Below are 228,166 nucleotides of genomic sequence, written 5' to 3' on the forward strand. Positions count from 1 at the left end.
CGCGCAATATGCCAATGCCCTCGTGGCGCTCGGCGTGAAGCCGGGGGACCGGGTGGCGCTGCAGGTGGAGAAGAGCCTCGAGGCAGTGTTCGCCTATCTCGGCACGGTGCGCGCAGGCGCGGTGTTCCTGCCGCTCAACACCGCCTATACGCCGGCCGAGATCGGCTATTTCCTCGGCGACGCCGAGCCCGTCCTGTTCGCCTGCGATCCGGCGCAGGCGGGAACGCTCGCGCCGGTGGCGCGCGAGGCGGGTGTGCGCCATCTGCTCACCCTCGACGGCGAGGGCCGCGGCTCGCTGGCGAAGGCGGCCGATGCGGCGGCGGAGACGTTCGCGGATGTCCCGCGCGGGTCGGACGACCTCGCCGCGCTGCTCTACACCTCGGGCACCACCGGCCGCTCCAAGGGCGCCATGCTCACCCACGGCAATCTCGCCTCCAATGCGCAGGCGCTCGCCGACATCTGGCGCTTCTCGCCCGATGACGTGCTGATCCATGCCCTGCCGATCTTCCACACGCACGGCCTGTTCGTTGCCATCAACGTCACGCTGGTGGCCGGCGCGTCGATGGTCTTCCTGCCGAAGTTCGATCCCGAGCTGATCCTGACGCTGCTGGCGCGCGCGACCGTACTGATGGGCGTGCCGACCTTCTACACGCGTCTCCTGAAGTCGCCGGGGCTCACGCCCGAGGCCTGCGCCCATATGCGGCTCTTCATCGCCGGCTCGGCGCCGCTGCTCGCCGAAACCCACCGCGAATGGAAGGCGAAGACCGGCCACGCCATCCTCGAGCGCTACGGCATGACCGAGACCGGCATGATCACCTCCAACCCCTATGAGGGCGAACGCCGCGCCGGCACGGTCGGCTTTCCGCTGCCGGAGGTGAGCGTGCGCGTCGCCGACCCCGAGAACGGGCGTGAGCTGATCGCCGGCGCCATCGGCATGATCGAGGTGAAGGGACCGAACGTCTTCAAGGGCTACTGGCGCATGCCGGAGAAGACCGCGAGCGAGTTCCGCGACGGCTGGTTCGTCACCGGCGACCTCGGGCTGATCGACGAGCGCGGCTATGTGCACATCGTCGGGCGCGGCAAGGATCTCGTGATCACCGGCGGCTACAACGTCTATCCGAAGGAGATCGAGAGCGAGATCGACGCGCTGGACGGCGTCGTCGAGAGCGCGGTGATCGGCCTGCCGCACGCCGATTTCGGCGAGGGCGTGACGGCGGTGGTGGTCGCCCGCTCCGACGCGGGGCTGGACGAGAAGGCGGTGATCGGCGCGCTGGAGGGGCGGCTCGCCCGCTACAAGCTGCCCAAGCGCGTCATCTTCGTCGACGACCTGCCGCGCAACACCATGGGCAAGGTGCAGAAGAACATCCTGCGCGAACAGTATAAAGGGATGTATGGGGCGTAGGGGGCGGGCGGAATCGACGTGTGTCGACGCTGTTTGTGCCTGCCCATTTCGTTATCTTGACGTTTATTAGACTCGCTGGTCGACGATGTCGAAGCTGCGGCTGTGGCGTGCGTCACGAAAATCGGCGCGCACTTCCAAGATATACTAACCCATTCGAACTCAACAACATAAGTGTTCGCAGTTTCGCCTTGGTCGGCGCGCCACAGCCTCCTCAAAGCATCTGTGTCGGCAGTCCCGGTCATCCACGACCAGGTGGTTTCCTGTGCCTTGCGAACAGCAACTGGACGTGGTCCGCGCGAATTGCGGAGCAGGCGTCAAGCCAATCCGGATCGCGTAGCCTTGTACCTCGCCAGAAGCCGTGCGCGCCTCTCCTGGAACGGCCTCGCGCGGCGCTTGCGACGAGAAAAGTGGCGACGAGACTGGTAAGGTGGTCCCGTCAACCGACCCAAGGGTTGGCACAAAATGTCAAGAACCAGACACCGTTACGTGCTCCTATGGTGGCAATGGCGAATCCGCAAATGAGTTCGACAGATCGGCGCACGGCTGAGGGGGCGGCTTCCATCGCCGTGAGCCGATGGAAAGGATGACCGATGGTCCGTGGAATTTTGTTCGGTAGCTGTGCCCTCCTCCTCGCAGCGGGCCCTGCCTTGTCTGACGTCTCCCCCGAAACCGTCAAATCGCTGTCGGCGCCGGGCACGGTCGATACGCGCGCGGGGAAGCTCGATTTCCGCGACGGGGTGCCGACGGAGGAAACGGCGCAAAAGGTCTACGACACGCTGGACTTCACCCGCGCGCTCAACGTCTACAACAACAGCTTCCGGGGGGCCTCGGCGCTCGCCCTCGTCAAGGGTTTCCAGGAGATCGGCGCGAAGCCCGGCGATGTCGTCATCTTCTCGGAGCTGATGGACTCGGCCTCGCTGTTCCTGACCGCCAATGCCGACACGGTCTACTACATGACCGGCCTCGACCTCAGCAAAGGCCCGATGGTGATCGAGCAGCCGTCGGGCGGCATCGGCACGATCAACGACATGTGGTTCTCCTGGATCATCGACATAGGCGCGCCGGGGCCGGATCGCGGACTCGGTGGAAAATACCTGATCGTCGGTCCCGACTATGACGGTCCGCTGCCCGAGGGCGGCTATTTCGTCGCCCGCTCGAAGACCAATTTCGCGCTCTATGCCTCGCGCGCCAATCTGGTCGGCAACGACCCGAAGCCGGCAGTCGAGAACATCAAGCGCAGCATGAAGGTCTATCCCTACCAGCCGGGCAGCTTCGGCTCCAGCATCGCCCAGGCCCTCGACGGATCCGTGCGGATCGCCGGCGAGCCGAAGATCCCCGAGACGAAATTCATCGAAGGCACCGGCCGTTCCTTCAACACGATCCCGCCGAGCGACTACGGCTTCTTCGAGCTGATCAACGAGAACGTCCAGAACGAGCCGGCCACCAGCTACGACGTGGAGCTCGCAGGCCAGCTCGCCGCCATCGGCATCGTGCACGGCAAGCCGTTCAAGCCGGACGAGCGAATGAAGAAGATCCTCTCGGAAGCCGCCGCGGTCGGGCAGGCGACCGGCAGGGCCCTCAACTGGCGCTATGCGCTGGGACACCCCGACTGGGCCTATTACGAGGGCTCGCAGTGGGGCAACATGCTGTGGGAAGGCGGGGCCTTCTTCGAGACGCCGCCGCCGGTGTTCGAGAAGGGCGTCTTCAAGCCCCTGCCGCCGACCGGCGCCCGCACGCTCGATTCGCGCACGGCTTTTTACTACGCCTACACGCTGGACTCGCCGGGCATGATCATGCGGATCCCCGGCGTGGGCTCGCAATATCTGATGGGCTTCCTCGATGCCGACGGCAAACCGTTCGACGGCGCGAAGACCTACAGGGTGACCCTGCCCAAGGGTATCCCGGCCGAAGCGTTCTGGTCGTTTACGCTTTACGACAACCAGACCCGCTCGATGCTGCAGACGCCGCAGAAATATCCGCGCGCCGGCAGCCAGAGCTACCCGTCACCGGCGGCGGAAGCGGATAGTTCCGGCGCCACCACGATCTATTTCGGTCCCGCCCAGCCGAAAGATGTCGCGCGCGGCAACTGGATCCAGACCGACCCCAAAAAGGGCTGGTTCACGATCCTGCGTCTCTACAGCCCGCTCCCCTCCTTCTTCGACAAGAGCTGGCGCCCGAGCGAGATCGAGCCGGTCCAGTAAGCGGATGGCGGCGGTTCGAAGCCTGAGCCGCCGCTTTTTGCCTATCGGCGCCCTTTGCCCACTGCGGCAAAGCGTGTGGATATCGAACCATCGGAGTTGCCCGACAGGCTGCTTACGGTCAGGCGCCTGCTTCGAGCGTCTTCCCCTTCCCCATTCGCGCGCGCTTTAAATAGATACAATTTTAAGTTGCATAATTTATGGAATGTCTGCGGAGCTAGGCAGCCGATCAACACGGGTCCATGCGCCTATTGTCGAATATTACGAAATTATTCCAATAGTTGTGCACCGCTTACGTTGCGGCTAGCCTTCGCCCTTGGCGAATAGGGGAAAGAGGCGCCGTGGACGACATATTGCTGCGCGTTCCGTTTCCACCCGCTCCCCGCTTCGCCGACGTGCCCGACCAGGAACGCAAGCAGCTATTCGGCCTTTCCAGCGATCTGAGCATGGTGGCGGCACCTGTCACGCGGTTTCATCACGCGGTCCGCCTCCTGGAATTCTCGGAACGGCACGTTTCCGATGCCCGCGATCGGCGCGTGCAGAGCCTCGAGGCGCTCGACGCCGATTCAGAAGTGGAGGATCGCCGGCGCATCCTCGACGTGTTCAACGCTTTCTCCCGCTGCTACGGCTCATGGGGCTCCATCGCCATCCGGGAAGCGAACCGCTCGGCTCTGGAGTTCAAGGCGGCGATGCTGGCGGCCGTAGCCACGGTCGTCCAGAGCGCGAACCTGCACGGCAAGGTCGACGTCGAGCTCGCCAATGCCGCGGTGTCCGCGTTCGACGAACGAATCCTGACGAACATGGATGGCGGCCAGGTCAACGTCTCGGACAGCACGACGCTGGCAATGATCGACATACTCGAGACGTTCTATTCCGCCTTTTCCCGGCTGGCGTCCTGACGGCCCCGCGCATCGCGATATTGCCCGTCCGCGGCCGGTGTGGTGCCCTAGGCGCTCCGATCCCTGCCGAGAAAGCATGTCCGTGATCGCTTCGCGTCTCTCCGCCCTGTCCCGAAAGACCCTGATCTCCGCCGGCCTCCTCGCCTTCCTCGCCCTGCCGCTCCATGCTCTGGAGCCGCCGCCGGCGTCCACCTGGCCGGACACCCTCCCGTCCCGGCTCTCTGCCCTCGCCTATCTGCAGGCCCTGAAGCTCGACCTCTCGCGCAATCCGAGCGCGACGCTCACGCTGGACAAGTGGTGCGCCGCCCATCGTCTGGCGCCGGAGGGCTCCAAGATCGTCGCCGAACGGGTGCCGGGGGTGGACAAGGCGGCCGATTCCGGCGTGCGGAAGGCGCTGAAGGTGACGCCGGACGAGCCAGTGCGCTATCGCCGCGTGAAGCTCCGGTGCGGGGATCGCGTGCTCTCGGAGGCCGACAACTGGTATGTGCCGGCACTGCTCACCCCCGAGATGAACCAGCAGCTCGACAGCACGGACACGTCGTTCGGGCGTGTCGTGCAGCCGCTGGCGTTCCGTCGGCAGACGCTCTCCACCACCCTGCTCTGGGAACCGGTGCCGGCAGGCTGGGAGATGAAGAAGGCCGCCGAACCCGCCAGCGACGCCCCCCTCCCCCTGCCGCCGTTCCTGCTGGAGCAGAGAGCCATCCTGACGCTGCCCGATGGAACGCCGTTCAGCGTCCTCGTCGAGACCTATACGAACGGCGTTCTGGCCTTCCCGCTGGCCAAATGACGAGGTGCGCGCCCGAACGGGCGGGCGCGTCCTCCCGGGTCCGGCGTCAGATCGCGATCTTCTGCAGCTTCTCCCAGTCGACCTCGACGCCGAGGCCCGGCGCGTTCGGCAGCTCGGCATAGCCCTTGCTGATGTCGACGCCTCCGGTGAAGACGGTCGGATCGGCGAGCTTGATGAAGGTCTCGTGGCCATCGCAGCACAGCGGATATTGCTGCCGCGTCGTCATGGCGACATGGGTGATGGCGGTATCGCCGAGCAGCGAGCAGGGGCTGGTGTCGATGCTGACCCCGACGCCTGCGCTCTCGCAAATGGCGATGACATCGCGGGCCTTGGTCATGCCGCCGACGCGGTTGACCTTGAGCACGATACGATCGCAGGCGCCGCGCCGGACCACCTCCATCGCCGCCTCGGGCGACCAGACGGATTCGTCGAGGATCACCGGCAAGGTCGAGCGGCGGCGGATGTCGCAATGGCCCTCGATATTGGCGTAGTGGAGCGGCTGCTCGATGGAGAGGTTGCTCGCCGAGGCGAAGCGCTCCAGGCGGCGCACCACGAGGCCGGGATTGGTCCAGGCCTGGTTGGCGTCGGCGTCGATGAAGAAGTCGCGCGGCACAACGTCGAGCGCCGCCTCGAGGAAGCCGACCTCAGTCGCCACCGAATCGGCCTGTAGCCCCTCCTTCCAGATCACGTCGCCGATCTTGATCTTGAGGCCCTTGAACCCGCGATTGACGAACTCTTCGGAGGCGGCGGCCATGGCCTCGGGCGTCTTGTGGTAGAGGTTGGTCATGAGGTCCATGGTCTTGCGCCGCGCGCCGCCGAGCAGCGCCGAGACCGGAACGCCCCACAGCCTGCCGAGCAGGTCGTGCAGCGCCACGTCGACACCGGCGCGCGCCGTGCGTCCACCCGGCATGCCGCCCGAATAGGCCATGTCCATCACGTGGTTGGCGGCGGCGAGATTGGTTGCGTCCGTGCCCTTGAGGCGGGCCGCATAGAGATCGAGACAGGCGCGGATCTGCGCGGAGGTCTCGCCGTAGTACCAGGTCTGGCTCATCGCCTCGCCATAGCCGCTGGTGCCGTCCTCCGCCGTCACGCGCACGATGAAGCACGGCAGCGTCGGCGCCCAGATGGATGTCTCGTCCCAACTCTCCTTGAAACTGGTGGATTTGATCTCGACGAAATCGATCTGCGCTATCTTTGTCACTGTCCCATTCCCATGGCGGAGACAGTGGTCGTCCACCAGCTCCCATGCGCATGGTGCGGCAGGCGGCCCCCCGCCGGCAATCAACAAACTGCCCTTTTGGTCCTTTGCGGATCGGAGGGGCCTCGACCGGCTGTTATGGTCCGGCGCGTGGAAGGAGCTCCGATGAAGGAAAATGTCCGGCTGGCGGTGATCTGCGGCCTCTGCGTCGCGTTCGGCCTCGGCCTCGGCTTCATCCTGGCCGCCACCTTCTGGAATCGGCTGCTGGTCGCGATCAACAGCGACGCGCTGGCCAACTGGCTGGGCTTCACCGGCGCCGTCATCGGCGCGCTCGCCACGGTGGCGGCCGGCGCCCTTGCCTATCTCGGCGTGCTCTACGGTCACGCGGCAAGCACCCGCGACGACGCCGTCCACCGCATCACCGGCTATCTGGCGACCATCCGCAACCTCTATGCGAGCTGGATGGAGTTGAAGGACATGCCGGCGACCGACCCGAACCACGGGCTCAAGCTGCACACGCTACAGAGCGAACTGCAGCGGCCGGAGATCACCGTGGCGCTCTATGATTCGATCCTGCAGGAGGACCAGGTCGCCATCTTCGTGTTCTGCAACACCCTGCGGGTCGCGCTGACGCAGGGCCACCCCCACCAGAACAACGCCGCCGCGATGGCGCTGTACATCTTCGACGACGTGACACGGGCGCTCACCATCCGCAAGCGGCTGCTGGAGGAAGGCACGCCGCTGCGCAAGGTGCAGAACACCAAGTTCCTCGTCCCTCAGCCTTATATCAAGGCGCTGTCGGACGGGCAGACGGACGATCTCGCCGCCAAGAAGGCATGGGTCTACACCGAGCAGGGAGAGGAGGCGGCGAACATGCCGCCGCAGGTCGCCATCGGGACCTAGCCGCCTTCGGCCGGCGGCAGGCTCATCCGAAATTCCACTCCCCTCGCCGTCCCGCGCCGGCTAGGCTCGCGCTCTCCTTGTTGCAGCGCAGGACGCATCATGTCGGATCAGGACAAGCTCGGCCGTCTCCGGGCCAAGTATGGCGACATTCCCGGCGGAGTGATCTTCGATCCCGCCTTCAAGCGGGTCGCCGATCTCCAGTTCAAAGGGGGCGACAAGCGGGTCTGGCCGTGGGCCAACGTCGCGACCCTGCTCGACGCGCCCTATCGGCCCGACGTGCCCGACTTGCCCGATTTCGGCGATCTCGACGTCGCTCTCGTCGGCGTGCCGATGGACCTCGGCGTCACCAACCGCGCCGGCGCCCGGCTCGGGCCGCGCGCGGTGCGCGCCATCGAGCGGATCGGTCCCTATGAGCACGTGCTGCGCATGGTGCCGGCGGCCGACGCCAGGGTGGCCGACATCGGCGACGTGCCGTTCCGCTCGCGCTTCTCGCTGGAGGACTGCCACGAGGACATCGAGGCCTTCTTCAAGAAGATCGTCGCGGCCGGGGTGATCCCCCTCGCGGTGGGCGGCGATCACTCGATTACCGGCTCGATCCTGAAGGCGGTCGGCGAGAAGCGCCCGGTCGGCATGCTGCATATCGATGCGCATTGCGACACCAGCGGAGTCTATGAGGGCTCGAAGTTCCACCATGGCGGGCCGTTCCGCAAAGCGGTGCTCGACGGCGTGCTCGATCCCGAGCGCACCATCCAGATCGGCATTCGCGGCGGCGCCGAGTTCCTGTGGGAGTTCTCCTATGAGAGCGGCATGACGGTGATCCATGCAGAGGAGGTCACTGGGCTCGGCGTGCCGGCGATCATCGAGAAGGCGCGCGAGGTGCTCGGCACCGGGCCGGTCTATGTCTCCTTCGACGTCGACAGCCTCGATCCCGCCTTCGCGCCGGGCACCGGGACGCCGGAGATCGGCGGGCTCACCTCGCGCGAGGTGCTGGAGATCCTGCGCGGGCTGAACGGGCTCGACGTGGTCGGCGGCGACGTCGTCGAGGTCGCCCCGCAATATGACGCGACCTCCAACACCGCCCATGCGGCGGCGCAGGTCCTGTTCGACATCTTCTGCATGTCGGTGACGGCACTGCAGGCGCGGCGCGGCCTCTGATGCGCCTTGCGCTACTGCAAACCGCCGGCGCCCCCTCCAATGCGCCGGCCGACAATCTCGACCGCCTCGAGGCGGCGGCCGCGCATGCCGCCGCCGGAGGAGCCGACCTGCTGGTGGCGCCGGAGATGTTCCTCACCGGCTATGCCATCGGCCGCGAGGCGGCGGCGCGCCATGCCGAGCCGGCCGACGGCCCCTCGGCACGCCGGGCGGCGGCGATCGCGCGGCAGCACCACATCGCGCTCGCCTATGGCTATCCCGAACGCGGGAGCGACGGGCGCGTCTATAACGCCGCCCTTCTCGTCGATGCCGAAGGCCGATCCGTGCTCGGCTATCGCAAGACGCATCTGTTCGGTGCCGTCGACCGCGAGATGTTCGCAGCCGGCGAAACGCTCGGCGAAGTGGCGGTGCTTGCCCTGCCCCGCACCGGCCGGACAGTCAGGATCGGCATGCTGATCTGCTACGACGTCGAGTTCCCGGAAGCCGCGCGCACCCTCGCGCTGGCGGGCGCCGAGCTCATCCTCGTGCCGACGGCAAACATGCCGCCCTGCGAAGCCGCCTCGCGCGTGCTGGTGCCGGCACGTGCCTGCGAGAACGGCCTGTTCGTCGCCTATGCCAATCGCTGCGGCGGCGATGCGGTGTTCGACTATTACGGCGAGAGCTGCGTCGCCGGACCCGACGGCCGGGTTATCGCGCTGGCTGGTGGCGGCGAGGAGATCATCTTCGCCGATCTCGATTTCGGCACGATCGCCAAGGCCGTCGCGGTCAACGCCTATCTGCGCGACCGCCGCGCGGAGCTCTATGGCTGAGCCAAGAAAAAGGCCCCGGATCGCTCCGGGGCCGAGGCTACGCCACTCCACGCTGGAGTTCAGTGCGCCGTCACACCCGACGCCGGGCTCGGCGTCTCCGCCGTCGCCTGCTCGCCCGAGCGGGCGATGAAACGGCCGCGCAGCGGCTTCAGCGCGAACAGCGCCAGCAGGGCCGCGCAGGCATTCAGCCCGACCGCGACCGCGAACACCGCGTACCAGCCGTTCGCCGCCGCCAGGATGCTGGCGAGCGGCACCAGCAGGGCCGCCGTGCCCTTGGCGGTGTAGAGCATGCCGGCATTGGTCGCGGCGAACTTCGAGCCGAAGGTGTCGCCGCAGGTCGCCGGGAACAGCGAGTAGATCTCGCCGAACACCCCGAAGAAGACGGCGGTCGCGACCACGAAGACGACCGGATTGGCACCGTGGAAGACCATCACCAGCAGCGCGCAGGCGGCGGTGCCGAAGGCGATGAACATGGTGTTCTCGCGGCCGATGCGGTCCGAGACGTAGCCGAACAGCGGGCGGCCGAAGCCGTCGAAGATGCGGTCCAGCGAGATGGCGAGCGTGAGCGCGGCAGCCTGCAGGCCGAGCAGGTTCACCGGCACGTCGGCGACGCCGAGGTCGTGGGCGATCGGGCCGATCTGCGCCGCCGCCATCAGGCCGCCGGAGGCGACCATCACGAACATCAGATAAAGCAGCCAGAACACCGGCTTGGTGACGGTCTGCGCCGGCCGGTAATCGACCTTGCTCTGCGGCAGGCCGGTCGCCTTCTTGGGCGGCGCCACCTTCTGCTTGGGCGGATAGAGGAACTGCGCGGCGATGAACACCACGACGCCCTGGCCGATGCCGAACCACAGGAAGGCCTGCTCATAGCCGCTGCTGGCGATCATGTTGGCGATCGGAACGACGGTGAGCGCGGCGCCGGCGCCGAAGCCGGCTGCGGTGGCGCCGGCGGCGAGGCCTCGGCGATAGGGGAACCATTTCAGCGCGTTGCCGACGCAGGTGCCGTAGACCGAGCCGGCGCCGATGCCGCCGAACACGGCGCCGGCATAGAGCATGAAGAGCGACGAGGCCTGCGAGTTGATGACCCAGGCGATGGCGATCATGACGGCGCCGAAGGTCAGGACGATGCGCGGGCCGTAGCGGTCGACGAACCATGCCTCGACCGGCACCAGCCAAGTCTCGGTCAGCACGAACAGGGTGAAGGCGGTCTGGATCGCCGCCCGCCCCCAATGGTGCTTGGCGTCGATCGGGTCGACGAACAGCGTCCAGCCATATTGAAGGTTGGCGATCATCGCCATGCAGAGAATGCCGCACGCAAGCTGGAACCAGGGTTCCCAGGGGCGGACGGAGACGTCCTTGCTTTCCATGATGTTTCCTCGACCTCATCAGACCCGCGGCTCTTCTGGTCCGGCCGCTTCAGCATTTCGGGTATTGCCCGCCGACACGCGCACCACCGCCGCGACGCCGACGGCTGCCGGCCTCACGTCAGGTCACTCAATCGAAAGTAGATCTTACGTTTCGTAATTTCGACGAGCGACATATACCGTGGTGCACGGTATATTATCGACAAGTAGCATGATTACGGAATGTTTCAACTGACGAATATGTAATGTTTTGCTTACGTATGGTCACGAGTCTAAGCTCGAGCAATCAGTAAAAATAAACCATTACTTAATATAGAGGCGAACCATCAATCGACGTCGTTATGCATCTTCACTTCATGACGCAACGTTGTGCGCCATATGCGAACGTATGCCGACATACAAAAAGCGCCGGGGCGAACCCCGACGCTCGGTAAGATGAAGTCGATCCTGCAGTGGAGGCGCGCAGAAACCGTGCGTCAGGCGAGGCCGGCGACCAGCACGTATTTCTTGTCGACGAACTCGTCGATGCCGTGATGCGAGCCCTCGCGCCCCATGCCGCTCTCCTTCACGCCGCCGAACGGCGCGAGCTCGGTGGAGATCAGGCCCGAATTGACGCCGACGATCCCGTATTCCAGGCTCTCCGCCACGCGGAAGACGCGTCCCACGTCGCGCGAGTAGAAATAGGCAGCGAGGCCGAACTCGGTATCGTTGGCGGCGGCCACCACATCCGCCTCAGTCTCGAAGCGGAACACCGGGGCCACTGGCCCGAAGGTCTCCTCGCGCGCGACCGCCATCTCGCGGGTGACGCCGGAGACCACGGTCGGCTCGAAATAGGTGCCACCCAGCGCGTGGCGACGGCCGCCGGACACGATGGTCGCACCCTTCGAGACCGCATCGGCGAGATGCGCCTCCACCTTCTCCACCGCGGCGGCGTTGATCAGCGGCCCTTGGGTGACGCCGTCCTGCGTGCCGTCTCCGACCTTCAGCTTGGCGACGGCGGCGGCGAGCTTCTCGACGAAGGCATCGTAGATGCCGGACTGCGCATAGATGCGGTTCGCGCAGACGCAGGTCTGGCCCATGTTGCGGAACTTCGAGAGCATGGCCCCTTCGATGGCCGCGTCGACATCGGCATCGTCGAAGACGACGAAGGGCGCGTTGCCGCCGAGTTCCAGCGCGACCTTCTTCACCGTCGAGGAGGACTGGCTCATCAACAGCTTGCCGATCTCGGTGGAGCCGGTGAAGCTCACCAGCCGCACCGCCGGATGGGTGGTGAGCACACCGCCGATGGCGGAGGCGGACCCGGTGATGACGTTCAGCGCGCCGGCCGGCAGGCCGGCCCGCTCCGCCAGCACCGCGAGCGCGAGCGCGGTGAGCGGCGTTTCCGTTGCCGGCTTCACGACTGCCGTACAGCCGGTCGCCAAAGCCGGAGCGACCTTGCGGGTGATCATCGCCGCCGGGAAGTTCCACGGCGTGATCGCCGCGACGACGCCGGTCGGCTGGCGCAGCACGAGGATGCGCGCATCGGCGCGATGGCTCGGCAGCGTCTCGCCGGCGATGCGCTTGGCCTCCTCGGCATAGAACTCGACGAAACCGGCGGCATAGTCGATCTCGCCCCTCGCCTCGGCCAGCGGCTTGCCCTGCTCGGAGGTGAGGATCAAGGCGAGGTCGTCACGATTGGCGATTATGAGATCGAACCAGCGGCGCAGCACGATCGAGCGCTCCTTGGCGGTCTTCGCCGCCCAGGGCTTGAACGCGGCGGAGGCCGCCTCAACCGCCTTGGTCGTCTCCTCCGCGCCGAACTTCGGCACCCGCGCGATGACGCCGCCGGTGGCCGGGTTGGTGACGTCGATGGCGGGCGAGCCGGACCAGCCCCCGTTCACGAAGCATTGCTGGCGCAGAAGCGCGGGGTCCTTGAGGGGAAGTGAGGCGAAATTCCGCTCGACGGTGTTCATGATTTTCCTCCCTGCTGCGGCATCGTTGTGGTCGCGCGGCGCAAGCAGCTTCCATCGTGTAGGCCTTGTCAACCCGGCAGGCCGCGTGGACAGGGCATGGAAGCGCCATAGCTGGAACCGGCGAGCCTCCAGCGGGTTCCCATACCGCCCGCATCACGCGGGTACAGGAGCCCGCCGGATGAGCCGCACCGTCCTCTACGCCGTGATCGCCGTTCTCGCCGTCGTCGTCGGCGTCCTCGCCTACCAGGCCTATGAGCGCGACCAGAACACCATGCAGATCGAGGTCGGGCCGAAGGGAATCAAGGTCGATCCACCCGGCTGAGCGGTAACCTGCGACTGAGCCTCCCCATCGCCTCTGGCGCCGCGACCGCTCGACGGTCGATCAGCCTGCCAACGACGCGCACGATGCGTGGTCGGCGAAAACGAAATTCATTCGAACGCCGTCAAACAACGGTAGTGTGCATCTGCGAAGGGCGGCATACTCAACGGCACGCGCCCTGAATTCAAAGAGCAGATCACGACATGTCTCTCTGGACGCCTGCAAGAATCATCGTGCCCGACCACTACCCCACGATCCAGGCTGCAATAGACGCGGTGCAGCCAGATACCCGCATCTACATAGACGGCCTGCTCGGACCAGAGACAGTCGCGGTTACCAAGAACGGGATCGGTATCTACTACGACTATTACACTTACCCCGTTACCTATAATCTTGCCTCTGGTGTGACGAGATTTTCTGTTGGCGGCACCAACAAGGATGTGGTCGTCAACGGATCGGCGGACGACAACCAGATTTCCGGGAACAGCGTCGGCTCTCCGGTCTATGGCTATACGTTCCATGGCGGGGCAGGAAACGACCGGCTTTCCAGCGATGCCAGCGACAACCGGTATTACGGAGACGACTGGTTCTACGGAGATGACGGCAACGACACGCTGACCAGCGGGGGTGGCAATGATCATCTCTATGGCGGCTCCGGCGCCGACACGCTGGATGCCGGGCCCGGCAACGACATTCTGAACGGCGGGGCCGGCAACGACACACTGAACGGCGGCGCTGGCGTCGACTGGGCCGACTTCGGCGACATTTCCGGGACGATGACGCTGGTTCTTCCCGAGCCGGTGAACGGCCATTTCACCACCGTGGTCACGACGTCGCAGGGAACCGACACGCTGATCGACGTGGAGAACGTCGCCGCCGGAGCCGGCGCCGACAGCCTGAAAGGCAACAGCCTCGACAACTGGCTGCGCGGGCGCGGCGGGAACGACACGCTGGACGGCGGCGCGGGCTCCGACTGGGCGGACTATGTCGAGGCCACCGGCGCCGTCACGGTGACGCTGACCGGCGTCGTCGACGGGCACGCCCGGGGTACCTCCTCGGGCGCCGACGGCGCCGACACGCTCATCGACATCGAGAACCTCGCCGGATCGACCTTCGCCGACGTGCTGACCGGCGATGACGGCGCCAACACGCTGCGCGGAAACGCCGGCGACGACGTTCTGAACGGCGGCGCGGGCTCCGACTGGGCGGATTACGGCGATGCCGCCGACAGAGTCACGGTCTCGCTGGCCAGCGGCTCCTCCTCGGGGGCGGATGGCGCCGACACGCTGATCGACATCGAGAACCTCGCCGGCTCGCAATATGCCGACCGGTTGACGGGCGACGATGGCGACAACTGGCTGCGCGGACGCGAGGGATCAAACACCCTGGACGGTGGCGCCGGTTCCGACTGGGCCGACTACAGCGAAGCCAGCGGCGCGGTCTACGCCAGCTTGAGATATGGAGGCCGTGGCTATGCCAGCTTCAGCGGGCCCGCCAATGATGGTTCGGACAACCTGACCAGCATCGAGAACTTCGCCGGCTCCAGCTTCGCCGATCAGTTGAAGGGTTACACCAATGACAACTGGCTGCGCGGACGCGGCGGCGACGATGTGATCATCGGCTATGGCGGCTTCGACTGGGCGGACTATGCCGACGCCACCGGCGCCGTCACCGTGACGCTGACGGGCGTGGTCAACGGGCGCGCCCGGGGCGTGTCGGCGGGTGCGGACGGAAACGACACGCTCTACGACATCGAGGGCCTCGCCGGCTCGCAATATGCCGACACGCTGACCGGCGACGAGTTGGGCAACTGGCTGCGCGGACGCGGCGGGAACGACACGCTCAACGGCGGCACGGGCATCGACACCGCCGACTATGCCGAGGCCTCCGGCTCGGTGATCGTGACGCTGACGGATGCCGTCGGCGGCTCGACCGGCGGCTCCTCCTCGGGCCCCGACGGCAACGACACGCTGATCGACATCGAGAATCTGCGCGGCAGCGCCCATGACGACTGGCTGGCCGGAAACTCCGGCGCGAACCGGCTGGTCGGCCTCGGCGGCCAGGACCATCTCGACGGAGGACGCGGCAATGATCTGCTGATCGGCGGGACGGGCGACGACGCCTATGTCGTCGATTCCGGCCTCGACGTGGTGCAGGAGAAGGCCGACGAAGGCTTCGACTGGGTCGAGTCCTCCGTCACCTACGCGCTGTCGGCCAATGTCGAGGAGCTGATCCTGACGGGCTCCACCGCCGTGCGGGGCAAGGGCAACTCGCTCGACAACGCGATCAGCGGCAACGACATCGCCAATTTCCTCTACGGCCTCGCCGGCAACGACTTCATCTTCGGCGGCGACGGAGCCGACGTCATCGACGGCGGCAAGGGTGCCGACCAGCTCTTCGGCCAGAGCGGCAACGATACCTTCCTCGCCTCCGAGGCGGGCGACTTCTCGGACGGCGGCACCGGGATCGACACGGTCGACTACAGCGACGTCGGCGCGGTGTTCGTCTATCTCGACGCCTCCTTCGCCAATGGCGGCCTCGCCAAGGGCGACCAGTTCCTCAGCATCGAGAACGTCTTCGGCTCCGACACGGGCGCCGACACGCTGGTCGGCGACGCGGTGCGCAACCGCCTGATCGGCAATGGCGGGGACGATACGCTCTATGGCCGCGCCGGCGACGATGCGCTGGAAGGCCGCGACGGTGACGACCGCCTGTTCGGCGAGGCCGGCGACGACGCGCTGAACGGCGGCGCGGGCGCCGACGTGTTCGGCTTCAAGCTGGCGCCGTCGCTCGGCGGCTATGATAGGATCAGGGACTTCGAGCACGGCATCGACACGCTCGAGATCGACGCTTCGGCCTTCGGCGGCGGCCTCGTCGCCGGCGGGACGATCGATCTCATCGTGGGCGCGAGCCCGACATCGGACGGCTTTTCCGAGGGCGTGTTCCTCTATGACACGGATGACGGCGCGCTGCGCTGGGACGCCGACGGGCAAGGCGGGGATGTCGCGGTCGCGATCGTAAAGCTGGCGAACCTGCCGACCCTGACGGCCGACGACTTCGCGATCATTGCGTGAGGCATGGGCCCGGACGGTGATGCCCTGAACGCATGGAACGAACCCCGCCGGGCCGGCGGGCCGCCGAGGAATCGCTGCCGCTGCGGGACACCTTCGCCGTGCTGTCTTCGTATCGGTGTGGATGCTGTTCGGACACCCCTTCGCCACCGCCGTGCTGATCTTGGCGAGCCTTGCCCAGATCGGCGAATTCTCCTTCATCCTCGCGAAGCTGGGCGTGCGCCTGCAGCTCGTCCCCGAGACCGGCGGGATCTGATCCTCGCAGGGGCCTCTTTTCGATCGTCGGCAATCCGATCGCGTTCATGATCGCCGACCGGATAGCGGCCCGCCACGAGCGGCGGGCGAGCAACGCGTGATTCGCCGGCTTTGGACCGTCTTCGCCCAGCTTCGCCTGCACTGTCGATGTGTTCGACTCAGGCTGGGCGATCGGGCGCCTGCGCCGGCAATCCGGGCCGTTCGCGCCGCGGATCGGAGGGCTCGGCCGCGTAACATACGGTAAGATACTTCAGGTCGCGTGGCCCCGCTGCTCTGCTGGCTCCGTTCAGCGCCGGCAGCCCCGGAAGGGAGCGGCATTCCGCGGGGGATATGTACGAACCTCGCGCCGGCGCCCAGAGGGCGTACCAACATGTCCGATGCAACGGCTAAAGCCTCCTTCGACGGCATCTCCTCTCCCGCGACGCCGACGGCCGGCAAGCTCACCCTTCTCCCCCTCATCGGCCTCGTGGTCGGTTCGATGATCGGCGGTGGCGTATTCAACCTACCGAGCGACATGTCGCGGGGCGCTTCGCCGCTTGCGATCATCATCGGCTGGCTGATCACCGGGGCTGGCATGCTGATGCTGGCCTTCGTCTATCAGGGCCTGTCGCTGCGCAAACCGGACCTCGATAACGGGCCTTACGCCTACGCCAAGGCGGGCTTCGGCGACTTCATCGGCTTCAACAGCGCCTGGGGCTACTGGATCAGCGCCTTCCTCGGCAACGTGGCCTATGCGGTCGCCATCTTCTCGGCGCTGTCCTACTTCGCGCCCATCTTCGGCGACGGCAACAACGTGATCTCCATCGTCGGCGCCTCGCTGGCGCTGTGGGGCATCCACGGGCTGATCCTCAAGGGGGTGAAGGAAGCGGCCTTCGTCAACGTCGTCACCACGGTGGCGAAGCTGGTGCCGCTGCTATTGTTCATCCTCATCGGCATCGTCGCCTTCAACTTCGACCTGTTCCTCGCCGCCTTCCGTAACATGGGTGCGGGGACGGGTGACGGCGCGGGGCTCGGCAGCCTGCTCGATCAAGTGAAGAGCACCATGCTGGTCACGCTGTGGGTGTTCATCGGCATCGAGGGGGCGAGCGTCTATTCCGCCCGTGCCGCCAAGCGCTCGGATGTCGGGCGCGCCACGGTGATCGGCTTCGCCGGGGCGCTGGCGATCTACGTCCTCGTCTCGCTGCTGTCGGTCGGCATCATGAGCCAGCCCGAGCTTGCCGGACAGAAGGTGCCCTCGATGGCCGGCGTGCTGGAGCATGTCGTCGGCCCCTGGGGCGCGGGGCTGATCAATCTCGGCCTGATCATCTCGGTCGGCGGCGCCTTTCTGAGCTGGACGCTGCTGAGCGCAGAAATTCCCTACACCTGCGGCAAGGACGGCACCTTTCCGCGCTGGTTCTCGGCCGAGAACGGCAATGGCGCGCCGATCAACTCGCTCTGGGTGACGAACCTGTGCGTGCAGGCCTTCCTGGTGCTGACCTATTTCTCCAAGGATGCCTACAACTTCTTCTACTTCATCGCCTCGGTGGCGATCCTGCCGCCCTATGTCTTCTCCGGCGCCTATGCGCTGAAGCTGGCCCTGAGCGGGGAAGGCTACCAGGGCCAGGACCGGCAGCGCCGGCGCGACCTCATCGTCGGCCTCCTCGCCACGCTCTACGGCCTCTGGCTCGTCTACGCCGCCGGCCTGCAATACCTGCTGATGGCGACGCTGCTCTTCGTGCCCGGACTGATCGTCTACGCCATCGCCTGCCGCCAGCGCGGCGTGCGGCCCTATACCGGCAGCGACCTGATCGTGGCGGCCGTGATCGCCGGCTTCGCCGTGCTCGCCTTCTATCTGATCTGGATCGGCAAGATCAGCCCGCTCTGAGGGAGCCGTGTCATGCTCAGCTCAAGCGGCACGAAAAAGGGCAGGCTGGGCCTCCTAGCCTGCACGGCCCTCGTCGTCGGCAACATGATCGGCTCGGGCGTGTTCCTGCTGCCCGCCTCGCTCGCGCCCTACGGGCCGATGGCGCTTGCCGGCTGGATTGTCACCGCGATCGGCGCCATCGCGCTCGCCATCGTGTTCGGCCGCCTGGCCCGGCTCGTGCCGAAGACCGGCGGGCCCTATGCCTATACGCGTGCGGGCTTCGGCGAGTTCGCCGGCTTCCTCATCGCCTGGGGCTACTGGATCGCGCTGTGGGCCGGCAATGCCGGCGTGGCGGTCGCCTTCACCGGCTATGTCGGCCATTTCGTGCCCGGCGCGGCGAGCGGCCTGCCCGGTCTCGCCGTGGGGCTGACGGCGCTGTGGGCGCTCACCCTCGTCAATATCAGGGGCGTGGGGATCGCCGGCATCGTGCAGGTGGCGACGACGGTGCTGAAGCTGCTGCCGCTGCTCGCGCTCGTCGTCGCCGGGCTGGCGGCGGTCGACGGGAGCCGCTTTACGCCGCTCAATCCGAGCGGGCTCGACCCGGTAGCCGCCATCGCCGCCTGCTCGGCGCTGACGCTCTGGGCCTTTCTCGGTCTCGAATCGGCGACGGTGCCGGCGGGCGACGTCGCCAATCCCGGCCGTACCATCCCGCTCGCCACGGTGCTCGGCACCAGCTTCGCGGCGGCGCTCTACATCCTCGTGACGATCGTCGCCTTCGGCACCGTGCAGCCCGCCGTGCTCGGCGCCTCGACCGCGCCGCTCGCTTTGGTGGCCGAGCAGCTATGGGGGCCGGTCGGAGGTTCCGCCATCGCCATAGGCGCCATCGTCTCGACCTTCGGCACGCTGAACGGCTTCACCCTGCTCTCCGGGCAGGTGCCCTTCGGCGCGGCCCGCGACGGCACCTTCCCCGCCTTCCTCGGCGAGGCCTCGCCCGCCGGCACGCCCGTCAACGCGCTGATCGTCTCCAGCCTGCTCTCCAGCATCCTGATCGCGATGAACGGCAGCCGCGATCTGGTCGAGCAGTTCACCTTCATCATCCTGCTTGCGACGCTCACCAGCCTCGTCCCCTACATCTTCTGCGCGCTGGTCGAGCTCGTTCTCTACGCCACCGACCCGATCCGCTACCGCCCGCCGCCGCGCATCGGCGGGCTGGTCGCACTCGCGACGATAGCCTTCCTGTTCTCCATCGGCGCGATCTACGGCGCTGGCGCGGAAGTCGTGTTCTGGGGCTTCCTGCTGCTGATGAGCGGCCTGCCGGTCTTCGTCTGGATCAAGCGCCACAACCTCACCGCCCGCGCCGCGCCCTCGCTCCGTCACCAGGCGCCCGCCAGCCCGTCCTTCAAGGAGACGCACTGATGTCGTTCAACCTCAGAAACCGCTCGCTCCTGACCGTGCAGGACTACACCCAGCGCGAGTTCCAGTATCTGCTCGACCTCGCGCGCGACCTGAAGCGGGCGAAATATTCCGGCACCGAGCAGCAGCACCTGAACGGCCGGGAGGTGGTGTTGATCTTCGAGAAGACCAGCACCCGCACGCGCTGCGCCTTCGAGGTGGCCTGCCACGACCAGGGGGCGCACGTCACCTATCTGGATCCGGCCGGCTCACAGATCGGCCACAAGGAATCCTTCAAGGACACGGCCCGCGTCCTCGGGCGCATGTTCGACGCCATCGAGTATCGCGGATCCTCGCAGACCGGCGTCGAGCAGCTCGCCAAATATGCCGGCGTGCCGGTCTATAACGGCCTGACCGACGAATACCACCCGACCCAGATGCTCGCCGACGTGATGACCATGCGCGAGCATTCCGACCGGCCGGTGCACGACATCAAATACGCCTATGTGGGCGACACCCGCTCGAATATGGGCCACTCGCTGATGATCGCCGGCTGCCTGATGGGCATGGACGTGCGCATCGCCGGACCGAAGCAGTTGTGGCCTTCCGACGAGTTCGTCTCCATCGCCCGGGACCTCGAGAAGCGCTACGGCGCCAAGCTCACCATCACCGACGATCCGCAGGCCGCGGTGAAGGGGGTCGACTTCATCCACACCGACGTCTGGGTGTCGATGGGCGAGCCCAAGGAGGTCTGGGCCGAGCGCATCAAGCTCCTGAAGCCCTTCCAGGTGAACGCAGCGCTGATGGCAGCCAGCGGCAATCCGCGCGTGAAATTCATGCACTGCCTGCCGGCCTTCCACGACACCGAGACCACGGTCGGCAAGGACATCGCCGAGAAGTTCGACATCCATGACGGGCTCGAAGTGACCGACGAGGTGTTCGAGAGCGAGGCCAACGTCGCCTTCGAGCAGGCGGAGAACCGCCTGCACACCATCAAGGCGCTGCTCGTCGCCACGCTCGGGGAGTGACGGCGATGCTCATCGTAACTGCGCTGGGCGGCAATGCGCTGCTGCGGCGGGGGCAGGCCCTCACCGCCGAGAACCAGCGCGAGAACGTCGCCATCGCCGCCCGCGCGCTGGCCCCTATCGCAATGGAGCACAAGCTCGTGGTCGGGCACGGCAACGGACCGCAGGTCGGCCTGCTCGCCTTGCAGGGCGCGGCCTATGCCAAGGTCGAAACCTATCCCTTCGACGTGCTCGGCGCCGAGACCGAAGGGATGATCGGCTACATGATCGAGCAGGAGCTCGGCAACCTTCTGCCCTTCGAGCGCCCGCTGGCGACGCTGCTGACCATGGTCGAGGTGGACCCGGCCGACCCGGCGTTCAAGAACCCCACCAAATTCATCGGCCCGATCTATACCAAGGAGGATGCCGACCGCATCGCGGCGGAGAAGGACTGGACCTTCAAGGCGGACGGCGATTCCTTCCGCCGCGTCGTGCCCTCCCCTATGCCGAAGCGCATCTTCGAGCTGCGCCCGATCCGCTGGCTGCTGGAGCAGAACACGGTGGTGATCGCCGCCGGCGGCGGCGGCATCCCGACCATGTACGCGCCCGGCGAGGAGCGGAAGCTGGTCGGCGTCGAATGCGTCATCGACAAGGACCTCGCCACCGAGCTGCTCGCCCGCGAGCTTGGCGCCGACATTCTCGCCATCCTCACCGATGTCGACGCCATCTATGTGGGCTGGGGCACGCCGGACCAGCGTGCCATCCGCCGCGCCTCGCCGGCGGCGCTCTCCGCCCTTTCCTTCCCGGCCGGTTCCATGGGCCCGAAGGTCGAGGCGGCCTGCCGCTTCGCCACCGTGACCGGCAAGCGCGCCTGCATCGGCTCGCTGAAGGACCTTTCCGGAATGATCGCCGGCACGGCCGGCACCACCGTCACGGCCGAGGCGGACGGCATCGCCTACGCCGAAGGCGTCTCTCAGGGAGCATCGTCATGAGGCAGTTCGGCGTTCACTCCGAGGCTGGCGTGCTGCGGACCGTCATGGTCTGCCGGCCCGGCCTCGCCCACAAGCGGCTCACCCCCGGCAATTGCCGCGAGCTCTTGTTCGACGACGTGCTGTGGGTGCAGGAGGCACAGAAGGAGCACTTCAACTTCTGCAACAAGATGCGGGAGGTTGGCGTCGAGGTGCTCGAATTCCACGACTTGCTCGCCCGCGCGCTGGAGATCAAGGAGGCGCGCGACTGGGTGCTCGACCGGCGCATCACGGCGAACCACGTCGGCTCGGGCATGCTGAAGGAGCTGCGCCACTGGCTCGACGAATTGCCGGCGGCCAAGCTTGCCGAGCATCTCGTCGGCGGCATCGCCCGCTTCGAGCTGCCATTTGAGCCGCACGGCATGTTCGGACGCTATCTGGAGAAGACCGGCTTCGTCATCCCGCCGGTGCCGAACACGTTGTTCACCCGCGACAATTCCTGCTGGATCTACAACGGCGTGTCGCTCAACCCGATGTACTGGCCGGCACGACGGCCGGAGACGCTGCTGGTTACCGCGATCTACAAGTTCCATCCCGAGTTCCGGAACGGCGATTTCAAGGTCTGGTGGGGCGACCCGGACGAGGATTTCGGCCCTTCGACCCTGGAAGGGGGCGACGTTATGCCGGTGGGCAACGGCACCGTCTTCGTCGGCATGGGCGAGCGCACCACCCCGCAGGCGGTCGGCCAGCTCGCCCGTTCGCTATTCATCGGCGAGGCGGCAACACGGGTCGTCGCCTGCCAGATGCCGAAGTCACGGGCGGCCATGCATCTCGACACAGTATTTACGCTCTGCGACCGCGACGTCGCCAACGTCTTCCTCGACGTGTGCGAGCAGATCACCTGCTACAGCCTGCGGCCGGGTGAGAATGAGGAGGATGTCGACTACACGGTGGAAGATCGCCCGTTCCTGACCGAGGACGGCGGCGGGGTCGCGGCAGAGGCACTCGGCGTGCAGCAGCTGCGCATCGTCACCACCGGCGGCGACAGCTATGAGCAGGAGCGCGAGCAGTGGGACGACGGCAATAACGTCGTCGCGCTCGCCCCCGGCCTGGTGGTGGGTTATGAGCGCAACTCCTACACCAATACCAAGCTGCGCAAGGCGGGCATCGAGGTCATCACCATCGAGGGCGACGAGCTCGGCCGCGGACGCGGAGGCGGGCACTGCATGACCTGCCCGATCCTGCGCGATCCGCTTCAATAGGCGCGCAGGTCCCGCGGCGGGGCGACCGGGAAGCCGGCGGTCGCCGCGTCCGCGGCGATCTTGGCGCGGTCAGCGGCATTGAAGTTGCGCTTGTCGAGCTCCGCATCGAACTGCGTGAAGAAGGCCGGCCGCATCTTCAGGAAGGTCTCGCGGCTGCTGGCGGCATCCTGCGCGAGACCGTTGCGCGCGAAGATCAGCGTTGCCACGAAGTGGTAGATCGGGAAGTTCTGCAAATCGGCGCGGCGGATCAGCGTCAGCGCCCGCGCATCGTCGCCCTCCAGATAGGCGCCGAGCGCCAGCAGGCCGGAATAGAGGTCCGTCGCGCCCGGATTGCGGGTCAGCGCCTCCTGCATCATCGCCATGCCGCGCGCATGGTCGCCGGCCTGCATGAGCCGGCTCCCATATTCGCCGAGCAGCTCGGTGTCGTCTGGATTGAGGCGATAGGCCTGCTCGCCATATTGCAGGGCCTCCTGCGGCTGGCGATTGAAGAACAGCGCCGTCATCATCGCCTGCAGCGCCCGCACATTGGCGGGATCGAGCTGGATCGCCCGCTGGGCTGCCCGCAGCGCCCTTTCCACCGGTGGCCGCCCCGGGGTCGCGTGGTAGCCGAAGCGATCCTCGTCGAGATAGGCATAGGACAGCATGGCCCAGGCCGTCGCATTGCCCGGCGTTGCCGCGATGCTGCGCTGCAGGCAGGTCCGCACCCCGGCGTGGAGTTCGGCGCTGAGCGCCTTGCGATATTCATAGAACTTCAGCGCGCATTGATAACCGTCGGACAGCTCGGCGGGCGGCCGGTCGTCGCGCGCAAATTCGGCGGAGCGGAACAGCACGCCATAGGGTTGCGCCACGGCCGTGGCGACGCGGGAGGCGATGTCCTGCTCCAGCGCGATGACGTCCGACGCCTTTGGGTCGAGATCGTACACGTCGGACCACAGGATCCTGCCGCTGGTGCGGTCGATCAGGCGGGCGGTGATGCGGACGCGCGAATCGTCGGCCCGGACGCTGCCATCCAGCAGGTACCGCGCCGCCGGCCACTTCGCCGGATCGGGCGTGCCCGGCCTCTCGGGCGCGATGACGGTGACCTCCCTGAACCGGACGAGACGGGCCTTCAACTCGTCGGAGATCGCCACGGCCCGCAAGCCGATGTCCTGTCCGCCGCCGAGATCGGCGAAGGGCAGCAGCAGGATTGCCGGCTGCGCGGACTCGCCGGCGGCGACGTCGGATGCCGCCCGCTCGATGCGCGTGCCCGCCCAGACGAGGGCGAACAGGCAGGCGATGACCGCACCGGTCGCGATCCAGCGCCAGCGGCGCCAGTCCATGCCGGCAGGGGATAGTTCCGCCGCCGGTTCCCCATGTGCGGGCGCCAGCTCGGACTCGGTACGCCGTGCCACCTGCGCGCGATAGAAGAACCGGGGCACATAGCCGCCCTTGGGAATCTCGACCCCGATGGGATCGTCCCTGCCGGTGGCGAGGTAGTAATATTCGAGCTCCCGGCGCAGGCGCCCGGCCTCGATGCGCACCACGGGATCGAGCTGCGGGTCGAAGGCCGTGTCGCGCCCGAATACCTCGATGCCGATGGAATAGGCCTTGATGCGATCCTGCCGCCCTTCGAGGGTCTCCTCGACGATATAGGCGAGGAAATCCGCCAAGCGGTTGGCACGCTTCAGCCCGGCGCTGGCGAGGATGCGCTCCACCTGACGCTGAACGTCTGTCACCGCCGGCGTGTCGATCGATACGCGCCCGTCTCCGCCCTGCGACGAATCGCTGGCGATTTCGCTCATGACACGTTCCCTCGCGGCTTGCGCCGGTCCGCTCAGGCAAATGACATTAGAACATCACGCCGTGCATTGAGGGAAATCAAGCAGCAAAACTGCCCCGCCGCGCCACAGGCTGGACGGATCGGCTTGCTCGTCGCCTGCAAACGCGAATGGCGGAACCGGCGCCTTACTGTGACCCGTCAGAAACGCCCGGATCTTTCGTTCGGATTTGAACGCCGTTTTACATTGGCGAAGAGGGTAGTTGGCGGAGACGGAGGGATTCGAACCCTCGAGACCCTTTTGGGGGTCTGCTCATTTAGCAAACGAGTGCCTTCAGCCTCTCGGCCACGTCTCCAGCCGGGGTCGCCACCGGCGGCGACCTGTCTAGGGTTTCCAGCCGTACGCGGTCAAGGCCTATTGCAGCCCCACCAGCCGCTTCATCCGCAGCGCCATGCAGATGACCAGCGCACAGCCGACCGGAAAGATGAACTCGTTCAGCGCCGTTCCGGCCAGCCGCACCGGCAGCAGAGGCGCCCCGCCATGGCCCGCGCGCCAGACATTCAGCGTCACCACCGCCGTCGCCGCGGCGAGACCGACCGCCGCGCCGAGCAGCATATAGCTGCGGATACGGGTCACGGCATGCATGGACATATAGCCGAGCGCGGCGCCGAGAACGGCATATTCCACGCCCTTGATGGCGCAGGCGATGTAGAAGAAGCCGTCGACCTCGGACGGGGTGACGCCGGTCGCGCTCTGCACGGTGCGCTGCACGCCCTTGGCGACGCCCCATGCGACGGGACCCGAGATCAGCCCCAGCAGGCCCATGACAAGGGTGCGGTCGCGACCGGCGACCGTGCCTACCGCGAGACCGATGCACACCAGCATCGCCCAGCTCACGCCATGGGCGAACTCGCCGATGATCGCCACGCCCGGCCAGGCCTCGCCCAAACCGAGCCGGACCGCCATCAGCAGAAGCTGGATGACGATGCCCAGCAGCACCGACATCCAGGCCACCATCACGGCCCGCCGCAGCGCCTCGCCGGCGATGGAGCCGATGAGGCCTTCGGTATAGTCGTCCGAGATGGCCGCATGCTCGGCGCCGGCCGGGTCCATGTCCGACATCGCGTCTGTCCGTCAGTGGGGCTCCCGCAATGCTGGCACGACGTGCAAGGGCGAGGCCAGCCTTACGCCAGGTTGCTCCGCCGATACGTCCGAATTGCGGACAGGTCCCTTTGCGGCTGCCGCTCAGCGCGCGCGCTGGCCGAACAGGATCTTCTGGGCTTCCGTGTCGGTGGCGATGTCGATCTTGCCGCGATCCTCGGCGTTCACCTTGAGTCCGCGCTGCACCGCGGGACGCGCCAGCATCGTCTCCAGCCAGCGCGCGAAATGCGGGAATTCGGCGATATCGATGCCCTGGCGCTGCCACAGCTTGGCCCAGCCGACGCAGGCGATGTCGGCGATGGAATAGTCGCCGGCGAGGAAGGCCCGGTCGCGCAGCCGCGTGTTCATCACGCCATAGAGGCGGTGCACCTCGTTGGAGTAGCGCTCGATGGCGTAGGGCAGCTTCTCCGGCGCGTAGATGCGGAAATGATGGGCCTGTCCGGCCATCGGGCCGAGGCCGCCCATCTGCCAGAACAGCCATTGCTCGACCTCGACCCGGCCGCGCTCGTCCGCCGGATAGAACAGGCCGGTCTTGCGGCCCAGATAGAGCAGGATGGCGCCCGATTCGAACACCGAGATCGGCTTGCCGTCCGGCCCCTCGGGATCGACGATGGCCGGCATCTTGTTGTTCGGCGAGATGGCGAGGAAGTCCGGCTTGAACTGGTCGCCCTTGGCGATGTTCACCGGAATCACCGTGTAGGGCAGCCCGCACTCCTCCAGCATGATGCTGATCTTCCAGCCGTTCGGCGTCGGCCAGTAATGGAGCTCGATCGGCTGGGTCTGAAGCTGCGCCATCGCATCCGCCTTCGATTTGCCGCGCGACGGCGCGAGCCGGGCCGCGTTTCCGCCACATGCGTAAAACTCATCGCGAGCGCTGGCAAGCGGGGCAGGATGGATGTCGTGCCCGGAGCATGAAGCCTCACTCCCGGCTCGAAGCCGAGAGGTTACCGGTTACATCAAACAGACTTGAAGGCGCCGTATAGCGGCTCAACAATCCTTGCGCGAGCCGATCCGTGCCGTTTCCGGTCGGCCACACGCAAGCGACTGATTCAACAAGCGTTCGGCCCCACGCACGGCCCGAATCCGCCTCGGAGGTTCAAATGCCCTTCCCCGCCAAATCTCTCACTTTCGCCGCATTCGCCACGGTTTCGGTGCTGACGGTCGGCGCGCTTTCCACTCCGGTGCACGCTCAGAACACGATGAAGCAGTGCGCCGATCAGTGGAACGCGATGAAAGCCAAGAACCAGACCGGCAACCTGACCTACCAGCAGTTCTCCAAGCAGTGCATGTCGTCCGGCGACGATGCGGCCGCCACGACGCCGGCCAAGCCGTCCACCTCCACGGCCAAGCCGTCCTCCACGACCGCGCCCAAGCCGACGCAGGCCTCCGCCAAGAACGACGACGAGGATAGCGGCACCGCGAAGGAAGACCTCGCCAAGTGCAACGACGGCTGGAAGGACTACAAGGCGAAGAACAACGTCTCCGGCGCCAAGGCCTGGCACGTCTTCATGGCCAAGTGCCTGCCGTGAGCGGGCGCCGCGCCTGAAGGAAACCGAAGGGCCGGCGGAATCCCCGCCGGCTCAACACCCGTCTTGAAGACGTTCAGCCGGCGCTTGTTCGAGACAGGCTGCAGCGGGCGCTCAGCGCCGCTTCGCCTCAGATGCCGAGCTTGCCCTTGAGCAGCTCGTTCACCGCCTGCGGGTTGGCCTTGCCGCCGGTCTGCTTCATCACCTGGCCGACGAACCAGCCGAGCATGGTGGGCTTGGCCTTCACCTGCTCCACCTTGTCGGGGTTGGCTTTGATGATGGCGTCGACCGCCGCCTCGATGGCGCCGGTGTCGGTCACCTGCTTCATGCCGCGCTCCTCGACGATGGCGCGCGGATCACCGCCTTCGGTGAACACGATCTCGAACAGGTCCTTGGCGATCTTGCCGGAGATCGTGCCGTCGGCGATCAGATCGACGATGGCGCCGATCTGCGCCGGCGAAACCGGCGAGGTCTCGATGTCGCGGCCTTCCTTGTTCAGCCGGCCGAACAGCTCGTTGATGACGAAGTTCGCCGCCGCCTTGGCGTCGCGCCCCTTCGCCACCTCCTCGTAATAGGCCGCCGTGTCCTTCTCGGCGACCAGCACGTCGGCGTCATAGGCGGAGAGGCCATAGGCCGAGATGAAGCGCGCCTTCTTCTCGTCCGGCAGCTCGGGCAGATGCGCGGCCAGCTCGTCGACGAAGGCCTGGTCGAATTCCAGCGGCAGCAGGTCCGGATCGGGGAAATAGCGGTAGTCGTGCGCCTCTTCCTTGGAGCGCATGGAGCGCGTCTCGCCCTTGTTCGGGTCGAACAGCCGGGTCTCCTGGTCGATGGTGCCGCCGTCCTCGATGATGCCGATCTGCCGGCGCGCCTCGGCCTCGATCGCCTGGCCGATGAAGCGGATCGAGTTGACGTTCTTGATCTCGCAGCGCGTGCCGAAATCATCGCCGGGCTTGCGCACCGAGACGTTCACGTCGGCGCGCAGGTTGCCCTTCTCCATGTCGCCGTCGCAGGTGCCGAGATAGCGCAGGATCGAGCGCAGCTTGGTCACATAGGCCTTGGCCTCGTCCGAGGAGCGCAGGTCCGGCCTGGAGACGATCTCCATCAGCGCAACGCCCGAGCGGTTGAGGTCGACCAGCGACAGCGCCGGGTGCTGGTCGTGGATCGACTTGCCGGCGTCCTGCTCGAGATGCAGGCGCTCGATGCCGATCTCGATGGTACCTTCCGGCATGTCGACCAGCACCACGCCCTCGCCGACGATGGGGCTCTTGTACTGGCTGATCTGGTAGCCCTGCGGCAGGTCGGGGTAGAAATAGTTCTTCCGGTCGAACACCGATTTCAGGTTGATGCCGGCCTTCAGGCCGAGGCCGGTGCGCACCGCCTGCTTCACGCATTCCTCGTTGATCACCGGGAGCATGCCGGGCATGGCGGCGTCGACCAGGGAGACGTGGGAGTTGGGCTCGCCGCCGAACGCGGTGGAGGCGCCGGAGAACAGCTTAGAGTTGGAGGTGACCTGCGCATGGATCTCCATGCCGATCACCACTTCCCAGTCGCCGGTCGCGCCCTTGATCAGCTTCTTCGGGTCGGCGGGGCGGGCGTGCATGTTCATCGGTCAGACCTGCTGGTTGGCGGCTCTACGCCATCGCGTTCACTGCGCACGTTCCCTACCCCGTGCGTGGCCCCGCTGACAACCGATGGCGATGGCATTGCGCGAGATCAAGGCTCCCTGCCCCATCCCGACGCACCATTCGCCACGATCTGCCGACAAACGGGAGGCTTGGCCGATGCGGGTGGATACGATCGACGAGCGCCTCGCGCTATTCCGCACGATGATGCGCGACCATGCCGGCATCAAGCCATTCGACGACCCGCGCACGCCGGACGACGACACGTTGCGTGCCGCCGCGCAGCGCTGTCTAGGCTGCCGCGACGGCGAGGCCTGCCGCGACTGGCTCGCGGCGCATCCGGAAGGCGCCGAGCCGCCGGATTTCTGCCGCAACGCCGGGCATTTCCGGGCGTGGAACGGGGACCCGGTGACCTAAGGCGCGCCCTAACCCAGCCGCTCGTTCTCGTAGGCGACAACCCAGGCGATCAGCACGCGCCAGAGCTTCTCGACCAGCTCGGGCGGCACGCCGCGAGTCTCGGCCTCGGCCATCACCTTCTCGACGACGTCCTCGACGCGCTCCGGCAGCAGGGCGGCGATGCCCTCCGCGCGCTTCACGGCGATGACGTGCTTCACCACCTCGAAGCGCTTCGCCAGCAGCTCGACGATGGCAGCGTCGATGACATCGATCTCCGCCCGGAAGGGCGCCAGCGCCTGCTCGCTCTCCGGCAGATCGCGGGCCATCATTCCCACCAGCGGTCCGGGCACGGGAAGCGGCCGGCGGAATCCTCCAGCACCTGCCCGAGCGAGAACAGCGTCTCCTCGTCGAACGGACGGCCGATGAGCTGCAGGCCGAGCGGCAGCCCCTCGGAGGAGAGCCCCGCCGGCACGGCAATGCCTGGCAGGCCGGCCATGTTCAGCGTCACCGTGAACACGTCCTGCAGATACATCTCGACCGGATCGGCGCCGGACTTCTCGCCGATGCCGAAAGCCGCCGAAGGGGTGGCCGGCGCCAGCACGGCATCAACGCCGGCCGCGAAGGCCTCCTCGAAGTCGCGCTTGATCAGCGTGCGCACCTTCTGCGCCTTCAGGTAATAGGCGTCGTAATAGCCGGCAGAGAGCACGTAGGTGCCGATCATGATGCGCCGGCGAACCTCCGCGCCGAAGCCGCTCGCACGGGTCTTCTCGTACATCTCGACGATGTCGCGGCCGGGAACGCGCTCGCCGTAGCGCACGCCGTCATAACGGGCGAGGTTCGAGGAGGCCTCGGCCAGCGCCACGATGTAATAGGAGGGCAGCGCGTATTTGGTGTGCGGCAGGCTGATCTCGACCACCTCGGCGCCGGCCTCGCGCAGCCACTGCGCGCCCTGCTCCCACAGGCTCGCGATCTCGGCCGACATGCCGTCGACCCGGTATTCCTTCGGGATGCCGATGCGCATGCCCTTCACCGAGCGGCCGACCGCGTCCTCGTAATGCGGCACCGGACGATCGGCGCAGGTCGAATCCTTCGGGTCGTGACCGGCCATGGAGCGCAGCAGGATGGCCGCGTCATTCACCGAGCGGGCGATCGGGCCCGCCTGATCGAGCGAGGAGGCATAGGCGATGATGCCCCAGCGCGAGCAGCGGCCATAGGTCGGCTTGATGCCGACGGTGCCGGTGAAGGCCGCCGGCTGGCGGATCGAGCCGCCTGTGTCGGTGCCGGCCGCGCCGGCGCAGATATGCGCCGCCACGGCCGCCGCCGAGCCGCCGGAGGAGCCGCCGGGCACCAGCGGCTGCGAGGAGCCGTTGCGCCGCCAGGGGTTCACCGCCGGGCCGAAGGCGCTCGATTCGGTCGACGAGCCCATGGCGAACTCGTCCTGGTTCAGCTTGCCGAGCAGCACCGCGCCGTCGCGCCAGAGATGGGCGGTGACGGTCGATTCATAGGTCGGCACGAAGTTCTTGAGGATGTTCGAGCAGGCGGTGGAGCGCACGCCCTCCGTCGCGAACATGTCCTTGATGCCGAGCGGAATGCCTTCGAGCGGTCCGGCTTCGCCTTTCGCGATGCGCGCGTCGCTCGCCTGCGCCATGGCGCGCGCCTTCTCCGGCGTCGTGAGCACATAGGCGTTGAGGTCGCCGGCCGGCTCGATGGCGGAAAGATAGGCGTCGGTCAGCTCCAGCGCCGAGAAGCGGCCCTGCGCGAGGCCCTCGCGGGCGGCGGTGATGGTGAGGTCGGTGAGCTTGCTCATGGGATCACTCCACCACTTTCGGAACGGCGAAGAAGCCGTCCTCGGCGGCCGGCGCGTTGGCGAGAACGCGCGCGGGGTAGCCGCCGTCGTTCACCACGTCCTCGCGCATGGGCAGCTTCATCGGGGTGACGCTGGTCATCGGCTCGACGCCGGTGACATCGACCTCGCCGAGCTCGTCGACGAAGGCGAGGATCGCATTGAGCTCACCCTGAAGATGAGCCACCTCGTCCTCCGTCACGGCGATGCGCGCGAGATGCGCCACCCGCCGGACCGTCGCCTGATCGACCGACATACGCGTTCCTTGCACCTTGAAAAGACTGGTGCGCCCTATAGCAGGGCGGCCGCCCGCCCCGCAACGCGCGCTGCCCCTGCCCTCAGAGCTTGAGCTCGACCGGCTCGCCGCTCACCAGTACCTTCACGGTCGCCTCCCCGCCCACCAGCGACACGAAGCGGTCGGCGGTCGGCTCCAGCGGCGGGAAGGAGCCGTAATGACCGGGGATGACGGTGAGGCCGCCGAGATAGCGCTTCACCGCCAGCGCCGCGGTCTCGGGGCCCATCGTGTAGCGGTCGCCGATCGGCACGATTACGACGTCCGGTTTATGGATCTCGGCGATGAGCGCCATGTCCGAGAAGATGTCGGTGTCGCCCATGTGCCAGACCACAGGCTCGCCGGGGGCTTTCACGATGATGCCGTTCGGATTGCCGAGATAGACCATGCGGGCGTCGGTCATGTCGCTCGACGAATGGTCGGCGCGCACCAAGCTCACCTTGAAGCCGCCCTGGTCGGTCGTGCCGCCGGTGTTCATCGGATCGAGCTTCTTCACCCCGAGCGAGGACAGCCAGGTGGCGATCTCGGCATTGGCGACGACCGTCGCGCCGGTCGATTCGGCGATCGCCACGGTGTCGCCGACATGGTCGCCATGGCCGTGGGTGAGCAGGATATGGGTAGTGCCGAGCACGGCGACGTCGCGACTCGACGCGAAGGACGGGTTGCCGGACAGGAACGGGTCGATCAGCACGACCTTGTCGGCGAAATCGAGCCGGAAGGCGGAGTGTCCGTACCAGGTGATCTTCATCGCGTGTCTCCCCTCTGAACTCGGCGGAACATAGGGCCGAAGCCCGCGCACACAAGAGCGCAGGCGCATCTGCGCCAGCGCATCCACCAATCACGGAACAGGGGCGCAGTTCCGGTCCGCTAGAGCTTCGCGCCGTCTGGCGTTGCGGCAGGCGGCGTGATAGCGCAGCACCATGACCGCTCCCGTACTCCCGCTCATCGAGGCCGCCGCGCTGATCCCGGCGCGCGGAGCGCTGATCGGGCTCGATCTCGGCACCAAGACCATCGGCGTGGCGAGCTGCGATCCGGAGCGGCGCCTCGCCACCGCCGTCGAGACCATCGCCCGCAAGCAGTTCACGCCCGACGCGGCGCGCATCCTGGAGCTTGCGCGGGCGCGCGGCGTGGTCGGCTTCGTGCTCGGCCTGCCGGTGAACATGGACGGCTCGGAAGGCCCGCGCGCCCAGTCGACGCGCGCCTTCGCCCGCAATTTCGCGCGGCTCACCGAGCTGCCGATCGCGCTGTGGGACGAACGCCTGTCGACCGCGGCGGTGGAGCGCGAGCTCATCGGCGCCGATGTCAGCCGCGCGAAAAGGGCCGCCGTGATCGATCAGCACGCCGCCGCCTTCATCCTGCAGGGCGCGCTCGACCGGCTGCGCGGACTGGGCGCCAACGGCGGCTGAGCCATGTCGAGTGTTCTCGCCGCCCTGCTTCCGGTGTTCCTCGTCGTCGCGCTCGGGGTGGCGCTGAAGCGCGGCCTGCTGCCGGAGGCGAGCCATTGGCTGGCGCTGGAGCGGCTGACCTATTTCGTGCTGTTCCCGGCACTGATCGTGGTGAGCATCGGCCGCGCCGAGCTCGGCGGCGTGGCGGTGATCGGCGTATGCATTGCCCTGCTCGGCGGGCTGGCGATCATGGCGCTGCTGTTGTCGGCGACGCGGGTGCCGGCAAGCCGGATCCTCGGGCTGGACGGACCGGGCTACACCTCGCTCTACCAGGGCGCGCTGCGCTGGAACACCTATGTCGGCCTCGCCATCGCCGGCGGGCTGGAGGGCGCGGCCGGGCTCGCCGTGGCGGCGGTGGCGATCGCGGTGATCATACCGGTCGCCAACATCCTCAGCGTGGTGACGCTGGCGCGCTACGGCGGCAACGCGACGCCGGGGCTGAGGGCGATCCTGATGCAGATCGCGCGCAACCCATTCATCTGGTCGTGCCTGCTGGGCATAGTGATCAACCTCTTCCATATCCCCGTGCCGCCGGTGCTGGTCACCTTCGGGGACATACTCGGGCGCGCCTCGCTGGCGCTCGGGCTGCTGGTGGTCGGGGCCGGGCTGCACATCGCCGGCCTGCGCAATCCACGCGCCGCGACATGGGTGTCCTGCGTGCTGAAGCTTGCGGTGATGCCAGCCCTCTGCATCGGCATCGGGATCGCCTGCGGTCTCAAGGGCGTCGATCTGGTCGTCGTCGCCATCGCGGCGGCGGTGCCCTCGGCGCCGAACGGCTATGTGCTGGCGCGGCAGATGGGCGGCGACGCGCAATTGCTCGCCGAGATGCTCACGGTGCAGATCCTCTGCGCCGTGGTGACATTGCCGCTGACGATCAGCGCCGTCAGCTATTTCCGCATCTGAAAACGAAAACGGCGGGCCCTGCGACCCGCCGTCCGAAATTCAGGCTCCGCGCCGCTATCAGCAGGGGCCGTAATAGCCCTGGCCGCGATACGGGCCGGTCTGCACCCAGCACTTGCCATAGGCATAAGCGCGCGGCGCCGGGGCATAGACCACCGGCGGCGGGGGAGCGTAGACCACCGGCGGCGGCTCATAATAGGCCGGCGGGGGACCGTAATAGCCACGGTTGGCCGCACCGGCGATCGCCGCACCGGCAAGCACGCCGGCCGCAACGCCGCCGGCGACCCAGCAGCCATTGCAGCGCACCTGCTCGGTCTGCGCCGGCAGGCTGGAGGCAAGGCCGAGATTGGCGGCACCGAGGGGCGCAGCCGAGACGGGGGCAATGGTGGACGCGGCAAGCGTCGCGGCAAAGCCGAGACCCACCGCCACCTTGGCCTTACGCGAAGCCATCATGGGAATACTCCTGAAATCACGTCGCCCTCGACATGATCGATGACGAAGTTTCTGTCCATTCCGGTGAATATCAACTGAATGGACCGTGGCCTTTCCGTGACGGTATTTCGACAAATATCATCATCTGCCTGCCGAACAACGCCGCAGCGCTCCGAGGGTTCCGGAACACCGCCGGCGCGATCTTGCATTCTGCTGACGGGGCCCGAAGCGCCATCACGCCGATCGGGGCCGGGCACCCGAGCCTCACCAAGGTGAGGGGCGCGCGCCGGCGCTCTGTGCGGGAATCGTCTGGACATCCCGCTAATGTGCTTGCGGGTCGGGCCGGCTGCGTCTATCCAGCCGACTTCGATATGACATCGAACCCGACGGATTCCTTCACCCTCTCGCGCCGGCACCTGCTGGGCATCGAGGGGCTTTCGGCCGAGGAGATCACCGGGCTCCTCGACCTCGCCGAGCAGTTCGTGACGCTCAACCGGCAGGTCGAGAAGAAGCGCGCCACGCTGCGCGGGCGCACCCAGATCAACCTGTTCTTCGAAGCCTCCACCCGCACCCAGTCGTCCTTCGAGCTCGCCGGCAAGCGGCTCGGCGCCGACGTGATGAACATGTCGATCGGCAACTCGTCGGTGAAGAAGGGCGAGACCCTGATCGACACCGCGGCGACGCTGAACGCCATGCACCCCGACATGATCATCGTGCGCCATTCCGCCTCCGGCGCGGTCGAGCTGCTGGCCCGCAAGGTGGACTGCTCGGTGATCAATGCCGGCGACGGCGCCCATGAGCATCCGACGCAGGCGCTGCTCGACGCGCTGACCATCCGCCGCAACAAGGGACGGATCGAGGGCCTCACCGTCGCGATCTGCGGCGACATCCTGCATTCGCGCGTCGCCCGCTCGAACATCCTGCTGCTGCACACGCTCGGTGCGCAGGTGCGTGTCGTCGGCCCCTCCACATTGCTTCCGCGCGATATCGAGCGCTTCGGCGTCGAGGTGCATCGCGACATGCGCACCGGGCTTGCGGACGTCGACATCGTGATGATGCTCCGCCTGCAGCGCGAGCGGATGAGCGGCTCCTTCGTGCCCTCGGTGAAGGAATATTTCCACTACTGGGGCCTCGACGAGGCCAAGCTGCGCCACGCCAAGCCGGACGCGCTGGTGATGCACCCCGGCCCGATGAATCGCGGCGTCGAGATCGATTCGGCGGTCGCGGACGGCGCGCAGTCGCTGATCCGCGAGCAGGTCGAGATGGGCGTCGCCGTACGCATGGCGGTGCTCGACGCGCTGTCCCGGAACCTGCCCAATGCCTGAGCTGCGCCCCACCCTTCTCAAAGGCGGGCGCGTCGTCGACCCGTCCCGCGACCTCGACATCGTTGCCGATCTGCTGATCGACGACGGCGAGGTGAAGGACATCGCCCCCGGCCTCGCCCAGGCCGGCCTGCCCGACGGCACCGAGATCGTCGACTGCCGCGGCCTCATCGTGGTGCCGGGCCTCGTCGACATGCGCGCCTATATCGGCGAGCCGGGCGCCGAGCACCGCGAGACGCTCGCCTCGGCCAGCCAGGCGGCGGCGGCGGGCGGCGTCACCACCATCATCTGCCAGCCCGACACCGACCCGGTGATCGACGAGCCGGCCATCGTCGACTTCGTGATGCGGCGCGCGCGCGACACCGCGATCGTGCGGGTCCACCCGATGGCGGCGCTGACCAAGGGCCTGCAGGGCCGCGAGATGACCGAGATCGGCCTGCTGCGGGCGGCGGGCGCGGTCGCCTTCACCGATGCGGCGAGCTCGGTCGCCTCCGCGCAGGTGCTGCGCCGGGCGCTGATCTATGCCCGCGACTTCGACGCGCTTATCGTGCACCACACGCAGGACGCGACGCTCTCCGAGGGCGTGATGAACGAGGGCGAGCTCGCCTCGCGGCTCGGCCTTGCCGGCGTGCCGAAGGCGGCGGAGACCATCGTCTTCGAGCGCGACGTGCGGCTCGCGGGGATCACCGGCGGGCGCTACCACGCGGCCTCCCTCACCTGCCCGGAATCGCTCGCGGTGCTGCGTCGGGCGAAGGAGGACGGGCTTTCCGTCACCGCCTCCGCCTCGATCAACCACCTGACGCTGAACGAGCGCGACGTCGTCGGCTACCGCACATTCTTCAAGCTCTCGCCGCCCCTGCGCATCGAGGAGGACCGGGCGGCGCTGGTGGCGGCACTGGAGACGGGGCTGATCGACGTCATCGTCTCCGACCACAACCCGCAGGACGTCGAGGTGAAGCGCCTGCCCTTCTCGGAGGCGGCGTTCGGCGCCATCGGGCTTGAGACCATGCTGGCCGCCGGGCTGCGGCTGGTGAACAGCGGCGACGTCTCGCTGATGACGCTGATCCGCGCCATGTCGACCCGCCCGGCGCAGTTGCTCGAGCTCAATGCCGGAAGCCTGCGCCCCGGCAGCCCGGCCGACATCGCGATCCTCAACCCGGACGAGGCGTGGCTGCTCGATGCCGCCTCGCTCAAGTCGCGCTCCCGCAACACGCCGTTCGACGAGGCCCGGTTCGAGGGGCGCGTGGTGCGCACGCTCGTTGCCGGGCGGACGGTGTACGAATACGTTTGACGGCGCGGGCATGATCCGGCCGGATCATGCCCGACGCCTCGAAGCGAGCGCGTTCCCGGATCACCTGGATACCGGGAGGGGCTCAAGGAAACAAACACGCCAACCAACGAGGCCGCCCACATGAGTTGGCCCCTGCTGCCGAGCCTGCTGAGCCTTGCCGTCGGCTATCTGTTCGGATCGATCCCGTTCGGGCTGATCCTCACCCGCCTCGCCGGCACCGCCGACATCCGCTCGATCGGCTCGGGCAATATCGGCGCCACCAACGTGCTGCGCACCGGCCGCAAGGAGCTGGCCGCCGCGACGCTCGCCGGCGACATGCTGAAGGGCACGGCTGCGGTGCTGCTGATGGGGCACTTCTTCGGCGAGCCGGGCGCGCTGCTCGGCGGCCTTGGCGCCTTTCTCGGCCACATCTTCCCGGTCTGGCTTGGCTTCAAGGGCGGCAAGGGGGTGGCGACCTTCCTCGGGGTGACGCTCGGCCTGCTATGGCCCGCCGCCTTTGTCTTCGCCGCCGTCTGGCTCGGCCTGGCCTTCGCGCTGCGCTATTCCTCGCTGTCCGCGCTGGTCGCGAGCGTCGCCACCGTTATCGCGGCATCCCTGATGGGTGCCGGCAACATCGCGGTGCTGCTCGCTATCCTCACCGCGCTGCTGTGGTTCATGCATCGCGCCAATATCGGCCGGCTCCTCGCCGGCACCGAGGGCAAGATCGGCGGGAAGGCCTGAGGCGTGGCGCCGCGCGGGCTGCGTCTCGACGACATCCAGCGCCGGGACTGGCTCCGGCTGATGCGGACCGAGAATGTCGGGCCGCGTACCTTCCGCAACCTGATCGGCCGATTCGGCGGCGCGGCGGCGGCGATCGAGGCGCTGCCGGCCCTCGCCCGTCGCGGCGGCGGGCTGCTGGCGCCGCGCGTGCCGGGCATCGCCGAGGCGGAAGACGAGATCGCCAGGCTGGCGCGGCTCGGCGGCGTCTTCGTCGCGCTCGGCGAGGAGGACTATCCGCCGGCGCTGCGCGCCGTCGACGACGCCCCGCCTCTGCTCGCCGTGCGCGGGCGGCGTGAGCTGCTCGCCGAGCCGATGATCGCCATGGTCGGCGCGCGCAACGCCTCCGGCGCCGGGCGCACCATGGCGGCGCGGCTGGCGCAGGCGCTGGGCACGGCCGGCTGGGTGATCGCTTCCGGCCTCGCCCGCGGCATCGACGCAAGCGCGCACGAGGCAAGCCTTCCGAGCGGCACGCTGGCGGTGCTGGCCGGCGGGCACGACCGCCCCTACCCGCCGGAGAACCTCGCCCTGCTGGAGCGGATCGTCGAGCAGGGCGCAGTCGTCTCGGAGATGCCGATGGGGTGGGAGCCGCGCGCCCGCGACTTCCCTCGCCGCAACCGCCTGGTCTCGGGAGTCGCGCTCGGCATCGTGGTGGTCGAGGCAGCGGAGCGCTCCGGCTCGCTGATCACCGCCCGCCTCGCCGGCGAGCAAGGGCGCGAAGTGTTCGCGGTGCCGGGCTCGCCGCTCGATCCAAGGGCGGCGGGCACCAACCGGCTGATCAAGCAGGGCGCCACGCTGGTGACGGAAGCCGCCGACATACTGGACGCGCTGGCGCCGCTGCGCGGCCGCGCCGAGCCGCCCCGCATCGCGGAGCCGGGGGACGGCGATCCGCTCGCCGGCGAGCCGAGCGAGGACGCGCGCGGACGCATCCTCGCGCTGCTCGGCCCCTCGCCGGTCGCGGTCGACGACCTCGTCGCGCTGTCGGGCAGCTCGGCCGCCGAGGTGCAGATCGTGCTCATGGAGCTTGAGATCGCCGGCCGGCTCGAACGGCATCCCGGCGGCGGCGTGTCGCTCGCCTGAGTCCGGTTCCGCCCGGCTTTCAGCCTTCCACCCGCTTTCAGCCTTCGGCCCGCTTGGTGTCGGCATGCGCGATCGACCTCGCCTCCTCCCAGGCCATCTGGAGCAGGTGCTGGAGAACCTGGAAGTCGTGCTGCGCGGCGATTCGCGCCAGCTCCTGCGCCATCTCGGCGATGTAGTCCGCCGTCTGGCGGCGGCTGTCCGATCCATGAGGCATCTGTGATCGTCCACCTGCTCGTGAGCTTTGCCGGACCGCGAGGGGCGGCCTTTCGCGCAACGTATCATCGCGCTGAAGGATCATTCTACCTGTAATATCGTATATTATTGGTGCGCAACTTATGGTTTCAGCCGCCCTCTCGCGCCGTTGCCCCCGCGCGACGCCCGCTCGTCAAAAGACGAGCGTCGGTCTCATCGTGCGAGCCTTTGCGTCTTGGGCATTTGACAGGTGAGCGGTGCTCCCCCATTTTCCCCGCCTCTTCGGGACTGACCCCTCTCTCAAAGGACATAGCGGGCGCATGCAGGTCGTCATCGTCGAATCGCCGGCAAAGGCGAAGACGATCAACAAATATCTCGGGCCGGGCTACGAGGTGATCGCCTCCTACGGCCACGTGCGCGACCTGCCCGCCAAGGACGGCTCGGTGGATCCCGAGCACGATTTCCGCATGCTGTGGGACGTCGATCCCAAGGCACAGAAGCGCCTGTCCGACATCGCCCGGGCGGTGAAGGCGGCCGATGGCCTGATCCTCGCCACCGACCCCGACCGCGAGGGCGAGGCGATCTCCTGGCACGTGCTGGAAGTGCTGAAGGAAAAGCGCGCCCTCAAGGACCAGCCGATCGCCCGCGTGGTCTTCAACGCCATCACCAAGCAGGCGGTGACCGAGGCGATGAAGCACCCGCGCATGATCGACGCGGCGCTTGTCGATGCCTATCTCGCCCGCCGGGCGCTCGATTATCTGGTCGGCTTCACCCTCTCGCCGGTGCTCTGGCGCAAGCTGCCGGGCGCCCGCTCGGCCGGGCGCGTGCAGTCGGTGGCGCTCCGCCTCGTCTGCGACCGCGAGATGGAGATCGAGACCTTCGTCCGGCGCGAATACTGGTCGATCGCCGCCACCCTCGCCACCCCGCGCAGCGAGACCTTCGAGGCGCGCTTGGTCGGCGCCGACGGCAAGAAGATCAGCCGCCTCGACGTCGGCACCGCCGAGGAGGCGAGCGCCTTCCGCGCGGCGCTGGAAGCGGCCAAATACAGCGTGCGCTCGGTCGAGGCGAAGCCCGGCAAGCGCCACCCCTACCCGCCCTTCACCACCTCGACGCTGCAGCAGGAAGCGAGCCGCAAGCTCGGCCTTGCGCCGGCGACCACCATGCGCATCGCGCAGCGCCTCTATGAGGGCGTCGACATCGGCGGCGAGACGGTCGGCCTCATCACCTATATGCGTACAGACGGCGTCGACATGGCGCCGGAGGCGGTGGCCGCCACCCGCGCGGTGATCGGCCGGGAATATGGCGACCGCTACGTGCCGTCCGTGCCGCGCAAATACACCGCCAAGGCGAAGAACGCGCAGGAAGCCCACGAAGCGGTGCGCCCGACCGATGTCGGCCGGCGCCCGAAGGACGTCGTGCGCCATCTCGAACCCGATCAAGCGAAGCTCTACGAGCTGATCTGGCTGCGCACCGTCGCGAGCCAGATGGAATCGGCTGAGATCGAGCGCACCACGGTCGATATCGACGCCAATGCCGGCGGGCGCGCGCTGGAGCTGCGCGCCACCGGCTCGGTGGTGAAGTTCGATGGCTTCCTCACCCTCTATCGCGAAGGCCGCGACGACGAGGAGGAGGACGACGAGAATCGCCGCCTGCCCGCCATGTCGGCCGGCGAGCCGCTGGCCAATCGTGGTATCAAGGCCGACCAGCATTTCACCGAGCCGCCGCCGCGCTATTCGGAAGCCTCGCTGGTCAAGCGCATGGAAGAGCTCGGCATCGGCCGGCCCTCGACCTATGCCTCGGTGCTCGCCGTGCTGCGCGAGCGCGAATATGTGCGGCTCGACAAGCGTCGGCTGGTGCCGGAGGACAAGGGGCGGCTGGTCACCGCCTTCCTCGAGAGCTTCTTCGACCGCTATGTCGAGTACGACTTCACCGCCGATCTCGAGGAGAAGCTCGACCGTATCTCCGCCGCCGAGCTCGACTGGAAGGACGTGCTGCGCGACTTCTGGCGCGATTTCTCGGCGGCCGTGGGCGAAACCAAGGAATTGCGAGTTTCCGACGTCATCGCCGCGCTCGACGAGATGCTGACCGCCCACATCTTCCCCCCCAAGGAGGACGGCAGCGACCCGCGCCTGTGCCCGACCTGCGGCACCGGCAGGCTGTCGCTCAAGGTCGGCAAGTTCGGCGCCTTCATCGGCTGCTCGAACTATCCCGAGTGCAAATATACCCGCCCCCTCGCAGTCCAGAACGGCGAGAACGGCGAGGCCGAGACCACCGGCACCCGGGTGCTCGGCACCGACCCGGAGAGCGGGCTCGAAGTGACGCTGCGCGACGGGCGTTTCGGCACCTATCTGCAGCTCGGCGAGGGCAAGGACGGCGAGAAGCCGAAGCGCTCCAGCCTGCCGAAGGGCCTCGCGCCGGCCGATGTCGACCTCGAAACCGCGCTGGCGCTGCTCGCGCTGCCGCGTGAGATCGGCCACCACCCCGAAACCGGCGAGCCGATCCTCGCCGGCATCGGCAAGTTCGGCCCCTATGTGCAGATGGGCCGGACCTACGCCAATCTCGATTCCGGCGACGACGTGCTCTCCATCGGCCTCAACCGCGGCGTGGCGCTGATCGCCGACAAGCAGAACAAGGGTCCGGGCGGACGGCGCGGCGCGCCGGCGGGGCGCGAGCTCGGCGAGCATCCGACGCTGGGCGGCGTGATCTCGGTGCGTCCGGGCCGGTTCGGCGCCTATGTGAACCACGGCAAGGTCAACGCCACCTTGCCGAAGGGGACCGATCCGGAGGCCGTCACGCTCGACGAGGCGGTGAAGCTGATCGCCGCCAAGGCCGAGACCTCCCCGGCCCGCCCGGCGCGCAAGAGCAGTACGGCAAAGAGCGCGACCGCCAAGGCGCCGGCGAAGGCCAAGGCGGCGCCGAAGAAGGCGAGCAGCGCGAAGGCGCCGGCGAAGAAGGCCGCGAAGGGCTGAGGGCTCTTCCGCGTCATCCCGGAACGGCCGACCGGCCGTATCCGGGATCGCTCCCGCAAGTGATTGACGATTCCAGCGCGGCCTATTCCACCGCGCTGGTCGTGTGCACCGTGGTGCGCAGCGGGCGCTCCTCCATCAGCACGATGGCGAGCAGCGAGACGCCCAGCGAGACAGCGCTCGCGGCGAACACCCAGTGGAAGGCCGCCGCGAGTTGGTCCGCCATGCCCTTCTCGATCAGCATCTGCGCCGACACCTCGCCGCCGACATCGATCAGGCCCAGCACGATCGCGCTGAAGGCGGCGGTCAGCACCGCCGAGCCGAGCGAGCGGAAGAAGTTCATCACCGCCGTCGCCGTACCGATCTGCGCGATCGGCACCGCGTTCTGGATCGCCACGGTGGTGACCGGCAGCGCGGTGCCGAGACCGATGCCGGCGACCGCGAGCAGAGCCGCGAAGGCGGCAGGACGCGTCGCGAGGGCTTCCGACAGCACCGCCATGCCGGCAAGGGCGGCGATGGCGCAGCTCAGCCCGACCAGCGGGATCGGCTTGTAATGGGCGACGCGGCCCATGATCCGGCCGGTCAGGCTCGCGCCCACCACCACGCCGGCCATCAGCGCGATCAGCGTCACGCCGGACTGGCTCGACGACAGGTGCTGCACGCCTTCGAGATACAGGGGAATCTCGATCGACAGCCCGACCATGGTGCCCATGGCGAAGGCGGCGGCGACCACGCAGGCGGCGACCACCGGATTGGCGAGCACCGAGAGCGGCAGCAGCGGTTCGATGGCGGTGAAGATGCGCACCGCGAAACTCGCCCAGAGCAGCGCCGAGAGGCCGAGCAATCCGAGCACCACCGGCGAGGACCACGCATATTGCGTACCGCCCCAGCTCAGCGCCAGCAGCAGCGCCGTGGTGGCGGCGCACATCAGCAGCGCGCCGATAAAATCGAGCCGGTGGGGGTGCTCGTGCGGCGGCAGGCGCCGCAGCGCCCGGTCGCTGGCGAAGGCGGCGACGAGGCCGATCGGCAGGTTGATCCAGAAGATCAGCGACCAGTGCAGATGCTCGGCGAAGAAGCCGCCCAGCACCGGCCCGGAGATGCTCGAGGTCATGAACACGGCGGCGAAATAGGCCTGGTAGCGGCCACGCTCGCGCGGCGCCACCATCAGCCCGATGATGGTCTGGGCGAGCGAGATCAGCCCGCCGCCGCCGGCTCCCTGCACCGCGCGGCCGATGATCAGCCACAGCATGCTCGGCGCCAGCGCGCACATCACCGAGCCGACAAGGAACAGCGCGATGCCCACCCGCAGCACCGGGCGCGGCCCGTGGATGTCGGCGAGCTTGCCGACCAGCGGGGTCGCCGCGGTGGCGGTGAGCAGATAGGCGGTGACGATCCAGGGCAGGTTCTCGACATCGCCGAAGGCGACACCGATGGTCGGCAGCGCGGTCGAGACGATGGTCTGGTCGAGCGCGCCGAGGAACATGGCGAGCATGACGCCGGTCAGGACAGCGCGGATATCGGCCGGGCTGAGCTTCTCCGGCGCGTGGGCGTCGCTTCCTGGTGTACGCGTATCCATTTTCTCGTTCCGCACGCCGATCGCCGCCAGATCGACGTGGCGCCAAATTGCAGGTACGCAAACGGCATTCAAGTCTCTCGGCACCCCCGGCAGCCGATTTCGATCACAATGCGCTCATAGGGCGGTGCCGGGAAACCGGCGGTCACGGCGTGCGCTGGGGACCGGCCGGGCGCGGCTGCGTCGTGACGAAGGCGGCGACGTCCCAGGCCTGCTGGTCGTTGAGCGAGGGATCGTCATAGGTGGTCTCGAACGGCATGTTGGCGCGCACGAAGGCGGCGGCGATCCGCATGTCGGCCATGCCGGCGGCGGCGTTGAAGGAATCCTCCCCCCACAGCGGGGGCGCGGCATAGCCGATGCGCGGCGGCTCCAGCCTGCTGCCGGCTCCCTCCGGGCCGTGGCAGCGGGCGCAACTCGCCGCATAGACGGTGCGCCCGCGCGTCGCGTCGGGCGCCTGCTTCGGTGCGGGGAGCGGGCGCAGGCCCATGCCGGGGATGCGGATGTCGCTCGGCGAACCCTGCCCGACGAAGCGGATATAGGCGATGAACGCCTCCATCTCGCGGCTGTCGCCGGGCAGCGGCCGGCCGTTCATGCTGCGCGTCATGCAGCCGTTGATGCGGTCGGCGAGCGTCAGGTAGCGGTCGTCCGAGATCATCGGAAAGCTGGTGAAGGTGGAGATGAAGGGCGCGGCATAGGCCTGCCTGCCCGCATTCAGGTGGCAATTGGTGCAGGCGAGGTCGTTGCCGGCGTAGCGCATCGCCGGCGCGGCGGCGTTGCGGCCGATATGCTCCGGCGTCGAGATGACGAGCTGCCAGCCATAGCGGACCGGGTCGTCGGTGCCCGCCGGCAGCGCGGCGGCATCGTGGCCGGCATACCAGTCGACCGGCCAGCCCCAACGCCAGTAGCCCGCGCCGAAACCGGCCGCCGCCGCGAGAATCGCAATGAGAATGCCCGTCCGCCAACCGCCCATGATGTCTCCCCCCGTTCCAGGCGCCGCCCCCGGACCCGATGCCCCGTCGCCCGCGTCGACGTGACCTGCCGGGTGGGTTAGCGTCGCCCATTGCTTCAAGGATATCCGACTCGTGCGAAAGCCGCCCAAGCCGAAGACCAAGACACCCGCCCAGCCGCGCCGCCCGCGCGGGATGCCGACGCGCGAGGAGCTGACCGCTTTCATCGCCGAGCATGGCGGCGACGTCGGCAAGCGGGAGATCTCCCGCGCCTTCGGCCTCGACGGGCAGGACCGCATCGCGCTGAAGGCGATGCTGCGCGAGCTGGCCGACGAGGGGCTGATCGGCAAGAAGCGCCGGAAGCTTCACGTCCCCGGCGCCCTGCCCGCCGTCGTCATGGCGGAGGTGGTGGAGCGCGACGAGGACGGCGAGCTGATCGCCACCCCGGTCGACTGGGACGAGGAGGAGCACGGCGAGCCGCCGCGCATCCTGGTGCGGCTCGCCCGCCGCGCCGCCATCGGCCGGCGCGAGGCGCAGCCGACCCCGGCGATCGGCGACCGCGTGCTGCTGCGCACCGAGGAGATCCCCGAGGGCGACGGCAAGGTCACCCATACCGGGCGCGTGCTGAAGCTGATCGAGAAGGCCCGCGCGCAGGTGCTCGGCATCTTCCGCAAGGACCGGCAGGGCGGCGGCCGGCTGGTGCCGGTCGACAAGCGGAACATGGGGCGGGAGCTGGCGATCCCGCCCGATTTCGAGAACGGGGCGGAGGAAGGCGACCTCGTCGCCGTGGAAATCCTGCGCCATCACGCCTACGGCCTGCCGACCGCTAAGGTGAAGGAGCGGCTGGGCTCGCTCGCTACCGAAAAGGCGGTGAGCCTGATCGCCATCCACGCTCACGGCATCCCCCACGTCTTCCGCCGCGAGACGCTGGCCGAGGCCGAGGCGGCCAAGCCCGCGTCGATGGCCGGGCGCGAGGATTGGCGCCCGCTGCCCCTCGTCACCATCGACCCGCCGGACGCCAAGGACCATGACGATGCCGTGCATGCGGCGCCGGATGACGACCCGGAGAATGCCGGCGGCTTCATCCTCACCGTCGCCATCGCCGACGTCGCTTACTATGTCCGCCCCGGCTCCGCGCTCGACCGCGAGGCGGCGGTGCGCGGCAACTCGGTCTATTTCCCGGACCGGGTGGTGCCGATGCTGCCCGAACGCATCTCGAACGACCTGTGCTCGCTGCGCCCGCTGGAGGACCGCCCGGCGCTCGCCGTGCGCATGGTGATCGCCCCGAACGGACGCAAGAAGAGCCACAGCTTCCACCGCGTGATGATGCGCTCGGCCGCCAAGCTCGCCTATCAGCAGGCGCAGGCGGCGATCGAGGGGCGGACGGACGAGATCACCGCTCCTCTGCTCGACCCGGTGCTGCGCCCGCTCTACGCCGCCTATGCGGTGGTGAAGAAGGCGCGCGACGCCCGCGAGCCGCTGGAGCTCGACCTGCCGGAGCGCAAGATCCTGCTGAAGCCCGATGGCACGGTCGACAAGGTGATCGTGCCGGAGCGACTCGACGCGCACCGGCTGATCGAGGAGTTCATGATCCTCGCCAATGTCGCGGCCGCCGAGACGCTGGAGGAGAAGCGCACCCCCCTCGTCTACCGCGTGCACGACGCCCCCTCGCTGGAGAAGGTCGCCTCGCTGCGCGAGTTCCTGCAGACGCTCGACATCAAGCTGCCGAAGATGGAGACGGTCCGTCCCTCGCACTTCAATGGCATCCTCGCCCGCGTGGACGACACGGAACTGGCGCCGCTGGTCAATCAGGTGATCCTGCGCAGCCAGGCGCAGGCCGAGTACGCGCAGGAGAATTACGGCCATTTCGGCCTGCATCTGCGCCGCTACGCGCATTTCACCTCGCCGATCCGGCGCTATGCCGACCTCATCGTGCATCGCGGCCTGATCCGGGCGCTCGGGTTCGGCCGCGACGGTCTGCCGGAGGCGACGACGCCCGACGGGCTCGCCGAGACCGCCGCTCGCATCTCGGCGGCAGAACGCCGGGCCATGTCGGCCGAGCGCGAGACCATCGACCGGCTGATCGCCCACCACATGGCCGAGCAGATCGGCGCGACCTTCAAGGGGCGCATCGCCGGGGTGACGAGGGCGGGGCTTTTCGTCGCGCTGGACGACACCGGTGCGGACGGTTTCATCCCCGCCGCGACGCTCGGGCAGGACTATTACCGCTACGAGGAGGCGCGCCATGCGCTGATCGGCGAGCGCACCGGCGAGATGCACAGGCTCGGCGACCGGGTCGAGGTGAAGCTGGTGGAGGCGGCGCCGGTCGCCGGCGCCCTGCGATTTGAGCTTCTGAGCGAAGGCGCCTATGTAGCGGGCGCGGGCCGGCCGCCACGCGGCCGATCGCGGCGCGGCGAGGATCGCCCCGGCCGCGCGCCGCATCGCGGGAGACGCCGATGAATGTTCAGGCACACACAAGCGCTGCATTGCCCACCCGGCCGATGGGCACGGCGATGAAGCGCGGGCTCGCCTGCCGCTGTCCGGCCTGCGGCGAAGGCCGGCTCTACCGCGCTTTTCTCAAGGTGAACGATCGCTGCCCCGCCTGCGGCGAGGAGCTGTGGCACCACCGGGCCGATGACGCGCCGCCCTATATGGTGATCACCATCGTTGGCCATATCGTCGTGCCGCTGCTTCTGGCGGTGGAGATGGCGCTGCATCCGGCGCTGTGGATCCACATGGCGCTGTGGCTGCCGCTGACGGTCATCCTCGCCGTGGTGCTGCTGCCGCCGGTGAAGGGGGCGCTCGTCGCCTATCAATGGGCGCTGCGCATGCACGGCTTCGACCCGACCAGCGAGGAGCACGATCCCCTCCCGCCGACCGAGCGCGCCGAGGCCGCGCGGGCATGAGCACGACCGAAGCGATCGAGGCGCCGGCTCCCCTTGCAGCGACGCCGAAGCCGGCCGTGCGCCGTCCCGTCGACGCTGCGACGCTGGTGCTGCTCGACCGCGCCGCCCGCAAGCCGCGCGTGCTGATGGGCCAGCGGAACCAGCGCCAGGTGTTCATGCCGGGCAAGTTCGTCTTCCCCGGCGGGCGGGTCGACCCGAGCGACCGCGCCATGCCGGTGTTCGGCATGCTGGAGGGCGAGAGCGAGCGGCGGCTCGGCATCCGCGTCGGCCGTCCGAGCGCCTCCCGCGCGCGGGCGCTGGCGCTCGCCGCCATCCGCGAGACCTTCGAGGAGACCGGCCTCATCATCGGCACGCGCGAGCTGGGCATTCCGAAGGTGCCCGCCGGCTGGCAGGCCTTCGCGGAGGCCGAGGTCTTTCCTAATCTCGAGGCGCTGAGCTTCGTCGCGCGGGCGATCACCCCTCCGGGACGGCTGCGCCGCTTCGACACCCGCTTCTTCATGGCCGATGTCCGCGACGTCGCGCATCGGATCGAGGGCGTCGTCGGGCCGGATTCGGAGCTCGTCGAGCTGCGCTGGCTGACCTTCGAGGAAGCGCGCGGGGTCGACCTGCCGGGCATCACCCGCGCCATCCTCGGCGAGATCGAGGGGCGGCTCGCCGCCGGCGCCTCGCCCCGCCTGCCGGTACCGTTCTATTTCGAGCGGAGCGGCAAGAGATATCGCGAATTGCTGGACTGACCGGCCTGACCGCACCGACTGGCGTTCTCGCCACACCGACTGGACGACCCTCCGGCTTCTCCCCTACAAGCCCGACATGTCCGCTCCGCCCGTCGATCTGCGCTCCGCCAACATCGCCTCGATCGCCGCCGCCATCGCCGCCGTCTCGGTGGCCGGCATCGGTCTCGGGCTGTCCATACCGTTGCTCGCCATCGAGCTGGAAACGCGGGGAATCGCAAGAACCTGGATCGGCATCAACACGGCGGTCGGCGGCATAGCCAACATCGTCGCCGCGCCGTTCATGACCGGGCTGGTTCGGCGCTTCGGCGCCGGCAACATGCTGCTCTGCGCGATCGGTCTGGCGGCGCTGAGTCTCATCGGCTTCAAGGCATCCCCCTGGTTCGCCCTGTGGTTTCCGTTGCGTTTCGCGTTCGGCGTGGCGATGTGTGCGCTGTTCGTGGTGAGCGAGTTCTGGATCAACGCCGCCGCGCCCCCGGCCCGGCGGGGGCTGGTCATGGGCGTCTATGCCACCATCCTCTCGCTCGGCGTCGCCGGCGGGCCGGCCATACTGAACCTCACCGGCACGGTGGGATGGATGCCCTACCTGATCGGCGCGGCGCTGTTCGTGGCTGGCGGAATCCCGGTCATCATGGGGGCTTCGGGCGCACCGGAGATCCACACCGACAGCCGGTTCGGCATCCTCGACATGCTGCGGCTCGCTCCCAGCGCGACGCTGGCAGCGCTGATCTTCGGCGCGGTCGAGACCGGCGAGATGAGCTTCCTCGCCATATACGGGCTGCAGCGCGGCCTCGACGAGGGCAGCGCGGCGCTGCTGATGACCATCACTATGCTGGGCGGCGTCGCCTTCCAGATCCCGCTCGGCCTGCTCAGCGACCGGATGGACCGGCGCAGGCTGCTGCTGATCTGCGGCACGATCGGCCTCGCCGGCATGTGTCTCCTTCCCCTGTTACCGATGGAGGGCTGGACGATCCGCGGCGTGCTGTTCGTCTCGATCGGCGTGGTGGCCGGACTGTACACGGTCGGCCTCGCCCATCTCGGCGCCCGTTTCCACGGCGCCGAGCTCGCTTCGGCGAATTCGGCTTTCGTGATGCTCTACAGCATCGGGCTGACCGTCGGGCCGCCATTGGTCGGCGCCGGCATGGATGCCGCCAATCCGCAGGGCTTCGCCTATACGCTCGCCACCTTCCTCGCCCTTTACGTCGCCGTGGTGGGCTGGCGGGTGGCGCGGGTTCCTTGACATTCGGCGTGCCATCGCGGATATGAGCCGCCAACGAGCGACTCTCGCGTCGCGCGAACCCTTTCATATCGACGTGGCCGGTTTCAGCAGAACCATCCGCCACGCTTCAGGAGACCGGCCATGGCCAAGGCGGCGACCATCAAGATCCGGCTCGTGTCGAGCGCCGACACCGGCTATTTCTACGTGACCAAGAAGAACTCGCGCACCATGACCGACAAGCTGGTCGTCAAGAAGTACGACCCGGTCGCGAAGAAGCATGTCGAGTTCCGCGAAGGCAAGATCAAGTGATCTGACGCCTGTCGCAGCCGAAAGGACAAGGCGCCGCAAGGCGCCTTTTTCTTTTGCGTCAAGGACTTCGGAAATATTCTTGAGAGACGGGTTGATCGGCAGGCAACGGCCCGGAGAGGCCATCCGGGAACCCCGTCGCCCGCCGACCAGACCCCGCGGACCCAGGAGATGCGGCGGACCTGAGCACTCCGCAGGGTATTGGAACCCCGTACTGATTCGAACCTAGCCGAACCTTCTACGAAAGCAACGGCAGAAACGCCGGAAAATCGAATTGATGGGCGGCAGGAGCAGGCAGACCGTCGGATGATCAGGCCGCCGCCGACACCACCCGGTTGCGGCCTTCGCTTTTCGCCCGATAGACGGCGGCGTCCGCCCGGCGGAGCAGGCTCGCCACGTCGTCGCCCGTGCCGCGGCGCGTCGCGATGCCGATGCTGATCGTCACGTTGATCGAATGCGCCCCGCCTTTGATCTGGAAGGACTCGGCCTCGATGCGCTGGCGCAGGCGCTCGGCGACGATGCCGGCGATGTTGAGGTCGGTATCGGGCATCGCCACCACGAATTCCTCACCGCCATAGCGACAGGTCAGGTCGATACCGCGGATGTTGGAGCGCAGCCGCAGGGCGAACTCGCGCAGCACGTCGTCGCCGGCGTCGTGACCCCACGTGTCGTTGATCGTCTTGAAGAAATCGATGTCGATCAGCATGACCGAGACCGGCCGCCCCCGCGCCGCCGCGCGGTCGAGCATGATGGCGAGGTGGCTTTCCATGTAGCGGCGGTTGTTGAGGCCGGTGAGGCCGTCAGTAATCGCCATCTCGATGGAATGCTGGACGTTGTCGCGCAGGCGGTCGGTATAGCGGCGGCGGCGGATCTGCGTGCGGGCTCGGGCCAGCAGCTCGTTCCGGTCGATCGGGCGGATGAGATAGTCGTTCACGCCGATGTCGAGGCCGCGCAGCAGGCGGTCGCGATCCTCCGGTTGGGCGAGCAGCAGGATCGGCAGATAGCGCGTGCGCTCCAGCGAGCGGATCTGGCTGCACAGCCGCAGCGCGTCGAAATTGGTGAGATCGAGGCTGATGATGGCAAGGTCGTGCCCGCCCTCGGCCACGCGGAACAGCGCCTCGTTGGGGTCCTGCTCGGCCTCGACCTGATGCTCCGCGCCGAGCACCTTGGAAAGGTGCTCCAGCATGCGCGGCCGATCCTCGACCAGCAGGATGCGGCCGCCGGTGCCCTGCTCGTCGATCACCTCGATGATGGGGTCCGGCAGTCCGAACTCGCGCGTGGCGGCCGCCCGCATGCGCAGTTCGTCGGTCACCATCTTGAGCCGCACCAGGGAGCGCACGCGGGTCAGCAGGGCGACGTCGTCGACCGGCTTGGTCACGAAGTCGTCCGCTCCGGCCTCGATGCCGCGCACGCGGTCCGCCGGCTGGTCGAGCGCGGTGATCATGATGATCGGCAGGTGGTAGGTGGCCGGATTGGATTTCAGCCGGCGGGCGACCTCGAAACCGTCCATGCCCGGCATCATCACGTCGAGCAGGACGATGTCGCACTGGCCACGCTCGCAGATGGCGAGCGCGTCGGGACCGTTCGAGGCCGTGACGACGTCGAAATAGTCCGCCGCAAGACGGATCTCCAGCAGCTTCACGTTCGCCGGCACATCGTCGACGATCAGGACGCGCGCGGTCATGGCTGCAGGCCTATCCCTCCTTCACGAAATGGCGCACGGTCTCGAGGAATTTCGCAACCGAGATCGGCTTGGAGAGGTAGGCTTCGCAACCGCCCTCGCGGATTCGCTCCTCATCGCCCTTCATCGCGAAGGCGGTGACGGCGACCACCGGAATCGAGCGCAGTTCCGCGTCCTCCTTGAGCCAGCGCGTCACGTCGAGACCGGACACTTCGGGAAGCTGGATGTCCATCAGGATGAGGTCGGGGCGATGCTTGCGGGCCAGTTCGACGGCCTCGACACCGCTGCGGGTTTCGACGGTCGCATAGCCGTGCGCTTCAAGCAGGTCGTGGAAGAGCTTCATATTGAGCTCATTGTCTTCCACGATCATGACGGTCTTCGGCATGGGGCGCTCGGTCGTTGATGCGGGTTGGCCCTGCGCGGCGCGGGCCTGATATATACGCCGAGGAATGTCCGGCAGCAGTAGGGCAAACTAGCTGTCATTTCTTACGGAACCCCAAATGCGCGAGAGTAAACCCAAGTCTTTCCGTCAACCTATGCGCCTGACGAATGCGGCCGCTGCACGGGAGGTGGCGGTCGGCGCCCTCACCTTCCTCGCCGCCGACCCCGAGCGGCTGGCGCCGATGCTGGCCGAAAGCGGCCTCGCGCCGGCCGATCTGCGTGGCGTGGTGGGCTCTCCCGCCTTCCAGGTCGCCGTGCTCGACCATCTGATCAACCATCAGGACATGCTCCTCGCCTATGCCTCCGAAGCGGCCATCGACCCCGGCCACGTGGTCGCCGCCCGCGAGATCCTCGCCCATGCCGGCGACCGGCACGGCAGCGACTGAGTATCCCCATGCAAGGTTCGGGCGCGGATTCGGGTGCGGGTTCGGGCGCGGCTTGCCGGGACTGTCTGCACCGCTTCCCGCGCGGGACGCGGTGCCCGAAATGCGGCAGCCCGCGCATCGTCGCCCACGCCGAACTATTCGCGCTGCATATCGCCCATATCGACTGCGACGCCTTCTATGCGGCGGTGGAGAAGCGCGACGCTCCCTCGCTCCGCGACAAGCCGCTGATCATCGGCGGCGGACGGCGTGGCGTGGTGTCCACCGCCTGCTATCTCGCCCGGGTGAAGGGCGTGCGTTCCGCCATGCCGATGTTCAAGGCGCTGGCGCTGTGCCCGGAAGCCGTCGTGCTGCGGCCCAACATGGCGAAATATGTGGCGGTCGGCCGGCAGATCCGCGAGCGGATGCTGAGCCTCACGCCGCTGGTCGAGCCGCTGTCGATCGACGAGGCGTTCCTCGACCTCGCCGGCACCGAGCGGCTGCACGGCGAGCCGCCGGCCATTTGCCTCATGCGCTTTGCCCGCGACGTCGAGACGGAGATCGGCGTCACCGTCTCGGTCGGCCTCGCGCCGAACAAGTTCCTCGCCAAGATCGCCTCCGATCTCGACAAGCCGCGCGGCTTCGCGGTGATCGGCGCGGTGGAGGCGGTGTCCTTCCTGGCGCCGCGGCCGGTCGGCACGATCTGGGGCGTCGGCCGGGCGACGCAGGAACGTCTCGCGCGCGACGGCTACCACACCATGGCCGATCTGCAGCAGGCCGGCGATGCCGCGCTTGCCCGGCGCTATGGAGCCGAGGGCCTTCGCCTCGCCCGCCTGTCGCGCGGCGAGGACGTGCGCGCGGTGAACCCCGAGCGCGAGACCAAGAGCATCTCCTCAGAGACCACCTTCGACGAGGACATAGCCGATTTCCGCGCGCTGGAGCGCACGCTGTACCGGCTCAGCGAGAAGGTGTCCGCCCGGCTGAAGGCGGCCGGTCTCGCCGGCCGCACCATCACGCTGAAGCTGAAGAGCGCGGACTTCCGCACCCGCACCCGGGCGCGATCGCTCGACGATCCGACGCGGCTGTCGCACCGCATCTTCGAGCACGCCCGAGAGCTCCTGATGCGCGAGACGGACGGCACGCGCTACCGGCTGATCGGCGTCGGCGTTTCCGACCTGAGCGATGAGGCGGGCGCCGATCCGGCCGACCTGATCGACCGGCAGACCACGAAGCGTGGGGTCGCGGAACTCGCGATCGACCGGCTGCGCGCCCGCTTCGGGACCGATGCGATCGATCGGGGCATATTGATCGACGCCCCTGCCCGCCCCTCGGGCAAGCCTGATCCCGCGAAGGGGCCTATTTCGCGCACGCCTCCGCCGGCAGCGCCTCGTAGGAAGTGAGCTGTCCGCGCAGGACGAAATCACCGTAGTCGAGCTTCAGGTTGCGGCTCACGCCGTTGTCGTAGAGGTCGAAGCTGATGATGTAGTCCGGCGACTGGCTGTCGGAGCCGCGCTCGTAATAGCTCACGACCACCGGATAGCGCGGCCGCCCGGCAAGACCGGCCGCCGTCGCCGCCGTCTCCAGCCCCTCCGCCGCGGTCGTCGCCTTGCCGATCACGGCGAGCGTGTCATAGACCTTCTTGCCGTCGGGCGAGCCGTCATAGACCGCCGCCTCCAGCGTGGCGTCGCCGTCCGCGGCCTGCGTCAGGATCTTCACCACGTGCTGCGTCGGCAGGACGATCCGGCCGTCGAGCTCGAAGCTCTCCGCCTTGGGCTTGGTCGCCTTGACCATCATGCGCCCGTCCTTGCGCTCGACCATGCCGTCGGCGTCCTCGCGCTTGTCGGCGTTGACCGTGTTCTCGATCCGGTAGCGATAGGCGTTCGCCTCGCCATCCTCCCAGGTCGCGGTGGTCAGCGCGCTCGACAAGCGTCCGCCGCCGTCGGTCTCCAGGGTGGTGACCTGCTTGAGCGAGACCGAATAGCCGGCGCAGGCATTGCCCTTGATCTCGTAGACGATCTCTCCGCGGGCCGACTCGACGCGCTTCGCCGCCTTCGAGCCGTCGAGCGACAGGGCATAGACGGCGCGATGCGGCGTCAGCTCGATCGGCGCGGCCATGGATGCGCCGGCTCCGGCGAGGAGCAGCAGGGCGCTGCAGGCACTGGTTCCGGCAGCCCGGAGAGACTTCGATATCGGCATAAGCGTGGGCTCCCCTCTGGCGATCATCCGACGGCTTGCGCGGCGCCGGGCGATCAGCCAAACATCGCACCGCAAACTCAAGGCGGTCAAAGGGGCGAAAGTTGGAACGTCCGCCGCCCTTTCACGGAGAACGACATGTCCGGCACGGTCGACGCCAAGCTCGCGTCATTGGGCATCACCCTTCCGACGCCGGTGGCGCCGGTGGCCAACTATGTCCCCACCGTCATCAGCGGTAACCTGCTCTGGGTTTCCGGGCAGATCTCGGTGACGGCCGATGGCAAGCGGCTGACCGGCAAGCTCGGTGACGATGTCGACATCGAGGCCGGCTATGCGGCGGCGCGGGCCTGCGGCATCAACCTCATCGCGCAGATCAAGGCGGCGCTCGGCGACCTCGACCGCGTGAAGCGGGTGGTGAAGCTGGTCGGCTTCGTCAATTCGGTGCCGGACTTCTCCGACCAGCCCAAGGTGGTGAACGGCGCGTCCGACCTGTTCGCCGAGGTGTTCGGCGATGCCGGCCGCCATGCGCGCTCGGCGGTCGGCGTCGCGGCGCTGCCCTTCGATGTGAGCGTCGAGGTCGAGGCGGTCGTCGAGATCGCCTGAGGCGAACCATGTCCGCTCCCGCGTGGCTCACCGCCCGGCCGATCGCCCATCGCGCCCTGCACGACGCGGCGGCCGGGATCATCGAGAACATGCCGTCGGCGGTCGACGCGGCGATCGCCGGCGACTATGCCATCGAGGTGGACATCCAGCTCTCCTCGGACGGCGAAGCGATGGTGTTCCACGACGACGACCTCGACCGGCTGACGCTGGAGACCGGCCCGCTCGCGGCCCGCACGGCGCGGCAGCTTCAGGCGCTGGCGTTCAAGGGCACGTCCGACCGGATGATGAGCCTGCCCGATCTGCTCGCGCGGGTCGGCGGGCGGGTTCCGCTGGTGATCGAGCTGAAGAGCGCCTTCGACGGCAAGACCGCCGTCGCGGCGCGGGCGGTCGAGCTGCTTGCCACCTATTCCGGCCCGGCGGCGCTGATGTCGTTCGACCCCGACCTCGTCGCCGCGGTGCGGCGGCTGGCGCCGCGGGTGACGCGCGGCATCACCATGGAACGGCGCTACGACGATCCCGAATGGGCGATGCTGTCGGCCGCCACCAAGTTCGCGTGGGGCAATCTCCTGCATTTCCCGCGCACGCGGCCGGACTTCATCGCCCATTATGTCCGCGAGCTGCCGGCCCCGGCGCCGCGCCTCGCCCGGGCCGTGTTCGGCACGCCGATCCTGACCTGGACGGTACGCACGCAGGCCGACCGGGACACCGCCCGCCGGTACGCCGACCAGATGATCTTCGAGGGCTTCCGGCCCTGAGCCCCGCGCTCCCATCTGCGTGATCGGCTCTTCCGCAAGCCGCAAATACCGCGCACATTCGGGCGCCCTGCTGCAGCGCGGCATATGCCTGCCGCCCCCCTTTTGTCTCGATCCCAGCCGGGCGGCGCCGCATCATGATGAACGACACCGAGTTCCGCATCCGCGTCGAAAGCGACATCACGTCGATCCCGCGCGACATATGGGATAGCTGCGCCGGGTCAGGCTTGGACAGGGAATCAGGAAACTCCGTTAGTCATTTGAATATAAATGGCAATTCGTGCGTTTCGGGGCTTAGGGATGACTCTGCGGAAAGTGAATCCGGTCTTTCATATAACCCATTCACGTCACATGATTTTCTGAGCGCTCTGGAGGAATCCGGCTCGGCGACGATGGCGACCGGCTGGATGCCCCAGCACCTCGTGCTCGAGGATGCGGAAGCCGGCGTCCTCGGCGTCTGCCCGGCCTATCTGAAATCGCATTCGCGCGGCGAATACGTCTTCGATCAGGGCTGGGCGGAGGCCTATGAGCGGGCGGGTGGGCGCTATTATCCCAAGCTTCAGGTCGCGGTTCCCTTCACCCCGGCGACCGGGCCACGCCTTCTGGTCCGCCCTGGATATGACGCGAGCGCCGTTCGCGGCGCGCTCGCACAGGGCCTCGTCAGCCTCGCCCGGATGCGCAAGGCCTCCTCCGTGCACGCGACCTTCCTCGCCACGGAGGATGCCGAGGCGCTGGAGGCGGAGGATTTCCTGCCGCGCACCGACCAGCAGTTCCACTGGCGCAACGAGGGCTATGGCAGCTACGAGGAGTTTCTCGGCGCGCTGGCCTCGCGCAAGCGCAAGGCGCTGCGCCGCGAGCGGCGAGAGGCCATGGAGAGCGGCATCGAGATCCGCTGGCTCAGCGGGTCCGACCTGACCGAGGAGGTCTGGGACGCCTTCTTCGACTTCTACATGGAGACTGGCTCGCGCAAATGGGGTCGGCCCTACCTCACCCGCCGCTTCTATTCGCTGGTGGGCGAGCGCATGGCGGACCGCATCCTGCTGGTCATGGCCCGCCGCGCGGGGCGCTGGATCGCCGGCGCGATCAACTTCATCGGCCCGGACACGCTCTATGGCCGGCATTGGGGCGCCGTCGAGCACCACCCCTTCCTGCATTTCGAGGTCTGCTACCATCAGGCGATCGATTTCGCGATCGCGCGCGGCCTGAAGACGGTGGAGGCCGGCGCGCAGGGCGAGCACAAGCTGGCGCGCGGCTATCTGCCGGTGACGACCCGCTCCGCCCACTGGATCGCCGATCCGGGGCTGAGGCGCGCGGTGGCGAGCTATCTGGAGCGCGAACGCGCCTATGTCGCCGACGCGAACACCGAGCTTTCGGCGCTCGGACCGTTCCGGCACGTCTCCGACGAACCCTGAGGATCAGGCGGCCTTGACCGGAGCGGCATTGCTTGCCATCGAAGCCGGACGTTAGCCCGCCATGCTGAGGGATGCCGATGGCCACCTATGATCCGAGCAATGTCTTCGCCAAGATCCTGCGGGGCGAACTGCCCGCCCACAAGGTCTATGAGGACGACAGGGCCCTCGCCTTCCTCGACATCATGCCGCGCAGCACGGGCCACGCGCTGGTGATCCCCAAGGCGCCGGCCCGCAACATCCTCGATATCGATCCGGACGACCTCGCCTATGTCGCGCAGATCGCCCAGAAGATCGCGCAGGCGCAGATGAAGGCATTCGGCGCCGACGGCATCAGCGTGCAGCAGTTCAACGAGACCGCCGGCGGCCAGGTGGTGTTCCACCTGCATGTCCATGTGATGCCGCGCTTCGAGGGCGTGCCGCTGAAGCCGCCGCAGTCCGAGATGGCGCCGCCCGACGTCCTCGCCGAACATGCCGAGAAGCTGCGCGCCGCGCTGAAGGGCTGAACGGCTCAGGCGATGCCGAGCCACCAGGCGCCGAGGATGAGCACGGCCTCGGCCGCCAGCACGCCGGCCAGCACCGAACGGCGCACCATGGCGAAGCCGGCGACCCCGGCGCCGATGGCGGCGACGCGCAGCCACAAGGGCAGCGCCACGAGCGCGCCGCTCGGCGTCAGCACGAGCCGCGCCACCACCGCCGCCAGAAGCGCCGAGGCGACCGCGCGCACCCACTGCATCCACAGGCTGTTCTCATCGAGCCCGCGCCCCAGCAGCACGCCGAGGACGCGCCAGACCTCGTTCGGCAGGAAGCCGACGAGAATCACGATCAGCACGGCGGCGAGCTCGCCCTGAACCGCGCTCATGCGCGCCGCTCCATGAGACGCGCCGCGAAGAAGGCGAGCGTACCGCCGCCGACGCCGCTCCAGAACAGGTCGAGGCCTCCGGCGGAACCCACCACCAGCGGCGCGAGCCCCGCTCCGAATGCGATGGCGAGCCAATCGACCGTCTGGCGGGCGTTGCGCACGAGCAGGATGGTGAAGGAGATCGGGGTGAGCAGCAGCAGCGCCACCGCGAGCGGTCCCGGCAGGCCGCCGGTGAGGTAGTAGCCGATAGCCGTGCCCGCCATGCTCTGGCCGACCAATCCGAGGCCGAGGCCGAGGGCATAAGGCGGACGCCCCACGGACGGCACGCCCGGCAGCAGGCGGAACGCTTCCACCCACAGCGTGACCGCCACGAAATGCGCGCAGACGATCTCCGTCAGCAGCCGCGGGCGGCGTCCGCGCATCAGCGGCATGACCGCCACTACCATCGGCAGCAGCCTGACGCCGGACAGGCAGACGGCTACGGCCAGCGCCGGCAGCGGCGTGCCGGAGGCGAGGCCGCCGATCAGGATCACCTGCGCCGGCAGGGCCCAGACCAGGAATGTCGAGAGCACGCCCGCGCCCACGGGGAATCCGACATCGTGGAGCAAGCCGCCGAAGCCGACGAAGGTCGCAAACAGGACCGCGGCCGGCACCGACAGCGAACCGCGCAGACCGCGCAGCAGCCACAGGCCGGTCGGCGTCGCCGCGGCATCCGATTCGGAGGGAGGATTCATCAGCGCATCTCGGTCCGCGTTGATCCTCCCACCATCGCGGGCGGTCAAGCTCGACCTTGGTTGCCGCTAGAGCCCTTTCCGATCAGGTGGAATCACCTGATCGATAGGAAAGTGCTCTCTTTCAATACGTTGGAGCATGTTCTCATCGCGAAAGCCTCTCAACTTTCGCGGAACATGCTCTAAGGAATCATCGCCGCTAGCCCCCAACGAAATCGCCCGCGGAAGGTCATTCCGCGGGCGAGAATTCGAAGGCGGTCGGAGCCGTTCAGGCCTTCACGAGTGGCACTTTCGGAACCGCGCTGCGCGAGCGCGAGCCATCCGGCTTCTTGCCCCGCGGCTTGGCGACGACGCCCACCTTACGGCGCGGCGCCTTCTTCGCCTTGGCCGGCTCGATCTTCTCCGGCTTGGGTGTGACGGGCCCGTCCGGGAACTCGAAGCCGAGCGAGGTGGCGCCGCCCTCGTTGGTGACCACGACGACGCGGACATGCCCGCCATTCTTCAGGCGTCCGAAGAGAACCTCGTCGGCCAGCGGCTTCTTGATGTTCTCCTGGATCACGCGGCCCATCGGGCGCGCGCCCATCTGCTCGTCATAGCCGCGCTCGACCAACCAGGCGGTCGCGTCGTCCGACAGCTCGATGGTGACGTTGCGGTCGGCAAGCTGGGCTTCGAGCTGGAGCACGAACTTCTCCACCACGAGGCCGATGACCTCGCTCGACAGGTGGGCGAAGGTGATGATCGCGTCGAGACGGTTGCGGAACTCCGGCGCGAAGAGGCGGTTGATCGCTTCCACGTCGTCTCCCTCCCGCTTGGACCGCGTGAAGCCGAAGGCCGACTTCGACAGATCGGCGGCGCCCGCATTGGTCGTCATGATGAGAATGACGTTGCGGAAGTCGACCTGCTTGCCGTTGTGATCGGTCAGTTTCCCGTGGTCCATCACCTGCAGAAGGATGTTGAACAGATCGGGATGCGCCTTCTCGACCTCGTCCAGCAGCAGCACGCAGTGCGGGTGCTGGTCGACGCCGTCGGTCAGCAGGCCGCCCTGGTCGAAGCCGACATAGCCGGGAGGCGCGCCGATCAGCCGCGACACGGTGTGCCGCTCCATGTACTCCGACATGTCGAAGCGCAGTAGCTGCACGCCGAGCGTGGAGGCGAGTTGCTTGGCCACCTCGGTCTTGCCAACGCCGGTCGGACCGGAGAACAGGTAGGAGCCGATCGGCTTCTCCGGTTCGCGCAGGCCCGCTCGGGCGAGCTTGATCGAGGCTGCGAGCGCTTCGATCGCCCGGTCCTGGCCGTAGACGACGCGCTTCAGCGTGGTCTCCAGCGTGCCGAGGATCTCGGCGTCGTCCTTCGACACCGTCTTCGGCGGGATGCGGGCGATGGTGGCGACGGTCGCCTCGATCTCCTTCACGCCGATGGTCTTCTTGCGCTTGGCCTCGGGCAGCAGCATCTGCGCCGCGCCGCTCTCGTCGATGATGTCGATCGCCTTGTCGGGCAGCTTGCGGTCATGGATGTAGCGCGCGGACAGCTCCACCGCCGCCTTGATGGCGTCGTTGGTGTAGCGCAGCCGGTGATAGTCCTCGAAATAGGGCTTGAGGCCCTTCAGGATCTCGATCGCGTCCGGCACGGTCGGCTCCGGCACGTCGATCTTCTGGAAGCGACGGACCAGCGCCCGGTCTTTCTCGAAGTACTGGCGGTACTCCTTGTAGGTGGTCGAGCCGATGCAGCGCAGCGTGCCGGAAGCTAGCGCCGGCTTCAGCAGGTTCGAGGCATCCATCGCGCCGCCCGACGTCGCACCCGCACCGATGACGGTGTGGATCTCGTCGATGAACATGATGGCGTTCGGGTACGCCTCGATCTCCTTGACCACCTGCTTGAGGCGCTCCTCGAAGTCGCCGCGATAGCGGGTGCCGGCGAGCAGCGCGCCCATGTCGAGCGCGAAGACGGTGGCGGTGCGCAGCACGTCCGGCACTTCGCCATTGACGATGCGGCGGGCGAGGCCTTCGGCGATCGCGGTCTTGCCGACGCCGGGGTCGCCGACGAACAGCGGATTGTTCTTCGAGCGGCGGCAGAGCACCTGGATGGTGCGCTGGATCTCGCTGTCGCGACCGATCAGCGGGTCGATCTTGCCCTCGCGCGCCTTCTTGTTGAGGTTCACGCAATAGGCATCGAGCGCATCGGCCTTCTTCTTGGTGTCCTCGCCGGTTTTCGTCTCCGTCTCCTCTTCCGCTCCGCGCACGGGGCGGCTCTCCGACATGCCGGCGCGCTTGGCGATGCCGTGACTGATGTAGTTGACCGCATCATAGCGGGTCATGTCCTGCTCTTGCAGGAAATAGGCCGCGTGGCTCTCGCGCTCGGCGAAGATGGCGACGAGCACGTTGGCGCCCGTCACCTCCTCGCGTCCGGAGGACTGCACGTGGATCACCGCACGCTGGATGACGCGCTGGAAGCCAGCCGTTGGCTTGGAATCGTCGCCGCCGGCGTCCTGGATCAGATTGTCGAGCTCGGTGTCAATGTACTCGACGAGGTTGCGGCGCAGCTTTTCGAGATCGACGTTGCACGCCCGCATGACGGCGGCGGCGTCCTGGTCGTCGACCAGCGAAAGAAGCAGATGCTCCAGCGTCGCATATTCGTGATGGCGCTCATTGGCGAGCGCGAGGGCCCGGTGAAGCGACTGCTCGAGGCTGCGGGAGAAGGTGGGCATCGAGACCTCTTCGTTTAGCCGCTGCGGCGCGTCACTTCTTCTCCATGACGCACTGCAAAGGATGCTGGTGCTTTCGCGCGAAGTCCATCACCTGTGTGACTTTGGTCTCAGCCACTTCATATGTGAAGACGCCGCACTCCCCCACGCCATGCTGGTGCACATGGAGCATGATGCGGGTCGCCTCCTCCCTCTTCTTGTTGAAGAACTGCTCCAGCACATGCACGACGAACTCCATTGGCGTGTAGTCGTCGTTGAGCAGGAGCACCCTGTAGAGACTCGGCCGCTTGACCTGCGGCTTCGTGCGCGTGATGACCGCCGTACCAGGCGCATTGTCGCCCCGCCGGCGACGATCGTCGTCGGCCATCAGCACGGGCGGGAACTGGAACGGATCGGCGCCGGGCATCACACTCATCAACCATGGCCGACGAAAGCCGCCAGCCTCACGTGACGAATATAATATGTTCGCCTCCCGCACTGCGCCAGAGCGCGCATGTGGTTTGCCGCGCGGCAATGTGGACCGTCGGGGTGGGTTCGCGCAAACGTGTCCGCCCGGAGAGCGCGTGCGGACAGGCGCGACTGGTCGCGGTCGGCGCGCGCAATTGTTTCAAAATTTCCTTCAAATACCGACGATACACCCGAGTTTCTGCGATCCGCGTCAGGCTTCGGTAAGCAGTTGGGCGCAGTGTCCCGTGAAAAGCTGAAAGCACCGGCGCACGGCCGGTCACAGGGACGTCAAAGCCGTGATGCGAAACCTACTGCGCAGGTTCAGGGCCGACAATGCCGGCAATGTCGCGATGCTGTTCGGCATCGCGTCGGTGCCTCTGATCGCGACCGCCGGGCTGGCGCTCGACTACACCTACATGGTGCGCGAGCGCACCGACCTCCAGAACGCGATCGACTCGGCGGTGATCTCGCTGGCCAAGCTGCCGAAGACCACGAGCGACGGCGAGCTGACCGAGCGCGCCCGCGCCTTCGTCACCGCCTACACGCCGAAAGGCGTTCTGGAGAACGTGCAGGTCGAGGCGGTGCGCGGCGAATCGACCATCCAGATCGTCGCCAAGGCCGACTACCCGACCACGCTTACCCGTGCCCTGCAGCTCGTGACGAACAGCGACGTGAGCAAGTGGACCATCGACACCTCGGCGCAGTCGACCTGGGGCAAGGGCAAGGTCGAGGTGATGCTCGTCCTCGACAACACCGGCTCGATGGCGGGAACCAAGATCAGCCAGCTCAAGACCGCCGCCAATTCGCTCATCGACACGCTGGCCGCCCAGGCGGTGGAAGCCGATACGGTGAAGATCGGGCTGGTGCCGTTCTCCATCACCGTGCGGCTGCCGACCAGCTATTCCAGCGCCTCCTGGATGGACAAGACCGGCATATCGCCGATCAACAAGGAGATCTTCAACGGCACGGCGAACGTGAACCGGTTCAACCTGTTCACGACGCTCGGGACGAGCTGGGGCGGGTGCGTCGAAAGCCGGCCGGCGCCCTACGACGTCACCGACCCGTCGCCGTCCTCGGCGACGCCGGGCACGCTGATCGTGCCGTTCTTCGCGCCGGATGAATACGGCAACTCGAACGATCAAAATACCTATCCGAACAACTATATGAGCGATGTGCTCACCTCTGGAACCTTCCAACAGAGGCAGGGCAGCGTCGCCAAATACACGACGACGAACAAGCCTTTCAAAACGCTGAGTACGAGTTTCGGCCCCAATGACGGCTGCAGCATGAAGGAGATCATGCCGCTGACGACCAATTTCACCTCGCTGAAGACCGCGGTGAACAGCATGGTCGCGACCGGCAACACCAACATTCCGCTCGGGCTGGCCTGGGGCTGGTATGGCGTTTCGCCAAACAACATGCTGTCGACCAACAAGCCCTATGACGACCTCGACACGGCAAAGGTCATCGTTCTGCTATCGGATGGTGCCAACGATCTGCCTTCTCAGGGCACCTCAAATGAGAACAGGTCTATCTACACTGGCATTGGCTATTTCTGGCAAGGTCGGCTTGGCACAACGTCGACAACCAAAGCCACGCAGGATAATGCCGCGAACAACCGCCTCAAGCTGCTCTGCGAGAACATCAACGCGCTGAAGAAGCCGAACGACAAGCACGCGGTGCAGATCTACACCATCCTCGTGCAGGTCTCGAACACCACAACCAAGAACCTGATGCAGAACTGCGCGTCCGATTCCAGCATGTATTACGACGTCTCGGACGCCAGCAAGCTGACGGAGGCGTTCAGCAACATCGCGGGCCAGATCAGCAAGCTGCACCTGTCGCGGTGAGGAAGGACACGCCGAGCGCGGCGACGAACCAGCCCGCACCAACGAAAAAGGCCCGGCATTGCCGGGCCTTTGCGCATGTGAACGCGAAACGCGTGGTCACTTCGGGGCGAACTTGCCGAACAGGCCTTCGTAGGGCTTGTAGGTCTCCTTCGCGAGATCGGCATAGAGCTCGCCGATCTTGGTCGCCTCGGCGACGAAGCCCTCATAGGCGCTCTTGAAGTAGGCCGACTGGATCTCGACCGCCTTGTCGAGCGTCTTGGCGCCGAGCAGCTGCTCGGCAGCCGCGGTGCCCTGCTCGAACGACTTCTTCGAGTAATCCGCGAACTCGACCGCAATGGCCTGCACGCCCTTCGACACGGTGCCGAAGCTCTTCACGGCGAGATCGACGTTCTCTTTGCCGATCTTCTGGATTTCATCGACGCTCTGCAGCATGGAACCGATCCTCCCGTTCCTGATCCTTATGGCGGCGGCGGCTCGTACACCGGATGCGGAGCCGCGACCGTTCCAACGGCAATGAACATATCGCACCGCACCATCGCCGTCAAGAAATCTTGTTGCACTGCAAAATCGCCCAACTTGCGGCCACGCCTTCACAGTTCCGTCTCGCATTGGCTCAAATTTACGAGTTTGTAACCGCGCTGTCCGTAACATCGCATCTGTGGCCGTTTAGCAACGGTACCGCAGTGAGGCAGGTGATGTTTCCGGGCGTGCGCGGCGGTGCGCATCCTGGGGGCAAGAACAGAATGCCGGCTTGTATCGCCGGCACGAGATAACGGGACGAGTTCATGCGGGCTCCGGGTGGAATCGGCACGCATATGATGCGTGCTGGCGTAGTGTTGGTTGCGCTTGCCGTGGCAGGCGCGGGTGTCGCCGAAGCCAAGCCGAAGAAGAAGCGTTCCGCGGCGCGTCCCGCTGCCACGCGCGTCGTCGCCGACAGCGGTGTCTGGAAGCGCGGCTATGCCGAGATCGTGGTCGACGCCAACACCGGCAAGGTGCTGCAGGAGGTCAATGCCGACGCATTGCGCCACCCGGCGTCCCTGACCAAGGTGATGACGCTCTACATCCTTTTCGAGCAGCTCGAGACCCGCAAGCTGCGCCTCGATTCCGAGCTCACCGTCTCCGCCTATGCGGCGAGCCAGCAGCCCTCCAAGCTCGGCGTGAAGCCGGGCTCCACCATCAGGGTCGAGGACGCGATCAAGGCGCTCATCACCCGCTCGGCCAACGACGTCGCCGTGGTGATCGCCGAGAACATCTCGGGCGACGTCGCGAGCTTCGCCTCCCTGATGACCCGCAAGGCGCGCGCGCTCGGCATGTCGCGCACCACCTTCAAGAATCCGAACGGTCTGCCCAACCCGCAGCAGGTCACCACGGCGCGCGATTTCGCCACCCTCGGCCGCGCGATCCAGGACCGCTTCCCGCGCTACTATCCCTATTTCGCGACCCGCACCTTCTATTACAGAGGCGCGGCGATCGGTAACCACAACCGCCTGCTCGGCCGCGTCGAAGGCGTCGACGGCATCAAGACCGGCTACACGGCGGCTTCCGGCTTCAATCTCGTGACCAATGTGCGCCGTGACGGCCGCCATCTGGTCGCGGTAGTCATGGGCGGCACCAGCGGCGGCTCGCGCGACGCCCGCATGGCGACCCTGATCAGCAATACGCTGCCGCGCGCCTTTGCCGGCCGGCAGATCGCCGCCCCCATCGCCGAGGCGCCGCTGCCCGCGGATGCGCCGGAGGAGGCCGCCGAGGTCGCCGCCGCGCCGCAGGCGGCTGCCAAACCCCAGACCATCGCCATGGTCGCTCCCGCGGCGCCCGCGCCGGCCCCCTCCAAGCCGGTGATCGCGCCGAAGCCGATCACGGCTGCGGCTGCGATGGTGCCGCCGGCGCCGATGGCTTCCGACGACACGCTGACCACGGCGGCGATCCCGGTTCCCGCTCCCGCCCCGACCTCGGGCCGCGCCTCGGCCGTGCAGGTCGCGACCGCGCTGCCGCCTGCGCCGGGTTCCGCCGCGCCGATCGTCCCGACCCCGGTCAAGACGGTTTCGGTGCCGCGTCCGGCGGCTCCCGTGGCCACCATCGCCAACCAGCCGGGCATGCTCGGCACGCTGACCTTCTCCGGCGGCTCGGTGGCGCAGGCATCGGCCGCGCAGAAGCCCGTGCAGGTCGCCAGCACCGGTCCGGTGCAGCTTCCGCGCTCCGCCGCCCCGGCTGTTTCGAAGACCGGCTGGGCGATCCAGATCGGCGCGTTCGGCTCGGAAGCCGACGCCCAGGCCCACATCGCCAAGGCGCAGGCCAAGGTCGGCGCCCTCTCCAAGGCCGATCCCTATACGGAGGAGGCCGTGAAGGGCGACTCCCGGATCGTGCGTGCGCGCTTCGCCGGCTTCAACGCCGAGGCCGCCGCCCGCAACGCCTGTCAGGCGCTGAAGCGCAACGACTTCCCGTGCATGGTCTTCCGTAACTGATAAGGCGCGTCACCGATGTCCATGCAGCAGGATATCCTTGGCCTGGTTCACGCGGGTGGCGAGATAGGTCGACCCGCCCTGGTCGGGATGGAGTTTCTTCATAAGGTTCCGGTGCGCCTTGACGATGTCGTCGCGCCCCGCCCCCGGCTGAAGCCCCAGGACCTGGTAGGCCTCCTCTTCCGTCATCGCGCCGCTGCCCGGCGCGCCAGCGCTCCGCCGGCCCGTGTCGCCCTGAACGTCTTCACGCCAGCCGGGCGACCGGCGGTCAAGATAAGCTTCGAGTAGCTGCCGGCTCTCGCCGTCCAGACCAGTGTGCAGCCGGGCCAGCGAGGCGAGGTCGAGCGCATCGAGTTCCGCGCCCGCGAACGGGCCGTTCAGCACCGTGCCGTTGAGCCGCCCGCTGTCGTGGTCGAGCCGCATGTCGAGATGGGCGGTGCGGACCGAGGATGTCTGCCCCGCCGACTTGCGCCCCCGCCCCCATGGCGGGAAGCCGACATTCCATCCGAGCAGCGACAGGCCGAACAGGCCGAGCGGCAGGGCGACCTCGAAATGGCCGCGCGAGCCGACGAGCAGGGCGATCAGGATTGACGCCCAGCCGCCCACGCTGCGGGCGAGGCGCGCCAGGCGCTTGGGATCCGCCCGACCGAACGTCTTCAACGCGTAATACAGCAGCGCGACGAGCGCGATGCCGGCGAGGAGATTGATCATCCACCGCTCCGCATGGCGGCGAGCAGCCGTGTCGCGCCCTGCTCCGAAGCCGAGCGCGCGAGAGCGGTGAGCGCCTGCTGTCCGCCGGCGGCATAGGCGGCGACCGCGCGCAGCAGCGATGCCAGTTGGGACGCGGCCCCCGCATCGAAGCGGCACCAGGCACCCTTGGTCAGCTTCGCGACCTCCCGGAAGGCGCGCTCGGCGACCGGGTCCGCTCCCTCCTGGAACATGAAGGCCGGCACGCCGCGCAGCGCCATGGCGCCCGCGCGCGCGCAGAGGTCGTCGATCGCCTCCTCGCAGGCGTCGCCGACGAACACCAGCGCCCCAACGCGGCCCGAAGCGGCTTCCTTGCCGACATGGCCCAGCACCCGTCCGATCTGCGTCTGCCCTCCCCGGCAGTCGATGGCGGACATCAGCGTGCCCAGCCGGCGCGCATCGGAGGCCCAGGCCGAGGCACGGCATTCGCCGATGCCGCGATAATAGACGAGCTGGACATCGAGACCGCCGACGCCGGCCGCGACATCGAACATCTGCGCCTGCAGGCTGCAGGCGAGGTCCCAGGTCGGCTGACGGCTCATCGTGGCGTCGAGCCCGAAGACCAGCCGCCCCCGCCCGGCGCTCTCGACCGGCGGACGGGCGTGCACCTCCGCGAGGAAGGCCTCGACCTCATCCGATCGGGTGGCGGGTGCCTTGTTCTGGCTCGGGCGTTTGACGGGGTCGGCGGGCATTGTCTGCGAATCCGAATTCGCCGCTCTGATGAACGGCCTAGGCATTAGGTGGCACTGCGCCACGTCGGCGCAAGCGCAACGACCGCGTTGACCCCGACCCCGCCTTTGATAGGTTCCGCGGCCGCAGTGGATCGAGGGGTGGGAACATGGCGAACGACGTGAAGCGCATCAAGACGCTCAGGGCGCTGCGCCGGCAGGTCGCGGAATGGCGTGCGGCGGGCGAGCGCATCGGGCTGGTGCCGACCATGGGCGCCCTTCATGCGGGGCACATCGCGCTGGTCCGCGCCGCGCGACGCCGCGCCGACCGGGTGATCGTCTCCATTTTCGTGAACCCGACCCAGTTCGGCCCGAACGAGGATTTCGGCCGCTATCCGCGCACGCTCGCGGCCGACCTCTCGAAGCTGGCGAAGATCGGCACCGACGCCACCTATCTTCCTGCCGTCGAGGAGGTCTATCCGGAGGGCTTCTGCACCACCGTCTCGCTCGCCGGCCCGGCGCTCGATCTCGAAGGCGCCTTCCGGCCGACCCATTTCGCCGGGGTCGCCACGGTGGTGTGCAAGCTGTTCACGCAGGTGGCGCCCGACCTCGCCTTCTTCGGCGAGAAGGACTACCAGCAGCTCAAGGTCGTCACCCGCATGGCGCGCGACCTCGATCTGCCGGTGCGCGTGGTCGGCGTGCCGACGGTTCGCGAGCGGGACGGCCTCGCGCTCTCCTCGCGCAACGTCTACCTCTCGCCTGCGGACAGGGCCGCCGCGCCCGCACTGAACACTGCGCTCCGCCAAGCAGCAGCGGCCATCGAAAGCGGCGGGGATATCGCCGCTGCGGTCGAGGAGGCCCGCGCGCAGGCCGCGCAGGCGGGATTTGCGCTCGACTATCTGGAGGCGCGCCACGCCGAGACGCTCGCCCCCATTGCCTCGCTCGCGGAAGGGCCGGTCCGGCTGCTGGTGGCGGGCCGGATCGGCGGCACCCGGCTGATCGACAATATCGCGGTCAAACGCTGAGATAGCTGACCGTCATGCCGATGATCACCAGCAGGAGGCCGATGCCGAGCACATAGCGCATCGGACGGACTTCCGAGCTCTGGCGCGCCTCGGGCTCCGAATGCACGGCGACCTCGTCATTCTCGACGACGCGATGTTCCTTGCTGTCCTGAACCATCATCACCTCCGCACGCTGCGTCATCCGGACAACGTTCGGACGGAGGATCGGTTCGCCGATCCGCGCAGTGTCAGAGAAGGCCGAGCGTGCGCAGCTCGCGCCGCAGCGCGTCCGGCAGCGGGGCATCGACGGAGCTGCCGCTCAGATCGGGCGGAGCATCCTTGGCGTTCAGATAGCGCCAGCCCTGGAACGGGCGGCTCGGCCGCGGTTCGACCCGCTGCACTGCCGGCTCCAACACGAGATGGCAGCGACGGATGCCGTCACCGTCGACGAAGGGGCGGACGCCCACCAGCTTCTGGCGGCAGGCGACCTCGCCCTTGATCACCCAGTAGAGGGAGCCGCCGTCGAGCAGTTCGTCGATCCGCGTCGGCACCATGCGCGTCGTATGCGTCTGCTCGCGGTCGAGGCCGCGCGCCGCCTTCTCCGCCATGCGCTCGGCGATCCATTCCTCGAGATCGGCGATCGACTCGGCGCCGACACAGAGTTTGAGCAGGTGCAGGGCCATGGCTTGTGGCTAGCATAGGGGAGCGCCGGCGGGCCAGAGCGTGCGGTGGATAACCTCAGACGCGCTTCACCACCGGCCAGTCGACCTCGTCGGCGGCGAGCGTGTCCGTCTCGAGGAGAGCCGCGGCCTTCCACGACTTGAAGGCCGGATGTTCGTGGATCGCGTCGACATAGGCGGCGGCGACCGCATCGACCTTGAGGTCATAGGTGCGGATGCGGGTCGCGACGGGCGCATACATGGCGTCCGCTCCGCCGAATTCGCCGAACAGGAAATCCCCGCCCTTCCCGAACTGCTCGCGGGCGCGGCGCCAGCTTGCCGCGATGTGATCGACATCGGCCTGCGCGTCCGGGGGTATGGCGAGCGGCTCGACCGGCCGCCACAGATTCATCGGCGCCGCACGGCGAAGGGCGGCGAAGCCACAATGCATCTCCGCGGCGATCGAACGCGCCAGGCCGCGCGCGGCGGGATCGTCCGGCCAGATGGCGCGATCCGGGAAGCGCTCGGCAAGATGCTCGATGATCGCCAGCGATTCCCACACCGTCGCCGCGCCGTCGAGCAGGACCGGCACCCGCCCGGCGCTCGTATAGGCGCCGACCTCAGCCTTGAAGCGTGGCGTATCGAGCGGGACGAGAATCTCCTCAAACGGAATCCGCGCCGCCTTCATCGCGATCCACGGGCGCAGCGACCAGGAGGAGTAGTTCTTGTTTCCGATGATGAGCTTCAACGCCATCGCACGCCCCTCGCCTGTTTGCTGCCCGTAGAATCCCGTGGAACGGGCGGGGAAGCAAACGAACAGGAGTGATGCCGGCCATCACGACGCTTGATCGGCCGGCACGCGCGATTGCTGTTTTTCGGGAAGACGCGCGCGGAATTCCGTCAGCCCGTGGCGACGGTCACCGTGTCGAAGCCGCCGAACAGATAGATGACTGCGACGCCCAGCAGAAATGCGGCAACAGCCCAACGTGCGACTCCCCAGCAGGAGCGCTCGCCCAGCGAATGCATGCTGAACCCCTGAAATCCTGAAACGCCGGCAGCTCGGCGGGCCATCCCACCGGCAGGGTGCCGGACAGCAATATTTATTAATCAAACGTGAATGACTTCGCAATTGCGAAAGCGACATAGGAGGTCTGCCGCTGCGGAAGACGGGCGGTATCGCCTTCCATCAAACGCTTTTTCCGCCTTTTGGCGGCAGGCGTTGAAAGCCGGGCCCGGCCCGGTCAACATCGGCGCCGGGCGAATCCGGCCCTCGCGAATCGCGGCAGCGCACCATGCTCGGCTTCTCCACGCTTGATTACATCGCGCTCGTCGCCTTTCTCGCCGCATGGATCGCGTATCACCACCTGATGGAAGGCGTGTGGTCGACGCAGCGCACGCTGAACCGCCGCATGGACGTCTTCCGTCTCGAATGGATGCAGCGGATGCTGGCGCGCGAGAACCGCATCGTCGATGCGCAGATCATCGCCGCCCTCCAGAACGGCACCGCCTTCTTCGCCTCGACCTCGCTGCTCGCGATCGGTGCCGCGCTCGCCATCCTGCGGTCGGCGGAGGATGTGATGGCGATCTTCGCCGATATGCCCTTCGTGGAGCCACCGAACCGGACGGCGTGGGAGATGAAGACGTTCGGCATCACGGTGATCTTCGCCTATGCCTTCTTCAAATTCGCCTGGGCCTACCGGCTGTTCAACTATTCGACCATCCTGCTCGGCTCGACCCCGCCCGCAGCGCAGGCCGGCGAGCCGGAAGCCCAGCGCCACGCGCTCAGGGTCGCCCGGATGGCGACGCTGGCCGGGCGCCACTTCAACCGGGGGCAGCGGGCCTTCTTCTTCGCGATCGGCTATCTCGGCTGGTACATCAACGCCTGGGTCTTCATGGCGGCGACGACCGCGCTCTTCCTCGTCATGCTGAACCGGCAATATGGCGCCGACTCCCACTGGGTGTTCGGCGACAAGGACGCGCACGAGGCCACGCGATGACCGGCGGCTCCCGTCACGCGTCCCGCGCTTCGGCCTCGGAGGAGGAGATGGAGGCCGCGATCCTCGCGCTCGCCGCCGAGGCCGGCACCGGCCGCAGCATCGATCCTTCCGCGCCGGCCCGCCGGCTGGCGCCCGATGCGGAATGGCAGCACCTGCTGCCGCTGGTGCGGCGCGTCGCGATCCGGCTCGCGCTCGACGGGCGGCTGGTGATCTACCGGAAGGGCAAGCCGGTCGATCCGGCCGATTTCAAGGGCGTCTACCGGCTCGGCCTGCCCGGCAAGGATTAGCCCTCAGGGCCGCCGATCTGGCGCAGCAGCGCCGCCGCGGCGCTGAAATCGCGCCACCGCGCGGCGCGGCGCTCCATCGCCTCGGCGTCCTCGCCCCACATCTCGATCTGGACGTCCTCGTCGACATGGGCGGCCGCCCATGCCGCTTCGGGCGAAAGCAGCCCGTGCCAGACCGCCAGCGCCAGCAGCGCCGAGCCGCTGAGCGTAGTCATCAGGTTGAGCGCCGCCAGCCGCAGCGGATCGGCCGGGAGCGCCTCGTCCACGGCGGCGACGGCGGACGGCGGCTGGTCGACGAAGATGATGCCCTGCGTGAGGATGAAGCGGGCGCCGAGCGTGTCGCGCGCCCAGTCCAGGACCGGATCCCAATGCAGGGTCTGGCGGTCGACGAGCCGCTCCGGCGCCTCCGCCCGGTAGCAGAGCAGGTCGCTGCCGGCATAGCGCACGATCTCGTCGGCGACCGCGCGCGGGTCGCGCGCGACCCCGTCGAGCGCGGAATTGACGAGCCGCGTCAGCGGCATGGTCATGGGGTCGACGCGCTCGCCCTGCGCCGCCCATTCGGCGGCAAGCGCCTCGGCGGTGTCGCGGCTCGGTACGGCGACCAGATTCCGGCCCGGCGTGCGGATCGGACGCCCGTCGAGCTCGACGCGGAAGCCGCCCTCCCCGGCTGCGGCTTCGGCGCGCGTATAGAACCGCTTCGGGCGCCGGTCGTCGCTCACGGCAGCCGCTCCCACAGCTCGTCCATGACCGGCAGCAGCGCGGTGGCGTCGTCGACCAGCCGCTCCGCGCCGGACTGCTGCAGCAGCGCGCGCGGGTGATAGCCCCAGGTCACCCCGACCGCGCGGGCGCCGGCGGCGCGGGCCATGGTCATGTCGAAGGACGTGTCGCCGATGAGGATGGTCTGTTCGGGCTCGGCGCCGACCTCCTCCATCGCGCGCAGCACCATGGCGGGATGCGGCTTGGAGGGCGCATCGTCGGCGGTCTGGATGGTGGCGAAACGGCCTTCGAGACCGTGGTGGCGGAGCACGCTCGCCACGCCGCGCTGCGACTTGCCGGTGGCGATGCCGAGGATGACGTCGTCGCGCCCGGTGAGTCGCGCCAGCACGTCGCCGATGCCGGGAAAGAGCGGCTCGCTGAAGTCCGGCTCGGCGCGCAGGGCATGGAAGGCGTTGCGATAATGCTCGGCCAGCTCTTCGGCCGGGAATTCGGGCGCGTCGTCGCCGAGCCGGCGCATCGCCTCGACCAGCGACAAGCCGACGACGCTGAGCAGCGTCTGGCGCGGCGGCGCGGGAAGGCCGACGCCCGCGAAGGCCCGCAGCATGGCGCTGACGATGACATGCTGGCTGTCCACCAGCGTTCCGTCGCAATCAAACAGGGCCAGCTTCACGAAATCCCGCCATCATCCGCTTGTCGGGACGGCCGAAGCGGTCATCCCCGGGCGCGGTCCATCGCACAGGAGGCGGCCCGCGACAATGCCGGACTGATCACGCTGGCCGGAATGGCGATGGTGGGCGGTGACGGGCTCGAACCGCCGACCCTCTCGGTGTAAACGAGATGCTCTACCAACTGAGCTAACCGCCCATCGATCACGATTGCCCCGCTGGACGCGGTCGGCAGATCGGTCGAGGAAATTGCCTTTAAGCACCGCCGGGCGGTCGGGGCAAGATGGCGGTCGGCACGCTGTCGCGCAGTCGGACTATAGATCACCCCGCCGCCCGAACCGGTCGCGCCCTCTAGAGCCCTTTCCGATCAGGTGTAGTCACCTGATCGACAAGAAAGTGCTCTAACTTGGTAGGTTGGAGCATGTTCTTGTCGCGAAAGTCTCTCAACTTTCGCGGAACATGCTCTAGGGCGCGCCGGTGGGCAGAACACTGCGAGGTGGCGGCCTGATCAGCCGTTGACCACGTCCTTGAGGCCCTTGCCGGGCGTGAACTTCGGCGCCTTGGAGGCATTGATCTTCACGGGCTTGCCGGTGCGCGGGTTGCGACCTTCGCGAGCAGCGCGCTTGACGACCGAGAAGCTGCCGAAGCCGATGAGCTTCACTTCCTCGCCGGCCTTCAGGGAGGCGGCAATGGCGTCGAAGGTCGCGTCCACGGCAGCCGCGGCAGCCGCCTTGGTCAGTTTGGCCTGCTCGGCCACGGCAGCGACGAGTTCGTTTTTCGTGGTCATGAGACCGATCCTTCTCTCTTTGCACAAGAATCGTCGGTGGAGTGCACCAACGACGGGCGGGAAGCTTCATCCAAATTGCGGCGATTGCAAGCATGAGCGCCCGAAAACCCGCACAAATAAACGGTTTTCACGCTAGAGGAGGTTATTTCATACCACAAATGACGCTGCGTCAAATCGCCTTCAAATTAGGCGTGGGCCGATATCCCGGCTTCGGGCACCCGCGCCACCGCGTTCCGGCGGCAAGTTTGATGAAGATCCGGCGACGAAACCGGAAGTTTCAATTCAAATTCGTACAAAATTAGAAATTTCTGATCGATCATGCCGTCATGATCATGAGCGAGTACATCCCTCCCGATGCCTTGCGCTCCATGCTGCTCGGCATGTTCGAATTCTCGCCGATCCCGATGGCGATCACCACCGCAGGAACGGACACTTCCCGCTATGTCAAAGTCAACTCGGCCTATCTGAAGCTGATCGGCCGGAGCTGGGAGGAGATCGCCGGACGGGCGATCGTCGACCACGGCGCGGCCATCGACGACGACAGCCGCCAGCGCCGTCTCCGGCTGCTCGAAGAGGTCGGCCACTACATGCTGGAGGAGGTCAGTCTCCGGCACACGCAGAACGGGATCATCCCGACGCTGATCTCGGCCCAGCGCTCGGTGATCGACGGCTGCGCCTACGACATCGAGATCATCTTCGACATCTCCTCCCGGGTGATGATGCAGAAGGAACTCGAGCGCCACCTGACCACGGCGGCGATGACCGATGCGCTGACCCGGCTGCCCAACCGGGCGCATTTCGACAACTATTTCCAAGAGGCGGTGGCGAATGCGCGCGCCGCGGATCGAACGGTCGCCCTCGCCTTCCTCGACCTCAACGGGTTCAAGTCGGTCAACGACCGGTTCGGCCATGCGATCGGCGATCAGGTGCTCAGCAAGATCGCCGAGCGCCTGCGCGCACGCTGCCGTCCCACGGACTTCGTCGCACGCCTCGGCGGCGACGAGTTCGCCATCGTCTATCATGTCGCCAGCGCGGATGCCGGACGTCTGGCCGCGCGCCTGCGCAGCTCGCTGAAGGAGGCTTTCGCTCCGATCGGCATGGAGGGCGTGGAGTTCGAGATCGGCGCCGCCGTCGGGCTCGCCTTCCTGTCCTCGGCGGCCGACACCGCGCTGTCGTTGCTGAAGTTGGCCGACCGGGAAATGTACCGGGCCAAGGCCTCCGGCGAGCGGGTCGCCATCCGCGTCGCCCACCCCAACGGGTCGGTCGCCCTGGCGGGTTAGAACCCCTTTCGCACCCTCGGCGCAAAAGAAAACCGGCGGCACCTGTCCGATGCCGCCGGCTTTTTCGTTGCAGGCCTGCCGTCAGTGGGCGGCGATGCCCGGCTGATCGTCGAGCCCGATGACGTCGACATCGGCGGAAACGGCCGCGCCCGTCTTCGCCACCGGCTCCTCCCAGACGATCGGCTCGGGCTGGCGCACCAGCGCGTGCCGCAGCACCTCGTCCATGCGGGCCACCGGAACGATCTCCAGACCGTTCTTCACATTGTCCGGAATCTCCGCGAGGTCCTTCGCGTTCTCCTCCGGGATCAGCACCTTCTTGATGCCCGCGCGCAGGGCGGCGAGCAGCTTCTCCTTGAGGCCGCCGATCGGCAGCACCCGGCCGCGCAGCGTGATCTCGCCGGTCATGGCGACATCGCGGCGGATCGGGATGCCGGTCAGCACCGAGGTCAGCACGGTCGCCATGGCGACGCCGGCCGACGGGCCGTCCTTCGGGGTCGCCCCCTCGGGAACGTGGACGTGGATGTCGCGGCGATCGAACAGCGGCGGCTCGATGCCGAAATCGACGGCGCGCGAGCGGACATAGGAAGCCGCGGCGGAAATCGATTCCTTCATCACGTCGCGCAGATTGCCGGTGACCGTCATCTTGCCCCGGCCGGGCATCATGACGCCTTCCACGGTCAGGATCTCGCCGCCCACCTCGGTCCAGGCAAGGCCGGTGACGACACCGACCTGGTCCTCGCGCTCGACCTCGCCGTAGCGGAACTTCGGCACGCCGAGATAGTCCTCGAGCGTCTTGGCGGTGACCTTGACCGTCTTCTTCTTGGTCAGCATCAGCTCCTTCACCGCCTTGCGGGCGAGGTTGGAGATCTCGCGCTCAAGGTTGCGCACGCCCGCTTCCCGCGTGTAGCGGCGGATCATGGTCAGCAGCGCCTCGGCGTCGATCGACCATTCCTTGGAATCGAGGCCGTGCTTGGCCAGCGCGGACGGGATCAGGTGCTTGCGCGCGATCTCGGCCTTCTCGTCCTCGGTGTAGCCGGCGATGCGGATCACCTCCATGCGGTCCAGAAGGGCCGGCGGGATGTTGAGCGTGTTCGCGGTCGTCACGAACATCACGTTCGACAGGTCGTAGTCGACCTCGAGGTAATGGTCGTTGAAGGTCGCGTTCTGCTCGGGGTCCAGCACCTCCAGCAGGGCCGAGGACGGATCGCCGCGGAAATCGGCGCCCATCTTGTCGATCTCGTCCAGCAGGAACAGCGGGTTGGCCTTCTTGGCCTTGCGCATGGACTGGATGATCTTGCCGGGCATCGAACCGATATAGGTCCGGCGGTGACCGCGGATCTCGGCCTCGTCGCGCACGCCGCCGAGCGAGACGCGCACGAATTCGCGGCCCGTCGCCTTGGCGATCGACTTGCCGAGCGAGGTCTTGCCGACGCCGGGCGGGCCGACGAGGCAGAGGATCGGGCCGGTCAGCTTGTTCTGGCGGCTCTGCACCGCGAGATACTCGACGATGCGCTCCTTGACCTTGTCGAGGCCGTAGTGCTCGGCGTCCAGCACGTTCTGGGCGAAGGGCAGGTCCTTCTTCACCTTGGAGCGGTTGCCCCACGGGATCGACAGCAGCCAGTCGAGATAGTTGCGCACGACGGTGGCCTCGGCCGACATCGGCGACATCTGCCGCAGCTTCTTGAGCTCGTGCGTCGCCTTCTCGCGCGCTTCCTTCGAGAGCTTGGTGGTCTTGATGCGCTCTTCCAGCTCGGCCAGCTCGTCGCGGCCGTCCTCGCCGTCGCCAAGCTCCTTCTGGATCGCCTTCATCTGCTCGTTGAGGTAGTACTCGCGCTGCGTCTTCTCCATCTGGCGCTTGACGCGCGTGCGGATGCGCTTCTCGACCTGAAGGACCGAGATCTCGCTCTCCATCAGGGAGAGCACCTTCTCGAGGCGCGAGGTGACCTTGAGCACCTCCAGCACCGCCTGCTTCTCGGGGATCTTCACCGCGAGATGCGAGGCGACGGTGTCGGCGAGCTTGGAGTGGTCCTCGATCTGCGAGACCACGCCGACGACCTCGGGCGAGACCTTCTTGTTGAGCTTCACATAGCTCTCGAACTCGGTGACGACCGAGCGGGCGAGCGCCTCCGCCTCGACCTTCGAGCCGGCGTCCTCGGCGAGCGCGGTGGCCTCGGCCTCGTAGAGGTCGATGCGGTCGGTGTAACGGCCGACCTCGGCGCGCGAGATGCCCTCGACCAGCACCTTCACGGTGCCGTCCGGCAGCTTCAGGAGCTGCAGCACGGAGGCGAGCGTACCGATCCGAAAGATCGAATCGGTGGCCGGATCGTCGTCCGAGGCGTTCTGCTGGGTCGCCAGCAGGATGAAGGTGTCGTTGCGCATCACCTCTTCGAGGGCGCGGATCGACTTCTCGCGGCCGACGAACAGCGGCACGATCATATGCGGAAAGACCACGATGTCCCGCAGCGGCAGAACGGGAAAGGTCTGGGTGACGCCGGGCGTGAGCGCGGTGCGAGGCTTTTGGCTCGTCATGGCTCTTTCCTTTCAGTTGGCGCGCGGTCGGTCCAACGCGCGCGCGTCAGCATCCACCGTGCCGCAGAACGGCCGGAACGCAAATGAAAATCGCTGTGCGGAAGCGCGGGGAGACCCCGCGACGGACACGTCGATATGGTCGATTGACCAGCGTTGGCAGTGAGATGGATATGCCGCCCATCCCCGTCAAGAGGACGGTGGACAAGGCCGGCCGGGTCGACGAACCCGGCCGTGTCAGTGATGGGCGAGGCGTCAGGCACTCGCACCCGCATCGCCGGCGGCGCGGTCCGCGTAGATGTAGAGCGGACGCGCGTTCTGCTCGACGACCTCCTTGGAGATGACCACCTCCTCGACCCCTTCGAGGCCGGGAAGATCGAACATCGTGTCGAGGAGGATGCCCTCCATGATGGAGCGCAGGCCGCGCGCGCCGGTCTTGCGCTCGATCGCCTTGCGGGCGATGGCGCCGAGCGCCTCCTCGTGGATGGTGAGGTCCACGTTCTCCATCTCGAACAGGCGCTGATACTGCTTCACCAGCGCGTTCTTGGGCTCGGCGAGGATCTTCTTCAGCGCCGCCTCGTCGAGGTCCTCGAGCGTGGCGATGACCGGCAGACGGCCGATGAACTCGGGGATCAGGCCGTACTTCAGCAGGTCCTCCGGCTCGACCTCGCGGAACACCTCGCCCGGGCGCCGCTCGTCGGGCGCCGCCACGACCGCGCCGAAGCCGATCGAGGTGCCCTTGCCGCGCGAGGAGATGATCTTGTCGAGCCCGGCGAAGGCGCCGCCGCAGATGAACAGGATGTTGGTGGTGTCCACCTGCAGGAACTCCTGCTGGGGATGCTTGCGCCCGCCCTGCGGCGGCACGGAAGCCACCGTGCCTTCCATGATCTTCAGCAGCGCCTGCTGGACGCCCTCGCCCGACACGTCGCGGGTGATGGAGGGGTTGTCCGACTTGCGGCTGATCTTGTCGATCTCGTCGATGTAGACGATGCCGCGCTGGGCCCGCTCGACATTGTAGTCGGCCGACTGCAGCAGCTTGAGGATGATGTTCTCGACATCCTCGCCGACATAGCCCGCCTCGGTGAGCGTCGTCGCATCCGCCATGGTGAAGGGCACGTCGAGGATGCGGGCGAGCGTCTGCGCGAGCAGCGTCTTGCCCGAACCGGTCGGCCCGATCAGCAGGATGTTGGACTTCGCCAGCTCGACGTCGCTGTGCTTCGTCGCGTGGTTCAGTCGCTTATAGTGATTGTGCACCGCAACCGACAGCACGCGCTTGGCATGGAACTGGCCGATCACGTAGTCGTCCAGGACCTTGCAGATCTCCTTCGGCGTCGGGATGCCGTCGCGCGACTTGACCAGCGAGGACTTGTTCTCCTCGCGGATGATATCCATGCACAATTCGACGCATTCATCGCAGATGAACACGGTCGGTCCGGCAATGAGCTTCCGGACCTCGTGCTGGCTCTTGCCGCAGAACGAGCAATAGAGGGTATTCTTGCTGTCGCTGCCGCCAACCTTGCTCATGCGTCTCTCCGTCCGCTCGGCGCGCCGAGCCGCCTAAACGCCGCCCGCACCCGCCTCAGTCACGCGGGCCGCCGCGGGCCTCCGGCTGGGAGAAGCGCGACGGCACCAAAGGGCCGTCAGAAGAAGCAACCCGGGAGTCGAACCGTGCCGGCCTAGCCAAGCATGCTACGAACGGCTCGATCAAGAAGACACTAACGCCGTCCCCTCGCTTTTCACGAAGCCCGGCGGTGTCCTGTCAACACCCTGTCACACCTCCTGCCGATAGATTCACCTGCCGACATGCAAGCGCGATACCGCACCGCACGCAAGTGCGACCCGGACGCGTGCCGCCGTCGGCCATCATATAGGCAGTGTGCGTGTCTTTCGAAACACGCAGGCCGTGCGTCCTCAGGACTTGCTCGCCGCGTCTTCCGACGGACGCTTGTCGATGACGTTATCGATCAATCCGAAGGATTTGGCGGCATCCGAGGTGAGGAAATTGTCGCGCTCCAGCGCGTCCTCGACCGCCTTCAGCGTCTGGCCGGTATGCTTCACATAGATTTCATTCAGCCGCTTCTTCAGGCTGAGGATCTCCTGCGCGTGCAGCATGATGTCCGTCACCTGGCCCTGGAAGCCGCCGGACGGCTGGTGCACCATGATTCGGGCGTTCGGCAGGGCGAAGCGCATGCCCGCCTCGCCGGCGGTCAGCAGCAGCGAGCCCATCGAGGCCGCCTGGCCGATGCACAGCGTCGACACCGCCGGCTTGATGAACTGCATGGTGTCGTAGATCGCGAGCCCCGACGTCACCACCCCGCCCGGCGAGTTGATGTACATCGAGATTTCCTTCTTCGGGTTCTCCGCCTCGAGGAACAGCAGTTGCGCGACCATCAGGGTCGACATGTTGTCCTCGACCGGCCCGGTCAGGAAGATGATGCGCTCCTTCAGAAGGCGCGAATAGATGTCGTAGGAGCGCTCGCCCCGGTTGGTCTGCTCGACCACCATCGGGACGAGGTAGTTCATATAGGTGTCGATCGGGTCACGCATCTAACGATCCTCGGCGGCAGAGACCCCTGACGGAGCCTCCCCGCGAATCCAAATCCCGCGCCCACAATAATGGGAAAGCGCGCCCCTACCAGCCCGGACGGACAACGGACCGCAGCCTGCGGTCCGCCCTCCTGAAACCATCACGCCTTGGCATCGTCCTCGGCGTAGAGCTCCTCGCGGGTGACCGGCTTCTCCGTCACCTTGGCGAGCTCCAGCAGATAGTCGATGACCTTCTCCTCGAAGATCGGCGCGCGCAGGCTGGCAAGCGCCTGCGGGTTGCTGCGGTAGAATTCCCAGACCTGCTGCTCCTGGCCGGGGAACTGGCGGGCACGCTCGACGACGGCGCGGGTCACCTCGTCGTCGCTGACCTGGATGTTGTTCTTCTCGCCGATTTCCGCAAGGACCAGGCCGAGACGCACGCGCCGCTCGGCGATCTTGCGATAGTCCTCGCGCGCCGCCTCCTCGGTCGTCCCCTCGTCCTCGAAGGTCTTGTTCTGGGCGGTCATCTCCTGCTGCACCGAGCCCCAGATGCCGTCGAACTCCTGCGCCGCAAGGGTCGGGGGCACCTCGAACTGGTGCTGGGCGTCGATCGCGTCGAGCAGGGTGCGCTTCACTTTGGCGCGGCTCGCCGCGTTGTGCTCCTGCGCGATGCGGCTCTTCACCTGCTCCTTGAGCTTCTCAAGGCTCTCCATGCCGAGCGTCTTGGCGAACTCGTCGTCGATCGCGAGCTCGCCCGGAGCCTCGATGGTCTTGGCGGTGACCTCGAAGGAGGCCTCCTTGCCGGCGAGCTGAGCGGCGGCATAGTTCGTCGGGAAGGTCACGTTCACGGTGCGGGTCTCACCCGCCGCGAGGCCGACCAGTTGTTCCTCGAAGCCGGGGATGAAGCTGTTGGAGCCGAGCACCACCGGGATGTCCTCGGCGCTGCCGCCCTCGAACTTCTCGCCGTCCATGGTGCCGACGAAGGAGACGGTGACGCGGTCGCCGTTCTCGGCCTTGCCGTCCTTGGGAGCGAAAGGCCGGTTGCCGTCGGCGATGCGCTGCACCGCCTCGTCGACCTCGGCGTCGGTGACCGCGAGCACCGGCTTCTCGACCGCGATGCTCTTGAAGTCGCCGAGCGCGATCGCCGGCAGGACCTCGATGCCCACGGTATAGGCGAGGTCGGCCTTGCCCTCGATGACTTCCTTCACCGCGTTCTCGTCCTGCGGCAGCTCGACCTTGGGCTGCATGGCAAGCTTGAAGCCGCGCTCCTCGACGATCTGGCCGTTGGCCTCGTTCACCGCCTGGTCGATCACCTCGGCGAGCACCGACTTGCCGTAGAGGCGCTTCAGATGGGCGACCGGCACCTTGCCGGGGCGGAAGCCGTTGATCTTCACGCGATCCTTCAGCTCGGCCAGCCGCGCATTCGCCTTCGCGTCGAGTTCGGCAGCGGGAAGCACCACGCGATATTCGCGCTTCAGTCCTTCGGCGAGAGTCTCGGTGACCTGCATCGGTATCGGCCTTCGTCTTGGCGCCGTCTGGGGCGGCTTCGTTCACATGCGTTTGCGAGGGCCGCCACCGCTCGCGCGGGGTAACCCTCGATGATCCGGGTTCCATCGGCCGACGCCAAAGCGGGAGGAATATCTGGTGCGGGCGGAGGGTTTCGAACCCCCACGACTTTCGTCACGGGAACCTAAATCCCGCGCGTCTACCAGTTCCGCCACGCCCGCGGACGCGCCAGGACCGAGGCATCAGCTTGTCGCCCTGGCCCACGGACGCGCGCACTCGAAAGGTGCCGCCAGCCGGGTGCGGGCTTATAGCACGGCGTCACGGCGGCGCCAGCCCAAAATGCGGTGAGCGCTTTCGCTGCGTCAGGCGCCGCATCAATCGGCCGTCCGACCGCGTCATCGACCTTGCGGGCGCCGCACTCCGGGTCAAGATAGCGTCGATGAGAGCACCGCTCGACCAGCATGCTTCCGGCGTGAACCGCCGCCAGCTCCTCGCCACGGCGGCCGGCGGAGCCGGCGCGGCGCTGTTCGGCGGAGCGCTGCCGTTCGCCGCGGCACAGAACGCAACCACCAGCCTCGCCGCCGAGCCCGGAGAGGCGCGGCTGCTAGGACCGACGGCGCCGCCGACCAGCCTCTACACCTATGGCGGCACCCTGCCCGGCCCGGTGCTGCGCGCCGGCGAAGGCGAGGAGCTCGCCATCGACTTCACAAACCGCCTGCCGGAGCCGACCTCATTCTGCTTCGGCGGGATGCGCGTTCCCTATCCGGCTCTCGGCGTTCCCGGCTTCGACGCAAATGCCATCGGCGCCGGCGAGGCCCGGCAGTTGCGCGTGCCGCTCCGCGACCCCGGCACCTATCTCTACACGCCGTTCGACATCGCCCAGTCCGGGCGCGGCCTCGCCGGCGCGCTGGTCGTCGCGGAGCCGAATCCGCCGGCGGCCGACCGCGATCTCGTGCTGCTGATCCAGGACTGGCGGCTGGAGCCCGACCAGCGCGTGCAGCTCACGCTGAACGGGGAGCTGGCCCCGTGGGCGCCGGTCCGCGCGGGCGAGCGCGTGCGCCTGCGCTTCGTCAATGCGGCACGCGGCCTCTTCCTGCCGCTGCGGCTCGACGATCATCCGGCCTGGATCGTGGCGATCGACGGGCGCCCGTCCGACCCCTTCAATCCCGCCTATGGGCGATTCCTGCTGGCTCCGGGCGGGCGCGTCGACGTGATGGTCGATCTGGTCAAGCCGCCCGGCTCGCGGCTGCCCATGGTGGTCGAGGCGCCGGAGGGCGAGATACCGCTCGGCTCGCTGGTCTATGACGACCAGTCACCGATGCGCACGACGCCCCTGCCCGCGCCGACCGCCACGACGGCCAGCCTTCCGGAACCCTCGCTCGCCGGCGCGACGCGCTTCGACATCGTGCTCGGCGATGCGCCGGCGACCGGCTTCGCCGACCAGCCGCTGGCCGAGGCCGCTCCCGGCGACACCCTGGTCGCGACGGTCAGCAACAAGGCGAGCAGCGCCGCCTCGATCCATCTCTACGGCCACTGCGCGCGGCTGCTCGACACGCTCGACGACGGCTGGAAGCCATGGTGGCACGACACGCTCGGCGTGGCGCCGGGACGCGTGGTGCGCTTCGCGCTGGTGGCCGCCGAGCCCGGCCGCTGGCCGATCGTCGCGCGGCGCGGCGGCGACGGGGTGCCTCTCGCGCTCGGCTGGTTCGCCACCGGCGATCAATCGAGCACGCCGAGGGCGGCGAAGAAGCGCGCATAGACCGGGCGCAACGCGTCGATCAGGTCGTCGGCGACGAGGCCCGGCCCCGCTTCGCGGGCCGCCTCCCCGTGCAGCCAGACCGCTGCCGCGGCCGCCTCGAAGGCGGGCATGCCCTGGCTGAGCAGCCCGCCGCAGATGCCCGACAATACGTCGCCCGCTCCGGCGGTGGCGAGCCAGGGCGGCGCGTTGCAGGCGATGGCCGCGCGGCCGTCCGGCGCGGCGGCCACGGTGTCGGGCCCCTTCAGCACGACCGCCGCGCCGAGCAGCGCCGCCGCCGCGCGGGCACGGTCGACCTTGGAGGCGGGATCGAGGATTTCCGGTCGGCCGGCGAACAGCCGCGCGAACTCGCCGTCATGCGGGGTGACGATGGCCGCCGGCGCGGACGACAGGATGTCCGCCAGACGCTCCGGCTCGCCGGCGAAGCTCGACAGCGCATCGGCATCGACGACAAGGCGCCGTCCCGACGCGACCGCGAGCTGCCGGCGCGTCCCCTCCCCGATGCCGGCGCCGGGACCGAGCACCACGGTGCCGAGACGCCGGTCCGACAGCAGCGCCGCGAGATCGTCCGGCGTGTCCGCCGGACGGACCATGATGGCCGAGAGATTCGCCGCGTGGATCGCCAGCGCGTCGGCGGGACAGGCCACGGTGACGAGCCCCGCCCCCGCCCGCAGCGCCGCGCGGGCCGCGAGGCGCGTCGCCCCCGTCGCCTGCGCCGGGCCGCTGACCGCGACCAGATGGCCGCGCGTATATTTGTGCCCCTCGATGCGCGGCACCGGGAAATGCGCCTTCCAGAGCTCCGGCTCGTTGACAAAGGTGCGCGGCCCGATGGTGTCGAGCACGGCGTCCGGTATGCCGATGTCGGCGACCCGCACGCGCCCGCAATGCACGCGCCCCGGCAGCAGCAGATGGCCGGGCTTGCGGCGGAAGAAGGTGACGGATTCCTGCGCCCGGATGGCGGCGCCGCGCACCGCTCCGCTCGCGCCGTCTATTCCCGACGGAAGGTCCACGGCGATGACCGGCCGGCCCGCCGCGTTGATGCGCTCGACGAGGCTCTTCGCCTCGCCGTCGAGGTCGCGGGCGAGGCCGGCGCCGAACAGGGCGTCGACGACGATGCCGGCCGACCCGATGTCCAGCTCCGCCGCCGGCAGCACCTCGCCGCGCCAGAGCGCGGCCATGGCGGCGGCATCGCCGCGCAGGCGATCGCGCTCGCCCAGGAGGCCGAGCGTGACGCGGAAGCCGCGCTGCGCGAGGATGCGGGCCGCGACGAAACCGTCGCCGCCATTGTTGCCGGGGCCGCAGACGACGGCGACGCGCGTGCTCAGCGGATAACGGGCCACGGCATCGGCAACCGCCGTGCCGGCCCGCTCCATCAGCGCCGCGCCGCTGCGGCCGGCCGCCATCGCCAGCGCGTCGGCTCGGCCCATCTCCTCGGGCGTCAGCAGCTCCATCTCGAACGATCCATAGCGGCGGGATACACGGAGCCTATCAAAGCCTCAGCGCAGCGCGATACGTACTCCACAGGAGCTAGAAATCCCGTGGAAGCCTCGGACTCTTCCATTTGCCTAATTTGCGCGCGTTGTGGGAGCATTTCGACGGACCTAAACAGTCTATTTTTTATGCATTCTGATTAATTCATGATCATACTGACCGGAGGCGCCGCTTTGACGCGTCGATCGCGAGCCTGCCACGGCCGACAAAGTTCTGAGCTTGCGTAATTTTCCGCTCGCCTCGCGGCTTGGCATGGGTTCTGCTTGAACGCGCACGGCTCGACCCGGGCGTAGCGGATTGCCGAGTCAGGGAGATCGGATGAAATGAAGAAGATCGAGGCCATCATCAAACCCTTCAAGCTGGATGAAGTGAAGGAGGCGCTGCAGGAGGTCGGCCTGCAGGGCATTACCGTCACCGAGGCCAAGGGTTTCGGCCGGCAGAAGGGGCATACCGAGCTCTACCGGGGCGCGGAGTACGTTGTGGACTTTCTGCCCAAGGTGAAGATCGAGGTGGTGGTCGGAGACGACATGGTCGATACTGCCGTGGACGCGATCCGGCGCGCGGCGCAGACGGGACGTATCGGCGACGGCAAGATCTTCATTTCGAACATCGAGGAAGCGATCCGCATCCGGACGGGCGAATCCGGCGTCGACGCGATTTGACGCTGCCCGGCGGGTCGGTCCATCGATCGGCCCCGGGAACGTTAATCTGCTCGACCAAGAGCAGTGCTTAAAAGAGGTATATTTCCAATGACGACGGCCAAGGATGTAATGAAGCTGATCAAAGATCAGGACGTCAAGTACGTCGATCTTCGCTTCACCGATCCCCGCGGCAAGTGGCAGCACGTGACCTTCGACATCTCGATGGTCGACGAGGATTTCTTCGCCGAAGGTCAGGCATTCGACGGTTCGTCGATCGCCGGCTGGAAGGCCATCAATGAATCCGACATGCATCTGCAGCCGGATCTCGACACTGCCTGCATCGACCCGTTCTTCTCCGAGACCACGCTCGTCGTCGTCTGCGACATCCTCGAGCCGACCACCGGCGAGCCCTATGGCCGCGATCCGCGCGGCATCGCCAAGAAGGCGATGGCCTATCTCAAGAACACCGGCGTCGGCGACACCGTGTTCTTCGGCCCGGAAGCCGAGTTCTTCATCTTCGACGACGTCCGCTTCAAGGCCGACCCGTACAACACCGGTTTCAAGCTCGACTCGATCGAGCTGCCGACCAATTTCGACACCGAGTATGAGGGCGGCAATCTCGGCCACCGCGTGAAGACCAAGGGCGGCTACTTCCCCGTCCCGCCGGTCGACAGCGCGCAGGACATGCGCGGCGAGATGCTCGCGGCCATGGCCAAGATGGGCGCCAAGGTCGAGAAGCACCACCACGAGGTGGCCTCGGCCCAGCACGAGCTCGGCCTGAAGTTCGGCCCGCTGGTGACGATGGCCGACCACCTGCAGGTCTACAAGTACTGCATCCACCAGGTCGCCAACATCTACGGCAAGACCGCGACCTTCATGCCGAAGCCGGTCTTCGGCGACAACGGCTCGGGCATGCATGTGCACCAGTCGATCTGGAAGGGCGGCAAGCCGCTGTTCGCCGGCAACAAATATGCCGACCTCAGCCAGGAATGCCTGTGGTACATCGGCGGCATCATCAAGCACGCCAAGGCGCTGAACGCCTTCACCAACCCGCTCACCAACTCCTACAAGCGTCTGGTGCCGGGCTATGAGGCGCCGGTGCTGCTCGCCTATTCGGCGCGCAACCGCTCCGCCTCCTGCCGCATCCCCTACACCACCAATCCGAAGGCCAAGCGCGTCGAGGTCCGCTTCCCCGATCCGGGCGCGAACCCCTATCTCGCCTTCTCGGCCCTGTTCATGGCCGGCATCGACGGCATCCTGAGCAAGATCGATCCCGGCGCGGCGATGGACAAGGACCTCTACGACCTGCCGCCGAAGGAGCTGAAGAAGATCCCGACCGTCTGCGGCTCGCTGCGCGAGGCGCTGTCGTCCCTCGACAAGGACCGCGACTTCCTGAAGAAGGGCGGCGTGTTCGACGACGACTTCATCAACTCCTATATCGAGCTGAAGATGACCGAGGTGGCGCGCTTCGAGATGACGCCGCATCCGGTCGAGTTCGAGATGTACTATTCGGTCTGATCCATCGGATCAGCGGCATGGATATGGAAGGGCGCCCGCGGGCGCCCTTCTCGTTTCCGGCACGCCGTCGTCACCGGGCGCACTCAGGCCGCCGGGTTGACGCGGGTCGGATCGAAGACGGCGAATTCGGTGCGGTCGCGGCCGTTCATCTTGGCCCGGTAGAGCGCCTCGTCGGCCTGGCGGACCATGGCGTCGAGCAGCGTCGAAGAGGCCGGCCGCGGCTGCGGCCCCGCATCCGCCAGCTCGGCCAGCGACAGCCCGATGCTCACGCTGCCCCGTACCCCTTGCGGCAGCCCGTCGGGCACCATGGCAAGCGTGACCTCGGCGAAGCCGCGCCGGATCGTCTCGGCGATGCGCCCGGCGTCGGAGAGCTTGGTGCCCGGCAGCAGGATGCCGAACTCCTCGCCGCCGAGCCGCGCCGCGACGTCGCTCTGCCGCAGATTGTCCCGCAGCACCTTGGCGAACAGCGCGAGCACCCGATCCCCGAAGGCGTGGCCGTACTGATCGTTGATCTGCTTGAAGCGGTCGAGATCGAGCATCATCACGGCGACCGGGCCGCTGCGGGGAAAGGCCATCGCGGCCTGCTGCAGGAAACCGCGGCGGTTCAAAAGGCCGGTGAGCTCGTCGATCAGCGAGGCGCTGCGATAGAGCATCTCCTGGCGCTCGCGCACCAGGATGATCAGCGCGAAGCTGAGGAACAGCGTGATCGCGATGCCGGAAAGGCCGAACCAGGCGAGCCGCGCGTCGCTGAACACGGCGAGCTTGCCGCCGATCGTCATGGAGGATGCGAAGGGGATGCGCGCCGCGTTCAGGACCCACATCATGGCCAGCATCGCGAACAGGATCTTGCGCGTCCGAAGGTGCCGCGTCGGGCTGGACCACAGCTCGAACATGGTCAGGCCGATGAAGACACAGGCGACGCCCGACAGCAGCGCGATGCGCATCGCCACGGAATCGCGGAACGGCGGCACAAGGGTGAGCGCGATCCACAGGACGGGCGCCGCCAGCACCGCGAGGGATGAAACCCGTCGTCCCGCGAAGCAGCGCATGCCGGCCCACAGCAGCGCATAGGCGAGGAGGATCGCCGCATTGGCGAGCTGGATCGCCGCGAAGGCCGGCAGATGCTCGCGCAGCACCCCGCCGAGCATGCTGAGCCCGAGAAGCACGAAGGCCACCGACCAGTAGGCGAGCGCCGTCTCGCGCGGGGTGAGCCACCACGCGAACAGCATCACGCCCGCCAGCAGCGCGGCGATCAGCAGGATGAGGCTCCAGAGTGTCCAGGGATCGAGGCCCATGGCTAGCTGCACCGACGGCACATACGGGACCTGATCAGTCTAGGCCGAGAACCCCTACGGAAACGAAAAAGGCGGGCCGCAGGGGCCCGCCTTTCCAAGCTCGATATGGCTGAACGATCAGCGCTTCGAGAACTGGAAGCTGCGGCGGGCCTTGGCGCGGCCGTACTTCTTGCGCTCGACGACGCGCGAGTCGCGGGTCAGGAAGCCGCCCTTCTTCAGCGGGCCGCGCAGCTCGGGCTCGTAATAGGTGAGCGCGCGGGAGATGCCGTGGCGCAGCGCGCCGGCCTGGCCAGAGAGGCCGCCGCCGGAAACCGTGCAGACCACGTCATACTGGCCAGCGCGGGCCGCGGCGACGAAGGGCTGGTTGATGATCATGCGCAGCACCGGACGGGCGAAATACACCTCGAGGGTGCGCTCGTTCACGGTGATCTTGCCGGTGCCGGGACGCACCCACACGCGGGCGACGGCGTCCTTGCGCTTGCCGGTGGCATAGGCGCGGCCGAACTTGTCCAGCTTCTGGACGTGCTTCGGCGCCTCGGCGGCCTGCGGCTTCAGGGCTTCGAGACCCTCGAGGGACTGGAGAACCTCGGCCATGTCAGTTCCTCACATTCTTGCGGTTGAGCGCGGCGACGTCGAGCGTCTCCGGCTGCTGGGCCTCGTGCGGGTGGGCGGGGCCCTTGTAGACGCGCAGGTTGCCCATGAGCTTGCGGCCGAGTGGGCCGCGGGCGAGCATGCGCTCCACCGCCTTCTCGACGACGCGCTCCGGGAAGCGGCCCTCGAGGATGAACTTCGCGGTGCGTTCCTTGATGCCGCCCGGGAAGCCGGTGTGGTGGTAATACACCTTGTCGTCGCGCTTGCGGCCGGTCAGGACGACCTTATCGGCGTTGACGACGACGACGTTGTCGCCGCAATCGACGTGCGGGGTGTAGATGGGCTTGTGCTTGCCCTTGAGACGCGTGGCGATGATGGTCGCGAGACGGCCGACGACGAGGCCGGTCGCGTCGATCACCACCCACTTCTTCTCGATATCGGCGGGCTTGGCCGAAAAGGTCTTCATGGGATTTGATCCGATGCGCAGAAAAAGGGCGCCGAAATGCGCGCCCTTGCTTGGGACGGGCTTCTAGCCGAGCGGCCCTTTCGCGTCAATGCAGCAACGTCGAAAATAACCGATATAAAACAATGGCTTGATAAATAGGTATAAAAATACCTGCCGCTTAAGTCTTTTCCACCGGTATCGAATAGGTCGTCACCGCATGGGCGCAGAGATCCTCCGCCCCTTCCGCGCGCAGGCCGACCTCGCAGACGGCGAGCCGGCGGCCGAGCTTCAGCAGGCTCGCCTGCGCCAGCAGCGCGCCGGCCTGCGGCTTGCGCAGGAAGTTGATCGAGAAATTCGTGGTCACCGCCAGGGGGACGGGTCCGATCGAGGCGAGGATGGCGGCATAGGCGGCGACGTCGGCGAGACCCATCATGGCCGGCCCGGAGACGGTCGCGCCGGGGCGCAACTGCTCCTCGCCGGCGTCGAGCCGCACGACGGCGCCGCCCTCATCCGCCGCGACCACGACATGCGGCCGCCCGGGACCGAAGGCCTGCGGAAATTCGGCGACCAGATAGGCCTGCAGCTCCTCGGCGGTCATGACGCTCCCTCTTCCCTGTTCCACCCTCGCTAGCGCCCTTGAAATTTCCGGTCAAATCCGCGTTCCCGTGTTGCGCGCGAAGCGTGTGCAGGGCACATCCAGATGCGATATCCGGAAGGTCGAAAAGGCGTTGGGGGCGTGGACGATGCGTGCAGTGAGATGGACGATCGGTGCGGTCGGTGTCGTTGCGGCGATCGGTGCGATGGTGCCGGCGGCGGGCGCGCAGGAGCTGCGCCGCTACAAGCCGGTGACGATCAGCTATGACGTGAAGGGCGCCGACGATCCCGGCCTCACCGCGCTCATCGAGAAGCTGCGCGGCGCGCTCGCCAAGAAGGATGCGACAGCCATCCGCGAGGCCGCGAGCCCGCAGCTCGTCGTCATCGCCCCGGCGATCGGATTCCCGCCGGCGGCCGCGCCGAAGCCCGAGAAGCTCGACGACAAGCTCACCGGCCCGGAGCGGCTCGACAAGGCGTTCGCCCGCCTGTCGACCTCCGGCGAAGAGCCGAAGCGCAAGGAACTCGACGGGCTGATCCTGCTCGGCGTCGGCGAGGCGCTGGCCAAGGGCACCGTCAGCCGCTCCACTTTGGTGCGCGGCGCCTTCTGCGCGCCGGCGGAGCCGCGCTTCGACCGCGCACAGGTGCTCGCCGTCGCCAAGGCGGCCGGCGAGGTGCCGGACAATCTGGTGATCCTCACCGAGGAGACGACCTTCCTCGAAAAGCCCGACACGGCGGCGGCGAGCGCCGGCGCGCTGAAGCCCGGCACGGTGGTGCCGTTCATCGAGGGGGCGGTGGAGGGCGCGGACAGGAAGCGCGACTGGTATGCTGTCGCCCTGCCCTCCGGCAAGCGCGGCTATGCGAAGAACGACAAGTCGATGTCCTTCGAGGCGACCCGCCTGTGCTTCACCAGGGACGGCAAGGGCGAGGACGCCGCCTGGACGATCTCGACCATCGTCATACCGAGCCTGATCGAGCAATGAGCCACGACCATTACGACGACGCCACGATCCGGCACTGGCTGACCACCGTGCGCACCATCGCGGTGGTCGGCGCGAGCCCGAATCCGGCGCGCCCGAGCCACGGCGTCGCGCGCTATCTGGCGCATGCCGGCTATCGCGTCTTCGCGGTGAACCCCGGGCAGGCCGGGCGCGACATCGCCGGCCTGCCGACCTATGCCCGGCTTGCCGACATTCCCGAGCCGGTCGACATGGTCGACGTGTTCCGCGCCTCCGCCTATCTGCGCGGCGTGGTGGAGGAGGCGCTGGCGCTCGATCCGCGCCCCAAACTGATCTGGGCGCAGCTCGGCGTGCGGGACGACGATGCCGCCGCGCTGGCCGAGGCGGGTGGCGTCGCGGTGATCCAGAATCGCTGCCCGGCGATCGAGATACCGCGGCTGGGCATCGGGCGCTGACGGGGCCGGCCTCGTCCCGGATCCCCGTTGATCAATCTCCGATCTCCCCCCAGAACCACGTCATCCTGAGGTGCGAGCGGAGCGAGCCTCGAAGGATGCTCGTCCGGGTGCGTGAGCGGGTGCCTGCGTGCTTCGAGGCCGGCCTTGCGGCCGGCACCTCAGCATGACGTTGCATCGTGGGCCGAGGAACCGAGGACGACGCCAAGCCGTCGCTCCTCCTCAATTCACGCCATCTACGCGATTTAACGTAGCTCTCACATTCCCGTTGCGTTCTTTCGGCATTCGGACGAACCTCGCGCGACGAGACGCGCCCGGCACGGCGCGCCGCTTGCGGAGGACGCCATGACCCACGATCCGGCCGACACGTCGACGCCCGGCTTCGCCACCCTCGCCATCCATGCCGGTGCGCAGCCGGACCCGACGACCAAGGCGCGGGCGACGCCGATCTACCAGACCACGTCCTTCGTGTTCGACGATGTCGACCATGCGGCCGCACTGTTCGGCCTGCAGGCGTTCGGCAACATCTATACGCGCATCGGCAACCCGACCAATGGCGTGCTGGAGGAGCGGGTCGCGGCGCTCGAGGGCGGCACGGCGGCGCTCGCCGTCGCCTCCGGCCATGCGGCGCAGCTCCTGACCTTCCAGACCCTGCTGGCGCCGGGCGACGAGTTCATCGCGGCGCGCAAGCTCTATGGCGGCTCGATCAACCAGTTCAACCACGCCTTCAAGAGCTTCGGCTGGAACGTGGTGTGGGCGGATTCGGACGACGTCGCCTCCTTCGAGCGTGCGGTGTCGCCGAAGACCAAGGCGATCTTCATCGAATCGATCGCCAATCCGGGCGGCATCGTCACCGACATCGCCGCCATCTCGAAGATCGCCAAGCGGGCCGGCGTGCCGCTGATCGTCGACAACACGCTGGCGACGCCCTACCTCATCCGCCCCTTCGAGCACGGCGCCGACATCATCGTGCATTCGGCCACGAAATATCTCGGCGGCCACGGCAACTCGATCGGCGGCGTGATCGTCGACGGCGGTACATTCAACTGGCTGCGCGAGGGGCGCTATCCGTTCCTGTCGCAGCCGCGGCCGGAATATAACGGGCTGGTCATCGGCGAGGCGTTCGGCAATTTCGCCTTCGCCATCGCCGCGCGGGTGCTCGGCCTGCGCGATCTCGGGCCCGCGCTGGCGCCCTTCAACGCCTTCCTCATCCTCACCGGCATCGAGACGCTGCCGCTGCGCATGCAGAAGCACAGCGACAATGCGCTGAAGGTCGCCGAGTATCTGAGCACCCACCCCGGGGTCGACTGGGTGAGCTATCCCGGCCTGCCGGGCGACCGCTACCACAACCTCGCGAAGCAATATGCGCCGAAGGGCGCGGGCGGGGTGTTCACCTTCGGCCTCTCCGGCGGCTACGAGGCCGGCGTGGCGCTGGTCTCCAACGTGAAGCTGTTCTCGCACCTCGCCAATATCGGCGACACGCGCTCCCTGATCATCCACCCGGCCTCGACCACGCACCGCCAGCTCTCCGACGAGCAGAGGGTGGCGGCCGGCGCCGGGCCGGATGTGGTGCGCATCTCGGTCGGCATCGAGGATGCCGCCGACATCATCGCCGACCTCGATCAGGCGCTGGCGGCGGTGTAGGCGCCGCCCGGCCGAGCGCTCTCGCCGGGTCCCGGATAGGGTGACGCCGCAGGCGGAACACTAGTCCGGGACCCGCTATCCGCTCCGCCGGCGTTCGGCGGCAGAACCTCATTCCCGTCGCCGCAGCGCAGCAAGGACGCGGTCACAAAGCTGACGCCGCGTCGCCGCACGTCTGCGCAAAGTGAATGAAATATGAACCACGCATGCGCGCGCCGCATTGCTGTAATGCAGCATTCTTCCTACCAGATGGGCACGCTGTCGAATATATAGGCACCAGGATGCTCAATGAGCGTGCAGCCGATGACGGCGCCGCTCTCACACATGTAGGAGACTAAAATGCTGCTCTGGGGCTTCATCGCCAAGCAGGTCCGTCGCTGGCAGGCCTATCGTCGCACCGTCCTCGAGCTTTCCCAGCTCGACGACCGTACCCTGGCTGACATCAACGTCGCCCGTGGCGAGATCGACCGCGTTGCCCGTCGCGCTGCCGCGGCCGCGTGACGCTGACGACCTGATATAGGTACGAAATCGAACGGCCCCGCCTCGGCGGGGCCGTTGTGTTTTCGGGCCGTCGATTTCAATCCAGGGGCTTGGTCGGGTTGCTCGCCCCGCCCTGCGTCGCCCAAAGCGCCAGAGGCAACACGTTTGGGGGCCTGCCGTTGGGGCGCACCCACGAATCGACCGCCCAGGCGGCGCCGTCCTTGCGGGCGCGCAGCACCGCCGTCTGGTGCGGATAGCGCAGATCGACGAAATAGCCGCGCGAGACGATCGCCGCGACGTCGTGATGCCGCAGCAGGCCTTGCCCCTTCAGCACCAGCAGCAGCGCCGTGGTGTTCATGCTCTCGTCGACGCAGTCGAGCTGGCTCGGATCGCCGGCATCGGTGTAGCCGGTGAGCGGCCGGTCGCCGGAGGTGCCGATCTCGCGGCCATAGCGCTGCTCGGCCCAGGCGACCGCCCGCGCCACCGCCGCGCGCTCGGCTTCCGGCGAGCGGGCGCCGGCCGCCATGATGCCGGCGAGCCGCGCCCGGTCGGCGGCGCTGATCCCCACCTCGCTCTTGAAGCGGCAGCCATGCCCGTGGCACAGCACCATCCGGTCGGTCGAGGGCAGGCCGACGCCCCGGCTCAGATGCTGGCTCGACTGCGCCGATGCGCGATCCGTGCTAAGGGGCGCGGCCAGAACCGCCAGGGCGAACAACAGAATGCCGCGGTGGCGGCGCAGGAATCGATTCGGCGGTACCATGCCGCCAGCTTATGAGACGAGGAGCAGGATGGCGAACGCGACGCGCCCGGCGGCGCTCTCCCCGGCGCAGGCGCCTTCCCCGGTGCATGTGATCGGCGGCGGCCTCGCGGGCTCGGAGGCGGCGTGGCAGATCGCGCGGCGCGGCGTGCCGGTGGTGCTGCACGAGATGCGCCCGGTGCGCGGCACCGACGCCCACAAGGGCGACGGCCTCGCCGAGCTGGTCTGCTCCAACTCGTTCCGCTCGGACGACGCCACCTCCAACGCGGTCGGCGTGCTGCACGCCGAGATGCGCCGGCTCGGCTCGCTGATCATGGGCTGCGCCGATCGCCACCAGATCCCCGCCGGTGGCGCGCTGGCGGTCGACCGCGAGGGCTTCTCCGCCGCCGTCACCGAGGCGATCACGAACCATCCGCTGATCCGCGTGGCGCGCGAGGAGATCGACGGCCTGCCGCCCGAAGACTGGGACAGCGTCGTCATCGCGACCGGCCCGCTCACCTCGCCGGCGCTGGCCGAGGCGATCCGCGCCCGCACCGAGGAGAACGCGCTGGCCTTCTTCGACGCCATCGCGCCGATCGTGCATTTCGATTCGATCAACATGCACGTCGCCTGGTTCCAGTCGCGCTACGACAAGCCGGGTCCGGGTGGCACCGGCGCCGACTACATCAACTGCCCGATGGACAAGGCGCAGTACGACGCTTTCGTCGCCGCCCTGATCGCCTCCGACACCGTGCCGTTCAAGGATTTCGAGGCAGCGACGCCCTATTTCGACGGCTGCCTGCCGATCGAGGTGATGGCCGCGCGCGGCCCGGAGACGCTGCGCCATGGTCCGATGAAGCCGGTCGGCCTCACCAATCCGCGTTCGCCGGAGGTGAAGTCGCACGCCATCGTGCAACTCCGTCAGGACAATGCGCTCGGCACGCTGTTCAACATGGTCGGCTTCCAGACCAAGGCGCGCCATGCCGAGCAGGTGCGCATCTTCCGCATGATCCCGGGGCTGGAGAACGCCGAATTCGCCCGGCTCGGCGGGCTGCACCGCAACACCTATCTCAACTCGCCGCGCCTGCTCGATGCGACGCTCAGGCTGAAGGCCGAGCCGCGCCTGCGCTTCGCCGGGCAGATCACCGGCTGCGAGGGCTATGTGGAGAGCGCCGCCATGGGCCTCGTCGCCGGCCTGTTCGCGAGCGCGGAACGGCTTGGCGTGCCGGTCACGCCGCCGCCGGCGACCACGGCGATGGGCGCCCTGCTCGCCCACATCACCGGCGGACACATCGAGACGGTGGAACCGGGGCCGCGCTCCTTCCAGCCGATGAACGTCAATTTCGGCCTGTTCCCGCCGCTCGCCGCGGTTCCGACCCGCGACGCCGACGGCAACCGGCTGCGCGGCAACCAGAAGACGGTCGCCAAGAAGCAGGAGATGGCCCGCCGGGCGCTGGCCGACATCGACCTGTGGGCACGCGAATGGGCCGAGGCGACTGTTTCAGGCGAACACGGAGCGGCGGCGTGAACATGGCCGTTCGTGACATGCCGCCCGGCGGACGTTTCGAGCTCGACTCGGTGCTGAAGCGCGACATCTTCTCGACCATCGAGCGCGGCGCCTGGATCGACGCGGCCGGCGAGCACCCGGCGGTGCGGCGGCGCTATTCCGACGTGAAATGGTGGGTGAAGCCGCTCGCCCGGCATTTCGCCCGGCGCGAGGCGCGGGCGCTGCAGGCCGCGCAGGGCTCCGGCCATACCGTGCCGCTCTATGCGCTGGAGGAAGGCTATCTGGTGCGCGGCTTCGTCGACGGCGTGCCGCTGCAGATCGCCCGTCCTTTCGGCGACCGCGCCTTCTTCGCCTCGGCGCGGAGGGGCCTGCGCGAGGTGCACCGGCGCGGCATCGCCCATAACGACCTCGCCAAGCCGCAGAACTGGCTCTACGCGGCGGACGGGCGGGCGGTGATCATGGATTTCCAGCTCGCCTTCGTGGCGAGACGCCGGCACAAGCTGTTCCGCATCGCGGCCTATGAGGACATCCGCCATTTCCTCAAGCAGAAGCGCAGCTATTGCCCGGAAGCCCTTACGCCGCGCGAGAAACTGATCCTCACGCGCAAGAGCGTTCTGAACCGCATCTGGATGCAGACCGGCAAGAAGGCCTACAATTTCGTCACCCGCCGGCTGCTGAACTATCACGACACGGAAGGGCGCGGCCCACGCGCCATACAGGAAGGCCCGCGCATCGCGCGCGCGCTCGGCGCCGCGCCGGGGGTGCGGGCGGCGCATATCTGCGACTTCCCGACCGCCGGCCACAGCTTCGGGCTCTACGCCTTCGTCGAGGCTTCGCCCGAGGTGACGGCCGAGGCGCTGCGCGGGCATCTGGCCGCCAGCCTGCCGGGCCAGCTCCCGCCCGAGCACATCCAGACCGTCGCGGCGCTGCCGCGCGGGGCGGATGGGGAGGTGCGCGACGATCTCCTGCGCCTCGTCGCGCTCAACCAGATCGACCAGCTCGCCCTGCTGCCCCGCTCCGAGGCCGAGCAGGCCGCGCTCGACGCCATCATCCGCGCGCGGCTGAACCTCACCGACCGGGTGCGCGGGGGGATTTGAGGGGCGGCGCTTGCCGTCGCCCTCATCCCTGATGGCCGCCCTTAAAGTCTTCCCGTCCGCCCTGCCCGCCACAGCCGCCACAGGCGGGCGACCGGTGGGGCGGCCGGGGCCTCGCGGAAGGGGTCGTAGGGCCGCCGTTCCATCGCCTTGAGGTCGCCCGGCACGAGGGCAAGCGGCAGGAAGGCCGGCAGGGCCTCTGGCGCGACCGACTGGAGGGCGGCGACCGCCTCCTCGTGATGGCGCCGCGCCAGGCTCCGCATGTCAGCGAGCGCGGCGCGCAGGCCCGGCGTCGGCGTGCCTGAGATCGCATCCTCGCGGCTCGCGCCATGCGCCTTGAGCAGGTCGAGCGGCACGTAGCACTGGCCGCGCGCGGCATGCAGCGGAAAGGCGCGCAGCAGCCCCGTCACCGCATAGGCGACGCCGGCGTGGCCGGCCGCCTCGGCCGAGGCGCGGTCCGGCGCGACGCCGAGGACGAGGCTGGCGAGCCGGATAAGCGCCGAGGAGGTCTCGCCGGCATAGCCTTCGAGATCGTTCACGCTCGGCATCGGGTCGTCGTAGAGATCGAAAATGCGCGCGTCGATCAGCGCGAACAGCGCCTCGCGCGGCAGGCCATGGGCCTCGACGGCGTCGAGCAGCGCCGCCGCGATCGGGTTGGAGCGCACGTCGCCGCGCGCATTGCCGATCAGCGCGTCGCTCCACCATTGCAGGCGCACCTCGCCGGCCATCGGGTTGGTGATCGCCTCACGCACGCGGGCGACCTCGATGTTGAAGGCGTGCAGCGCGAACAGCGCGCCGCGCTTGTCCGCCGGAGCGAACAGGTCGGCGACGTAGCGGTCGCGGTCGAGCGCGCGCACGAGGCTGGCGCAGTGGTCGGTGTCGGCGGCGTCGGTCATGGACGAAGACATCCCGCGCGGGGTGTGCATCCTTCGAGGCTCGCATGCGCTCGCACCTCAGGATGACGTGGTTCTATACACCACGTCATCCTGAGGTGCTCGGGCCTCGCCCGAGCCTCGAAGGATGCCCGTCCGCCCGCATCTACGGCAGCGCCAGCAGGGCGGCGGCGACGGCGCGGCCCTCGGCGAGCAGCACATTATAGGTGGAGGCCGCCGCCCGCGTCGGCATCGAATCGACGCGGAGCCCGGAATCGGTGAGGCGCCAGCGCAGCGCGTCGGGCAGCGGCCAGGGGTCGGCGCCGGTGCCGATGATCAGGAGCTCGATCGCCTTCGCCTCGGCAAGCACCGGCGCGAGGGCGGCGGCGTCGATCTCGCCGACTGCCCGCGGCGCCCAGCCATGGATGCCCGAGGGCAGCGCGAGGATGGAGCCGGAGGAGGCCATGCCGGCGAAGTGGAAGAAGCCGTGGCCGTAGCCCTCGATCGGCACCTGCCGGGGCAGATGCGCGGTGGTCGGGCGCGGCTGGTCCGCCATCGCCCGCTCAGGTCGCCGCGCGACCGGGCTTCGCCACGTCCTTGGCCACGTCCTTGGCCGCGTCCTTGGCGGCGCCCTTGCCGGGCTCCCTGGCCGCCTTGGACGCCTCCTCCACCGTGCGCGTGTTCACGCCGAGATAGATGAGCAGCGGCGAGGCGATGAAGATCGAGGTGTAGGTGCCGACCAGCACCACGCCGAACATCATCGTGACCGAGAAGGAATGGATCGCCCGCCCGCCGAACAGCACCAGCGCGAGCAGCGCCAGGGTGACGGTGACGTGGGTGATGACCGAGCGCGACAGGGTCGAATTGACCGAGTGGTTGAGCAGCTCGTCGATCGGCATCTTCTTGTAGCGGCGCAGCATCTCGCGGATGCGGTCGTAGATGACGATGGTGTCGTTGAGCGAGTAGCCGAGGATGGTGAGCAGCGCGGCGACGCTGGTCAGGTCGAAGTCGATGCGGAAGATCGACATGAAGCCGATGGTGAGCACGATGTCGTGGAAGTTCGCGATCGAGGCGCCGAGCGCGAACTGCCATTCGAAGCGGAACCACAGATAGATCAGGATCGCGACCACGGCGAGCATCAGGCCGATGATGCCGTAGGAGAGCAGCTCCTGCGACACGCGCGGGCCGACCACCTCGACGCGGCGATATTCCACCTGGTCGCCGAGCGTGGCGCGCACCTTGCCGACGACTGCCTGCTGGGCCTGCTCGCCGCCCGGCTGCTGGGCGACGCGGATCAGCACCTCGCCGTCACTGCCGATCTCCTGGATCTGCACCTCGCCGAGCTGAAGCCCTTCGAGCTTGGTGCGCACGTCGCCGATGTCGAGCGTGTTGTTCGGGTAGCGCACCTCGAGCAGCGTGCCGCCCTTGAAGTCGATGCCGAAATTCAGCCCGAGGGTGAGGAAGGCGACGAGCGCCACGATCGACAGCAGCGCCGAGATCGGGAAGCTGATGCGCCGGAAGCGCATGAAGTCGAAATTTGTGTCGTCCGGGACGATGCGGAGCAGGCGCATGGCCGTGTCGCCTTTCTCAGATCGGCACGCGCTGAGGGCGCTGCCAGCGCACCCAGAGCGCGACCATCAGACGGGTCAGCGTGAAGGCGGTGAACACCGTGGTGATGATGCCGATGCCGAAGGTGATGGCGAAGCCGCGCACCGGGCCGGAGCCGATGTAGAACAGCACCGCCGCCGCGATGAAGGTGGTGATGTTGGAATCGAGGATGGTGGCGAGCGCGCGCGTGAAGCCGGCGTCGATGGCCGAGATGGCCGACCGCCCCGCCCTCGCCTCCTCGCGGATGCGCTCGTAGATCAGCACGTTGGAATCGACCGCGATGCCGACGGTGAGCACGATGCCGGCGATGCCGGGCAGCGTCAGCGTCGCCCCCAGCATGGCGAGCGCGCCGAGGATCATGCCGACATTCACCGCCACCGCGAACACCGCGATGACGCCGAACAGGCCGTAGGTGGCGATCATGAAGGCAGCGACGAGGGCCGCGCCGACCCAGGACGCGGTCATGCCAGCCTGGATCGAATCGGCGCCGAGGCCGGGGCCGACGGTGCGCTCCTCGACCACCTGGAGCGGCACCGGCAAGGCGCCGGCGCGCAGCAGGATGGCGAGGTCGTTGGCCTGCTGGACGGTGAAGTTGCCGCTGATCTGGCCGGAACCGCCGAGAATCGGCTCGCGGATCACCGGCGCGGAGATCACCCGGTTATCGAGCACGATGGCGAAGGGCCGTCCGACATTGGCCTGCGTCGCCTCGGCGAAGCGGCGCGCGCCATTGGTGTTGAAGCGGAAGGTGACGATCGGCTCGCGGGTGTTCGAATCGAAGCCCGGCTGCGCGTCGACGAGATCCTCGCCGGCCACCAGAATCCGTTGCTCGATCAGATAGGGCGTCGGCGGATTGTCCTGCGACTGCAGGATCTCGGTGCCGGCCGGCGGACGCGACTGCTCCGCCTGCTGCGGGCTCATCGAGGTATCGACGAGGCGGAAGGTGAGCTTGGCGGTCTGGCCGAGCAGCGCCTTCAGGCGCGAGGGGTCCTGCAGGCCCGGCACCTGCACCTGGATGCGGTCGGCGCCCTGGCGCTGGATCGACGGCTCGGTGGTGCCGAGCTGGTCGATGCGCTTGCGGATGATCTCGATCGACTGCGACACCGCCTGGATGGTGCGGGACTGGATGCCGGCGTCGGTCAGCGCCAGCGTGATGGTGTTGCCGCTCGCCGAGACGCTGGTGTCGAGCTGGCCGGAGCCCTGCAGCACGCCGCCGAGCGGCTGGGCGAGCTCGCGCAGCTTGGTCAGCGCGAGCGCCGCGTCCTGCCCCTCGCGGATCACCACCTGCACGGCGTTGTTCTGGATGTTGAGGCCGCTATAGCCGACGCGAGCGTCGCGCAGCACGCGGCGGGCGTCGTCGCGCAGTTGCTCGAGGCGCGCCTTGCGCACCTCGGCCTGGTCGACCTGCAGCACGATATAGGAGCCGCCCTGCAAATCGAGGCCGAGCACGATCTTGCGCTGCAGGAAGCCCGGCAGGTCGTTGAAGGCGGCCGGCGGCAGAAGGCTCGGCACGGCCATCAGGCTGATGATCGCGCAGGCCGCAACGATCGCCAGTGCCTTCCATCGCGAGAAATAGAGCATGTCGTTCTTTCCGGGCGCGCCCGCTCAACGGCGGCGGGCTGCGCCGTCGCGCCTCAGGCGGCGCCGTTCTCGTCCTTGGCCGGCTCGCCCTTGGCGCGCACGTCGGAGATCATGCCGCGAAGCTGGCGAATCTTCACGTTGTCGGCCAGTTGCAGCTCGATCTCGTTGTCGTCGATCACGCGGGAGACCTTGCCGATCAGTCCGCCGGAGGTCACCACCGTGTCGCCGCGGCGGACGCCCTTCACCATTTCCTGGTGCGCCTTCACCTTGCGCTGCTGCGGCCGCAGGATCAGGAAGTACATGATCACGAAGATGAGCACGAAAGGCAGCAGCGACATCAGCATGTCGGTGCCACCCGGGCCGGCGGCCTGCGCATAGGCGGGCGTGATGAACATGGACGTTCCTTGGTCGGTCTACAAAAGGCGGGCGGCGAACCCGGCGGAAACGGCGCGGACTATACTTGCGCGCCTGCCGATTGCAACGCCCGCCAGGCGCCATCCCATCACGTTACGTCATTGAGCGTACCGCACGGTACGGAAACTTGCCGCCGCCCGCGTTGCCCGATATCCCGTGGCGGCCAAGGAGTACGCCATGACCAGCGCCCCCGCCTCGCCCGCGCCCGATCTCGTCGCCCTGCTCACCCGCGTCGCCGACGCGCTGGAGCGGATCGCGCCCCCTGCCCCGCAGCAGGTGGACTTCGCCGCCGCCGACGCCTTCGTCTGGCACGCCGATCGCGGCCGGCTGGAGCCGGTGCCGCGGGTGAACCGCGTCGAGATGGGCCTGCTCAAGGGCATCGACCGCACGCGCGACGCGCTGGTCGACAACACGCTGCGCTTCGCGCGCGGCCTGCCGGCCAACAACGCCCTGCTCTGGGGCGCGCGCGGCATGGGCAAGAGCTCGCTGGTGAAGGCCTCGCACGCCGAGGTGAATGCGACCATCCCGGCCGACGGCCTGCCGCCGCTCAAGCTGGTCGAGATCCATCGCGAGGACATCGAGACGCTGCCCGCCCTGATGGCATTGATGCGGGCCGCGCCCTTCCGCTTCATCGTGTTCTGCGACGACCTCTCCTTCGACGCCGACGACACCTCCTACAAGTCGCTGAAGGCGGTACTGGAAGGCGGCATCGAGGGTCGGCCGGAGAACGTCATCTTCTACGCCACGTCGAACCGCCGACATCTCCTGCCGCGCGACATGATGGAGAACGAGCGCTCGACCGCCATCAATCCCGGCGAGGCGGTGGAGGAGAAGGTCTCGCTGTCGGACCGCTTCGGGCTGTGGCTCGGCTTCCACAAATGCAGCCAGGACGAATATCTCGCCATGGTGTCGGGCTATGTGGCGCATTACGCCATTCCGATCGACGACGAGACGCTGCGTCGCGAGGCCCTCGAATGGGCGACCACGCGCGGCGCCCGCTCGGGGCGCACGGCGTGGCAATATGTGCAGGATGTGGCGGGGCGGCTCGGCATCCCGTTGATCGAGAAGCCTGCCGCCCCGCAGTGACCGGCGCCGAGGTCCAAACGTCGCGCCGATGAAAGGGGCTTTCGCCTTACGCCCCTTTTTTGGTGATGGGGATCAGAGGCCCGCGAGGTGCTGCGAGGGATCGACCGCCTGCGAGCCCTTGCGGATCTCGAAGTGCACCTGCGGCGAGGAGACCGAGCCGGTCTGGCCCGCCTTGGCGATGGTCTGGCCGCGCTTGACCTTGTCGCCCTTCTTCACGTCGATGGCGCTGTTGTGCGCATAGGCGGTCACCCAGCCGTCGGCGTGCTTGATGAGGACCAGATTGCCGTAGCCCTTCAGCTCGTTGCCGGCATAGGCGACGACGCCGTCCTCGGCCGCCTTGACCGAGGTGCCTTCCGGCACCGACACGTTGATGCCTTCGTTCTGCTGGCCGCCCGGCTTAGGGCCGAAGCCGGAGATGACGCGGCCGCGCACCGGCCAGCGGAACTGCACGCCGGCATCGGCGTCGCGCACCTCGACAGAACTCTCGGCGGGCTTCACGGCGGCGATGGTCTCGGTCTTCGGCTCGGCCAGCGGAGCGGGCGCCGCGGCGAGCGGCTTGGCCTCGACCGGCTTGGTGGTGGCCGCGGTCTTGGTATCCACCGGCTTGGTCGCCGGCTGCTTGGCGGGAACCGGAGCGGTGGCGACGGCGGTGGTGGGGGCCGCCGGCTTGCCGAGCGCCTGCTGCGCCGGAGCCGGCTGGACGGGCGCGGGCTGGGCCGCCTTCGGAGCGGCTGCGATCACCGCGCCGCCGCTGGCGCCCGGAATGACGAGGCGCTGGCCGATGCGCACCGAGGCATTGATGTCGAGGCCGTTCGCCTGCGCCAGCACGCTGCGCGACACGCCGTAGAGCCGGCTGATCGAGGACAGCGTCTCGCCCGAGGTGACGACATGGGCGCCGCCGGTCGCGGCCGCCGCGGTGCGGGTGGGGGTCGGAGCGGGCGCCGGGGCGGCGGCCTGCGGGCGGCTGCCATAGATCGGCTGTGCGGCCGGAGCGGGGGCGGCGGCGTAGTGCGTCTGCTGGGCGGGCGCGCCGTAGGGCTGTGCCGGGGCGCCATAAGGAGCGGAGCTGGCGACCGGCGCCGGAGCGGCGATCGGGGCGCTCTGGACGGCGCTGCTCGGCGCTGCGGGCGAAACCGATCCGGTATAGGCCGGGGGCGCGTTGGAAGCGATCGAGGTCGCGTTGGGATCGTTGAACCGGCTGACGTCGGAGCTGCAGGCCGCCGCCATTCCGGCCAGGAGGCTCACCGCCGACAACCGCAAAAGGTGCCTGGAATCGGACGCCACAAACACGCTACGCATCGCACCACACCCGAACGCTTACTGATGCGAAGATTAAGAGGCTGTACAGGTAAACAGGGGCTTAAGCCGGGGCGGCGGCGGTGGAAAATCCGGCGTAATGACGGCGGCTTGGCGCAACTTCGCCGCAAGCGTTGCTTTCCGGGCACAGTGCCCGCGCCGCCTCACAGGACGGAGGCGACACCGGGCAGCAGCGGCACGAAACGCACCGGCAGCAGGTCGCGCCGGACGATGCCTTCGGGCGTGCGCTCGAAGCGGGTCAGCATCTGCGTTCCGTCGTGCGGGCCGACCGGCGCCACCAGCACGCCGCCGGGCAGAAGCTGATCGAACAGCGCCGGCGGCACCTCTTCGATCGCCGCGCTGATCAGGATGCGGTCATAGGGGCCGCGGGCCGGATAGCCGTTCGAGCCGTCCGCCACCAGCACCTCGACATTGGAAAGGCCGAGCTTCTTCATCCGCTCGGCGGCGGCGCGGGCGAGGGTGCGGAAGCGCTCGACCGCCACCACCCTGCCCGCCAGATGGCCGAGGATCGCCGCCTGATAGCCGCTGCCCGCACCGATCTCCAATACCGAATGGCCGGGGGCGAGATCGAGCGCCACGGTGGCGGTGGCGACCACCGCCGGCTGGCTGATGGTCTGCCCGCAGGCGATCGGCAGCGCCTGGTCGGCCCAGGCCAGATCGTGGAAATCGGCGGTCACGAAGAGGTCGCGCGGCACCTGCTCGAAGGCGCGCAGGATGCGCGTGTCGCGGATGCCGCGCTTGCGCAGCATCAGCAGCAGTTCGGCGCGGGCGACCGCCTCATCCTTCTCGTCGGGCACGAACCTCACCGGCATGAGAACCCGCCCACGATACCGCCAGCACGCAACCGCGCAACCATCCTTCGAGCCTCGGCGATCCTCAGCCCCGGAAGAGCTGGGCGAGACGCGTCATCATCGGCTCGTCGGTCATGTCGAGCCGGAGCGGCGTCACCGAGATGCAGCCCTGATCGAGGGCGTGCAGGTCCGAGCCGTTCACCGTCTCGAACACGCGCCGCTCGAAGGCGATCCAGTAATAGGGGTTGCCACGCCCGTCGGCCCGCTGGTCGATGCGCAGCAGGTCCTGGTTGCGGCGCCCCTGCGCGGTGACGGCGACGCCCTTGATCTCCTCGACCGGGCGGTTGGGGAAATTCACGTTGATCAGGATGCCGGGCGGAATGCCCTCCTCCAGCAGCGTACGCACGACCTTCGGCCCGAAATGCTCGGCGACCGCATAGGGCGGCGCGTGGCGGGTCTCGAGGCCATAGGCCTGCGACAGGGCGATGGAGGGAATGCCGAGCACCGTGCCCTCGATGGCGCCGGCGACGGTTCCCGAATAGCCGACATCCTCGGCGACGTTCTGGCCGCGATTGACGCCGGAGAGCACGAGGTCCGGCTTGGCGTCGAGGATGTGGCGCACCGCCATGATCACGCAGTCGGTCGGCGTGCCCTTCACCGCGAAGCGCTTCTCCTCGACCTGCCGCAGCCGCAGCGGATCGGAGAGCGAGAGCGAGTGGGAGACGCCGGACTGGTCGAACTCCGGCGCCACCACCCACACGTCGTCGGACAAAGCGCGGGCGATGCGCGCGCAGGCATCGAGCCCGGAGGCATGGATGCCGTCGTCATTGGTGACCAGAATGCGCATCAGGCGGCTTTCTCGATCCGGTTCAGCCCGCCCATATAGGGCTTCAATGCATCCGGAATTGCGACGGAGCCGTCGGCGTTCTGGTAGGTCTCGAGCACCGCGACCAGCGCGCGCCCGACCGCGACGCCCGAGCCGTTCAGCGTGTGCACGAAGCGCGGCCCCTTGCCGCCCGATGGGCGATAGCGGGCGTTCATGCGGCGCGCCTGGAAGTCGGTGCAGGTCGAGCAGGAGGAGATCTCGCGATAGGCGTTCTGCCCCGGCAGCCAGACCTCGATGTCGTAGGTCTTCGCCGAGGCGAAGCCCATGTCGCCGGTGCACAGCGTCTGCACGCGGTAATGCAGGCCGAGTTTCTTCAGCACCGCCTGCGCGCAGGCGAGCATGCGCTCCTGCTCGAAGGGCGACTGCTCCGGCGTAGTGATGGAGACCATCTCCACCTTGTTGAACTGGTGCTGGCGGATCATGCCGCGGGTGTCGCGCCCGGCCGCGCCCGCCTCGGCGCGGAAGCACGGGGTGAGCGCGGTGAAGCGCAGCGGCAGCTCCTCCTCTGCGAGGATGCTCTCGCGCACGAGATTGGTCAGCGGCACCTCGGCGGTGGGGATGAGCCAGTGCTCCTCGCCGGCGCGGAACTGGTCGTCGCGGAACTTCGGCAACTGCGCGGTGCCGAACATCGCCTCGTCCTTCACCAGGATCGGCGGGGCGACCTCCATATAGCCGTGCTCGGTGGTGTGGGTGTCGAGGAAGAACTGGCCGATGGCGCGCTCCAGCCGCGCGAGCTGGCTCTTCAGCACCACGAAGCGGGCGCCGGAGAGCTTGGCCGCCGTCTCGAAATCCATCAGGCCGAGCGCCTCGCCGATCTCGAAATGCTGCTCGGGCTTGAAGATGTAGTCGCGCCACATCGGCACCGGCACCTCGCCCGAAGGCAGGTCCGGGCGCGGCAGCAGCTCGTAGGAGACGTTGTCGTGCTCGTCGGCGCCGTCCGGCACGTCGTCGAGCGGCACGTTGGGGATGCCGGCGAGGCTGGCGTTCAGCTCCTGCTCGATCCGCTTCAGATCGGATTCGAAGTCGGGGATGCTGTCCTTGAGGCCGGCGACCTCGGCCATCAGCGCCGCGGCCTTCGCCTCGTCGCCCGCCTTCTTGGCGGCGCCGATCTCCTTGGAGGCGGCGTTGCGGCGGGCCTGCAGCTCCTCGAGCTTCGCGATGCCGGTGCGGCGGCGTTCGTCGAGATCGATGAGCGAATCCACGAGCGCCTTCGCCTGCGCCTTGGCCTCCTGGCTCGCCTTCTCGCCGCCGGCGCGGCGCACCAGCGCGCGAACGAGCCCTTCCGGCTCCTCGCGGATCCATTTGATGTCGTGCATGGACGTCTGCCCTCGAACCCTTCGAACGCTCACGCAGCGGGGTTGGAGGCCTCCGCCGCTTCCTCCGCCGCGCGCCTGCGCTCGACGATGCGCACGAGGTAGACCGAGACCTCGTAGAGAAGCAAGGTCGGTATGGCGAGCGCGAGCTGGCTGACCACGTCCGGCGGGGTCAGCACCGCCGCCGCGACGAACACGCCGACGATGGCGTAGCGGCGGAACTTCCTGAGCTGATCGGAGGTGACGATGCCGATCTGCGCCAGCAGGGTGAGGATCACCGGAAGCTGGAAGCAGATGCCGAAGGCGAAGATCAGCGTCATGATCAGCGACAGATATTCGCTGACCTGCGGCAGCATGGAGATTTCAGCCGAACCTGGCCCCGCCATCTGCTGCATGGAGAGGAAGTAGGTCATCGCCAGCGGCATGGCGACGAAATAGACGAAGGCGGCGCCGATCAGGAAGCACACTGGGGTGGCGATCAGATAGGGCCGGAAGGCGCCCCGCTCGTGCTTGTAGAGCCCGGGCGCCACGAACATGTAGATCTGCGTCGCCACCACCGGGAAGGAGATGAACGCCGCCCCGAACATGCCGAGCTTGATCTGGGTGAACAGGAACTCCTGCGGGGCCGTGTAGATGAGCTTCACGTGCTCGGTGCCGCCGGCCGCGAACTCATAGGGCCAGAGCAGGATGTTGTAGATGAACTTGCCCAGCATGAAGCAGGCGAAGAAGGCGACGAAGAAGGCGATCAGCGACTTGATGAGCCGCGAGCGCAGCTCGATCAGGTGCTCGATCAGCGGAGCCTTCGAGGCGTCGATGTCTTCCTGGCTCATGCGCCCGGCCCTTCCTCATCCCGGGACTTCGTAGCGGCACGGCGGCCGGCGTCGGACGCCTTCGCCTTGCGGGCCGGCTTGCGCGCGGGCGGGCCGTCGAGGTCCGCGACTGCCTCGCCGAGCTCGGATTCGGCCGGCGTACCCTGCGGCTCGGGCAGCTCCGTCGGCGACACACTCCGTGCGCGCGGCTTCGGCGCAGCCTTGGTGGATGCAGCTTTGGCGACTTTCCTGCCCGCCGGCCCCGGCGCTGCGTCGAGATCGGCAACCGCCGCGTCGATCTCGGCATCCGCGACCGAGCTGAGCGGTTCCGGCAGCTCGGCCGGCGGCTTGCGCTTCGCGCGCGGCTTCACAGCAGGGGGAATATTGGCGGCCGGGGCAGCCTCGCCGCCCGAGGCAATCTCCGTAGCGGCAGGAGTCGGAGCGGATGCCTTTGCCGCGGCGGCCGCAGGCGCGGAACCGGCGGCAGCCTGAGTGCCGGTCGGCGCCGGCGTTCCGAGGGCCGAGGAGACATGCCCGTCGAGATCGGCGGCGGCGGCGCGCACCTCCTCCTCGATCTTCGCCGGCGAGATTTCGACCGGCTCGGGAGGCGGCGGCAGCTTCACGTCGGGCTCGGGGAAATCCTCGAAAGCATGCGGCTCGGCGGAAGCCGGCTCGGTCGTCGCCTCCGGCTTCGGTCCGTCGATGGAAGCGGTCGCCGCCTTCACCTCGTTCTCGATGTCGAGCAGCGGATTGCTCGGCAGCGCGCCGGAGATGCTCTTCTGGGCGTCGTCGGCGAAGCTGGTGAATTCCTTCTTCAGCCCGTCGAGCTCGGCCTCGCGCAGCGCTTCCTGAAACTGCCCCTGGAACTCGCCGGCCATGCGGCGCAGCTTGCCGATCATCTGACCGACGCTGCGAAGCACGCCGGGCAGCTCCTTCGGCCCGATCACGACAAGCGCGACGACGCCGATAACCAGAAGCTCCGACCAGCCGATGTCGAACATGACTCATGACGGGACCGCGCATCGGCGGCCCCTCCCCGTTCCGGTGTCGTTAGAGCTCCGTCACGCCCGGATCTGCCCGGGCGGACCGGCAAGGTGTCAGCCGACCTTGCTGCGCTCGGCCTCGACATTCGCCTGATGGTCGATGCTGCGGACCGGCTCGGCCGGCTTGGCGGGCGGCGTCTCGTCGTCGGCCATGCCCTTCTTGAACGCCTTGATGCCCTTGGCGGCATCGCCCATCAGCTCCGACAGCTTGCCACGGCCGAAGAGGAGGAGCACGACCACCAGCACGATGATCCAATGCCAGATGCTCAGCGAACCCATAACCCAAACTCCCTGTGCGACGCGCCGCCGGCCCCTGAAGGCTGCTCCCCATCGACCGCGCGCCTGAAATCAGATCGGACACTAGAGCAATGCGCGAAACGGGGAAACCGCATTTCTCCCCATAGGCACATCCGCCTCCGTCACAATCCTACGACGACATCTACGGTTCGTGCGCCGGGAACACAAGCACCTCTGCCGGATCAATGTGCACGCCCACTTCGTGACCACGGGCGAGGCCGGCCACCGCGCGACGGCGCGCGATGAGGGGCCGGTCGAGGCCCTCGACCGCCACCTCGTAGAGATCGAGCTCGCCGAGGAAGCGGTGCGCGACGATACGTCCCGCCCGCCCGGAGCCCGGCGCGCGCAGCTCGACGCCCTGCGGGCGGATGCCGAGCACGCCGGCCTCCCCCTCGCCCATGTCGCCGGACGCCGGGAAGCGGCCGAGCGGCGTGTCGATGCGTCCGCTCGCGACGCGGCCGCCGACCTCGTTCAGCTCACAGAAGAAGCGCGCCGCCGCGAGATCGACGGGCGCGCGGTAGAGTTCCTCGGGCGTGCCGAGCTGGACGAGGCGGCCCCTGCGCATCAGCGCGATGCGGTCGCCGAGGCGCATCGCCTCCTCGGGATCGTGGGTGACGATCACGCAGGTGGCGCGCGCCTCGCGCAGCACCTTCAGCGTCTCGGTGCGCACGCTGTCGCGCAGCCGCCGGTCGAGGCCGGAAAACGGCTCGTCCATGAGCAGGATGCTCGGGCGCGGCACCAGCGCGCGGGCGAGCGCCACGCGCTGCTGCTCGCCGCCGGACAGCGCGTGCGGGAAATCGTCGGCATGGCGCTCCAGCCCGACGCGGGCGAGCGCGCGGCGCGCCTCCCCCTCGGCGTCGGCCTTGCCGAGCCGGCGCAGGCCGAAGGTGACGTTCTCGAGGTTGGTGAGGTGCGGAAACAGCGCGTAGTCCTGAAAGACCAGCCCGATGTTGCGCTTTTCCGGCGGCACGAACACGCCGGCATCGGCGACAGTGAGGTTGTCGAGCAGGATGCGCCCGCCGGTCGGCCGCTCCAGCCCGGCGACGAGGCGCAGCAGCGTGGTCTTGCCGCAGCCGGAATGGCCGAGCAGGCAGATGATCTCGCCGGGCTCGATCTGCATGGAGACGCCGCGCACCGCCTCGACCGTCCCGTAGGAATGGCGCACGTCGTCGATGACGAGGCGGCTCGCCAGCGAGACGGGCGTGCGGGCGTAGGAGGGTTGCGCGGTCATGACCATGCGGCGGGAACTCCGGTGCGGGCGGGACGAGGCGGCGGGCGCGTCAGTCGCGCTCGTCGTCGTCGAGGGGCAGCCCCGTCGAGAATGTAAGGTCGGACGGCTCGGAATCGAGGGGATCCTCGTCGTCGTGCAGGCCGGCGTCGTCGCTCGGCAGCGGCACGGTGAGGCCGGCCGGAACCCGGGCGTCGATCAGGCCGGTGCCCTTGAGCTCCTCGATGCCCGGCAGGTCCTGGATGGTGTCGAGCGAGAAATGCGCGAGGAAGGCCTCGGTGGTGCCGTAGGTCACCGGACGGCCGGGGCTGCGCCGGCGCCCGCGCATGCGGATCCAGCCGGCCTCCAGCAGCACGTCGAGCGTGCCCTTGTTGGCGGAGACGCCGCGGATCTCCTCGATCTCGGCGCGGGTCACCGGCTGGTGATAGGCGACCACCGCCAGCGTCTCCAGCGCGGCGCGCGAGAGCTTGCGCGGCTCGGGCGCGTCGCGCGCCAGCAGGAAGCCGAGATCGGGGGCGGTGCGCAGGGTCCATTTGCCGGCGACGCGCACCACGTTGACGCCGCGCCGGGCATAGTCGGCGGCGAGCTCGGCGAGCAGCGCGGGAAGGTCGGCCCCCTCGGGCAGCCGCGCGGCGAGCGTCGCCTCGTCCAGCGGCTCGGTGGCGGCGAACAGCATGGCCTCGAGCAGCCGCAGTGCCTGCGGGCGTTCGCGCGCCTGCGGCGTCTCGGCGAGGGAGCGGGCGGGCTCGGCATTCATGCCGCCTCTCCTCCCCCCTCCTGCGTGCCGTCCTGCGAGCCCTGCCGCGGACGCACCCAGATCGGCGCGAAGGCGGCCTCCTGCTGCACGTCGATCAGCCCTTCGCGCACCATTTCGAGGCTCGCCGAGAAGCCGGAGGCGAGCGCGGTGGCCCGCATCTTCGGGTCCGCCATCCAATTGAGCAGGAAGCCGTCGAGCCGGGCCCAGTCGCCATCGGCCGGCAGCCGGCCGATCAGGCGTTCGAGGCGTTCACGCGCGTCGGCCAGCGAGAGCACGTTGCGGGGGGCGAAGCGCACCTGCGAGAGCGCCACGCGCTGACGCTGCGCGCCATAGGCGGCGAGCAGGTCGTACAGCGTCGCCTCATAGACCGGGCGCGTCGTCACCGAGAGCGGCTCGGGCGCCCCGCGCGCGAAGATCACATGGCCGAGCCGGTCGCGCGTGGCGAGATGCGCGGCGGCGGCGCGGATGCGCTCCAGCCGGCGCAGGCGCTCGGCGAGATCGGCGGCGAGATCGGCCGCGCTCGGCCCCTCCTCCTTCGGCGGCTCGGGCAGCAGCAGGCGCGACTTCAGGAAGGCGAGCCAGGCCGCCATGACGAGATAGTCCGCGGCGAGCTCCAGCCGGATGCGCCGCGCCTCCTCGATGAAGTGCAGATACTGCTCGGCGAGCTCGAGGATGGAGATGCGCGAGAGATCGACCTTCTGAGTGCGGGCCAGCGCCAAGAGGAGGTCGAGCGGACCTTCGAAGCCGTCGACATCGACGACGAGCGCCGGGTCGCCGACGCGCGCGGCCTCGGCTTCAAAGGCGAATTCGCTCTGCTCCATCGGCTCCGACGGCGTCCTTATGCGGCTTTCGACAGCTTGCCCCTCAGGCAGCGGCGATCATAGCCGAAAAACGCGCCTGTGCCTGCGAAACCTCAAGGGTTTCCGGCGCGCGCAGCCTTTGCAGCGCCGCCGCGCAGCGCCGCGCCGCCTCGCCTTCGAGCACCGGGGTGCGGGAGGCGACCTCGGCCATCTCGTCGAGCCGGCCGTTGCAGTGAAGCGCGAGGTCGCAGCCGGCCGCGAAGGCCGCCTCGGTGCGGCTGGCGAGCGTGCCCGACAGAGCGCCCATGGAGAGGTCGTCGCTCATCAGCGCGCCGTCGAAGCCGATATGGCCGCGAATGATCTCTGCGATCACCCGCGCCGAGGTGGTGGCGGGGCGGTCCGGATCGATGGCGGCATAGACGACATGAGCGGTCATGCCGAGCGGCAGGTCGGCGAGCGCGCGGAACGGGGCGAAGTCGGTCGCCTCCAGCTCGGCGCGCGAGGTCTCGACCACCGGCAGGCTCTCATGGCTGTCGGCGCGGGCGCGGCCGTGGCCGGGGATGTGCTTGAGCACCGGCAAGACGCCGCCGGCCTCCAGCCCCTGCGCAGCGGCGCGGGCGAGCGCGGCGACCTGCGCGGGCGTCGAGCCATAGGCGCGATCCCCGATGATGCCGTGTCCCTCCGGCAGACGGAGGTCGGCGCAGGGCACGCAGTCGACATTGATGCCGAGGCTGGCGAGGTCCTGCGCCATCAGCCGCGCGCCGAGCCGGGCGGCTGTCTTCGCGCCTTCGAGATCGCCGCCGTCGGCCATGGCCGCGAACACGCCGGCCGGCGGATAGGCCGGCCAGTGCGGTGGGCCGAGGCGCTGCACGCGGCCGCCCTCCTGGTCGATCAGCACCGGGGCGTCCGGACGGCCGACGATGGCACGGAAGGCGCGCGTCAGCGCCGCGACCTGCGCCGGCGAAGCAACGTTGCGGCGGAACAGGATCAGCCCCCACGGGCGCGAGGCGGCGATGAAGGCCGTCTCCTCGGGCGAGAGCTCGGTGCCGGCGCAGCCGGTGATGAACGCACGCACAGGCGCGGCGGGCGTCGGGTCAAGGATCGGAGAGAACATGGCGGCGGGTTACCGTTCGGCCGAGAAGGGGTCAAGCGGCGGTGCGTCGCCGATCAGTTCCTCTGCACCACGCAGTCGCCGCCCTGGGCGCGCAGGCTCTGGCAGAGCTGGTTCGCCTGGTCGCGGCCGGCGAACGGCCCGACCTGCGCGCGGTAATAGATGCCGCGGTCGCCGAGGTCGGCGCGCCGATAGGTGGCGCTGTAGCTGCCGAGAATGCCCGGGAACTTGCTCTGCGTGGCACGGAAGGCGGCCTGCGCGTCGGCCTGCGAGCGCTGCGAGGCGATCTGCACGAAATAGCCGCTCTGACCGGTGCTGGCGGTCGCCGCCGGCGCGGTGGCCGGCGCCGCGGTGGCGGCGGGAGCCGGAGCAGCGGCCGCGGGAGCCGGCGCGGCAGCCACGCGGGGCAGCGGCAGCGGGACGTTGGCCGGCATCGGAGCGGAGGCCGCCGGCGCCGGAGCGGGATCGGCCGGCATCGGCGCCATGGGCTCGACCGGCGCGGCGGCGACCGGCTGCTGGGGCGCAACCGGCATCGGCTGCGGTGCGGCGTCGGTCATGGCGGGCGGGGCCGGAGCGGCGGTCGGCGCCTCGACGACGGTTCCGTCGGCGCGGACGGTCAGCGTGCGCACGCGCTTCGGCTCGGTCGGATTGGCCGGGGCCGGAGCGGCCTCGGTGCCCGGCAGCGTGGAGAGCGGAGCCGGGCTGGCCGGCTTCGCGGTCGGCGCGCTGTTCGAGGTCGGCAGGATGACGCGCGGCTGCGCGGCCTGGTTCACGTCGACCGGCTGTTCCTCGCGCGAGACGACGCGCTCGTTGCCGGTCGGCGCGGCATCGCCGCCGACGCGGTCATAGATGAGCTTCTGGCCGTCCTGCTGCGCCTGCCCGGCAGGCACTTCCGGCTGGGCCGGCGTGATCTTGTTGGGGCCCTGATCGGCGCGAATGACCGGCGGCGCCGCGCTCGACACGACGGAGGAGCCGGTCAGGGCGCGATAGCCGAACACCGCGCCGGTGCCGAGGACCGCAAGGCCGGCCACAGCCGCGACGAGGAACAGGCGGCGACGGCCGCGCGAGGGCTGCTCCTCCTCATAGGCGTCGTAGACCTCGTCATACTCCTCCTCGGCCGCGGTCTCGTAGCCGTCATGCTCGGCGGCCGAGCGGCCGTAGTCGTAGACGTTGTCGTCGGCGTCACCGGCATCGAGCTCGATGCGCCCCTCGTCGCGCGCAGGCGCAGCGGCGGGAGCGGGCTGCGGAGCCGGGCGGGCGGGGGCGGGTGCCGCCGGCGCGGCGCGCTCGACGCGCGGCGCGATCTGCGGGGCCGGCTCGCGCCGCACTTCCGGCGGCCGGGTGGTCACCTCGCGGGTGAGCGGACGCAGCTCTTCCTCGAAATCGAAATTCTGGCCCAGCGCCGCGGCGACCGCCGCCTCGGCGGCGCGATCGGCGCGCGGATCGCGCTCGACGGGGCGCGGCTCCGCGACGCGAGCCTCGGGAGCACGAACGGGAGCAGGCTGCGGGGCAGGCTGCGCCGGAGGACGACGGAACGCCGGCTCCTCGCCCTCGCCATCCACCCGGCGACCATAGACCGGGGAATGGCCCGGTTCGGCGTTCACCAGGCTGCGGTTGACGTCGCGGGCGGCATCCTCGATCGCGTGGCGCTCACTGCGCGACGGGGTGGACGCCAGGCGATGGGTCGGCTCGGCATAGACCTCGGCGGCGAGCGCGGAGAACGAGCCGCGCGGACGCTCGGCGGGACGCGGCGCCGGCTGCGGCTCGAAATGCGGCTGATCCGGCTCGGGCGCAGGATAGGCGGGACGCGGCGCGGGGGCCGGCGCTCGCGCAGCCGGCTCACGAGCCGGCGCGGGCTGCGGCCGGGCGGGACGCGCCTCGTTGGCATTGAAGAACTCGGCGAAGGGGTCTTCCTGGCCGATCAGCCGCGCGAGTTCCGCGAGCGGGTCGTCGGCAGGCCCCTGGTCGGCCGCGGGGCGCCGCCCGTAGGCCAAGTCGTCCTGCCGAAACCGCGCCCTGCTGTCATTACCCATTTCACGAACCCGTGCTGCGAACCGTTCCACACCGGCCGGCGGCCGGTGGCATCACGGCAGCGGACGGCCACGTATGGCACCACGACCCACTCACCGCATTTCTTCGGGAGCATCGACCCCAAGGACGGACAGTCCGGAAGCGATGACCAGCGCAGTCGCATGAATCAGACCGATCCGCGCATAGGTCAAGACTCGATCATCTTCGATAATGAAGCGTAAATGAGGCGAGTCCTTGCCGCGATTCCACTGGGCGTGGAGGGCACTTGCGAGATCATAGAGGTAGAACGCCACCCGGTGCGGCTCGCGCGCGGCGGCGGCCTGCTCGATCAGGCGCGGGTATCCCGCAACCAGACGCGCGAGGCCGATCTCGCCCTCGTCGGTGAGCCGGTCGAGCTCCGCCGAGGCGAAGGCCGCGGGCTCGCGTGGCAGCTCCGGGAACGCGATGCGGGCGTTGCGCAGGATCGAGGACGCCCTCGCATGGGCGTACTGGACGTAGAACACCGGGTTCTCGCGCGTCTGCTCGATCACCTTGGCGAGATCGAAGTCCAGCACCGCGTCGTTCTTGCGGTTGAGCATCATGAAGCGCACCGCGTCGCGGCCGACCTCGTCGACCACGTCGCGCAGGGTGACGAAATCTCCGGCGCGCTTCGACATCTTCACCGGCTCGCCGGCCCGCAGCAGCCGCACGAGCTGGCAGAGCTCGATGTCGAGGCTCCCCTCCCCGCCGGTCGCCGCCTTCACCGCCGCCTGCATGCGCTTCACATAGCCGCCGTGGTCGGCGCCCCAGACGTCGATCATGCGCTTGAAGCCGCGATCGAACTTGTCCTTGTGATAGGCGATGTCGGCGGCGAAATAGGTGTAGCTGCCATCCGACTTCATCAGCGGCCGGTCGACGTCGTCGCCGAACAGGGTGGCGCGGAACAGCGTCTGCTCGCGATCCTCCCAGTCCTCGACCGGCGCCCCCTTGGGCGGCGGCAGGCGTCCCTCATAGACGAGGTCGCGGGCGCGCAGCTCGTCGAGCAGCCGGTCGATGATGCTGGCGTTGCCGCCGTCCCGGGCATGCAGCGTGCGCTCGGAGAAGAACACGTCGTGACGGATGTTGAGCGCGCCGAGATCGGTGCGGATCATCTCCATCATTGCATCAATTGCTGCAACACGTACCAGCGGCAGCCACTGGTCTTCCGATTTGACCAGCAGCGTGTCGCCATACGTCGCCGCCAGCGCCTTGCCAACCGGCACCAGATAGTCGCCGGGATACAATCCCTCGGGGATGGTGATGCTCTCGCCGAGCGCTTCGCGGTAGCGCAGGAACACCGAGCGGGCGAGCACGTCGACCTGCGCGCCGGCGTCGTTGATGTAATATTCGCGGGTGACGCTCCAGCCGGCGAAGGCCAGCAGGTTGGCCAGCGCATCGCCGAAAACGGCGCCGCGGCAATGGCCGACATGCATCGGCCCCGTGGGATTGGCCGAAACGTACTCCACATTGATCGGCTGCCCGCCGCCGAGATCGGCGCGGCCATAGGCGGCGCCGAGGCCGAGCATGGCGGCAAGCACGCGCGGCCAGTAGCCGGGAGCCAGCGAAATGTTGATGAAGCCGGGGCCGGCAACGCCGACCGAGGCGACGCCTTCGACCTCGGCGAGCTTGCCGGCCAGCTTCTCGGCGAGATCGCGCGGCTTCAGGCCGGCGTCCTTGGCGAGCACCATGGCGGCATTGGTCGCGAGATCGCCGTGGCTGGCATCGCGCGGCGGCTCGACCACGACGCGGGTGGCATCGAGGCCGCCGGGCAGGACGCCCTCGGCCGCGAGCGCGGCGAGTGCGGCACGGACGTGATCGGCGAAGATCGCGTAGAGGTTCATCATAGGCTCCGGGCGGCCATGCCGGCCGCGCGGTGCGGCTAGCGCAGTTCCGGGGTCGAGTCAAAGAGCCGCGCATGCTCGGCGAGCGCGTAGCGGTCGGTCTGGCCGGCGATGAAATCGGCGATGCGCCGCGCCCGCGCCTCCTCCGTCCGCCCGGCGACCGTCGCCCGCCATTCCGCCGGCAGCGCTTCGGTATCGGCCATGTAGCGGCGGAACAGGTCGCGCACCACCTCGCCGGCATCCTCCATCACCCGGGCGACGCGCGGGTGGCGGTACATGTGCGGGAAGAGGAAGCCCTTGATCGCCTTCTCCGCCTGCGCGACCTCCGGCGAGAAGCCGACCAGTGCCCTGCCCGCCCGGCGCACATCGTCGGCCGAGCCCACGCCGGCCTCCCCGGTCCGGCGGCCCGTCTCCGTGACCACATCCTCGATCAGCACGGTGATCAGCCGGCGGCCGATCTCGTGGATCATGCGCGGCTCCCCGATGTCCGGCCACTGCGCTCGGATTTCCGCGATGATCGCGCCGATCAGCGGCAGCCCGGCGAGCTCGTCGAGCCCGAACAGCCCGGCGCGCAGGCCGTCGTCCATGTCATGGACGTTGTAGGCGATGTCGTCGGCGATGGCGGCCACCTGCGCCTCCGCCGAGGGCCAGCTCCACAGCCACAGGTCCTGCCGCGCCGCATGGGTGGCGATGGCGTGCGGCAACAGCCCGGCGGGCGCGACCGCCAGCGGCCCGTTGTGCTTGACGATGCCCTCGTGGCTCTCCCAGACGAGGTTCAGCCCGTCGAAGGCCGGATAGCGGTTTTCCAGCCGCGTGACGACGCGCAGCGACTGCGCGTTGTGATCGAATCCCCCATAATCCGCCATGCAGGCGTTCAGCACCCGCTCGCCGGCATGGGCGAAGGGCGGGTGGCCGAGATCATGGGCGAGCGCCACCGTCTCGGCGAGGTCCTCGTCGAGACCGAGCGCGCGGGCGATGGACCGCGCCACCTGCACCACCTCGAGCGTATGGGTGAGGCGCGTGCGGTAATGATCGCCCTCGTGATAGACGAAGACCTGCGTCTTGTGCGCAAGCCGGCGGAAGGCGCTGGAATGGATGATGCGGTCCGCATCGCGCCGGAAGGTGCTGCGGGACGGATATTCCGGCTCGGCGACAAGGCGCCCGCGACTTTCCTCAGCGCGCGACGCCCATGGGACGCGCGGGCGTGCTCCCGCTACCGCCATCAGCGCCCTCCCCCATGCCAGCCACGCGAAAAATGCCCTTGGACTCAGGGCGGGCAGCACTTAACTATTGGGGCAGGTCATATTCAACCCGAAGGCTGCGACATGAGCGCAAGCGTTTCGAGCGAGCAGGTCGCGGTCACCGACCGGGCGGCTCGGCGGATCGCCGAGATCCTCGCCGGCGAGCCCCCGCAGAGCATGCTGCGGGTGAGCGTCGAGGGCGGCGGCTGCTCCGGCTTCCAGTACAAGTTCGACATCACCCGCGAGCGGGCGGAGGACGACATCGTCATCGCCGAGCACGGGGCGACGGTGGTCATCGATCCCGTCTCGCTCGAATACATGTCCGGCTCGCACATCGATTTCATCGACGACCTGATCGGCGCCTCGTTCAAGATCGAGAACCCGCACGCCAGCTCGTCCTGCGGCTGCGGCACCAGCTTCGCGCTCGCCCTCTGATGGCAGCGGTCGGCGTTCTGTGCGCGCTCGCGCAGGAGCTGGCTTTTCTCATCGACAATCTGGACAGCGACGGCATCCATGACGTCGCCGGCATGCGCTTCCACACCGGACGGCTCGATGGCCGGCCGGTGGTGCTGGCGCAGGCCGGCATGGGCAAGGTGAATGCGGCGATCGCCACCACGCTGCTAATCGAGCGTTTCGGCGCGCGGCTGGTGGTATTTTCGGGTATTGCCGGCGGGCTCGATCCGGCGCTGGCGATCGGCGATGTGGTGATCGCCGACCATGTGGTGCAGCACGATGCCGGCCATCACGGCCCCGATGGCTTCGTCGCCTATCAGGCCGGGCACCTGCCCTTCTTCAATCCGACCGAGCAGCTCGGCCTCGCGGCCGATGTGGGCATGATCCGCACCGTGCGGGCCGAACTGGCCGAATTGGTTCTGGCGCCGCTCTCGCGCGCCGCGGGCGGGTCGGACCTGCCGCCGAGGCTGACGGTCGGCCGCGTGCTCACCGGCGACCAGTTCGTCAACAGCGAGGTCTTGCGCGAACGCCTGTTCACGCAGTTCGGCGCGCTTGCTGTGGAGATGGAAGGCGCCGCGATGGCCCAGGCCTGCTCCGCCTTCGGCGTGCGGTGGCTGGTGATCCGGGCGCTGTCGGACCTTGCCGGGCACGAGTCGCATTTCGACATCCACGTCTTCGCCGAGGAAGTCGCCCGCTCCTCGGCGCTGATCCTGCGCCGACTGCTGCCGGTGCTGTAGACTGGCGCCCGGAATCGCCGGAGGACCGCATGCGCATCGCCACCTGGAACGTGAACTCCATCCGGCTGCGGCTCGACAACACACTGGCCTGGCTCAAGGAGCGCCAGCCGGACATCGTGTGCCTGCAGGAGATCAAGTGCCAGGACGACCAGTTTCCGCGCGCGGCCTTCGAGGCCGCCGGCTACAACGTGGCCGTCCATGGGCAGAAGGGCTTCAACGGCGTCGCCGTGCTCTCGAAGCTGCCCTTCGACGAGGTCACCACCGGCCTGCCCGGCGACGGGGAGGACGTGCAGTCGCGCTTCATCGAGGTGGTGGTGTCCACCGGACGCGGCGTCGTGCGCGTGTGCGGCATCTATCTGCCGAACGGCAATCCGCCGGATACCGAGAAATATCCCTACAAGCTCGGCTGGATGGCGCGCCTGCGCGCCCTCGTCCAGCAGCGCCTCGCGCTGGAGGAGCCGCTCGTCATCGCCGGCGACTACAACGTCATCCCCGAGCCGGAGGACGCGCGCGACCCCGCCCTCTGGGTCAATGACGCGCTGTTCCTGCCGAAGACGCGCGCGGCGTTCCGCTCGCTCCTCAATCTCGGGCTGACGGACGCGGTGCGCGCGGTGAGCGACGCGCCGGGGCTCTACACCTTCTGGGACTATCAGGCCGGCGCCTGGCAGAAGAACAACGGCATCCGCATCGATCACCTGCTGCTGTCGCCGCAGGCGGCCGACCACCTCAAGGCGATCGGCATCGACAAGCACGCGCGGTCCTGGGAGAAGCCGTCCGACCATGTGCCGGTCTGGGCCGAGCTGGATCTCCCCGCCCGCGCCTGACTCTACGTCAACTCAGTGGCTTAGCGATCGACCTTCAAGTGCTGCTCGAGATAGAGCAGTGCCATGGCGCGCTCGTCTGAGGTCGCCTCGGAGAAGGCTTCGTCATAGCTCTCGACGATCCATCTGTCGCCCGAACTCGCCGCCGCGTCGCGCGCCAGCGTGAGCCACATCAGCCCGCGCGCGGCCTGCCGGGGCACGCCCTCGTCGCCCTTGAACAGCAGCGCGCCGAGCGCGGCCTGCGCCTGGTACTGCCCCTTCTGCGCGGCGAGGCCGAGCCAGCGGGCGGCGAAGCGCGGATCGCGCTGAACGCCGTTACCGTCGATGTAGAGCCGGGCGAGTTGGTACTGCGCATCCGGATCGCCGAAATAGGAGGCGGCATAGGCGAACATGTCGCGGGCGCGGCCGAGATCGCGGCGCACCTTGCTGTTCGGGATGCCGTTCAGATAGTAGCCGCCGAGCGCGACGAAGGCGTCGGCCACGAAGCGGGCCTGCGGCGCCGACGGGTTGTCGTCGGCATGCATGTTGGCGATCTGCGTGAAGTAATCGAACGCCTTGATGTCGTCGCGGGCGACGATATCACCGTCCGCATACATGCGGCCGAGCTTCCACTGGGCGCCGGGGTGGCCCTGGTCGGCGGCATAGCGCAGGGAATCGATCGCCTTCTCGGTCTCGCCGGAGCGCAGCGCGCGCGTGCCGAGCCGCACGGCCTCGTCAAGCGGACGACCGAGCGCGCTGGGCGCCGCCGCCGGGGCCGCGACGGCCGGGTTCGGCGCGGCGGGAGCCGGCGGGGAATCGGTGTTGCCGTCGAACGCCAGGGCGGCGACCGGCGTAAGGCCGAGCGCCACGGCGAGCGAGAGGGCTGAAAGGTCAAATATCCGCATAGCACGATGTCTCGGCGGCACCACCCGGATGGGTGACGGCGCCCGCGCGCGCCGGCCCGACGGCCTGCGCGAATTTCCAGATGGCCCCCGAGCCGAAAGACGACGGACGCGGCTGCCAGGCGCCACGGCGCGCGGCCAGTTCCTCGTCCGAAAGCGCGACGTCGAGGATGCCCTCGACCGCGTCGATGGTGATGATGTCGCCGTCGCGGATCAGTCCGATCGGGCCGCCGACCGCCGCCTCCGGTCCGACATGGCCGATGCAGAAGCCGCGCGTGGCGCCCGAGAAGCGTCCGTCGGTGATGAGCGCGACCTTGTCGCCCATGCCCTGGCCGTAGAGCGCCGCGGTGGTCGAGAGCATCTCGCGCATCCCCGGACCACCCTTCGGGCCCTCGTAGCGGATCACCAGAACCTCGCCTTCCTTGTAGGCGCGGTTGGTGACGGCCTCGAAACAGGCTTCCTCGCCGTCGAAGCAGCGGGCCGGGCCGGTGAACTTCAGGTTCTTGAGCCCGGCGACCTTCACGATGGCGCCGTCCGGGGCGAGATTGCCCTTCAGGCCGACCACGCCTCCGGTGACGGTGATCGGATCATTGGCCGGACGCACCACGTCCTGATGCGGGTTCCATTTTACCGAAGCGAGGTTCTCGGCGATGGTGCGGCCGGTCACCGTCAGGCAGTCGCCATGCAGATAGCCGTGGTCGAGCAGCGTCTTCATGAGCAGCGGGATGCCGCCCGCCTCGAACATATCCTTGGCCACATAGCGCCCGCCCGGCTTCAGGTCGGCGATATAGGGCGTGCGCTTGAAGATCTCGCACACGTCGAACAGGTCGAATTCGATGCCCGCCTCATGGGCGATGGCCGGCAGATGCAGGCCGGCATTGGTCGAGCCGCCGGAGGCCGCGACCACGGTAGCGGCGTTCTCCAGCGCCTTGCGGGTGACGATGTCGCGCGGGCGGATTCTGCGCGCCAGAAGCTCCATCACCTGCTCGCCGGCGGCCATGCAGAACTTGTCGCGGATCTCATAAGGGGCCGGCGCGCCGGCCGAATAGGGCAGCGCGAGGCCGATCGCCTCGGAGACGGTGGCCATGGTGTTGGCGGTGAACTGCGCGCCGCAGGCGCCGGCCGAGGGGCAGGCCACCTGCTCCAGCTCGTCGAGGTCCTCGGCCGACATGGCGCCGACCGAGTACTTGCCGACCGCCTCGAACAGGTCCTGCACGGTCACCGGCTGGCCGCGATAGGAGCCGGGCAGGATCGAGCCGCCATAGATGAAGATCGACGGCACGTTGAGCCGCACCATCGCCATCATCATGCCCGGCAGGGACTTGTCGCAGCCGGCGAGGCCGACGAGCGCGTCATAGGCATGGCCGCGCATGGTGAGCTCGACGCTGTCGGCGATCACCTCGCGCGAGGCGAGCGACGCCTTCATGCCCTCATGGCCCATGGCGATGCCGTCGGTGACGGTGATGGTGCAGAACTCGCGCGGCGTGCCGGCGGCCGCGGCGACGCCCTTCTTCACCGCCTGCGCCTGGCGCATCAGCGAGATGTTGCAGGGCGCGGCCTCGTTCCAACAGGATGCGACGCCGACCAGCGGCTGGTGAATCTGCTCGCGGGTGAGGCCCATCGCGTAAAGATAGGAGCGGTGCGGCGCGCGGGCAGGACCTTCGGTCACGTGCCGGCTCGGCAGCCTCGTCTTGTCGATGATCGTCCTGGCGTCCATCTACGCGCGCGTCCCGGCAGCGACGGAATTCTCGGGCACTGCACCCGGACACTACTCTCCACCGCGTCTCAGTCGGATTTCGTGCGGGTTTGTGGCGGCTTCGCGGCGTTCGGTCACGCCCCAGAGCGTGGCGTGGCGAATGCGCGCCACTGTTGCGGGAACGACACGGAATCACCCTGCCCCGAAGGCGCGCCATCTCTTCCGCGGACTCTTCCGGGGACATGTCGTCGCTCTGTCATATGGCCGCGACGAAGAAGTGCCAGAGGAGCCGCCCGGGATTGGCATCGCACGGTGCTCAAGGAAACAAGGAGATCAACATGTCGAGCGGCAATATCGTCGAGCGCCTGCGCACAATGGCGGCGGACCTCGACCGGTTCCCCCGCGACAAGATCGAGGACGAGCTGTCGGAGGCCGCCGACGTGATCGAGCGCCTGCGCGCGGAGCTGGACAAATATCTGCCGCCGGTGACGGACGACGCCGTTCCGGCTTCGTCGACGCCGCCGGCCGCCACCGAGAGCTGACCGCGGCCAGCCGGCTTCGGGAGCGGGTACGGCGGGCCGGCTATGCCGCGCCGATCCGCGACAGCGCCTCGCGGATCTTCGCCGCGCGGGCCTCGGCCGCCTCGCGGCGCTCACGTTGCTCCTCGATCACCTCTTCCTTGGCCCGGGCGAGGAAATCGGGATTGCCGAGCTTGGCATCGACGCGGGCGATGTCGTCCACCGCCTTGGCGAGTTCCTTGGAAAGCCGCGCGGCTTCCGCCACCATGTCGATGACGCCGGCGAGCGGCAGCGCCGCCGTCTCGCCGCGCACGACGAGTTGCACCGCGCCCTGCGGTGCCTCGTCGGCGAAGGCGATGGAGGACAGGCGCGCCAGCCGGACCAGCGCGTCGTTCCAGCGGCTCGCCCGCTCGCGCGTCTCGGCACTCGCGCCGACCAGCACCAGCGGCAGTTGAGCCCCGGCCGGCACGTTCATCTCGGCGCGCACGGACCTGATCTCGGTGACGAGGTCGATCAGCCAGCCGATCTCCGCCTCGGCCTCCGGCGCCTCCAGCCCGACGAGCATCGGCCACGGCGCCAGGGCGAGATAGGTGTCGCGCGCCCTGCCGTGCTCGACCGTGCGGTGCCACAGCTCCTCGGTGAGGAACGGCATGAAGGGGTGCAGCAGCTTCAGGATCTCGTCGAGCACGAAAGCGGTGGTGGCGCGGGTCTCGGCCTTCCACGGGCTGTCAGCGTTCATGAAGACGGGCTTGGCGAGCTCCAGATACCAGTCGCAGAAGATGTTCCAGACGAAGCGATAGGCCGCGCCGGCCGCCTCGTTGAACTTGTAGGCATCAAGCGCTTCGGTGATCTCGGCGGCAGCGCGCTCTGTCTCGCCGACGATCCACCGGTTCAGCGTCGAGGTGACGGCGGAGGGCACGAAGGCCGGATCGTGCCGGCACTCGTTCATCTCGGCGAAGCGGGCGGCGTTCCAGAGCTTGGTCGCAAAGTTGCGATAGCCCTCGACGCGCGAGGTCGCCAGCTTGATGTCGCGGCCCTGCGCCGCCATGGCGGCGAGCGTGAAGCGCAGCGCATCCGCCCCGTACTGGTCGATCAGCGAGAGCGGATCGATGACGTTGCCCTTGGACTTCGACATCTTGGCGCCCTTCTCGTCACGGACGAGGGCGTGGATGTAGACGTCCCTGAACGGCACGTCGGGCATGAAGTGCAGGCCCATCATCATCATCCGGGCGACCCAGAAGAAGATGATGTCGAAGCCGGTGATCAGCACCGAGGTCGGGTAGTAGCGCTCCAGCTCCTTGGTCTCGTCCGGCCAGCCGAGCGTCGAGAACGGCCAGAGCGCGGAGGAGAACCAGGTGTCGAGCACGTCCTCGTCGCGGGTGATGAGGGCGGCGCATTTCTCCGGATCGCCGGCGAGCTCCTGCGCCTCGGCATCGGTGATGATACCCGCCTGCACGCAGTGGGCGAGCGCGCTCGCGACCGCCTCCTCCTCCGTCTCCTCGACGAAGACGGTGCCGTCCGGCCCGTACCAGGCCGGGATCTGGTGACCCCACCAGAGCTGGCGCGAGATGCACCAGGGCTGGATGTTCTCCAGCCACTCGAAATAGGTCTTCTCCCAGTTCTTCGGGACGAAGGTCGTCCGCCCCTCCCGCACGGCGGCGAGCGCCGGCTGGGCGAGCGTGTGGGCGTCGACATACCACTGGTCGGTCAGCCAGGGCTCGATCACCGCGTTGGAGCGGTCGCCATGCGGCACCATATTGATGTGCGGCTCGATCCTGTCGAGCAGGCCACGCTCCTCCATCAGGGCAATGACCGCCTTGCGTGCCGCCTCGCGGCTCTGGCCGTCGAGCGCCAGCACCTGATCCAGATCGATGCCGGGCACCGCGCCGTCGAGGAAATCGCCATTCTCCATCAGCGAGAGACGCGCCTCGGCGTCGAGCACGTTGATCATCGGCAGGTCGTGGCGGCGGCCGACCTCGAAATCGTTGAAATCGTGCGCCGGGGTGATCTTCACCGCGCCAGTGCCCTTGGTCGGGTCGGAATACTCGTCGGCGACGATCGGGATCAGCCGGCCGACCAGCGGCAGCTTCACCTTCGCCCCGGCAGCCACCAGCCCCTGATAGCGCGGGTCGTCCGGATGCACCGCAACCGCCGTGTCGCCGAGCATGGTCTCGGGCCGGGTGGTGGCGACGACGATGTAGTCGCGGGTCTCGAACTCGACCGGCTGGTCGTGCTCGTCGAACACGATGGGGTGCTGATAGGTGACGCCGTCCGCCAGCGGATAGCGGAAATGCCAAAGGTGGCCCTTCACCTCGACCTGCACCACCTCAAGATCGGAGATGGCGGACTGGAACTTGGGGTCCCAGTTGACGAGGCGCTTGTCCTTGTAGATCAGCCCTTCCTTGTAGAGCTGGACGAACACCTTCACCACGGCGCGGGACAGCCCCTCATCCATGGTGAAGCGCTCGCGCGACCAGTCGCAGGAAGCGCCGAGGCGCTTGAGCTGCTGGATGATGGTGCCGCCCGATTCCTCCTTCCACGCCCAGACGCGCTCGACGAAGGCCTCGCGACCCATCTCGCGGCGGCCGGGCTGCTGGCGTTCGGCGAGCTGGCGCTCGACCACCATCTGCGTCGCGATGCCGGCATGGTCGGTGCCGACCTGCCAGAGCACGTCGCGCCCGCGCATGCGCTCCAGCCGGCAGAGGATGTCCTGCAGCGTGTTGTTGAGCGCGTGGCCCATATGCAGCGAGCCGGTGACGTTCGGCGGCGGGATCACGATGCTGTAGGGCTTCGCCCCCACGCGGTCGGCGCGCCCGGCCTTGAAGGCGTCGGCCGCCACCCATGCCTCATAGATGCGGCCTTCGACGGCGGCGGGATCGAACCTGTTATCGAGCATGACGGCTCCGGCACCTCGCATGTCCGACGCCGGCGTGTGGACACGCGTTCTGGAAGGAAAGCGTGTCCGAACCGCTGGAAAGCGGTCCGGCAGCGCTCATGTGGCGTGGTGGGACAGAAAGCGGAGGCGGTGAGCCGAGTCAATCGGCCTCACGGTATGGCCGCCCCGCGATCATCGGTGCCGGCGACGGATCAGCGGCCGCCACGGGCGACGCGCTCGATCTCCGCGCGTACCAGGCGCTCGACGATGGTCGGCAGGTTCTCGTCGAGCCAGTGCCGCAGCATCGGGCGCAGCAGCTCGGCCACCATGTCGTCGAGCGAGCGGCTGTTGCTGGTCATGATGGTGCGGGCCAGCGTGCCGAAGGAGGCCGCGACCGCGCTGTCGGTCGGCGGCGAAACCAGCCGTTCGGCATCGGCCGGCGCCGCAGACCGCCGCTGGCTGTCGGCGAAGGAGGATTCCGGGCGGCGCGGAGAATAGGCGGACGCCGTGCTGCCACCCGCGGGCGTCGCGGCAGGCCGGTAGGCGGACGACAGCGACGGGCGCACCGTCGCCGTGGCAGACGCTGCCGGCGTTGCCGCAAGCGTTGGGACCGGTCGCGCCGGTGCAGCGGTGATCGGTTCCGCCGCGGGTGCCGGGGCCGGACGCTGATCCGCGGGCTGAGCGAGTGCGTCGCTAGCCGGCGGCGGCGGTGACGGCGGAAGCGCCGGGAGTTCGTCCATGAGCGCGTTCTTCAGCGCCTCTTCGATCTCGAACTGCACATCCTCGATGCCGAACTGACCAGGCGGGACCGGAGCGCGCTGTTCCGCCGGCATGGAGGCCAGCGGAGGCTGCGAGGTGGCAAAGCTGCGCAGCGGCTCGACGGACGCCGGCCGAGCCGCGGACGGCGCCGTGCCCGACATACCCTGAAGCGACGCTGCCCGCGGCTGCGGAGCGGCCGCCGACGGCTGCACTTCCGCCTGGGGGGTTGCTGCGGCTGCCGACCGGGCGGCCGAACGCCGCGTGCCGTCGTCGGCGATGATGCGGCGGATGGACGCCAGAATGTCTTCCATCGACGTGTCGGACGTCCTGGCGGTCACGGACATGCGCTAAACCCGATCATAGGAGTGCTTCAGGCCCGGCGACGCCGTCCTTCGACGAATCACCGCCAAATACCAAGGGATTATCGCATCGGGAGCATCGCCGCGCCAAGCGGCGCGGCCGGCTTCGAATGGCCGGAAACCGGCCCGCTGGCGTCAGCGCCCGTCGGGCGTGCGTACGCCGAACCAGGCGTCGCGCACCTGGTCGTAATGCACCTTCGGATTATAGGTCGCGACCTTCAGGCCGAGCGCGCCGGAGTTCAGGTCGCCGGTCGCCGATAGCAGCGCATAGGATGCCACCACCCGGTCGCGCTGCGCGATGACGAGACTGGCGCGCGCATTGAAAAGCGCGGTCTGCGCATTCAGCACATCGAGCGTGGTGCGCTGACCGACGCGCCACTCCTCGCGCACGCCCTTCAGCGCGATCTCGTTGGCGACCACGGAGGCCTGCGCGGACTCGATCGCGAGCTTGGCGGCCGCCAGCGCACCCCAGTACTGGACGACGCTGGCGCGCACCTGCTCGCGGTTCACGTCGACCTCGATGCGCGACTGCCCGAGCAGTTCCTTCGCCTGCCGGATGGTCGCGAACTCGCCGCCGCCCTGATAGATCGGCACCGACAGGTTCAGCGTCACCGCTGCCGAGGTCTGGCGCTCGACGCTCGTGCTGGCGTTGTAGTCGGAGGACGCCTGGCCGTTCAGGCTGAGGGTGGGCGACAGCGCGCCTTCGGCCACCTTCACCTGCGCCATAGAGGCATCGACGGCGAACTGCGCCGCCTTCACCGCGGGATGCCGCGAGAGGCCGGAATCGACCGCCTTGTCGAGGGTCTTCGGCAAGAGGCCGTCGATCGGGCGGCCGGGCGCCAGCTTGGTCGGACGTAGGCCGATGACCTGGAAGAAGGTGGCGCGGGCGGTGTTCAGATTGGCATCGGCGAGGGCGAGCGAGCTCTCGGCATTGGCGACGCTCGCCTCGGCCTGCGCGACGTCGGTGCGCGTCACCTCGCCGACGGCGAAACGGTCGCGCGTGGCGCGCAGCTCTTCCTGGAAGGCCTCGAGGCTCTGCTTCTGCAGCTCGACGAGAGCCGCGTTCTGCAGCACGTTCATATAGGCGGTGGCGGCGTCCAGCAGCACCAGTTGCTCGGTGTTGCGCAGCAGCTCGCGCTGCCCCCTCACCTGCGATTCGGCGTTGCGGACCGAATTGGCGGTGCGCAGGCCGTCATAGATGATTTGGCTGATCTGGATGCCGAATCCGGAGGGGCTGAGCTTGCTGTTGCTCACCACGCTGCCGCCGCCGAGCGTCGTGCCAAGGCTCACGCGCGATTCGGTCCATTGCTGCCCGACATAGGCGGAGCCCGCGACCTGCGGGCGGTAGTTCGACAGCGCGATGGGCACGTATTCGTCGGTCGCGCGGGTCGCGGCGCGCTGGGAGTTCAGGGTCGGATTGTTGGCGTAGGCGGCTGCGAGCGACTGTTCGAGGGTCTGCGACCACGCGGGCGCTGCCGTTCCAACGAGAAAAGCGATCGCCACTGACGCGACGACCCTACCCCCAGTAGGCAAATGCCACATGGTCCAAACCCCTGCGCACGCAAGTTTCACACGGAGGCACCCTTCACGTGGGGCGCCCCTCGTCTCTGTTTGACGTCGACTCAGAATAGGTGTGCTGAATATGCCTGTGAACTGGTCGGTTTGATCCGTTCACCGATTTCGTCGACCGCGCGGCAGAATGGCCACAGCACGGCCCGCGAGCATATCGGCGCTGCGCCACAACACCACGGCGAAAGCCGCAAATCATTCAGCCCGAACGGCCTCAAGCGGTGTTCGGGCGATCAGAAGACGAAGGTGGGTCGCGCCTCGAAGCCGGGCAGGACCGGCACCGCCGCATCGAACACGATGCGGGAGCCGATGCCGCCGCTCGTCCTGATGTACACCGTCGCCCGACCGGCCCGCCCGCGGCCGACGACGGTCACCAGCCGCCCCTCCGGCTTGAGCTGGGCCAGCAGCGCGTCCGGTTGAATCTCGATCGCGCCATTGAGCAGGATAACGTCGTAAGGCGCTTCGCCCGGCCAGCCGGCGGTCAGCGGTCCCTGGACGAAAGCCGCATTGAGCAGGCCGAGTTCGACGAGCACGGACGAGCCGAGTCCGGAAAGCTCGGCATCCTCCTCCAGCGCCACCACCTGGCCGGCAAGCTTCGACAGGACGGCGGTCGAATAGCCGGTGCCGGCGCCGACATCGAGCACCAGATCGCCGGCGCCCACCTCGGCCGCCTGGAGAAGCTTGGCGAGCACCATCGGCTCCATCAGATAGCGTGCCGGCGCCCCCTCCTTCACCAGGAGATCGTCGTCGATATAGGCGAAGCTGCGCAGGCTGGCCGGGACGAATCGCTCGCGCGGCGTCTCCATCATCGCGGCGACGATGCGCAAATCGGTCACATCATTGGCGCGCACCTGCGCATCCACCATGGCGCGGCGCATCTCGGCGAAATCGATCATTCGGGCAACCTCGAAGGGCCTTGGAGCCGGGCTGGCATTTCACGCGCAGGATTGCGGCAGGCGCCGGCGCTTTGCAAGTCCTTACCGTTGCTTCACCACGTCGCGATCCGCAGGGTGGCGCGTATGCCACGGACGGGAATTGAAGCGACCAGCGCGTTGCCGTTCCCCCTACGCTCTGTTATGAGGCCGCGTGCTGCGGCGCACGCAATCGCGTCGCCGGACACCGTCTCGGCCACGTGGCGGAGTGGTTACGCAGCGGACTGCAAATCCGCGTACGGGGGTTCGATTCCCTCCGTGGCCTCCAATCACGCGGGCGCCGCCCTCGGACAGTTCCGATGGGTGGCGCCCGCGCCTTGGCTTCACCGCCGAATGCCGGACGGAAGGCTGCGGTTTGACATCAAAGTGCGATCGCGGTTCATGAAAGTTCGAAAGGTCGCCTGACCACCCTGGCGCCGAGTGCCGGCGCCACGACGGTGAACAGCCGTGTCGGGGGCGGGTCGAAGGAAGAATTGATGCTGCCAAAGAAACTGCAGGCCTATTTCGTCAACTTCGTCAGCCCGGAAACGCGCCAGACGGTGATGCGTCTGTTCCTGACGGACGGCGTCCGGCACTGGAGGGGCTATGCCCTGTCCTTCGTGTTCATGGGCATCATGGCGGCGACGACGTCCGGCCTCGCCTACATCATGGGCGACGTGATCAACCGCATCTTCGTCGACCAGAACTCGAACGCGATCTGGATTCTCTCCGGCACGGTGGTGCTGCTGAGCGTGGTGAAGGGCTTCTCCGCCTACGGGCAGGCGGTGACGCTGGCGCGCGTCGGCAACCGTATCGTCGCCGACAACCAGAAGCGCGTGCTCGACCGGCTGTTCCTGCAGGACGTCGCCTATTTCGCCGCCAACCACACGGCGGAAATCTCCTTCCGCTTCAATCAGGGCGCGCAGGCGGCACGCAACGTGCTCAACCTGATCATCACCAGCTTCGGCCGCGACCTGATGTCGGTGATCGGCCTCACCACCGTGATGGTCATCCAGGACCCGGTCATGGCGGGCATCGGACTGATCGTGATGCCGATCGCGGTGGCCGGCGTCCGCAGTCTGATCCGCAAGGTGCGGCGCATCTTCGAGCGCGAGTTCCACAGCGCCGTGAAGATCATGTCGGACTCGATCGAGACCTTCCAGGGCATCCGCACGGTGAAGTCCTTCAACATGGAGGACGCGCTGCGCCAGCGCATGTTCGGCCGCATCGACCAGCTCGAGAAGGCGCAGAACCGCATGGTGCGGGCGCAGTCGCAGTCCGGCCCGCTGATGGAGGCGCTCGCCGGCGTCGCCATCGGCCTCGTCATCATGTATGCGGGCTGGAGCGTGCTGCATGGCGGGCGAACACCCGGCGAGTTCTTCTCGGTGATCACGGCGCTGCTGCTCAGCTACGAGCCGGCGAAGCGGCTGGCGCGCCTCAACATCGATCTCGCGGCCCAATTGATGGGCGCGCGGCTGCTGTTCGAGGTGCTGGACCGCGTGCCGAAGGAGCTGGAGCCTGAGGGCATGCCGGAGCTGCATGTGAGCCGCGGCCGGATCGAGTTCGACGACGTACATTTCAGCTACCGCAGGGGCGAGCCCGTGCTGCGCGGCCTCAGCTTCGTGGCCGAGCCCGGCCAGACCACAGCGCTGGTCGGTCCTTCCGGCGGCGGCAAGACGACGGTGATGAACCTCATCGAGCGGTTCTACGACATCGATACGGGCGCCATCCGCGTCGACGGCCAGTCGATCGAGGCGGTGAGCCGCCATTCGGTGCGTGCGTCGGTCGCCTATGTGAGCCAGGACGTGTTCCTGTTCTCCGGCACCATCCGCGAGAACATCGCCTTCGGCCGTCCCGGCGCCACCAATGAGGAGATCGAGGCTGCCGCCCGCGCCGCCAACGCCCACAACTTCATCATGAGCTTCCCGCAGGGCTATGAGCATGTGGTGGGCGAGCACGCCACTGAGCTCTCGGGCGGGCAGCGCCAGCGCCTCGCCATCGCCCGCGCCTTCCTGAAGGACGCGCCGATCCTCCTGCTCGACGAGGCGACCGCCGCCCTCGACAGCGAATCGGAGGCGGAGGTCCAGAGGGCGCTCGGCGAGCTCCAGCTCCACCGCACCACGCTGGTCATCGCCCACCGCCTGCAGACCGTGGTGAACGCCGACCGCATCTGCGTGATCGACGAGGGCCGCGTGGTCGAGAGCGGCCGTCACGACGAGCTCCTGGCCCGGCGCGGACGCTATTTCAGCTTCCACCAGTTGCAATTTGCCGACCAGCGCCAGCAGTTGCTGGCCGGCTGATCATCAAAATCGCCGGAGCCGGCTTCACAAACCGGCCCCGCATTGCTAATAGACCGGCCCCGAACGCGGCGCAGCCGCCCCGTTCCCTGATAGCTCAGTTGGTAGAGCGTTCGACTGTTAATCGAATGGTCGCAGGTTCGAGTCCTGCTCAGGGAGCCATTCCTCCTTCGTGGACGATTGCCGATATCCCCAGGCGCTGAACAGCGGACTTCCGCTGATCCGGCGTCGCGCCATCGGCAGAGATCCGGAATACCGCGGTTCCCTAAACCCCGCTGGAAGTGCCCGTGAAGGGCGGCATCAGCCACTTCGATCGCGGTATAGCTATGCGCTGAGCCGCCCCGGCGGACGAACCATCGCTCGGCCCGGTGTCCGATGCGCGCGGACCACAGCACTGGACGGGCAAGCGAGCCGCAAGGCCGTCTCCCGTCGGAGGCGAATGATGGCCCCGCTCAATATTGATTGCAAATTCGTAACACACAACCAATGGTAATATCCGGCTGGGTTTCTGTGGCTGGGGTTGACCATGGATTGGGACATTGGCGGCGCGCCGCTCGCGGGCGACGGGGTCGAAGCGCGCGCGGTCGAGATCCGGGCGGATATGGCGGCGAGCTTCACCTTTGCCTCGTTCCAGAACGCCGTGCCGGTGTTGCGGTCGATCGCCATCGCCAACCCGACCGACCGGCACCTCGAATCCTGCCGGCTTGAGCTCGTCGCGAATCCCGCATTCCTGCGGCCGAAGGTCTGGGCCGTCGACCGCATCGTGCCGGGCGACACCCTCAATCTGGCGGACCGGCGGGTCGACCTCGATGCCGCCTATCTCGCCGGGCTGGATGAGGCCGAGCGCGGCGAGGTCACGCTGAGGCTCACGGCCAAGGATGCCGTCGTCGCCGAGCGCCACATGTCGGTCCGGCTGCTCGCGCGCGATGAATGGGGCGGAGTCGGCGACATGGCGCAGTTGCTGCCGGCCTTCGTCATGCCGAACGATCCGGCGGTCGCCGGCCTGCTGCGCGCCGCGGCCGAACGCCTTGCGGCCCATGGCCATCCCTCCGGCATGGACGGCTACCAGAGCAACAGCCCGCAGCGTGCCTTCCTGCTGGCGGCGTCGCTTTATTCGGCGGTCGCGGGGCTCGGGCTGCATTATGCGGAGCCGCCGGCGAGCTTCGAGCAGCGCGGGCAGAAGGTGCGGCGCCCGTCGGTCGTCGCCGGCGACCGGCTGGCAACATGCCTCGACGGCGCCGTGCTGTTCGCGGCGGCCCTGGAAGCCGCCGGCCTCCATCCCGTTCTGCTGCTGTTCCGCGGCCACGCGGCCGCCGGTGTCTGGCTCACGCCCCGCAGCTTCTCCAATGCGATCGAGACCGATCTGATGGAGGTGCGCAAGGCGCTCGCGTCGCGGGAGCTGATCGTCTTCGAGACGACCGGCGTGACACATCGCCCGCCGATCGTCTTCGACCATGCGCAGTCCCTGCTCTCTCCACGATTGGAAGACGCGGAAGCGCATAATTTCGTCGCGGCGGTCGACGTGCGCCGGGCGCGCGGCAGCGGTATCACGCCGCTTGCCTCACATGAGGCTCTGCGGACGGGCACGATGGCCGAAGCGGACGGCGACGGTCCTGTCGATCTGCCTCTGCCGCCCGCGCCGCACCTCTCAGAGATGCCGGCGGCATTGACGGAGGTGAAGCCCACCACGGCGGCGGGCCGGATCGACCGCTGGCAGAAGAAGCTGCTCGATCTCACCCTGCGCAACCGGCTGCTGAATTTCCCGGAATCGAAGAAGACCATTCCCTTCCTGTGCACCGCCGTCGCCTTTCTCGAGGATCGGCTCTCGGACGGTGCCGCCGTGCGGCTGATCTCCCTGCCCGAGCAGAACCCGCTCGGCGAGCGCGACGCGAGCCTCTACCGCGAGACGCGCGGGCGGGACCTCGATCGCGGCTTCGCGGCCGAGGCGCTGGCGCGTGACGAGCTGCCCTCCACGCTCGACGCGAAGAAGCTGGAAGCCCGCCTCGTCGAGCTGCACCGGCAGGTGCGCAACGACATGGCGGAAGGTGGCGCCAACACGCTGTTCCTCGCAGTCGGCTTCCTGCGCTGGAAGAAGGCGCCGACCGACGAGCGCAGCTATCGGGCGCCGCTCCTGCTGGCGCCGGTGAAGCTGGACCGGCGCAGCGCCACCTCGCAATTCTTCCTGCGCTTCCACGAGGACGAGCCGCGCTTCAACGCGACGCTCCTGCAGTTCCTCGAACGCGACTTCGCTCTCGCCCTGCCGCAATTCGCAGGAGAGTTGCCGCGCGACGAGAACGGCGTCGACGTGCAGCGCCTGATCGGCGCGATGCGCCATGCGGTGCGCGACGTGCCGGGCATGGAGGTACTGGACGAGACCGCACTCTCCACCTTCTCCTTCGCCAAGTTCCTGATGTGGAAGGACCTCACCGAGCGCACAGACGCTCTGCGCGAGAACCGAGTCGTGCGGCACCTGATCGATACACCCGAGCAGGCCTTCGAGACGGATCATGCCGCCGTTACGGAGGAATGCGAGATCGACCGGCGCTTCGCGCCCGCCGATATCATCTCGCTGCTGCCAGCCGATTCCTCGCAGATCGCCGCCAGCATGGCGGCCGCCTCGGGTTGCGATTTCGTCATCGTCGGACCGCCCGGCACCGGCAAGAGCCAGACCATCGCCAACATGATCGCGAACTGCCTGGCGGTCGGCAAAACCGTGCTGTTCGTCGCCGAGAAGACAGCGGCGCTCAACGTCGTCTATCGCCGCCTGCGCGAGCACGGGCTTGGCGATCACTGCCTGGAGCTTCACTCAAACAAGGCCGACCGGAAGCATTTCCTCACCCAGCTCAAGCGCTCCTGGGAGCATGGCGGCCAGCGCTCCGCCTCGGATTGGGTGCTGGTCAACGAGAAGCTCAGGATCCGTCGCGATGCGCTGAACGCCTATGTCGAAGCGCTGCACCGTCGCCATCGCAACGGCCTCACCGCCTATGAGGCGATGGGCATGGCGGCGCAGGGCGAAGGGCGGCATGCGCCGGCGCTCTCCTGGACAAGCCTCGATGCGCATGACGGCGCCGCCCGCCAGGGGCTCGAGGAGATGGCGGCTACGATCGGCCGCGCCTTCGCGGCCACCGAGCGGCGCCCGGCGCTGCATCTAGTCACCGCGCCGGAATGGAGCTCGGCCTGGCAGGAGCGCCTCCTCGCGGCGGCGAATGACGTACGCGGCCACGCCGTCGGGCTGGGCAAGGCGCTCGCGACCTTTCTCGGCCGCATCGGCCTGCCGCCGGCCGCCGACGCGCCGCTGCCGGAGATGGAGCGCCTCGCGGTCCTGGCGGAGTCCCTGTGCTCCACCGCCGGCCGCGACCACCGCATCACCTTCGATCCAGAATTCGGCCGGCTGCGCGAGGCGCTCAGCCAGCTCGATCGAGCCATCGTCGCCTACCGCACGGCTGAGTCCCGTCTTACCGCGCGGTTCGCGCGCGACACTGTTCCACGGGTTCCCGTCGAGCAGCTTGAACAGGACTGGCGCGAGGCCACCGCGGCGATCTGGCCGAAGAGCTGGCTCGCTAGGCGGCGGGTGCGCAAACTGCTCCAGAGCCACGCCACGTCGGGCATGCCCGACCCCGAAACGGACCTGCCGCTGCTGCGGACCATGCAGGAAAGCCGCTCGGCGGTGGAGGCGAGCAGCCTGGCTGGCAAGCCCATCGGCTTCTCCGGCCTCGACACCGACGTCGCGGCGGTCAGCGAGCATATCTCCAGCGCCGCCAGCCTGCGCGAAAGCCTGCTCCATCTCGGCTGCGCCGCCGATGAGCTCAGGTCGGTCGTCGCGGCGATCGCACCCATCCTGGCTGAAGGTGGGTCGAACGACCCGGTCCGGCAGGCCGCCCGCGACTATCTCGCCGCCCTGCGGACGTTCCGCGCGGGCGCGGGGCTGTTCGCCGAGATCGCCGGCAGCGATCCCCTCGCCTCGACCGCCGCGCGCCCGCTGACCGATCTCGCCTCCGCAGCAGCCGAGCTCGTCGAAGCGCGCGGCCTGCTGCGCGGCTGGACTGATTGGTGCGGCACCCGGCAGACAGCCGAGGCGCATGGACTTGGGGCCCTGATCGCCGATCTCGAAAGCGGCGCCGTCCGCCCGGATGGGGCCGAGGCGGCCTTCCGTCTCGCCTATGCCCGCTGGTGGCTGCCGCCGACGCTCGACGCCGAACCGGTGTTGCGCGACTTCCAGCGCTTCCGGCACGAGCACGCCATCCGCGAGTTCCGCGAGATCGACGATCTCGTGCGGACACAGGCGACGCAGCGCGTGATCGCCGCCATCGCGCACGGCCTGCCGGGGGTGCAGAGCGTGCCGCGCAATTCCGAGCTCGGCCTGCTGCGCCATCAGATGGAACTGCAGCGGCCCAGCCGCTCGATCCGCGAGATGATCGGCACCCTACCCGGCAGCTTCGCCAAGCTCGCGCCCTGCATGCTGATGTCGCCGCTCTCCATCGCGCAATATCTGCCGCCGAACCAGGCACTGTTCGACGTCGTCATTTTCGACGAGGCCTCGCAGATCACCACCTGGGACGCGGTCGGCGCCATCGCGCGCGGGCGGCAGACGGTCATCGTCGGCGATCCGAAGCAGCTCCCGCCAACCAATTTCTTCGGTCGCAACGAAGAGGACGAGGCGATCGAGGAGCACGAGCGCGATCTCGAAAGCATCCTCGACGAGGCCAAGGCCGCCGGCATTCCGGTGCGCGACCTGCGCTGGCACTATCGCAGCCGCAACGAGTCGCTGATCGCCTTCTCGAACGCGCATTACTACCAGAACCGGCTGATCACCTTCCCCTCGCCCGCCGTCGAGGACCGCGCCGTGCGCCTGCGCCACGTGCCGGACGGCATCTATGACCGCGGCAAGAGCCGGACGAACCGCATCGAGGCCGGCAAGGTGGCGGAAGAGACGGCCGCGCGGCTGCGCGGCTGGCTCAAGCTGAAGGAGAACGAGCGGCCGACGCTGGGCATCATCACCTTCAACGACCAGCAGCGCTCGCTTATCCAGGATCTGCTCGACGAGGCGCGGCGGGCAGAGCCCGCGCTGGAATGGTTCTTCGCCGAGGAGCGGATCGAGCCGCTGATCGTCAAGAACCTCGAGAACGTGCAGGGCGACGAGCGCGACGTCGTTCTGTTCTCCACCACCTTCGCGGCGGACGCGGCCGGCAAGCGCTCCATGGATTTCGGCGCGCTCAACCGCGAAGGCGGCGAGCGCCGGCTCAACGTCGCGGTGACGCGGGCGCGGCAGGAACTCGTCGTGTTCTCCGGCTTCACCGCCGATCTCATCGACACCGACCGCACCAAGGCAGTCGGCGTGCAACATCTGAAGACGTTCCTCGATTTCGCCGAGCGCGGCGCGATCGCCCTGCCCGCGCAGGACGAAGGATCGGTCGGCGCGCCGGACTCGCCCTTCGAGGAGGCGGTGATCGCCGCGCTCGACCGCCTCGGCTGGCAGACCGTGTCGCAGGTGGGCATTTCCGGCTTCCGGGTCGATATCGGCGTGAAGCATCCGGACCGTGCCGGCGCCTATCTCGCCGGCGTCGAATGCGACGGCGCGACCTATCACCGGGCCGCCACCGCCCGCGACCGCGACAAGGTGCGCGAGCAGGTGCTGCGGGGGCTCGGCTGGAACATCGTACGTGTGTGGTCGACCGACTGGTGGTTCGATTCCCAAGGTGCCACGCGGCGCCTGCATCAGGCGCTGGACGATCTGCTGGCGGCGAGCCGGCAGCAAACGGCGGACGAATCCGAAACGGCACCCGCGCATTGGGACATGGGGCACCAGGTCGAGCCGGCGGACGAAACGCTGGCGGCCGAGGCCGATGCCGACGATAGCTCCGGCTCGCCGCCGATGGCTGGTCTGCCGGAAGATGTGGTGCCGCTCGAACCCGCCTTGCCCGAACGCATTGCCTCGCTCGGCGCTCGGTCAGCCCCACCCCACATCGTCGCGCCCCAATCCCCGCTCGGCCACTCCATCGCGTCCAGCGAGGTGATCGGGAACGCAGGCGAGGCAACGGGCGCATCCGTCGACGGTCTTGGCTATCGCATGACCGACCTTTCCGGCATCCGCGCCGAGCCGGAGCGCTTCTTCGACATCGCCTATCACGGCACGCTGAGCGCCATGGTCGAGGCGATCATCGATTGCGAGGCGCCGCTGCGCGAGGACCTCCTGCTGCAGAAGATCGCCCGCGCCCATGGCTGGCTCAGGACCGGCGGCCGAATCCGCGAGCGCATCATGCTGCATCTGAAGAACGTCGACCGCACCCAGGAATCGAGCGGCGTCTTCCTGTGGAAGCGCGGCACCGTGGCGGAGATCATCGCCTACCGTGCGCCGTCCGACAGCGAGGCGCGCCGGCAGATAGCCGAGATTCCGCTCGCCGAGCTCGCGCAGATCGTCATGCAGAACCGGCACTTTCTGGACTGGGATGACCCGCCTCTCGCTTTCGCCCGGCTGCTCGGTGTCGAGCGGCTCGCAGCCTCCTCGCGCGAGCGGCTCGCCGAGGCGGTCGCGCGTGCCGTGCAGCACGCCTCAGCCGTTTGAGGTAAAGCTGATCGACGTCCCCGAGTCGCCACGAGCCCCACCGAACAGGACCATGTTCCGCTTCGTCCACAGCTCCGACCTCCATATCGGCAAGCGCTTCGGCAACATGCCGGAGGAACTGCGGGGCCGGCTGCGCGAGGCGCGGCACATGGCGCTGGAGCGGCTGGCGCGGGAAGCGCGCGCGACGGGCGCGGGCACCATATTGCTCGCCGGCGACAGCTTCGACACCGAGACCCCGAGCCCGGCCATGCTGCGGCAGGCGCTCTCGGCCATGGCCGGCGCCCCATTGCGCTGGATCGTCCTGCCCGGCAACCACGACTCCCTACTGGCCGACGATCTCTGGGCCGCGGCGCAGGGCGCGCTGCCGGACAATGTCCATCTCGCGCTGACGCCGGAGCCGCTCCTGTTCGACGGCGCGGCGATCCTGTCCGCTCCCTGCACGACGCGCCGGCCCGGACGCGACCTGACCGAATGGATGGACGACGCGGCGACGGCGGACGGCGTCATCCGCATCGGCCTCGCGCATGGCCCGGTTCAGAGCTTCTCCGAGGACGGGGTCGGCGCCGACGTGATCGCGCCAAACCGGCCGGCGCGCGCCGGCCTCGACTATCTGGCGCTCGGCGACTGGCACGGTCAGATGCGCATCGGCGAACGCTGCTGGTACAGCGGCGCGCCGGAGCCCGACCGCTTCAAGCATGACCAGCCCGGCCGCGCGCTCCTCGTCTCGATCGCCGCGCCCGGCGCGCCGGCTGACGTCGCACCGATCGAGACCGGCAGCTTCGACTGGCGCACGGTGCCGCTCGATCTTCTTTCCGGCGACGACGCGGTGGCCGCCCTCGCGCGCGCATTGCCCGCTGCCGCGATGCGGCGGCATGCGCTGCTGCGCATCAGCGCCAGCGGCCGCACGAGCCCCGCCATGCGCTCGGCGCTGGAGCAGGCGGTGGCACGCGAGGCCCCGGAATTCGGTCTGCTCGAGCTCGACATGGACGGCCTCGCCACCGACTGCGAGGCCGGCGATCTCGATGCCATCGACCGCGCCGGCGCGCTGCGGCAGGCGGCGGAAGCGCTGCTGGCCGAGAGCAATGACGAGGCTCGTTCCTCCGCCGAACGGGAGGTGGCGAGCAGCGCCTTGCTGCGCCTGTTCTCCTATTGCGAGGCTCTGCGGGCATGAGGCTGACCGCGCTGCGCCTCCACAATGTCCGGCGCTTCGCCGGTAGCGGCATCGCCGTCGAGGGCATCGGCGATGGCGTGAACGTGCTGTGCGCGGCGAACGAATACGGCAAATCGACCTGCTTCGACGCGCTGCATGCGCTGTTCTTCCAGCCGCACACCGGCACGGCCAGCCCGATCCAGTCACTCCGGCCGTATAGCGGCGGCAGCCCTCTGGTCGAGGCTGATATCGCCACGGCCGACGGTCGCTTCAGGATCAGCAAGCAGTTCTACGCCGGTCGTCGCGCCACGGTGACCGACCTCGGCTCCGGCCGCCTCGTCGCGCAGGCCGACGAGGCGGAGCGCTTCATCGCCGCGCTGGTGCGCGGCGGCACGGCGGGACCGGCCGGGCTGCTCTGGGTGCGGCAGGGCAATACCGGCCTCGACAAGCGCTCGAAGGGCGAGGACGACGAGACACGCGCCCGCGAAAGCATCCTCTCCTCCGTGCAGGGCGAGGTCGAGGCGATCACCGGCGGGCGGCGCATGGAGACGGTGCGCGCCCGCTGCGAGGAGGAGCTGGGCAAGCTCGTCACCGCAACCGGACGCCCCAAGGCCGGCGGTCCCTATCTCGCCGCCATGGAGGAGCGCGACCGGCTCGCCGTCGAGGAACAGCGCCTTGCCGAGGAGGTCCGGCGGCTGCGCGCCGCTCTCGACCGCCGCCGTGCGGCGCGCGCCCGGCTGACCGAGATCGACAGGCCGGAGGAGACCGCGGAGCGGCTGAGCGCGCTGAAGGCCGCCGAGGCCGAGCTGGCGCAGGCGAAAGCCCGGCAGGACGCGCTGCGCGCTGCCCGCGCCGAGGCGGAGCTTGCCGCCCGGCATGCAGACGCCGCACGTTCGACACTCGACGCCTTCGCCGCCGCCGCCGACCGTCTCGCCGGCCTGTCCCCTCGCCTCGCGGCCGGCAACGCCCAGCGCGACGCGGCGCGTGAGCAGCAGCGCGTCGCGATCGCCGCCGGCGAGGAGGCCGCCCGCGTGGTGGAGGCCGCCGAGCGCGAGGAACGCGAGGCGCGGGAGCTGCTGGGGCGGCTCGACAAGGCCCTGCGCGCCCGCGAAGCGGCCGAGCGCCTCGCCGCCCAGCGCCAGACGCTGGAGGCGGCCGAGGCTGCGCGCGCCGAGATCGAGCGCATCGAGGCCGCACTCAAGGCGCTCAGCCTGCCGGACGATGCGGTGAAGCGGATCGAAGCTATGGAGGCCGACATCGCGGCGCGGCGTGCCGCGATGTCGGCGCGGGCACCGGTGCTGCGGATGCGCTACCGCGACGGCGCGACCGGCGCCGTGCGGCTCGACGGCACGCCGCTGCCGGAGGGCGAGCGCGCGCTCGCCGGAAGCGTCGATCTCGACATCGACGGCATCGGCACGCTCACCCTGCGCGTGCCGCGCGAGGAGGCGGGCGCGGCGGAGCTCGCCACGGCCGAGGCGAAGCATCGCGCCCTGCTGGCCTCGCTCGGTCTCGAGAGCCTGGCGGAGGCCTATCAGCGCCAAGAGGCGCTTCGCCAGCACGCGACGGACCTCGCCCTGGCACGCCAGCGCCTCGCGCTTCTCGTGCCGAACGGACTTGCGGCCTTGCGCGAGGAGATTACGCGCCTTGCCGGCGAGAACGCCGAAAAGCTCGAACTCAAGGGCGACCCCGTGGCCGCGCGGCTCGCGCTCGACGCGGCCGGGCTTCGCGTCGAGGCCGCCCGCATTGCCGCCCGCGAGCAGCAGCCGCGTCGGATGCAGGCCGATAGCCGGCTCATCGAATCCGAGGCCACCCTGCACGCGCTCCAATCCGAGCGCGAGGCGCTGATCGCAACGCTCGGCCCCGAACCGGAGCGCGAGGCCCGGCACGCCGCACTGCGCGATACGTTCACGCAAGCCCAGCGCCGGGCGGGCGATACCCAGCAGCACGTCGAGGAATTGACGGGTGGAATCGAGCTTACGGACGCCGAGGCGCGCGTCCTGCGGCTGCGCTCCATCGTGGACGCCGCGCGCGAGGAAGCCGGCCGGCTGCGGGTGGAACTCGCCGCGCTGAACAGCGAAATCGGCATTCGAGCGGACGAGGCGGTCGAGGAGGCCTGGGCGGAGGTGCGCGAGGCGCTGGAGGCGGCGCAGGCACGCGTCGAGCGCTTCACCCGCGAGGTCGCGACGCTCACACGCCTCGACGCCGCGCTGGAGGCCGCCCGCTCGGCCGCGCACGAACATTACTTCAAGCCGGTGATGCGCGAGCTTCAGCCGCTGCTCGGCCTGTTGTTCGAGGATGCCACCGTCACCTTCGACGAGGCGACGCTGACGCCGCGCTCGGTGCGCCGGAACGGGCTCGACGAGCGTGTCGACGTGCTCAGCGGCGGCATGCGCGAGCAGCTCGCCGTGCTGACCCGTCTCGCTTTCGCGCGGCTGCTCGCGGAGAATGGCGAGCCGGCGCCGGTCATCCTCGACGACGCGCTGGTCTATTCCGACGACGACCGCATCGAGCGCATGTTCGACGCGCTGCACCGGCAGGCCCGCCAGCAGCAGATCATCGTGTTCTCCTGCCGCCAGCGCGCCTTCCAGCGCCTCGGCGGCCACGCGCTGCAACCGATCCCGTGGGCGCCGGAGCGCTGAGCCTTCGTCTGCGCTTGGTTGGCCCTCGATCACCCGGCGGCTAAACTGCCTTGGCATCGTCATCGCTGGCGTAAAGGGTTGCGGTTGGCCCTCGATCACCCGGCCGCTAAACTCCAATCTCCCTCAAGGCCCTGTTCGCAGGGCCTTTTTTCTTTCCCCGGCGTGCCAGAAGCGGGCGTTCGCGCCTAGAACAGCGCGAGCTGTTCGGGATTTTTCGGCCCCTGTTCACGGTTTCGTCCCCGATAGGTGCGGATGTTCTCGTACTGCTTGTCGGTGATCGCGATGATGTGGACTTTGCCGGCGGCGGGCATCGCCTGCTCAATCCTGCGCTGAAAGGCCTCGGCCTGCTCCTTGCCGGCGCAGAAGCGCAGATAGACGGAAAACTGCGTCATCTCGAAGCCGAGATCGAGCAGCTTCAGCCGAAAGCCGGCCGCCGCCTTGCGCTCCTTGCGCGTGCCGACCGGCAGATCGAACAGCACGATCAGCCACATGATGCGGTATCCGGAAAGCGCCGGCGGCGCGCCATGCGTCAACGTCCCCATCGCTAGAAGCCGAGCGGCAGGCCGGGCTCCGGCAAGGCGAGGCGCTCGCCGCTTCCGGCGAAGGCGCGGGCGAGCGAGCCGGCAAGACGCTCGGCGCAGGTCGCGACCGGGCTCAGCCTCTCCGCGGTCGGCAGGTCGACGATCATGATCCGCGCGAGCGCCGCCTTGGCCTCGCCGGTCACCTCGCCCACGCCCTGGCCGACGAGACGGTGCACCTCACGGTCGACGACCGGCCGGAACGGCTCCATCAGATCGTCGACCAGAACCATGGGATTGCCGCGATTGGCGTGCTTGAGCCCGAGGCTCGGGTGCAGCCCCGCTCCCATGACGCTACGCGCGACGCCGGCGCGCAGCACGGCATAACCGTAGTTCAGTAACCCGTTGACGCCGCCGCCATCGGTATCGCGCCGGAAACCGGACCCGAGCAGCAGCGGCCAGTAACGCCGGGCTGCCTCCGCCTCGACATTGTCCGGGTCGCCGGCGCTCACCTTCCGCGCGAGCAGGCGGAAGCCGCCCGCCTCGGCGCCGGTCGCCGCCAGCGCCGCGCCCTGGGCGAGGATTTTGGCCTGCACGATCTGCTGCCAGAGCCGCTTCTTGAGCGGCAGGGAGGCCGCGGCCTGATCCATGATGCGGCCGGCCTGCTCATGGTGGCCGTCGACCGGCCAGACGATCGCCTCGGGCCGATGGTGCGGCCCGCACAGAACCACCGGCGTGCCCCGCCGCGCCAGGGCGACGAGAACGTTGTTGGTGTGGGTGAGGCCGTGCGCGTTCATGACCACGGCAGTGATGTCGTCGATCGGTACGCGGCCGATCTCGGCGCCGCGCTCGGCGATGGTCAGGAAGCCGCGATCGAGCGCGATATGCCGCCCGTCCGTCGCGATCTCCACCACGCGCCCGACCATCGCCGCCTCGACCGCATCCCGTTGCACCCTATAGCGGAATGATATTCAAGGTTGCACCAATGACAATCATTTCGTTTTGCGTGCATCGTCCGGGGTGATCGGCCACACGCGTCCGATCTCGTCCACCCGCACCCGGCCGGCATTCATCCGCTTCAGCGTGCCATAGGAGGCCATCAGCCAGCGGAACGGATCGATCGCCGTGTCGGTGGCGTGGCGGCGGTCGAGATTGCCGGTCTCGTTGTGCGGAGCGAGCTTGAAGCGGCCGGCCGATGCATCGAGCCGGTAGACTACCCAGATCTTGGGGCCCGTGCCGTCGTCGAGCTGCAGGAGATCGCCCTTGTGCACGCGCATGATCAGGCGCGCATCCGGGAATTCGTGCTGCCAGCGCGGCCGGTACCCCGGCTGATTGGCGTCGAAGCGGCGGATCGCCTCGCCCTGCCAGCGGCCGTCGCCGGCATCGTAGATCTCGACGCAGAAATTCTCGCCGGCCGAATAGGCCTTGTACAGCGTGCCGTCGGCACCCGCGACGGGCACGAGATATTCCGGCTTCTCGACCTTCAGCAGGCGGATGCGATGGACGCCGTGCCTGGTGTGCGGATCGCCTTCCGACGATTTGACGAAGTCGGCCAGCGCGCCTTTCAGGTCCATGCCGGCGGCCCTGGCCGCATAGACGTGGTCCCGCACCCGCTCGCGCAGGCGGATGTCGCGGGTGAGCTCGATCTCGTTCTCCGTGAGCGAAGCCAGGTCCTTGCGGCGGACGAGATTGCCGGCCTCCTTTTCCGGCTCCTTCACCAGCCCATAGGCGGTGTCCTCATGGAGCCTGCCGCCCTTGCCGTGGTCGGGCTTGTGCGAGACCACCATGGCGTCGAGCCGCGCCTTGAGCTCGTCACGAAGGCCTTCCCACGGCTCGGGGATGTCGACCTTCTCGCGCTCCTCGTCATAGCGGCTGGCGATGCGCTGCAGCAGCGAACGGTCGGTGAGCGCGGCGACGAAGGCATCGATGGCGTGATGGCGATGGTCGGCGCGGTTTTTGATACCGGAGAATTCGAGGTCATCGGTCGCCGCGCGGAAGGTCTCGTCGCGCTCCTGCACGCCAGGATAGTTGTGGTCCGGCAGCAGGCTGTTGAGGCCCCATCGGGCACGGATCATCGCGGTTAGCCGTCCGGGGATCACCCAGATGGAATAGGGATCGCAGACCGCGCCGAGATATTGCCTGGCGACGCGCGCCAGCCAGCCGGTCTCCATGAGCTGGCGCGCGAGGAAGCCGCCCATCTCCTTGTAGCGGTCGAGCGCATCCGGACCGAAGCGCCAGTTCTTGTTGCGCGGCAGGTTGGCGGCGCGCTGGCTGATCTCGTCCCAATTGTAGGTGACGGTCCCGATGGCCGGGCTGGAGCCGAAAGCCTCGAAGGGCGTGCGCTTCCTCTTGTGCCGGTTGGCCTCGCGGAAACAGATGATCTTATTGGCCGGGCTGTCGTCGAGGCCCACCGTATAGGGGATGAGATGGTCGATATCGACCTCGGCGGACATGAGCTGCGCGAGGCTGATATTGTCGCCCGTATAGGGGAATTTTCGGTCCAGCGGGTCACGCGGGTTCAGTTCCTCCCACAGCCGCATCTTGAGCAGGTCGCGCGGCGTTGGGTCGTAGTCCCGATAGCCCGGTAGGCGCTTGATCTCGGCGACCCGACGCTCGTTCTTCTCCTGATTGCGTCTCTGCTCGGTCTGGACCTGCCGCTTCTCCTCGGGCGAAAGCTTCAGCGAACGGGTAAACTCGACGACGATCTCCTCCGGGGCACCGAGCTCCTCGATCAGGGTGTTGACCAGCCGGCGAAGCTGCCCGAGCCCGATATGCACTGTCGGGTTGGGAAAGCGGCCGAACCGCTTCTCCTTCACGTCGCGCGGATCGCCGGAGCCGACCACGGCGTTGGGAAGCCAGCGGCCGTAATAGGGCAGCCGGTCGAGGATCTCGCCGGTCGGCGCGTTGGCATGGTCATAGCCGGCCTCGCGGGCGGCGTCGGGATAGTTCAGACCCTTGTCGTTCATCAGCGGGAACAGCTTGCGGATAGCCCGCAGTCCCAGCCGCGCGTAGCCCTCCGGCAGCGGCGTATCGGCGATGCGGGCGGCGGTCTCGACATCGAGATCGCATTCGCGCCTCAACCAGGCGACGAGCTTCGTCTCGTCCTCCTCATTCATCAGGCGGTCGACGATCGCGGCCTGGCGGTCGAGCGAAAAGCCCCGCCAAGCCTTGCCGAAACGGGTCTTGTGGGAGAGCCGCTCGGCGGTCTCGTCCCCCTTCAGCTCGGCGCGCCGCTCGCTTTCGAGATTGAAGCGCTGGTCCGCCGGCAGCTTGAGGATGCCCCTCATCTTGTCGAAGGAGACCTTGTTGCTCTGCAGGAGCGCCAGCACGATGGCGTCGCCCTCCTCCTTCGCCAGCTTGCGCGGCGAGTACCCGACGGGGCCGACGGCGAGGTTCCTCACCTCCTGCAGGATGCGGAAGCGCTGGGCGAGCGGATGCGCCCAGGCGACGCGGTACCCCTCCGGGTCCTGCTCGAAGGGGACGCCGGCCGGCTTGAGCGTGCATTTGCCGACCGGCGGCTTTTTCAGGGGACGCTGGAAGAAGATGGCGTCGTGGATCGCCTCCCGCGCCTCGGCCGTCATCGAGGGATGATGCGGCGACTGCTTCGCCCAGATGGCGTCGAACTCGTCCTCCACCAGCCGGCGCGTCGGATAAAAGTCGTAGGTGACCTTGGTGCCGGCGACCTTGCCGCGCGCACGCACGCCGCTGCGCTCCTTCTGGCGGCTCCACAGATACTGGCCGAGCGTGCCGGCTCCGATCTTCTCCATCTCCTCGGCGAGCTTGCGCTCGCCTTCCCGGATCGCGCCCTTGTCGTCGCCCTTGTTGCCGGCCTTGCGGTTGGAGAGGAAACCGCGCCGCTAGTTGAGGTGGAACAGGGCGCGCCCGACATGATGCGCCGGCAACGGCCCGTCGATCGCGGCGGCGCGGAGCTCGTAAGGGTCGAGCGCCTCCAGCGCCTTGCGCGCCGCGACATCCCCAGGCATCAGCCCGGCGGCGACGAGCGCTTCCATGAGCGTCTTCTGCCGATCGACAAAGCGATCGCGCCGGCGGCGCATGCCACGTGCGAGGCGGCGGTCGGCGGCATTGGAGGCACCCGATTGCGGGTCGCGCCCGTCAGAATAGACCCGCACGCCTCCGGGGCCGGTACCCTTCGGGCGCCATTTGTCGCCGTCCCGCTCCAGCCAGACGATGAACCAGCCGATCGAATTGGAACCGATGTCGAGACCGAGACGATAGGGCCCGAAGCGTTTTTCCAGCATCTGAACCGAACTGCGGCTAACCCTTGATCTGATAGAAAAATTGTACCGTGCTACCCTTGGTGTACAAAGCCAGTTCGGAACGACTTACCAGGGTTTAGCGGCCGGGTGATCGAGGGTCCTCCGTTAACAAGCTGAAAAGCACCAAATGGGGTAGCCTGCGGGCTACCCCTTCCATTTTTGGCGCCACGCCTCGCTCAGCCGCCCGCCGAGAGTTCGATCTGCGGCAGGGCGCAGTGTTCGAGCGTGAGCGTGATCGGCTTTCCGGCCGCGATCTGCCCGGCGGTGAGAACAGCGGCGATGTCGCCGCCGCGTATCCGGACGCCGTTCGCACCCGTCACCACGCAGTCGACCACCCTGGGAGTGGCGCACGCCCCCTCGCAGGCTCGGATGATCGTCTCCCAACGTCCGATGAAGCTGCCGGTCAATATCCGCTGAAGCTGCAGGCCGCGCACATTCCCGGCCGCCGGCCCTTCCGGAGGCGGAGGAGGCTTGGGACGCGGCGGCGGGATATCGGCACGCGCGATGCCGCCGACATTCGCCGCAAGGATGATGAGAAGGGCACGGAAGGGTACGGCACGGCGTCCCGAACGGTGGCGTATCATGGCGCTCCTCGCTGAAGCGGCTTAAGGTTGCAGGGAAAGGCGAACGAGAACGGTGGACGGGCATGAACGAGCTTCAGGCCATGCTGCTGTCGGTCGCCATCGAGGGGCCGGTCGCCTATGCGCTGGTCGTGATCGCCGACTGGCCGAGCCGCGGCGCCGGCCATGTCGCGCTGGCGACGGCGCTGGCCACCGCCGCTACCCATCCTCAGCTCTGGTTCGCCGTCGAGCATTTCGCCGCGCTCCATGACTATGTGGCGGTGGTGCTTGCGGCGGAGGCGGTGGTGGTGGTCGTGGAAGCGGCCATCATCGGATGGGCGGGCGGACTCGCGGCACGGCACGCCTTCGCCGTATCGCTCGCCGCCAACGTCGCTTCCGGCGCGCTCGGCATGCTGATGGTCGCCTGAGAGCGCGCCGTCAGCGCTATGATGATCAAGGGAATTTCGATCCAGGCATGCACCGAGGCGGCAAGGCTATAGAGCGCGCGCGCCGGCACGAAGCCGGTCGTGAAACGATAGAGAACGAAGGCGGAAACGCCCGCCACCATCAGCGCGAAGACGCCGCCGCGCGGCCAGGGCACGAGCCCCCTCGCCTGCGGATCGCGCCGCGCCAAAAGCATGGGAAGCACAAGGATCACAGCGGCATAATGGGCGCACTGGGCGACGACCGAGGCGGAAAACAGGTCGACCGCCGAGGCGCCGCCGAGCAGCGGGCGCGGCACATAGACATAGAGGTGATCCTCGAGCGTCCCCGCGCCGATGGGGTCGAGGCCGGGTCCGGACAGACCCGCGGCCTGCAGCGCAAGTCTCGGCAGACCGCTGGCGACCAGCAGCGGCAGGCCGAGAAAGGCCAGCAACGCCAGCGGCATGACCCGCCGGCGCGCCGGCGCCGGGGTGATCTCCCAGATGAGCGCCAGCGGCGTCAGGTTGTGCAGGATGGAGAGCGACACCGCCGTGTCGAACGGAGCGAAGGCGGTCGCGAGGCCGAGACCACCGGCGATGGCGAGCGCCAGAGCCCGCTGGGCGACTCCGCCGGCAGCCGCCGAAAGCGCCAGTGCGACGACGCATGACAGCTCCAGCATCAAAGCCTTGGCCGGATCGACCAGCCCGAACAGGCCGCTCGCCCGTGCTGCCACCGCACCGGCGAGGAAAAGCGCCATCAGCACGATCTGCCGAACAGGCAGGCGGCGGCCGAAACGGCGGTCGACATAGCGCAGCTCGGAGAGCACATGGGCCGCTCCGAAGGTCGCCAGTGTCACCGAATAAACCATCAGCGGCGCGGCGACGATCAGTGCGGTGAGACCGCCGGTCAATGCGATCAGGAAGATAGGAGCGATGCTGCCGGCATGCGGCACAAGGCGCGCCGCTCCATCGGGGAGCGGCGCGACGACGTCAGGTACCGGCTCACGGGCAGAACGCATCGGCGGCATCCGTCCTACACTGACCTTCCTCGCAGACCCCGGCCCGATGGGCAGAGGTCCCGGCGGACGGTACTATAGCGCAGGTTGGCCGATCTGCCGCGCCCGCCCGGACATGCCGAGCGAGACGATCGCCGGGCGACCGCCCCGGCTCACTGCCGGTAGCGCTCGGCCGGGTGGTTGCGCGAGAGGTTCGGCACCAGCGCGAGGCGGTCCGCGCTCACGCGCGCGAAATCGCCGGCGTCGGGCAGCGAGGGGATGGTGATGAGCTCGCCCTGATCGAGCCCCGCCAGCGCCGCGTCGACCAGTTCCTCGACCGACATCACCATCTCCTGCGGATAGCTGTCGAGCGCGAGGCCGGCACGGTCGAAGAACTCGGTGCGGGTCAACCCCGGCAGCACCGCCTGGATACGCACCGGGCTGCCCTGCAGTTCGTTCTGCAGCGACTGGGTGAAGGCGAGCACGAAGGCCTTGGTGCCCGCATAGGCGCCGAGCAGCACCTCCGGCATCAGCGCCACCACCGAGGCGATATTGACGAGCGTGCCGCCGCCCCGCGCGGAGAACGCGTTGACCGCCGTCACTGCGAGGCGGGTCAGCGCGACGACGTTGAGCTGCACCATCGCCTCGACGCGATCGATGTCGGTGCCGAGCACGGGCCCCTCGGTGCCCGCCCCAGCATTGTTGACGAGGAGCGTTACCGCGCGATCGCCGGCGACGCGATCGGCGACACGCCGGATGTCGGCCGGCTTTTCCAGATCGGCCTGGAGCACGTCCACGCTCCTGCCGGTGGCGGAGCGGATAGTGGCGGCAAGAGCCTCCAGCCGCTCCGCGTTGCGGGCGACGATGACGAGGTCGTAGCCGCGCGCGGCCAGCCGCTCGGCATAGATCCGTCCGATGCCGGAGGACGCGCCGGTGACGGCCGCCGTGCCCTTCCCTGCTGCGCCATTACCACTCATGCGACTTCTCCGTGTTTGTGTGCGGCGTGCCCGGCACGCATCGCGACTGATCTGCTCTTAAATTATGATCATCATTTAAAAAGCTCAAGACGCCACGGCGCCGGGAACCGGCAAACGCGAAAGACGTTGCAGCTTGCCTGCCGGCCACGCACAAAGCACGGCACTAACCCTCGCGAACGCCGCCCCTGATGAGCTCCGATCCCGACCATCGCCCTGCCCTTGTCTGGGTCCGCGACGATCAGCGCCTCGCCGACAATCCGGCGCTCGATGCGGCCGCGCAGAGCGGCCGGCTGGTGCTGCTGCTCCATGTGCTCGATGAGGAAAGCCCCGGCATCCGGCCGCTCGGCGGCGCCGCGCGCTGGTGGCTCGGCCGCTCGCTCGCGGCGCTCGGCGAGGCCGCCCGCGCGCATGGGCTTTCGCTAGTGCACCGGCGCGGCGCGGCGGCGAAGGTTCTGGACGAGGTCATCGCCGAAAGCCGGGCCGGCGCGGTCTACTGGAACCGACGCTACGGCGCCGCGGAGATCGCGCTCGACCGCGCGATCAAGGAGAGCCTGACCGCGCGGGGCACCGAGGTGCGCAGCTTCGGCGGGTCACTGCTGCACGAGCCGTGGACCGTGCTCACCGGGGCCCGGCAGCCCTTCCGTGTCTTCACACCGTTCTTCCGCGCCGCCTCGGCGCGGGAGGTCCGTCGGCCGACCCGTATGCCCGCAAGCATACCGGCCGCGGCGCCCGTCGCGAGCGAGGCGCTGGAGGCGTGGGCGCTGGAGCCGTCATGCCCGGATTGGGCGGGCGGGCTTCGCGCGAGCTGGACGCCGGGCGAGAGCGGCGCGCGGCAGCGTCTGGCGGATTTCCTCGGTGACGGCCTGCCGGGCTATGCCGACGCCCGCGACCGCGCCGATCGCGAGGCCACCTCACGGCTCTCGCCCTTCCTGCGCTTCGGCAACGTCTCGCCGCATCAGGTGCTGGCCGCCGTGCGGAGCGCGGAGGAGCGCGGCACGGCCTCGGCGCGCGACGTCGCCAAATTCGTGAGCGAACTCTACTGGCGCGAATTTTCCTATCACCTGCTGTTCCATTTCCCCGAGCTGCCATGGAAGAACGTCCAGCCGCGCTTCGACGCCTTTGCATGGCGCGACGACGCGGCGTTCCTGAAGGCCTGGCAGACGGGCCGCACCGGCTATCCGATCGTCGACGCCGGGCTGCGTCAGCTCTGGGAGACGGGGTGGATGCACAACCGGGTGCGGATGGTCGCCGCGTCCTTCCTCGTCAAGCACGGGCTGATCGACTGGCGGGAGGGCGAGGCGTGGTTCTGGGACACGCTGGTCGATGCGGATGCGGCGAACAACGCCGCGAGCTGGCAGTGGGTCGCCGGTTCGGGCGCCGATGCCGCGCCTTATTTCCGCATCTTCAACCCGGTGCTGCAGGGCGAGAAGTTCGACCCCGACGGCGCCTATGTCCGCCGCTTCGTGCCAGAGCTCGCCGCCTTGCCGGCGGAGGCGATCCACAAGCCGTGGGCGGCCCACCGCGAGGTGCTGAGCCGGGCGGGCGTCGAACTCGGGGTGACCTATCCGCACCCGATCGTCGACCACGCGAGCGCGCGGGCACGAGCCCTCGCCGCCTATGATGCGGTGAAGGGGTAGGAACGATGCCTACGGCATCCTGATAAGCGTGCGGCGTGTTTCCCGGCTTCGGAGGTTGCCCGTTCGGTAAGGCTCAACTAGTTTCGTCGGCCTTCGCCACGCGCCATTTTCGAACCCTGCACTGCGACTCCCATGGACATTCGTAACGGTCTCGTCGATACGGTCGGCAATACGCCGCTGATCCGGCTGCAGCGCGCCTCCGAGGCCACCGGCTGCGACATCCTCGGCAAGGCCGAGTTCCTGAACCCCGGCCAGTCGGTCAAGGACCGCGCGGCACTCTTCATCATCAAGGATGCGGTGGCGCGCGGCACGCTTCGGCCCGGCGGCGTGATCGTCGAGGGCACCGCGGGCAATACCGGCATTGGCCTCGCTCTGGTCGGCAATGCGCTCGGCTTCCGGTCGGTGATCGTGATCCCGGACACGCAGAGCCAGGAAAAGAAGGACATGCTGCGGCTCGCCGGCGCGACGCTGGTCGAGGTGCCGGCGGTGCCCTACGCCAATCCGAACAACTATGTGAAAGTCTCAGGCCGCATCGCCGAGGCGATGGCGAAGAGCGAGCCGAACGGCGCCGTATGGGCGAACCAGTTCGACAATGTCGCCAACCGGCAGGCGCATATCGAGACCACCGGGCCGGAGATCTGGGCGCAGACCGATGGCACGGTCGACGGCTTCGTCTGCGCGGTCGGCACCGGCGGCACGCTGGCCGGCACCGGCATGGCGCTGAAGGAGCGCAATCCGGGCGTGAAGATCGGCCTCGCCGATCCGATGGGCGCCGCGCTCTACAGCTACTACACGACCGGCGTGCTGAAGGCGGAAGGCTCCTCCATCACCGAGGGCATCGGCCAGGGGCGCATCACCGCCAATCTCGAGGGCGCGCCGATCGATCTCGCCTATCAGATCCCGGATGCGGAGGCGGTGCAGATCGTGTTCGATCTGCTCGAATATGAGGGGCTCTGCCTCGGCGGTTCCTCGGGCATCAACGTCGCCGGCGCGATCCGCCTCGCCCGCGAGCTGGGGCCGGGGCACACCATCGTCACCGTGCTGTGCGACTACGGCACGCGCTACCAGTCGAAGCTGTTCAACCCCGCCTTCCTGCGCGAGAAGGGCCTGCCGGTGCCGGCCTGGCTGGAGCGCGAGACGGCCGTGCCGAACGTGCTCGTCTGATGACCGCGCTGCTGTTCCGCGAGGACGCCTATCGCGCCGAGACGCCGGCCACCGTGGTGGCGTTGACGCCGGAGGGCGGCATCGTGCTCGACCGCACGGTGTTCTACGCGACCGCCGGCGGCCAGCCGGGCGATTCCGGCGTGCTAGCGCACGCCGGCGGCGAGATACCGATCGCGACCGCCGTCTATGGTCCGGAGAAGCGCGAGGTGGTGCATGTCCCCGCCCCCGGTTCGGCGCTGCCCGTGCCGGGCGAGGGGGTGACGCTGCGGCTCGACTGGACCCGCCGGCACAAGCTGATGCGCATGCACACGGCGCTGCATCTGCTTTCCGTCGCCCTGCCCTATCCGGTCACCGGAGGCTCGATCGGTGAGGAGGAGAGCCGGCTCGACTTCGACATTCCCGATGCCGGGCTCGACAAGGACGCGATCACCGCGCAGGTCAACGGGATGATCGCGACGGGCGCGGCGGTGAGCGAGCGCTGGATCACCGATGAGGAGCTCCTCGCCAATCCGGGCCTCGTGAAGACCATGTCGGTGAAGCCGCCGATGGGCACGGGCCGCGTGCGGCTCGTCGAGATCGCCGGGCTCGATCTGCAGCCCTGCGGCGGCACGCATGTGCGCGGCCTCGGCGAGATCGGGGCGGTGCAGGTCACCAAGATCGAGAAGAAAGGCCAGCAGAACCGCCGCGTGCGGCTCGGCTGGGCCTGAGCGTCATGCCATTCCCGCGGGAGAACGTCCATGCCTGAAGCCGCCGCCTCCAGCTCCCGCTGGCTGGTCTCCACCGAATGGCTCGCCGCCAATCTCGACGCGCCGGACCTCATCGTGGTCGACGGCTCGTGGCACCTGCCTGGCGCCAACCGCGAGGGGCGCACGGAATATCTCGCGGCGCACATCCCCGGAGCGGTATTCTTCGACATCGACGCCATTGCCGACACCTCGTCCGGCCTGCCGCACATGCTGGCGAAGCCGCACGATTTCGCCGCCGCGGTCGGCGCGCTCGGCATCGGCGACGGCATGAAGATCGTCGTCTATGACGGTGCCGGCCTGTTCTCCGCCCCGCGCGTGTGGTGGACCTTCCGCGTCTTCGGCGCCAAGGACGTGTTGATCCTCGATGGCGGCTTCCCGAAATGGCAGGCGGAGGGCCGCCCGGTCGAGGAGGGCAACGGCCGCCGCCAGCCGATGCGCTTCACGCCGCGGGTCGACGCCACCATGATCGCCGACATCGGCGAGGTGGCGCAGCGGCTGAAGGACGGCTCGGCGCAGGTGGTCGATGCGCGCCCGGCGCCGCGCTTCCGCGGCGAGGCGCCCGAGCCGCGCCCCGGCGTGCGGGCCGGCCACATGCCCGGCAGCCGCAACCTGCCCTTCGGCGAAGTGGTGAAGGACGGCCGGCTGGCTGCGCCGGAGGCCATCGACGCCGCGCTCGCGGACGCCGGTGTCGACCCTGACGAACCCGTCATCACCAGTTGCGGTTCCGGCGTCTCGGCGGCGATCCTGTGGCTGGCGCTCGACTCCATCGGCAAGCCGCCGCGGGCGCTCTATGACGGCTCATGGGCGGAATGGGGCTCCTCCGACCAGCCGATCGAGACCGGCCCGGCGAAGTAGCGTTCCCCTCCCCCAGCGGAGCCACGTCATCCTGAGGTGCCCGACCGTAGGTCGGGCCTCGAAGGATGGGTCCTGGGCGCACGAGACGAGCCTCCTTCGAAGCCGCCTACCGCGGCACCTCAGGATGACGTTGATCTCTTGGACGAGACGCCGCGGCTGCCCGCTACGTCACAACGACCAAGCGGCCGCCGCCTGCTTCCGGCCTATTCGTCGGTGAACGGGCCGATCACCAGCAGCTCCAGCTTCATCCAGCTCGCGAGCTGCTGGTAGTTCAGCTTCACCGCCTTGAGGTCGTAGGTGATCTCCGAGCGGGTCGGGCCGACGCAGTCGAGGCCGCCCTCGCCGTTCTTCACGCGCTTGCAGGCGTCTTCGCTGTCCAGATAGTAGACGCGGCCATAAAGCCCCGGCTTGGTCTGGTCAGAGGCCGAGAAAAAGGCATCGGTCTGCGCTGCCGCCGTGCTCTCGTCGAAGAAATTGTCACCACTCGCCTGCTGCTCATTCCAGCGCAGATTATAATCATAGTAGCCGGTAAACTCGCGCTTCTTGCCCTTGCTATCGGTGAAGTTGCCCTCTTCCTCGACATAGCGGATCGAGCCGGTGATGCGGTCGGTGAAGCTCTTGTCGGCCAGCGTGTAGGTCATGGTCACGCCGTTCTGGTCGGTCAGCCAGTTGCCGAGCTCGTAGTCGTAGTCGAGATTGCCCGAGACGCGCGTCTCGGGCAGGAAGGAGAACGGCCCGGACGGCAGGATCAGGCGCTCGAAGCGCAGCGGGTCCGGGTTCTTCACCTGGATCGAGACGACCTTGCCGTCGACATAGCGCGAATAGACCTTGGTGGCCTCGGTCTTGGCCTTGCGGATCAGCTCGCCGACCTCCCACCAGCGCGTCACCTGACGGCCCTGGATCGAGCCGGCGACCTTGCTGGTCACCTGGTTGCCCTTGACCACGTCGAGGCGGAGCTGGCCAGTCTCGGGCGTATAGCGGCCATTGTTGTCGATCGCCATTTCGCCGCGCAGGATGGCGACGTCGCGGGCGATCTGGCTGGGATTGCTCGGGTTGATGACGTCGTAGCGCACCGAATAGACGAGCTTGGAGCCCGGCATGCGCTGGACGGTGCCCTTCATCAGGAACATGTCGGCGACGGCGATCTCGCCGATCTCATAGACATCGGCACCGCTGTTCGAGCGTTCCGAACGCGAATTGTAGTCGACCACGATCGAGCCGGCGACCTTGGCCTTGTCGGCCGTAATTTCCTTCAGCGCCTGCGCGGACTGCGCCAGGGCGGCCGAGCCGCCGAGCGCAATGGCCGCCGTCGCCAGCAGCGCGCCCCGCAGCGCGACGCCGAGATTTCTGCGTACCGTCATGAGAAGCCCCCTTCCATCGGACGTTGGGGCAGCAAGATGGCACAAAACACTGCGCCGTCCAGCCGAAAGCGGCGGAACGGCGCGGTTTGCAGGTGGCGACCTTGAGACATGAACGACCGGGGCCGCTCTGCCGCGACGGGGTGCCCTCAATGCAGGATCTGGCTGAGGAACAGCTTGGTGCGCTCGTGCTGGGGATTGGAGAAGAATGCGTTCGGCTCGTTCATCTCGATGATCTGGCCGGCATCCATGAAGATGACGCGGTTCGCCACCTGACGGGCGAAGCCCATCTCGTGGGTCACGCACAGCATGGTCATGCCTTCCTGGGCGAGGCTCACCATGGTCTCCAGCACTTCCTTCACCATTTCCGGGTCGAGGGCGGAGGTCGGCTCGTCGAACAGCATGATCTTCGGCTTCATGCACAGCGCGCGGGCGATAGCGACGCGCTGCTGCTGGCCGCCGGAGAGTTGGCCGGGATATTTGTTCGCCTGCTCCGGAATCTTCACCTTCTTGAGGAAGTGCATCGCCAGTTCCTCGGCGTCCTTCTTGGGCATCTTGCGCACCCAGATCGGCGCCAGCGTGCAGTTCTCGAGGATGGTGAGGTGCGGGAACAGGTTGAAGTGCTGGAAGCACATGCCCACCTCGCGGCGGATCTCGTCGATGCGCTTGAGGTCGTTGGTCAGCTCGATGCCGTCGACGACGATGGTGCCCTGCTGGTGCTCCTCCAGCCGGTTGATGCAGCGGATCATGGTCGACTTGCCTGATCCCGACGGCCCGCAGATGACAATGCGCTCACCACGCAGGACCTTGAGGTTGATGTCCTTGAGCACATGGAACTCGCCATACCATTTGTGCACGCCGACCAGCTCGACCGCGGTCTGGCGGCTCGGCGGGGTGTGAACGGCGGGGAGTTCTTCGCTCGGGACGATCGAGGGTGCTTCGCTCATCGGGGAATCTCCGTCGTTCAATGGCGGTGGGAGGTGTTGAGACGCCGTTCCACGAACAGCGAGTAACGCGACATGCCGAAGCAGAACAGGAAGTAGACGATGCCGGCGAAGGCGAAGCCGGTATAGAGCGTCACCGGGCTCGCCCAGTTCGGATCGGTGAACGAGGCGCGGAGCTGGCCGAGGAAGTCGAAGATCGACACGATCAGCACCAGCGTGGTGTCCTTGAACAGGCTGATGAAGCTGTTGACGATGCCCGGGATCACCAGGGTGAGCGCCTGGGGTAGGATGATGAGACGCATCATCTGGCTCCAGGTCAGGCCCATCGCCATGGCGCCTTCATACTGGCCCTTCGGCATCGCCTGCAGGCCCCCGCGCACCACCTCCGCCATATAGGCCGCGGTGAACAGGGCGACGCCGACCAGCGCGCGCAGCAGGCCGTCCGGATTGGTGCCGGCCGGCAGGAACAGCGGCAGCATGTAGGTGGCGAAGAACAGCACGGTGATGAGCGGCACACCGCGCCAGAACTCGATGAAGATGACGCAGAGCAGCCGCACGATCGGCATGGTCGAGCGCCGGCCGAGCGCCAGCACGATGCCGAGGGGGAGCGAGGTGACGATGCCGGTCACACCGATCACCAGCGTGACCAGCAGGCCGCCCCACTGGCGGGTCTCGACATAGGGCAGGCCGAAGTCGAAATCCCAGATGAAGGTGATGATGCCGAGGGCGAGGAAGAAGTAGAGCACCGCCAGCGCCGCCGAGCGCCCGCTTGCGCCAAGCGCGCGCGTCGCGACCCAGGCGATGCCGGCGAAGAGCGCAGCGGTGAGAATGTAGTCGACCCAGAAGGTGAGGTTGATGCCCGCCACGGTGAAATCGCCGGTCAGCGGCCGGATCAGCCCGAAATGCTGGAGCAGGAAGGCGGAGAGGTCGATGTTGCCGCCGGTGAGCAGCACGAAGGCGATCACCGGATAGACGCCGAAGAACAGGAAGGCGTTCAGCCGCTTGCCGGGCCAGGAGAGCACCAGCAGCGGCGCCAGCAGCACGGCGCCGAGCAGGAACACGATGTCGACGCGCCAGCGCTCGGAGATCGGGTAGAAGCCGTAGATGAACTGGCCGAACTTCGCCTTCACGAAGGGCCAGCAGGCGCCGACGCCGGGACCGAGGCAGGCCTCGCGGTTCTCGCCGGTCCACACCGCGTCGATCAGCAGGAAGCGGATCAGCGGCGGGAAGATCAGCGCCGCGAGCAGCACGCCGACCAGCGTGAGCACGATGTTGAGCGGGCTGGAGAACAGGTTCTCGCGCATCCAGCCGATGACGCCGACATTGCGGGTCGGCGGCGGCAGCGGCTGGGCCAGCTCGGTGCGGATGAAGCTGCCATCATCGAAGGTCATTGACATGGCCGCCCCCTCACCGCTCGACCAGCGCGACGCGCCGGTTGTAGGCGTTCATGATGACCGAGGTGATGATCGACAGCACCAGATAGACGCCCATGGTGATGGCGATGATCTCGATCGCCTGGCCGGTCTGGTTCAGCGTCGTGCCCGCGAACACCGCGACGAGGTCGGGATAGCCGATGCCGACCGCGAGCGAGGAGTTCTTGGTCAGGTTCAGATACTGGCTGGTCAGCGGCGGGATGATCACCCGCATCGCCTGCGGGATGACGACGAGGCGCAGCGTCTGCGGCTGGCGCAGGCCGAGCGAATGCGCCGCCTCGGTCTGGCCGTGGCTCACCGACTGGATGCCGGCGCGCACGTTCTCGGCGATGAAGGCGGCGGTGTAGGTCGACAGCGCGATGGTCAGCGCGACGAATTCCGGGATCACCCGCAGGCCGCCGACGAAGTTGAAGCCCTTCAGCTCTGGCCGCTCGAAGGTGATCGGGAAGCCAGTGATGATCATGGCGATCAGCGGCAGGCCGATGATGAGCGCCGGGCCAATCCAGACCATCGGCAGGCCGCGGCCGGTCTCCTCGCGCCGCGTGGCCGACCACGAGGAGGCGAGCACCGTGGCGAGGATGGCGAAGCCGGTGGTCCACAAAACGAGGCCGGTGCCCTCGCCGAACAGCGGACGCGGAACGATCATGCCGCGGTTGGAGATGAACGCCTCGCCGAAGATGCTGATGCTGTTGCGCGGGTTGGGCATGGCACTCAGCACGGCGAGGTACCAGAACAGGATCTGGAACAGCGGCGGCAGGTTGCGCAGCACCTCGACATAGACAGTCGACAGCAGGCGCACGACGAAGTTCTTCGACAGGCGCCCGATGCCGACCAGGAAGCCGATGATGGTGGCGAGGATGATGCCGACCACCGCGACCAGGATGGTGTTCAGCAGGCCAACCAGAAAGGCGCGACCATAGGTCGATGTCTCGGAATAGGGGATGAGGGTCTGGCTGATGCCGAAGCCGGCGGTATTGTCGAAAAAGCCGAAGCCGGTCGCGATCTTCTGCGCGGCAAGGTTCTCGCGGGCGTTGTCGACGAACATCCAGCCGAGAACGATAACGAGTATCAGCGCGATGATCTGCAGCCCGATGCTGCGGACCTTCGGGTCATTGATCAGCGAGCCCTTGGAGGGCTTCACGCCTGCGGATGCTACCAGATCTGTCATGTTCCCCCTGCCCGTCACATGGCCCGGCCGGCGGCGCGAGCGCCGCGCGGAACGGTGCCGAGATCCACAGATGCGAGGTGGCGGGCTCCCGGCGCGGCGGCCGGGGAGCCCGTATCCCGATCAGCGGATCGGCGGGGCGTATTGCAGGCCGCCCTTGTTCCACAGCGCGTTGACGCCGCGCGCCAGCTTCAGCGGGGTGTCGGGGCCGACATTGCGGTCATACATCTCGCCGTAATTGCCGACCTGCTTGACGATCTTGACGACCCAGTCGTTCGGCACGCCCATGCCTTCGCCGAACTTGCCCTCGGTGCCGAGGATGCGCTTGATCTCGGGATTGGCCGACTTCGCCTGCTCGTCGACGTTCTTCGAGGTGATGCCGAGCTCCTCGGCGTTCAACTGCGCGAACAGCGTCCACTTCACGATGTCGAACCACTGGTCGTCGCCATGGGCGACCACCGGGCCGAGCGGCTCCTTGGAGATGATCTCCGGCAGCACGACGTGGTCATCCGGGTTGGTGAGCTTGAGACGCTCGCCGGCGAGGCCCGAGCGGTCGGTGGTCAGCACGTCGCAGCGGCCGGCGTCGTAGGCCTTGACCACCTCGTCATTGGTGGCGAATGCGATGACCTCGTAGGTCATGTTGTTGGCACGGAAATAGTCGGCGAGGTTCTGCTCGGTGGTGGTGCCGGTCTGGGTGCAGACCGAGGCGCCCGAGAGCTCGAGGGCCGAGTTCACCTTCTTGTCCTTGCGGATCATGAAGCCCTGGCCGTCGTAATAGGTCACGCCGGTGAAGTTGAGGCCGAGCGAGGTGTCGCGCGTGATGGTCCAGGTGGTGTTGCGCGAGAGGATGTCGATGTCGCCCGACTGGAGGGCGGTGAAGCGGTCCTTCGCCGACAGGGGTGTAAACTTCACCTTGGTGGCGTCGCCGAACACAGCGGCGGCGACCGCCTTGCAGAAATCAACGTCGATGCCTGTCCAGTTGCCCTTGTCGTCGGGGGTGGAGAAGCCGGGAAGGCCCTGGCTCACGCCGCACTGAACGAAGCCCTTCGACTTGATCTGATCCAGCTTGGCGGCTTCGGCGCCGCCGGCGCAGAAGCCGAACGTGCCGGCGATGGCGAGCGTGGAGAGGAGGCGTTTCATGATGATGGCAGCCTTCTTCATAAGCTTTGAGCGAACACGGCATCCGGGTGGTAGCCGTGGGTGAGTAGGGAAGGCAATTTGCGTGCCGCGGGGAACGACCGACTGGCCGTTCCATCGTGCGCCTTTGGTCGATAGTCGGCGCCTCTGCTCATGGTGGCGCCTCCCCCCGGCCGACGCATCGTCATCTGAGCGCCGTATTTGAAGCCGGTCAAGCGCTTGACGGATCCGGGTCCGGCGCGGTCAATGGCGACGCATGGGGCATCCGGGTACGACGGCGAGTGGCATGGCAGGGAAGGCAAAGGACGAAACGGCGCAGCATCTCGCCGTGGAAACGCAATTGGTCACCGCCGGACGCGATCCGCAAAGGTTTGACGGCTTTGTGAATACCCCGATCGTCCGCGGCTCGACCGTGCTGTCGCCGACCGTCGCCGATCTCGAAGGCCACACCGGGCGCTACACTTATGGCCGGCGCGGCAATCCGACGGTCGAGGGGCTGGAGAACGCCGTCACCCAGCTCGAAGGTGGCGCCGGCACCGTGCTCGTCCCCTCGGGGCTGGCGGCCGTGGGTCTTGCGCTCCTTGCCGCGCTGGAGGCCGGCGATCACCTGCTGATGGTCGACACCGCCTATCAGCCGACGCGGCGTCAGTGCTCCACCGTGCTGCGCAAGTTCGGCATCGAGACGAGCTTCTACGATCCGCTGGCCGGCGGCGACATCGCCGCCCTGTTCCGGCCAAATACCCGGGCGGTGTTCATGGAGAGCCCCGGCTCGCAGTCCTTCGAGATGCAGGACGTGCCCGCCATCGTGGCGGCGGCACAGGCGCATGGCATCACCACGCTGATGGACAATACCTGGGCGACGCCGCTCTATTTCCGTCCGCTCGCCCTCGGCGTCGACATCTCGATCCATGCCGGCACGAAATATCTCGGCGGCCATTCCGACCTGAACCTCGGCACGATCACGGCGAATGAGCGCCTCTATCCGCGCCTGAGGGGGCTGCATGGCGACCTCGGCATGACGGTGGCGCCGGAAGACGCCTTCCTCGCCGCGCGCGGGCTGCGCACCATGGGCGTGCGGCTCGCCCGCCACTACGAATCCGGCCTCGCCATCGCGCGCTGGCTTTCGCAGCGCCCGGAGGTGCTGCGGGTGCTGCATCCCGCCCTGCCCGACCATCCCGGCCATGCCATCTGGAAGCGCGACTTCACCGGCGCGTCGGGTCTGTTCAGCATCGTGCTGAAGCCGGTACCGAAGCGCGCGGTCGACGCCTTTCTCGACACGCTCGCCTTGTTCGGGCTCGGCTATAGCTGGGGAGGCTTCGAGAGCCTCGCGATCCCCTTCGACTGCTCGGCCTATCGCACGGCGACGCAGTGGGAACCGGGCGGGCCGACGGTGCGGCTGCATATCGGCCTCGAGAACACGAAGGACCTCACCGCCGATCTCGAAAAGGGCTTCGCGGCGCTGCGCGCGGCGAGCTGAGAGCGACGCTCCAGGCAGGCCTCACGGCCGCGCGGCGTTCCGGTAGAGCGAGATGCGCACGCGGCGGCCGGCATTGTAGCTGAAGCCGCGCACGTCCTCGCCACGCTCGATGCGCAGGCCTAGCGCCTCCGCCCGGCGCGCGAAGCGCGGCTCCTGCCGACGCTCGACGAAGGCCGCGCGGCAGCCACCCTCGGCGAGGAAATCGGCGACACCCGAGCCGTCCATGAAGCGCACCCGGCCGGGATAGAGGAACATCAGGCTCGGCTCGCTGTAGCCAGCGGAAGCAATCTCCGCCGGCGCACCGTCCGGGCAGCTCTCCTGCCGGGCAAGCTCGACCAGCCGCGGCGCGATCCAGACGCTGCCCATCTCCGGCAGGATCATCTGCATGACGCCGAAGCCGGAGACCAGCATGCCGGCGATGCCGAGCAGCGACGCCTTCTCGATCCCGTAGTCGCGCACCGACATCGCCGCGGTGACCAGCGCGAAGAAGCCGGCCAGCAGCAGCGGCCAGGCGAGGAAGCTGGTGGTGCGGTCGAACACGGCAAGGCCGAGCAGCGCGCCGACGGCGATCGCGGCGCCGACCAGCGGCCAGAACCACAGCAGCCGGGCGAGGCGCATGTTGGACAGCGCCATGGCGCCGCGCTCCATGGCCAGCGCGATCAATATGGCGATCGCTGGAAAGGTCGGCGCCGACCATGCCGGCAGCTTGGCCGGCCAGAATTCGAGCAGCACCCAGACGGGCAGCACCCATGCCAGCAGGAAGCGCACCGAGCGCAGGCGCCGGGCCTTCCAGATAATCGGCGTGGCGAGCGCGGCGAGCGGCGCGGCCGGCCAGAACATGCCCCAGAAGGTGATGAGATACAGGCCGGGCGGCGCGCCGACGCCGTCGCGGGCCTGCGCTACCCGCCCCACCAAGCCCCGCAGCGCGGCGGCGGCGGGGTCCTCCATCGGCGATATGCGCAGATAGTACCAAAGCGCCGCCAGCGGCACGCAGGCCGCAAGCCCGGCGAGCGGCGCCAGCGGGCGCAGAAAGCGCACCGAGCGCTCGACGACGATCAGCGCCGCGATGGCGACCACGGGATAGAGCGGCGCCATCACGCCGCGGACGAAGATGCCGCCGATGAAGGCGCCCCAGAAGATCAGCGCCAGCCGCCGGTCGACCGCCAGCGGTGCGGCTTCGGTCTCATGGGCGGCCGCGAGATAGGCACGGCCCAGCGCGCCCATCATGGCGATGACGGCGGCGAGGAAGAGCGCATCCGGCAAAGCGAGGCGGGCGCCGACGCCGAGCGCGGTGGAGGCCGCCAGGAAGATCGCCGCCAGCAGCGCGGCCGCGCGCCCGACAAAGGGCAGCGCCGCCCAAAATGTAAGCAAAACGGCTGCAATTCCGCCGATCAGCGAGGGCAGCCGGTAGAGCCAGATGGTTTCCGCCGCGCCGTCGACACCGATCGCCTCCGCCGTGCCGACGATGGCCGCCTGCATCCAGTGCAGGCCGAAGGCGCGGGTGTGGCGCGCCTCCTCGCCGACGCGCACCTCGGTGAGGTTGCCACTCTCCACCATCTGCCGCGATATCTGCGCGAAGCGGGCTTCCGGCCGGTCCACCGGGGGAATCGAGAAGAAGCCGGGCAGGAAGGCGAGCAGGCACAGGATCACGAGAAAGATGCAGCAGCCGCGATCGGACCGCGCGGCGGCGGCGAAGGCTGCGGCCAGATGGCCGGCGACGCCACGGCCATATTGATCGACCCGAAAGGCCCGGTTGCGATCGAGCCCCGCGTCCGTCTGCGTCATCGGCGTCCACGTCCTCGCCCAGCATGCCGTGCGGCATGCCTCAACTGAATCAGAGCACGTCTTTCCGCCGGACGGCTCCATCCGGGCGGCGAGGGCTCGAAAGCGGCGGGACCATAACAGAAACGCCGATCGCGGAAAGAGCGCGGCCGGTCTATTTGGTGAGGATCAGCTTGTTCTGCGCGGTGAGCCGCAGCCGATAGGATTCGCCGCGGTGGGCGATGATGATCTCCTTGGTGGCAATGAAGAGATCGCGGCTGTCGACGACATTGTCCGCCAGCGGCACCACCCGACGCACGCCGTCGGCAGAAACCTCGGCGCGGCTACGCTCGTGATCCTCGGTCATCAAAATAATTCCATAATAAGATTTGCAGCACAACTTGCCAGCAACAGGCAAAATCCACTTTTGATAAGTTTTAAACTGGAAATTACCCATCTTTGATGGAATAGGCGCAGCCGTTCCGGGTTTCAAGCGCCTTGGCGTTGCAGATGCGAAAAGACCCCCTACCGAGCGGCGGGGTGGCGTATCGCGCCGTCAGCCGGCGGCGTCGGCGGCGAAGGTGAGCCCGGTCGAGCGGCCAGGCGTCCAGTTGCGCAGCAGCCAGGGCACACGCGAGGCCGGCAGCGCCTTGGAGAACAGGTAGCCCTGGGCGAAGTCGCTGCCGTTGACGCGCAGATAGGAGGCCTGGAACACCGTCTCGACGCCCTCCGCCACCGTCTTGATGCCGAGGCTGCGGCCGAGATTGATGACCGTGCGCACGATGGCGGCATCGTCCGCATCGTGCTCCAGGTCGCGGATGAAGGAGCGGTCGATCTTGATGCGGTCGACGGGGAACTGCTTCAGATGGGTGAGCGAGGCGTAGCCGGTGCCGAAATCGTCGAGGGCGATCAGCACGCCGGCCCGGCTCAGCGTCTGCAAGGTGCTGCGCACGGCGTCGATGCCGTGGCCGAGGAAAACGCTCTCCGTCACCTCGATGCCGAACCGCTCCGGCGGCATGTCGGCGCCGTCGAGTGTGCTCAGCACCCGTTCGGCGAGATCGCCGCGGGCGAATTCGGCCGAGCTCACATTCACCGCCACGCGGCCGAAATCGTGTCCGGCGTCGCGCCAGACCTTCATGTCGCGCACCGCCATCTCCAGCACCGAAGTGCCGATGGCGAGCGCGAGATCGGGGTCGTCGAAGACCTGGCCGAACTCGCTCGGCCCGAGCAGGCCCTTGCGCGGGTGGCGCCAGCGCAGCAGCGCCTCGAAGCCGACGATGGCGCCGGTCTTCAGCGAGACGGTCGGCTGGTAGTAGGGCACGAACTCGTTGTTCTGCAGCGCGACATGCACGCGCGTCGAGAGCTGGATGCGGCTCTCCGCCGCCTCGCGCATCGCGGTGTCGTACTGCACCGCCACGCCTCGGCCGAGCGCCTTGGCGCGGTAGAGCGCGACGTCGGCGTTCTTCAAGAGCTCGGACGGATCGGTGCCGTGGTCCGGCGCCATGGCAATGCCGATGCTGCCGCGGCATGACAGGGTGGCGCGGCGATAGCTGAAGGGCCGGCGCAGCTCGACGAGGATGCGCTCGGCGGTGACCATGCCGTCGACAGGATTGTCGATGCGGTCGAGCAGCACGATGAACTCGTCGCCGCCGAGGCGGGCGACGGTGTCGATCTCGCGCACGCAACTGTTCAATCGCCGCGCCGCCTCGATCAGCAGCGCGTCGCCGGCGTCATGGCCGAGCGAATCGTTCACATCCTTGAACTGGTCGAGGTCGATGAGCAGCAGCATCACATGCGCGCCGGAGCGGCGGGCGCGCCGCAGCGCGGTGTCGAGCCGGTCGCGCATCAGGCCGCGATTGGGCAGGTCGGTGAGCGCATCGTGGTTGGCCATGTGCCACATGCGCCGCTCGGCTTCCTTGTGCTCGGTGATGTCCTGCAGGATGCCGAAGATGCGGATCACGTCGTCGCCGTCGGCCTCGACGTCGCAGGTATGGCGCACGATGCGATGGTCGCCGCCGACGTTCACGAAGGGCAGCTCGACGTCGAAGGTCTCGCCGTTCTGCAGGGCGGCATCGAGCCGGCGCTGAAGCTGGGAACGGGCCTCCGGCGGGAAATGGGACAAGGCGAGGTCGAGCGAGGGGCTCTTGTTCGGGTTGAGACCGTAGATGCGATAGACGCCGTCGGACCAGGTGAGGCGCTGCGCGCCCTTGTCGAACTCCCAGCCGCCGACGCGGGCGAGACGTTCGGTCTGGCCGAGCAGGGTCTGGCGCCGCCAGAGCTCGCGGCTCTGCATCTCCAGAAGACCCTGGCTGGTGCGGCGATGCTCCAGCTCCAGCTTGGCGCGCCGCGTGGCCTCGTGCAGGCGGAACTGGTCGGAAACGATGTTCGCCAGATGGCGCACCAGATCGGCCTCGCGCGGCTTCAGCTCGCGCGGCTCGGTCCCGAAGACGCACAGCGAGCCGACGTTCAGCCCCGGCCGGACGGCGATCGGCGCGCCGACATAGAAGCGGATATGGGGTTCGCCGGTGACATAGATGTTGGTGGCGAAACGCGGATCGACCCGGGCGTCGGGGACCACGAGCAATTCGTCGCCCATGATCGTCCAGCCGCTGAAGGAATGCTCGCGCGAGGTGCCCTCCGGCTCGAAGCCGACACGGGCCTTGAGCCACTGGCGGTCGCGGTCGACGAGGCCGACGCAGGCGAAGGGCACGCCCAGCATCTCGCAGGCGAGAGCGCAGACACCTTCCATGCCGGACGAGGGCGCGCTGTCGATGATGCCGAGCGCATGCAGGTTGGCGAGCCGCTCGGCCTCCTTTTCCGGCACGGGATAGGTCATCGGGGGCCTCGCGCCCGTGAAGGATCCACATTGCCGGCCCACGCCGACGGCCCTGCTCCGGCGCGTGGCGCGCGTTCGCGCGCGTCCCCCGAGCCCGAGATCATGGTCCGCGTGCGGTCGGCAAGTTCCCCCATGCGCCCAACCTAGCGCGGATGGGCTTAATGCGCACTTGCCGAGGCTGGTGAACGTTCGATGAAGTCAAACGTACAAAAATGAATATATCAGTGCCCGGCGGCGGCGCGTTGAAGCGCCTGGCGTTCGATTCCCGCCGGCGCGAGGCCGCCGGCCTCCTCGATGAAGCGGGCGATTTCCGCGATGCCCTGCCCTTCCCGGACATTGGCGAAGACATAAGGCCGCCGGCCGCGCATACGTTTCGAATCGCGGTCCATCACCTCCAGCGAGGCGCCGACATAGGGCGCGAGGTCGATCTTGTTGATCACCAAGAGGTCTGAGCGGGTGATGCCCGGTCCACCCTTGCGCGGGATCTTCTCGCCGGCCGAGACGTCGATGACGTAGATGGTGATGTCGGCGAGCTCCGGCGAGAAGGTCGCGGCGAGGTTGTCGCCGCCTGACTCGATGAGGATCAGGTCCATCGCCGGGAAGCGGACGCGCATCTCCGCGATCGCGGCGAGATTGGCCGAGGCGTCCTCGCGGATCGCGGTGTGCGGGCAGCCGCCGGTCTCCACCCCCATGATGCGCTCGGCCGGCAGCGCGCCGGCGCGGGTAAGGATCTCGGCGTCCTCCTTGGTGTAGATGTCGTTGGTGATGGCGCAGAGGTCGTAGCGCTCGCGGAACAGGCGGCAGAGCGCCTCCATCAGCGCCGTCTTGCCCGAGCCCACCGGCCCGCCGATGCCGACCCTGAGCGGTCCGCTCGTCTCGCTCGCCATTCCCTTCAGCTCCTGAACAGTCGCGTATACTGGGTCTCGTGCCGCATCGAGGCGATGTCGGAGCGCAACGCAACGCCGCCGACCTCGTCGAGCGGCACGCGCTCGGCCTCGACCGCCATCGCGCGCAGCGCGCCGCTGGCGCCCGCTAGCACGCGGTTGCCATCGGTCTGGCCGAGCGGCACGAGGCGCACCGCGGCGGAAACAAGATTCGCCGCCACTGCGGTCATATAGGCACTCAGCGTCTGAGCCAGAGGCAATTTATGCCCTGCAGCGGCGACACCGACCGCCACCGGGTAGGCGACACGCCCGTCCCACGCTGCATCGAGATGCTCGATGCCGGGATTGGGCCAGGCGACCCGGCTCGCGGCGATGAAGGCGTCGCCCTGGTTCAGCGTTTCCATCTGCCGCTCGCGCGATGGCGCGAAGGCCGCCGCGAGCTCGGCTACGTCATGCAGCGCCGCCGCGTCGCCGGTCGTCACCGCGCGCCAGGCATGGGCGAGGAACACCGCGTCGGCGAACGGGCCGCCATGGCGGACAAGATCGTCGATCCAGCCCGAGAGCGATACGGCATCGCTTATGTCGCCGGTCTCGACCGCCCATTCCAGCGCGTGGGAATAGGCGAAGGCGCCGACCGGATAGGCCGGCGAAAGCCAGACGAAGAGCGGCAGCAGATCACCGGACGATGCGCCGGCCGCCGCCGCGTGGGCCTCAGCCATGTCGATGGCCGTGTCCGTGCTTGTGGTCGTGATCGTGGCGCTCGTGCTCGTGCTCGTGGCCATGGTGCTCGTGACCATGGTCATGGCCGCAACCGCATTCGTGCCCATGCTCATGGGCGTGCTCGTGCTCGCCATGGACATGCATCACGTCGCGCTCTTGGGCGTGACCATGCTCGTGAGCATGGCGGTGATCATGCTCATGGCCGTGATCGTGTCCGCAGCCGCAGGCCTCGCCATGGGCATGATGATGGTGCTCGTGGTCGTGATGGGCATGGTCGTGATGACCGTGCGCCTCGGCCGCCTCATAGGCGCCGCCTTCCGGCTCGAAGGCCGCCTCGACGACGGAAACCGTGGCGCCGAGGCCGCGCGCCATCTCCTCCAGCACGGAATCGCGGGCGATGCGGATGCGGTCGGCGAGAAGTTCGGCCGGCACGTGGCGGTTGCCGAGATGCCAGGCGAGGCGCGCGAGGTGATGGGCGTCCTGCGCGACGATCTCGGCCACCGGCTCCTCCGCCGCCACCACGGCCACCGTACGGCCGTCGTCGAGCTGCAGCCCGTCGCCGTCCTTCAGGCGCACTGCCTCGGGGAAGTCGAGCAGGAACACCACGTCCCCCTCCCCGCGCATGGCGATGCGGCGGCGGTGGCGCCCGTCATGGGGCAGCACCACGCGGTCGGCGGCGTGGGCGGCGTCCCAGGTGCCGGCGGGCAGAAGCGTGCGGGCGTGGATCATCGCGGTCTCCTCGGGTCGGCCCTCATATGGGGCCGGCCACACGATTAGAACAGGAAGTAGCGCTGCGCCATGGGCAGCTCGCTCGCCGGGGCGCAGGTGAGCAGCTCGCCGTCGGCCCGCACCTCGTAGGTCTCGGCGTCGATCTCGATGTTGGGCGTGGCGCTGTTGTGGACCATCGACGCCTTGCCGATGCCGCCGCGCACGTTCTCCACCGCCACCACCGACTTCTCCAACCCCAGCCGCGCGCCGACGCCGCGCTCCACCGCCGCCTGCGAGACGAAAGTGAAGGAGGTGGCGGTGCGCGCCTTTCCGTAGGCGCCGAACATCTCGCGATAGTGAACTGGCTGCGGGGTCGGGATCGAGGCGTTGGGATCGCCCATCTGCGCGGCGACGATGGCGCCGCCCTTCAGCACCATGTCCGGCTTTGTGCCGAAGAAGGCCGGCGTCCAGATGACGAGGTCGGCAAGCTTGCCCGGCTCGACCGAGCCGATATGGCGCGAGATGCCGTGCGCGATGGCCGGGTTGATGGTGTATTTCGCCACATAGCGCTTGGCGCGCGCATTGTCGTTGCGCTCGCTGTCGCCCGGCAGCGGACCGCGCTGCAGCTTCATCTTGTGCGCCGTTTGCCAGGTGCGGGTGACCACCTCGCCGAGCCGGCCCATGGCCTGGCTGTCCGAGCTCATCATCGAGATGGCGCCGATGTCGTGCAGGATGTCCTCCGCCGCGATGGTCTCCTTGCGGATGCGGCTCTCGGCGAAGGCGAGGTCCTCGGCGATGGAGGGGTGGAGGTGGTGACACACCATGAGCATGTCGAGATGCTCATCGAGCGTGTTCACCGTGAAGGGCCGCGTCGGGTTGGTGGAGGACGGCAGCACGTTTGGCAGGCCAGCCACCTTCATGATGTCCGGCGCATGCCCTCCGCCCGCCCCCTCTGTGTGGAACGCGTGGATGGTGCGGCCCTTGAAGGCGGCGATGGTGTCCTCGACGAAGCCGCTCTCGTTGAGCGTGTCGGTGTGGATCATCACCTGGATGTCGTAGTCGTCGGCCACCGACAGGCAGTTGTCGATCGCCGCCGGCGTGGTGCCCCAGTCCTCGTGCAGCTTCAGCGAGCAGGCGCCCGCCTCGATCATCTCGACGAGGGCGCCCGGCAGCGAGGTGTTGCCCTTGCCGGACAGGGCGAGGTTGACCGGGAAGCTGTCGAAGGCGCGCAGCATCATCTCGATGTGCCAGGCGCCGGGCGTGCAGGTGGTGGCGAGCGTGCCGTGCGCCGGGCCGGTGCCGCCGCCGAGCATGGTGGTGACGCCACTCATCAGCGCGTGCTCGATCTGCTGCGGGCAGATGAAGTGGATGTGGCTGTCGAAGCCGCCGGCAGTGACGATCTTGCCCTCGCCGGCGATGATCTCGGTGCCCGGCCCAATGACGATGTCGACGCCCGGCTGGATGTCCGGGTTGCCGGCTTTGCCGATGGCGTGGATGCGCCCGTCGCGCAGGCCGATGTCGGCCTTGACGATGCCCCAGTGGTCGAGGATCAGCGCGTTGGTGATGACGGTGTCGACCGCCCCCTGTGCGCGTGTCGTCTGCGCCTGGCCCATGCCGTCGCGGATGGTCTTGCCGCCACCGAACTTCACCTCCTCGCCATAGACGGTGAGGTCCTTCTCCACCTCGATGACGAGGGCGGTGTCGGCGAGCCGGACGCGATCGCCGGCGGTGGGCCCGAACATCTCGGCATAGGCGGCACGCGAAAGCTTGATGGACATGGGCGATCCGTTGAGCTGGGCAATCCGTTGGGCGAGAACCGAAGGCGTCAGGCGATCACAGCTTGCCCATGACCTCTTGGCGGAAGCCGTAGACCTCGCGCTTGCCGCCGAGGGCGACCAGCCTCACCTCGCGCGACTGGCCGGGCTCGAAGCGCACGGCGGTGCCGGACGGAATGGCAAGGCGCATGCCCCGCGCCTGCTCGCGGTCGAAGGCAAGCGCCGGGTTGGTCTCGAAGAAATGGTAGTGGCTGCCGACCTGGATCGGCCGGTCGCCGGTGTTGGACACGGTGAGCGCGATGATCTCGCGACCGGCCAGCAGCTCGACCTCGCCCTCCTCGACCAGCACCTCGCCGGGCACCACGGCGGGCGCAGCGCCACGGATCGGCTCGTGCACGGTGACAAGCTTGGTGCCATCCGGGAAGGTCGCCTCGACCTGCACGTCGTGGATCATCTCGGCGACGCCCGGCATCACCTGATCGGCGGAGAGCACGGTGGCCCCGAGCGTCATCAGCTCAGCCACCGATTTGCCGTCGCGCGCGCCCTCGACCACCACGTCGGTGATGAGCGCAACCGCCTCGGGATGGTTCAGCTTCACGCCGCGCTCAAGCCGGCGGCGTGCCACCAGCGCGGCCATGGCGACCAGCAGCTTGTCCTTCTCACGAGGGCTCAGATTCATCAGGCTTCTCCGCAAAGGCGAGGACGGCAAGAGGCGGCAGGTCGGCTTGCATCAGGAATGCCAGATGCGCGGCAGCTCGGCCACCCCCAACTGACCGATCACGGCACGAAGCGCGGTGTCGAGCACGGCGCCGTCGCGGGCGAGGAGGCGCACCGACAGCATGCCGTCCCAGGCGCTGACGCCCGCCTCGATGTTCTCAGGCAGATCGTCCGGCAGGCCGAGCGCAGCGCGCACCGCCTCCAGCCGCGTTTCCGCGTCCGGGGCAATGAGAAGCACCGTTGCGAAGGCCGGCCAGCCCTTGGCGATGGCGCGCCGGTCGAGCACCGAGCCCACCTCGCCGTCGAGGTTGAGCCCGTCGGCATAAACCAGCCGGCCGCCGCGCCGGATGCGCCAGCGGTCGGTCAGCCTCCCCCGCGCGAAGCGCTCGCCGCGCGCGGTGCGGCCGAGTACGACGGGTTCCACCAGCAGCAGCCGGGCTTGCGGCGCGACCTCGGCGGAGATCCCGCGTTCGACGCGGGCGCCGTCGAACAGGATGGTCGCCTGCGGCATCCAGTCGAGCCGCGCGCCGGCCTCGACGAGGAGACACACGTCGATGCGGGTGGAGAGGCCATCGGAGCGATAGATCTTCTCGGCGGCCTGGGTGGTGGCGGTCAGCCGCGCTCCGCTGCGGGCGCGAAACTCGAAGGCGGCGGTGTCGCCACCCGCCATGCCGCCACCGGTGTTCAGCAGTACCGCCTCCAGCGCGCCGGAATGCCGGCCGGAGCGCGGAAAGCGGACGCGGATCGGCCCCGCCTCCTCGATGCGGCCGGGAATGGTGTGCGTGTCGGCGCCCAGCGCCTCAAACCGGAGGCGGCCATGGGCGCGCAGCGCGCCCGGAATGCGCGCGATGGAGGCGGCGTCCTCCGGCTTCTCTGCAGCGTCAGACAGCAATGCGGTTACGCACATCCGGGTCCTCGAGCGCCTTACCGTCGCCCGACATGACGACCGCGCCGCGCTCCATGACGATGAAGTGGTCGGCCAGTTCCTTGGCGAAGTCGAAATACTGCTCGACCAGCACGATGGCCATGTCGCCCTTGGAGCGCAAGTAGCGGATGGCGTTGCCGATGTCCTTGATGATCGAGGGCTGGATGCCCTCGGTCGGCTCGTCGAGCACCAGCACCTTCGGCCGCATGGTCAGCGCGCGGCCGATGGCGAGCTGCTGCTGCTGGCCGCCGGAGAGATCGCCGCCACGCCGGCGCAGCATGGAATCGAGCACCGGGAACAGCGAGAACACGTCGTCCGGCACGTAGCGGTCGGCGCGCTTGAGCGGCGCGAAGCCGGTCTCGAGGTTTTCCGCCACGGTGAGCAGCGGGAAGATCTCGCGGCCCTGCGGCACGAAGGCGATGCCGCGCCGCGCCCTCTCGGCCGGCGGCAGGGTGGTGATGTCCTGCCCGTCGAAACGGATCGAGCCCTTGGCGATCGGCTGCTGGCCGACGATGGCGCGCATCAGGCTGGTCTTGCCGACGCCGTTGCGCCCGAGCACGCAGGTTACCTTGCCCGGCTCGGCCTTGAGCGAGACGCCGCGCAGCGCCTGGGCGGCGCCGTAGAAGAGGTTGATGTCCTGGACTTCCAGCATCCCAATCAGCGCCCCAGATAGACTTCGATGACGCGCTCATTGGCGCTGACCTGATCGAGCGTGCCCTCGGCGAGGACGGAGCCCTCGTGCAGGCACATGACGCGCACGCCAAGGTCGCGCACGAAGGTCATGTCGTGCTCGACCACCACCACGGAATGGCCATCGGCGTTGATCTCGCGGAGTAGTTCGGCGGTCTGCGCGGTCTCAGCGTCGGTCATGCCGGCGACCGGCTCGTCAACCAGCAGGAGCTTGGGGTCCTGCGCCAGCAGCATGCCGATCTCCAGCCATTGCTTCTGACCGTGCGAGAGCGCGCCGCCGAGGCGGTCGCGATGCTCGGTCAGCTTGATGGTCTCGAAGATGGCGTCGATGCGGTCGCGCTGCTCGCCGGTCTCCTTGCGGAAGATGTTGGAGAGCGCGCTGCGCTGGCCCTTCAGCGCGAGCCGCAGATTGTCGAGCACGGTGTGGCTCTCGAACACGGTCGGCTTCTGGAACTTGCGGCCGATGCCGAGGGTGGCGATCTGCGTCTCGTCCAGCTTGGTGAGGTCGGTGGCGCCGGCGAACAGCACGTCGCCCTTGTCGGGGCGCGTCTTGCCGGTGATCACGTCCATCATCGTGGTCTTGCCGGCGCCGTTCGGGCCGATGATGGCCCGCATCTCGCCGGGATCGACGGTGAAGGAGAGCGCGTTCAGCGCGCGGAAGCCGTCGAAGGTGACGGTGACGCCGTCGAGATAGAGCAGCGCCTCGGTCAGCCGCTTGTCCGGGGCGTCCATGTCGGCGGCCGGGTTCTCCGGCGGCAGGGCGTCGGGGGCGAGGAGATGGATGTCGCTCATGTCCCTCTTCCTCATTCCGCCGGCTTCGGCTCGCCCGCCGGCGGCAGGCTCTCGGCCTCGGGCGCGACCTGCCTGGCCTCGGTGCGGCGCGCACGCCAGTCGTAGAAGGTGCCGACAATGCCCTTGGGCAGGAACAGCGTCACCGCCACGAACAGGCCGCCCAGCATGAACAGCCAGTAGGGCGCGAGCATGCCGGAGGTGAAATAGGTCTTGGCGTAGTTCACCAGCACAGCGCCCAGCGCCGCGCCGACCAGCGTGCCGCGCCCGCCGACCGCCACCCAGACGATGATCTCGATAGAGTTGGCCGGCGAGAACTCGCTCGGATTGATGATGCCGACCTGCGGCACGTAGAGCGCACCGGCAACACCCGCCAGCATGGCCGAGACGACGAAGGCGACCAGCTTATAGTTCTCCGCCCGGTAGCCGGTGAAGCGCACCCGCGCCTCGGCGTCGCGGATGGCGATCAGCACCTTGCCGAAATGCGAGCGCACCAGATAGCGGCAGATCACATAGCCGCCCGCCAGCGCCAGCGCAGAGAGCGCGAACAGCACGGCGCGGGTGCCGTCGGACTGGATGTTGAAGCCGAGTATGTCCTTGAAGTCGGTGAGGCCGTTATTGCCGCCGAAGCCCATGTCGTTTCGGAAGAAGGCCAGCAGCAGCGCGAAGGTCATCGCCTGGGTGATGATCGACAGGTAGACGCCGGTGACGCGCGAGCGGAAGGCGAACCAGCCGAACACCAGTGCGAGGATGCCCGGCGCCAGCAGCACCATCAGCGCGGCGAAGGGGAACAGGTCGAAGCCGTGCCAGAACCAGGGAAGCTGCTTCCAGTTCAGGAACACCATGAAGTCCGGCAGCACGGGATCGCCATAGACCCCACGCGTGCCGATCTGGCGCATGAGGTACATGCCCATCGCGTAGCCGCCGAGCGCGAAGAAGGCACCGTGGCCGAGCGAGAGGATGCCGACATAGCCCCAGATCAGGTCGACCGAGAGAGCGAGCAGCGCGTAGCAAAGATATTTCCCCAGCAGCGAGACGACATAGGTCGGCACGTGCAGGAAGGCATCTGGCGATGTGAGCAGGTTCAGCGCCGGCACGAGGACCGCGGCGGCGACGAGAATGGCGAGGAAGATGCGCCCGCTGGTGGTGAGCAGCGCCGGCGGCTTGGTGTCGTGTGCGCTCATGGCGGTGCGATCGCTCATGCCTCGATCGCCCTGCCCTTGAGCGCGAACAGGCCGCGCGGACGCTTCTGGATGAAGAGGATGACGATGACCAGCAGCGCGATCTTGCCGAGCACGGCGCCGGCATAGGGTTCGAGTAGCTTGTTGGCGACGCCGAGCGACATGGCGCCGACCAGCGTGCCCCAGAGATTGCCCACGCCGCCGAACACCACCACCAGGAAGCTGTCGATGATGTAGCTCTGGCCGAGGTTCGGCGAGACGTTGTCGATCTGCGAGAGCGCCACCCCGGCGATGCCGGCGATGCCGGAGCCGAGGCCGAAGGTCATGGCGTCGACCCAGTTGGTGCGGATGCCCATGGAGGCGGCCATGCGCCGGTTCTGCGTCACCGCGCGCATTTCAAGGCCGATGCGGGTGAGCCGCAGCACCGCGAGCAGCGCGGCGAAGACCAGCGTGGCGAAGATGATGATCCACAGCCGGCCATAGGTGATCGACATCAGGCCGATGTCGAAGCTGCCCGACATCCAGCTCGGCGCGCCGACCTCGCGGTTGGTCGGGCCGAAGATGGTGCGGATTGCCTGCTGCAGGATGAGCGAGATGCCCCAGGTGGCGAGCAGCGTCTCCAGCGCCCGGCCGTAGAGGAAGCGGATCACCGTGCGTTCGATGAGAACGCCGATCAGGCCGGTGAAGAGGAAGGCGAGCGGAATGGCGATCAGCAGCGAGGCGTCGAACAGGCCGGGCCAGGAGGTGCGGATCACCTCCTGCACCACGAAGGTGGTGTAGGCGCCGAGCATCACCATCTCGCCATGCGCCATGTTGATGACGCCCATCACCCCGAAGGTGATGGCGAGGCCGATAGCAGCGAGCAGCAGCACCGAGCCGAGCGAGAGCCCGTACCAGACGTTCTGCGCGATGCCCCACATGGCGAGGTTGCGCTCGATGCCGGCGATGGCACCGGCCGCGGCCTCCTTGACCGCCGGCGAGGCGTCGGCCGGCACGCTGCGCAGGATGGCGAGCGCATCCTGATTGCCCTCGGCGCCCACGGTCTGGATCGCGGCGATCCGCTCGGCATCGGAAATGCCGGCCTTGCCCATGACGATGGAGGCGCGCGCCAGCGTCAGCGCCGACTTCACCCTGGCGTCGGTTTCCTTCGCGAGCGCCGCTTCCAGCGCCGGCAGCGCCGCCTCGTCGCGCGAGCGGGCGACCGCGACGGCGGCATCGAGGCGCTTGGCGGGATCGGGGCTGACCAGCGAGAGCGCGCCCATCGCCGCTTCGACGGCGCGGCGGATGCGGTTGTTGACGCGCACCGGCTTCACCGGCGGCGGGCTGGCGACCGCCTGCTGGGTCACCGGATCGACCAGCCCGGCATCGGTCTTGAGGAAGACCTGGCGCGGCGAGGTCGAGAAGACGAGCTTGCCATCGGCCAGCGCCGCGACGATGCCGGCGGCAGCCGGGCTGCCGCTCAGGGCGAGAGCGCCGAGCGCGGCCTCGGTGTCATTGTAATTGTCGGTGGCGAGCTGGGCGAGCGGGGCGCTGATGTCCTGCGCCCGCGCGCCGCCGAGCGGCAGCAGCAACGCGCAGATGGCGGTCAGGGCGAGGAGAAGCGCGCAGCCGCGGCTGCGAAGGCGGGCGTTTAAAATCATCATCATCCGTCGATCTGGCGGGTGCGCGGATGGCCGGAGCAGCTCCGGCGGCGACGGGGAGGCGGTGGCCGCCTCCCCTCAACTTCGCGCCGCGATCGACGCCGGCAGAAAACCGGCATCGACGCGTCAGCGTCGGCAGGCCGGCGTCAGTTGCCGGCGCCGCCGCACTTGCCGGTCTTCACGTTGAAGTTGCCGCACTTGAGCGGCGAGCGCCAATCGGCGATCAGGTCCTTCGAGCCTTCGAGATAGGGCGACCACTCCTGGGCGACGATCAGGCCGGGGGTCTGCTCGACGATATCGAACTGGCCGTCGTCCTTGATCTCGCCGATCAGCACCGGCTTGGTGATGTGGTGGTTCGGCATCATCGTCGAATAGCCGCCCGACAGGTTCGGCACCGAGACGCCGATGAGCGCGTCGATGACCGCGTCCGGATCGGTGGTGCCGGCCTTCTCGACCGCCTCGACCCACATGTTGAAGCCGATGACGGTGGCTTCCATCGGGTCGTTGGTCACGCGCTTGTCGTTCTTGATGAAGGCGCGCCACTTCTTGATGAACTCGGCGTTCTCCGGCACGTCGACCGACTGGAAGTAGTTCCAGGCGGCGAGATGGCCGACCAGCGGCTTGGTGTCGATGCCGGCGAGCTCTTCCTCACCCACAGAGAACGCCACCACCGGGATGTCGGTCGCCTTGATGCCCTGGTTGCCGAGCTCCTTGTAGAACGGCACGTTGGCGTCGCCGTTGATGGTCGAGACCACGGCGGTCTTCTTGCCGGCCGAGCCGAACTTCTTGATGTCGGCGACGATGGTCTGCCAGTCGGAATGACCGAACGGCGTGTAGTTGATCATGATGTCTTCGGCGGGCACGCCCTTGGCCTTCAGATAGGCCTCGAGAATCTTGTTGGTGGTGCGCGGATAGACGTAGTCGGTGCCGGCCAGCACCCAGCGCTTCACACCCTCGTTCGCCATGAGGTAGTCGACCGCCGGAATCGCCTGCTGGTTCGGCGCGGCGCCGGTGTAGAACACGTTGCGCTCGCTCTCCTCGCCCTCGTACTGCACCGGGTAGAAGAGCAGGCCGTTCAGCTCCTTGAACACCGGCAGCACCGACTTGCGGGACACCGAGGTCCAGCAGCCGAACACCACCGCGACCTTCTCCTTCGCGAGGAGCTCACGCGCCTTCTCAGCGAAGAGCGGCCAGTTGGAGGCAGGATCGACGACGACCGGGGTGAGCTTCTTGCCGAGTACGCCGCCCGCGGCGTTCTGCTGGTCAATCATGAACAGCACGGTGTCCTTCAGCGTGGTTTCGCTGATGGCCATGGTGCCGGAAAGCGAATGGAGCACGCCGACCTTGATCGTTTCCTGGGCCTGCGCCGGCACTGCCGCACCCGCCAGCGCAAGCGCGGCCGCGCCCACGACAGCGCGGCCGGCCACGCGGCCCGCATGGGAGAACAGATTCAACATTTTCGTTCCCTTCTGGAGTTCACACGCAGGACCCCCGTCCGCGTGCCAAGGGGGAACGTTTGCAACGGCCGTGCCAACGCCGGCGCGGTATTTTGAGGGGCAGGCGAAGCGCCCGGAAACAGTTCGAAACTCGAAGCAGCGCGCCTCGCGCCTATAAACTAGGCAGTAACCGCATGATTGCACATCAGATGAGCAGGCGGTGCATATTGCACACAGTCATGGAGCCGACACATGACGGAACGGCTCTGCCACGGCGGCAAGCCGGCTCAGGGCCGCGTCGAGCGTCGCGTCGGCCTTGGCGAAGCAGAAGCGCACCACGTTCCGCACCGGTGCCTGTGCATAGAAGGCCGACACCGGGATTGCCGCGACGCCGTGGCGCTCGACCAGCAGCCGGCAAAAGGCCTCGTCGTCGAGCCCGGTCTCCAGCGGCGCGATGTCCATGTTGATGAAATAGGTGCCGGCGGTCGGCAGCACCGGCAGGCCAAGCGCGGAGAGACCGGCCTCCAGCCGGTCGCGCGAGCGCTGGAGGCCGGCGCGCATCGCTTCGAACCAGCCGTCCTGCTTGCCAAGGCCGTAGGCCACCGCCTGCTGCAGCGACGGGGGCGTGGTGAAGGTAAGGAACTGGTGCGCCTTGGAGAGCGCCCGCATCAGCTCCGGTGCGGCGCAGACGAAGCCGACCTTCCAGCCGGTCATGCCGAAGATCTTGCCAGCCGAGCCGATCTTCACCGCGCGCCCACGCATCCCCGGCAGCGACAGCACGGAGACGTGCCGGCGCCCGTCGAACACGACGTGCTCCCACACCTCGTCGGAGACCAGCACCGCCCCGGAGCGCCGGCAGAAATCCGCCAGCAGCTCGAGCTCGTCCGCCTCGAAGACACGACCCGTCGGGTTGTGCGGGTTGTTGAACAGCACGAGGCGGGTGCGCGGGGTGAAGGCGTCGGCCAGCGCCTCCTCGGTCAGCCACCAGTGCGGCGGCGTGAGGCGGACGAGGCGCGGCACGCCGCCGGCGCGCTGGACCAGCGGCAGATAGGCGTCGTAGAGCGGCTGGAACAGCACCACCTCGTCGCCCGGCTCGATCAGCGCCAGCAGCGCGCCGGCCAGCGCCTCGGTGGCGCCCGAGGTCACCATGATCTCCGCGTTGGGATCGAGATCGATGCCCTGCCAGTGCGCATAGTGACGGGCGACGGCGTGGCGCAGTTCTGGCGTGCCCATCATCGGCGGATACTGGTTCCAGCCGTTCAGCACCGCCTCGGCCGCCGCCGCGCGCACATCCTCCGGCCCGGGATCGTCCGGGAAACCCTGGCCGAGATTGACCGCGCCATGCTCGCGGGCGAGACGCGACATGGTCTCGAACACCGTGGTCGGCAGGTTGGCGAACACCGAATTCATTTACAGAAGGCCCGCGTGAAACGCGCAATCTGACATCGCGCGACCGTCTTTATCGATCCAGCGCGGGGAAAAAGGAAGGGGCTGGGCGGATGACGGCCTTAGCCCACCAGCACCGCGTGATTGTCATAGCGCGGCCCGCCGGACTTGCGGGCGACGACGCCGACGCCCTCCCCGTCCGCCGCGATTAGCACGACCTCGCCGAGGCCACTGGTGGCGAGGAAGCGGCCGGGCTCGTGCGTCGCGGCGAGGCCGCAACCGTCGACGAGCGGCACCGCGCCGAGGAAGCGCCCTTCGCGCGACCACACGCCGATGCGGTTGCCGCGCGGCGAGGCGGCCGCCACGAAGGCGCCGGAGCGGTCGATGGCGACCGAGCCGATATAGGTGCGGAAGCCGCGCCATTCCTCGTCCGGCGCGTCGAACGCCACCAGCCGGCCCTCGGGCTCGACGCGGTAGAGCAGCGGGCGGGCGACGCCGTCGGCGAGCAGGTCCTGCGCCGCGACGACGACCGGGCCTTCCGGAGCGCTGGCGAGATGGCGCAGCGAGAGCGAGGCGAGATCCTCGTCGAGCGCCGTGAGCGCCCGGGTCTGCCCACTCGCGGGATCGATGAGCGCGACGCTGGCGCCAGCGACCTCGGCACCCAGCGCCTCGGGCGTGTGTGGCTCGACACCGCCATTCGCCACCACCAGCGCGTCGCCCGCCGGCAGCAGGTCGTGCGGTCCGACGCCGGAGGAGGCCCATTCGGTGACGATCCCGAAGCCGTCCGCCACCTCGCGCAGCGTCACCGTCCCCTGCCCGCTCGCGCGGTCGATCTCGACGGCGAGGAAGCGACGTCCCTGCGCGATGAAGCGTCCGTGGCCGGAGAAGACGCGCCCCTCGCCCGGCTCAAAGCTGGCGAGCACCATGCCGGCGCGGCGGTCGAACAGCACCGCCGTGGTGCCGGGCCGGCGCGCTACCGCGACCGCCGTACGTCCGTCCGGACTCGGCTCCACCCAGTGCAGGCGCTGCACGCCCTTGCCGACCGTGGTCGGCGCGTAGTCGGCGGACAGCACCACCGGCGCGAAGCCGCCCTCGACACCGGCGGTCGCCAGCCATTCGGCGTCGAGCGCATGGTCCTGCGCGTGCGCCGCGCCGAGCATCAGCCGCGGAGCGGTGGCAAGGCCGCCGAGCCTTGCCAGCAGCGCGCGGCGGGAGAGATCGAGCATGCCCATGCGCGCCTCCTCAGTCGCCATCGAGCGCGTTGAAGCCGAGCGGCACGCCGAGGCCCGAGGCCAGCGGATCGGCCACCGTCTTCTGCGCCGCCTTCAGCGCCACGACGGCGGCGTCGATCACCTTGCGATCCTTCGGCTCGGCAGCAGCCGCGCCGATGTCGTCCGGCAGGCGGCCGACGGCGGCGAGCGCGTCGCGGCCGGCCTTGTCGACTATCCCCTGCGCCTTCGCGTCGAGACCGGCGGCGAGACGTTCGGTCAGCGCGCCGGCGCTCGCGACGACGGCGAGTATCGTCGCCTTGGAACGCCCGGAACGGCGCCGGTCGGCGAGCGCGGGCTTGGCGTCATCGAGGCTCTTGCCGAGCACGACGAGCAGACGCTGGTCGACGACGCGCTGATAGGCACCGGCGAGGTCCGTCACCATCTGGCTGAGCAGCGCGTTCGGGTCGGGGAAGAACACCGGGTCAGGCTTTCCGGCCAGGAGCTGGGCGAGCAGCCCCTTGGTCCGGTCGCCCCAGCCCTCGCGGATGCCGCGCGCGATTTCGTCGAGATTGTCGGCAATCGCCCGGCCAATGGCGCAGCGGCGCGTGGCTTCCGCACCCGAGACGAGCGCGGCGGAGGCGCCGTCGTCATAGAGCAGGCGCTCCAGCGCCGGCACGCCCTGCACCGCCGCGCTAAGGCGCGGGAAGCGGTCGGGCGCGAGGCGCTCCTCGGTCGGGTCGGCGATCAGCTCGGTGAGCGAGCGGGCCACCGCATTGCGCCGCTCCGGGAACAGGTTGAAGCGGTCGGCGCGCAGCGACAGCACCACCGGGCCGAAAGTGATGAACTCGACCGCCGCCCAGGCGTCGGATACGGCGCCGAAGCGCGTCCTAAGCTCGGCGATGCCGGCCTCCGACGGCGCCTTGCAGAAGGCCTCCCACGCGGCGAGCTGCGCGGTGGTGGCGGCGGCGAGCGTGTCGTAGCGCGGCAGCAGCCAGTCCTCGACCACCTCCGGCGCCGAGACGGGCGCGGCGAAGGCACGCCCGGCGAACACCTGCGTCAGCAGCGTCGCGGCGGCGGCGATGCCGGGCACGGCCTGCCCGAGCTGCGCCGCCAGCGCGACCAGAACGGCGATGAGCGAACGGAACATAGGCACGACCCTCTCTTTCAGAGGCACGTCATCCACAAGGACGTCACAGGGCGCTCACATAGGCGACGAGCCGGCGCCGCTCCTGCTCGCCGAGCGCGTCGAAGCGGGCGCGGGCGCGCGCTGCCTCGCCGCCGTGCCAGCGCACCGCCTCGGCGACGCCTGCGGCGCGACCGTCATGCAGCAATCCGGCGCCGCGCGCCAGCGTGTCGGAGACGCCGGCAAGCGGGGCGGTCCGCCATTCGGACGCCGCCGCGCCCGGCACGCCGACGGGATCGGCAAGGTCCTCACCCATGTCGTGCAGCAGCACGTCGGTGAACAGAGCGACCGTGCCGCCCATTGCGGTCGGCAGGCTCGGCCGGTGACAGACGGCGCAGCCGGTCGTGGCGAACAGCTTCGCGCCCGCCTTGTCGGCTCGGGCAGCGGGCGGATCGAGGCTGCGCAGATAGGCCACTAGCCGCGCGACGATGGCGGCGGCGATCTCCGGCTCGCCCTCCGCGTCGCGGCCATGCGGAGCGTTGCGGCAGGCCGTCTGGGCATCCGTGCAGTCGCCCCACGGCTCGGGCCGCAGCGGCGTCGAAAGGCCGAGATCGAGCGCGAAGGCTTCGGAGGCTTGGCCGGCCAGCGTCGGGTGGCTCGCCTTCCAACCGAAGCGGCCGACCCTCGAGCCGCCTTCGGGCGCCTCGAACAGCCGGGCGCGGCCGCGCACGCCGTCGCCGTCGCGGTCCTCGGGATCGGCAAGTGCGAGGATGGCCGCGTCGCTCACCTCCTCCAGCCTGCCGCGTCCGCGCAAATCGGGCGCGGCGCGCAGCGAGAGCCTGGTCGCCGTGTCGAGCGGACCGTAGCCGGCATCGCGGATCAGCGGGAGGCGACGGCCATCGACCACCGAGACACCGATCGTCCCCTCGGCCGGCACGCCGGGCAGCGTCATGGTCTCCAGACGGTGGCCATAGACCGGATCGGGCGCGCCGTCCGGCCGCACCAGAGTGAGCACCAGCCCGAGCCCCTCCGGCGTGCCGTCGGGCGCCAGCGCGGTCGCACCCCTGCCCGCCCCGGCGGGATGGCAGGCGGCACAGGAGCGCGCATCGAACAGCGGCCCGAGCCCGTCATTGGCGCGCGTCGAGCTCGGCGCCGGCACCCATGCCCGCTTGAACAACCCCTTGCCGATAGCGGCATCGAGTCCGGCATCGTCGGCGTGCACAAGGGCCGGCGCGAGCACTCCGAGCAACAGACCTGCCACGACTGTCAGGCGCTTGCGGGAGCCCCCCATCACACCACCCGGAACCAGCCCATCATGCCGGTCTCCATGTGCTCCAATATGTGGCAGTGGAACACCCAGTCGCCCGGCGCGGCGACGAAGGCGATCTCCACCGTCTCGCCGGACTGCACCAGCACGGTATCCGCCCAATGGCGCGGCAGGCGCTTGCTGCTCGAATCGATCACCTGGAAGGCGTGGCCGTGCAGGTGGATCGGGTGCGGGAAGCGCGTGCCGTTCTTGATCACGACGCGGTAGCTGGCGCCCGCCTTCAGTCGCGCCAGCGGCGCCGGCAGTTTGCGCTGCGCGCCGGTCGGCCAGGCCTGCTGGTCGATCGCCCAATAGGCCGTCGCGCCGACGCAAAGGCTGTCGATCAGCGCTTTGGCGAGGGGATCGTCGGGCGGAAGGCCGGCTTCCTTCACTGCCGCATCGGTCGCCTGCTGCAGGGTGAAGGTGAGCTGCTCGGCACGCTTCAGGTCGGGACGCGGCAGCCTCGCCGCCGGCAACCCTGGCGGGTGGAAGCGACGCGCCGCGCGGCGCGAGGGCTGCGCGGTGATCGTCGCGAACTCGTAAATCTCGGCGGCGCGGTAGTCGCCGATGCGCACCGTGCCGCCCTCGCCGGGCATGCGCAGCGCGACGTCGATGCGCTGGGCGGGGCCCATGCGCCAGATGCCATCCGGCAGATCGTCCATCGGGATCGGATCGAGCGCGTGACCATCCACGGCGATCAGCGCGGCAGGCGCCCCCTCGACGCCGATGTCCATCACCCGCGTCGAATCGATATTGAGGATGCGCAGGCGCACATCGCCATTGGCCGGCGCCTCCAGCCTCTCGGCCGGTTTGCCGTTGACGGTGCGGGTCGCGCCGAAGGTGCCGGCCTTGGAGGCGCCATCGGGCTCGGACAGGGCAAGGAAGCCGCCGTCCTCGGCGAGGCGCCAGTCCTTCAGCACCAGCACGAATTCAGCGTCGAATTTCGGGTCGCGCTCATCCTCGACGATCAGCACGCCGGCAAGGCCGCGCCCGGCCTGCCCGGTCTCGTCACAATGGGGATGGAAGAAGAAGGTGCCGGGATCGTCGAGCGGCACGCGGTAGACGAAGCGCCCGCCCGGCTGCACCAGCGGCTGGGTCAGTGTCGGAACGCCGTCATATTCGTTGGGCAGGCGGATGCCGTGCCAGTGCACGGTCGAGCCTTCGTGCATGCGGTTGTCGAAGGCGATCTCCAGCCGATCTCCCTTCTTCGCCCGAATGGTGCGGAATGGCTCGCCGTCATAGGCAAGGATGCGCGTCGGCGGCTTGTCGGGGCCGAGCAGGCGGAGCTCCGTCTCGCCGGCGGAGAGAGCGATGCTGCGGGTGATCGGCCCGACGGAGGGCACCCGCGCCTCGCTCACTCGCGAAGGCGCGAACGCGGCGGCGACACCAAGTGCCGCCCCCGCGCCCAGGAAAGCGCGGCGCGAAAGTCTCGCGCCGGTGTGCATCATGGCCTCACTGGGTGACCTTGGACGGATCGTCCAGGCTGTCGGAACCCTCGACCTTGATCTTCAGCTTGAGCGCGGCGACCACGCCCTCGAAGGCGCGGGTCTGAGCGACCAGGGAATCGACGCCCTTCTGCACCAGCGCGTTGCCCTCGGTGTTGCCCTCGCCGATCATCTGGTCATAGGCCTGCTTGCCGCTGTCGCCCTCGTCCTTGATCGCCTTCAGCGCGGCGAGCGCGGCGTCGACCTTGGCATCCGCCTCCTTGGCGGCGTCGGGTGCCAGCGCGGCGGCATAGGCGGCGACCGAGGCGCCTTCGACCACGCTGCCGTCCACGCGGGTGTACTTGCCGCGATAGATCGAGGCGATGCCCAACTCGTCATAGTAATGCGAGTTGTAGGTGTTGTCCGAGAAGCAGTCGTGCTCTTCCTCCGGATCGTGGAGGATGAGGCCGAGCTTCATGCGCTCGCCGGCGAGTTCGCCATAAGAAAGCGAGCCGAGACCGGTGAGAATGACGCCGAGGCCGGCCTTGTCCTTCTTGCCGAGCATGGCCTTGCGCGCCTTGCCCTTGGCGCCCCAGGCGTTCGACATCTCGGTGAGGTCGGAAACCAGCAGGTCGGTCGCGGCCTTGAGATAGGCGGCGCGGCGCTCGCAATTGCCGCCGGTGCAGGCCTTGGTGTCGTAGTCGGTGGCAGGACGCTTGCCGGCGCCGGGACCGGTGCCGTTCAGGTCCTGACCCCACAGCAGGAACTCGATAGCGTGGTAGCCGGTGGCGACGTTCGACTCGACACCGCCAGCCTCCTGCAGGCTTTCCAGCAGCTTCGGGGTGATCTTGCTGGCGTCGATGGTCTTCTTGCCGACGCGGATCTTGGTGTTGGCGATCACGTTGGCGGTGTAGAGCGGGTTCTCGTCGGAACTGTCGCCATAGCTCTTGTCGACATAGTCGATCAGCCCCTCGTCGAGCGGCCAGGCATTCACCTTGCCCTCCCAGTCGTCGACGATGGCGTTGCCGAAGCGGAACCCTTCGGTCTGCTGATAAGGCACGCGCGCGGCCTTCCAGGCGTCCTTCGCCTTGGCGAGGTTGTCCTCGGTCGGCGCGGCGATGAAGGCGTTGACGGCCGTCTGCAGCGTCTTGGCGGTGGACAGGCTGTCGCCATACATCGCCTCGGCAATGTTGGCATAGTTCACGAGGATGTCGCGCGGCTTGGGCGCCGTCTGGGCGCCCGCGGGCGCGGCAATGATGAAGGCACCGAACGCGGCAGCCAGCAGCGGCGCGGCGCTAAAGGATCGGGCTCGCATGGAACAATCTCCTCCGGGCGCCGTGCGGGGCGCCGACGATGCTGCCTGTCCTACGCCAGCGCGGGAAGGAACCGCAAGTCGTGCGCAGAACATTGGAATTGTTTTATCTTTGATGTTTCCGCAGCGTCACCAGACAATTAGACGAAGGGCCGGGTTTAGACTGGAAATACTACAAACTACTAATCTGGAACGACTACAATCTGGTGGCCTCGGACTGCATCAGCGGCACCAGAGCCTCGCGCAGTTCCTCGTCGGTGACGGTCGCCAGCGGCTTCATCAGTTTCGCGGCCTCGGTGCGCCGACCGGGGCGCATAACCAGCACCACCGTCTCGGCGCCGCCGCAGGCCGGATCGCCGCAGGCGATCTCGGTGATCGAGATAGTGGTGTTCTCGTCGACGCCGAGCAGCGCCCTCGCCTTGCGCGCGAGTTCCTGCGCCGCGTCGGGCGCGGCCTCGGCGTCGCGGCCGCGTCGGAAGAAGAGTCGGGCCATCGCATGCTCCCTTGGCGCGCCCCTCGGCACGCTTCGCTCACGGCCGACATGCTCGCCGCGATCCGGGCATCCGTGAGGCGCCCGGCACGGTGGCGCGCATCGGCGCGGAACGCAAGCCGCGGCCACATGAGCGAGCGGCCAGCAACGATCGCTGGCTTCAAGTATTCGCGAGCACCGATAACTTAGAACTATAACAATAATCGAAGATAATCATTGTCTTCATCGCGGCATGCGCGTAACAGCGGCAGCAGACGGACAGCGATGTCCGTCCAGGACCTGGAACCGTTCGCGAGGCCTCATTCCCGGCTGGCCTCGTGAGCTGCGCGGGGCGGCAACACGCGCTCCCTCAGTTGCCGTCCCGCGATCCCGTCCAGCCCCTCGCTTCAGGCCTCAATGCCGGCGCCGCGCACGTTCCCGCGCAGTGCGGCGCTGCCCGAGGAGGCGCGCCAGCGCCGCGCCGTTGAGGATGCTCTTGTCGCGCTCCTCGACATCGTCGTCGAAGCTCAGGCCCGCCAGTGTCACCCGGTCGTCCTCGACAGCGCGCACCACCAGCGTCGCGCCGCCGAGCTGCAGGCGGTTACCGACGGCCGGGCGCTCGTCGAAGCGGTCGGCGAACAGGTCGGCGATGGTCAGGTCGCGCTCGAGCAGATCGACTGGCAGGCCGTAGAGATCGGATATGGCGGAGAGCAGAATATCGCCCCGGAACGGGAAGGCGGCGGCGAGTTCGGCGTCGGGCCTGTCCTCGCCGGCGACGAACAGCCGGTCCAGCCGCGCGACGCGCTCGGGGGGTGATAGCAGATAGGCATAGTCGCCCTTGCGCGGCTGGCCGGCCTCGTCGGCGCTGAGGATGGAACCGTCACGCACCACTAGCAGGAGGCGCGCCCAGTTCGGCAGCGTGCCGTGGCTCAGCACCGGGCTACCGGCGGCGACCGGATAGGCGACAAGCTCATAGTCGAGCTGGCCGGGCAAATCGATCTCGAAACGCCGTGCCTCGCGGAGCGGCTCCGGCAATGCGACGCCGAGCCGCCGCGCGGCATAGGTCAGCGTCCAGCCCTGCACCACCAGCGACACCAGCACGACGGTGAAGGCGACGTTGAAATAGACCTCGGCGCTCGGCACGGAGGCGAGCGTCGGAATGGTGGCGAGGAAGATCGAGACGGCACCACGCAGTCCGACCCAGGAGATGTAGGCCGTCTCGTTGGTCTTGAAGCCGAAGGGGGCAAGGCACAACCACACCGCGGCCGGGCGGCCGATCACGATCAGGAACACCGCGATGCCGAAGGCCGGCAGCGCATATTCCATCACCTTGGAGGGTGTCACCAGCAGCCCCAGCATGACGAACATCACGAGCTGGCAGAGCCAGGTAGCGGCGTCGTGGAAGCTGACGATGGAGGGCAGCGCGCGCACCGGCCGGTTGCCGAGCACGAGGCCCGCCAGATAGACAGCGAGGAAGCCGGAGCCGTCGGCAACCGCGGTCAGCGCATAGATCAGCAGCGCGGCGCCGACCGAGAGCAGCGCGTGCAGGCCGCTCGGCAGATCGAAGCGGTTCAGCAGCGCGGCGAGTCCGAGGCCGCCAGCGACACCGATCGCGGACCCCAGGACCGCCTGCTGCCCAACAGTGAGCAGCACCTCCCAGCCGGGCGCATGGCCTCCCGCCGCGATCAGCTCCACGAGGGTGATCGACAGCAGGATGGCGACCGGATCGTTGGTCGCCGATTCGATCTCCAGCACCGCGCCGACGCGCTTCTTGAGCTGCAGGCCGCCGGCCTTGAGCAGGAAGAACACCGCCGCCGCGTCGGTGGAGGCGACCACCGAGCCGACCAGCAGCGCCTCCAGCGGCGGCAGTCCGAGCACCAGCATGGCGAGCCCGCCGACGAGGGTGGCGGTGATCAGCACGCCGACCGTCGAGAGCATCACGGCCGGCCCCAGCGTGCCGCGGAAACTCGACATGCGGGTGCGCAGCCCGCCGTCGAACAGGATGATGGCGAGCGCCGCCGAGCCGACGATGTAGGTCGCGCGATAGTCGCTGAAATGGATCTGGCCTGGCCCGTCCTCGCCGGCCAGCATGCCGATGACGAGGAAGACGAGCAGCAGGGGGGCGCCGAAGCGCGAGGCGACGAGGCTGGAGAAGATGCCGAGCACCATCAGGGCGGCGGCGGCGAGCAGGAGGATATTGGTGAGAGTGATCGTCTCCATGCCGCCTCGTGGTCTCCATCCGTCGCCCGAGTGGAAAATCTCGGGGGCGTTTCGGGCATTTCTGGGAGGCAGGGAACGTTGCGGAAGGTTTTTTTAGCCGGAAGGCGAAGATTTTCGCCGCCTACCAGCCCCCAAGCCAGGCCGGTGGCTCGGCAAAGCCGAGGAAGCCGAGCGCACCCCGCGCGGCGGCATGGCCGGTGGCGAAGCAGACCTGCAGCAGATAGCCGCCAGTCGGCGCCTCCCAGTCGAGCATTTCGCCGGCAACGAAGCAGCCCGGCCGGGCGCGCAGCATCAGCCCACCATCGACCGCCCCGCGCATGACGCCTCCGGCCGAGGAGATGGCGCGCCCGATCGGCGCCACCGCGTTGACGCGCAGCGGCACCGCCTTGACGAGGCGCGCCAGCGCGGCCGGCTCGGCGGGCAGCGGACCGGCCTCGCGCATCAGCGCGACCGCGACCGGCACCAGCCCGGCGGCCTTGCGCAGCCGATTGGCGGTCGTCTCGCCCTTGCGCGCGGCGGCGAGGCGGGTGGCGATCTGCTCCTCCGACAGGTCCGGCCGCAGGTCGAGCCGCAGATCCGCCTGCCCTTCCCGCGCGATCGCCTCGCGCGGTGCGCCACCGAGCGCATAGACCGCGCCGCCTTCGAGACCGCCCTCGGTCACCACCGCCTCGCCCCGCACCTGCCGGTCGCCGAGCGTGAGCGCGATGCGCTTCAGCGGCGTGCCGGCGAAACGTTCCGCAACGAGCGGCGACCAGTCGATCCGTAGCCCGGCATTGGCGGGCTCCAGCGGCGCCAGCCCGACTCCGGCGGCGGCGAGAACCGGCACCCAGCCGCCGTCGCTGCCGAGGCGCGGCCAGCTCGCGCCGCCAAGCGCGAGGATGGTCGTATCCGCGCGGATCGCGACATCGCCTTCCGGCGTCTCGAAGGTCAGCCGGCCATCACCGTCCCAGCCGGTCCAGAGATGGCGGGTGGCGAGGCGGACGCCGAGACCGTCCAGCCGCGCCAGCCAGGCGCGCAGCAGCGGCGAGGCCTTGAAGCTCTCCGGAAAGATACGCCCGCTCGACCCGACGAAAGTGGGCTCGCCCAGCTCCTCGGCGAGCGCCCGCAGCCGCGACGGCGGGAAGGCGTCGAGCATCGGGGTGAGCCAGTCCACCGCCGCGCCATAGCGGGCGAGGAAGCGCTCGCGCGGTTCGGAATGGGTAAGGTTCAGCCCGCCGCGCCCGGCGAGCAGGAATTTGCGCGCCGGCGAGGCCATGCGCTCGAAGATCGTGACGCGACACCCCGCCTCGGCCAGCGTCTGCGCCGCGATAAGCCCGGCCGGTCCGGCGCCGATCACGGCGACATGGGGAGATCGCGAGTCGTTGTCGGAAGCTAGCGTCACGGGCTGACACCACGATTCAGGCGCGGCTCCGCAAACGGGCGGAAGACGAGTCGTTCCAGCGGCTTGGCGCGGGGACCTGAGAGGCCGATTCCGCCGTGCGTGGTTGAAGTCGAGGCATGTACGGGGCAACTGTCACATGATGCGGCGCTTCGTGTGACGGTTCCACGGCTTCGCAGATCGATTCCGGCGCCTGCCGGATCGATTCCGCTCCCGTCCGCAATGCATTGAATAGTCATAGCTTCTCGGCATCCGCTAGGTCGCTGAGGCGCAGGCTCACCTGCGTCCTGCCCTGCCAGCTATCGACCTCCAGCATGCCGGCCGCGTGCACCAGCCGGCCGCGCGCGGCGAGCAGCGCCTGACCCAGCGGGGCGTTGGCGGCGCGGAAGGCGACGCCGGAGAGGATGCTGCCGTCGTTCGCCCGCAGGCGCACCCGCACCTGATCGGCACTTCCGGCCTCGGCATAGATCACGCGGTGGCCGGGAAAGGCGAAGACCGGCTGCGGATTGCCGGCGCCATAGGGGCCGGCGCGCTCGACGAGATCGATCAGCTCGGGCGTCGCCGCGCCGGCACTGAGCGCGCCGTCGATGGCGAGCTCGTCTACCGCCCGTGCATCGGCCACGGTGTCGGCGAGCACGGCTTCGAGATGGGCACGCAGCGCGCCGAGATTGTCGCGCTCGATGGTGAGACCGGCCGCCATCGCGTGGCCGCCGCCCTTCACGAGGATGCCGGCCGCCACCGCCGCGCGCACCGCACGGCCGATGTCGACGCCGGGAATCGAGCGGGCCGAGCCCGCGCCGAGCGCGCCGGTGAAGGCGACGGCGAGCGCCGGGCGGCCGAACTTCTCCTTCAGCCGGGCGGCGACGAGACCGACGACGCCGGGATGCCAGCCCTGCCCGGAGGCGAGAATCACCGCCCCCTGCCCCTCGCGGCCGAGCGCGGCTTCCGCCTCGGCCTCGGCTTCCGCGAGGATCGCCTTCTCCACCACCTGCCGCTCGGCGTTCAGCCGGTTCAGCTCGGCGGCGATGGCGCCCGCCTCGGCGGGATCGCGGGTGAGCAGCAGCCGCGTGCCGAGCGTCGCGTCGCCGATGCGCCCGCCGGCGTTGATGCGCGGACCGAGCAGGAAGCCGAGATGCCACGCCTTGGGCGGACCGGAAAGCCGCGCGACATCCATCAGCGCGGTCAGGCCCGGCCGCTCGCGGCGGCGCAGGGCGAGGAGCCCCTTGGTGACGAAGGCGCGGTTGAGGCCGACGAGCGGCACCACGTCGGCCACCGTGCCGAGCGCGACAAGGTCGAGCGCCGCCAGCAGGTCTGGCTCGGGCCGTGCCTCGCCCCACCATCCGCGCCGCCGCAGCTCACGTACCAGCGCCACCGCAACCACGAAGGCGAGCCCGGCGGCGCAGAGATGGCCGAGGCCGGAGAGGTCGTCGGCGCGGTTCGGGTTCACCAGCGCGGCGACCTCCGGCAGCGCCTCACCAGCTTGGTGATGATCGACGACCACCACGTCGAGGCCGAGCTCGTGCGCGCGGGCGAAGGGCTCGAAGCTGGTGGTGCCGCAGTCGACGGTGACGAGGAGGCGCGTGCCGCGCGTCGCCAGCGCCTCGATGGCGCCGATATTCGGGCCGTAGCCCTCGAAGATGCGGTCCGGGATGTGGAAGAAGGGATCGAGGCCGGCGGCGCGCAAAACCTCGACCAGCAGTGCGGTCGAGGTGGCGCCGTCGACATCGTAGTCGCCGAACACGGCCACCTGCTCGCCGCGCATCACGGCGCCCGCGAGGCGTTCGACCGCAGCACCCATGCCGGTGAGCACATCAGGGTCCGGCAGCAGGCGGCGCACGGTGGGATCGAGCCAACCCTCCACCTCGTCGACCGGCACGCCGCGCCCGGCGAGCACGCGGGCCAGCAGCTCCGGCACGCCGTGACGCTGGACGATGGCGAGGCTCGCCTGCGCGCCGCGCGCATCCAGCCGGTCGCGCCAGAAGCGGCCGGTGGCGGAACTCTCGACGCCGAGAAAGGGGCGCGGCGGCGGTGCCGCGGTCGGCGCCGGGAGCGGATTGGAGGCGGAAAGACTCATGCGCACGATAGAGCCCGAAGCGGGCGCCCGCGTCGAGAGCCGCAGCGCGGCTCAGGCAGGCTCAGCGCGCGAAGCTGCGGCGGATGAGGTCGCGATAGAGCAGGATCTGCTTCGGCAGGATGCTCGGGTCTTTCAAGGCCCGGCCCATGACAAGCCCGCCCTCGATGATGGTCGAGACCATGTCGGCGAGCGCGTCGAGGTCGACGGGCTCGGACGGCGGATAGCGCTTGGCCACGGCGTCGAGGCGCGCGCGGAAGCGGCGGCGCCAGGCGAGCACACTCTCCGCATTCAGTGCGTGGACGGTCTGGTCAAATAATTGATCCTGGTAGCACAGCGTCGCGACGAGGCAGCCGGGATGCACCTCCTCCAGCTCCGCCATCATCTCCGCGAACAGGCGCAAGGCGATCAGCAGCCCGTGAAGCGGGTCGTCGTTCAGTTCGTCCGCGCGGCGGAACAGCTCGTCCATGATCGCCCGCTCATGATCGAGGTGCCGGCGCAGCAGCGCCCGCGCGAGATCGTTCTTGTCCTTGAAGTGATAGAAGAAACCGCTCTTGGTGATGCCCACCCCGGCGATCAGCTCGTCGATCGATGTCGACGCGAAGCCCTTGGCGAGGATCGAGCGCTCGGCGAGGTCGAGCAGGCGCTTCCTGGTGTCGGTGCGGCGGCGCGGCGTGGTAGTGTCGAGCATGGCTTACTTTACCTTGGGTACAGTTCAGCACATCGCGTCCGGCCGCGGAGCCGCCCGGACCACTTGACCGGCTTAGCCAAACATCTGTGAATGCAGGATGAATTGATTGCGACCTGTGAGTGTACCACGCGCCTGCTAGAAGCCGCCGGCAGGACAGGCGATACCGGCGCCCATTCCCGGCATGGTCGGCAACCGGGCGGGAACACTTCTGAGGATCTTCGATCATGACTCATCGTCACGCCAGATATCGCCACCAGCTTCCGCTCCTGTCGGAGACCGTCTTCATCATGGACGGCGGCATGGAGACCACCTTCATCTTCCATGAAGGCGTCGAGCTGCCTTATTTCGCGTCCATCGACCTGATGAGGACGGATGAGGGGCGCGAGCGCCTGCGCTCCTATTACACGCGCTTCCTCTCGCTTGCCCGCGACCGCGGCGCCGGCTTCGTGATCGACGGCCCGAACTGGCGGGCAAGCCCGGACTGGGCGCCGAAGCTCGGCCTCTCCACGGACGAGATGATGGAGCTTAACCGCGCCAGCATCGATCTCATGGCCGATCTGCGCGAGCGCTTCGGGACGCCGTCGACGCCGATCGTGATCGCCGGCGTCGTCGGGCCGCGCGGCGACGGCTATCAGCCGGGCGCGATGATGTCCGTCGAGGAGGCGGCGCGCTACCATGCGCGGCAGATCGAGACCTTCGCCGACACCGCCGCCGACATGGTGAGCGCCTATACGCTCAACTATGTCGAGGAGGCGATCGGTGTCGCGCTTGCCGCGCAGGCGGTGGACATGCCCTCGACCATCTCCTTCACGCTGGAGACCGACGGACGGCTGCCGAGCGGGCAGAGCCTGCGCGAGGCAATCGAGCAGGTGGACGCGGCAACCGGCGCCGCGCCGGCCTATTTCATGATCAACTGCGCCCACCCGACGCATTTCCAGAACGTCGTCGCCGAGGGCGGGGCGTGGCTCGACCGCATCCGCGGCCTGCGCGCCAACGCCTCGATGCGCAGCCATGCCGAGCTCGATTCCGCGCCGGACCTCGACGCCGGCAATCCGGTCGAGCTCGGCCGGCAGTATCGCGACCTGCGCAGCCGGATGCGGAACCTCAACATCCTCGGAGGCTGCTGCGGCACCGACTTCCGGCATGTCGAGCAGATCTGCCTCGCCTGCCTGCCGGAGCCGCAGGCGGCTTAGCCGGACACAGCCGCAACGTCATCAAGGTGTCGTCGTAACGTAACGCGAGCGACATGGGCTGGGCGGAGGAAGGGGCCACGGCGCAATGCCGGGTTCCGAAGGAGACCTCCGACCATGAAACGCTCCGCCCTCCTCGCCGGCGTCGCGCTGGCGCTTCTCGCCGCGGCGCCGGCCCGCGCCGACCAGGCATATCCCGCGACGCTGGCCGGCCACGCCGTGCTGCCGGCGGCGAGCTTCGTCGAGATGCCGGCCGACGCGCCCGAGGACCTGAGGACCTCCGGCAAATACACGACGGGCAAGCGCGTCGACGCCATCGGCTCGGTCGAGGGCAAGTCCGGCGGCCGTCCCACCGGCGTGTCTCTGCCCTTCAAGGGCCAGCCGCGGCAGGGGCATTCCGGCATCAAGGTCATGCCCGACGGCTCGTTCTGGATCATCACCGACAACGGCATGGGCGCGAAGGCGAACAGCCCGGATTCGGCGCTGTACCTCAACCGCTACCGCATCGACTGGGCGAAGGGCGCGTTCGAGCCGGTGGAAACCGTCTTCCTCACCGACCCGGACAAGAAGGTGCCGTTCCGCATCGTCCACGAGGGCACCGAGAAGCGCTACCTGACCGGCGCCGATTTCGACATCGAGAGCTTCCAGATCATCGGCGACGACATCTGGTTCGGCGAGGAGTTCGGCCCCTATCTCATCAGGACCGACATGAAGGGCCGCGTACGCGCGGTGTTCGAGACGGTGGCCGGCGAGACGCCGGTACGCTCGCCGGACCACTACGCCGTCGCCTCCCCCGGCGCACCGAATGCCGCCACCGAGTTCAACGCCCGCCGCTCCAAGGGCTATGAGGGCATGGCCGCCTCCAAGGACGGCAGGTTCCTCTACGCGCTGCTCGAAGGTCCGCTCTGGGACGCGGCGAAGAAGGACTGGCAGAAGACCGTAGACGGCAAGGAATTCCTGCCGATCCTCGAATTTGACGTCGTCGGCCAGAAATGGACCGGGCGCATGTGGCAATACGTGCTGGAGCAGAACGGCAACGCCATCGGCGACTTCAACATGATCGACGCCACCACCGGCCTGATCATCGAGCGCGACAATGGCGAAGGCACCGCCGACAAGGCCTGCGCGCCCGGTACCAAGGGGCCGGACTGCTTCCACGACCTCGCCAAGTTCAAGCGCGTCTACAAGATCGAGCTGACCGACGCCAATGCCGGCCGGCCGGTGCGCAAGATCGGCCATATCGACCTGATGAAGATCGTCGATCCGGACAAGAAGGCGCTGAAGCCGCTCAATGACGGCGTGCTGACCTTCCCGTTCTTCACCATCGAGAATGTCGACGTGGTCGACGCCAGCCACATCGTGGTCGGCAACGACAACAACCTGCCGTTCTCCTCCTCGCGCGACCCGAAGAAGGCCGACGACAACGAGCTGATCCTCATCGAGGTCGGCGAGTTCCTGAAGGCGAAGTGAGCGACAGGGTCGGCCGGATCGCCTCCGGCCGGCCCGCTCACGCCTGTTCGGGCAGCAGATCGGCCGGGCGGCGCAGCACCAACGCCACGCCGGCGACGACGATCGCGGCGCCGATCAGCTTGATCGGGGCCGGCGTGTCGCCCAGCAGCGCGATGCCGAAGATGACGGTGAGCATCGGCTGCACCATCGAGTAGGGCACCACGCTGTTCACCGGATGACGCTGCAGCAGCCAGTACCAGACGCCATAGGCGATGATCGAGGAGATCACCGCGCTGTAGACCACCGACAGCCAGCCATGCCAGCCGGCGGCGGCAAGCGCCTGCACCTGCCCGTCCTCGAGCGCGAAGGACAGCAGGGCGAGCATCGGCGTGGCGATTAGCGAGGTCCAGCCCATCACCGTGACCGGCGCGATCTCCGGCATCGACTTGATGACGAGGTTGCTCACCGCCCAGCCGCTCGCGCTGAGCACCAGCAACAACAGCGGCATCGGCGCCGGCAGGGTCGGCCCGGCCGCCAGCACGCCGATGCCGACCAGCGTGACGGCGAGACCCAGAATGCGGGCGAGGCCCAGCCGCTCGCGGAAGAAGATGGCGGCAAGGACGGTGGCGATCGGCGCGCCGAGTTGCACCAGCACTGCCGTGGTGCCCACCTCGGACATGCTCAGCGCGATGAAGAGCAGGCCAAAATGCATCAGCCCGAAGGTCAGCGACACCAGCAGCAGCCAGGGAAGCTGCTCGCGGGTGATGCGGGTGAACGGCACCACGAGCGCGGCGACCAGCGCGAAACGCAGCGCGCTCATCAGGATCGGGGGAATCTCGGCCACGCCCTGCTTGACGATGATCATGTTCAGCGCCCACGCGGAAACGACCGCGATGGCGAGCAGCTTGTCCTTCAGGGGCATGGGGTACCGGCGAGACGGCCGCATAACGGGAATCGCCGCCGGAAGGCGGCAGCCGGCGGTTTTGTTTGTCTACATCACGAATGGGCTCCCACCTACTGGTGTAACGACATGACTGTCCCGCGTCGGCGGCATGCGTGGCGCGGGCATGCCGGCGCCACGCGCGGGATGGCGTACGGGCCGGAATTTTCAAAGCGGTGCAATCGGGTTAAAGGGGCATCATGCAGAACGATGCCGTGCACGATACCGAGCAGCCCGACGAACCCACCACCGCCGGGGAGCTGGCGCTCGCCGGCCGGCTCGGCTTCCGCCATGCCGCGCCTACCAAGCCGCCGCTGCCGCCCGGCCGGCACGATCTCGGGCTGTTCGATCAGCGCGACTATGTGCTGGTGGTGCCGGAGGGCATCGATCCAGCTAAGCCGACGCCGCTGATGGTGCTGTTCCATGGCGGTGGTGGCAGCGCCGAGAAGATCATGCCGATTATGAAGCGGCATGCGGAGACGCGCGGCTTCCTGCTGCTGGTGCCGCAGTCGCTGTTTCCGACCTGGGACATCGTGATCGCCGGTAACGGGCCGGATCGCGAGCGGCTCGACATCGGGCTCGCCGAGGTCGCCTCGCGCTTCACGCTCGATCCCGCCCGCCTTGCCTTTGCCGGCCATTCGGACGGGGGCAGCTATTCGCTCTCGACCGGCCTGTCCAACGGGCGCTTCGTCACCCATGTACTGGCGTTCTCAGCCGGCTTCATGACGGTGCTGGCGCAGGAAGGCGCGCCGCGCGTCTTCGTCGCCCACGGCACGAAGGACACGCAGACGCCGATCGACACCGCCGGACGTTCCCACGCGCGCAAGCTGCGTGCGGCGGGCTACGACCTCGTCTATCTGGAATATGACGGCCCCCACGCCTCGCAGCCGCTCATGGTGCAGGTCGGCGTGGACTTCTTCCTCGGCAGGCGGGCGCCGGATGCGGCGAAGATCGCGGGACCGGCAGAACCGGCCCCGCGCTGAAATCCCGCCAGCGGTCAGCTCAGCTCTGGTTTAGCTGAGCTTCTTGGCCTTGCTGGCGATCTCGGCGACCTGGGCGTCGATATCCTTCATCAGCGCGACGAAGGCGTCCGGGCCGGCGTCGAGCGCCTTCTGCACGTCACTTGCCCAGGTGGAGTGGCGCAGCGTGAAGGTGGTGACCGCCGAGGAGGAGCCGTGCTTCTTCGTCAGGTGGTCGCTGATGCGGAACGGAATCGGCTCCAGCGCGAGATAGCGGCTGGTCTCGTGCTCCTTGATGAAGGCGGCGAAGGTCTCGGCCAGCGCGCGGTAGTCGTCCTTCTCGCAGAGCTCGGTCACCTTGGCGAGCAGCGGCACCAGCGGAGAATGATGGCTCTTCTGGTAGTCAGCGGCGGTCATGGGTCGTTCCTCATCGCGTCAACGGATTGAGGCGGGGCGCCTCGGCTTGCGGATCACAGCGCATTCCGCATCTCCGAGGTAAGCGGCCCGCCCCCGCCGATCAAGCCCGATCCGGAAAGCTTTCCCGATACGCGGCAAATCGCCCGCGGCGGCGAGCCCCCTGCCCGCGCTCAGTCGAGATGGAACTTCGACAGGTCGCGATGCTCGGCCTCGATCCAGCGCACCGTGCCGGAGGCCGAACGCATGACCACCGTATGGGTCCTCACCACGCCCTTGTCGTACTTCACGCCCTTGAGCAGGTTGCCGGTGGTGACACCGGTCGCCGCGATCAGGCAGTCGCCGCGCACCATGTCGGTGATGGTGTAGATCTTCTTCGGGTCGGAGACGCCCATCTTCTTGGCGCGGGCCCGCTTCTCGTCGGTGTCGAGGATCAGACGGGTGTACATCTCGCCGCCGATGCAGCGCAGCGCCGCCGCCGCCAGCACGCCCTCGGGGGCGCCGCCGGTGCCGAGATAGATGTCGACGCCGGTCTCGTCCGGGTTGGTGGTGTGGATGACGCCGGCGACGTCGCCGTCGGTGATGAGCTGCACCGCTGCGCCGGTCTTGCGCGCGGCGGCGATGATGCCGGCGTGGCGCGGACGGTCGAGGATCAGCGCGGTGATCTCGGAGGGCTTCACACCCTTGGCCTTGGCCAGCGAGTTGATGTTCTCCTCAGGGGAGGCGTCGATATCGATCGTGCCCTTGGGATAGCCGGGGCCGATAGCGATCTTCTCCATGTAGACGTCGGGGGCGTAGAGCATGGTGCCGCCCTCGGCCATCGCCATCACCGCGATGGAGCCCGGCATGTTCTTGGCGCACAGCGTGGTGCCCTCGAGCGGGTCGACCGCGATGTCGACTGCCGGCCCCTTGCCGGTGCCGAGTTCCTCGCCGATGAACAGCATCGGCGCCTCGTCGCGCTCGCCCTCGCCGATGACGATACGGCCGGCGATCGGCAGGCGGTTCAGCTCGCGCCGCATGGCGTCCACCGCGGCCTTATCGGCCGCCTTTTCGTCGCCGCGCCCGCGCAGGCTGGCGGAGGCGACCGCCGCGCGCTCGGTGACACGCACCAGCTCCAGCGTCAGGATGCGCTCCAGCGCCTGATCCGGTTTGACCGTGATTTCCGCCATGCTGTCAGCCCCTCTCAGTCCTTTTCTATACGTATCATCTGCGGTGGCGCGGTGATAACGCCGTCGGCCTCGATGGCCGCAATGGCGTGGCGCACCGCATCCTCGGTCGTCGCATAGGTGATCAGCACGACCGGCGCCGGGTTCTCGGCGCTCTCCGGGCGATCCCCGCCATGCGGACGGCCGCGACGGTGCTGCATGATGGATTCGAGCGAGATGTTCTGCTCCGCCATGTGCCGGGCGATGGTCGCCGCCGAACCGGGCCGGTCGACCACGGCAAGGCGGATATAATAGCCGCCCTCATGACGCTGGATTGTCGCCCGGCCGGCCTGCCGCAGGCTCGCCGCCGGATAACCGAACGGCGCGCCGCGCCGGCCGATGGCGGCGTCGCAGAGATCGGCCACCACGGCGGAGGCGGTGGCATCGCCGCCGGCACCCGGCCCGGCGAGGATCAGCGGCACGGCGTCGCCGTCGATGGCGACCGCGTTGGTGACACCGGACACCTGCGCGATCGGCCAGTGCTTGGGCACCATGGTCGGATGCACGCGCTGCTCGATGCCGGTCTCGGTCCGCACCGCGACGCCGAGCAGCTTCACCCTATAGCCGAGCTCGTCGGCGGCGGTGAGGTCGGCGAGCGTGATCGAGCGGATGCCCTCGACATGGATCGCGTCCGGATCGGGCTGGACGCCGAAGGCGAGCGCGACCAGCAGAGTCAGCTTATGGGCGGTGTCGAAGCCGTCGATGTCGAAGGTCGGGTCGGCCTCGGCATAGCCGAGATGCTGGGCCTCGGCGAGGCAGTCCTCGAAGGACAGCCCCTCCTCCTGCATCTTGGTGAGGATGTAGTTGCAGGTGCCGTTGAGGATGCCCGAGACGCGCTCGACGCGGTTGCCGAGCAGCGCCTCGCGCAGCGTCTTCACCACCGGAATGCCGCCGGCGACCGCCGCCTCGAAGCTGATCAGGGCGCCCTTGGCTTCAGCAGCCGCCGCGAGACTCGCGCCGTGATGGGCGAGCAGCGCCTTGTTGGCGGTGACGATGTCGTGGCCCGCCTCGATTGCGGCTTCCACCGCCCGGCAGGCGATGCCGTCCGAGCCGCCGATCAGCTCGACGAAGACGTCGATACCGGGATCGCGCGCCAGCTCGACCGCATCGTCGAACCAGCGCATGCCGGAAACATCGCAGTCGCGGTTGCGGGTACGATCGCGGGCACTGACCGCGACCACCTCGACGGGGCGCCCTGTGCGCAGGGCGATCTCGTCCTTGCGGCGTGAGAGCATGCGCACCACGCCTGCGCCGACCGTGCCGAGGCCGGCGATGCCTATTCTGAGCGGCGGCGCCATATGCAATCCGAACGCAACAGGGAACGAATACGACGCCCTCGCGGGGGTGAACCCCGCTTGTCAGCGCGCCGCGGCGAGAGGAACGACGTTGTGCAATGTTTCGGCGCCCGATTCAAGGAACCGCCGGACATTGCGCGCCGCCTGCCGGATGCGCTGCTCGTTCTCCACAAGCGCGATACGCACATAGTCGTCGCCGTGCTCGCCGAAGCCGACACCGGGGGCGACGGCGACGTCAGCCTTCTCGATCAGCAGCTTGGCGAACTCGACGCTGCCGAGACGGCGAAACTTCTCGGGGATCGGCACCCAGGCGAACATCGAGGCGCTCGGCGAGGGGATTTCCCAGCCGGCCTTGCCGAAGCTGTCCACCAGCACGTCGCGGCGCTTCTTGTAGACCGCGCGCATCTCGGCGATGCACTCCTGCGGGCCGTTGAGCGCGGCGGTGGCCGCCACCTGGATCGGCGTGTAGGCACCGTAGTCGAGATAGGACTTCACGCGGGCCAGCGCGGCGATGAGACGCTCGTTGCCGACCGCGAACCCCATGCGCCAGCCGGCCATGGAGAAGGTCTTCGACATGGAGGTGAACTCGACGGTGACGTCCATCGCGCCGGGCACCTGAAGCACGGACGGGGGCGGCACATCGTCGAAATAGACCTCGGAATAAGCGAGGTCGGAGAGCACGATGAGATCGTGCTTCTTCGCGAAGGCGACAACGTCGCGGTAGAAATCGATATCCGCCACGCAGGCCGTCGGGTTCGACGGATAGCAGAGCACCAGCGCCAGCGGCGAGGGAATGGAGTGCGCCACCGCGCGCTCCAGCGCATGGAAGAATTCCGGCCCCGGCTCGCAGGGCACCGAGCGGATCGCCGCGCCCGCCATCAGGAAGCCAAAGGCGTGGATCGGATAGCTGGGATTGGGCACGAGGATCACGTCGCCCGGGGCGGTGATCGCCTGCGCCATGTTGGCGAAGCCTTCCTTCGAGCCCAGCGTCGCGACCACTTGCGTGTCGGGATTCAGCTTCACGCCGAAGCGGCGCTCGTAATAGGCCGCCTGCGCGCGGCGCAGGCCCGGAATGCCCTTGGACGCCGAATAGCGGTCGGTGTGGGGCTTGCCGATGGTCTCCTTGAGCTTCTCGACCACATGCGCCGGGGCATCGAGGTCGGGGTTGCCCATACCGAGGTCCACGATGTCGGCGCCGGCGTTGCGGGCGGCGGCCTTTACACGGTTGACCTGCTCGAACACGTAAGGCGGCAGCCGGCGGATGCGGTGGAAATCGGTCATCGGTCTCAAGCTCCAGACCCGCCACGGATTCTCCCGGGGCGGCACGAGCGCGCTTCATACCATTGTTCGCTGGCGCGCACAGCGTTGGAATCGCAGGTTAAGGTGGCGGAAGCGTGATGTGCGCTACTGCCCGGCGTTCTCTTCAAGCTCCTGCTGCTTCTGTGATTCGCGCTGCTTGGCGACGTTCTGCAGGTCGTCCTGCATCTTCTTCTGCCCGGCGTCGTCGAGCACGGGCTTGTCGCTGGTCGGCGCAGAGATGGTCCCGAAGGTCGGGTAGGACAGCGTCTTCGGGTCTGGCCCGCGCACCTCGCCAACGCGGTCTTTCACGAAGGGAATGTCGGAAATCGCACATCCGGCGAGCATGAGCCCGGCCGCCAGGGCGGCGCAAACCGACGCCGGACGGCGCATGGCGGGCGGATGCCGGTCTTCCTTCCGCTTGATTCCGATCATCGCCGGGGTCTCCAAACTCGCCTCTTATACGATCTCATCGCGTTGCCGCGACACACTCGCTACTCCGGAGCACCGGGTTTATGATGCCTATCCGTCAGTGACCAGCCCGCGAGGACAAGCGGTGAGCAACAGGACCATCGTACAGCCCCCTCGCGCCAACGAGCGGAGCGACGCTTCCCCGAAACCGGACGCCGGCAAGGCCGACGGTCCCATCGACCTCGAAGCCTTTGCCGGCAACCTTGCCCGTCTGGTCGAAGAAGGCGGCAAAGCGATGGCCGCCTATCTGCGCCCGCGCGAGGACGGCCGGGTCAAGGACGACATGGCGGAGGACATCGCCGACGTCATGAAGACGCTCGGCCAGGTCGCGGAATACTGGCTGCAGGACCCCCAGCGGACGATCGACGCCCAGTCCCGGCTGATCGGCGGCTATCTGTCGCTGTGGTCCTCGACGCTGAAGAGGCTGAGCGGCGAGGAGGCCGAGCCGGTGGCGACGCCCGAGGTGCGCGACACCCGCTTCGCCGATGCCGAATGGAGCACCAACCCGTTCTTCGACGCGCTGAAGCAGACCTATCTGCTCACCGCGAACTGGGCGGAAAAGCTGGTCGACGACGCCGAGATCGACAGGCACACCAAGCACAAGGCGGAATTCTACGTCCGCCAGATCGCCAGCGCGGTGTCGCCGTCCAACTTCGTGCTGACCAACCCGGAGCTGCTGCGCACCACACTGGCCTCCAACGGCGAGAACCTCGTGCGCGGCATGAAGATGCTGGCCGAGGACATCGAGGCGGGCGGCGGCGACCTCAAGATCCGCCAGACCGACACGACCAAGTTCAAGGTCGGCGAAAACCTCGCCGCCACGCCGGGCAAAGTGATCTTCCAGAACGAGCTGATGCAGCTCATCCAGTACGCTCCGACCACCGAGACGGTGCTGAAGCCGCCGCTGGTGATCGTGCCGCCGTGGATCAACAAGTTCTACGTGCTCGACCTCAACGCGGAGAAATCCTTCATCCGCTGGGCGGTGGCGCAGGGCCTGACGGTGTTCGTGATCTCCTGGGTCAATCCCGATCCCTCGCATGCCAATAAGGGCTTCGAGTCCTACATGCAGGACGGCGTGCTGAAGGCGATGGAGGTCGCCCGGCAGGCCTCCGGCTCGCGCGACCTTCACATGGCGGGCTATTGCGTCGGCGGCACCATGCTCGCCATCACCCTCGCCTGGCTGGCGGCGGCAAGGAAGGACAAGGGCATACGCTCGGCCACCTTCCTGACGACACAGGTCGACTTCACCTATGCCGGCGACCTCAAGGTGTTCATCGACGAGGAGCAGGTCGCGGCCATCGAGCGGCGCATGCTGGAGGCGGGCGTGCTGGAGGGCCGGCGCATGGCCAACGCCTTCAACATGCTGCGCGCCAACGACCTGATCTGGCCCTATGTGGTCAATAACTACCTCAAGGGCCAGGCGCCCTTCCCCTTCGACATGCTCTATTGGAACGCCGACTCGACCCGGTTGCCGGCGGCCAACCACTCTTTCTATCTGCGCAGTTGCTACCTCGAGAACCGGCTCGCCAAGGGCGAGCTGACCCTCGGCGGGCTGAAGATCGACCTGAAGCGGGTGACGCTGCCGACCTACAGCCTCGCCACCCGCGAGGATCACATCGCGCCGGCACCCTCGGTGTTCTTCGGCATGCAGAAATTCGGTACGCCGACCCGCTTCGTGCTCGCCGCCTCCGGCCACATCGCCGGGGTCATCAACCCGCCCTCGCGCGCCAAGTACCAGTACTGGACCGGCCCCTCCCCCTCGGGCGCCTATGAGAAGTGGATCGACGATGCCGAGGCACACCCCGGCTCGTGGTGGCCGGACTGGCTCTCATGGATCGAGGCGATCGAACCCCGGCGCGTGCCGGCGCGGGTACCCGGCGGCAAGAAGTTCGCGCCGATCGAGGACGCGCCGGGCAGCTATGTGAAGGTCAAGGCGTGAGCGCTCGCCGTCTTGCCGCTGCCCTCGGCCTGCTTGGGCTGATCGCCGCGCCCCACGCGGCGGGCGCGGCCAGCTTCGATTGCGCCAAGGCGGCCGCCCCCGACGAGCGTGCCATATGCGCCGACGCCACCCTCTCGGCGCTCGACAGCGAGATGGGCGGCCTCTGGTACGCCTATGACCGCGTGCCGATGCTGATGGGGGGAAGCGGCACGCGGCGCGACGAGGCGCGCGCCTTCCTCGCGGCGCGGGCGCAGTGCGGCGCCAATGCCGGCTGCCTCCTGCCGCTCTATCGCAACCGCGTGGCCACACTGCAGTTGCAGATCGACGACGCGATGGAGACGCTCACGCGTCAGGCCAATGCCGCTCCGGCGCCACCCGCTCCAGCGCCGCAGCCGGTGATGGACCAGGTCGGCGCCTTCTTCGCGCAATGCAGTGCGGCGGGCGGCAAGCTGCAGGGCAATGCGTGGCCGGCGATGATGAGCGCCGACATCGATCATGACGGCCGGCTCGACTATGTGCTCAACACGCAGACGCTGCGCTGCGACGGCGCGCCGACTGCCTATTGCGCCGCCGCCGACGGCTGCGACATCGCCGTCAGCCTGTCGCGCGCCAGTTACGCGCCGACGAAGCTGCGCGGCGTCCGCCCGACGCTGATGCAGGGCGCCGATCTGGCGACGTTCTATCTGCGGGTCGACAAGAAGCTGTGCAGCGACGTCACCTCCGGCACGGCCTGCTGGGGTACGTGGAAGTGGAACGGCACGGCGCTGGCGCCGAGCTACAAGGCCCGGCAGCGCTAGAGCATTTAATCGAGAGCACGTTCTTGCCGATCAGGTGATTCCACCCGATCGGCAAGGGCTCGGCCTCACGGGAACAGCGCGATCTGATCGAGACCCGTCGTCTCGGGATAGCCGAGCACGAGGTTCATGTTCTGCACCGCCTGGCCGGAGGCGCCCTTCACCAGATTGTCGGTCGCCGAGATGACGATCACCCGGTCCGGCGCGCGATCCTGGATCACGCCGATGAAAGCCATGTTCGAGCCCTTCACGAAGCGCGACTGCGGCACCTGCCCGAGCGGCAGCACGTGCACGAAGGGCTCGGCCCTGTAGAAATCGGCCAGCACCCGGTGCACACCGGCCGCGCCGACGCCGGCGCCGGTCTTCAGATAGATGGTCGCGTAGATGCCGCGATTCATCGGCACCAGATGCGGCGTGAAGCTCGGCACCACGCTGCGGCCGGCCGCCTTGGAATATTCCTGGTCGAGCTCGGCCATGTGGCGATGGTGGCCGACGCCATAGGCGTGCATGCCGTCGCTCACCTCGGTGAAGAGCAGCGATTCCTTGGCCGAACGGCCGGCGCCGGTGACGCCGCTCTTGGCGTCGATGACGATGTTCTCGGGCTCCACCGCGCCGGCCTCGATCAGCGGCACCACCGGCAGGATCGCCGTGGTGGTGTAGCAGCCGGGATTGGCGATAAGCCGAGCCTTGCGGATGTCCGAGCGATAGAGCTCGGTGATGCCGTAGACGGCCTCCTGCTGCAGCTCCAGCGCCTGATGGGGGTGGCCGTACCACTGCTCATAGGCGCCGGGATCGCGCAGCCGGAAATCGGCCGAGAGATCGACGATCTTGATGTGCGGCGCGAGCTCGAAGGTGCGCTTGATCACCTGCTGCGTCGTGCCGTGCGGCAGCGCGCAGAAGGCGAGATCGACATTGGACCAGTCGACCTCCTCGATCGTCACCAGCTTGGGCAGGCTCAGCGGCGCGAATTGCGGGAAGACGTCGGCCATGCTCTGGCCGGCCTTGCGGTCGGCGGTGAGCGCGACGATCTCGACGCGCGGATGGCGGACGAGCAGTCGCACGAGTTCCGAGCCCGTATAGCCCGAAGCACCCAGTATCGCGATCCTCGCCTTGGCATCCGTCATGGACCCGTCCTCCAACTGCGCAGCGCGCCCTACATAAGCGCGGGCGCGCGCACCGCAATGCGCCCCGCGTCTACACCGAACCGCGCTGCGACGAAAGACGAGGCGGCGCTGGGCCGCCATGCCTTGCTGCGGCGAAACCTTGCTGCCATGAAAAGAATGACGATATGACTACCCCCAGCGGTGCGGGCCGCTCTCATGTAGAAGGAGCGTCTCGCCATGCTCAGCCCTTTCGGATTCATCGGCCTCGGCTTTGAACTCGCCGGCCTCGCCAGCGAGGCGCAGGCGGTGGTAGCGCTGCGGCTCGCCCGCTTCGGCTCCGGCGACGTGCGCTCCGGCATGGAGGCCATGCGGATGGTGTCCGAGAAGATGGTGGCGCTCGGCGAGGCCAATCTGCGGATCGCCTCGGCGGCCGCCACCGGACGGCTCGACACGGCGCCTTCCGGCGTCGTTTCGCTCTACCGCCGGAAAGTGCGCGCCAACCGGCGCAGACTCTCGCGTTGAACGCGCGGCAGTACCGTCCCGCGCAAGGGGCTGGCATAGTGCGTGGGAAGAACGAATCGCGTCCAACGTGACCACGCCCGCCCCGAGCCGAAGGCCCCATGTCGAATCCGAACGATCTCTTCGCCACGCTGCCCGAACCCGAGCCTCGCCGCCCCGCAGCGGCGAAGGCGGAGCCGCGTCCAGCCTCCTCCTCGGCCGAGGCGGCCTATACCGCCGCGCATATCGAGGTGCTGGAAGGGCTGGAGCCGGTTCGCCGGCGGCCGGGCATGTATATCGGCGGCACCGACGAGAAGGCGCTGCACCACCTTTTCGCCGAGGTGATCGACAATTCGATGGACGAGGCGGTGGCGGGGCATGCCAGCTTCATCGAGGTCGAGCTCGATAGCGACGGCTTCCTGACCGTCACCGACAACGGCCGCGGCATCCCGGTCGAGAACCATCCGCGCTTTCCCGGCAAGTCGGCGCTGGAGGTGATCCTCACCACGCTGCATGCCGGCGGCAAGTTCGACAGCAAGGTCTACGAGACCTCGGGCGGCCTGCATGGTGTCGGCGTCTCGGTGGTCAACGCGCTGTCCGACGTGCTGGAGGTCGAGGTGGCGCGCGGCCAGACGCTCTACCGCCAGACCTATTCGCGCGGCCTGCCGCAGGGGCCGCTCGCCGAAGTCGGCCGGGTGCTGAACCGGCGCGGCACGCGGATTCGGTTTCATCCGGACGCGCAGATCTTCGGCACCGAGGCCCGCTTCAAGCCCGCCCGCGTGTTCCGCATGGCGCGCTCCAAGGCCTATCTGTTCGGCGGCGTCGAGATCCGCTGGAACTGCGATCCGGCGCTCGTCGCCGGAACGGACGTGCCGGAGAAGGCCACCTTCCGCTTCCCCGGCGGCCTCAAGGACTATCTCGCTGCTGACATCACCGGCGGCACGCTGGTGCACTCGGATATCTTCGCCGGCAAGACGGCGCGGCCGGGCGGGCACGGCTCGGTGGAATGGGCGGTCGCCTGGCTTGCCGACGCCGATGGCGGCGTTTCCTCCTACTGCAACACCATCCCGACCGCCGAGGGCGGCACCCACGAGGCCGGCTTCCGCACCGCACTGCTGCGCGGCCTGCGCGACCATGCCGAGCGCATCGGCAGCGCAAAGCGCGCCGCCTCCGTCACCGGCGACGACGTGATGGCGGGCTGCGCGGCGATGCTCTCGGTGTTCGTCCGCGAGCCGGAGTTCCAGGGCCAGACCAAGGAGAAGCTCGCCACGGCGGAGGCGACGCGCATCGTCGAGAACGCGATCCGCGACCCGTTCGACCATTGGCTGGCCGGCAATCCGATGCAGGCGAGCCGGCTGCTCGACTGGGTGATCGAGCGCGCCGAGGAACGGCTTCGCAGGCGGCAGGAGAAGGAGATCTCCCGCAAGAGCGCAGTGCGCAAGCTGCGCCTGCCGGGCAAGCTCACCGACTGCTCGAACAGCTCGGCGGCCGGTTCGGAGCTGTTCATCGTCGAGGGCGATTCGGCCGGCGGCTCGGCCAAGATGGGCCGTGACCGGCAAACCCAAGCCATCCTGCCGCTGCGCGGCAAGATCCTGAACGTCGCCAGCGCCGGACGCGACAAGCTCGCCCAGAACCAGCAGCTCGCCGACCTCATCCAGGCGCTGGGCTGCGGCACCGGCAGCCACTACCGCGACGAGGACCTGCGCTACGAGCGGGTCATCATCATGACCGACGCCGATGTCGACGGCGCACACATCGCCTCGCTGCTGGTCACCTTCTTCTTCCGGCAGATGCCGAAGATGATCGAGAACGGCCACCTGTTCCTCGCCGTGCCGCCGCTCTACCGCATCGCGCAGGGTGCCAAGACGCTCTATGCGCGCGATGAGGCGCATCGCGACGCGCTGCTGGCGCGCGAGTTCAGCGGGCGCGGCAAGGTCGAGGTCAACCGCTTCAAGGGCCTCGGCGAGATGATGCCGGGCCAGCTCAAGGAAACCACCATGGACCCGAAGACGCGCACGCTGCTGCGCGTCACCGTGGAGGAGGCCGAGAAGGCCGCCACCGCCGATGCCGTCGAGCGACTGATGGGCAACAAGCCCGAGAGCCGCTTCGCCTTCATCTCCGAGCGCGCCGCCTTCGCCGGCGAGGAACTCCTGGATATCTGACAGGCTATGCGCTTGACGCGGCTCCGCGTCACGCGCCGGGCGGCGGGCCGCCCAGCGCCCGCAGGGCATTTAGGATCACCGCGACGTCGATCGCCTCCTGCACCAGCGCGCCCTGAACCGGGCTGAGCCACCCGGCGGCGGCAATCGCCATTGCCAGGAAGGACAGCCCGATGCCGACGATGACGCTTTGCCGGGCGATGCCGAGCGAGCGGCGGGCGATCGCCATCGCCTCGCCGAGGCGGTCCAGCCGGTCGGTCATCAGCACCGCGTCGGCGGCTTCCGAGGACGCCGCGGCTCCCCGCGCGCCCATGGCGACGCCAAGCGTCGCGGCCGCGAGCGCCGGCGCGTCGTTCACGCCATCGCCGAGCATCATCACCGGGCCGCGCCGTCGCTCCTCCTCGACGATCGCCACCTTGTCCTCGGGCCGGAGACCGGCGCGCACCTCGTCGACGCCGAGCGCGGCGCCGATATGCTCGGCGACGTCGCGCCGGTCGCCCGAAGCGAGCACGATGCGCTCGACGCCGGAGCGCCGCCAGCTTGCGAGCGCGCCGGCAGCCTCGGCGCGGAGCTCGTCCGCCAGCAGCAGCAGGCCCGCCGGGAGGCCATCCACCGCGATCGCCACGCGCAGCGTACCGGGCGAGCGCGGCACGTCATGCAGCACGCCGCCGCGAAGCGCGCTCCGCACATAATCGATGCCGCCGACGCGCACCCGGCGGCCGGCAACGTCGCCCTCGACCCCCTCGCCCGGCGTCTCCTCGACGTTGCGGGGCATGGAGAGCGTGAGGCCGCGCGCCTGCGCCGCGTGCACCAGCGAGGCGGCCACCACATGCTGCGAGGCCTGATCCAGAGAGGCGGCGAGCCGCAGCAACTCCGCCTCGGGCAGATCGCCCATCGGCTCGATGGCGACCAGGCTGGCTTGGCCCTGCGTCAGTGTCCCGGTCTTGTCGACCACGGCGCAGCGTATGCCGGCGAGCGCCTCGAGCACGCCCGCGCCCTTGACCAGCACGCCGCGCCGCGCCGCGCGGGACACACCGGCGATCAGCGCCACCGGCACGGCGAGGATCAGCGGGCACGGAGTCGCCGTAACGAGCACCGCGAGCGCGCGCACCGGATCGCCGCTCGCCGCATAGGCGCCGCCAGCGATGACCAGCACGACGGCGAGGAAGACCAGTGCATAGCGGTCGGCGAGGCGTCCGATCGGCGCCTTTGCCTCGCGCGCGGCCTCGACCAGCCGGACGATACCCGCATAGGTGCTCTCGGACGCGGGACGGTCGGCGAGAAGATCGAAGGGCGCGCCGGCGTTGAGCGCACCGCTCGGGATTTCAGCGTGCGGGGCGAGCGTCACCGGCAGCGATTCGCCAGTGAGCGCCGACAGGTCGATGAGCGCGATGCCGTCGGCCACCCGCCCGTCGACCGGAACCACCTCGCCCTTGCGCACCAGCAGGCGGTCGCCGGGCTTCACCGCCTCGATCGGCACCTCGCTCAGGCCGTCCTGCGCATAGCGCAGGGCCGAGCGGGGCGCGCGGGCGACCAGCGCCGCCATCTCGCGGGTGGCGCGGCGTTCCGCGAAGGTTTCGAGATACTGCCCGCCGGCATACATGAGCGCGACGACGACGGCGGCCAACGGTTCGCCGAGCAGCAGGGCGCCGCCCATCGACAGGGCCGCCACGATGTCGAGGCCGGTGTCGCCTCGGCGCAGGCTCACGACGATCTGCACCAGAAGCGTCGCGACGACCGGCACGGTGGCCAGCGCCCATACCGTCCCGGCGCCCCCGCCCCGGCCTGATGCGACGAGGAGGAAACCGGCGGCGAGCCCGAGGGCGGGGATGAGGACCAGCAGCGAGCGGATCGTCGTCACCCATCGGCGCGGCAGCGAGATCATGACGGCGGAACGGTCCCTGACGGACGACGCCCGCCCGAAGCTCCCCGCTCGCGCCGGGCTGGATCAAGATACAGATTGGAACGATTGAAAAGAATATCAGAACGAGGGAATCGCGAGCCGGTCGGCGGCGAGGCACTCCTGGGGCATCCGAGGGGCCTTACCGCCGCTCGAAGGCGATCCGTGCCGCGAGGCCGAGGAAGATGCAGCCGGTGAGCATCTGAAAACCGCGCGCGAGACGACGGCGCGCGGCGAGCCAGCTTCCGATGGTGCCGGCAAAGCCGCCGACGGCGAGGTTCACCAGCATGCCACCGGCATTGAAGATGCCGCCGAGAACGAGGAACTGCGCCAGCGTCGACCCCCGCTCGGGATCGACGAATTGCGGCAGGAAGGCGAGGATGAACACCGCAACCTTCGGGTTGAGCAGGTTCACCACCACCGCCTCGCGAAACGCGCGCGCCGCCGTCCCCGTCGCACCGGCGCGGAGCGCAAGATCAGGCGCGGGCTGCCGCCACGCCTGGACGGCCAGATAAACGAGATAGGCAACACCCGCCCAGCGGATAACCTCGAAGGCGGCCGGATGCGCGCGCAGCAGCGCGGCAAGGCCAACGCCGGCGATCAGCGTATGGATCAGCCCGCCAACGGTGATGCCGGCCGACGCCGCCATCCCGGCGCGCGGGCCGGCACGCATCCCCTGCCCCAGGCAGAACAGCATGTCGTTGCCGGGGGTGAGGTTCAGCGCCAGCGCCGCCGGCACGAAGATGAGGAGAACGTCCGTCGGAACCAGCATGCATGTGCCTCTTCTGTCCTTGCGCCGGCCTATACCGGTTCCGGGCGCGGGTCGATGGCGACGATCTCCAGCGTGCCGGCCGGCAGATCGACCTCGTCGCCGAGGCCCTTGCCGAGCAGGGCCTGCGCCACCGGCGCGCTCCAGGCGATGCGGCCCTCCTTCGGTTCGGCCTCATCCTCGCCGACCAGGCGATAGGTTCGGCGCCGACCGTCCTCGTCCTCCAGCGTCACCGCCATGCCGACGGTGACCGTCTCGCCATCCTGCGGCGGATCGACCGGCTCGGCATTGGCGCGACGCGCGGTCCAGTAGCGCAGGTCGCGTGAGGCGCGGGCGATGCCGTCGCGGTCACCGCTCGCGCTCGCGCCCGCCAGCGCCTCGCGCAGGCGCTCGATCTCGGCCTCGATCAGAGCGAGGCCACGTCGGGTGACGAGGTTGCGGCGCGGGCTGACCGGACGCTCGGGCAGCGCCTCGGCACCCGAATCTTCCTTGACGAAGGCACGGCTCATCGGTGGGCACTCCCTGGCGCCGCTCGGGGGTTCGGAACCGGCGGCGAACGCTTTTGCACGGCCGGCCGTCACGAAGGCGCTTGACAGCGGCGAAAGACGTTGACTTTACGAGACTTCTGCCTATGTTGCATCGCGTCGTCCGATATTCCGAATAAAGCGCTCCGCGCGAAGACGACGCAATCCGTCCCCGGTTACGGCTCGGGGGGTCCGGTGAGCGGTGCGCTGCCGCAGAATTGACCCTAGATGCCCTTTAACGAACTTGGCCTGAGCGAGAAAGTGCTCTCGGCCGTCGCCGATGCCGGCTACACGGAGCCGACCCCGATCCAGGCGCAGGCCATTCCGCATGTGCTGGAACGCCGCGACGTGCTCGGCCTTGCCCAGACAGGCACCGGAAAGACCGCCGCGTTCACCCTGCCGATGCTCACCCTGCTTGAGCAGGGCCGCGCCCGCGCCCGCATGCCGCGCACGCTCATCCTCGAGCCGACGCGCGAGCTCGCCGCCCAGGTCGAAGAGAACTTCGTCAAGTACGGCAAGAACCACAAGCTCAACGTCGCCCTGCTGATCGGCGGCGTCTCCTTCGGCGACCAGGACTCCAAGCTGCTGCGCGGCGTCGACGTGCTGATCGCTACCCCGGGCCGCCTGCTCGACCATGTGGAACGCGGCCGCTTGCTGCTCTCCGGCATCGAGATCCTCGTGATCGACGAAGCCGACCGCATGCTGGACATGGGCTTCATCCCGGACATCGAGCGCGTCTGCAAGCTGGTGCCTTTCACCCGGCAGACGTTGTTCTTCTCCGCCACCATGCCGCCCGAGATCCAGCGGCTGGTGTCGCAGTTCCTCTCCAATCCGGTGCAGGTCGAGGCCTCGCGCCCCTCCTCTACGGCCGCGACCATCACCCAGATGCTCGTCGCCAGCCCGAAGGAGGACTACGCCAAGCGCGAGAAGCTGCGCGAGCTGATCACCACCGCCGAGAACCTGCAGAACGGCATCATCTTCTGCAACCGCAAGAGCGAAGTCGCGGTGGTGCACAAGTCGCTGCAGCGGCACGGCTTCAAGGCGGTCTGCCTGCACGGCGACATGGACCAGCGCTCGCGCATGCAGGCGCTCGACCAGTTCCGCACCGGCGAGGCGAACCTGCTGGTGGCCTCCGACGTCGCCGCCCGCGGCCTCGACATCCCGGCGGTGAGCCACGTCTTCAACTACGACACGCCGCATCACGCCGAAGACTATGTCCACCGCATCGGCCGTACCGGCCGCGCCGGCCGCGCCGGCGCCGCCTTCACCATCGTCACGCCAGCCGACGCCAAGTCGCTGGCGGCGATCGAGAAGCTGATCGGCCGGCCGATCGACTGGTTCGGTTCGACGCTGAGCGAGCTGCCGCCGTCCGAAGGACGCAGCCCGCGCGGGGATCGTGGCGAGCGCGGAGACCGTGGGGATCGCAGCGAGCGCCGCGGCGCCCGTCCGGCCCGCCGGCGCGGCGAGCGTGCTCCCGCCGAGGCTGCCGAGGAACCCGCCGTCGCCCACGACGCCGCTGATTCCGCTCGGCCCGCGCGCCGCAAGGCCGCGCGCCCGGAGAGCCGCGAGCCCGCGCCCGCTCCCGCCGCGACACGCGCCCCGGTCACCCCGAGCACGCCGCGCCGCGCCGCCGAACGTCCCGTCGCGCGCAACGACGAGCCGGCGGACACCTCTCACCTGCCCGCCTTCCTGCTGCGGCCGGTCCGCATCAAGGCCGGCTGACGGCTCCCGCCCGCCCTCCATCAGGATCGACGCCCGGCTGAAGCATTTTGAATCGAGAGCACTTTCTTATCGATCAGGTGACTCCACCTGATCGGAAAGAGCTACAGGGTTTCAACGCGGCAGGCGTTTCTGGCCGGTCCGTGAACGGCGTGCGGCCGGCTTCGCCGCCGCCTCCTGAGCCACGCGCAGCGCCCTATAGGCAATCTCGGCGACGGCCTCGGCGTCGTCGATGCGGCGGGGTGGAATGGACCAGTAGCTGGTCGTCACCTGCCGCCCGCGCCCCTCATAGGCGAAAGGGTGCGAGCCCTCGGCCTGCAGGGTATCGGCGAAGTCGGAATCGGTCTTGAGGTAAATCTCGTCGTCCACCATCAGGGCGAACATCACGCCCGCGGCGTAGATGCCGAGGCCACCGAACATGCGCCGGCAGCGCACCGGGCCGAAGGCGGTGAAGACATCTTCGACCGCCGCGCCGTCCATGGCGCTCAGGCGCCGGCTTCGACCGCCTCGCGACGGGCGGGAGTGATGGCGACCGATTCGCCGCAGCCGCAGGCCGATGTCTGGTTCGGGTTGTTGAACACGAACTGGGCGGTCATCTTGTCGGCCTTGAAGTCCATCTCGGTGCCGAGGAGATAAAGGATCGCCTTGGGGTCGATCAGCACCTTGACGCCCTTGTCCTCGACGACCTCGTCGAAGCGGCCCGCCTCCTCGGCGAACTCCATCGTGTATTCCATGCCGGCGCAGCCACCGTTCTTCACGCCGACGCGCAGGCCGACGACCGGCTTCTCGGCGCGGGCCATGATCTCGCGCACGCGCGTGGCGGCGGCATCGGTGAGGCGCATCACGGGAATGCGCGGGCGGGGTTCGGCCATTTCGGTCTCCATATCGACGCCGGTTCAAGGCCGGCGGATCGGTGCTTCTAAAATGGGGTATGCGCCGGCCGGACTCAAGGCATAACAGTCATACCGTCATCCTGGCCGGGCGCAGCGAGAGCCGGGATCGCGTGCACTATAGGATAAGCGATCCCGGATCGGCCTGTGGCCGTCCGGGATGACGACATGGACTAGTAGTTCGCCCACAGCCCCGGCGTCGCCAGCTCGACGAGATGGCCGTCGGGATCGCGGAAATAGAGGCTGGCGCCGCCGCCCTTCCAGTTCACGCGGCTCTCGACCGCGACCCCCTGCCCGGCCAGATGCGCGATCCATGCATCGAGCGATCCGGCGGGGATGGCGAGCGCGTAGTGCAGCGGGCCGTGGCCGTCATGGCCGGGAATGGTGCCGCCCGGCATGGTGACCGCTTCCAGCGTCGCGCCGCGTAAGAACAGCAGCAGCACGCTGCCCGGGCCGGCGTCGTAGGCACAGAAGCGGTGATCGGCGATCATCGGCCTCAGGCCGAGCACCCCTTCATAGAAAGCGCGGGCACGCGGCAGGTCGTCGACATAGAGCCCGGTCTCCAGCACGCCGGAGATGGGCGGCGCGGCAGGAGCCGGCGCCACGGCGCTCACCACAGATTGAGGGTGAGCCGGGCCTCTTCGGACATCCGCCCCTGATCCCATGGCGGGTCGAAGGTGAGGTTCACCTCGACATCGGTGACACCGCCGACGCTCGCCACTGCGCCCTCGACCATGCCGGGAAGCTCGGCGGCGGAGGGGCAGTTCGGCGTGGTCAGCGTCATCTCGACGGCAACGCGGCGATCGTCCGAGATGTCGACCTTGTAGATCAGGCCGAGCTCGTAGATGTCGACCGGGATTTCCGGATCGTAGACCGTCTTGAGCGCGGCGACGATGTCGTCGGTCAGGCGTTCGAGCTCCTCCGCCGGGATGGAGGACTCGATCTCCGGTACATTCGGCGCCTCGGTGTCGATCTCGGTCATGCGAACAAATCCTGCGCCTTGATGAGGGCTTCGGCGAGCCGGTCGACCTCCTCGCGTGTGTTGTACAGCCCGAAGGAGGCGCGGCAGGTAGCCGTTACTCCATATCGCGCGAGCAGCGGCATTGCGCAATGGGTGCCGGCCCGCACAGCGACGCCGGCGCGGTCGATCACGGTCGCGACGTCGTGCGGATGCGCGCCCTTCATGTCGAAGGCGACGATGGCGCCCTTGCCCGGCGCGTCGCCATAGATGCGCAGGGAATTGATGCGGGAGAGCCGCTCCTTGGCATAGGCGCCGAGCATCGCCTCATGGGCGGCGATCCGCTCGCGGCCGAGGCTTTCCATATAGGTCAGCGCCTCGCCGAGACCGATCGCCTGCACGATGGGCGGCGTGCCGGCCTCGAAGCGGTGCGGCGGCTCGCCATAGGTGACGCCCTCCTCGGTGACGGTGCGGATCATCTCGCCCCCGCCCTCGTAAGGCGGCATCTTCTCCAAGAGCGCGCGCTTGCCGTAGAGCACGCCGATGCCGGTCGGCCCGTAGAGCTTGTGGCCGGTGATGCCGTAGAAATCGACGTCGAGGTCGCGCACGTCGACCGGCAGGTGCACCGCCGCCTGCGCGCCGTCGACCGCCACCAGCGCACCGGCCTCATGGGCGAGGCGGACGATGTCCTTCAGCGGCGTCACCGTGCCGAGCACGTTCGACATATGGGTGACGGCGACGATCTTGGTGCGCGGCGAGAGCATCTGCTCGAAAGCGTCGAAATCGAACGAGCCGTCCTCGGTCACCGGCACCCATTTGATCACAGCGCCCTTGCGCTCGCGCAGATAGTTCCAGGGCACGATGTTGGAATGGTGCTCCATGATCGAGAGGATGATCTCGTCACCCTCCTCGATCGACTGCCCGAGCGAGGAGGCGACGAGGTTGATCGCCCCGGTCACCGAGCGGGTGAAGATCACTTCCTCCAGCGAGCCGGCGTTGAGGAAGGCGCGGCAGCGCTCGCGGGCCTCCTCATATGCCTCGGTCATCGCATTGGCGAGGAAGTGCAGCCCGCGATGGACGTTCGAGTACTCGTTTTCATAGGCGTAGCGCATGCGGTCGAGCACCTGCACCGGCTTCTGCGCCGATGCGGCATTGTCGAGATAGGTCAGCGGCTTGCCGTAGACCTGCTTCGACAGGATCGGGAAATCCTGCCGCACGCGGTTCACGTCATACGTGCCGTTCGCCACGGCGGGGTGGAGGATGGTCATCGGCTCGACCTCTGCTGTCTCCGGTGCACGAGCGAGCCTCCTTCGAGGCTGGCTGCGCTTGCACCTCAGGATGACGTCGCACGTCGGAGCAGCGTCATCGACCTTACTTTAAGGAACACCGTCATCCTGAGGTGCCCGGGCAAAAGCCCGGGTCTCGAGGGATGGTCGTCCGGGCGCGCGTCAGGCGCGCGCCTTCAGCCAGCCTTCCGCGCGGGCGACCAGCGCGTCGCGCAGGCCGTCATGCTCGACGGTCTCGATCGCCTCGCCGACGAAGGCCTGCACCAGAAGGCTCTGCGCCTCCTTCAGCGGGATGCCGCGGGCGCGCAGATAGAACAGCAGCTCCTCGTCGATGGCGCCGCAAGTGGCGCCATGACCGCACTGCACGTCGTCGGCGAAGATCTCGAGCTCGGGCTTGTTGTCCATCTCGGCGTCGTCGCCGAGCACGAGGGCGCGGCTCATCATGCGCCCGTCGGTCTTCTGGGCCGCCTGACGCACAACGATCTTGCCCTGGAACACGCCGCGCGAGGAATCGTCCAGCACGTGCTTGAACAGCTCGCGGCTCTCGCAGCCCGGCACCGCGTGGTCGACGAACAGCGTCGAATCGCCGTGCTGGCGGCCCTTGAGCAGCGCGGCGCCGTTGAAGGCCACCTTGCTGTCATTGCCCGAGAGCGTCGCATAGAGCGAGGTGCGCGCCACGCTCGCGCCCGTCGCGAAGCCGAAGGCGTGCAACAGCGCCTCACGTCCGACGTCGAACAGCAGGGTGGAGAGATGCACGGCGGTCGCGCTCTCGTCCTGCGCCCGCACCACGTCGAAATGCGCCTCGTCGCCGACGAGGAACTCGGTCGCGCTGTTGGTCTGATAGGCGACGCCTTCCGGACCCTCGAAGCTCTCAACATAGGTGAAGCGGGCGCCTGCACCGACGATGACGAGGTTGCGGGCATAGCTCGCCGCCGGCGCCTCGCCCACGAAGACGCTCGCGACCTGGACGGGGCGCTCGATCGTCGCGCCGGGCGCCACCTCGATCAGCACGCCGTCCTTGGCGAGCGCGGTATTCAGCGCCAGCGCCGCGTCATAGCGGGCCGGCACCAGGCCGCCGAGGCGGGAAAGGCGCTCGTCGCCCTGCGCGATCGCGCCGGCCAGCGAGACGATGGACAGGCCGGGTTCCAGATCGGCGAGGTCGGAAAGCTCCGGCACCACGGCGCCATTGGCGACGACGATGCGGCGCGCGCGAGCCTCGCCGAGCAGCTTCAGGCCCGCTTCAGCACGAGCGACGGCGGCCGGGCCGGCGAGCGGCACCGCCTCGCGCAGGATGGTGCGCAGGTCGGTGTATTTCCATTCCTCGACGCGCCGGTGCGGCAAGCCGTTCTCGGTGAAGCTGCGGGCGGCGGTGCGGCGCAGCTCGGCCAGCCGGTCGCCGCCGGCCGGCAGGGTTTCCAGAGCGGCGACCAGCGCCTGCTCGGCGGGAGTGCGGATGGGGCGTATCTCGGCGTTCATCGGGCTCCCCTCACGCCGCGCTCTGCTGGTACTCAGCATAGCCGTTGGCCTCGAGCTCCAGGGCGAGTTCCTTGCCGCCGGAGCGCACGATGCGGCCGTTGTTCATCACGTGGACGAAATCCGGCACGATGTGGTTCAGGAGGCGCTGGTAGTGGGTGATGACGATCATCCCGCGGTCGGGCGAACGCAGCGCATTGACGCCCTCGGAGACGATCTTCAGCGCGTCGATGTCGAGGCCGGAATCGGTCTCGTCGAGGATGCAGAGCTTCGGCTCCAGCACCGCCATCTGCAGGATCTCCATGCGCTTCTTCTCGCCACCGGAGAAGCCGACGTTCACACCGCGCTTGAGCATGTCCTGCGAAATGCCGAGATTCGCTGCCCTTTCGCGGATCAGGCGCAGGAAATCCGGGGTCGAGACCTCCTCCTCGCCGCGCTTCTTGCGCTGCGCGTTCAGCGCCGAGCGCAGGAAGGTCATGGTGGCGACGCCGGGCACCTCGATCGGGTACTGGAAGGCGAGGAACACGCCCTTCGCGGCGCGCTCGTCGATCTCCATCTCCAGCAGGTCCTCGCCGTCGAGCGTCACCGAGCCCTCGGTGACCTCGTAATCCTCTTTGCCGGCGAGGATATAAGAGAGGGTCGACTTGCCCGAGCCGTTCGGACCCATGATCGCGTGCACCTCGCCGGGGTTCACCTGCAGGGTGAGCCCCTTGAGGATCTCGCGGCCCTCGTCGCCTTCGATCTTGGCGTGGAGGTTGTCGATTTCGAGCATGGCCATTGTGTGCGATCCAATCTGAAGCACGTCATCCCGGCCGAAGCGAAGCGCAGAGCCGGGATCGCGCTGATATTCCTGAGGACGATCCCGGATCGCGGCCGTGCCGCGTCCGGGATGACGAATGCAAACGGGCGCTCAGCCCACCGAGCCTTCGAGGCTCACCGAGATCAGCTTCTGCGCCTCGACCGCGAACTCCATGGGGAGCTGCTGGAGGACGTCCTTGACGAAGCCATTGACGATGAGCGCCGTCGCCTCCTCGGGGTCGAGGCCGCGCTGGCGGCAGTAGAAGAGCTGGTCCTCGGAGATCTTCGAGGTGGTGGCCTCGTGCTCGAACTGTGCCGAGGAGTTCTTGCTCTCGATGTAGGGCACGGTGTGTGCGCCGCACTTGTCGCCGATCAGCAGGCTGTCGCAATTGGTGAAATTGCGCGCGCCGGTCGCCTTGCGGTGCGCCGAGACGAGACCGCGATAGGTGTTGTCCGAGTGCCCGGCCGCGATGCCCTTGGAGATGATCCGGCTCGTCGTGTTCTTGCCGAGATGGATCATCTTGGTGCCGCTGTCGACCTGCTGGTGGCCGTTCGAGATGGCGATGGAGTAGAACTCGCCGCGGCTCTCGTCGCCGCGCAGGATGCAGCTCGGATATTTCCAGGTGATCGCCGAGCCGGTCTCGACCTGCGTCCAGGAGATCTTGGAACGGTCGCCGCGGCAGTCGCCACGCTTGGTGACGAAGTTGAAGATGCCGCCCTTGCCGTCCTTGTCGCCCGGATACCAGTTCTGCACCGTCGAGTACTTGATCTCGGCATCGGCCAGCGCCACCAGCTCGACCACCGCCGCGTGCAACTGGTTCTCGTCGCGCATCGGCGCCGTGCAACCTTCGAGGTAGCTCACATAGGCACCCTCGTCGGCGATGATCAGCGTGCGCTCGAACTGGCCGGTGTTGCGCTCGTTGATGCGGAAATAGGTCGAGAGCTCCATCGGGCAGCGCACGCCCTTCGGCACGTAGACGAAAGAGCCGTCGGAGAACACAGCCGAGTTCAGCGTGGCGAAGAAGTTGTCGGTGACCGGAACCACCGAGCCGAGATACTTCCGCACCAGCTCGGGATATTCGCGGATCGCCTCCGAGATCGGCATGAAGATGACGCCGGCCCTGGCGAGCTCTTCCTTGAAGGTGGTCGCCACCGAGACGCTGTCGAACACCGCGTCGACCGCGACCTTCGAGCCACCGGTGCTCTCAATGCCGAGCAGCGCGTCGCGCTCGCGCAGCGGGATGCCGAGCTTCTCATAGGTCTTCAGGATCTCCGGGTCGATGTCGTCGATCGACTTCGGCCCGTCCTTCCGCTTCGGCGCGGAATAGTAATAGAGCTCCTGATAGGCGATCGGCGGGTAGCTCACGCGCGCCCATTCCGGCTCGCGCATGGTCTGCCAGCGGCGGAACGCCTCCAGCCGCCATTCCAACATCCACTCCGGCTCGTCCTTCTTGGCCGAGATGAAGCGGATGGTATCCTCGGTGAGACCCTTCGGCGCCTTCTCCGACTCGATGTCGGTGAAGAAGCCGTATTTGTACTGATCGACGTCGATGGAGCGGACCTGCTCCACTGTCTCCTGTACGGCCGGCATCGTCCCTTCTCCTTTCCCGCGCGGGGTCAAGGCCCGCGGGTCAAGTTCCAACTGCTACGCACGTCCTCCGCGCCGATGGCGCGGCAATTCCATTCGTCATGCCGCGCGGGCGCGGCGCAGAAGCCCCGGAAGCACGCGGCGGAACGCGCCGAGCGCCCGGTTCACGTCCTCCTGCGTGCTCGACCAGCCGAACGACATGCGGACGGCGGAGCGCGCGATCTTCTCGGGCACCCCCATGGCGCTCAGCACATGGGACGGGCCGACCTTCCCCGACGAGCAGGCGGCCCCGGCGCTGACCGCGACGCCAGCGAGATCGAGCGCGATCACCAGCGTTTCGGCCGGCACGCCCGGCAGGGCGAGGCACGACGTGTTGGGCAGGCGCTCAACGTCGCCGACGAGCAGCACGAGCTCGGGGAATTCGCACCTTAGAGCGCTTTCAAGCCCGTCGCGCAAGGCGCCGATGCGTGAAACCTCGCTTTCGAGATCGGCCTTCGCGGCTGCGGCCGCAACCCCGAAAGCGGCGATCGAGGGCACATTCTCGCTACCGGCGCGAAGGCCGCGCTCCTGTGCCCCGCCCGCGAAGACCGGCTTCACCCGCATGTCGGGATCGGCGAAGACCAGAGCACCGGCACCCGGGGCGCCGCCGATCTTGTGGGCGGAGAGCGAGAGCATGTCGACGCCGAGCACACCGATCTCGATCGGGATGCGTCCCGCCGCCTGCACCGCGTCGCTGTGCACGACCGCGCCGGTCGCATGGGCGCGGCGGGCGGCCTCGGCCACCGGCTGGATCACGCCCGTCTCGTTGTTCGCCAGCATGACGGACACCAGCGCCCGGCGGCCGGCTTCCGCATGGCGGGCCAGCGCCTCGTCGAGCGCGTCGAGCCGCAGGCGGCCGCGCGCATCGACGGGAAGAAACTCGACCGCCTCCGGCGCGAAGCGGTGCCCCCGCAGCACGCCGGCATGCTCGACCGCCGTCGTCAGCAGCACGTCGCAGGACAGCGCCTCGCCGCCGCGCGTCACCTCGGGCACGAGCGCGAGGGTATCGGCCTCGGTCCCGCAGGAAGTGAACACCACGCCGCGCGGGTCGGCACCGACCAGGGCCGCGACGCTCTTGCGCGCGGCGTCGATGCGCCCGCGCGCCGCCCTGCCCTCGCCATGCACGGAAGAGCCGTTGCCGGTATCGGCCAGCGCCTTCGCAAGCGCGTCGGCGGCCGCCGGACGGATGGGCGCCGTGGCGTTGTGGTCGAGGTAGGTGCGTTCGGTCATCGGCCTTCGTCGAGGTCTGCAAACGGGCGGATCGGCTCACCCAGGACAAGGAAGATTCGTGCCATATATAGGCCGATCTTCAGGCTCCGCACCGGCAAGCCCTTGCGTGCTTGCAAATGCGGACCATCTCCTTCATAGGTTGGCTTCCGCCATCTCCGTCGGATCCTGCAGCGAGCGGTATATGCAATCGGTCGCCGCAACCTGACGTAGAAGATTGGAATTATTCTAAAGTTAGGGGCGATAGCTTCCGCCGTCAAGTCATTCAGGTCGAACGCTATTCGCCATGTGGACAGGCCGGGTCACGACCGGGGCGGTCCGGCGGTGCGGCAGGGATGGCCCGCGACGGCCGAGCAGCTTCAAGGTCACGGATTTCCATGCCCGAGGTTATCTTCACCGGCGAGAAGGGGCGGCTCGAAGGCCGCTACCAGCCGGCCAAGACGCGCAACGCGCCGATCGCGATCATCCTGCACCCGCACCCGCAGTTCGGCGGCACGATGAACAATCCGGTCGTCTACAACCTGTACTACCAGTTCGTGAATCGGGGCTTCTCGACGCTGCGCTTCAACTTCCGCGGCGTCGGGCGCAGCCAGGGCGCGTTTGACCACGGCCAGGGCGAGCTGGCGGACGCCGCCGCCGCCCTCGACTGGGCGCAGTCGATCAACCCGGACGCGCGCGCCTGCTGGATTGCCGGCTTCTCGTTTGGCGCCTGGATCGGCATGCAGCTTTTGATGCGCCGCCCGGAGGTCGAGGGCTTCATCTCGATCGCCGCGCCGGCCAATCTCTACGACTTCTCGTTCCTGGCGCCCTGCCCGTCCTCGGGCCTGTTCGTCCATGGCGACAAGGACGCGGTGGTGCCGTTCTCGGCGGTGACCGGCCTCGTCGAGAAGCTGAAGACCCAGAAGGGCATCGTGATCGACCAGCAGACGGTCGCCGGCGCGAACCACTTCTTTGACGGGCGGACCGAGGAGTTGATGGAGGTCGTCGGTACCTATCTCGACCGCCGCCTGCCCGGCACCCGGAAAAAGGAAAGCGCGGCCTGAGAGCCGCGCGCCTGGTTCGTCTTTTCGATCACGTCATGGCCGGGCTCGTCCCGGCCATTTCATTTTCAGGCGCCGCAGAAGCGCGAATGCACAGCTCAGGGCCAGGCATGACGCCGCATTCTTCGGCAAAGCCCGAGACCGCGCTCAGTTCAGCACGAGACGCAGCGGGCGGGTCACCGTCACCGTCTCGCCCTTGCGGGCGATCTCGATGGACTTCGGCGTATCGCCCTCGGCGCCGGGCACCGAGATGGTCACGCTCTGCTCGGGCTGAAGGGTCGCGGCGAAGCGTACCGGGGCGCCGTCAGCGACGCTCAGCGTGGCGACGACGTGATAACCGTCGGCTTCCAAGGTGTAATAGGCGACGCCGGTGACGTAGCCGAGCTTGATGGTCTCCGCCGCATGCGGGCGGACCTGCTGCGAGCGTTCCCACGCATCGGCGGGGCTGATGAGCGAGGCGAAGCCGAGAACGCCAGCGGCAGCGGCGATCGGGGCGGCGGCGATGAAGGCGCGAAAAAGCGTGCGCATCCGAGTTGCTCCGAGAGGTTCTGTCCAGGTCTTGTTCGGCGGAACTGCCGTGGCCTGGCGAGCCGGTCGTCCGGGAGCCCTCAAGATACGGAATATCTTGTGCGATGCATCATCGGATTTTGCATCGCACCAATGCATTTCAGGAATGCTGCGTCAGACTGTCTCAAAATTCAGAAAAACTGAACATCATCTTCAGGCGGCGCGGCGTGCCGCAGCGCGGACGCCGCCCGTCTGCGGCCGCGGCACGCCGGTGGTGCCGGGAAAGCTGAGCGGCAGGCCGCGCAGCACCCGCACGGCGAGGAAGCCGAAGGCCTGCGCCTCGAGGAGATCGATCGACCAGCCCACCGAATCGGCGGTCTCGACGCCAACGCCGAGCCGTTCGGACAGCATGCGCAGCAGCGTCGAATTATGCGCGCCGCCGCCCGCCGCGATCACGCTCCGGGGCCGCTCCGGCAGCAGCGGCAGCACGGCGGCGACCGAGGCGGCGGTGAGCGCGGTCAGCGTCGCCGCGCCATCCTCCACGCTCATGTCGTCGAGCTCGGCATGCTCGGCCACCCAGTTGCGGAAGGCGTTGCGGTCGAGCGATTTCGGCGGGGAGAGCGTGAAGAAGCCGTGACGCAGAAGCCGCGCCAGCGCCGCCTCGTCGACCCGGCCGGCGGCGGCCGCCGCGCCGTCGCGGTCGCAGGGCGCGCCGGTGCGCTCCTTCATGAAGTCGTCGATCAGCGCGTTGGCCGGGCCGGTGTCGCAGGCGACCGGATCCGCCGCGCCGTCAATATAGGTGATGTTGGCGACGCCGCCGAGATTGACCACCATCACCGGCCCTTCCCGGCCGAGGCCGGCGGCTAGAGCGCGGTGGTAGACCGGCACGAAGGGCGCCCCCTGCCCGCCCGCCGCCACGTCGGCGGCGCGGAAGTCATAGACGAGCTCGGCCGCCGCCCCCCGGCTCGCCAGCGACTTCAGCGCGCCGGCGAGGTGGTCGCCGTCGCCGAGCTGAACGGTCAGCCCGATCTCCGGGCGGTGCAGCACGGTCTGACCGTGGAAGCCGACGACATCGACATCCCGGTATTGCGGCGCCTCGACGAGGAAGCGGGCGAGCGCCTCGGCATGGCGCGCGGTGATGAGTGCCTCGGCCGCCGTCAGTATGCCCGGCCGCGCCTGCCGCTCGGTGAGCGCGGCGGCCTCCTCCAGCGCGCGGAAGAAGAGCCGCCGGTCGTCATCCGAATAGGGATAGGTGCGTCCCTCGCCGAAGGCAGTGACGCTCTCGCCATCGGTCTCGATGAAGGCGACGTCGATGCCGTCGAGCGAGGTGCCGCTCATCATTCCGATCGCTCTCATCGTTCACCCCCAATGCACCGCGCGGCGTGCGTTCCCATCGCGAAGCTGATACTAGACCGGCCGAAACGACCAAGCATCCCCGCCGCAGGCCCGACATGACGCAGTTCCGTTCCGAATTCCTCCACACCCTCGCCGAACGCGGCTTCATCCATCAGGTTTCCGACGAGACCGGCCTCGATGCGCTGCTGGCGAAGGAAAGTGTCACCGCCTATATCGGCTTCGACCCGACCGCGCCGAGCCTGCACGCGGGCGGCCTCATCCAGATCATGCTGCTGCACTGGCTGCAGAAAACCGGCCACAAGCCGATCTCGCTGATGGGCGGCGGCACCGGCATGGTGGGCGATCCGTCCTTCAAGGACGAGGCGCGCCAGCTCATGACGGTGGAGACGATCGAGGCCAACATCGCCTCGATCAAGCGCGTGTTCTCCAGCTACCTGACCTATGGCGACGGGCCCACCGACGCGCTGATGATCAACAACGCGGAATGGTTGCGCTCACTCAATTATCTGGAATTCCTGCGCGATGTCGGCCGGCACTTCTCGGTCAACCGCATGCTGTCCTTCGACAGCGTGAAGATGCGGCTGGAGCGCGAGCAGTCGCTGTCCTTCCTCGAGTTCAACTACATGATCCTGCAGGCCTATGACTTCGTCGAGCTGTCGAAGCGCTACGGCGTGCGGCTGCAGATGGGCGGCTCCGACCAGTGGGGCAACATCGTCAACGGCATCGACCTTGGCCACCGCATGGGGACCGAGCAGCTCTACGCGCTGACCTCGCCGCTGCTCACCACCGCCTCCGGCGCCAAGATGGGCAAGTCGGTCAACGGCGCGGTGTGGCTGAACGCCGATCTGCTCGGGCCTTACGAGTTCTGGCAGTACTGGCGCAATACCGAGGACGCCGACGTGCCGCGCTTCCTCAAGCTCTACACGACGCTGCCGATGGCCGAGATCGCCCGGCTCGAAGCGCTCGGCGGGGCGGAGATCAACGAGGTGAAGAAGATCCTCGCCACCGAGGTCACCGCCATGCTGCACGGCCGCGCGGCGGCCGATCAGGCGGCGGAGACGGCGCGCAAGACCTTCGAGGAAGGCGGGGTTTCCGCCGACCTGCCGACCGTCGAGGTGCCGGCGGGCGAATTGGAGAGCGGCATCGGCGTGCTCGCCGCCTTCGCGGAGAAGACCGGCCTCGTCGCCTCGAACGGCGAGGCGCGCCGGCAGATCAAGAGCGGCGGCCTCAAGGTGAACGACGCGACCGTGACCGACGAGAAGGCAGTGCTCACCGCGCGCGACCTCTCTTCCGAAGGCGTGATCAAGCTCTCCTTCGGCAAGAAGAAGCACGTGCTGCTGCGGGCGGTGTGAGGCCGCGAGGACCGCAGCCGGCACGGATCGTCAGCGCGTCGGCACCACGGCGGGCGGGGTCGGATCGGGCGCCTGGCGGAACTCGAAGATCTTGCGCAGAAAGCCCGGCGCCACCGCCGAGATGGGATTGATGCGCAGCGTCGGCCCGCTCAAAGGCCCGACGATCTCGTAGGTCACGCCGACCAGCCCCTCATTCGGCCCGCCACCGAGGAAGAAGCCGAGCACGGGCAGCTTGCTGAACAGGTTGTTGAGCCCATAGGCCGGCACATAGGTGCCGCGCACGCCGATGCGGTCATTGGCGAAATCGATCTGGCCGTCGAAGGTCGAGCCGATGGTCGGCCCCCAGATCGCGCTTTCCCGTAGCACGAGGCGGCCGGCGGCGCGCTGGAAATCGACCTGGAGCTTGTTGAACACCACGGCGGCGCCCGGCTGCGCGCGCCCGTCGCGGCCGCGATCGCCAGCCGGCGCGGCGGCGATCAGACGGTCGAGCCCCGGCTCGCCGCGCACCACGAAATCGCGCATGTTGATGGTGCCGTCCTGCGGCGCGCCGTCGCCGCGCGGCGCGTCGATGTTGATCCACAGGTCGCCGCCATAGATGCGCGCGTAGAAATCGACAAAGCGCAGCAGCGCGCCGGCGTCGGTGGTCGCGATCTGCAGCATGGGCCGGCCGTTGTCGCGGGCCTTCAGTTCGCCCCGCACGCCGCCGTTGCGGCCGACGAGGGCGCCGAGCGAGAAGGCCCGCAGATCGCCGTTGCGCCGGGACATGCGCAGCACCGCCTGCCGCATCGCCTCGCCATTGTTGCCGGTGACGACGCCGAGATTGACGTCGAGATCGATGTCGGCCGGCTTCTGCTCCTTGTTGCCGGCGATCGGCGCGTCGAGCAGGTTCTTCAGGAAGGCCCGCGCCTCGATCACCTCGCCGCGCACGGTGATCTTCAGGGCGCCGTCGGCGCTCTCTACCTTCACATTGGCCTTGTCGCCGTCGGAGAGCTGGAAGGTCGGCAGGTTGGCCGCCTGCAGCCCACCCTTGCCGTCGAGATCGACCGAGCCGCGGATGTTGACGCCCGAACCGGCGACGACGAGGTCGTTCAACCTGATGTCGTCATTGCTGATGACCGCCTTGGCGGTGAGCTTGGCGGGCTTGCCGGCGGGCTTCGACCAGCCCGGCACCAGCTCGGCGAGCCGGGCGGCGCCGAGATCGATCTCGACGTCGGCGGTCTTGCCGCGCGCATTGATCACCCCGTTCACCTTGATGGCGACCGTGCCCGACAGGCCGGCGAGATCGAGATTCATGCGGTTGCGCGCGGCATCGTCGATATTGGCGGCGACGCGGAATTCGGTGTCGCCGCCGTCGCGCGGCTTCTTCATCTCGAAGCTCGCGGGCGCGCCGGCCAGCTTACCCTCGCCGCGGAAGACCATGGCGGCCGGCGTCGCGAACACCTTCACCGTGGCGTTCTCGAGCTTCTGGCCCTGGAAGATCTTGTCGGCGGAGAAATCGGTCAGGTCGGCCTCGAAGGCGTAGTCGACGTCCTTCTCGCTCATGTCCTGCTTGAGCCGGACATTGACCTGCGCAAGGCCGTTGATGTTGCCCTTCACCGTCGCGGGGTCGAACTGCTGGCCGGACGAGCCGCGTAGCGCTGGGCTCGACATCAGCTCGACGGCGGCCGCAGCGGAGCCTTCGACCTTCACGCTGATCTTCGCCTCGGGATTGACCGGGGCGGTATCGGGCACGTCCAGCACGCTTTCGGGCAGCGAGAGCTTGCGCCCGTCCTGCGTCTCCATCACGGCGTTGGTGGCGACGACGTGGGCGCTGCGTCCGGTGGCCTGGACCGTCACCGTGGCGTCGCGCATCGCCGGAAGGCCCGGCACCGGACGCAGCATGCCCTTGGCGCCGGCGATGTCGATCGACAGGCCTTCCGCGGGCAGCGGGCGGGCCTTGTTGCCGATCGAGTTCAGCGGCGCGGTGAAGCTGATATTGGCGCGGCTGACGTCGCCACCGACCACGTGGTCGAGCACCCAGCGCCGCACGTCCGGCGCCGCGACGATCGGCCAGAGCCGCTTCAGCGCGGTCGCGGACATCGGCGTGCCGGCCACCGAGAGCGACAGCGCCGGATCGGCGGCGCCGAGGTCGAGATTGCCGGCGAGGGTGACGCCGACCGTGCCGGCCTTGAGATCGGCGCGGTCGATGACGAAGCGATGCGCGCCCGGCTCGTAGCGCAGGTCGAACGCCATCCGGTCGAACACCAGAGGCGGCTCCTTCTCGCCATCGGGACCGCCCCCGCCGAGGCTCGCACGCGCCGCCGTCGTGTGCAGCCGCCACGGCTGGCCGGTATCGTCCGGGGCCGTCACCTCCGCAGTCATCTGCAGATCGAGCGGGCCGGCCTGGATGGCGAGCGGCTCCAGCATGAGCACGCGGCGGTCCGGGTCGAAGCGGAACCGCAGGGAGGCCTCATCTATGACCATGAGGCCGGCAGCATCGTCGCCGATCTGCAGCTTGCCGGCCCCCGCCACCAAGGCGCCCTCGGCCGCGAGCACGGTGCCGTCGGCGTCCATGCGGCTCTTGAGATCGAAGGAGAGCGGCGAGGTGGCGATCAGCGGCTCGTCGCCCTTGCCCGCCGCGACCATGAGATCGCGCGGGGCGAGATCGCGCACCTCGATGGTGATCGGCCGCTCGCCATCACCGCGCGAGCCGATCACCGCGCGCGCCGACCAGGGACCGTCGGTGCCGCCGGAGGTGAGGTTCAACGCGACGCCGCCTTCCGGCGGACGCGTCACGTCGAGGCCGATGTGATCGAAGGTCCAGCTACGGCCGCTGATGTCGCTCTGGACGCGCAGGGTGCCGTCCTTGAGGCCGATGCCCGACAGCGACGCCCCGTCGAGCCCGCTGCGGTCGATGGTGTCGGCGAAGGCGGCGAGGCGCTGGAGCTGGGTCGGGTCGAACGGCAGA

The 228,166-nt window shown here is 68.3% G+C and carries 197 protein-coding genes, 5 tRNA genes and 3 pseudogenes (1 of these 205 cut by a window edge); 76 read left to right on the forward strand and 129 right to left on the reverse strand.

Translation table 11 applies throughout. The annotated features are described in order from the left end of the window. The 4 genes from U742_RS0116760 to U742_RS0116775 form a co-directional block, all read left to right on the forward strand. Positions 1 to 1,402 (forward strand): malonate--CoA ligase (locus tag U742_RS0116760; protein WP_029354399.1); only part of this gene is annotated, 1,402 nt, incomplete at its 5' end. Positions 1,403 to 2,049: 647 nt separating this feature from the next. Beyond that, the gene (locus tag U742_RS0116765; RefSeq protein WP_248310399.1) at positions 2,050 to 3,603 is read left to right on the forward strand and encodes a DUF1254 domain-containing protein; all 1,554 of its coding nucleotides are present in this window, start codon (positions 2,050 to 2,052) and stop codon (positions 3,601 to 3,603) included. 338 nt (positions 3,604 to 3,941) lie between these two features. Continuing rightward, the gene (locus U742_RS0116770; RefSeq protein ID WP_029355092.1) at positions 3,942 to 4,499 is read left to right on the forward strand and encodes a hypothetical protein; all 558 of its coding nucleotides are present in this window, start codon (positions 3,942 to 3,944) and stop codon (positions 4,497 to 4,499) included. A 76-nt stretch (positions 4,500 to 4,575) separates the two neighbouring features. Then, complete coding sequence (locus tag U742_RS0116775) at positions 4,576 to 5,286, forward strand: hypothetical protein (protein ID WP_029355093.1); 711 nt, start codon at positions 4,576 to 4,578, stop codon at positions 5,284 to 5,286. 46 nt (positions 5,287 to 5,332) lie between these two features. Here U742_RS0116775 and U742_RS0116780 read toward each other — a convergent pair whose 3' ends face one another. Beyond that, positions 5,333 to 6,487 carry a mandelate racemase/muconate lactonizing enzyme family protein gene (locus U742_RS0116780; protein WP_029355095.1) on the reverse strand — a complete coding sequence of 385 codons (1,155 nt, stop codon included), beginning with the start codon at positions 6,485 to 6,487 and terminating at the stop codon, positions 5,333 to 5,335. 162 nt (positions 6,488 to 6,649) lie between these two features. Here U742_RS0116780 and U742_RS23420 point away from each other — a divergent pair, with 162 nt between their 5' ends. The 3 genes from U742_RS23420 to U742_RS0116795 all read left to right on the forward strand — a co-directional run bounded on the left by U742_RS23420 (position 6,650) and on the right by U742_RS0116795 (position 9,348). Beyond that, entirely contained in the window at positions 6,650 to 7,387 is a 738-nt protein-coding gene (locus U742_RS23420; RefSeq protein WP_029355097.1) for a hypothetical protein, read from the forward strand. Positions 7,388 to 7,486: 99 nt separating this feature from the next. Next, entirely contained in the window at positions 7,487 to 8,542 is a 1,056-nt protein-coding gene (gene speB / locus U742_RS0116790) for an agmatinase (RefSeq protein WP_029355098.1), read from the forward strand. After that, positions 8,542 to 9,348 carry a carbon-nitrogen hydrolase family protein gene (locus tag U742_RS0116795; RefSeq protein ID WP_029355099.1) on the forward strand — a complete coding sequence of 269 codons (807 nt, stop codon included), beginning with the start codon at positions 8,542 to 8,544 and terminating at the stop codon, positions 9,346 to 9,348. The genes speB and U742_RS0116795 overlap by 1 nt, the downstream gene beginning before the upstream one ends. A 59-nt stretch (positions 9,349 to 9,407) precedes the next feature. Here the strand turns inward: U742_RS0116795 and oxlT are convergent, their stop codons facing one another. Beyond that, positions 9,408 to 10,715 carry an oxalate/formate MFS antiporter gene (gene oxlT / locus U742_RS0116800; protein WP_029355100.1) on the reverse strand — a complete coding sequence of 436 codons (1,308 nt, stop codon included), beginning with the start codon at positions 10,713 to 10,715 and terminating at the stop codon, positions 9,408 to 9,410. A gap of 473 nt (positions 10,716 to 11,188) precedes the next feature. Continuing rightward, the gene (locus U742_RS0116805) at positions 11,189 to 12,664 is read right to left on the reverse strand and encodes an NAD-dependent succinate-semialdehyde dehydrogenase (RefSeq protein WP_029355101.1); all 1,476 of its coding nucleotides are present in this window, start codon (positions 12,662 to 12,664) and stop codon (positions 11,189 to 11,191) included. A gap of 178 nt (positions 12,665 to 12,842) precedes the next feature. On the opposite strand from U742_RS0116805, the gene U742_RS23425 reads away from it, so the two are divergent. The 8 genes and pseudogenes from U742_RS23425 to U742_RS0116850 all read left to right on the forward strand — a co-directional run bounded on the left by U742_RS23425 (position 12,843) and on the right by U742_RS0116850 (position 22,778). Continuing rightward, complete coding sequence (locus tag U742_RS23425) at positions 12,843 to 12,986, forward strand: hypothetical protein (protein ID WP_197028284.1); 144 nt, start codon at positions 12,843 to 12,845, stop codon at positions 12,984 to 12,986. Positions 12,987 to 13,186: 200 nt separating this feature from the next. Continuing rightward, positions 13,187 to 16,057 carry a beta strand repeat-containing protein gene (locus U742_RS0116820; RefSeq protein ID WP_081853071.1) on the forward strand — a complete coding sequence of 957 codons (2,871 nt, stop codon included), beginning with the start codon at positions 13,187 to 13,189 and terminating at the stop codon, positions 16,055 to 16,057. A 56-nt stretch (positions 16,058 to 16,113) separates the two neighbouring features. Continuing rightward, positions 16,114 to 16,374, forward strand: a pseudogene (locus U742_RS23000) (sodium:proton antiporter); the annotation flags it as partial. 305 nt (positions 16,375 to 16,679) lie between these two features. Further along, positions 16,680 to 18,173 carry an arginine-ornithine antiporter gene (gene arcD / locus U742_RS0116830; protein ID WP_081853072.1) on the forward strand — a complete coding sequence of 498 codons (1,494 nt, stop codon included), beginning with the start codon at positions 16,680 to 16,682 and terminating at the stop codon, positions 18,171 to 18,173. A gap of 12 nt (positions 18,174 to 18,185) precedes the next feature. Further along, entirely contained in the window at positions 18,186 to 19,568 is a 1,383-nt protein-coding gene (locus U742_RS0116835; RefSeq protein WP_038361997.1) for an amino acid permease, read from the forward strand. Further along, positions 19,568 to 20,572 carry an ornithine carbamoyltransferase gene (locus tag U742_RS0116840; RefSeq protein WP_029355105.1) on the forward strand — a complete coding sequence of 335 codons (1,005 nt, stop codon included), beginning with the start codon at positions 19,568 to 19,570 and terminating at the stop codon, positions 20,570 to 20,572. Before U742_RS0116835 ends, U742_RS0116840 begins: the two co-directional genes overlap by 1 nt. Before the next feature lie 5 nt (positions 20,573 to 20,577). After that, the gene (gene arcC, locus U742_RS0116845) at positions 20,578 to 21,540 is read left to right on the forward strand and encodes a carbamate kinase (protein WP_029355106.1); all 963 of its coding nucleotides are present in this window, start codon (positions 20,578 to 20,580) and stop codon (positions 21,538 to 21,540) included. Further along, on the forward strand, positions 21,537 to 22,778 hold the full coding sequence (locus U742_RS0116850) for an arginine deiminase (RefSeq protein WP_029355107.1): 1,242 nt from the start codon (positions 21,537 to 21,539) through the stop codon (positions 22,776 to 22,778). Before arcC ends, U742_RS0116850 begins: the two co-directional genes overlap by 4 nt. Here the strand turns inward: U742_RS0116850 and U742_RS0116855 are convergent. From U742_RS0116855 to U742_RS0116875, 4 genes are all read right to left on the reverse strand, one after another. Continuing rightward, entirely contained in the window at positions 22,772 to 24,559 is a 1,788-nt protein-coding gene (locus tag U742_RS0116855; RefSeq protein WP_038362000.1) for a hypothetical protein, read from the reverse strand. The two genes, U742_RS0116850 and U742_RS0116855, sit on opposite strands and share 7 nt — an antisense overlap. A gap of 239 nt (positions 24,560 to 24,798) precedes the next feature. Then, positions 24,799 to 24,890, reverse strand: a tRNA-Ser gene (locus tag U742_RS0116860). 59 nt (positions 24,891 to 24,949) lie between these two features. Further along, complete coding sequence (locus U742_RS0116865; protein ID WP_029355111.1) at positions 24,950 to 25,657, reverse strand: hypothetical protein; 708 nt, start codon at positions 25,655 to 25,657, stop codon at positions 24,950 to 24,952. Between the two features lie 123 nt (positions 25,658 to 25,780). Next, positions 25,781 to 26,491: a glutathione S-transferase N-terminal domain-containing protein gene (locus U742_RS0116875; protein WP_029355118.1), complete on the reverse strand. Its 711-nt coding sequence runs from the start codon at positions 26,489 to 26,491 to the stop codon at positions 25,781 to 25,783. A gap of 305 nt (positions 26,492 to 26,796) precedes the next feature. Here U742_RS0116875 and U742_RS22650 point away from each other — a divergent pair, with 305 nt between their 5' ends. Next, positions 26,797 to 27,225, forward strand: coding sequence for a hypothetical protein (locus tag U742_RS22650; RefSeq protein WP_029355120.1), 429 nt, complete (start codon positions 26,797 to 26,799; stop codon positions 27,223 to 27,225). A 127-nt stretch (positions 27,226 to 27,352) separates the two neighbouring features. Here U742_RS22650 and gatB read toward each other — a convergent pair whose 3' ends face one another. Beyond that, on the reverse strand, positions 27,353 to 28,822 hold the full coding sequence (gatB, locus tag U742_RS0116885; protein ID WP_029355122.1) for an Asp-tRNA(Asn)/Glu-tRNA(Gln) amidotransferase subunit GatB: 1,470 nt from the start codon (positions 28,820 to 28,822) through the stop codon (positions 27,353 to 27,355). 103 nt (positions 28,823 to 28,925) lie between these two features. On the opposite strand from gatB, the gene U742_RS22205 reads away from it, so the two are divergent. Next, positions 28,926 to 29,261 (forward strand): DUF6455 family protein, encoded by a 336-nt coding sequence (locus U742_RS22205; RefSeq protein ID WP_248310400.1) that lies wholly within the window; start codon positions 28,926 to 28,928, stop codon positions 29,259 to 29,261. A gap of 8 nt (positions 29,262 to 29,269) precedes the next feature. On the opposite strand, the gene U742_RS0116900 is transcribed toward U742_RS22205, so the two are convergent. The 4 genes from U742_RS0116900 to U742_RS0116915 all read right to left on the reverse strand — a co-directional run bounded on the left by U742_RS0116900 (position 29,270) and on the right by U742_RS0116915 (position 32,123). After that, positions 29,270 to 29,566, reverse strand: a complete 297-nt coding sequence (locus U742_RS0116900; RefSeq protein ID WP_029355125.1) for a chorismate mutase — start codon at positions 29,564 to 29,566, stop codon at positions 29,270 to 29,272. Beyond that, complete coding sequence (gatA, locus tag U742_RS0116905; protein WP_029355127.1) at positions 29,566 to 31,047, reverse strand: Asp-tRNA(Asn)/Glu-tRNA(Gln) amidotransferase subunit GatA; 1,482 nt, start codon at positions 31,045 to 31,047, stop codon at positions 29,566 to 29,568. Before gatA ends, U742_RS0116900 begins: the two co-directional genes overlap by 1 nt. A gap of 4 nt (positions 31,048 to 31,051) precedes the next feature. After that, complete coding sequence (gene gatC / locus U742_RS0116910; RefSeq protein WP_029355129.1) at positions 31,052 to 31,339, reverse strand: Asp-tRNA(Asn)/Glu-tRNA(Gln) amidotransferase subunit GatC; 288 nt, start codon at positions 31,337 to 31,339, stop codon at positions 31,052 to 31,054. Between the two features lie 82 nt (positions 31,340 to 31,421). Further along, complete coding sequence (locus U742_RS0116915; protein ID WP_029355131.1) at positions 31,422 to 32,123, reverse strand: metal-dependent hydrolase; 702 nt, start codon at positions 32,121 to 32,123, stop codon at positions 31,422 to 31,424. A 172-nt stretch (positions 32,124 to 32,295) separates the two neighbouring features. Here U742_RS0116915 and ruvX point away from each other — a divergent pair, with 172 nt between their 5' ends. Together ruvX and U742_RS0116925 are read left to right on the forward strand one after the other, a co-directional pair. Then, positions 32,296 to 32,781, forward strand: a complete 486-nt coding sequence (gene ruvX / locus U742_RS0116920; protein WP_029355133.1) for a Holliday junction resolvase RuvX — start codon at positions 32,296 to 32,298, stop codon at positions 32,779 to 32,781. A 3-nt stretch (positions 32,782 to 32,784) separates the two neighbouring features. Further along, positions 32,785 to 33,723, forward strand: a complete 939-nt coding sequence (locus tag U742_RS0116925; protein ID WP_029355135.1) for an AEC family transporter — start codon at positions 32,785 to 32,787, stop codon at positions 33,721 to 33,723. Positions 33,724 to 33,780: 57 nt separating this feature from the next. Here U742_RS0116925 and U742_RS0116930 read toward each other — a convergent pair whose 3' ends face one another. After that, entirely contained in the window at positions 33,781 to 34,173 is a 393-nt protein-coding gene (locus U742_RS0116930) for a hypothetical protein (protein ID WP_051661280.1), read from the reverse strand. Between the two features lie 350 nt (positions 34,174 to 34,523). Here U742_RS0116930 and U742_RS0116935 point away from each other — a divergent pair, with 350 nt between their 5' ends. The 4 genes from U742_RS0116935 (at position 34,524) to dprA (ending at position 38,601) form a co-directional block, all read left to right on the forward strand. Further along, entirely contained in the window at positions 34,524 to 35,477 is a 954-nt protein-coding gene (locus U742_RS0116935) for an aspartate carbamoyltransferase catalytic subunit (protein WP_029355140.1), read from the forward strand. After that, complete coding sequence (locus U742_RS0116940; RefSeq protein WP_029355141.1) at positions 35,470 to 36,765, forward strand: dihydroorotase; 1,296 nt, start codon at positions 35,470 to 35,472, stop codon at positions 36,763 to 36,765. The genes U742_RS0116935 and U742_RS0116940 overlap by 8 nt, the downstream gene beginning before the upstream one ends. A 120-nt stretch (positions 36,766 to 36,885) precedes the next feature. Next, the gene (plsY, locus tag U742_RS0116945) at positions 36,886 to 37,485 is read left to right on the forward strand and encodes a glycerol-3-phosphate 1-O-acyltransferase PlsY (RefSeq protein ID WP_029355142.1); all 600 of its coding nucleotides are present in this window, start codon (positions 36,886 to 36,888) and stop codon (positions 37,483 to 37,485) included. 3 nt (positions 37,486 to 37,488) lie between these two features. Continuing rightward, the gene (dprA, locus tag U742_RS0116950; protein ID WP_029355143.1) at positions 37,489 to 38,601 is read left to right on the forward strand and encodes a DNA-processing protein DprA; all 1,113 of its coding nucleotides are present in this window, start codon (positions 37,489 to 37,491) and stop codon (positions 38,599 to 38,601) included. 37 nt (positions 38,602 to 38,638) lie between these two features. Here dprA and U742_RS23260 read toward each other — a convergent pair whose 3' ends face one another. Continuing rightward, positions 38,639 to 38,815, reverse strand: a complete 177-nt coding sequence (locus U742_RS23260; RefSeq protein WP_156034260.1) for a hypothetical protein — start codon at positions 38,813 to 38,815, stop codon at positions 38,639 to 38,641. A 298-nt stretch (positions 38,816 to 39,113) separates the two neighbouring features. On the opposite strand from U742_RS23260, the gene topA reads away from it, so the two are divergent. Next, the gene (gene topA / locus U742_RS0116960; protein WP_029355145.1) at positions 39,114 to 41,762 is read left to right on the forward strand and encodes a type I DNA topoisomerase; all 2,649 of its coding nucleotides are present in this window, start codon (positions 39,114 to 39,116) and stop codon (positions 41,760 to 41,762) included. A gap of 82 nt (positions 41,763 to 41,844) precedes the next feature. Here the strand turns inward: topA and U742_RS0116965 are convergent, their stop codons facing one another. Further along, positions 41,845 to 43,335: an MDR family MFS transporter gene (locus tag U742_RS0116965; RefSeq protein ID WP_029355147.1), complete on the reverse strand. Its 1,491-nt coding sequence runs from the start codon at positions 43,333 to 43,335 to the stop codon at positions 41,845 to 41,847. Positions 43,336 to 43,477: 142 nt separating this feature from the next. Continuing rightward, complete coding sequence (locus U742_RS22210) at positions 43,478 to 44,302, reverse strand: c-type cytochrome (protein ID WP_051661281.1); 825 nt, start codon at positions 44,300 to 44,302, stop codon at positions 43,478 to 43,480. A 172-nt stretch (positions 44,303 to 44,474) separates the two neighbouring features. Here U742_RS22210 and rnr point away from each other — a divergent pair, with 172 nt between their 5' ends. From rnr to rpmG, 5 genes are all read left to right on the forward strand, one after another. Beyond that, positions 44,475 to 46,739, forward strand: a complete 2,265-nt coding sequence (gene rnr, locus U742_RS0116975) for a ribonuclease R (RefSeq protein ID WP_029355152.1) — start codon at positions 44,475 to 44,477, stop codon at positions 46,737 to 46,739. Continuing rightward, positions 46,736 to 47,185 carry a DUF983 domain-containing protein gene (locus U742_RS0116980; protein WP_029355153.1) on the forward strand — a complete coding sequence of 150 codons (450 nt, stop codon included), beginning with the start codon at positions 46,736 to 46,738 and terminating at the stop codon, positions 47,183 to 47,185. The genes rnr and U742_RS0116980 overlap by 4 nt, the downstream gene beginning before the upstream one ends. Next, complete coding sequence (locus U742_RS0116985) at positions 47,182 to 47,919, forward strand: NUDIX hydrolase (protein ID WP_029355155.1); 738 nt, start codon at positions 47,182 to 47,184, stop codon at positions 47,917 to 47,919. The genes U742_RS0116980 and U742_RS0116985 overlap by 4 nt, the downstream gene beginning before the upstream one ends. A 76-nt stretch (positions 47,920 to 47,995) precedes the next feature. Continuing rightward, positions 47,996 to 49,156, forward strand: a complete 1,161-nt coding sequence (locus U742_RS0116990) for an MFS transporter (protein ID WP_029355157.1) — start codon at positions 47,996 to 47,998, stop codon at positions 49,154 to 49,156. Between the two features lie 120 nt (positions 49,157 to 49,276). Beyond that, positions 49,277 to 49,444, forward strand: coding sequence for a 50S ribosomal protein L33 (rpmG, locus tag U742_RS0116995; protein ID WP_029355159.1), 168 nt, complete (start codon positions 49,277 to 49,279; stop codon positions 49,442 to 49,444). 307 nt (positions 49,445 to 49,751) lie between these two features. Here rpmG and U742_RS0117000 read toward each other — a convergent pair whose 3' ends face one another. After that, positions 49,752 to 51,125, reverse strand: coding sequence for a PleD family two-component system response regulator (locus U742_RS0117000; protein ID WP_029355161.1), 1,374 nt, complete (start codon positions 51,123 to 51,125; stop codon positions 49,752 to 49,754). A 10-nt stretch (positions 51,126 to 51,135) separates the two neighbouring features. Beyond that, positions 51,136 to 51,507 carry a response regulator gene (locus tag U742_RS0117005; RefSeq protein ID WP_029355163.1) on the reverse strand — a complete coding sequence of 124 codons (372 nt, stop codon included), beginning with the start codon at positions 51,505 to 51,507 and terminating at the stop codon, positions 51,136 to 51,138. Between the two features lie 115 nt (positions 51,508 to 51,622). Between U742_RS0117005 and U742_RS0117010 the strand changes: the two genes are divergently transcribed. Together U742_RS0117010 and U742_RS0117015 are read left to right on the forward strand one after the other, a co-directional pair. Continuing rightward, entirely contained in the window at positions 51,623 to 51,949 is a 327-nt protein-coding gene (locus U742_RS0117010; protein WP_051661282.1) for a DUF3572 domain-containing protein, read from the forward strand. Between the two features lie 8 nt (positions 51,950 to 51,957). After that, positions 51,958 to 53,325, forward strand: a complete 1,368-nt coding sequence (locus U742_RS0117015; protein ID WP_051661283.1) for a DNA polymerase IV — start codon at positions 51,958 to 51,960, stop codon at positions 53,323 to 53,325. Here U742_RS0117015 and U742_RS0117020 read toward each other — a convergent pair. Beyond that, positions 53,282 to 54,040: a cell envelope integrity EipB family protein gene (locus U742_RS0117020; RefSeq protein ID WP_248310401.1), complete on the reverse strand. Its 759-nt coding sequence runs from the start codon at positions 54,038 to 54,040 to the stop codon at positions 53,282 to 53,284. The genes U742_RS0117015 and U742_RS0117020 overlap by 44 nt on opposite strands. Positions 54,041 to 54,256: 216 nt before the next feature. On the opposite strand from U742_RS0117020, the gene U742_RS0117025 reads away from it, so the two are divergent. From U742_RS0117025 to U742_RS0117040, 4 genes are all read left to right on the forward strand, one after another. Beyond that, positions 54,257 to 54,721 carry a RidA family protein gene (locus tag U742_RS0117025; protein ID WP_029355172.1) on the forward strand — a complete coding sequence of 155 codons (465 nt, stop codon included), beginning with the start codon at positions 54,257 to 54,259 and terminating at the stop codon, positions 54,719 to 54,721. An 8-nt stretch (positions 54,722 to 54,729) separates the two neighbouring features. Then, positions 54,730 to 55,476: a glycerophosphodiester phosphodiesterase family protein gene (locus U742_RS0117030; RefSeq protein WP_029355174.1), complete on the forward strand. Its 747-nt coding sequence runs from the start codon at positions 54,730 to 54,732 to the stop codon at positions 55,474 to 55,476. Positions 55,477 to 55,613: 137 nt separating this feature from the next. Then, a complete protein-coding gene (locus U742_RS0117035) occupies positions 55,614 to 56,885 on the forward strand; it encodes a GNAT family N-acetyltransferase (RefSeq protein WP_029355176.1) in 1,272 nt (423 codons plus the stop codon). A gap of 77 nt (positions 56,886 to 56,962) precedes the next feature. Next, on the forward strand, positions 56,963 to 57,388 hold the full coding sequence (locus tag U742_RS0117040) for an HIT family protein (protein ID WP_029355178.1): 426 nt from the start codon (positions 56,963 to 56,965) through the stop codon (positions 57,386 to 57,388). A gap of 5 nt (positions 57,389 to 57,393) precedes the next feature. On the opposite strand, the gene U742_RS0117045 is transcribed toward U742_RS0117040, so the two are convergent. From U742_RS0117045 to clpS, 4 genes are all read right to left on the reverse strand, one after another. Further along, complete coding sequence (locus tag U742_RS0117045) at positions 57,394 to 57,744, reverse strand: AzlD domain-containing protein (protein ID WP_029355180.1); 351 nt, start codon at positions 57,742 to 57,744, stop codon at positions 57,394 to 57,396. Further along, positions 57,741 to 58,478 (reverse strand): AzlC family ABC transporter permease, encoded by a 738-nt coding sequence (locus U742_RS0117050; protein WP_248310402.1) that lies wholly within the window; start codon positions 58,476 to 58,478, stop codon positions 57,741 to 57,743. The genes U742_RS0117045 and U742_RS0117050 overlap by 4 nt, the downstream gene beginning before the upstream one ends. Positions 58,479 to 58,743: 265 nt before the next feature. Further along, positions 58,744 to 61,179, reverse strand: coding sequence for an ATP-dependent Clp protease ATP-binding subunit ClpA (gene clpA, locus U742_RS0117055; RefSeq protein ID WP_029355184.1), 2,436 nt, complete (start codon positions 61,177 to 61,179; stop codon positions 58,744 to 58,746). A 31-nt stretch (positions 61,180 to 61,210) separates the two neighbouring features. Next, positions 61,211 to 61,543, reverse strand: a complete 333-nt coding sequence (gene clpS / locus U742_RS0117060) for an ATP-dependent Clp protease adapter ClpS (RefSeq protein WP_029355186.1) — start codon at positions 61,541 to 61,543, stop codon at positions 61,211 to 61,213. Positions 61,544 to 61,922: 379 nt separating this feature from the next. Between clpS and U742_RS0117065 the strand changes: the two genes are divergently transcribed. Then, positions 61,923 to 63,473, forward strand: a complete 1,551-nt coding sequence (locus U742_RS0117065) for a TadE/TadG family type IV pilus assembly protein (RefSeq protein ID WP_029355188.1) — start codon at positions 61,923 to 61,925, stop codon at positions 63,471 to 63,473. A 96-nt stretch (positions 63,474 to 63,569) separates the two neighbouring features. Here the strand turns inward: U742_RS0117065 and U742_RS0117070 are convergent, their stop codons facing one another. Next, positions 63,570 to 63,905: a phasin family protein gene (locus U742_RS0117070; protein ID WP_029355190.1), complete on the reverse strand. Its 336-nt coding sequence runs from the start codon at positions 63,903 to 63,905 to the stop codon at positions 63,570 to 63,572. A gap of 383 nt (positions 63,906 to 64,288) precedes the next feature. Here U742_RS0117070 and U742_RS0117075 point away from each other — a divergent pair, with 383 nt between their 5' ends. Further along, the gene (locus tag U742_RS0117075) at positions 64,289 to 65,935 is read left to right on the forward strand and encodes a serine hydrolase (protein WP_248310403.1); all 1,647 of its coding nucleotides are present in this window, start codon (positions 64,289 to 64,291) and stop codon (positions 65,933 to 65,935) included. A gap of 9 nt (positions 65,936 to 65,944) precedes the next feature. Here the strand turns inward: U742_RS0117075 and U742_RS0117080 are convergent, their stop codons facing one another. Both U742_RS0117080 and U742_RS0117085 read right to left on the reverse strand, forming a co-directional pair. Then, complete coding sequence (locus U742_RS0117080) at positions 65,945 to 66,643, reverse strand: DnaJ domain-containing protein (protein WP_029355194.1); 699 nt, start codon at positions 66,641 to 66,643, stop codon at positions 65,945 to 65,947. Next, the gene (locus tag U742_RS0117085; RefSeq protein ID WP_029355197.1) at positions 66,640 to 67,371 is read right to left on the reverse strand and encodes a hypothetical protein; all 732 of its coding nucleotides are present in this window, start codon (positions 67,369 to 67,371) and stop codon (positions 66,640 to 66,642) included. The genes U742_RS0117080 and U742_RS0117085 overlap by 4 nt, the downstream gene beginning before the upstream one ends. 146 nt (positions 67,372 to 67,517) lie before the next feature. On the opposite strand from U742_RS0117085, the gene panC reads away from it, so the two are divergent. Beyond that, positions 67,518 to 68,372, forward strand: a complete 855-nt coding sequence (gene panC / locus U742_RS0117090; RefSeq protein WP_029355199.1) for a pantoate--beta-alanine ligase — start codon at positions 67,518 to 67,520, stop codon at positions 68,370 to 68,372. On the opposite strand, the gene U742_RS22215 is transcribed toward panC, so the two are convergent. The 4 genes from U742_RS22215 to U742_RS23740 form a co-directional block, all read right to left on the reverse strand. Further along, positions 68,362 to 68,553 (reverse strand): hypothetical protein, encoded by a 192-nt coding sequence (locus U742_RS22215; protein WP_038362008.1) that lies wholly within the window; start codon positions 68,551 to 68,553, stop codon positions 68,362 to 68,364. The genes panC and U742_RS22215 overlap by 11 nt on opposite strands. A 46-nt stretch (positions 68,554 to 68,599) precedes the next feature. Further along, positions 68,600 to 69,034: a DUF1489 family protein gene (locus tag U742_RS0117100; protein WP_029355201.1), complete on the reverse strand. Its 435-nt coding sequence runs from the start codon at positions 69,032 to 69,034 to the stop codon at positions 68,600 to 68,602. A 55-nt stretch (positions 69,035 to 69,089) separates the two neighbouring features. Beyond that, positions 69,090 to 69,764 (reverse strand): glutathione S-transferase family protein, encoded by a 675-nt coding sequence (locus U742_RS0117105; RefSeq protein WP_029355203.1) that lies wholly within the window; start codon positions 69,762 to 69,764, stop codon positions 69,090 to 69,092. Between the two features lie 146 nt (positions 69,765 to 69,910). After that, the gene (locus U742_RS23740) at positions 69,911 to 70,036 is read right to left on the reverse strand and encodes a hypothetical protein (RefSeq protein WP_282568333.1); all 126 of its coding nucleotides are present in this window, start codon (positions 70,034 to 70,036) and stop codon (positions 69,911 to 69,913) included. Positions 70,037 to 70,302: 266 nt separating this feature from the next. On the opposite strand from U742_RS23740, the gene U742_RS0117115 reads away from it, so the two are divergent. Further along, entirely contained in the window at positions 70,303 to 71,007 is a 705-nt protein-coding gene (locus U742_RS0117115; protein WP_029355205.1) for a DUF599 domain-containing protein, read from the forward strand. Between the two features lie 47 nt (positions 71,008 to 71,054). Next, positions 71,055 to 71,294, forward strand: coding sequence for a DUF3253 domain-containing protein (locus U742_RS0117120; RefSeq protein WP_248310404.1), 240 nt, complete (start codon positions 71,055 to 71,057; stop codon positions 71,292 to 71,294). Here U742_RS0117120 and U742_RS0117125 read toward each other — a convergent pair. From U742_RS0117125 to U742_RS0117140, 4 genes are all read right to left on the reverse strand, one after another. After that, positions 71,291 to 72,010, reverse strand: a complete 720-nt coding sequence (locus U742_RS0117125) for an ATP12 family chaperone protein (protein WP_248310405.1) — start codon at positions 72,008 to 72,010, stop codon at positions 71,291 to 71,293. The two genes, U742_RS0117120 and U742_RS0117125, sit on opposite strands and share 4 nt — an antisense overlap. After that, entirely contained in the window at positions 72,007 to 72,678 is a 672-nt protein-coding gene (locus tag U742_RS0117130) for an HAD-IA family hydrolase (RefSeq protein ID WP_029355211.1), read from the reverse strand. Before U742_RS0117130 ends, U742_RS0117125 begins: the two co-directional genes overlap by 4 nt. A gap of 118 nt (positions 72,679 to 72,796) precedes the next feature. Next, positions 72,797 to 72,872, reverse strand: a tRNA-Val gene (locus U742_RS0117135). A gap of 309 nt (positions 72,873 to 73,181) precedes the next feature. Continuing rightward, positions 73,182 to 73,460 (reverse strand): HU family DNA-binding protein, encoded by a 279-nt coding sequence (locus tag U742_RS0117140; RefSeq protein ID WP_029355212.1) that lies wholly within the window; start codon positions 73,458 to 73,460, stop codon positions 73,182 to 73,184. 326 nt (positions 73,461 to 73,786) lie between these two features. Between U742_RS0117140 and U742_RS0117145 the strand changes: the two genes are divergently transcribed. Next, positions 73,787 to 74,740, forward strand: coding sequence for a GGDEF domain-containing protein (locus U742_RS0117145; protein WP_051661287.1), 954 nt, complete (start codon positions 73,787 to 73,789; stop codon positions 74,738 to 74,740). Between the two features lie 81 nt (positions 74,741 to 74,821). Here the strand turns inward: U742_RS0117145 and lon are convergent, their stop codons facing one another. The 5 genes from lon to U742_RS0117170 form a co-directional block, all read right to left on the reverse strand. After that, a complete protein-coding gene (lon, locus tag U742_RS0117150) occupies positions 74,822 to 77,269 on the reverse strand; it encodes an endopeptidase La (protein ID WP_029355215.1) in 2,448 nt (815 codons plus the stop codon). 252 nt (positions 77,270 to 77,521) lie between these two features. Beyond that, entirely contained in the window at positions 77,522 to 78,790 is a 1,269-nt protein-coding gene (clpX, locus tag U742_RS0117155; RefSeq protein ID WP_029355218.1) for an ATP-dependent Clp protease ATP-binding subunit ClpX, read from the reverse strand. 387 nt (positions 78,791 to 79,177) lie between these two features. After that, on the reverse strand, positions 79,178 to 79,813 hold the full coding sequence (locus U742_RS0117160) for an ATP-dependent Clp protease proteolytic subunit (RefSeq protein ID WP_029355220.1): 636 nt from the start codon (positions 79,811 to 79,813) through the stop codon (positions 79,178 to 79,180). A 140-nt stretch (positions 79,814 to 79,953) separates the two neighbouring features. Further along, on the reverse strand, positions 79,954 to 81,300 hold the full coding sequence (gene tig / locus U742_RS0117165; protein WP_029355222.1) for a trigger factor: 1,347 nt from the start codon (positions 81,298 to 81,300) through the stop codon (positions 79,954 to 79,956). A gap of 134 nt (positions 81,301 to 81,434) precedes the next feature. Continuing rightward, positions 81,435 to 81,519 (reverse strand) — tRNA-Leu (locus U742_RS0117170). Positions 81,520 to 81,737: 218 nt separating this feature from the next. Here U742_RS0117170 and U742_RS0117175 point away from each other — a divergent pair. Beyond that, positions 81,738 to 83,057 carry a multicopper oxidase family protein gene (locus tag U742_RS0117175; protein ID WP_081853073.1) on the forward strand — a complete coding sequence of 440 codons (1,320 nt, stop codon included), beginning with the start codon at positions 81,738 to 81,740 and terminating at the stop codon, positions 83,055 to 83,057. Here U742_RS0117175 and U742_RS0117180 read toward each other — a convergent pair. Continuing rightward, a complete protein-coding gene (locus U742_RS0117180; protein WP_029355226.1) occupies positions 83,018 to 84,505 on the reverse strand; it encodes a bifunctional ADP-dependent NAD(P)H-hydrate dehydratase/NAD(P)H-hydrate epimerase in 1,488 nt (495 codons plus the stop codon). The two genes, U742_RS0117175 and U742_RS0117180, sit on opposite strands and share 40 nt — an antisense overlap. A 363-nt stretch (positions 84,506 to 84,868) precedes the next feature. Here U742_RS0117180 and U742_RS0117185 point away from each other — a divergent pair, with 363 nt between their 5' ends. Together U742_RS0117185 and glnA are read left to right on the forward strand one after the other, a co-directional pair. Beyond that, complete coding sequence (locus U742_RS0117185; RefSeq protein WP_029355228.1) at positions 84,869 to 85,207, forward strand: P-II family nitrogen regulator; 339 nt, start codon at positions 84,869 to 84,871, stop codon at positions 85,205 to 85,207. 87 nt (positions 85,208 to 85,294) lie between these two features. Beyond that, positions 85,295 to 86,704 (forward strand): type I glutamate--ammonia ligase, encoded by a 1,410-nt coding sequence (gene glnA / locus U742_RS0117190; protein ID WP_029355230.1) that lies wholly within the window; start codon positions 85,295 to 85,297, stop codon positions 86,702 to 86,704. An 83-nt stretch (positions 86,705 to 86,787) separates the two neighbouring features. Here glnA and U742_RS0117195 read toward each other — a convergent pair whose 3' ends face one another. The 4 genes from U742_RS0117195 to U742_RS0117210 form a co-directional block, all read right to left on the reverse strand. Continuing rightward, positions 86,788 to 87,999 carry a GGDEF domain-containing protein gene (locus U742_RS0117195; protein WP_029355232.1) on the reverse strand — a complete coding sequence of 404 codons (1,212 nt, stop codon included), beginning with the start codon at positions 87,997 to 87,999 and terminating at the stop codon, positions 86,788 to 86,790. 117 nt (positions 88,000 to 88,116) lie between these two features. Then, positions 88,117 to 88,593, reverse strand: a complete 477-nt coding sequence (gene rpsI / locus U742_RS0117200; RefSeq protein ID WP_038362013.1) for a 30S ribosomal protein S9 — start codon at positions 88,591 to 88,593, stop codon at positions 88,117 to 88,119. A 1-nt stretch (position 88,594) separates the two neighbouring features. Further along, positions 88,595 to 89,056: a 50S ribosomal protein L13 gene (gene rplM, locus U742_RS0117205; protein WP_029355236.1), complete on the reverse strand. Its 462-nt coding sequence runs from the start codon at positions 89,054 to 89,056 to the stop codon at positions 88,595 to 88,597. Positions 89,057 to 89,213: 157 nt separating this feature from the next. Next, positions 89,214 to 89,633, reverse strand: a complete 420-nt coding sequence (locus U742_RS0117210) for a PaaI family thioesterase (protein WP_051661289.1) — start codon at positions 89,631 to 89,633, stop codon at positions 89,214 to 89,216. A 154-nt stretch (positions 89,634 to 89,787) separates the two neighbouring features. On the opposite strand from U742_RS0117210, the gene U742_RS0117215 reads away from it, so the two are divergent. The 4 genes from U742_RS0117215 (at position 89,788) to U742_RS23005 (ending at position 93,179) form a co-directional block, all read left to right on the forward strand. Next, positions 89,788 to 90,609 carry an SH3 domain-containing protein gene (locus tag U742_RS0117215; RefSeq protein ID WP_156034262.1) on the forward strand — a complete coding sequence of 274 codons (822 nt, stop codon included), beginning with the start codon at positions 89,788 to 89,790 and terminating at the stop codon, positions 90,607 to 90,609. Beyond that, positions 90,606 to 91,040, forward strand: coding sequence for a CoA-binding protein (locus U742_RS0117220; protein WP_029355241.1), 435 nt, complete (start codon positions 90,606 to 90,608; stop codon positions 91,038 to 91,040). The genes U742_RS0117215 and U742_RS0117220 overlap by 4 nt, the downstream gene beginning before the upstream one ends. A 342-nt stretch (positions 91,041 to 91,382) precedes the next feature. Beyond that, positions 91,383 to 92,681, forward strand: a complete 1,299-nt coding sequence (locus U742_RS0117225; protein ID WP_029355243.1) for an O-acetylhomoserine aminocarboxypropyltransferase — start codon at positions 91,383 to 91,385, stop codon at positions 92,679 to 92,681. A gap of 336 nt (positions 92,682 to 93,017) precedes the next feature. Next, entirely contained in the window at positions 93,018 to 93,179 is a 162-nt protein-coding gene (locus tag U742_RS23005) for a DUF1127 domain-containing protein (protein WP_081853074.1), read from the forward strand. A gap of 76 nt (positions 93,180 to 93,255) precedes the next feature. On the opposite strand, the gene U742_RS0117235 is transcribed toward U742_RS23005, so the two are convergent. After that, positions 93,256 to 93,918: a hypothetical protein gene (locus U742_RS0117235; protein ID WP_156034263.1), complete on the reverse strand. Its 663-nt coding sequence runs from the start codon at positions 93,916 to 93,918 to the stop codon at positions 93,256 to 93,258. Between the two features lie 28 nt (positions 93,919 to 93,946). Between U742_RS0117235 and trmFO the strand changes: the two genes are divergently transcribed. Both trmFO and U742_RS0117245 read left to right on the forward strand, forming a co-directional pair. Further along, on the forward strand, positions 93,947 to 95,422 hold the full coding sequence (gene trmFO, locus U742_RS0117240; protein WP_051661291.1) for a methylenetetrahydrofolate--tRNA-(uracil(54)-C(5))-methyltransferase (FADH(2)-oxidizing) TrmFO: 1,476 nt from the start codon (positions 93,947 to 93,949) through the stop codon (positions 95,420 to 95,422). A gap of 2 nt (positions 95,423 to 95,424) precedes the next feature. After that, positions 95,425 to 96,498 carry a serine/threonine protein kinase gene (locus U742_RS0117245; protein WP_029355249.1) on the forward strand — a complete coding sequence of 358 codons (1,074 nt, stop codon included), beginning with the start codon at positions 95,425 to 95,427 and terminating at the stop codon, positions 96,496 to 96,498. Positions 96,499 to 96,539: 41 nt separating this feature from the next. On the opposite strand, the gene U742_RS0117250 is transcribed toward U742_RS0117245, so the two are convergent. The 5 genes from U742_RS0117250 to yajC all read right to left on the reverse strand — a co-directional run bounded on the left by U742_RS0117250 (position 96,540) and on the right by yajC (position 100,948). Beyond that, positions 96,540 to 97,391, reverse strand: a complete 852-nt coding sequence (locus U742_RS0117250; protein ID WP_029355251.1) for a phytoene/squalene synthase family protein — start codon at positions 97,389 to 97,391, stop codon at positions 96,540 to 96,542. 142 nt (positions 97,392 to 97,533) lie between these two features. Beyond that, complete coding sequence (locus U742_RS0117255; RefSeq protein WP_029355253.1) at positions 97,534 to 97,923, reverse strand: Mth938-like domain-containing protein; 390 nt, start codon at positions 97,921 to 97,923, stop codon at positions 97,534 to 97,536. A 7-nt stretch (positions 97,924 to 97,930) separates the two neighbouring features. Beyond that, positions 97,931 to 98,938, reverse strand: a complete 1,008-nt coding sequence (secF, locus tag U742_RS0117260; RefSeq protein ID WP_051661292.1) for a protein translocase subunit SecF — start codon at positions 98,936 to 98,938, stop codon at positions 97,931 to 97,933. A 16-nt stretch (positions 98,939 to 98,954) separates the two neighbouring features. Further along, the gene (gene secD / locus U742_RS0117265) at positions 98,955 to 100,553 is read right to left on the reverse strand and encodes a protein translocase subunit SecD (protein ID WP_029355257.1); all 1,599 of its coding nucleotides are present in this window, start codon (positions 100,551 to 100,553) and stop codon (positions 98,955 to 98,957) included. A 53-nt stretch (positions 100,554 to 100,606) separates the two neighbouring features. After that, positions 100,607 to 100,948 (reverse strand): preprotein translocase subunit YajC, encoded by a 342-nt coding sequence (gene yajC / locus U742_RS0117270; protein WP_029355259.1) that lies wholly within the window; start codon positions 100,946 to 100,948, stop codon positions 100,607 to 100,609. Positions 100,949 to 101,144: 196 nt separating this feature from the next. On the opposite strand from yajC, the gene U742_RS0117275 reads away from it, so the two are divergent. After that, positions 101,145 to 102,053, forward strand: a complete 909-nt coding sequence (locus tag U742_RS0117275) for an ATP-binding protein (protein WP_029355261.1) — start codon at positions 101,145 to 101,147, stop codon at positions 102,051 to 102,053. Between the two features lie 72 nt (positions 102,054 to 102,125). Here the strand turns inward: U742_RS0117275 and U742_RS0117280 are convergent, their stop codons facing one another. The 14 genes and pseudogenes from U742_RS0117280 to U742_RS0117345 all read right to left on the reverse strand — a co-directional run bounded on the left by U742_RS0117280 (position 102,126) and on the right by U742_RS0117345 (position 117,518). Further along, positions 102,126 to 103,298 carry a M23 family metallopeptidase gene (locus U742_RS0117280; RefSeq protein ID WP_248310406.1) on the reverse strand — a complete coding sequence of 391 codons (1,173 nt, stop codon included), beginning with the start codon at positions 103,296 to 103,298 and terminating at the stop codon, positions 102,126 to 102,128. Between the two features lie 215 nt (positions 103,299 to 103,513). Next, entirely contained in the window at positions 103,514 to 104,182 is a 669-nt protein-coding gene (locus U742_RS0117285; RefSeq protein ID WP_029355266.1) for a protein-L-isoaspartate(D-aspartate) O-methyltransferase, read from the reverse strand. A gap of 64 nt (positions 104,183 to 104,246) precedes the next feature. After that, positions 104,247 to 105,008, reverse strand: coding sequence for a 5'/3'-nucleotidase SurE (gene surE, locus U742_RS0117290; RefSeq protein ID WP_029355269.1), 762 nt, complete (start codon positions 105,006 to 105,008; stop codon positions 104,247 to 104,249). After that, on the reverse strand, positions 105,008 to 106,363 hold the full coding sequence (gene serS, locus U742_RS0117295) for a serine--tRNA ligase (protein WP_029355271.1): 1,356 nt from the start codon (positions 106,361 to 106,363) through the stop codon (positions 105,008 to 105,010). Before serS ends, surE begins: the two co-directional genes overlap by 1 nt. Before the next feature lie 29 nt (positions 106,364 to 106,392). Further along, a complete protein-coding gene (gene tatC, locus U742_RS0117300) occupies positions 106,393 to 107,190 on the reverse strand; it encodes a twin-arginine translocase subunit TatC (RefSeq protein ID WP_029355273.1) in 798 nt (265 codons plus the stop codon). Between the two features lie 695 nt (positions 107,191 to 107,885). Further along, positions 107,886 to 108,170 (reverse strand): annotated as a pseudogene (gene tatB / locus U742_RS23620) (Sec-independent protein translocase protein TatB); the annotation flags it as partial. A 96-nt stretch (positions 108,171 to 108,266) separates the two neighbouring features. Then, on the reverse strand, positions 108,267 to 108,491 hold the full coding sequence (locus tag U742_RS0117310; RefSeq protein ID WP_029355276.1) for a twin-arginine translocase TatA/TatE family subunit: 225 nt from the start codon (positions 108,489 to 108,491) through the stop codon (positions 108,267 to 108,269). 160 nt (positions 108,492 to 108,651) lie between these two features. Next, positions 108,652 to 109,746 (reverse strand): ABC transporter ATP-binding protein, encoded by a 1,095-nt coding sequence (locus tag U742_RS0117315; protein WP_348981016.1) that lies wholly within the window; start codon positions 109,744 to 109,746, stop codon positions 108,652 to 108,654. A gap of 43 nt (positions 109,747 to 109,789) precedes the next feature. Further along, complete coding sequence (gene scpB, locus U742_RS0117320) at positions 109,790 to 110,494, reverse strand: SMC-Scp complex subunit ScpB (protein ID WP_029355280.1); 705 nt, start codon at positions 110,492 to 110,494, stop codon at positions 109,790 to 109,792. Beyond that, complete coding sequence (locus U742_RS0117325) at positions 110,491 to 111,315, reverse strand: segregation and condensation protein A (protein WP_029355282.1); 825 nt, start codon at positions 111,313 to 111,315, stop codon at positions 110,491 to 110,493. The genes scpB and U742_RS0117325 overlap by 4 nt, the downstream gene beginning before the upstream one ends. Before the next feature lie 43 nt (positions 111,316 to 111,358). Further along, entirely contained in the window at positions 111,359 to 112,408 is a 1,050-nt protein-coding gene (gene nagZ / locus U742_RS0117330) for a beta-N-acetylhexosaminidase (protein WP_029355284.1), read from the reverse strand. Between the two features lie 53 nt (positions 112,409 to 112,461). Further along, complete coding sequence (locus U742_RS22655) at positions 112,462 to 114,399, reverse strand: SPOR domain-containing protein (RefSeq protein ID WP_051661294.1); 1,938 nt, start codon at positions 114,397 to 114,399, stop codon at positions 112,462 to 112,464. Positions 114,400 to 114,528: 129 nt separating this feature from the next. Further along, positions 114,529 to 116,295 carry an arginine--tRNA ligase gene (gene argS, locus U742_RS0117340; protein WP_029355288.1) on the reverse strand — a complete coding sequence of 589 codons (1,767 nt, stop codon included), beginning with the start codon at positions 116,293 to 116,295 and terminating at the stop codon, positions 114,529 to 114,531. 38 nt (positions 116,296 to 116,333) lie between these two features. Next, entirely contained in the window at positions 116,334 to 117,518 is a 1,185-nt protein-coding gene (locus U742_RS0117345; protein ID WP_029355290.1) for a deoxyguanosinetriphosphate triphosphohydrolase, read from the reverse strand. A 102-nt stretch (positions 117,519 to 117,620) separates the two neighbouring features. Between U742_RS0117345 and erpA the strand changes: the two genes are divergently transcribed. The 3 genes from erpA to xth are packed head-to-tail and all read left to right on the forward strand — an operon-like array spanning position 117,621 to position 119,550. Next, positions 117,621 to 117,971 (forward strand): iron-sulfur cluster insertion protein ErpA, encoded by a 351-nt coding sequence (erpA, locus tag U742_RS0117350; RefSeq protein WP_029355292.1) that lies wholly within the window; start codon positions 117,621 to 117,623, stop codon positions 117,969 to 117,971. Next, entirely contained in the window at positions 117,971 to 118,726 is a 756-nt protein-coding gene (locus U742_RS0117355) for a 5'-methylthioadenosine/adenosylhomocysteine nucleosidase (RefSeq protein WP_029355294.1), read from the forward strand. Before erpA ends, U742_RS0117355 begins: the two co-directional genes overlap by 1 nt. A gap of 29 nt (positions 118,727 to 118,755) precedes the next feature. Continuing rightward, entirely contained in the window at positions 118,756 to 119,550 is a 795-nt protein-coding gene (gene xth, locus U742_RS0117360) for an exodeoxyribonuclease III (RefSeq protein ID WP_029355296.1), read from the forward strand. 20 nt (positions 119,551 to 119,570) lie between these two features. Here the strand turns inward: xth and U742_RS0117365 are convergent, their stop codons facing one another. Both U742_RS0117365 and ilvD read right to left on the reverse strand, forming a co-directional pair. Next, positions 119,571 to 120,431 carry a tetratricopeptide repeat protein gene (locus U742_RS0117365; protein ID WP_029355298.1) on the reverse strand — a complete coding sequence of 287 codons (861 nt, stop codon included), beginning with the start codon at positions 120,429 to 120,431 and terminating at the stop codon, positions 119,571 to 119,573. After that, positions 120,418 to 122,145 carry a dihydroxy-acid dehydratase gene (ilvD, locus tag U742_RS0117370; RefSeq protein WP_029355299.1) on the reverse strand — a complete coding sequence of 576 codons (1,728 nt, stop codon included), beginning with the start codon at positions 122,143 to 122,145 and terminating at the stop codon, positions 120,418 to 120,420. The genes U742_RS0117365 and ilvD overlap by 14 nt, the downstream gene beginning before the upstream one ends. A 317-nt stretch (positions 122,146 to 122,462) precedes the next feature. Here ilvD and U742_RS22225 point away from each other — a divergent pair, with 317 nt between their 5' ends. Beyond that, the gene (locus tag U742_RS22225; RefSeq protein ID WP_038362023.1) at positions 122,463 to 122,666 is read left to right on the forward strand and encodes a hypothetical protein; all 204 of its coding nucleotides are present in this window, start codon (positions 122,463 to 122,465) and stop codon (positions 122,664 to 122,666) included. Positions 122,667 to 122,706: 40 nt separating this feature from the next. On the opposite strand, the gene U742_RS0117380 is transcribed toward U742_RS22225, so the two are convergent. The 4 genes from U742_RS0117380 to U742_RS0117400 all read right to left on the reverse strand — a co-directional run bounded on the left by U742_RS0117380 (position 122,707) and on the right by U742_RS0117400 (position 129,100). Then, entirely contained in the window at positions 122,707 to 125,538 is a 2,832-nt protein-coding gene (locus tag U742_RS0117380; RefSeq protein WP_029355301.1) for a valine--tRNA ligase, read from the reverse strand. Between the two features lie 191 nt (positions 125,539 to 125,729). Then, positions 125,730 to 126,620, reverse strand: a complete 891-nt coding sequence (locus U742_RS0117385) for a PopZ family protein (RefSeq protein WP_081853077.1) — start codon at positions 126,618 to 126,620, stop codon at positions 125,730 to 125,732. A 150-nt stretch (positions 126,621 to 126,770) separates the two neighbouring features. Further along, positions 126,771 to 128,138, reverse strand: a complete 1,368-nt coding sequence (locus tag U742_RS0117395; protein WP_248310407.1) for a TolC family outer membrane protein — start codon at positions 128,136 to 128,138, stop codon at positions 126,771 to 126,773. Between the two features lie 299 nt (positions 128,139 to 128,437). Then, positions 128,438 to 129,100 carry a protein-L-isoaspartate O-methyltransferase family protein gene (locus U742_RS0117400; RefSeq protein WP_029355306.1) on the reverse strand — a complete coding sequence of 221 codons (663 nt, stop codon included), beginning with the start codon at positions 129,098 to 129,100 and terminating at the stop codon, positions 128,438 to 128,440. Between the two features lie 230 nt (positions 129,101 to 129,330). Between U742_RS0117400 and U742_RS0117405 the strand changes: the two genes are divergently transcribed. The 6 genes from U742_RS0117405 (at position 129,331) to U742_RS0117430 (ending at position 141,763) form a co-directional block, all read left to right on the forward strand. After that, positions 129,331 to 129,404: transfer RNA gene (locus tag U742_RS0117405), tRNA-Cys, on the forward strand. 208 nt (positions 129,405 to 129,612) lie between these two features. Next, positions 129,613 to 131,415, forward strand: coding sequence for an ABC transporter ATP-binding protein (locus U742_RS0117410; RefSeq protein ID WP_029355308.1), 1,803 nt, complete (start codon positions 129,613 to 129,615; stop codon positions 131,413 to 131,415). 83 nt (positions 131,416 to 131,498) lie between these two features. After that, positions 131,499 to 131,574: transfer RNA gene (locus U742_RS0117415), tRNA-Asn, on the forward strand. A gap of 364 nt (positions 131,575 to 131,938) precedes the next feature. Further along, on the forward strand, positions 131,939 to 137,974 hold the full coding sequence (locus tag U742_RS0117420) for a DUF3320 domain-containing protein (protein WP_029355310.1): 6,036 nt from the start codon (positions 131,939 to 131,941) through the stop codon (positions 137,972 to 137,974). A 52-nt stretch (positions 137,975 to 138,026) separates the two neighbouring features. After that, entirely contained in the window at positions 138,027 to 139,145 is a 1,119-nt protein-coding gene (locus tag U742_RS0117425) for a metallophosphoesterase family protein (protein WP_029355312.1), read from the forward strand. Further along, positions 139,142 to 141,763: an AAA family ATPase gene (locus U742_RS0117430; RefSeq protein WP_029355314.1), complete on the forward strand. Its 2,622-nt coding sequence runs from the start codon at positions 139,142 to 139,144 to the stop codon at positions 141,761 to 141,763. The genes U742_RS0117425 and U742_RS0117430 overlap by 4 nt, the downstream gene beginning before the upstream one ends. Positions 141,764 to 141,948: 185 nt before the next feature. Here the strand turns inward: U742_RS0117430 and cas2 are convergent, their stop codons facing one another. The 7 genes and pseudogenes from cas2 to U742_RS0117460 all read right to left on the reverse strand — a co-directional run bounded on the left by cas2 (position 141,949) and on the right by U742_RS0117460 (position 149,512). Continuing rightward, complete coding sequence (gene cas2, locus U742_RS0117435; RefSeq protein WP_248310408.1) at positions 141,949 to 142,242, reverse strand: CRISPR-associated endonuclease Cas2; 294 nt, start codon at positions 142,240 to 142,242, stop codon at positions 141,949 to 141,951. Between the two features lie 65 nt (positions 142,243 to 142,307). Then, positions 142,308 to 143,234, reverse strand: coding sequence for a type II CRISPR-associated endonuclease Cas1 (gene cas1 / locus U742_RS0117440; protein ID WP_248310409.1), 927 nt, complete (start codon positions 143,232 to 143,234; stop codon positions 142,308 to 142,310). 39 nt (positions 143,235 to 143,273) lie between these two features. Continuing rightward, positions 143,274 to 146,126: pseudogene (gene cas9 / locus U742_RS22230) on the reverse strand (type II CRISPR RNA-guided endonuclease Cas9); the annotation flags it as partial. Between the two features lie 12 nt (positions 146,127 to 146,138). Continuing rightward, complete coding sequence (locus U742_RS22660) at positions 146,139 to 146,540, reverse strand: hypothetical protein (RefSeq protein WP_051661297.1); 402 nt, start codon at positions 146,538 to 146,540, stop codon at positions 146,139 to 146,141. 194 nt (positions 146,541 to 146,734) lie between these two features. Further along, the gene (locus U742_RS0117450; protein WP_029355320.1) at positions 146,735 to 147,142 is read right to left on the reverse strand and encodes a hypothetical protein; all 408 of its coding nucleotides are present in this window, start codon (positions 147,140 to 147,142) and stop codon (positions 146,735 to 146,737) included. Between the two features lie 247 nt (positions 147,143 to 147,389). Continuing rightward, entirely contained in the window at positions 147,390 to 148,559 is a 1,170-nt protein-coding gene (locus U742_RS0117455) for a hypothetical protein (protein ID WP_156034264.1), read from the reverse strand. A 149-nt stretch (positions 148,560 to 148,708) separates the two neighbouring features. After that, entirely contained in the window at positions 148,709 to 149,512 is an 804-nt protein-coding gene (locus tag U742_RS0117460; RefSeq protein ID WP_029355324.1) for an SDR family NAD(P)-dependent oxidoreductase, read from the reverse strand. A 188-nt stretch (positions 149,513 to 149,700) separates the two neighbouring features. Here U742_RS0117460 and U742_RS0117465 point away from each other — a divergent pair, with 188 nt between their 5' ends. The 4 genes from U742_RS0117465 to sseA all read left to right on the forward strand — a co-directional run bounded on the left by U742_RS0117465 (position 149,701) and on the right by sseA (position 153,914). Then, entirely contained in the window at positions 149,701 to 151,149 is a 1,449-nt protein-coding gene (locus tag U742_RS0117465) for a cryptochrome/photolyase family protein (protein ID WP_029355326.1), read from the forward strand. A 132-nt stretch (positions 151,150 to 151,281) separates the two neighbouring features. Next, positions 151,282 to 152,313, forward strand: a complete 1,032-nt coding sequence (locus U742_RS0117470) for a cysteine synthase A (protein ID WP_029355328.1) — start codon at positions 151,282 to 151,284, stop codon at positions 152,311 to 152,313. After that, positions 152,313 to 153,020 carry an alanyl-tRNA editing protein gene (locus U742_RS0117475; RefSeq protein WP_029355329.1) on the forward strand — a complete coding sequence of 236 codons (708 nt, stop codon included), beginning with the start codon at positions 152,313 to 152,315 and terminating at the stop codon, positions 153,018 to 153,020. The genes U742_RS0117470 and U742_RS0117475 overlap by 1 nt, the downstream gene beginning before the upstream one ends. Positions 153,021 to 153,050: 30 nt before the next feature. Further along, complete coding sequence (gene sseA, locus U742_RS0117480) at positions 153,051 to 153,914, forward strand: 3-mercaptopyruvate sulfurtransferase (RefSeq protein ID WP_029355332.1); 864 nt, start codon at positions 153,051 to 153,053, stop codon at positions 153,912 to 153,914. Between the two features lie 203 nt (positions 153,915 to 154,117). Here sseA and U742_RS0117485 read toward each other — a convergent pair whose 3' ends face one another. The 5 genes from U742_RS0117485 to U742_RS0117505 form a co-directional block, all read right to left on the reverse strand. After that, positions 154,118 to 155,275, reverse strand: a complete 1,158-nt coding sequence (locus tag U742_RS0117485; protein ID WP_029355334.1) for a hypothetical protein — start codon at positions 155,273 to 155,275, stop codon at positions 154,118 to 154,120. Between the two features lie 146 nt (positions 155,276 to 155,421). Then, complete coding sequence (locus U742_RS0117490; protein WP_029355336.1) at positions 155,422 to 156,219, reverse strand: amino acid ABC transporter ATP-binding protein; 798 nt, start codon at positions 156,217 to 156,219, stop codon at positions 155,422 to 155,424. A 17-nt stretch (positions 156,220 to 156,236) separates the two neighbouring features. Beyond that, the gene (locus U742_RS0117495; protein ID WP_029355338.1) at positions 156,237 to 157,613 is read right to left on the reverse strand and encodes an amino acid ABC transporter permease; all 1,377 of its coding nucleotides are present in this window, start codon (positions 157,611 to 157,613) and stop codon (positions 156,237 to 156,239) included. A 10-nt stretch (positions 157,614 to 157,623) separates the two neighbouring features. Then, entirely contained in the window at positions 157,624 to 158,817 is a 1,194-nt protein-coding gene (locus U742_RS0117500; protein WP_029355340.1) for an amino acid ABC transporter permease, read from the reverse strand. 120 nt (positions 158,818 to 158,937) lie between these two features. After that, the gene (locus U742_RS0117505; protein ID WP_029355342.1) at positions 158,938 to 159,954 is read right to left on the reverse strand and encodes an amino acid ABC transporter substrate-binding protein; all 1,017 of its coding nucleotides are present in this window, start codon (positions 159,952 to 159,954) and stop codon (positions 158,938 to 158,940) included. A gap of 283 nt (positions 159,955 to 160,237) precedes the next feature. Between U742_RS0117505 and metC the strand changes: the two genes are divergently transcribed. Further along, entirely contained in the window at positions 160,238 to 161,428 is a 1,191-nt protein-coding gene (metC, locus tag U742_RS0117510; protein WP_029355344.1) for a cystathionine beta-lyase, read from the forward strand. A 21-nt stretch (positions 161,429 to 161,449) separates the two neighbouring features. Here the strand turns inward: metC and U742_RS0117515 are convergent, their stop codons facing one another. The 25 genes from U742_RS0117515 to U742_RS0117635 all read right to left on the reverse strand — a co-directional run bounded on the left by U742_RS0117515 (position 161,450) and on the right by U742_RS0117635 (position 192,081). After that, entirely contained in the window at positions 161,450 to 163,213 is a 1,764-nt protein-coding gene (locus U742_RS0117515; protein WP_051661298.1) for an ArnT family glycosyltransferase, read from the reverse strand. Between the two features lie 151 nt (positions 163,214 to 163,364). After that, entirely contained in the window at positions 163,365 to 163,556 is a 192-nt protein-coding gene (locus tag U742_RS0117520; protein WP_029355348.1) for a hemin uptake protein HemP, read from the reverse strand. Between the two features lie 189 nt (positions 163,557 to 163,745). Then, positions 163,746 to 166,025 (reverse strand): putative bifunctional diguanylate cyclase/phosphodiesterase, encoded by a 2,280-nt coding sequence (locus tag U742_RS22235; RefSeq protein ID WP_051661299.1) that lies wholly within the window; start codon positions 166,023 to 166,025, stop codon positions 163,746 to 163,748. Between the two features lie 221 nt (positions 166,026 to 166,246). Continuing rightward, positions 166,247 to 166,912 (reverse strand): urease accessory protein UreG, encoded by a 666-nt coding sequence (gene ureG, locus U742_RS0117530; RefSeq protein WP_051661300.1) that lies wholly within the window; start codon positions 166,910 to 166,912, stop codon positions 166,247 to 166,249. A gap of 5 nt (positions 166,913 to 166,917) precedes the next feature. Then, positions 166,918 to 167,628, reverse strand: a complete 711-nt coding sequence (locus U742_RS0117535) for an urease accessory protein UreF (protein ID WP_029355354.1) — start codon at positions 167,626 to 167,628, stop codon at positions 166,918 to 166,920. Further along, positions 167,621 to 168,358, reverse strand: coding sequence for an urease accessory protein UreE (locus tag U742_RS23010; RefSeq protein ID WP_081853079.1), 738 nt, complete (start codon positions 168,356 to 168,358; stop codon positions 167,621 to 167,623). Before U742_RS23010 ends, U742_RS0117535 begins: the two co-directional genes overlap by 8 nt. A gap of 44 nt (positions 168,359 to 168,402) precedes the next feature. After that, positions 168,403 to 170,115, reverse strand: coding sequence for an urease subunit alpha (ureC, locus tag U742_RS0117545; protein ID WP_029355356.1), 1,713 nt, complete (start codon positions 170,113 to 170,115; stop codon positions 168,403 to 168,405). A gap of 55 nt (positions 170,116 to 170,170) precedes the next feature. Continuing rightward, positions 170,171 to 170,791: an urease subunit gamma gene (locus tag U742_RS0117550; RefSeq protein WP_029355357.1), complete on the reverse strand. Its 621-nt coding sequence runs from the start codon at positions 170,789 to 170,791 to the stop codon at positions 170,171 to 170,173. A gap of 51 nt (positions 170,792 to 170,842) precedes the next feature. After that, entirely contained in the window at positions 170,843 to 171,721 is an 879-nt protein-coding gene (locus U742_RS0117555) for an urease accessory protein UreD (RefSeq protein ID WP_248310410.1), read from the reverse strand. After that, entirely contained in the window at positions 171,711 to 172,406 is a 696-nt protein-coding gene (gene urtE, locus U742_RS0117560) for an urea ABC transporter ATP-binding subunit UrtE (RefSeq protein ID WP_029355359.1), read from the reverse strand. The genes U742_RS0117555 and urtE overlap by 11 nt, the downstream gene beginning before the upstream one ends. A 5-nt stretch (positions 172,407 to 172,411) precedes the next feature. Continuing rightward, positions 172,412 to 173,176, reverse strand: coding sequence for an urea ABC transporter ATP-binding protein UrtD (urtD, locus tag U742_RS0117565; RefSeq protein ID WP_029355360.1), 765 nt, complete (start codon positions 173,174 to 173,176; stop codon positions 172,412 to 172,414). Between the two features lie 71 nt (positions 173,177 to 173,247). Beyond that, positions 173,248 to 174,417 carry an urea ABC transporter permease subunit UrtC gene (gene urtC / locus U742_RS0117570; RefSeq protein WP_029355362.1) on the reverse strand — a complete coding sequence of 390 codons (1,170 nt, stop codon included), beginning with the start codon at positions 174,415 to 174,417 and terminating at the stop codon, positions 173,248 to 173,250. A gap of 14 nt (positions 174,418 to 174,431) precedes the next feature. Then, entirely contained in the window at positions 174,432 to 176,054 is a 1,623-nt protein-coding gene (urtB, locus tag U742_RS0117575) for an urea ABC transporter permease subunit UrtB (protein ID WP_029355364.1), read from the reverse strand. A 146-nt stretch (positions 176,055 to 176,200) separates the two neighbouring features. After that, positions 176,201 to 177,511 carry an urea ABC transporter substrate-binding protein gene (gene urtA, locus U742_RS0117580; RefSeq protein ID WP_029355366.1) on the reverse strand — a complete coding sequence of 437 codons (1,311 nt, stop codon included), beginning with the start codon at positions 177,509 to 177,511 and terminating at the stop codon, positions 176,201 to 176,203. Positions 177,512 to 177,727: 216 nt separating this feature from the next. Then, entirely contained in the window at positions 177,728 to 178,900 is a 1,173-nt protein-coding gene (locus U742_RS0117585; protein WP_029355367.1) for an aminotransferase, read from the reverse strand. A gap of 98 nt (positions 178,901 to 178,998) precedes the next feature. Continuing rightward, the gene (locus tag U742_RS0117590; protein ID WP_029355369.1) at positions 178,999 to 180,108 is read right to left on the reverse strand and encodes a DUF1513 domain-containing protein; all 1,110 of its coding nucleotides are present in this window, start codon (positions 180,106 to 180,108) and stop codon (positions 178,999 to 179,001) included. Between the two features lie 10 nt (positions 180,109 to 180,118). Next, on the reverse strand, positions 180,119 to 181,234 hold the full coding sequence (locus tag U742_RS0117595) for an imelysin family protein (protein ID WP_029355370.1): 1,116 nt from the start codon (positions 181,232 to 181,234) through the stop codon (positions 180,119 to 180,121). 43 nt (positions 181,235 to 181,277) lie between these two features. Further along, complete coding sequence (locus tag U742_RS0117600) at positions 181,278 to 182,450, reverse strand: di-heme oxidoredictase family protein (RefSeq protein WP_248310417.1); 1,173 nt, start codon at positions 182,448 to 182,450, stop codon at positions 181,278 to 181,280. Positions 182,451 to 182,500: 50 nt separating this feature from the next. Further along, on the reverse strand, positions 182,501 to 183,964 hold the full coding sequence (locus tag U742_RS0117605) for a multicopper oxidase family protein (RefSeq protein ID WP_029355372.1): 1,464 nt from the start codon (positions 183,962 to 183,964) through the stop codon (positions 182,501 to 182,503). A 4-nt stretch (positions 183,965 to 183,968) separates the two neighbouring features. Further along, positions 183,969 to 185,255, reverse strand: a complete 1,287-nt coding sequence (locus U742_RS0117610; protein WP_029355373.1) for an imelysin family protein — start codon at positions 185,253 to 185,255, stop codon at positions 183,969 to 183,971. Positions 185,256 to 185,448: 193 nt separating this feature from the next. After that, positions 185,449 to 185,745 (reverse strand): hypothetical protein, encoded by a 297-nt coding sequence (locus U742_RS0117615; RefSeq protein ID WP_029355376.1) that lies wholly within the window; start codon positions 185,743 to 185,745, stop codon positions 185,449 to 185,451. A gap of 390 nt (positions 185,746 to 186,135) precedes the next feature. Further along, a complete protein-coding gene (locus tag U742_RS0117620; protein ID WP_029355378.1) occupies positions 186,136 to 187,941 on the reverse strand; it encodes a potassium/proton antiporter in 1,806 nt (601 codons plus the stop codon). Positions 187,942 to 188,062: 121 nt separating this feature from the next. Continuing rightward, positions 188,063 to 189,322, reverse strand: a complete 1,260-nt coding sequence (locus tag U742_RS0117625; protein ID WP_029355381.1) for a TIGR03862 family flavoprotein — start codon at positions 189,320 to 189,322, stop codon at positions 188,063 to 188,065. Between the two features lie 232 nt (positions 189,323 to 189,554). Beyond that, positions 189,555 to 191,393, reverse strand: a complete 1,839-nt coding sequence (gene recJ, locus U742_RS0117630) for a single-stranded-DNA-specific exonuclease RecJ (RefSeq protein WP_029355383.1) — start codon at positions 191,391 to 191,393, stop codon at positions 189,555 to 189,557. Positions 191,394 to 191,454: 61 nt separating this feature from the next. Continuing rightward, the gene (locus U742_RS0117635; protein ID WP_029355385.1) at positions 191,455 to 192,081 is read right to left on the reverse strand and encodes a TetR/AcrR family transcriptional regulator; all 627 of its coding nucleotides are present in this window, start codon (positions 192,079 to 192,081) and stop codon (positions 191,455 to 191,457) included. A 224-nt stretch (positions 192,082 to 192,305) separates the two neighbouring features. On the opposite strand from U742_RS0117635, the gene U742_RS0117640 reads away from it, so the two are divergent. Together U742_RS0117640 and U742_RS0117645 are read left to right on the forward strand one after the other, a co-directional pair. Next, positions 192,306 to 193,274 carry a homocysteine S-methyltransferase family protein gene (locus tag U742_RS0117640; RefSeq protein ID WP_029355388.1) on the forward strand — a complete coding sequence of 323 codons (969 nt, stop codon included), beginning with the start codon at positions 192,306 to 192,308 and terminating at the stop codon, positions 193,272 to 193,274. Positions 193,275 to 193,388: 114 nt separating this feature from the next. Further along, positions 193,389 to 194,741 carry an esterase-like activity of phytase family protein gene (locus U742_RS0117645; protein WP_029355390.1) on the forward strand — a complete coding sequence of 451 codons (1,353 nt, stop codon included), beginning with the start codon at positions 193,389 to 193,391 and terminating at the stop codon, positions 194,739 to 194,741. Between the two features lie 37 nt (positions 194,742 to 194,778). Here U742_RS0117645 and U742_RS0117650 read toward each other — a convergent pair whose 3' ends face one another. After that, a complete protein-coding gene (locus U742_RS0117650) occupies positions 194,779 to 195,642 on the reverse strand; it encodes a DMT family transporter (protein WP_029355392.1) in 864 nt (287 codons plus the stop codon). A 218-nt stretch (positions 195,643 to 195,860) separates the two neighbouring features. Between U742_RS0117650 and U742_RS0117655 the strand changes: the two genes are divergently transcribed. Further along, complete coding sequence (locus U742_RS0117655) at positions 195,861 to 196,643, forward strand: alpha/beta hydrolase (RefSeq protein ID WP_051661302.1); 783 nt, start codon at positions 195,861 to 195,863, stop codon at positions 196,641 to 196,643. A gap of 30 nt (positions 196,644 to 196,673) precedes the next feature. On the opposite strand, the gene U742_RS0117660 is transcribed toward U742_RS0117655, so the two are convergent. From U742_RS0117660 to U742_RS0117680, 5 genes are all read right to left on the reverse strand, one after another. Continuing rightward, a complete protein-coding gene (locus tag U742_RS0117660) occupies positions 196,674 to 197,036 on the reverse strand; it encodes a hypothetical protein (RefSeq protein ID WP_029355396.1) in 363 nt (120 codons plus the stop codon). A gap of 170 nt (positions 197,037 to 197,206) precedes the next feature. After that, positions 197,207 to 198,202: a class II fructose-bisphosphatase gene (gene glpX / locus U742_RS0117665; RefSeq protein ID WP_029355398.1), complete on the reverse strand. Its 996-nt coding sequence runs from the start codon at positions 198,200 to 198,202 to the stop codon at positions 197,207 to 197,209. Between the two features lie 14 nt (positions 198,203 to 198,216). Then, the gene (locus tag U742_RS0117670; RefSeq protein WP_029355400.1) at positions 198,217 to 199,536 is read right to left on the reverse strand and encodes a homoserine dehydrogenase; all 1,320 of its coding nucleotides are present in this window, start codon (positions 199,534 to 199,536) and stop codon (positions 198,217 to 198,219) included. A gap of 60 nt (positions 199,537 to 199,596) precedes the next feature. Continuing rightward, positions 199,597 to 200,814, reverse strand: a complete 1,218-nt coding sequence (locus tag U742_RS0117675) for an LL-diaminopimelate aminotransferase (RefSeq protein WP_029355403.1) — start codon at positions 200,812 to 200,814, stop codon at positions 199,597 to 199,599. 123 nt (positions 200,815 to 200,937) lie between these two features. Next, positions 200,938 to 201,264 (reverse strand): hypothetical protein, encoded by a 327-nt coding sequence (locus tag U742_RS0117680; protein ID WP_029355405.1) that lies wholly within the window; start codon positions 201,262 to 201,264, stop codon positions 200,938 to 200,940. A 271-nt stretch (positions 201,265 to 201,535) separates the two neighbouring features. On the opposite strand from U742_RS0117680, the gene phaC reads away from it, so the two are divergent. Both phaC and U742_RS23430 read left to right on the forward strand, forming a co-directional pair. Beyond that, entirely contained in the window at positions 201,536 to 203,239 is a 1,704-nt protein-coding gene (gene phaC, locus U742_RS0117685) for a class I poly(R)-hydroxyalkanoic acid synthase (protein ID WP_248310418.1), read from the forward strand. After that, positions 203,236 to 204,036, forward strand: a complete 801-nt coding sequence (locus U742_RS23430) for a lysozyme inhibitor LprI family protein (protein ID WP_197028285.1) — start codon at positions 203,236 to 203,238, stop codon at positions 204,034 to 204,036. Before phaC ends, U742_RS23430 begins: the two co-directional genes overlap by 4 nt. Positions 204,037 to 204,101: 65 nt before the next feature. On the opposite strand, the gene argC is transcribed toward U742_RS23430, so the two are convergent. Then, positions 204,102 to 205,157, reverse strand: coding sequence for an N-acetyl-gamma-glutamyl-phosphate reductase (argC, locus tag U742_RS0117695; protein WP_029355411.1), 1,056 nt, complete (start codon positions 205,155 to 205,157; stop codon positions 204,102 to 204,104). Between the two features lie 216 nt (positions 205,158 to 205,373). Between argC and U742_RS0117700 the strand changes: the two genes are divergently transcribed. Together U742_RS0117700 and parE are read left to right on the forward strand one after the other, a co-directional pair. Then, on the forward strand, positions 205,374 to 205,658 hold the full coding sequence (locus tag U742_RS0117700) for a hypothetical protein (protein ID WP_029355413.1): 285 nt from the start codon (positions 205,374 to 205,376) through the stop codon (positions 205,656 to 205,658). 98 nt (positions 205,659 to 205,756) lie between these two features. Beyond that, positions 205,757 to 207,796, forward strand: coding sequence for a DNA topoisomerase IV subunit B (parE, locus tag U742_RS0117705; RefSeq protein ID WP_029355415.1), 2,040 nt, complete (start codon positions 205,757 to 205,759; stop codon positions 207,794 to 207,796). 28 nt (positions 207,797 to 207,824) lie between these two features. On the opposite strand, the gene U742_RS0117710 is transcribed toward parE, so the two are convergent. The 3 genes from U742_RS0117710 to U742_RS0117720 all read right to left on the reverse strand — a co-directional run bounded on the left by U742_RS0117710 (position 207,825) and on the right by U742_RS0117720 (position 210,971). Continuing rightward, a complete protein-coding gene (locus tag U742_RS0117710) occupies positions 207,825 to 209,678 on the reverse strand; it encodes a heavy metal translocating P-type ATPase (protein ID WP_029355417.1) in 1,854 nt (617 codons plus the stop codon). Between the two features lie 157 nt (positions 209,679 to 209,835). Next, positions 209,836 to 210,465 carry a LysE family translocator gene (locus U742_RS0117715; protein WP_029355419.1) on the reverse strand — a complete coding sequence of 210 codons (630 nt, stop codon included), beginning with the start codon at positions 210,463 to 210,465 and terminating at the stop codon, positions 209,836 to 209,838. 29 nt (positions 210,466 to 210,494) lie between these two features. Further along, positions 210,495 to 210,971: a GreA/GreB family elongation factor gene (locus U742_RS0117720; RefSeq protein ID WP_029355421.1), complete on the reverse strand. Its 477-nt coding sequence runs from the start codon at positions 210,969 to 210,971 to the stop codon at positions 210,495 to 210,497. A 243-nt stretch (positions 210,972 to 211,214) separates the two neighbouring features. On the opposite strand from U742_RS0117720, the gene U742_RS0117725 reads away from it, so the two are divergent. Beyond that, positions 211,215 to 212,708 (forward strand): DEAD/DEAH box helicase, encoded by a 1,494-nt coding sequence (locus U742_RS0117725; RefSeq protein ID WP_029355422.1) that lies wholly within the window; start codon positions 211,215 to 211,217, stop codon positions 212,706 to 212,708. Between the two features lie 111 nt (positions 212,709 to 212,819). Here the strand turns inward: U742_RS0117725 and U742_RS0117730 are convergent, their stop codons facing one another. From U742_RS0117730 to U742_RS0117770, 9 genes are all read right to left on the reverse strand, one after another. Continuing rightward, positions 212,820 to 213,185: a TfoX/Sxy family protein gene (locus U742_RS0117730; RefSeq protein ID WP_029355424.1), complete on the reverse strand. Its 366-nt coding sequence runs from the start codon at positions 213,183 to 213,185 to the stop codon at positions 212,820 to 212,822. Between the two features lie 5 nt (positions 213,186 to 213,190). Continuing rightward, positions 213,191 to 213,577, reverse strand: a complete 387-nt coding sequence (gene sufA, locus U742_RS0117735) for a Fe-S cluster assembly scaffold SufA (protein WP_029355426.1) — start codon at positions 213,575 to 213,577, stop codon at positions 213,191 to 213,193. Between the two features lie 191 nt (positions 213,578 to 213,768). Continuing rightward, positions 213,769 to 214,200 (reverse strand): VOC family protein, encoded by a 432-nt coding sequence (locus U742_RS0117740; protein WP_029355428.1) that lies wholly within the window; start codon positions 214,198 to 214,200, stop codon positions 213,769 to 213,771. A 5-nt stretch (positions 214,201 to 214,205) separates the two neighbouring features. After that, on the reverse strand, positions 214,206 to 214,577 hold the full coding sequence (locus U742_RS0117745) for an SUF system Fe-S cluster assembly protein (RefSeq protein ID WP_029355430.1): 372 nt from the start codon (positions 214,575 to 214,577) through the stop codon (positions 214,206 to 214,208). Next, the gene (locus tag U742_RS0117750; RefSeq protein ID WP_029355432.1) at positions 214,574 to 215,821 is read right to left on the reverse strand and encodes a cysteine desulfurase; all 1,248 of its coding nucleotides are present in this window, start codon (positions 215,819 to 215,821) and stop codon (positions 214,574 to 214,576) included. Before U742_RS0117750 ends, U742_RS0117745 begins: the two co-directional genes overlap by 4 nt. Positions 215,822 to 216,001: 180 nt before the next feature. Beyond that, positions 216,002 to 217,315 (reverse strand): Fe-S cluster assembly protein SufD, encoded by a 1,314-nt coding sequence (gene sufD / locus U742_RS0117755; RefSeq protein WP_029355435.1) that lies wholly within the window; start codon positions 217,313 to 217,315, stop codon positions 216,002 to 216,004. Between the two features lie 10 nt (positions 217,316 to 217,325). Then, the gene (gene sufC, locus U742_RS0117760; RefSeq protein WP_029355437.1) at positions 217,326 to 218,084 is read right to left on the reverse strand and encodes a Fe-S cluster assembly ATPase SufC; all 759 of its coding nucleotides are present in this window, start codon (positions 218,082 to 218,084) and stop codon (positions 217,326 to 217,328) included. Positions 218,085 to 218,222: 138 nt separating this feature from the next. Further along, on the reverse strand, positions 218,223 to 219,701 hold the full coding sequence (gene sufB / locus U742_RS0117765; RefSeq protein WP_029355438.1) for a Fe-S cluster assembly protein SufB: 1,479 nt from the start codon (positions 219,699 to 219,701) through the stop codon (positions 218,223 to 218,225). 96 nt (positions 219,702 to 219,797) lie between these two features. Then, positions 219,798 to 220,967, reverse strand: coding sequence for a cysteine desulfurase family protein (locus tag U742_RS0117770; RefSeq protein ID WP_029355440.1), 1,170 nt, complete (start codon positions 220,965 to 220,967; stop codon positions 219,798 to 219,800). Positions 220,968 to 221,341: 374 nt separating this feature from the next. Here U742_RS0117770 and U742_RS0117775 point away from each other — a divergent pair, with 374 nt between their 5' ends. Continuing rightward, positions 221,342 to 222,007 carry an alpha/beta hydrolase gene (locus tag U742_RS0117775; protein ID WP_029355441.1) on the forward strand — a complete coding sequence of 222 codons (666 nt, stop codon included), beginning with the start codon at positions 221,342 to 221,344 and terminating at the stop codon, positions 222,005 to 222,007. 144 nt (positions 222,008 to 222,151) lie between these two features. Here the strand turns inward: U742_RS0117775 and U742_RS0117780 are convergent, their stop codons facing one another. Together U742_RS0117780 and U742_RS0117785 are read right to left on the reverse strand one after the other, a co-directional pair. Next, the gene (locus U742_RS0117780; protein WP_029355443.1) at positions 222,152 to 222,532 is read right to left on the reverse strand and encodes a hypothetical protein; all 381 of its coding nucleotides are present in this window, start codon (positions 222,530 to 222,532) and stop codon (positions 222,152 to 222,154) included. Positions 222,533 to 222,724: 192 nt separating this feature from the next. After that, a complete protein-coding gene (locus U742_RS0117785) occupies positions 222,725 to 223,867 on the reverse strand; it encodes an anhydro-N-acetylmuramic acid kinase (protein WP_029355445.1) in 1,143 nt (380 codons plus the stop codon). A gap of 95 nt (positions 223,868 to 223,962) precedes the next feature. Here U742_RS0117785 and tyrS point away from each other — a divergent pair, with 95 nt between their 5' ends. After that, positions 223,963 to 225,219 (forward strand): tyrosine--tRNA ligase, encoded by a 1,257-nt coding sequence (tyrS, locus tag U742_RS0117790; RefSeq protein ID WP_029355447.1) that lies wholly within the window; start codon positions 223,963 to 223,965, stop codon positions 225,217 to 225,219. Positions 225,220 to 225,249: 30 nt separating this feature from the next. On the opposite strand, the gene U742_RS0117795 is transcribed toward tyrS, so the two are convergent. Further along, positions 225,250 to 228,166: the 3' portion of a YhdP family protein gene (locus tag U742_RS0117795; protein ID WP_029355449.1), read on the reverse strand. Its footprint extends 653 nt past the window's final position; 2,917 of the gene's 3,570 nt are visible here — the last part of the coding sequence; the start codon falls outside the window, past its right edge; it ends in the stop codon at positions 225,250 to 225,252.

It is taken from the genome of Allobosea sp. 117, assembly GCF_000702305.1.
Lineage (GTDB): Bacteria > Pseudomonadota > Alphaproteobacteria > Rhizobiales > Xanthobacteraceae > Ancylobacter.

Bases quoted from the DNA above. Each gene is read 5' to 3' on its own strand.
- U742_RS0117235 (WP_156034263.1), bottom strand. From the start codon at position 93,918: ATGGTACCGCCGAATCGATTCCTGCGCCGCCACCGCGGCATTCTGTTG.
- ureG (WP_051661300.1), bottom strand. From the start codon at position 166,912: ATGGCGAGCGAGACGAGCGGACCGCTCAGGGTCGGCATCGGCGGGCCG.
- U742_RS0117680 (WP_029355405.1), bottom strand. From the start codon at position 201,264: ATGATCGGAATCAAGCGGAAGGAAGACCGGCATCCGCCCGCCATGCGC.
- lon (WP_029355215.1), bottom strand. From the start codon at position 77,269: ATGACGAGCCAAAAGCCTCGCACCGCGCTCACGCCCGGCGTCACCCAG.
- U742_RS23425 (WP_197028284.1), top strand. From the start codon at position 12,843: ATGAGCCGCACCGTCCTCTACGCCGTGATCGCCGTTCTCGCCGTCGTC.
- U742_RS0117485 (WP_029355334.1), bottom strand. From the start codon at position 155,275: ATGACGGTACGCAGAAATCTCGGCGTCGCGCTGCGGGGCGCGCTGCTG.
- gatB (WP_029355122.1), bottom strand. From the start codon at position 28,822: ATGCACGCCCGCCCCGCCGACCCGAAGAAGCTGATCAAGGGCGCGACC.
- U742_RS0117325 (WP_029355282.1), bottom strand. From the start codon at position 111,315: ATGGAGCAGAGCGAATTCGCCTTTGAAGCCGAGGCCGCGCGCGTCGGC.
- U742_RS0116875 (WP_029355118.1), bottom strand. From the start codon at position 26,491: ATGGCGCAGCTTCAGACCCAGCCGATCGAGCTCCATTACTGGCCGACG.
- U742_RS0117465 (WP_029355326.1), top strand. From the start codon at position 149,701: ATGAGCTCCGATCCCGACCATCGCCCTGCCCTTGTCTGGGTCCGCGAC.
- U742_RS0117075 (WP_248310403.1), top strand. From the start codon at position 64,289: ATGATGCGTGCTGGCGTAGTGTTGGTTGCGCTTGCCGTGGCAGGCGCG.
- U742_RS0117500 (WP_029355340.1), bottom strand. From the start codon at position 158,817: ATGACAGATCTGGTAGCATCCGCAGGCGTGAAGCCCTCCAAGGGCTCG.
- U742_RS0117220 (WP_029355241.1), top strand. From the start codon at position 90,606: ATGAGCCACGACCATTACGACGACGCCACGATCCGGCACTGGCTGACC.
- U742_RS0117070 (WP_029355190.1), bottom strand. From the start codon at position 63,905: ATGCTGCAGAGCGTCGATGAAATCCAGAAGATCGGCAAAGAGAACGTC.
- panC (WP_029355199.1), top strand. From the start codon at position 67,518: ATGGCGAACGACGTGAAGCGCATCAAGACGCTCAGGGCGCTGCGCCGG.
- rpsI (WP_038362013.1), bottom strand. From the start codon at position 88,593: ATGGCCGAGGTTCTCCAGTCCCTCGAGGGTCTCGAAGCCCTGAAGCCG.
- U742_RS0117675 (WP_029355403.1), bottom strand. From the start codon at position 200,814: ATGACCGATTTCCACCGCATCCGCCGGCTGCCGCCTTACGTGTTCGAG.
- glnA (WP_029355230.1), top strand. From the start codon at position 85,295: ATGACGACGGCCAAGGATGTAATGAAGCTGATCAAAGATCAGGACGTC.
- sufB (WP_029355438.1), bottom strand. From the start codon at position 219,701: ATGCCGGCCGTACAGGAGACAGTGGAGCAGGTCCGCTCCATCGACGTC.
- U742_RS0117750 (WP_029355432.1), bottom strand. From the start codon at position 215,821: ATGACCATCCTCCACCCCGCCGTGGCGAACGGCACGTATGACGTGAAC.
- U742_RS0117550 (WP_029355357.1), bottom strand. From the start codon at position 170,791: ATGAATCTGAGCCCTCGTGAGAAGGACAAGCTGCTGGTCGCCATGGCC.
- U742_RS0117250 (WP_029355251.1), bottom strand. From the start codon at position 97,391: ATGACCGACGCCGCCGACACCGACCACTGCGCCAGCCTCGTGCGCGCG.
- U742_RS23420 (WP_029355097.1), top strand. From the start codon at position 6,650: ATGAAGGAAAATGTCCGGCTGGCGGTGATCTGCGGCCTCTGCGTCGCG.
- parE (WP_029355415.1), top strand. From the start codon at position 205,757: ATGTCGAATCCGAACGATCTCTTCGCCACGCTGCCCGAACCCGAGCCT.
- U742_RS0117505 (WP_029355342.1), bottom strand. From the start codon at position 159,954: ATGAAACGCCTCCTCTCCACGCTCGCCATCGCCGGCACGTTCGGCTTC.
- tyrS (WP_029355447.1), top strand. From the start codon at position 223,963: ATGACGCAGTTCCGTTCCGAATTCCTCCACACCCTCGCCGAACGCGGC.
- U742_RS23260 (WP_156034260.1), bottom strand. From the start codon at position 38,815: ATGCCTCATGGATCGGACAGCCGCCGCCAGACGGCGGACTACATCGCC.
- U742_RS22215 (WP_038362008.1), bottom strand. From the start codon at position 68,553: ATGACGCAGCGTGCGGAGGTGATGATGGTTCAGGACAGCAAGGAACAT.
- U742_RS0117140 (WP_029355212.1), bottom strand. From the start codon at position 73,460: ATGACCACGAAAAACGAACTCGTCGCTGCCGTGGCCGAGCAGGCCAAA.
- U742_RS0116980 (WP_029355153.1), top strand. From the start codon at position 46,736: ATGAATGTTCAGGCACACACAAGCGCTGCATTGCCCACCCGGCCGATG.
- U742_RS22210 (WP_051661281.1), bottom strand. From the start codon at position 44,302: ATGGGCGGTTGGCGGACGGGCATTCTCATTGCGATTCTCGCGGCGGCG.
- ruvX (WP_029355133.1), top strand. From the start codon at position 32,296: ATGACCGCTCCCGTACTCCCGCTCATCGAGGCCGCCGCGCTGATCCCG.
- U742_RS0117720 (WP_029355421.1), bottom strand. From the start codon at position 210,971: ATGAGCCGTGCCTTCGTCAAGGAAGATTCGGGTGCCGAGGCGCTGCCC.
- U742_RS0117100 (WP_029355201.1), bottom strand. From the start codon at position 69,034: ATGGCCCTGCACCTGCTCAAACTCTGTGTCGGCGCCGAGTCGATCGCC.
- U742_RS0117460 (WP_029355324.1), bottom strand. From the start codon at position 149,512: ATGAGTGGTAATGGCGCAGCAGGGAAGGGCACGGCGGCCGTCACCGGC.
- U742_RS0117770 (WP_029355440.1), bottom strand. From the start codon at position 220,967: ATGACCGAACGCACCTACCTCGACCACAACGCCACGGCGCCCATCCGT.
- U742_RS0117015 (WP_051661283.1), top strand. From the start codon at position 51,958: ATGCAAGGTTCGGGCGCGGATTCGGGTGCGGGTTCGGGCGCGGCTTGC.
- clpS (WP_029355186.1), bottom strand. From the start codon at position 61,543: ATGGCCGACGACGATCGTCGCCGGCGGGGCGACAATGCGCCTGGTACG.
- U742_RS0117115 (WP_029355205.1), top strand. From the start codon at position 70,303: ATGCTCGGCTTCTCCACGCTTGATTACATCGCGCTCGTCGCCTTTCTC.
- U742_RS0117310 (WP_029355276.1), bottom strand. From the start codon at position 108,491: ATGGGTTCGCTGAGCATCTGGCATTGGATCATCGTGCTGGTGGTCGTG.
- U742_RS0117040 (WP_029355178.1), top strand. From the start codon at position 56,963: ATGGCCACCTATGATCCGAGCAATGTCTTCGCCAAGATCCTGCGGGGC.
- U742_RS22660 (WP_051661297.1), bottom strand. From the start codon at position 146,540: ATGCTGGAAAAACGCTTCGGGCCCTATCGTCTCGGTCTCGACATCGGT.
- U742_RS0116965 (WP_029355147.1), bottom strand. From the start codon at position 43,335: ATGGATACGCGTACACCAGGAAGCGACGCCCACGCGCCGGAGAAGCTC.
- U742_RS0117450 (WP_029355320.1), bottom strand. From the start codon at position 147,142: ATGATACGCCACCGTTCGGGACGCCGTGCCGTACCCTTCCGTGCCCTT.
- U742_RS0117315 (WP_348981016.1), bottom strand. From the start codon at position 109,746: ATGGTCATGACCGCGCAACCCTCCTACGCCCGCACGCCCGTCTCGCTG.
- urtC (WP_029355362.1), bottom strand. From the start codon at position 174,417: ATGAGCGCACACGACACCAAGCCGCCGGCGCTGCTCACCACCAGCGGG.
- U742_RS0117710 (WP_029355417.1), bottom strand. From the start codon at position 209,678: ATGATCTCGCTGCCGCGCCGATGGGTGACGACGATCCGCTCGCTGCTG.
- U742_RS0117380 (WP_029355301.1), bottom strand. From the start codon at position 125,538: ATGCTCGATAACAGGTTCGATCCCGCCGCCGTCGAAGGCCGCATCTAT.
- U742_RS0117410 (WP_029355308.1), top strand. From the start codon at position 129,613: ATGCTGCCAAAGAAACTGCAGGCCTATTTCGTCAACTTCGTCAGCCCG.
- U742_RS22650 (WP_029355120.1), top strand. From the start codon at position 26,797: ATGCCCTTCCCCGCCAAATCTCTCACTTTCGCCGCATTCGCCACGGTT.
- U742_RS0117180 (WP_029355226.1), bottom strand. From the start codon at position 84,505: ATGGAGCTGCTGACGCCCGAGGAGATGGGCCGAGCCGACGCGCTGGCG.
- clpX (WP_029355218.1), bottom strand. From the start codon at position 78,790: ATGAGCAAGGTTGGCGGCAGCGACAGCAAGAATACCCTCTATTGCTCG.
- U742_RS0116935 (WP_029355140.1), top strand. From the start codon at position 34,524: ATGACATCGAACCCGACGGATTCCTTCACCCTCTCGCGCCGGCACCTG.
- secD (WP_029355257.1), bottom strand. From the start codon at position 100,553: ATGCTCTATTTCTCGCGATGGAAGGCACTGGCGATCGTTGCGGCCTGC.
- U742_RS0117035 (WP_029355176.1), top strand. From the start codon at position 55,614: ATGAACGACACCGAGTTCCGCATCCGCGTCGAAAGCGACATCACGTCG.
- U742_RS0117420 (WP_029355310.1), top strand. From the start codon at position 131,939: ATGGATTGGGACATTGGCGGCGCGCCGCTCGCGGGCGACGGGGTCGAA.
- tatC (WP_029355273.1), bottom strand. From the start codon at position 107,190: ATGAGCCAGGAAGACATCGACGCCTCGAAGGCTCCGCTGATCGAGCAC.
- U742_RS0117425 (WP_029355312.1), top strand. From the start codon at position 138,027: ATGTTCCGCTTCGTCCACAGCTCCGACCTCCATATCGGCAAGCGCTTC.
- sseA (WP_029355332.1), top strand. From the start codon at position 153,051: ATGCCTGAAGCCGCCGCCTCCAGCTCCCGCTGGCTGGTCTCCACCGAA.
- arcC (WP_029355106.1), top strand. From the start codon at position 20,578: ATGCTCATCGTAACTGCGCTGGGCGGCAATGCGCTGCTGCGGCGGGGG.
- U742_RS0117365 (WP_029355298.1), bottom strand. From the start codon at position 120,431: ATGCGGATATTTGACCTTTCAGCCCTCTCGCTCGCCGTGGCGCTCGGC.
- U742_RS0117670 (WP_029355400.1), bottom strand. From the start codon at position 199,536: ATGGCGCCGCCGCTCAGAATAGGCATCGCCGGCCTCGGCACGGTCGGC.
- U742_RS0117020 (WP_248310401.1), bottom strand. From the start codon at position 54,040: ATGGCCGCGCCGATCGAGCTGACGCCGCATCGCGCCGTCTATGCCCTG.
- U742_RS0116925 (WP_029355135.1), top strand. From the start codon at position 32,785: ATGTCGAGTGTTCTCGCCGCCCTGCTTCCGGTGTTCCTCGTCGTCGCG.
- U742_RS0117160 (WP_029355220.1), bottom strand. From the start codon at position 79,813: ATGCGTGACCCGATCGACACCTATATGAACTACCTCGTCCCGATGGTG.
- U742_RS0117085 (WP_029355197.1), bottom strand. From the start codon at position 67,371: ATGCCCGCCGACCCCGTCAAACGCCCGAGCCAGAACAAGGCACCCGCC.
- U742_RS0117655 (WP_051661302.1), top strand. From the start codon at position 195,861: ATGCAGAACGATGCCGTGCACGATACCGAGCAGCCCGACGAACCCACC.
- U742_RS0117355 (WP_029355294.1), top strand. From the start codon at position 117,971: ATGGCAGCGGTCGGCGTTCTGTGCGCGCTCGCGCAGGAGCTGGCTTTT.
- rpmG (WP_029355159.1), top strand. From the start codon at position 49,277: ATGGCCAAGGCGGCGACCATCAAGATCCGGCTCGTGTCGAGCGCCGAC.
- U742_RS0117490 (WP_029355336.1), bottom strand. From the start codon at position 156,219: ATGAGCGAAGCACCCTCGATCGTCCCGAGCGAAGAACTCCCCGCCGTT.
- argC (WP_029355411.1), bottom strand. From the start codon at position 205,157: ATGACGGATGCCAAGGCGAGGATCGCGATACTGGGTGCTTCGGGCTAT.
- U742_RS0117385 (WP_081853077.1), bottom strand. From the start codon at position 126,620: ATGTCCGTGACCGCCAGGACGTCCGACACGTCGATGGAAGACATTCTG.
- U742_RS0117225 (WP_029355243.1), top strand. From the start codon at position 91,383: ATGACCCACGATCCGGCCGACACGTCGACGCCCGGCTTCGCCACCCTC.
- U742_RS0117400 (WP_029355306.1), bottom strand. From the start codon at position 129,100: ATGATCGATTTCGCCGAGATGCGCCGCGCCATGGTGGATGCGCAGGTG.
- urtA (WP_029355366.1), bottom strand. From the start codon at position 177,511: ATGTTGAATCTGTTCTCCCATGCGGGCCGCGTGGCCGGCCGCGCTGTC.
- U742_RS0116805 (WP_029355101.1), bottom strand. From the start codon at position 12,664: ATGAACACCGTCGAGCGGAATTTCGCCTCACTTCCCCTCAAGGACCCC.
- urtB (WP_029355364.1), bottom strand. From the start codon at position 176,054: ATGATTTTAAACGCCCGCCTTCGCAGCCGCGGCTGCGCGCTTCTCCTC.
- ilvD (WP_029355299.1), bottom strand. From the start codon at position 122,145: ATGGACGCCAGGACGATCATCGACAAGACGAGGCTGCCGAGCCGGCAC.
- U742_RS0117245 (WP_029355249.1), top strand. From the start codon at position 95,425: ATGGCCGTTCGTGACATGCCGCCCGGCGGACGTTTCGAGCTCGACTCG.
- U742_RS0117715 (WP_029355419.1), bottom strand. From the start codon at position 210,465: ATGCTGGTTCCGACGGACGTTCTCCTCATCTTCGTGCCGGCGGCGCTG.
- U742_RS0117145 (WP_051661287.1), top strand. From the start codon at position 73,787: ATGATCATGAGCGAGTACATCCCTCCCGATGCCTTGCGCTCCATGCTG.
- arcD (WP_081853072.1), top strand. From the start codon at position 16,680: ATGTCCGATGCAACGGCTAAAGCCTCCTTCGACGGCATCTCCTCTCCC.
- U742_RS0117255 (WP_029355253.1), bottom strand. From the start codon at position 97,923: ATGGCGGACCAGCCGCGCCCGACCACCGCGCATCTGCCCCGGCAGGTG.
- U742_RS0117495 (WP_029355338.1), bottom strand. From the start codon at position 157,613: ATGTCAATGACCTTCGATGATGGCAGCTTCATCCGCACCGAGCTGGCC.
- U742_RS0117005 (WP_029355163.1), bottom strand. From the start codon at position 51,507: ATGCCGAAGACCGTCATGATCGTGGAAGACAATGAGCTCAATATGAAG.
- U742_RS0117000 (WP_029355161.1), bottom strand. From the start codon at position 51,125: ATGACCGCGCGCGTCCTGATCGTCGACGATGTGCCGGCGAACGTGAAG.
- U742_RS0117745 (WP_029355430.1), bottom strand. From the start codon at position 214,577: ATGACCGAGATCGACACCGAGGCGCCGAATGTACCGGAGATCGAGTCC.
- U742_RS0117285 (WP_029355266.1), bottom strand. From the start codon at position 104,182: ATGCCGGTGAGGTTCGTGCCCGACGAGAAGGATGAGGCGGTCGCCCGC.
- U742_RS0117640 (WP_029355388.1), top strand. From the start codon at position 192,306: ATGACTCATCGTCACGCCAGATATCGCCACCAGCTTCCGCTCCTGTCG.
- U742_RS0117010 (WP_051661282.1), top strand. From the start codon at position 51,623: ATGCGCGAGAGTAAACCCAAGTCTTTCCGTCAACCTATGCGCCTGACG.
- U742_RS0116840 (WP_029355105.1), top strand. From the start codon at position 19,568: ATGTCGTTCAACCTCAGAAACCGCTCGCTCCTGACCGTGCAGGACTAC.
- U742_RS0117700 (WP_029355413.1), top strand. From the start codon at position 205,374: ATGCTCAGCCCTTTCGGATTCATCGGCCTCGGCTTTGAACTCGCCGGC.
- secF (WP_051661292.1), bottom strand. From the start codon at position 98,938: ATGCGCCTGCTCCGCATCGTCCCGGACGACACAAATTTCGACTTCATG.
- U742_RS0117595 (WP_029355370.1), bottom strand. From the start codon at position 181,234: ATGTTCCGTTCGCTCATCGCCGTTCTGGTCGCGCTGGCGGCGCAGCTC.
- U742_RS0117585 (WP_029355367.1), bottom strand. From the start codon at position 178,900: ATGAATTCGGTGTTCGCCAACCTGCCGACCACGGTGTTCGAGACCATG.
- U742_RS0117430 (WP_029355314.1), top strand. From the start codon at position 139,142: ATGAGGCTGACCGCGCTGCGCCTCCACAATGTCCGGCGCTTCGCCGGT.
- rnr (WP_029355152.1), top strand. From the start codon at position 44,475: ATGCCGACGCGCGAGGAGCTGACCGCTTTCATCGCCGAGCATGGCGGC.
- sufC (WP_029355437.1), bottom strand. From the start codon at position 218,084: ATGCTCGAAATCGACAACCTCCACGCCAAGATCGAAGGCGACGAGGGC.
- sufA (WP_029355426.1), bottom strand. From the start codon at position 213,577: ATGGCCGAACCCCGCCCGCGCATTCCCGTGATGCGCCTCACCGATGCC.
- U742_RS0117470 (WP_029355328.1), top strand. From the start codon at position 151,282: ATGGACATTCGTAACGGTCTCGTCGATACGGTCGGCAATACGCCGCTG.
- gatC (WP_029355129.1), bottom strand. From the start codon at position 31,339: ATGTCGGTCGATCAGGCGACGGTCCGGCGGGTGGCGCATCTCGCGCGC.
- serS (WP_029355271.1), bottom strand. From the start codon at position 106,363: ATGCACGACATCAAATGGATCCGCGAGGAGCCGGAAGGGCTCGTTCGC.
- U742_RS0117650 (WP_029355392.1), bottom strand. From the start codon at position 195,642: ATGCCCCTGAAGGACAAGCTGCTCGCCATCGCGGTCGTTTCCGCGTGG.
- U742_RS22225 (WP_038362023.1), top strand. From the start codon at position 122,463: ATGTCGAGCGGCAATATCGTCGAGCGCCTGCGCACAATGGCGGCGGAC.
- recJ (WP_029355383.1), bottom strand. From the start codon at position 191,393: ATGAGTCTTTCCGCCTCCAATCCGCTCCCGGCGCCGACCGCGGCACCG.
- glpX (WP_029355398.1), bottom strand. From the start codon at position 198,202: ATGGCGGAAATCACGGTCAAACCGGATCAGGCGCTGGAGCGCATCCTG.
- U742_RS0117660 (WP_029355396.1), bottom strand. From the start codon at position 197,036: ATGACCGCCGCTGACTACCAGAAGAGCCATCATTCTCCGCTGGTGCCG.
- U742_RS0117725 (WP_029355422.1), top strand. From the start codon at position 211,215: ATGCCCTTTAACGAACTTGGCCTGAGCGAGAAAGTGCTCTCGGCCGTC.
- erpA (WP_029355292.1), top strand. From the start codon at position 117,621: ATGAGCGCAAGCGTTTCGAGCGAGCAGGTCGCGGTCACCGACCGGGCG.
- topA (WP_029355145.1), top strand. From the start codon at position 39,114: ATGCAGGTCGTCATCGTCGAATCGCCGGCAAAGGCGAAGACGATCAAC.
- U742_RS0116835 (WP_038361997.1), top strand. From the start codon at position 18,186: ATGCTCAGCTCAAGCGGCACGAAAAAGGGCAGGCTGGGCCTCCTAGCC.
- phaC (WP_248310418.1), top strand. From the start codon at position 201,536: ATGGCCGCCTATCTGCGCCCGCGCGAGGACGGCCGGGTCAAGGACGAC.
- U742_RS0117275 (WP_029355261.1), top strand. From the start codon at position 101,145: ATGACCAGCGCCCCCGCCTCGCCCGCGCCCGATCTCGTCGCCCTGCTC.
- gatA (WP_029355127.1), bottom strand. From the start codon at position 31,047: ATGAGCAAGCTCACCGACCTCACCATCACCGCCGCCCGCGAGGGCCTC.
- urtD (WP_029355360.1), bottom strand. From the start codon at position 173,176: ATGGACGCCCCGGACAAGCGGCTGACCGAGGCGCTGCTCTATCTCGAC.
- U742_RS0117645 (WP_029355390.1), top strand. From the start codon at position 193,389: ATGAAACGCTCCGCCCTCCTCGCCGGCGTCGCGCTGGCGCTTCTCGCC.
- U742_RS0116900 (WP_029355125.1), bottom strand. From the start codon at position 29,566: ATGGCCCGCGATCTGCCGGAGAGCGAGCAGGCGCTGGCGCCCTTCCGG.
- U742_RS0117065 (WP_029355188.1), top strand. From the start codon at position 61,923: ATGCGAAACCTACTGCGCAGGTTCAGGGCCGACAATGCCGGCAATGTC.
- trmFO (WP_051661291.1), top strand. From the start codon at position 93,947: ATGGCGAACGCGACGCGCCCGGCGGCGCTCTCCCCGGCGCAGGCGCCT.
- U742_RS0117535 (WP_029355354.1), bottom strand. From the start codon at position 167,628: ATGGCTGAGGCCCACGCGGCGGCGGCCGGCGCATCGTCCGGTGATCTG.
- U742_RS0117185 (WP_029355228.1), top strand. From the start codon at position 84,869: ATGAAGAAGATCGAGGCCATCATCAAACCCTTCAAGCTGGATGAAGTG.
- U742_RS0116820 (WP_081853071.1), top strand. From the start codon at position 13,187: ATGTCTCTCTGGACGCCTGCAAGAATCATCGTGCCCGACCACTACCCC.
- U742_RS0117610 (WP_029355373.1), bottom strand. From the start codon at position 185,255: ATGCGAGCCCGATCCTTTAGCGCCGCGCCGCTGCTGGCTGCCGCGTTC.
- U742_RS0117605 (WP_029355372.1), bottom strand. From the start codon at position 183,964: ATGATGCACACCGGCGCGAGACTTTCGCGCCGCGCTTTCCTGGGCGCG.
- surE (WP_029355269.1), bottom strand. From the start codon at position 105,008: ATGCGCATTCTGGTCACCAATGACGACGGCATCCATGCCTCCGGGCTC.
- plsY (WP_029355142.1), top strand. From the start codon at position 36,886: ATGAGTTGGCCCCTGCTGCCGAGCCTGCTGAGCCTTGCCGTCGGCTAT.
- U742_RS0117345 (WP_029355290.1), bottom strand. From the start codon at position 117,518: ATGGCGGTAGCGGGAGCACGCCCGCGCGTCCCATGGGCGTCGCGCGCT.
- U742_RS0117455 (WP_156034264.1), bottom strand. From the start codon at position 148,559: ATGCGTTCTGCCCGTGAGCCGGTACCTGACGTCGTCGCGCCGCTCCCC.
- clpA (WP_029355184.1), bottom strand. From the start codon at position 61,179: ATGCCCACCTTCTCCCGCAGCCTCGAGCAGTCGCTTCACCGGGCCCTC.
- U742_RS0117785 (WP_029355445.1), bottom strand. From the start codon at position 223,867: ATGAGAGCGATCGGAATGATGAGCGGCACCTCGCTCGACGGCATCGAC.
- U742_RS0117780 (WP_029355443.1), bottom strand. From the start codon at position 222,532: ATGCGCACGCTTTTTCGCGCCTTCATCGCCGCCGCCCCGATCGCCGCT.
- yajC (WP_029355259.1), bottom strand. From the start codon at position 100,948: ATGTTCATCACGCCCGCCTATGCGCAGGCCGCCGGCCCGGGTGGCACC.
- U742_RS0116985 (WP_029355155.1), top strand. From the start codon at position 47,182: ATGAGCACGACCGAAGCGATCGAGGCGCCGGCTCCCCTTGCAGCGACG.
- nagZ (WP_029355284.1), bottom strand. From the start codon at position 112,408: ATGTTCTCTCCGATCCTTGACCCGACGCCCGCCGCGCCTGTGCGTGCG.
- U742_RS0116865 (WP_029355111.1), bottom strand. From the start codon at position 25,657: ATGTCGGACATGGACCCGGCCGGCGCCGAGCATGCGGCCATCTCGGAC.
- U742_RS0117475 (WP_029355329.1), top strand. From the start codon at position 152,313: ATGACCGCGCTGCTGTTCCGCGAGGACGCCTATCGCGCCGAGACGCCG.
- U742_RS23740 (WP_282568333.1), bottom strand. From the start codon at position 70,036: ATGCATTCGCTGGGCGAGCGCTCCTGCTGGGGAGTCGCACGTTGGGCT.
- U742_RS0117515 (WP_051661298.1), bottom strand. From the start codon at position 163,213: ATGACGCAGACGGACGCGGGGCTCGATCGCAACCGGGCCTTTCGGGTC.
- U742_RS0117520 (WP_029355348.1), bottom strand. From the start codon at position 163,556: ATGACCGAGGATCACGAGCGTAGCCGCGCCGAGGTTTCTGCCGACGGC.
- rplM (WP_029355236.1), bottom strand. From the start codon at position 89,056: ATGAAGACCTTTTCGGCCAAGCCCGCCGATATCGAGAAGAAGTGGGTG.
- U742_RS0117045 (WP_029355180.1), bottom strand. From the start codon at position 57,744: ATGAGCGCGGTTCAGGGCGAGCTCGCCGCCGTGCTGATCGTGATTCTC.
- U742_RS0116795 (WP_029355099.1), top strand. From the start codon at position 8,542: ATGCGCCTTGCGCTACTGCAAACCGCCGGCGCCCCCTCCAATGCGCCG.
- tig (WP_029355222.1), bottom strand. From the start codon at position 81,300: ATGCAGGTCACCGAGACTCTCGCCGAAGGACTGAAGCGCGAATATCGC.
- U742_RS22235 (WP_051661299.1), bottom strand. From the start codon at position 166,025: ATGACCTATCCCGTGCCGGAAAAGGAGGCCGAGCGGCTCGCCAACCTG.
- U742_RS0117775 (WP_029355441.1), top strand. From the start codon at position 221,342: ATGCCCGAGGTTATCTTCACCGGCGAGAAGGGGCGGCTCGAAGGCCGC.
- U742_RS0116855 (WP_038362000.1), bottom strand. From the start codon at position 24,559: ATGAGCGAAATCGCCAGCGATTCGTCGCAGGGCGGAGACGGGCGCGTA.
- U742_RS23005 (WP_081853074.1), top strand. From the start codon at position 93,018: ATGCTGCTCTGGGGCTTCATCGCCAAGCAGGTCCGTCGCTGGCAGGCC.
- U742_RS0117175 (WP_081853073.1), top strand. From the start codon at position 81,738: ATGAGAGCACCGCTCGACCAGCATGCTTCCGGCGTGAACCGCCGCCAG.
- U742_RS0116990 (WP_029355157.1), top strand. From the start codon at position 47,996: ATGTCCGCTCCGCCCGTCGATCTGCGCTCCGCCAACATCGCCTCGATC.
- argS (WP_029355288.1), bottom strand. From the start codon at position 116,295: ATGAACCTCTACGCGATCTTCGCCGATCACGTCCGTGCCGCACTCGCC.
- U742_RS0117120 (WP_248310404.1), top strand. From the start codon at position 71,055: ATGGAGGCCGCGATCCTCGCGCTCGCCGCCGAGGCCGGCACCGGCCGC.
- U742_RS0117635 (WP_029355385.1), bottom strand. From the start codon at position 192,081: ATGCTCGACACTACCACGCCGCGCCGCCGCACCGACACCAGGAAGCGC.
- U742_RS0117620 (WP_029355378.1), bottom strand. From the start codon at position 187,941: ATGGAGACGATCACTCTCACCAATATCCTCCTGCTCGCCGCCGCCGCC.
- U742_RS0117025 (WP_029355172.1), top strand. From the start codon at position 54,257: ATGTCCGGCACGGTCGACGCCAAGCTCGCGTCATTGGGCATCACCCTT.
- xth (WP_029355296.1), top strand. From the start codon at position 118,756: ATGCGCATCGCCACCTGGAACGTGAACTCCATCCGGCTGCGGCTCGAC.
- U742_RS0117030 (WP_029355174.1), top strand. From the start codon at position 54,730: ATGTCCGCTCCCGCGTGGCTCACCGCCCGGCCGATCGCCCATCGCGCC.
- U742_RS0117590 (WP_029355369.1), bottom strand. From the start codon at position 180,108: ATGGGCATGCTCGATCTCTCCCGCCGCGCGCTGCTGGCAAGGCTCGGC.
- U742_RS0117730 (WP_029355424.1), bottom strand. From the start codon at position 213,185: ATGGACGGCGCGGCGGTCGAAGATGTCTTCACCGCCTTCGGCCCGGTG.
- oxlT (WP_029355100.1), bottom strand. From the start codon at position 10,715: ATGGAAAGCAAGGACGTCTCCGTCCGCCCCTGGGAACCCTGGTTCCAG.
- U742_RS23010 (WP_081853079.1), bottom strand. From the start codon at position 168,358: ATGATCCACGCCCGCACGCTTCTGCCCGCCGGCACCTGGGACGCCGCC.
- U742_RS0116915 (WP_029355131.1), bottom strand. From the start codon at position 32,123: ATGAAGATCACCTGGTACGGACACTCCGCCTTCCGGCTCGATTTCGCC.
- U742_RS0117080 (WP_029355194.1), bottom strand. From the start codon at position 66,643: ATGATCAATCTCCTCGCCGGCATCGCGCTCGTCGCGCTGCTGTATTAC.
- scpB (WP_029355280.1), bottom strand. From the start codon at position 110,494: ATGAATGCCGAGCCCGCCCGCTCCCTCGCCGAGACGCCGCAGGCGCGC.
- ureC (WP_029355356.1), bottom strand. From the start codon at position 170,115: ATGTCCATCAAGCTTTCGCGTGCCGCCTATGCCGAGATGTTCGGGCCC.
- U742_RS0116930 (WP_051661280.1), bottom strand. From the start codon at position 34,173: ATGATGGCTTCGCGTAAGGCCAAGGTGGCGGTGGGTCTCGGCTTTGCC.
- speB (WP_029355098.1), top strand. From the start codon at position 7,487: ATGTCGGATCAGGACAAGCTCGGCCGTCTCCGGGCCAAGTATGGCGAC.
- U742_RS0117195 (WP_029355232.1), bottom strand. From the start codon at position 87,999: ATGGGCCTCGATCCCTGGACACTCTGGAGCCTCATCCTGCTGATCGCC.
- U742_RS0117615 (WP_029355376.1), bottom strand. From the start codon at position 185,745: ATGGCCCGACTCTTCTTCCGACGCGGCCGCGACGCCGAGGCCGCGCCC.
- metC (WP_029355344.1), top strand. From the start codon at position 160,238: ATGGCAGGGAAGGCAAAGGACGAAACGGCGCAGCATCTCGCCGTGGAA.
- U742_RS0116850 (WP_029355107.1), top strand. From the start codon at position 21,537: ATGAGGCAGTTCGGCGTTCACTCCGAGGCTGGCGTGCTGCGGACCGTC.
- U742_RS0116775 (WP_029355093.1), top strand. From the start codon at position 4,576: ATGTCCGTGATCGCTTCGCGTCTCTCCGCCCTGTCCCGAAAGACCCTG.
- U742_RS0116940 (WP_029355141.1), top strand. From the start codon at position 35,470: ATGCCTGAGCTGCGCCCCACCCTTCTCAAAGGCGGGCGCGTCGTCGAC.
- urtE (WP_029355359.1), bottom strand. From the start codon at position 172,406: ATGCTGGAAGTCCAGGACATCAACCTCTTCTACGGCGCCGCCCAGGCG.
- U742_RS0117210 (WP_051661289.1), bottom strand. From the start codon at position 89,633: ATGACCGCCGAGGAGCTGCAGGCCTATCTGGTCGCCGAATTTCCGCAG.
- U742_RS0117050 (WP_248310402.1), bottom strand. From the start codon at position 58,478: ATGAATCCTCCCTCCGAATCGGATGCCGCGGCGACGCCGACCGGCCTG.
- sufD (WP_029355435.1), bottom strand. From the start codon at position 217,315: ATGAACGCCGAGATACGCCCCATCCGCACTCCCGCCGAGCAGGCGCTG.
- U742_RS0117105 (WP_029355203.1), bottom strand. From the start codon at position 69,764: ATGGCGTTGAAGCTCATCATCGGAAACAAGAACTACTCCTCCTGGTCG.